General features: G+C 54.1%; 183 protein-coding genes, 5 tRNA genes, 3 rRNA genes and 3 pseudogenes (1 of these 194 cut by a window edge). 104 read left to right on the plus strand and 90 right to left on the minus strand.

Translation table 11 applies throughout. The features are described 5' to 3' along the window. The 3 genes in view from JMJ04_RS08890 to JMJ04_RS08900 are tightly spaced (at most 14 nt apart) and all read right to left on the minus strand, a layout consistent with a single transcriptional unit that may run on beyond the window. A protein-coding gene (locus JMJ04_RS08890) for an ABC transporter ATP-binding protein (RefSeq protein WP_201370176.1) crosses the window boundary here: on the minus strand, positions 1-724 show its 5' end (the start). The gene continues 863 nt to the left of window position 1, outside the view; the window shows 724 of its 1,587 coding nt (coding positions 1-724); the start codon lies at positions 722-724; its stop codon lies beyond the left edge, outside the window. A 14-nt stretch (positions 725-738) separates the two neighbouring features. After that, positions 739-1,683, minus strand: coding sequence for an ABC transporter permease (locus JMJ04_RS08895; RefSeq protein ID WP_201370177.1), 945 nt, complete (start codon positions 1,681-1,683; stop codon positions 739-741). A gap of 2 nt (positions 1,684-1,685) precedes the next feature. Further along, on the minus strand, positions 1,686-3,065 hold the full coding sequence (locus tag JMJ04_RS08900) for an ABC transporter permease (protein WP_201370178.1): 1,380 nt from the start codon (positions 3,063-3,065) through the stop codon (positions 1,686-1,688). Positions 3,066-3,416: 351 nt separating this feature from the next. On the opposite strand from JMJ04_RS08900, the gene JMJ04_RS08905 reads away from it, so the two are divergent. Continuing rightward, entirely contained in the window at positions 3,417-4,631 is a 1,215-nt protein-coding gene (locus JMJ04_RS08905) for a GAF domain-containing sensor histidine kinase (protein WP_201370179.1), read from the plus strand. A gap of 96 nt (positions 4,632-4,727) precedes the next feature. Next, positions 4,728-5,390 carry a response regulator gene (locus JMJ04_RS08910; RefSeq protein ID WP_236037969.1) on the plus strand — a complete coding sequence of 221 codons (663 nt, stop codon included), beginning with the start codon at positions 4,728-4,730 and terminating at the stop codon, positions 5,388-5,390. 75 nt (positions 5,391-5,465) lie between these two features. Here the strand turns inward: JMJ04_RS08910 and rsgA are convergent, their stop codons facing one another. The 3 genes from rsgA to JMJ04_RS08925 form a co-directional block, all read right to left on the minus strand. Further along, on the minus strand, positions 5,466-6,572 hold the full coding sequence (gene rsgA / locus JMJ04_RS08915) for a ribosome small subunit-dependent GTPase A (RefSeq protein ID WP_201370181.1): 1,107 nt from the start codon (positions 6,570-6,572) through the stop codon (positions 5,466-5,468). An 822-nt stretch (positions 6,573-7,394) separates the two neighbouring features. Further along, positions 7,395-8,108 (minus strand): zinc ribbon domain-containing protein, encoded by a 714-nt coding sequence (locus JMJ04_RS08920; protein ID WP_201370182.1) that lies wholly within the window; start codon positions 8,106-8,108, stop codon positions 7,395-7,397. Positions 8,109-8,288: 180 nt separating this feature from the next. Continuing rightward, positions 8,289-8,837, minus strand: coding sequence for a DUF4288 domain-containing protein (locus JMJ04_RS08925; protein ID WP_201370183.1), 549 nt, complete (start codon positions 8,835-8,837; stop codon positions 8,289-8,291). A 536-nt stretch (positions 8,838-9,373) separates the two neighbouring features. Here JMJ04_RS08925 and guaA point away from each other — a divergent pair. The 3 genes from guaA (at position 9,374) to JMJ04_RS08940 (ending at position 13,144) form a co-directional block, all read left to right on the plus strand. After that, positions 9,374-11,020 carry a glutamine-hydrolyzing GMP synthase gene (gene guaA / locus JMJ04_RS08930; protein WP_201370184.1) on the plus strand — a complete coding sequence of 549 codons (1,647 nt, stop codon included), beginning with the start codon at positions 9,374-9,376 and terminating at the stop codon, positions 11,018-11,020. 87 nt (positions 11,021-11,107) lie between these two features. Next, positions 11,108-11,923, plus strand: a complete 816-nt coding sequence (locus JMJ04_RS08935; RefSeq protein ID WP_201370185.1) for an NUDIX hydrolase — start codon at positions 11,108-11,110, stop codon at positions 11,921-11,923. A gap of 201 nt (positions 11,924-12,124) precedes the next feature. Continuing rightward, positions 12,125-13,144, plus strand: a complete 1,020-nt coding sequence (locus tag JMJ04_RS08940; protein WP_201370186.1) for an ADP-ribosylglycohydrolase family protein — start codon at positions 12,125-12,127, stop codon at positions 13,142-13,144. 23 nt (positions 13,145-13,167) lie between these two features. Here the strand turns inward: JMJ04_RS08940 and JMJ04_RS08945 are convergent, their stop codons facing one another. Further along, a complete protein-coding gene (locus tag JMJ04_RS08945; protein ID WP_201370187.1) occupies positions 13,168-13,518 on the minus strand; it encodes a hypothetical protein in 351 nt (116 codons plus the stop codon). A gap of 264 nt (positions 13,519-13,782) precedes the next feature. Between JMJ04_RS08945 and JMJ04_RS08950 the strand changes: the two genes are divergently transcribed. Together JMJ04_RS08950 and JMJ04_RS08955 are read left to right on the plus strand one after the other, a co-directional pair. Next, positions 13,783-14,421 (plus strand): hypothetical protein, encoded by a 639-nt coding sequence (locus JMJ04_RS08950; RefSeq protein ID WP_201370188.1) that lies wholly within the window; start codon positions 13,783-13,785, stop codon positions 14,419-14,421. A 300-nt stretch (positions 14,422-14,721) separates the two neighbouring features. Further along, positions 14,722-14,931, plus strand: a complete 210-nt coding sequence (locus JMJ04_RS08955) for a hypothetical protein (protein WP_201370189.1) — start codon at positions 14,722-14,724, stop codon at positions 14,929-14,931. A gap of 82 nt (positions 14,932-15,013) precedes the next feature. On the opposite strand, the gene JMJ04_RS08960 is transcribed toward JMJ04_RS08955, so the two are convergent. After that, positions 15,014-16,117 (minus strand): aminopeptidase, encoded by a 1,104-nt coding sequence (locus JMJ04_RS08960; RefSeq protein ID WP_201370190.1) that lies wholly within the window; start codon positions 16,115-16,117, stop codon positions 15,014-15,016. 426 nt (positions 16,118-16,543) lie between these two features. Between JMJ04_RS08960 and JMJ04_RS08965 the strand changes: the two genes are divergently transcribed. Both JMJ04_RS08965 and JMJ04_RS08970 read left to right on the plus strand, forming a co-directional pair. After that, positions 16,544-16,873 carry a hypothetical protein gene (locus tag JMJ04_RS08965; RefSeq protein ID WP_007913050.1) on the plus strand — a complete coding sequence of 110 codons (330 nt, stop codon included), beginning with the start codon at positions 16,544-16,546 and terminating at the stop codon, positions 16,871-16,873. Continuing rightward, positions 16,870-17,283, plus strand: a complete 414-nt coding sequence (locus JMJ04_RS08970) for a type II toxin-antitoxin system PemK/MazF family toxin (RefSeq protein ID WP_201370191.1) — start codon at positions 16,870-16,872, stop codon at positions 17,281-17,283. Before JMJ04_RS08965 ends, JMJ04_RS08970 begins: the two co-directional genes overlap by 4 nt. Before the next feature lie 57 nt (positions 17,284-17,340). Here the strand turns inward: JMJ04_RS08970 and JMJ04_RS08975 are convergent, their stop codons facing one another. The 5 genes from JMJ04_RS08975 to JMJ04_RS08995 all read right to left on the minus strand — a co-directional run bounded on the left by JMJ04_RS08975 (position 17,341) and on the right by JMJ04_RS08995 (position 24,298). Beyond that, a complete protein-coding gene (locus JMJ04_RS08975) occupies positions 17,341-19,296 on the minus strand; it encodes a DUF6909 family protein (protein WP_201370192.1) in 1,956 nt (651 codons plus the stop codon). A 248-nt stretch (positions 19,297-19,544) separates the two neighbouring features. Beyond that, the gene (locus JMJ04_RS08980) at positions 19,545-21,134 is read right to left on the minus strand and encodes a WD40 repeat domain-containing protein (protein ID WP_201370193.1); all 1,590 of its coding nucleotides are present in this window, start codon (positions 21,132-21,134) and stop codon (positions 19,545-19,547) included. A 24-nt stretch (positions 21,135-21,158) separates the two neighbouring features. Continuing rightward, on the minus strand, positions 21,159-21,692 hold the full coding sequence (locus JMJ04_RS08985; RefSeq protein WP_201370194.1) for an RNA polymerase sigma factor: 534 nt from the start codon (positions 21,690-21,692) through the stop codon (positions 21,159-21,161). 154 nt (positions 21,693-21,846) lie between these two features. Beyond that, positions 21,847-22,680, minus strand: coding sequence for a TRM11 family SAM-dependent methyltransferase (locus JMJ04_RS08990; protein WP_201370195.1), 834 nt, complete (start codon positions 22,678-22,680; stop codon positions 21,847-21,849). 232 nt (positions 22,681-22,912) lie between these two features. Further along, a complete protein-coding gene (locus tag JMJ04_RS08995) occupies positions 22,913-24,298 on the minus strand; it encodes a hypothetical protein (protein WP_201370196.1) in 1,386 nt (461 codons plus the stop codon). A gap of 227 nt (positions 24,299-24,525) precedes the next feature. On the opposite strand from JMJ04_RS08995, the gene JMJ04_RS09000 reads away from it, so the two are divergent. The 18 genes and pseudogenes from JMJ04_RS09000 to JMJ04_RS09085 all read left to right on the plus strand — a co-directional run bounded on the left by JMJ04_RS09000 (position 24,526) and on the right by JMJ04_RS09085 (position 43,125). Further along, positions 24,526-24,879: an NADH-quinone oxidoreductase subunit A gene (locus JMJ04_RS09000; protein ID WP_201370197.1), complete on the plus strand. Its 354-nt coding sequence runs from the start codon at positions 24,526-24,528 to the stop codon at positions 24,877-24,879. A 59-nt stretch (positions 24,880-24,938) separates the two neighbouring features. Then, positions 24,939-25,394 (plus strand): annotated as a pseudogene (locus tag JMJ04_RS09005) (NADH-quinone oxidoreductase subunit B); the annotation flags it as partial. A 529-nt stretch (positions 25,395-25,923) separates the two neighbouring features. Further along, a pseudogene (locus tag JMJ04_RS09010) lies at positions 25,924-26,385 on the plus strand (NADH-quinone oxidoreductase subunit C); the annotation flags it as partial. A gap of 367 nt (positions 26,386-26,752) precedes the next feature. Continuing rightward, positions 26,753-27,913: an NADH dehydrogenase (quinone) subunit D gene (gene nuoD, locus JMJ04_RS09015; RefSeq protein WP_374226807.1), complete on the plus strand. Its 1,161-nt coding sequence runs from the start codon at positions 26,753-26,755 to the stop codon at positions 27,911-27,913. Continuing rightward, complete coding sequence (gene nuoE, locus JMJ04_RS09020) at positions 27,910-28,428, plus strand: NADH-quinone oxidoreductase subunit NuoE (protein WP_201370200.1); 519 nt, start codon at positions 27,910-27,912, stop codon at positions 28,426-28,428. The genes nuoD and nuoE overlap by 4 nt, the downstream gene beginning before the upstream one ends. A gap of 26 nt (positions 28,429-28,454) precedes the next feature. Further along, entirely contained in the window at positions 28,455-29,786 is a 1,332-nt protein-coding gene (gene nuoF, locus JMJ04_RS09025; RefSeq protein WP_201370201.1) for an NADH-quinone oxidoreductase subunit NuoF, read from the plus strand. 41 nt (positions 29,787-29,827) lie between these two features. Beyond that, complete coding sequence (gene nuoG / locus JMJ04_RS09030) at positions 29,828-32,017, plus strand: NADH-quinone oxidoreductase subunit NuoG (RefSeq protein ID WP_201370202.1); 2,190 nt, start codon at positions 29,828-29,830, stop codon at positions 32,015-32,017. Continuing rightward, complete coding sequence (gene nuoH / locus JMJ04_RS09035) at positions 32,010-33,248, plus strand: NADH-quinone oxidoreductase subunit NuoH (RefSeq protein ID WP_201370203.1); 1,239 nt, start codon at positions 32,010-32,012, stop codon at positions 33,246-33,248. Before nuoG ends, nuoH begins: the two co-directional genes overlap by 8 nt. 94 nt (positions 33,249-33,342) lie before the next feature. Then, positions 33,343-33,567, plus strand: coding sequence for a hypothetical protein (locus JMJ04_RS09040; protein WP_201370204.1), 225 nt, complete (start codon positions 33,343-33,345; stop codon positions 33,565-33,567). After that, entirely contained in the window at positions 33,555-34,004 is a 450-nt protein-coding gene (locus tag JMJ04_RS09045; RefSeq protein ID WP_201370205.1) for a type II toxin-antitoxin system VapC family toxin, read from the plus strand. Before JMJ04_RS09040 ends, JMJ04_RS09045 begins: the two co-directional genes overlap by 13 nt. A 17-nt stretch (positions 34,005-34,021) precedes the next feature. Beyond that, positions 34,022-34,648: an NADH-quinone oxidoreductase subunit NuoI gene (gene nuoI, locus JMJ04_RS09050; protein ID WP_201370206.1), complete on the plus strand. Its 627-nt coding sequence runs from the start codon at positions 34,022-34,024 to the stop codon at positions 34,646-34,648. A 12-nt stretch (positions 34,649-34,660) separates the two neighbouring features. Continuing rightward, on the plus strand, positions 34,661-35,188 hold the full coding sequence (locus JMJ04_RS09055; RefSeq protein ID WP_201370207.1) for an NADH-quinone oxidoreductase subunit J family protein: 528 nt from the start codon (positions 34,661-34,663) through the stop codon (positions 35,186-35,188). A 115-nt stretch (positions 35,189-35,303) separates the two neighbouring features. Then, entirely contained in the window at positions 35,304-35,624 is a 321-nt protein-coding gene (gene nuoK / locus JMJ04_RS09060) for an NADH-quinone oxidoreductase subunit NuoK (protein WP_201370208.1), read from the plus strand. Positions 35,625-35,636: 12 nt separating this feature from the next. Beyond that, positions 35,637-37,646, plus strand: a complete 2,010-nt coding sequence (gene nuoL, locus JMJ04_RS09065; RefSeq protein WP_201370209.1) for an NADH-quinone oxidoreductase subunit L — start codon at positions 35,637-35,639, stop codon at positions 37,644-37,646. Positions 37,647-37,651: 5 nt separating this feature from the next. Continuing rightward, positions 37,652-39,223, plus strand: coding sequence for a complex I subunit 4 family protein (locus JMJ04_RS09070; protein WP_201370210.1), 1,572 nt, complete (start codon positions 37,652-37,654; stop codon positions 39,221-39,223). A gap of 51 nt (positions 39,224-39,274) precedes the next feature. Continuing rightward, the gene (locus JMJ04_RS09075; protein ID WP_201370211.1) at positions 39,275-40,990 is read left to right on the plus strand and encodes an NADH-quinone oxidoreductase subunit N; all 1,716 of its coding nucleotides are present in this window, start codon (positions 39,275-39,277) and stop codon (positions 40,988-40,990) included. A 356-nt stretch (positions 40,991-41,346) separates the two neighbouring features. Next, on the plus strand, positions 41,347-42,276 hold the full coding sequence (locus tag JMJ04_RS09080; protein WP_201370212.1) for a hypothetical protein: 930 nt from the start codon (positions 41,347-41,349) through the stop codon (positions 42,274-42,276). A 54-nt stretch (positions 42,277-42,330) separates the two neighbouring features. Then, entirely contained in the window at positions 42,331-43,125 is a 795-nt protein-coding gene (locus JMJ04_RS09085) for an alpha/beta fold hydrolase (protein WP_201370213.1), read from the plus strand. Between the two features lie 89 nt (positions 43,126-43,214). Here JMJ04_RS09085 and JMJ04_RS09090 read toward each other — a convergent pair whose 3' ends face one another. Beyond that, the gene (locus JMJ04_RS09090; protein WP_201370214.1) at positions 43,215-43,649 is read right to left on the minus strand and encodes a winged helix-turn-helix transcriptional regulator; all 435 of its coding nucleotides are present in this window, start codon (positions 43,647-43,649) and stop codon (positions 43,215-43,217) included. A gap of 122 nt (positions 43,650-43,771) precedes the next feature. On the opposite strand from JMJ04_RS09090, the gene JMJ04_RS09095 reads away from it, so the two are divergent. Both JMJ04_RS09095 and JMJ04_RS09100 read left to right on the plus strand, forming a co-directional pair. Next, positions 43,772-44,431: an NADPH-dependent F420 reductase gene (locus JMJ04_RS09095; protein WP_201370215.1), complete on the plus strand. Its 660-nt coding sequence runs from the start codon at positions 43,772-43,774 to the stop codon at positions 44,429-44,431. Positions 44,432-44,475: 44 nt separating this feature from the next. Next, positions 44,476-45,468, plus strand: a complete 993-nt coding sequence (locus JMJ04_RS09100) for a quinone oxidoreductase family protein (RefSeq protein WP_201370216.1) — start codon at positions 44,476-44,478, stop codon at positions 45,466-45,468. A gap of 163 nt (positions 45,469-45,631) precedes the next feature. Here the strand turns inward: JMJ04_RS09100 and JMJ04_RS09105 are convergent, their stop codons facing one another. Continuing rightward, the gene (locus JMJ04_RS09105; protein ID WP_201370217.1) at positions 45,632-46,039 is read right to left on the minus strand and encodes a DoxX family protein; all 408 of its coding nucleotides are present in this window, start codon (positions 46,037-46,039) and stop codon (positions 45,632-45,634) included. 185 nt (positions 46,040-46,224) lie between these two features. On the opposite strand from JMJ04_RS09105, the gene JMJ04_RS09110 reads away from it, so the two are divergent. The 4 genes from JMJ04_RS09110 (at position 46,225) to JMJ04_RS09125 (ending at position 49,875) form a co-directional block, all read left to right on the plus strand. After that, positions 46,225-47,235, plus strand: a complete 1,011-nt coding sequence (locus JMJ04_RS09110) for a phosphotransferase (RefSeq protein ID WP_201370218.1) — start codon at positions 46,225-46,227, stop codon at positions 47,233-47,235. A 269-nt stretch (positions 47,236-47,504) separates the two neighbouring features. Beyond that, entirely contained in the window at positions 47,505-48,074 is a 570-nt protein-coding gene (locus tag JMJ04_RS09115; protein ID WP_201370219.1) for an RNA polymerase sigma factor, read from the plus strand. Next, positions 48,074-49,120, plus strand: a complete 1,047-nt coding sequence (locus JMJ04_RS09120; RefSeq protein ID WP_201370220.1) for a hypothetical protein — start codon at positions 48,074-48,076, stop codon at positions 49,118-49,120. The genes JMJ04_RS09115 and JMJ04_RS09120 overlap by 1 nt, the downstream gene beginning before the upstream one ends. Before the next feature lie 77 nt (positions 49,121-49,197). Beyond that, the gene (locus JMJ04_RS09125) at positions 49,198-49,875 is read left to right on the plus strand and encodes a hypothetical protein (RefSeq protein WP_201370221.1); all 678 of its coding nucleotides are present in this window, start codon (positions 49,198-49,200) and stop codon (positions 49,873-49,875) included. 160 nt (positions 49,876-50,035) lie between these two features. Here the strand turns inward: JMJ04_RS09125 and JMJ04_RS09130 are convergent, their stop codons facing one another. From JMJ04_RS09130 to JMJ04_RS09165, 8 genes are all read right to left on the minus strand, one after another. Then, entirely contained in the window at positions 50,036-50,674 is a 639-nt protein-coding gene (locus JMJ04_RS09130) for a DUF899 domain-containing protein (RefSeq protein WP_201370222.1), read from the minus strand. A gap of 327 nt (positions 50,675-51,001) precedes the next feature. After that, a complete protein-coding gene (gene purN, locus JMJ04_RS09135; RefSeq protein WP_201370223.1) occupies positions 51,002-51,640 on the minus strand; it encodes a phosphoribosylglycinamide formyltransferase in 639 nt (212 codons plus the stop codon). Between the two features lie 134 nt (positions 51,641-51,774). Continuing rightward, on the minus strand, positions 51,775-53,037 hold the full coding sequence (purD, locus tag JMJ04_RS09140) for a phosphoribosylamine--glycine ligase (protein ID WP_201370224.1): 1,263 nt from the start codon (positions 53,035-53,037) through the stop codon (positions 51,775-51,777). Between the two features lie 18 nt (positions 53,038-53,055). Then, positions 53,056-54,561, minus strand: coding sequence for an amidophosphoribosyltransferase (gene purF / locus JMJ04_RS09145; RefSeq protein ID WP_201370225.1), 1,506 nt, complete (start codon positions 54,559-54,561; stop codon positions 53,056-53,058). A gap of 31 nt (positions 54,562-54,592) precedes the next feature. Next, entirely contained in the window at positions 54,593-55,351 is a 759-nt protein-coding gene (locus JMJ04_RS09150; protein WP_201370226.1) for a phosphoribosylaminoimidazolesuccinocarboxamide synthase, read from the minus strand. A 125-nt stretch (positions 55,352-55,476) separates the two neighbouring features. Continuing rightward, positions 55,477-57,414, minus strand: coding sequence for a phosphoribosylformylglycinamidine cyclo-ligase (gene purM, locus JMJ04_RS09155; RefSeq protein ID WP_201370227.1), 1,938 nt, complete (start codon positions 57,412-57,414; stop codon positions 55,477-55,479). Further along, on the minus strand, positions 57,411-60,431 hold the full coding sequence (purL, locus tag JMJ04_RS09160) for a phosphoribosylformylglycinamidine synthase subunit PurL (protein WP_201370228.1): 3,021 nt from the start codon (positions 60,429-60,431) through the stop codon (positions 57,411-57,413). Before purL ends, purM begins: the two co-directional genes overlap by 4 nt. A 564-nt stretch (positions 60,432-60,995) precedes the next feature. Beyond that, a complete protein-coding gene (locus tag JMJ04_RS09165; protein ID WP_201370229.1) occupies positions 60,996-62,423 on the minus strand; it encodes an N-acetylmuramoyl-L-alanine amidase in 1,428 nt (475 codons plus the stop codon). Between the two features lie 349 nt (positions 62,424-62,772). On the opposite strand from JMJ04_RS09165, the gene JMJ04_RS09170 reads away from it, so the two are divergent. Further along, complete coding sequence (locus JMJ04_RS09170) at positions 62,773-63,318, plus strand: RNA polymerase sigma factor (protein ID WP_201370230.1); 546 nt, start codon at positions 62,773-62,775, stop codon at positions 63,316-63,318. Further along, positions 63,318-64,856, plus strand: a complete 1,539-nt coding sequence (locus tag JMJ04_RS09175) for a WD40 repeat domain-containing protein (protein WP_201370231.1) — start codon at positions 63,318-63,320, stop codon at positions 64,854-64,856. Before JMJ04_RS09170 ends, JMJ04_RS09175 begins: the two co-directional genes overlap by 1 nt. A 73-nt stretch (positions 64,857-64,929) precedes the next feature. Here JMJ04_RS09175 and JMJ04_RS09180 read toward each other — a convergent pair whose 3' ends face one another. The 3 genes from JMJ04_RS09180 to tilS form a co-directional block, all read right to left on the minus strand. Continuing rightward, positions 64,930-65,940 carry an NAD(P)H-dependent glycerol-3-phosphate dehydrogenase gene (locus JMJ04_RS09180; protein ID WP_201370232.1) on the minus strand — a complete coding sequence of 337 codons (1,011 nt, stop codon included), beginning with the start codon at positions 65,938-65,940 and terminating at the stop codon, positions 64,930-64,932. A gap of 194 nt (positions 65,941-66,134) precedes the next feature. Next, complete coding sequence (hpt, locus tag JMJ04_RS09185) at positions 66,135-66,722, minus strand: hypoxanthine phosphoribosyltransferase (protein ID WP_201370233.1); 588 nt, start codon at positions 66,720-66,722, stop codon at positions 66,135-66,137. A gap of 212 nt (positions 66,723-66,934) precedes the next feature. Continuing rightward, positions 66,935-68,431 (minus strand): tRNA lysidine(34) synthetase TilS, encoded by a 1,497-nt coding sequence (gene tilS, locus JMJ04_RS09190; protein WP_201370234.1) that lies wholly within the window; start codon positions 68,429-68,431, stop codon positions 66,935-66,937. A gap of 127 nt (positions 68,432-68,558) precedes the next feature. Between tilS and def the strand changes: the two genes are divergently transcribed. After that, positions 68,559-69,068, plus strand: coding sequence for a peptide deformylase (gene def, locus JMJ04_RS09195; RefSeq protein ID WP_201370235.1), 510 nt, complete (start codon positions 68,559-68,561; stop codon positions 69,066-69,068). 86 nt (positions 69,069-69,154) lie between these two features. Here def and JMJ04_RS09200 read toward each other — a convergent pair whose 3' ends face one another. From JMJ04_RS09200 to JMJ04_RS09235, 8 genes are all read right to left on the minus strand, one after another. Further along, positions 69,155-69,520, minus strand: a complete 366-nt coding sequence (locus tag JMJ04_RS09200) for a hypothetical protein (RefSeq protein ID WP_201370236.1) — start codon at positions 69,518-69,520, stop codon at positions 69,155-69,157. A 188-nt stretch (positions 69,521-69,708) separates the two neighbouring features. Further along, positions 69,709-70,611 (minus strand): phytanoyl-CoA dioxygenase family protein, encoded by a 903-nt coding sequence (locus JMJ04_RS09205; protein WP_201370237.1) that lies wholly within the window; start codon positions 70,609-70,611, stop codon positions 69,709-69,711. Positions 70,612-70,685: 74 nt separating this feature from the next. Further along, the gene (locus JMJ04_RS09210; RefSeq protein WP_201370238.1) at positions 70,686-73,241 is read right to left on the minus strand and encodes an ATP-binding response regulator; all 2,556 of its coding nucleotides are present in this window, start codon (positions 73,239-73,241) and stop codon (positions 70,686-70,688) included. Positions 73,242-73,413: 172 nt separating this feature from the next. Continuing rightward, positions 73,414-74,034, minus strand: a complete 621-nt coding sequence (locus JMJ04_RS09215) for a chemotaxis protein CheW (RefSeq protein ID WP_201370239.1) — start codon at positions 74,032-74,034, stop codon at positions 73,414-73,416. A 53-nt stretch (positions 74,035-74,087) separates the two neighbouring features. Continuing rightward, positions 74,088-74,486, minus strand: coding sequence for a response regulator transcription factor (locus JMJ04_RS09220; protein ID WP_007913149.1), 399 nt, complete (start codon positions 74,484-74,486; stop codon positions 74,088-74,090). A 352-nt stretch (positions 74,487-74,838) separates the two neighbouring features. Beyond that, on the minus strand, positions 74,839-75,648 hold the full coding sequence (locus JMJ04_RS09225; protein WP_201370240.1) for a hypothetical protein: 810 nt from the start codon (positions 75,646-75,648) through the stop codon (positions 74,839-74,841). 164 nt (positions 75,649-75,812) lie between these two features. Next, complete coding sequence (locus JMJ04_RS09230; protein WP_201370241.1) at positions 75,813-76,970, minus strand: sensor histidine kinase; 1,158 nt, start codon at positions 76,968-76,970, stop codon at positions 75,813-75,815. A 389-nt stretch (positions 76,971-77,359) separates the two neighbouring features. After that, positions 77,360-77,434: transfer RNA gene (locus JMJ04_RS09235), tRNA-Asn, on the minus strand. A gap of 479 nt (positions 77,435-77,913) precedes the next feature. Between JMJ04_RS09235 and JMJ04_RS09240 the strand changes: the two genes are divergently transcribed. The 4 genes and pseudogenes from JMJ04_RS09240 to JMJ04_RS46470 all read left to right on the plus strand — a co-directional run bounded on the left by JMJ04_RS09240 (position 77,914) and on the right by JMJ04_RS46470 (position 80,358). After that, complete coding sequence (locus JMJ04_RS09240; protein ID WP_201370004.1) at positions 77,914-78,501, plus strand: IS607 family transposase; 588 nt, start codon at positions 77,914-77,916, stop codon at positions 78,499-78,501. Then, positions 78,488-79,786: an RNA-guided endonuclease InsQ/TnpB family protein gene (locus JMJ04_RS09245; RefSeq protein WP_201369097.1), complete on the plus strand. Its 1,299-nt coding sequence runs from the start codon at positions 78,488-78,490 to the stop codon at positions 79,784-79,786. Before JMJ04_RS09240 ends, JMJ04_RS09245 begins: the two co-directional genes overlap by 14 nt. A gap of 191 nt (positions 79,787-79,977) precedes the next feature. Continuing rightward, positions 79,978-80,040 (plus strand): annotated as a pseudogene (locus JMJ04_RS48640) (phosphohydrolase); the annotation flags it as partial. Between the two features lie 147 nt (positions 80,041-80,187). Beyond that, positions 80,188-80,358 carry a hypothetical protein gene (locus tag JMJ04_RS46470; protein ID WP_236037970.1) on the plus strand — a complete coding sequence of 57 codons (171 nt, stop codon included), beginning with the start codon at positions 80,188-80,190 and terminating at the stop codon, positions 80,356-80,358. Between the two features lie 76 nt (positions 80,359-80,434). Here JMJ04_RS46470 and JMJ04_RS09255 read toward each other — a convergent pair whose 3' ends face one another. Beyond that, positions 80,435-80,632: a ribbon-helix-helix domain-containing protein gene (locus JMJ04_RS09255; RefSeq protein ID WP_201370242.1), complete on the minus strand. Its 198-nt coding sequence runs from the start codon at positions 80,630-80,632 to the stop codon at positions 80,435-80,437. Positions 80,633-80,712: 80 nt separating this feature from the next. Between JMJ04_RS09255 and JMJ04_RS09260 the strand changes: the two genes are divergently transcribed. The 3 genes from JMJ04_RS09260 to JMJ04_RS09270 all read left to right on the plus strand — a co-directional run bounded on the left by JMJ04_RS09260 (position 80,713) and on the right by JMJ04_RS09270 (position 84,062). After that, entirely contained in the window at positions 80,713-81,810 is a 1,098-nt protein-coding gene (locus tag JMJ04_RS09260) for an RNA-guided endonuclease InsQ/TnpB family protein (RefSeq protein WP_201370243.1), read from the plus strand. A gap of 357 nt (positions 81,811-82,167) precedes the next feature. Beyond that, positions 82,168-82,698, plus strand: a complete 531-nt coding sequence (locus tag JMJ04_RS09265; RefSeq protein ID WP_201370244.1) for a DinB family protein — start codon at positions 82,168-82,170, stop codon at positions 82,696-82,698. 164 nt (positions 82,699-82,862) lie between these two features. Next, positions 82,863-84,062, plus strand: a complete 1,200-nt coding sequence (locus JMJ04_RS09270) for a helix-turn-helix domain-containing protein (protein ID WP_201370245.1) — start codon at positions 82,863-82,865, stop codon at positions 84,060-84,062. A 102-nt stretch (positions 84,063-84,164) separates the two neighbouring features. On the opposite strand, the gene JMJ04_RS09275 is transcribed toward JMJ04_RS09270, so the two are convergent. From JMJ04_RS09275 to JMJ04_RS09285, 3 genes are all read right to left on the minus strand, one after another. Further along, positions 84,165-84,794, minus strand: coding sequence for an alpha/beta hydrolase (locus JMJ04_RS09275; protein WP_201370246.1), 630 nt, complete (start codon positions 84,792-84,794; stop codon positions 84,165-84,167). Positions 84,795-85,105: 311 nt separating this feature from the next. Beyond that, positions 85,106-86,071: a ring-cleaving dioxygenase gene (locus JMJ04_RS09280; RefSeq protein WP_236037971.1), complete on the minus strand. Its 966-nt coding sequence runs from the start codon at positions 86,069-86,071 to the stop codon at positions 85,106-85,108. A gap of 270 nt (positions 86,072-86,341) precedes the next feature. Beyond that, entirely contained in the window at positions 86,342-87,268 is a 927-nt protein-coding gene (locus tag JMJ04_RS09285) for a LolA-like protein (protein WP_201370248.1), read from the minus strand. A 549-nt stretch (positions 87,269-87,817) separates the two neighbouring features. On the opposite strand from JMJ04_RS09285, the gene JMJ04_RS09290 reads away from it, so the two are divergent. Further along, the gene (locus JMJ04_RS09290; RefSeq protein ID WP_201370249.1) at positions 87,818-89,587 is read left to right on the plus strand and encodes a trypsin-like peptidase domain-containing protein; all 1,770 of its coding nucleotides are present in this window, start codon (positions 87,818-87,820) and stop codon (positions 89,585-89,587) included. 261 nt (positions 89,588-89,848) lie between these two features. Then, complete coding sequence (locus JMJ04_RS09295) at positions 89,849-90,979, plus strand: QcrA and Rieske domain-containing protein (protein ID WP_201370250.1); 1,131 nt, start codon at positions 89,849-89,851, stop codon at positions 90,977-90,979. A gap of 104 nt (positions 90,980-91,083) precedes the next feature. Here JMJ04_RS09295 and JMJ04_RS09300 read toward each other — a convergent pair whose 3' ends face one another. From JMJ04_RS09300 to JMJ04_RS09310, 3 genes are all read right to left on the minus strand, one after another. Further along, entirely contained in the window at positions 91,084-91,854 is a 771-nt protein-coding gene (locus JMJ04_RS09300) for an enoyl-ACP reductase FabI (protein ID WP_201370251.1), read from the minus strand. A gap of 250 nt (positions 91,855-92,104) precedes the next feature. After that, entirely contained in the window at positions 92,105-92,452 is a 348-nt protein-coding gene (locus tag JMJ04_RS09305; protein WP_201370252.1) for a rhodanese-like domain-containing protein, read from the minus strand. A 167-nt stretch (positions 92,453-92,619) separates the two neighbouring features. Beyond that, entirely contained in the window at positions 92,620-92,865 is a 246-nt protein-coding gene (locus tag JMJ04_RS09310) for a hypothetical protein (protein ID WP_007913175.1), read from the minus strand. Between the two features lie 316 nt (positions 92,866-93,181). On the opposite strand from JMJ04_RS09310, the gene hutI reads away from it, so the two are divergent. From hutI to hutH, 6 genes are all read left to right on the plus strand, one after another. After that, positions 93,182-94,474: an imidazolonepropionase gene (gene hutI / locus JMJ04_RS09315; protein ID WP_201370253.1), complete on the plus strand. Its 1,293-nt coding sequence runs from the start codon at positions 93,182-93,184 to the stop codon at positions 94,472-94,474. Between the two features lie 89 nt (positions 94,475-94,563). After that, a complete protein-coding gene (locus JMJ04_RS09320) occupies positions 94,564-95,253 on the plus strand; it encodes a hypothetical protein (RefSeq protein ID WP_201370254.1) in 690 nt (229 codons plus the stop codon). A gap of 75 nt (positions 95,254-95,328) precedes the next feature. Next, the gene (locus tag JMJ04_RS09325; RefSeq protein WP_201370255.1) at positions 95,329-95,628 is read left to right on the plus strand and encodes a hypothetical protein; all 300 of its coding nucleotides are present in this window, start codon (positions 95,329-95,331) and stop codon (positions 95,626-95,628) included. 524 nt (positions 95,629-96,152) lie between these two features. After that, a complete protein-coding gene (locus JMJ04_RS09330) occupies positions 96,153-97,031 on the plus strand; it encodes a hypothetical protein (RefSeq protein ID WP_201370256.1) in 879 nt (292 codons plus the stop codon). Positions 97,032-97,216: 185 nt separating this feature from the next. Continuing rightward, a complete protein-coding gene (locus JMJ04_RS09335) occupies positions 97,217-97,789 on the plus strand; it encodes a GNAT family N-acetyltransferase (protein WP_201370257.1) in 573 nt (190 codons plus the stop codon). Positions 97,790-98,088: 299 nt separating this feature from the next. Next, complete coding sequence (gene hutH, locus JMJ04_RS09340; protein ID WP_420799479.1) at positions 98,089-99,636, plus strand: histidine ammonia-lyase; 1,548 nt, start codon at positions 98,089-98,091, stop codon at positions 99,634-99,636. Positions 99,637-99,713: 77 nt separating this feature from the next. Here hutH and JMJ04_RS09345 read toward each other — a convergent pair whose 3' ends face one another. Beyond that, positions 99,714-100,469, minus strand: a complete 756-nt coding sequence (locus tag JMJ04_RS09345) for an SDR family NAD(P)-dependent oxidoreductase (protein ID WP_201370259.1) — start codon at positions 100,467-100,469, stop codon at positions 99,714-99,716. Positions 100,470-100,710: 241 nt separating this feature from the next. Here JMJ04_RS09345 and JMJ04_RS09350 point away from each other — a divergent pair, with 241 nt between their 5' ends. The 5 genes from JMJ04_RS09350 (at position 100,711) to JMJ04_RS09370 (ending at position 106,933) form a co-directional block, all read left to right on the plus strand. Beyond that, positions 100,711-102,249, plus strand: coding sequence for a pyridoxal phosphate-dependent aminotransferase (locus JMJ04_RS09350; RefSeq protein ID WP_201370260.1), 1,539 nt, complete (start codon positions 100,711-100,713; stop codon positions 102,247-102,249). Between the two features lie 500 nt (positions 102,250-102,749). Next, positions 102,750-103,763, plus strand: a complete 1,014-nt coding sequence (gene gap / locus JMJ04_RS09355) for a type I glyceraldehyde-3-phosphate dehydrogenase (protein WP_201370261.1) — start codon at positions 102,750-102,752, stop codon at positions 103,761-103,763. 3 nt (positions 103,764-103,766) lie between these two features. Further along, complete coding sequence (locus tag JMJ04_RS09360; RefSeq protein WP_201370262.1) at positions 103,767-104,960, plus strand: phosphoglycerate kinase; 1,194 nt, start codon at positions 103,767-103,769, stop codon at positions 104,958-104,960. 97 nt (positions 104,961-105,057) lie between these two features. Next, positions 105,058-105,867, plus strand: a complete 810-nt coding sequence (gene tpiA / locus JMJ04_RS09365) for a triose-phosphate isomerase (protein WP_201370263.1) — start codon at positions 105,058-105,060, stop codon at positions 105,865-105,867. A 175-nt stretch (positions 105,868-106,042) separates the two neighbouring features. Next, positions 106,043-106,933, plus strand: coding sequence for a maleylpyruvate isomerase N-terminal domain-containing protein (locus JMJ04_RS09370; RefSeq protein WP_201370264.1), 891 nt, complete (start codon positions 106,043-106,045; stop codon positions 106,931-106,933). On the opposite strand, the gene JMJ04_RS09375 is transcribed toward JMJ04_RS09370, so the two are convergent. Beyond that, positions 106,916-107,272 (minus strand): DeoR/GlpR family DNA-binding transcription regulator, encoded by a 357-nt coding sequence (locus JMJ04_RS09375; protein WP_236037972.1) that lies wholly within the window; start codon positions 107,270-107,272, stop codon positions 106,916-106,918. The two genes, JMJ04_RS09370 and JMJ04_RS09375, sit on opposite strands and share 18 nt — an antisense overlap. A 55-nt stretch (positions 107,273-107,327) precedes the next feature. Between JMJ04_RS09375 and JMJ04_RS09380 the strand changes: the two genes are divergently transcribed. After that, a complete protein-coding gene (locus tag JMJ04_RS09380; protein WP_201370265.1) occupies positions 107,328-108,551 on the plus strand; it encodes an MFS transporter in 1,224 nt (407 codons plus the stop codon). A gap of 144 nt (positions 108,552-108,695) precedes the next feature. Here the strand turns inward: JMJ04_RS09380 and JMJ04_RS09385 are convergent, their stop codons facing one another. From JMJ04_RS09385 to dnaG, 3 genes are all read right to left on the minus strand, one after another. Further along, entirely contained in the window at positions 108,696-109,295 is a 600-nt protein-coding gene (locus JMJ04_RS09385; RefSeq protein ID WP_201370266.1) for a hypothetical protein, read from the minus strand. 288 nt (positions 109,296-109,583) lie between these two features. Then, a complete protein-coding gene (rpoD, locus tag JMJ04_RS09390; protein ID WP_307811660.1) occupies positions 109,584-110,828 on the minus strand; it encodes an RNA polymerase sigma factor RpoD in 1,245 nt (414 codons plus the stop codon). A 190-nt stretch (positions 110,829-111,018) separates the two neighbouring features. Beyond that, on the minus strand, positions 111,019-113,205 hold the full coding sequence (gene dnaG / locus JMJ04_RS09395; RefSeq protein WP_201370268.1) for a DNA primase: 2,187 nt from the start codon (positions 113,203-113,205) through the stop codon (positions 111,019-111,021). Between the two features lie 2,157 nt (positions 113,206-115,362). Here dnaG and JMJ04_RS09400 point away from each other — a divergent pair. Continuing rightward, entirely contained in the window at positions 115,363-116,253 is an 891-nt protein-coding gene (locus tag JMJ04_RS09400; protein WP_236038141.1) for a transporter substrate-binding domain-containing protein, read from the plus strand. 58 nt (positions 116,254-116,311) lie between these two features. On the opposite strand, the gene JMJ04_RS09405 is transcribed toward JMJ04_RS09400, so the two are convergent. Continuing rightward, positions 116,312-117,052, minus strand: coding sequence for an HD-GYP domain-containing protein (locus tag JMJ04_RS09405; protein WP_338001062.1), 741 nt, complete (start codon positions 117,050-117,052; stop codon positions 116,312-116,314). Positions 117,053-117,610: 558 nt separating this feature from the next. Here JMJ04_RS09405 and JMJ04_RS09410 point away from each other — a divergent pair. Beyond that, on the plus strand, positions 117,611-118,861 hold the full coding sequence (locus JMJ04_RS09410; protein ID WP_201370271.1) for a metallophosphoesterase family protein: 1,251 nt from the start codon (positions 117,611-117,613) through the stop codon (positions 118,859-118,861). A gap of 71 nt (positions 118,862-118,932) precedes the next feature. After that, complete coding sequence (locus JMJ04_RS09415) at positions 118,933-122,823, plus strand: AAA family ATPase (protein ID WP_201370272.1); 3,891 nt, start codon at positions 118,933-118,935, stop codon at positions 122,821-122,823. A gap of 69 nt (positions 122,824-122,892) precedes the next feature. Here JMJ04_RS09415 and miaA read toward each other — a convergent pair whose 3' ends face one another. Together miaA and JMJ04_RS09425 are read right to left on the minus strand one after the other, a co-directional pair. After that, positions 122,893-123,825, minus strand: coding sequence for a tRNA (adenosine(37)-N6)-dimethylallyltransferase MiaA (miaA, locus tag JMJ04_RS09420; RefSeq protein ID WP_201370273.1), 933 nt, complete (start codon positions 123,823-123,825; stop codon positions 122,893-122,895). Positions 123,826-123,845: 20 nt separating this feature from the next. Next, the gene (locus JMJ04_RS09425) at positions 123,846-126,380 is read right to left on the minus strand and encodes a serine/threonine protein kinase (protein WP_307811704.1); all 2,535 of its coding nucleotides are present in this window, start codon (positions 126,378-126,380) and stop codon (positions 123,846-123,848) included. Positions 126,381-126,703: 323 nt separating this feature from the next. On the opposite strand from JMJ04_RS09425, the gene JMJ04_RS09430 reads away from it, so the two are divergent. From JMJ04_RS09430 to JMJ04_RS09440, 3 genes are all read left to right on the plus strand, one after another. Beyond that, a complete protein-coding gene (locus tag JMJ04_RS09430; protein WP_201370275.1) occupies positions 126,704-127,984 on the plus strand; it encodes a glucosaminidase domain-containing protein in 1,281 nt (426 codons plus the stop codon). Between the two features lie 147 nt (positions 127,985-128,131). Continuing rightward, positions 128,132-128,213: transfer RNA gene (locus JMJ04_RS09435), tRNA-Leu, on the plus strand. Between the two features lie 68 nt (positions 128,214-128,281). Continuing rightward, positions 128,282-128,355 (plus strand) — tRNA-Val (locus tag JMJ04_RS09440). Between the two features lie 328 nt (positions 128,356-128,683). Here the strand turns inward: JMJ04_RS09440 and JMJ04_RS09445 are convergent. Next, the gene (locus tag JMJ04_RS09445; protein WP_201370276.1) at positions 128,684-130,210 is read right to left on the minus strand and encodes an acyltransferase family protein; all 1,527 of its coding nucleotides are present in this window, start codon (positions 130,208-130,210) and stop codon (positions 128,684-128,686) included. Positions 130,211-130,459: 249 nt separating this feature from the next. Then, the gene (locus tag JMJ04_RS09450; protein ID WP_201370277.1) at positions 130,460-131,671 is read right to left on the minus strand and encodes a beta propeller repeat protein; all 1,212 of its coding nucleotides are present in this window, start codon (positions 131,669-131,671) and stop codon (positions 130,460-130,462) included. A 347-nt stretch (positions 131,672-132,018) separates the two neighbouring features. Between JMJ04_RS09450 and JMJ04_RS09455 the strand changes: the two genes are divergently transcribed. Beyond that, positions 132,019-133,056, plus strand: a complete 1,038-nt coding sequence (locus JMJ04_RS09455; RefSeq protein WP_201370278.1) for an endonuclease/exonuclease/phosphatase family protein — start codon at positions 132,019-132,021, stop codon at positions 133,054-133,056. A 78-nt stretch (positions 133,057-133,134) separates the two neighbouring features. Here JMJ04_RS09455 and JMJ04_RS09460 read toward each other — a convergent pair whose 3' ends face one another. The 7 genes from JMJ04_RS09460 to JMJ04_RS09490 form a co-directional block, all read right to left on the minus strand. After that, positions 133,135-133,524 carry a response regulator gene (locus tag JMJ04_RS09460; protein WP_201370279.1) on the minus strand — a complete coding sequence of 130 codons (390 nt, stop codon included), beginning with the start codon at positions 133,522-133,524 and terminating at the stop codon, positions 133,135-133,137. Positions 133,525-133,849: 325 nt separating this feature from the next. Next, positions 133,850-136,456, minus strand: coding sequence for an FAD-binding oxidoreductase (locus JMJ04_RS09465; protein WP_201370280.1), 2,607 nt, complete (start codon positions 136,454-136,456; stop codon positions 133,850-133,852). A 304-nt stretch (positions 136,457-136,760) separates the two neighbouring features. After that, a 23S ribosomal RNA gene (locus JMJ04_RS09470) occupies positions 136,761-139,727 on the minus strand. Between the two features lie 290 nt (positions 139,728-140,017). Further along, positions 140,018-141,495 (minus strand): 16S ribosomal RNA (locus JMJ04_RS09475). 86 nt (positions 141,496-141,581) lie between these two features. After that, positions 141,582-142,244 (minus strand): hypothetical protein, encoded by a 663-nt coding sequence (locus JMJ04_RS09480; RefSeq protein WP_201370281.1) that lies wholly within the window; start codon positions 142,242-142,244, stop codon positions 141,582-141,584. Between the two features lie 56 nt (positions 142,245-142,300). Next, positions 142,301-142,756 (minus strand): MaoC/PaaZ C-terminal domain-containing protein, encoded by a 456-nt coding sequence (locus JMJ04_RS09485; protein ID WP_201370282.1) that lies wholly within the window; start codon positions 142,754-142,756, stop codon positions 142,301-142,303. 36 nt (positions 142,757-142,792) lie between these two features. Continuing rightward, positions 142,793-143,254 (minus strand): FAS1-like dehydratase domain-containing protein, encoded by a 462-nt coding sequence (locus JMJ04_RS09490; protein WP_201370283.1) that lies wholly within the window; start codon positions 143,252-143,254, stop codon positions 142,793-142,795. 351 nt (positions 143,255-143,605) lie between these two features. Between JMJ04_RS09490 and JMJ04_RS09495 the strand changes: the two genes are divergently transcribed. Then, positions 143,606-144,760, plus strand: a complete 1,155-nt coding sequence (locus JMJ04_RS09495) for a glycoside hydrolase family 3 protein (RefSeq protein ID WP_201370284.1) — start codon at positions 143,606-143,608, stop codon at positions 144,758-144,760. A 21-nt stretch (positions 144,761-144,781) separates the two neighbouring features. Here JMJ04_RS09495 and JMJ04_RS09500 read toward each other — a convergent pair whose 3' ends face one another. Then, complete coding sequence (locus JMJ04_RS09500) at positions 144,782-146,257, minus strand: serine hydrolase (RefSeq protein ID WP_201370285.1); 1,476 nt, start codon at positions 146,255-146,257, stop codon at positions 144,782-144,784. A gap of 446 nt (positions 146,258-146,703) precedes the next feature. Between JMJ04_RS09500 and accC the strand changes: the two genes are divergently transcribed. The 3 genes from accC to JMJ04_RS09515 all read left to right on the plus strand — a co-directional run bounded on the left by accC (position 146,704) and on the right by JMJ04_RS09515 (position 149,956). Continuing rightward, complete coding sequence (accC, locus tag JMJ04_RS09505; protein WP_201370286.1) at positions 146,704-148,056, plus strand: acetyl-CoA carboxylase biotin carboxylase subunit; 1,353 nt, start codon at positions 146,704-146,706, stop codon at positions 148,054-148,056. A 199-nt stretch (positions 148,057-148,255) separates the two neighbouring features. Next, the gene (fabF, locus tag JMJ04_RS09510) at positions 148,256-149,494 is read left to right on the plus strand and encodes a beta-ketoacyl-ACP synthase II (RefSeq protein ID WP_201370287.1); all 1,239 of its coding nucleotides are present in this window, start codon (positions 148,256-148,258) and stop codon (positions 149,492-149,494) included. A gap of 6 nt (positions 149,495-149,500) precedes the next feature. Then, positions 149,501-149,956: an acetyl-CoA carboxylase biotin carboxyl carrier protein gene (locus JMJ04_RS09515; protein WP_201370288.1), complete on the plus strand. Its 456-nt coding sequence runs from the start codon at positions 149,501-149,503 to the stop codon at positions 149,954-149,956. A 74-nt stretch (positions 149,957-150,030) separates the two neighbouring features. On the opposite strand, the gene ilvA is transcribed toward JMJ04_RS09515, so the two are convergent. The 5 genes from ilvA to pdxS form a co-directional block, all read right to left on the minus strand. Further along, positions 150,031-151,338 carry a threonine ammonia-lyase gene (gene ilvA, locus JMJ04_RS09520; RefSeq protein ID WP_201370289.1) on the minus strand — a complete coding sequence of 436 codons (1,308 nt, stop codon included), beginning with the start codon at positions 151,336-151,338 and terminating at the stop codon, positions 150,031-150,033. Between the two features lie 487 nt (positions 151,339-151,825). After that, complete coding sequence (locus JMJ04_RS09525) at positions 151,826-153,649, minus strand: R3H domain-containing nucleic acid-binding protein (RefSeq protein ID WP_201370290.1); 1,824 nt, start codon at positions 153,647-153,649, stop codon at positions 151,826-151,828. A gap of 11 nt (positions 153,650-153,660) precedes the next feature. Beyond that, entirely contained in the window at positions 153,661-154,698 is a 1,038-nt protein-coding gene (locus JMJ04_RS09530) for a hypothetical protein (protein WP_201370291.1), read from the minus strand. 40 nt (positions 154,699-154,738) lie between these two features. Further along, on the minus strand, positions 154,739-155,350 hold the full coding sequence (gene pdxT / locus JMJ04_RS09535; protein WP_201370292.1) for a pyridoxal 5'-phosphate synthase glutaminase subunit PdxT: 612 nt from the start codon (positions 155,348-155,350) through the stop codon (positions 154,739-154,741). Between the two features lie 22 nt (positions 155,351-155,372). Further along, entirely contained in the window at positions 155,373-156,260 is an 888-nt protein-coding gene (gene pdxS, locus JMJ04_RS09540; protein ID WP_201370293.1) for a pyridoxal 5'-phosphate synthase lyase subunit PdxS, read from the minus strand. Between the two features lie 326 nt (positions 156,261-156,586). On the opposite strand from pdxS, the gene JMJ04_RS09545 reads away from it, so the two are divergent. Beyond that, a complete protein-coding gene (locus tag JMJ04_RS09545) occupies positions 156,587-157,012 on the plus strand; it encodes an MSMEG_6728 family protein (RefSeq protein ID WP_007913307.1) in 426 nt (141 codons plus the stop codon). Here the strand turns inward: JMJ04_RS09545 and JMJ04_RS09550 are convergent. From JMJ04_RS09550 to JMJ04_RS09595, 10 genes are all read right to left on the minus strand, one after another. Further along, entirely contained in the window at positions 156,990-157,772 is a 783-nt protein-coding gene (locus JMJ04_RS09550; protein ID WP_201370294.1) for a class I SAM-dependent methyltransferase, read from the minus strand. The two genes, JMJ04_RS09545 and JMJ04_RS09550, sit on opposite strands and share 23 nt — an antisense overlap. Positions 157,773-158,223: 451 nt before the next feature. Continuing rightward, complete coding sequence (locus JMJ04_RS09555) at positions 158,224-159,657, minus strand: zinc ribbon domain-containing protein (RefSeq protein WP_201370295.1); 1,434 nt, start codon at positions 159,655-159,657, stop codon at positions 158,224-158,226. 220 nt (positions 159,658-159,877) lie between these two features. Next, on the minus strand, positions 159,878-160,789 hold the full coding sequence (locus JMJ04_RS09560; protein WP_201370296.1) for a ferric reductase-like transmembrane domain-containing protein: 912 nt from the start codon (positions 160,787-160,789) through the stop codon (positions 159,878-159,880). Between the two features lie 9 nt (positions 160,790-160,798). After that, the gene (locus tag JMJ04_RS09565; protein WP_201370297.1) at positions 160,799-162,727 is read right to left on the minus strand and encodes a cyclic nucleotide-binding domain-containing protein; all 1,929 of its coding nucleotides are present in this window, start codon (positions 162,725-162,727) and stop codon (positions 160,799-160,801) included. Positions 162,728-162,730: 3 nt separating this feature from the next. Further along, the gene (locus tag JMJ04_RS09570) at positions 162,731-164,818 is read right to left on the minus strand and encodes an FAD-dependent oxidoreductase (RefSeq protein WP_201370298.1); all 2,088 of its coding nucleotides are present in this window, start codon (positions 164,816-164,818) and stop codon (positions 162,731-162,733) included. A gap of 96 nt (positions 164,819-164,914) precedes the next feature. Beyond that, complete coding sequence (locus JMJ04_RS09575) at positions 164,915-166,492, minus strand: protein kinase domain-containing protein (RefSeq protein WP_201370299.1); 1,578 nt, start codon at positions 166,490-166,492, stop codon at positions 164,915-164,917. A 355-nt stretch (positions 166,493-166,847) separates the two neighbouring features. Then, positions 166,848-167,675 carry a TrmH family RNA methyltransferase gene (locus JMJ04_RS09580; RefSeq protein ID WP_201370300.1) on the minus strand — a complete coding sequence of 276 codons (828 nt, stop codon included), beginning with the start codon at positions 167,673-167,675 and terminating at the stop codon, positions 166,848-166,850. A 62-nt stretch (positions 167,676-167,737) separates the two neighbouring features. Beyond that, positions 167,738-167,881 (minus strand): hypothetical protein, encoded by a 144-nt coding sequence (locus JMJ04_RS09585; protein WP_201370301.1) that lies wholly within the window; start codon positions 167,879-167,881, stop codon positions 167,738-167,740. 516 nt (positions 167,882-168,397) lie between these two features. Continuing rightward, on the minus strand, positions 168,398-169,600 hold the full coding sequence (locus JMJ04_RS09590; RefSeq protein WP_201370302.1) for an FIST signal transduction protein: 1,203 nt from the start codon (positions 169,598-169,600) through the stop codon (positions 168,398-168,400). A gap of 248 nt (positions 169,601-169,848) precedes the next feature. After that, positions 169,849-170,373, minus strand: a complete 525-nt coding sequence (locus JMJ04_RS09595; protein WP_201370303.1) for a hypothetical protein — start codon at positions 170,371-170,373, stop codon at positions 169,849-169,851. A gap of 252 nt (positions 170,374-170,625) precedes the next feature. Here JMJ04_RS09595 and JMJ04_RS09600 point away from each other — a divergent pair, with 252 nt between their 5' ends. The 4 genes from JMJ04_RS09600 (at position 170,626) to JMJ04_RS09615 (ending at position 178,705) form a co-directional block, all read left to right on the plus strand. Next, positions 170,626-171,138 carry an NUDIX hydrolase gene (locus tag JMJ04_RS09600; protein WP_201370304.1) on the plus strand — a complete coding sequence of 171 codons (513 nt, stop codon included), beginning with the start codon at positions 170,626-170,628 and terminating at the stop codon, positions 171,136-171,138. 235 nt (positions 171,139-171,373) lie between these two features. Next, positions 171,374-172,021 carry a MerR family transcriptional regulator gene (locus tag JMJ04_RS09605; RefSeq protein ID WP_007913343.1) on the plus strand — a complete coding sequence of 216 codons (648 nt, stop codon included), beginning with the start codon at positions 171,374-171,376 and terminating at the stop codon, positions 172,019-172,021. A gap of 310 nt (positions 172,022-172,331) precedes the next feature. Then, positions 172,332-175,814 carry a transglycosylase domain-containing protein gene (locus tag JMJ04_RS09610; RefSeq protein WP_201370305.1) on the plus strand — a complete coding sequence of 1,161 codons (3,483 nt, stop codon included), beginning with the start codon at positions 172,332-172,334 and terminating at the stop codon, positions 175,812-175,814. 488 nt (positions 175,815-176,302) lie between these two features. Then, positions 176,303-178,705 carry a transglycosylase domain-containing protein gene (locus JMJ04_RS09615; RefSeq protein ID WP_201370306.1) on the plus strand — a complete coding sequence of 801 codons (2,403 nt, stop codon included), beginning with the start codon at positions 176,303-176,305 and terminating at the stop codon, positions 178,703-178,705. 78 nt (positions 178,706-178,783) lie between these two features. Here the strand turns inward: JMJ04_RS09615 and JMJ04_RS09620 are convergent, their stop codons facing one another. Then, a complete protein-coding gene (locus JMJ04_RS09620) occupies positions 178,784-179,644 on the minus strand; it encodes a PHP domain-containing protein (RefSeq protein ID WP_201370307.1) in 861 nt (286 codons plus the stop codon). Positions 179,645-179,859: 215 nt separating this feature from the next. Between JMJ04_RS09620 and JMJ04_RS09625 the strand changes: the two genes are divergently transcribed. The 10 genes from JMJ04_RS09625 to JMJ04_RS09670 all read left to right on the plus strand — a co-directional run bounded on the left by JMJ04_RS09625 (position 179,860) and on the right by JMJ04_RS09670 (position 194,234). Then, a complete protein-coding gene (locus JMJ04_RS09625; protein WP_201370308.1) occupies positions 179,860-180,375 on the plus strand; it encodes an NUDIX hydrolase in 516 nt (171 codons plus the stop codon). A gap of 237 nt (positions 180,376-180,612) precedes the next feature. Continuing rightward, a complete protein-coding gene (locus JMJ04_RS09630) occupies positions 180,613-183,129 on the plus strand; it encodes an ATP-dependent helicase (protein WP_201370309.1) in 2,517 nt (838 codons plus the stop codon). A 384-nt stretch (positions 183,130-183,513) separates the two neighbouring features. Then, a complete protein-coding gene (locus JMJ04_RS09635) occupies positions 183,514-184,218 on the plus strand; it encodes a hypothetical protein (RefSeq protein ID WP_201370310.1) in 705 nt (234 codons plus the stop codon). Positions 184,219-184,830: 612 nt separating this feature from the next. Next, the gene (locus tag JMJ04_RS09640) at positions 184,831-186,468 is read left to right on the plus strand and encodes an MDR family MFS transporter (protein WP_201370311.1); all 1,638 of its coding nucleotides are present in this window, start codon (positions 184,831-184,833) and stop codon (positions 186,466-186,468) included. 77 nt (positions 186,469-186,545) lie between these two features. After that, positions 186,546-187,199, plus strand: a complete 654-nt coding sequence (locus JMJ04_RS09645) for a biotin/lipoyl-containing protein (RefSeq protein ID WP_201370312.1) — start codon at positions 186,546-186,548, stop codon at positions 187,197-187,199. Positions 187,200-187,301: 102 nt separating this feature from the next. After that, on the plus strand, positions 187,302-187,832 hold the full coding sequence (locus tag JMJ04_RS09650; protein WP_201370313.1) for a hypothetical protein: 531 nt from the start codon (positions 187,302-187,304) through the stop codon (positions 187,830-187,832). Between the two features lie 271 nt (positions 187,833-188,103). Beyond that, complete coding sequence (locus tag JMJ04_RS09655; RefSeq protein WP_201370314.1) at positions 188,104-188,751, plus strand: TetR/AcrR family transcriptional regulator; 648 nt, start codon at positions 188,104-188,106, stop codon at positions 188,749-188,751. Positions 188,752-189,060: 309 nt separating this feature from the next. Next, complete coding sequence (locus JMJ04_RS09660) at positions 189,061-191,259, plus strand: protein kinase domain-containing protein (protein ID WP_201370315.1); 2,199 nt, start codon at positions 189,061-189,063, stop codon at positions 191,257-191,259. 33 nt (positions 191,260-191,292) lie between these two features. Further along, on the plus strand, positions 191,293-192,555 hold the full coding sequence (locus JMJ04_RS09665; protein WP_201370316.1) for a vWA domain-containing protein: 1,263 nt from the start codon (positions 191,293-191,295) through the stop codon (positions 192,553-192,555). A 65-nt stretch (positions 192,556-192,620) separates the two neighbouring features. Then, the gene (locus JMJ04_RS09670; protein WP_201370317.1) at positions 192,621-194,234 is read left to right on the plus strand and encodes a tetratricopeptide repeat protein; all 1,614 of its coding nucleotides are present in this window, start codon (positions 192,621-192,623) and stop codon (positions 194,232-194,234) included. A gap of 98 nt (positions 194,235-194,332) precedes the next feature. On the opposite strand, the gene JMJ04_RS09675 is transcribed toward JMJ04_RS09670, so the two are convergent. The 8 genes from JMJ04_RS09675 to JMJ04_RS09710 all read right to left on the minus strand — a co-directional run bounded on the left by JMJ04_RS09675 (position 194,333) and on the right by JMJ04_RS09710 (position 201,403). Beyond that, entirely contained in the window at positions 194,333-194,743 is a 411-nt protein-coding gene (locus JMJ04_RS09675) for a hypothetical protein (RefSeq protein WP_201370318.1), read from the minus strand. 178 nt (positions 194,744-194,921) lie between these two features. After that, complete coding sequence (locus JMJ04_RS09680; protein WP_201370319.1) at positions 194,922-195,881, minus strand: hypothetical protein; 960 nt, start codon at positions 195,879-195,881, stop codon at positions 194,922-194,924. A 9-nt stretch (positions 195,882-195,890) separates the two neighbouring features. Then, entirely contained in the window at positions 195,891-196,199 is a 309-nt protein-coding gene (locus JMJ04_RS09685; RefSeq protein ID WP_201370320.1) for a 4Fe-4S dicluster domain-containing protein, read from the minus strand. Between the two features lie 3 nt (positions 196,200-196,202). After that, positions 196,203-198,242 carry an NAD(P)/FAD-dependent oxidoreductase gene (locus JMJ04_RS09690; RefSeq protein ID WP_201370321.1) on the minus strand — a complete coding sequence of 680 codons (2,040 nt, stop codon included), beginning with the start codon at positions 198,240-198,242 and terminating at the stop codon, positions 196,203-196,205. Between the two features lie 82 nt (positions 198,243-198,324). Beyond that, the gene (locus JMJ04_RS09695) at positions 198,325-198,672 is read right to left on the minus strand and encodes a hypothetical protein (RefSeq protein WP_201370322.1); all 348 of its coding nucleotides are present in this window, start codon (positions 198,670-198,672) and stop codon (positions 198,325-198,327) included. Positions 198,673-198,954: 282 nt separating this feature from the next. After that, positions 198,955-200,343 (minus strand): L-seryl-tRNA(Sec) selenium transferase, encoded by a 1,389-nt coding sequence (gene selA, locus JMJ04_RS09700; RefSeq protein WP_201370323.1) that lies wholly within the window; start codon positions 200,341-200,343, stop codon positions 198,955-198,957. Between the two features lie 257 nt (positions 200,344-200,600). Then, positions 200,601-201,032 (minus strand): type II toxin-antitoxin system PemK/MazF family toxin, encoded by a 432-nt coding sequence (locus JMJ04_RS09705; protein WP_007913369.1) that lies wholly within the window; start codon positions 201,030-201,032, stop codon positions 200,601-200,603. Positions 201,033-201,178: 146 nt separating this feature from the next. Then, positions 201,179-201,403 carry a hypothetical protein gene (locus JMJ04_RS09710; RefSeq protein WP_201370324.1) on the minus strand — a complete coding sequence of 75 codons (225 nt, stop codon included), beginning with the start codon at positions 201,401-201,403 and terminating at the stop codon, positions 201,179-201,181. Between the two features lie 613 nt (positions 201,404-202,016). Here JMJ04_RS09710 and JMJ04_RS09715 point away from each other — a divergent pair. The 14 genes from JMJ04_RS09715 to JMJ04_RS09780 all read left to right on the plus strand — a co-directional run bounded on the left by JMJ04_RS09715 (position 202,017) and on the right by JMJ04_RS09780 (position 212,862). Next, positions 202,017-202,100 (plus strand) — tRNA-Tyr (locus JMJ04_RS09715). A gap of 25 nt (positions 202,101-202,125) precedes the next feature. Next, positions 202,126-202,197, plus strand: a tRNA-Thr gene (locus tag JMJ04_RS09720). A 245-nt stretch (positions 202,198-202,442) separates the two neighbouring features. After that, positions 202,443-203,648 carry an elongation factor Tu gene (gene tuf / locus JMJ04_RS09725; RefSeq protein WP_201370325.1) on the plus strand — a complete coding sequence of 402 codons (1,206 nt, stop codon included), beginning with the start codon at positions 202,443-202,445 and terminating at the stop codon, positions 203,646-203,648. Between the two features lie 118 nt (positions 203,649-203,766). Further along, positions 203,767-203,937 carry a 50S ribosomal protein L33 gene (rpmG, locus tag JMJ04_RS09730; protein ID WP_085954412.1) on the plus strand — a complete coding sequence of 57 codons (171 nt, stop codon included), beginning with the start codon at positions 203,767-203,769 and terminating at the stop codon, positions 203,935-203,937. Positions 203,938-204,012: 75 nt separating this feature from the next. Further along, positions 204,013-204,396 carry a preprotein translocase subunit SecE gene (gene secE, locus JMJ04_RS09735; protein WP_040444271.1) on the plus strand — a complete coding sequence of 128 codons (384 nt, stop codon included), beginning with the start codon at positions 204,013-204,015 and terminating at the stop codon, positions 204,394-204,396. A gap of 32 nt (positions 204,397-204,428) precedes the next feature. Further along, the gene (gene nusG / locus JMJ04_RS09740) at positions 204,429-205,019 is read left to right on the plus strand and encodes a transcription termination/antitermination protein NusG (RefSeq protein ID WP_201370326.1); all 591 of its coding nucleotides are present in this window, start codon (positions 204,429-204,431) and stop codon (positions 205,017-205,019) included. 139 nt (positions 205,020-205,158) lie between these two features. Continuing rightward, positions 205,159-205,581 (plus strand): 50S ribosomal protein L11, encoded by a 423-nt coding sequence (rplK, locus tag JMJ04_RS09745; protein WP_201370327.1) that lies wholly within the window; start codon positions 205,159-205,161, stop codon positions 205,579-205,581. A gap of 82 nt (positions 205,582-205,663) precedes the next feature. Continuing rightward, on the plus strand, positions 205,664-206,374 hold the full coding sequence (rplA, locus tag JMJ04_RS09750) for a 50S ribosomal protein L1 (RefSeq protein WP_201370328.1): 711 nt from the start codon (positions 205,664-205,666) through the stop codon (positions 206,372-206,374). A 268-nt stretch (positions 206,375-206,642) separates the two neighbouring features. After that, positions 206,643-207,179, plus strand: coding sequence for a 50S ribosomal protein L10 (rplJ, locus tag JMJ04_RS09755; RefSeq protein ID WP_201370329.1), 537 nt, complete (start codon positions 206,643-206,645; stop codon positions 207,177-207,179). Positions 207,180-207,227: 48 nt separating this feature from the next. Beyond that, positions 207,228-207,605: a 50S ribosomal protein L7/L12 gene (gene rplL / locus JMJ04_RS09760; RefSeq protein WP_201370330.1), complete on the plus strand. Its 378-nt coding sequence runs from the start codon at positions 207,228-207,230 to the stop codon at positions 207,603-207,605. Positions 207,606-207,963: 358 nt separating this feature from the next. Beyond that, entirely contained in the window at positions 207,964-208,233 is a 270-nt protein-coding gene (gene rpsO / locus JMJ04_RS09765; RefSeq protein ID WP_201370331.1) for a 30S ribosomal protein S15, read from the plus strand. A 526-nt stretch (positions 208,234-208,759) separates the two neighbouring features. Next, the gene (locus tag JMJ04_RS09770; protein WP_201370332.1) at positions 208,760-211,201 is read left to right on the plus strand and encodes a polyribonucleotide nucleotidyltransferase; all 2,442 of its coding nucleotides are present in this window, start codon (positions 208,760-208,762) and stop codon (positions 211,199-211,201) included. 174 nt (positions 211,202-211,375) lie between these two features. Continuing rightward, complete coding sequence (locus JMJ04_RS09775) at positions 211,376-212,017, plus strand: uracil-DNA glycosylase (protein WP_201370333.1); 642 nt, start codon at positions 211,376-211,378, stop codon at positions 212,015-212,017. A 326-nt stretch (positions 212,018-212,343) separates the two neighbouring features. Further along, complete coding sequence (locus JMJ04_RS09780) at positions 212,344-212,862, plus strand: L,D-transpeptidase (RefSeq protein WP_201370334.1); 519 nt, start codon at positions 212,344-212,346, stop codon at positions 212,860-212,862. Positions 212,863-212,909: 47 nt separating this feature from the next. Here the strand turns inward: JMJ04_RS09780 and JMJ04_RS09785 are convergent, their stop codons facing one another. Continuing rightward, positions 212,910-213,413, minus strand: a complete 504-nt coding sequence (locus tag JMJ04_RS09785) for a hypothetical protein (RefSeq protein ID WP_040444277.1) — start codon at positions 213,411-213,413, stop codon at positions 212,910-212,912. A 143-nt stretch (positions 213,414-213,556) separates the two neighbouring features. Further along, positions 213,557-216,343 carry a transglycosylase domain-containing protein gene (locus JMJ04_RS09790; protein ID WP_201370335.1) on the minus strand — a complete coding sequence of 929 codons (2,787 nt, stop codon included), beginning with the start codon at positions 216,341-216,343 and terminating at the stop codon, positions 213,557-213,559. 471 nt (positions 216,344-216,814) lie between these two features. Between JMJ04_RS09790 and rsmA the strand changes: the two genes are divergently transcribed. Both rsmA and JMJ04_RS09800 read left to right on the plus strand, forming a co-directional pair. Further along, positions 216,815-217,699 (plus strand): 16S rRNA (adenine(1518)-N(6)/adenine(1519)-N(6))-dimethyltransferase RsmA, encoded by an 885-nt coding sequence (gene rsmA, locus JMJ04_RS09795; protein ID WP_201370336.1) that lies wholly within the window; start codon positions 216,815-216,817, stop codon positions 217,697-217,699. A 173-nt stretch (positions 217,700-217,872) separates the two neighbouring features. Then, positions 217,873-220,116 carry a tetratricopeptide repeat protein gene (locus tag JMJ04_RS09800; RefSeq protein ID WP_201370337.1) on the plus strand — a complete coding sequence of 748 codons (2,244 nt, stop codon included), beginning with the start codon at positions 217,873-217,875 and terminating at the stop codon, positions 220,114-220,116. Positions 220,117-220,193: 77 nt separating this feature from the next. On the opposite strand, the gene JMJ04_RS09805 is transcribed toward JMJ04_RS09800, so the two are convergent. Further along, complete coding sequence (locus JMJ04_RS09805; protein WP_201370338.1) at positions 220,194-220,676, minus strand: PRC-barrel domain-containing protein; 483 nt, start codon at positions 220,674-220,676, stop codon at positions 220,194-220,196. Between the two features lie 301 nt (positions 220,677-220,977). Here JMJ04_RS09805 and JMJ04_RS09810 point away from each other — a divergent pair, with 301 nt between their 5' ends. The 3 genes from JMJ04_RS09810 (at position 220,978) to JMJ04_RS09820 (ending at position 223,479) form a co-directional block, all read left to right on the plus strand. Beyond that, on the plus strand, positions 220,978-222,720 hold the full coding sequence (locus JMJ04_RS09810; protein WP_201370339.1) for a serine/threonine protein kinase: 1,743 nt from the start codon (positions 220,978-220,980) through the stop codon (positions 222,718-222,720). Positions 222,721-222,919: 199 nt separating this feature from the next. Beyond that, positions 222,920-223,036, plus strand: a 5S ribosomal RNA gene (gene rrf / locus JMJ04_RS09815). 50 nt (positions 223,037-223,086) lie between these two features. After that, on the plus strand, positions 223,087-223,479 hold the full coding sequence (locus tag JMJ04_RS09820) for a MerR family transcriptional regulator (protein WP_201370340.1): 393 nt from the start codon (positions 223,087-223,089) through the stop codon (positions 223,477-223,479). A gap of 44 nt (positions 223,480-223,523) precedes the next feature. Here the strand turns inward: JMJ04_RS09820 and JMJ04_RS09825 are convergent, their stop codons facing one another. After that, positions 223,524-224,234, minus strand: a complete 711-nt coding sequence (locus tag JMJ04_RS09825) for a response regulator transcription factor (protein ID WP_201370341.1) — start codon at positions 224,232-224,234, stop codon at positions 223,524-223,526. Positions 224,235-224,443: 209 nt separating this feature from the next. Here JMJ04_RS09825 and JMJ04_RS09830 point away from each other — a divergent pair, with 209 nt between their 5' ends. Together JMJ04_RS09830 and JMJ04_RS09835 are read left to right on the plus strand one after the other, a co-directional pair. After that, positions 224,444-224,665, plus strand: coding sequence for an ATP synthase F0 subunit C (locus JMJ04_RS09830; protein WP_201370342.1), 222 nt, complete (start codon positions 224,444-224,446; stop codon positions 224,663-224,665). 250 nt (positions 224,666-224,915) lie between these two features. Beyond that, positions 224,916-225,638 (plus strand): histidine phosphatase family protein, encoded by a 723-nt coding sequence (locus JMJ04_RS09835; RefSeq protein ID WP_201370343.1) that lies wholly within the window; start codon positions 224,916-224,918, stop codon positions 225,636-225,638. A gap of 88 nt (positions 225,639-225,726) precedes the next feature. On the opposite strand, the gene mgtE is transcribed toward JMJ04_RS09835, so the two are convergent. The 3 genes from mgtE to JMJ04_RS09850 form a co-directional block, all read right to left on the minus strand. Continuing rightward, positions 225,727-227,664, minus strand: coding sequence for a magnesium transporter (gene mgtE / locus JMJ04_RS09840; protein ID WP_201370344.1), 1,938 nt, complete (start codon positions 227,662-227,664; stop codon positions 225,727-225,729). Between the two features lie 1,005 nt (positions 227,665-228,669). Further along, positions 228,670-229,458 (minus strand): dTMP kinase, encoded by a 789-nt coding sequence (locus JMJ04_RS09845; RefSeq protein ID WP_201370345.1) that lies wholly within the window; start codon positions 229,456-229,458, stop codon positions 228,670-228,672. A gap of 16 nt (positions 229,459-229,474) precedes the next feature. Next, positions 229,475-230,254: a dTMP kinase gene (locus tag JMJ04_RS09850; protein ID WP_201370346.1), complete on the minus strand. Its 780-nt coding sequence runs from the start codon at positions 230,252-230,254 to the stop codon at positions 229,475-229,477. Positions 230,255-230,686 lie beyond the last annotated feature (432 nt).

The raw sequence follows: 230,686 nt of genomic DNA on the forward strand, positions 1-230,686 counted from the left end.
TGTCCCGCGTCGCCAGGTTGCCAGCGTTCTTACCCCGCCGCAAAACCGTGATGTTATCGGTCAGGTCCAGGACTTCGCGCAGCTTGTGGGTAATGAAGATGATGGTCTTGCCCTGCTTGACCAGGCCACGCAGCACGCCAAAGAGTTCATCCGTCTCCTGGGGCGTGAGCACACCCGTTGGCTCGTCCATGATCAGGATGTCCGCGCCTCGCGCCAGGACCTTGAGGATCTCTACGCGCTGCTGCAAGCCTACCGAGAGGTCTTTGATTTTAGCGTCGGGATCAATGGGCAGGCCATACTGATCGCTCAGGCGTTTCAGCTCGGCGCGCGCCTGCTTTAGATTCAAAGTACCAGCTACACCACCGGGTTCGCGCCCAAGAATGATATTCTCTGCCACCGTCAGGGGTGGGATGAGCATAAAGTGCTGATGCACCATGCCAATCCCGAGGCGAATAGCGTCACGTGGCCCATGAATAGAGACCGGTTTGCCGTTGACCAGGATCTCTCCGCTGTCGGGTCGAATCAGACCATAGAGAATATTCATCAAGGTCGACTTGCCCGCGCCATTCTCGCCCATGAGGGCATGAATCTCGCCCTGGCGCACTTGCAGGTTGACATGATCGTTGGCGATCACGCCGGGCCAGGCCTTGGAGATCTCACGCATCTCTACCGCGTAGGGGACGTTACTCTCGCCCACGGGTTGTATAAGCGTGCTTTCTTGCATAACTCTTTAACCTCCTATTCCGTGCCTGGCTCGTAAGGAATGCCATCGGCAGCTGGTGGAATCGTGCGACCGACCAGGCCAACGAGGGCGAACAGCGTCAGGATATAGGGCAGCGTGCTCAACAGGTTAGGATCAATGCCCGGTCCCTGTAGGCGTGAGACCAGCGCCTCACCCAGGCCAAAGACGACACACGCGCCCGCGGTCCCCCAGGGGGTCCATTTGCCGAAGATCATCGCTGCCAGCGCGATAAAGCCTGTGCCAGCCGTCATGTTGGAGGTAAAGACGCCAGCGATACCCAGCGAGAGATAGGCACCCGCCAGGCCAGCGAAGGCACCACTGGCACCCACGCAAATGTAGCGCATCAAGCGTACATTGACGCCCGCTGTGTCCGCGGCGTGAGGGTGCTCACCGACTGCGCGGATACGCAGGCCAAAGTTGGTATGGAAGAGCAGGAACTGCGTCGCGAATAGGATCACCACGGCGACATAGAAGATAATATTCTGTTGTAGGAAGACGGGACCGATAAAGGGAATGTTGGAGAGCGGACCCAGCGAGACCTGGGGCAAGCGCAGCGAATCATTCAGTGAAGGCACGCCCTGGCCCGCCGTCTGGATAAAGACGATATAGTTAGTCAGGCCCAGCGCGAACAAGTTGATCGCGATACCGCTGACAACCTGATTGGCCTTGAAGTTAATCGAGACCAGCGCATGAATCAGGGAGATCAGCGTAGCCGCGACAATCGCGCCCACGACGCCTAGCAGCACGTTATTGGTCGCACGCGCCACCATGACACCCGCGCACGCCCCGGTCAGCATCATGCCTTCCATAGCGATATTGGTGATACCGCTGCGCTCTGAGATCACGCCACCCAACGCGGGCAACAGTAGCAGAGCGGCAAACTGAAGCGTCGCGGCCCATAGGTCGCTTGAACGCAGCACACTCAAGATTAAGCCAAGCATTACTAACGACCCTCCTCAATGGGATTTGATGGGCGCTCCTCGGAGTGGACGCTCTCGACAGGAACCCCCTTGTGCTTTGTTGCCACCGCGTCCGACGCGCCAGGCTCGACTTCGTGCAAGCTATCGTTCTCAATCACGATCAGGGGATTGCCAACGATGGGACCCGCCAGTGGAACCTCAATCGCAGGCACCGCCGCGCGCCTGGAACGGCGACGGAAGGCGCGTGTGAGCGCGGGCAGGAACTCGGAAGCGATACTAAAGAGCACCAGCGCCTGAATGACATACACCATGTCGCCAGGAATCTTGGCAAAGAGCTGCATCGTGGTTCCCCCCTGGCGCAGGCCACCAAAGAGGAGGGCGCTCAAGAGGATACCAACGCCCGTGGTCCGCCCGAGCAGCGAGACGCCAATGGCGTCAAAACCGGTCGGATCAATCGCAAATGTCGAGCCAAACAATTGATACGGAGGTTGACCCATGAGGTGGATCGCGCCCGCCAGGCCAGAGAAGGCACCGGACAGCGCCATCACCAGGAACATATTGCGCCTGGTGCGGATACCCGCATATTGCGCGGCCCTGGGATTCTGCCCAATGACGCGAATTTCATAGCCAAAGGCGGTCCGGCTCGTAAGGAACCAGTAAAAGATGAGAACGACAAGCGCGATCAGCAAGCCGACATCGGTAAGATACTGCTCAGGATTAGTAATCTGAGGCAAGAACTGGCCCAGCGTATTATTATAGGTCGTGGCCAGGAAGGGAAGTTGCGCCTGAGTTGGCAGAGATGGCGTCTGCGTCGCCTGGTGAGGAGCTTTGTAGGGGCCAGAGATGAGATAGTCGGTTACATAGAAAGCGATCCAGTTGAGCATGATCGTGGTCACTACTTCATGCGCACCACGCCAGGCTTTAAGCAGGCCGACAATACCACCCCAGATACCACCAGCGACAATGCTTCCCAGCAGCATCAGTGGCACAAGCACGATGCCCGGGAGGGTGGGAAAGGTATAGGCGATAATACCCGCGGTCATGGCTCCAACAGCGAGCTGACCCGCGGCACCAATGTTAAATAGGCCAGCCCGGTACGCAATAGCGACAGAGAGACCAGTCAGTATCAAGGGACCTACGCGCACAAGAGTATAGGAGAGACTCTGTGGATCGCCAAAGGAGCCCTGAAAAAGGTACTGATAACCGCTCAAGACGGTACTCAGTCGATCATCAAATGTGCCTGAGGTCGTCGCCATGATAAAGATACCGCCGACAATCAACGCCAGCAGCACCGCGAAGAGAGGACGACTCAGAGCAATCCATATTCTATACAACCAACCGAGAAATTTCGACGCCGAAGAAGGTGTACTCTTTGCTTCGCGCCGACCTGGTGGCACGGCCATAAGGCTTCCTCCGAAACAGGAGACGGCATGATGCGCCGCCAACGAATTGTAAGTCAGGAATGTATATCGACAATCAGGAATGCATATCGACGAATATGATAACATTAGCAATGGAGATAACACAAGCATAGATCTGGGATGGCAAAAAGACGCAACATGGCATAATGAGAACTAGCTCTACTGTTTCCAAAGAGCCGGCAGCGCATCATCTCGTGATTCTAACGAGATAGCAGGCACCCGCTCGACACCCTCACCCAGCGGTGTTATACTTCTCTTAGCGCTGAGAATCTGCTATCAAGTGCGCTCCTACCAACTAACCGTAATGGCTATATCTTTCTCCCTGTGTGAGCAATGACACAAGAATCATTTGAGAAACAACCAGTCGAAACTCCTTCGCTGCTACATAATAACCGTGACCTGGCGGTGCTCTATGATATCGCGAGCTATCTGAATCATAGCATCGATGTTCACGAAGCCCTCCAGGAGGTCCTGGTCCGTGTCACGGACCTGCTCGGGCTACGCACGGGCTGGGTCTGGCTACTAAATGAATGGGGCAGTACCTATATCGCAGCCTCGCAGGATCTCCCGCCCTACCTGGCGGACCACCCTGAGCGCATGACAGGCTCCTGTCAATGCCTCGATACCTTCTTAAGTGGCGAGCTTTCGGGTGCCTCAAATATCGACGTGCTACGCTGTAGTCGCTTAAAGAACGCGGAACGCAACAGCGATCCATCGGCGCTTGGCCTACGCTTTCATGCCAGCATTCCTATTTACGCTGGTGATACGCGCATCGGCGTCCTCAATGTCGCCAGCGAAGATTGGCGCGAGCTACAACCAGAAGAGCTGCAACTGCTACACATCATCGGCGACCAGATCGGCCTGGCAATCCAGCGAGCACGCATCTCGTCGCAACACATGCGCGCCGCGGCCCGCCTGGCGACTATCGAGGAGCGCAACCGCCTGGCCCGCGAGATTCACGACACGATTGCTCAGGGCCTGGCCGCGGTCACCCTACAACTGGAGACCGCCGACGCCCTGGCCGAGAGCAAGCCCCAGCGCGCGCACGAGGCCTTGCAGCGTGCGCTCCGCCTGGCTCGCGGCAACCTGGAGGAGGCGCGACGCTCAGTGATGGATTTGCGTGCCGCGCCGCTCCAGGGGCGCACCCTACCCGAAGCTCTTGAGGCCCTGGTCCATGAGGAGAAGGCGCACGAAGAACAGGCGCGGCACGCGCTGGTTAGTTTCCAGTATGCGCCAGAAGCCCTCTTTCCGCCGCTCCCGGCGAGTGTGGAGTCTGGTCTCTACCGCATTGCGCAGGAGGCGCTCAACAACGCTCATCGTCATGCCCAGGCCACGCATATTCACCTGGAGCTGACCGCCAACGAGCACCAGGTCCAGTTAAGCATCAAAGATGATGGTCAGGGCTTCGACCTCGACACGCTTGCCACCCAGGAGGGCCACTTTGGACTCAAAGGCATAGGCGAGCGCGTCAAGCTTCTCAATGGCACGCTCTGCCTTGAAAGCGATCCCGGCCAGGGAACATATCTCTATATCGCGGTCCCCTACTAACGGGAAGAGTCCATGCAAGCATGGACCCTACGGGCGGTGGGCTAAGTTGTAGGGTCCATGCTTGCATGGACTAACATGAAGAGAAAGGCGCAGACAATGATCCATATATTGCTGGCAGACGATCACCCTATCGTACGCGAGGGATTGCGCGCGGTACTGGAGACCCAGCCCGACTTTGAGGTCATCTCAGAATGTGCCAGCGGCGACGAGGCCATCCGCCAGGCCGAACTCCTCAAGCCAGATATCTTGCTCTTAGACCTGGAAATGCCCATCATGGACGGAGTCGAGGCCATCAAGCAGCTTCGCCAGCGCCGGCAGAATGCGCGTATCATTGTCTTTACCGCCTTTGATACAGATGAACGCATCATTCACGCCATCCAGGCGGGCGCGGACGGCTATCTGCTCAAAGGCTCGCCCCGCGATGAGATCTTCAAGGCTATTCGTCTGGCGATGGAGGGAGGCTCGCTCCTCCAGCCTCTCGTCGCCTCTAAGCTGCTGCGGCACATGGGCCAGCGCGAACGCGAGAACAACCACCGGACCCTGCAAGGGATTCCCCAGGTTGAAGAGCTCACCGAGCGCGAGCTAGAGGTGCTACGTCTCCTGGCTCAGGGCATGCCTAATAAAGAGATCGCCTCCCATCTCGTCATCAGCGAGCGTACCGCCAAATTTCACGTCAGCTCCATCATGAGCAAGCTGGGCGCGACCAACCGCACCGAGGCCGTCGCCCTCGCCGCCCAACGCGGTCTGATTGATTTATAAATTTTGATAAGAGAAGTGAGGCCCTCTGGCAGCCTGCGGCTGCCAGAGGGCCTCACTTCTCTTATCAAAATTCTCTTAACGTTCATCCCCATGATAAATGCGAACATAGCTACGATAACGGTGCTTATCAATCACATCGTCCTCTACGGCCTGAATAATAGCACAACCCTCTTCGTCGATATGATTACAATCGTTAAAGACGCATTCGCCCAGGTAGGGGCGGAACTCGACAAAGCAGTGCGGAAGATCCTCTGGCAAGACATCCCAGGCAGCGAGGGCGCGAATACCCGCCGAGTCCGCCAGCCAGCCACCGGAAGAGAGCGGATAGAGTTGCGAGCCGGTCGTCGTATGCCGCCCCTTGCCCGTCGCCTCGCTAATCATCCCCGTACGAATCGCCATCTCTGGCTCAATGGCGTTCACCAGCGAGGACTTGCCCACGCCTGAAGGCCCGGTGAAGAGAGTGGTGCGGTCCTTCAGGATCGCGCGCAAGTCTTCTATCCCCTGTCCAGTGTGCGCACTACTCCAGACGATGGGGTAATCCAACTTAGCATAAAGATCGGCGGCCTCCTCCACACGCGAGGAATGAGGAAGATCGGCTTTATTAAGACAGATGATAGAGCGAAGTTGCGCCGCCTCACAAATGACAAGGTAGCGATCCAGAAAAGCGAAATGCGGCTCTGGCTGGGCCACCGATAGCACGATAATCACCTGGTCAAGGTTTGCCAGCAGTGTCTGCGGAATCGCTTTACGTTCCGTTGAGCCAGCGTCCAGGCGCGAGAGCTCGCTCTGGCGCGGCAGAATCTCTTCGATCAGGCCTGTACTCTGATCAAGCTTACGAAACTTAACATGATCGCCTGCCGAGAGGCGTGACTGAATGGGGTTTTCGGGTTCAGGTGCGGGTTTACTGTTTTTCTCACGTTCACGTTCGGCGCGTCGCAACTGATACTCATTCAGCTTGCGCCCTTTGGCAACAACCTGCGTATTCTGAGACTGGACGCGTGCGAAGGCTTTCTTTAATTTTCCGCGCAGCGTACAGCGAAAGACGCCAGCATCAGTGTGAACGTCATAGATGCCATGTGCTCCATTGAGCACAACACCGGTAAGCAAAGCCGGATCATCAATCAAGCTTGTTCCCTCCCAAGGAATTGCAGGAAAAACGGCAGCCATATGCCAGGCAGACATAGCTATCTCTTGAAGAGAGGTATGCTGCACTGGTTCATTGATAGAAGAATGGCGCGCTACAAACAACGGCATGAAGGTGTCTGCCACGTGGGAGGGAGTGTCGACCTCTCAACTGGGGAAGCACTACGTTGAGAGCCTTTTCCAGTCAACCCATGGCCTCCTTATACGAAAACCAATGTCGCTCTCGCTTGTCCCCGAATGGGGGCGGCTAGCGCTCACGCGCTCAGGTTTTCGGAGAGCCATGACCGGAAGCGATACAGACAGGCAATACTAGCGTGCGCCAGGTACCTGCTGAACCAGGAGAATCAAGGGAACCTGACGGGCGAACGACTGTCTATAACACTCGCCTCATGCCGGACAGACAAGGTGCATTCAAGCACACAGTAACAGGTTTTGTGCTCTTGCATAGAACTGCACCTCCTTTATACTGGCCAGGCCAGAATTTGAACGAACGGTTCCTCGTACTCAAAGCATACTCGGAACCCATCGTTTTTGTCAACGTTCGCTCTTCTCATTATCGACATTTCGCCAAAATTCATTTGCTTTCGCGCCTGCGGCGCTCAAGGATAAGATGTATGAGTTGTGGCGTGGGCGAATGCCCACGCCACAACTCATACATCTTATCCGGGTTGTGTGACCACAAAAAGCCAAGGAAAACTCTACAACATGAGGAGAGATAGTAGGCTAGTGGGATAGGAGGAGAAGTGCGCTACATTGCGCCTTTCACTGAGCGGCCAGTGAGTCGTGTAAACATCCATTGCTTTCAGAAAGGTTATCAGGTAGGCATTGGCACTGTCGGACGATGCATATGGGTCAAAGAGATTAAAGTTCGTAGTAGAGAATGCGACCACAATTGGTGCAGACCTGAAGTTCAGGACTACGGAGCGCCTCTTGTAATTCGCTGGGGGCAAGCACGGCCAGGCACCACTGGCAAGAACTCTGTTCAACTCTGGAAATGGCTCGTCCTTGCTTGGTGCGCCGCATTAAGGTATAGCGCTCAAGCAGGTCCGTTTCGAGAACTGAGGTAATCAGGGAACGCTGCTGATCGAGATTGGTGCGCTGCGTCTCAAGTTGTTGCTGGCGAGTCAGTTCCGTGGAATTATCCCGTGACCATGACTCTTGTGCCTGCTCTAACTCGCGCGCCTGACGCTCGGAGGTTTCTTTCAGCGATTCAGTAACGTCTACAATTTCACGCAGGGATTCTTCCTGGCGAGCGTGCTGAGCTCGAAGCTGCTGGACCTCCTGCTGAAGCGCCTGCAAATCCCGCGCATTGCTCAGACTCACACTGTTAAGGCGCTGCTCTTGCGCCTCGATACGCTTCGTCAGGTCTTCGAGATGCCATTCAGCCTCGCGTTGTGTCTGGAGACTGGCCTGCAACTGTTGCGCAATGCTCTGCTGCTCAGATTGTAGCTTACGCAGCTTATAATTGTTCTGAAGAGATTGCTGAAGGGACTGAAGCTCAGCCTTGACGCGGTCGAGATCCAGGTCGAGCTCTTGTAGCTGGAACAACCGCGCGGCTAGCTGGGTCGTACTCATGAGTAGAATTTCTCCTTTCAGCGCGTCCGACATTCTACCATAGATTACTATTGTACTGCTATCCAGGAGGAACATCAATAGCATTTTCCCTTTTGCCTACATTATTTACATTTTTCATAAAGAGATAGAAAACAGGGTGTTCTGGTGCGTACGCACTAGAACACCCTGTTTTCTATCTCTTTATCTATAGTCTTCGCGTGTATCGCGAGGCTCACGTAGAATACGCTCTACCTCGGCCAGCACAGCCTGGGGATCGATCTCTTCCAGATCTTCTTCAGCGGTTGCGGACGCTTCAACCTCGTAGGCTGGCTGCGGCACCTCCTCTAAGAGTGCCCGCGCGCGAATATCGGGAACATCTGAATCTTCCTCTTCATTCCACTGCCGAAAGATATCCAGCTCATCCTTGGGCAAGAGCATACTCTGAATCTCATCTTCATCGAGACCCACCCACTGATAATAGGTAATCTCCTCCCCATCCTCCAGATCGGTATAGATCTCCGTTAGGTTGCTTAACCCACGGAAAGTCGAGGTTACACGCTGGCCCTGGGGATTCTCATAGACCATCTCCCCCTCCTGTCCATGAGCCATAGCCTTCTGGAATGCCTCTTCTGCAGAGTTCGCCCGAATCAGGACAAGGTTTCTATGGACAACATTCTCTTCCGCCCCCTCCACATGAATCTCCTCAACTATTTCGGCAACATACCATTTTCCCTGTTTAGACGCCCCCATAGCATGTTCCTTTCTTGCTCGGACACAGGCCCTGCTTCGATTCCCAGGGCATCTCAAAAATCACCTCTTCTTCTTATTCGGCTCCAGGCTTCGCTTTCATAAGCAACCCAGGCACAAAGAGAGAGAAAAAGGCTATTCTTTGATCCACCCTGCTTCGACTCCTACTTTGACGATGACGAAGGTACAATCTGTGGTATACTCAAACATCATATCTTAAATTGAGGTAAATGTGTAGAGGTCTACACACGAGTATCGTCCAGTATGAGGATGTGGAGTTGGAAATGCCGCGGCATTTCCAACTCCACATCCTCATACTGGACGATTTAAGGGACGAGGAACTAGTACAAGCGGCGTATAGATCAAACTATTGACCGCTTTGGACGATTAGATATACTTGCAAGCAATGCCGACTGAATTATTTCGCTTTTCTCCACTATCTTCATATCCGAAAACCCTGAGCGCGAAGTGCTAGTCACGCCAGTGACGTTGGGTTTCGGAATAAGATCTATAGCATCGATATTAACAAAGAGGGATATATGCAACTGGAGCGCCGTCAGGCAATTATTGTACTAGATTATGGATCGCAGGTTAGCCGCTTAATCACACGCCGCATTCGTGAGTGCCACGTGTATAGCGAGCTGGTGCCTGCCTCGACTACGCTGGCTGAGCTGCAAGCCAAAGACCACCTGGATATCAAGGGCTTTATCCTCTCGGGCGGTCCCTCAAGCGTCTATGACGAGGGCGCCCCAAGCTGTGACCCGGCCATTCTCCATAGTGGCCTGCCTGTACTCGGCATCTGCTATGGCATGCAGCTCATGGCCCAGCAGCTAGGCGGCCACGTCGAGCCCAAGCATGGTACACGCGAGTATGGGCCCGCCACCATTGAGATTGTGGCCGACGCAGAGCAGGATTACGCGACCTATCGCATCTTCGAGGGCCTCAAGCCCTCCCCAGAGCAGACTACCCACCTGGATCGCCTCACGCAACATACCCCGCTACGCCTCCCGGTCTGGATGAGTCACGGCGATAGCGTGGACCAGCTCCCCGAGGGCTTTAAAGTCCTGGCAACCACCGAGAGCAATCCCGTCGCGGTCATCGCACACCCCAAGGGGCTGATTGGCTTCCAGTTCCATCCCGAGGTCACACACACCCCCCAGGGCAAAGAGCTCATAAAGAACTTCCTCTTCCGTGTCTGCGACTGTGAGGCCAGTTGGACACCGGAGAAGGTCATCGACGAGACGGTCGAGCGCATTCGCCAGCAGGTCGGCAAAGAGCGCGTCCTCTGCGCCCTCTCGGGCGGCGTTGACTCCGCCGTTGCAGCCCTGCTAGTGCATAAGGCCATCGGCGATCAACTCACCTGTATGTTCGTGGATACAGGCTGTATGCGCGAGGGCGAGGGCGAGCAGGTCGTCGAGACCTTCCGCAACCACCTGCATATTCCCCTGGTCGCTATTGACGCAGAGGAGCGCTTCCTCGGCAAGCTAGCTGGTGTGACCGATCCCGAGCGTAAGCGCAAGGTCATCGGCGAAGAGTTCATTCGCGTCTTCGAAGAAGAGGCCGTCAAGCTCGCTACAGAACAGGGCAAGATCGGCTTCCTGGCCCAGGGCACGCTCTACCCAGACGTCATCGAGAGCACCAGCCACGACACCGCCAATACCGCCAAGCGCATCAAGACGCATCACAACGTGGGTGGTCTCCCAGAAGAGATGGTCTTCAAGCTCGTCGAGCCACTGCGCATGCTCTTTAAGGACGAGGTACGCGAGATCGGCCTGGAGCTGGGCCTGCCCGAAGAGTGGGTCTGGCGCCATCCCTTCCCCGGTCCCGGCCTGGCCATTCGCGTTATCGGCGATATCACAAAAGAGAAGCTCGACATTCTGCGTAAGGCCGACAAGATCGTCATCGACGAGATCCGCCGCGCGGGCGTCTATCGCGAGCTAGGGCAGGCCTTCGCTGTGCTCACCCCCATTCAGAGCGTGGGCGTCATGGGCGACGGCCGCACCTACGGCAATCTCGTTGCCGTGCGCGCCGTGACCACGGGCGACTTTATGACTGCCGACTGGGCGCGCCTCTCGCCCGAACTCCTGGCGCGCATCTCCAACCGCCTCGTCAACGAGGTCCACGAGATCAACCGCGTCGTCTACGACATCACCTCCAAGCCACCCGCCACTATCGAATGGGAATAAAAATATGCTGAGAACATGATGCGGCTGGCGGCCATCGGCTGCCAGCCGCATCATGTTCTCAGCGTATGTAATACATGGAGAAATTTTATGTTGGAATTTGAGATCCTGGCGCAGGGCTGCTTCCCAGCAGACAAGGTCGACATTCTCTATCAGCCAGAGGAGCGTATGCCCATGACTCCTGCCATTCAGGCCTGGATGGACGCACTCTGGGAGGAGAGGCTGAGCCAGGCCCGCACCTTCAACAAGCGCCTCTTCGATGCCCCGCTCTACCGCCTCGTAGGTGCCGAGACAACGGGCGAGAGGCTCACGCTCCACCTGGGCGATACCAGCTATAAAGAGTATGTCACGACACGCGAGGCCAGCTTCGCCCGCGAGCGAAGGCGCGACGAACTGGGGAACGCCATCGGCGTCTGCTCCGTGGTCGAGACCAGCGACGACTATATCCTGCTGGACAAACGCCAGGGCGTCGACGTCTATGAGGGGCGCTATCACGTCATCGGTGGCTTCTTCGAGCGCGGCCTGGACACCCAGGGCCAGCGCCCTGACCCCTTCGCCGCCGTTCGCCGCGAGATCCGCGAGGAGACCGGCATTCAAGAGACCGATATCCGCGAACAGTATTGCCTGGGCGCAGCCTACGACCTCGCCATGCCCCACGGCGAATTCCTCTTCCTGACACGCCTGCACATTCCTCTCTCCGAGGTCCAACAGAGAGAGCCCGAAGAGGACGAAATCAAAGAACTCCGCTTCCTGCACTCCACAGAGGAGAGCCTACGCGCCTTTATTCTGGAGCACCATGGACGTATCTCCGCCACCGGTGAACCCAACCTCCTGCTCTATGGTACCTGGAAATTCGGCCAGTCCTGGCTCGCCTCCCTACTCCCAACCCTGGAGAGCCTGGCATAGCCCAACATGTTTCTAATCCAAATATTTTCCATGCTAACTCTGCTCTACAATCACCTCCAGGGTAAGGGGTGTGTATACCTTACCCTGAGCGCCGCAGGCGCGAAATGTCGCGATCTCTCATGACAAATATTGAACAGATATGATATAGTATTTCAACATATTCTATGTTTCGCCGGGCCGATAGTAGAGGATTTTTTTGAAATGAATAAGGAAAGACAGAGAAAAGCGTCGGGGAGCCTGTTCGGGCTGGCATTTGGCGACGCCCTGGGAGCCGATACAGAGTTTATGAGCGTCGAGCAGATTAGCGCGAAATATGGGCCAGAAGGGCCGAGCGAGCTACAGGACAATCCCGCCCGCGTGACGGATGATACGCAGATGACGCTGGCGGTTGGAGAGGCACTCCTGGCCGCCGAGAAGCCTTATAGCGCCGATACGTTGGAAGAGCCGCTGCGCGCCGCCTTTATCGCCTGGGATCGCAGCCCAGATAATAATCGCGCGCCCGGCAATACCTGCCTCCAGGCCTGCGAGGGGCTGGCGCGTAACCTTCCCTGGCAGAATGCCACTGTCATCAGTTCCAAAGGCTGTGGCGCTAATATGCGTGTAGCACCAGCGGGGCTCCTACGCGCCGAGCAAGACGAGGTCACACCTGAGACGCGCGCCGCCATCGCTCAGTTCCAGGCCGCGCTCACCCACGGCCATCCAACCGCGCTTGCGGCCTCCGATCTGACGACCTGGTGCATCGCCGACCTTGTGTCAGGCGGCGAACCCGAGGGACTCGTCGAGCGCCTGCAGGATTATGCCTTGAGCCAGCGCAGCGTCTACCATCAGCTCTGGCTGGGGCCGCTCTGGCAGATCCCACTCAGCAATACGCCACAGGAGTTTATCGAGCGTGGCTGGGATGAATGCCTGCAGGTACTTGAGCGGCTCGATGTCGCACTGAAGCAGCCAGACCGCCAGAGTGATCCCTGCTTGCAGACGGGCGCAGGCTGGATCGCCGAAGAGGCATTCGCCACTGGCCTGCTCTGCTTCCTGCTCTATCCCGAAGAGCCTATCAAGGCCATCCAGCGTGCTGCGACCACCAGTGGCGACTCCGACTCCATAGCCTGCCTCACCGGAGCCTTCGCGGGCGCCCACCTGGGCCTCGAAGCCTGGCCCCAGGCCTGGCTCGACCGCATCGAATACCGCGATCGCCTGGCAAAGCTAGGAGCAACTTGGGATTAACAACTTCGCCGGGGGCACTGGCTCTATGAATGATACTCAGCGATGACCTCGATGGGGCCAACAATATTACGGTTGAACTCATCCAGCTCCTCCGCCGGAATCCAGTACTCCTGGTGGATCGCGCTACCCACTTTTCGCACCTCATAGCTATCGAGAAAGGCCTTGCGCACCTGGAAACGCGTCACATACCCTGAATTGCCATCGCGGGCATTCCAATCACGAGCGATCTGGACGGCATATTCCTCAAAGAGCACAGGATAGAAGATAGGTTGCCAGAAGAGGCGCGGCGGAAAGGTGGTATACAGGCTCTCCGCAATCAAGGCCAACTCCTCTGAGCCAGTAGGACGATACAGCGTGATGGTCTCCTCTTGCATAAGTGTCATCCTTTCACAACCAATTAGCGAGCGCCTTCGCGCCTGCGGCGCTCAGGGGTAAGGGGGTGTGGGTGGAAAACGGCTTTGCCGTTTTCCACCCACACCCCCTTACCCCGAGGCGAGCGTAGCGAAACCAAGGCAAGAGCTGGAAAGCCCGGGGTTACGACTCACAGATAGCATATTAAACAATTTATTGATAGAATAAAGGGAAACTTCCCACAAAGCAATAAGTAAACCAGCTTCTATCCATGAAGGATTAACGATATGGCAACTTACGCGCAAATTCAGACCTATGCAACCTATGAAGATCAAGAAGACTTCGCAGAACTCCTGACCCGCTACCAGGACACGCTGAAAGAGTTGGGGTGCGACGACCAGGGCGTCCTGGCATGGCTGGACGAGATCACATGGCCCGAGAGCGAAGAGGAAAGCTTTGGCGATATCTATCCCGCTACCTTTACCCTCCTGCCTGCACACAGCGAGCCCATTACCTGTTCTGGTATCGATGTCTCACTCTACCCAAATATTGGTGCGCCAACCCTGGATGAGGAGCCACAGCCCTGGATTGGCATCAACTTGCAATTTGAAGACGAAGCCCTGCTCACAGAGACAGGAGCGACCTATAAACCAGAGATCGGAGCTGGCATCTGGCACATACTGCGCGTCCTGGCAAAAAATTTTCCCGAACTGGGCGTCTACTTCACAGAGGAGTGGCAGGAGAACCGCTCCTGGCGCTCCATCGTCGAGGAGGCAGGCGACCCCTGGGCCTTCGACCTGGCAATCTTCCCTCGCAAACTCGCCACATATTTCGAGGCGATCCCTGCCGGCTATGAAGGTACCGTTACCGACGAAGGCTTTGGCTTCGCCCAGAGCAATCGCTGGTCCCCCCTCCCCTGGAAATAATCAGATTAATTGCAACGGGGAGTATGGAGACCCTGCCAGCCGAAGGCTGGCAGGGTCTCCATACTCCCCGTTGCAATTAATAAACTCATATGTCACAAAATCAAGGTTCCAACGTCTAGTGTATTAGAGAGAGAAACCTTGATTTTCTTTTTGGTCTTATCAAACGCTGATTTTTTTAACTGGCAGCTATTTTTCTCGTCTACCTTATCGACATGTCTTACCTTCATTGGCGAAGGAACGCTTGCAAGGAGCGCAAGGGGGTCATGAGGTGAAGTCAACACAAGAAGGAAGGACACGCATATGCAGCAGGACGTTCTACAGGACTTTTTTATCTATGTCCCAACACTCGACCGCGTTGACGAAACCCTCACACAGCACGCCACAAACACATCAGAAGTTGGGGAGAAGCTGAAGGGGTTAGCGATGGACAAAAAGTGGCAGAAAATCGCGCTGGCAGGCCAGCTGATAATCTACGCTAAATTGCCAGAGGAAGAGGCCAACTGCGCATAGTCCCCATAGAAGCGTTCATATGTATTGTAAGGTATATGGTGGTGCCCTGGTTCTGCCAGGGCACCACCATATACCTTATTCATTAGATGAGAAAGTGGCCGTTCTCGTAGCAGAGTTCGCCATCGGCATAGACCTTGCCTTCATGGAGGTCGCATACAAGATCCCAGTGGAGGGCCGAGTCGTTGATGCCGCCCGACTCGGGCAGGGAGGCTCCTAGAGCCATATGCATGGTGCCGCCAATCTTCTCATCGAAGAGGGTATCGCCCGTGGCCTCTTGAATCTGGTAGTTGAGGCCAAAGGCGGCCTCGCCCAGGGTGCGCGAGCCAGCGTCCATATCCAGCATGGCGCTGAGGAAGTCCTGGCCACGCTCGGCGCTGCTCTCAATAACCTTGCCATCTTTAAAGGTCAGGCGGATTCCCACAACCTCATTGCCATGATAGAGCGAAGGATAGCGGAAGTAGACGGTTCCATTAACCGAATCTTCGATAGGGCCGGTAAAGATCTCGCCGTCAGGGAAGTTCTCCGTCCCGGCACAGTTGATCCATTTACGTCCACCAGCGCGATAGGTAATGTCGGTCTCTGGGGCCACGATATGAATCTCGTCGTGCCGCTCCAGGTACTCAGCGATACGCTGCTGCTCCTCGGCAATCTTCTGCCAGGCCGCTACGGGATGCTCCTGCTCAAGCAGGCCAGCGCCATAGACGAAATCTTCATACTCACTCAAGGACATACGTGCGTCCTGGGCATGGCCATGAGTAGGGAAGAGCGTGCCACACCAGCGCACCTTGCCACTGGCGATACGCTCCAAAGAGCGTTTTATTAACTCAGCACGTGCTTCATTACGTTTCGCGATCCGTGTGGGATCTATACGGCTACGCGCGCGTGTGTTCTCCTCAGCCCAGACGGTAAGCACGGCATCGAAATACTCGCCAGCATAGCGGTCATACTCGGGAATATGGGCAAGTTGTTCTTTATTCGCCTCTTTTAAGAGAATTTCGCCGAGTCCCGCAAGGCGAATGCTGGGTATGACCTCCAGTGCGCCTGCACGCAAGGCCTCGCGATAGACAGCGCGCACCAGGGGTGCTGCCACATCTGGAGCCTCAATTGAGAGCTTATCTCCGGGCCGTATCTTCAAAGAGTAGTTAACCAGCACACTGGCCAGTTTCTCTAACCTGGGATCTGTCATAAAATAATTCCTTCCGCTAACAAATAAACCTCGTGATTCATACGAGCAACCTCATCTTCAAGTTGTATAGGAAATTTGTCCGGCTCCGCTTACTGTTTTTCTAGAACGACTCGACTAGCTATTGTAGCATCACTTTAAAGGCTTTCTATACATGACTTTATAAATAAAAGCGAACATGCTTATAGACGCATTAGTAGACGGAGCTGTTTTTAAGGAAGCAAGGAGGTGCAGATTTATGTTGGCATGCCGATAAAGTAAAGCAAGAAAGCTCTAGAAGCTTTACGAAAATACCGCAAAACTACAAATCCCTATTATTAGAATTCCTTATTTTTCTCAGCAAACCAGATCCAGATTTATTGACTTTTGCTTAGGCGACAAGTACAATAGAGAGAGTAAGACGTCGTGTACAGACCAGGAGGCATCTTCATGGCTATTGCGCATACCGACTTTTACCGTCATGAGAACCTCGTTCGCAAATCCATTCAAATCCCCTCAACACAGCACAAGGAGCTCAAAGCCCTTGCAGTTGAACTAGACTCCTCACTAGGAGATGTAGTGGAGACTATCATGGAACTCATGCGCCAGGATAATTATCAGCAGCTCAAATCAGCCATTATTCAGAAGCGCGAACGCGAATTATCTTCCTCACTTAATTACTCCCTCGACGAAGCCTACGCTTATCTTGGTTCCCTTCCAGAAACGCTAGAAGACGCCCAGTTCTTTTTTGAGGCCGGGCATGAAGGTATGGTTGCATGAGCGAAGAGGCCAGGCATGTCCGGGCCAGCCCCAGAACGTATGATGTGCAGCAAGTAGATTACCCACAACCTCGCCGAGGCGAAATATGGGATGTTAACTGGTCGCCCGGACGTGGAGCCGAACAACAGGGCACACGCCCGGCTTTAATTATCCAGAACGACCGTGGTAACGGCTCAAGAAATTATCCGCTTACTATCGTCGCCTCCATGAGTCGCACGGAACGCGAACTGCCATTGCATGTGCGTATCTCCCCTAATGCAGAAAATGGGCTGACCGATTACACGGATGTCAAATGCGAACAACTGATGACGATTGAGAAATCACGTCTCTTACGCCGCAGAGGCGTCATCACCTATGAAGAGATGCAGCGCGTCGACTACGCACTCAAACTCAGTCTCAGCATCTCCTAAACACAAATAAAGCATAAAAAAAGAAGTACGGCTAGGCCGTACTTCTTTTTTTATGCTTTAGGATACCTTGCTTCCTTCTTCGGTGGCCTCGAGTGAGACGACCTGGTGGGGCAGGGGGCGCGGCATCTTCTGCCGCTTCAGGTACGCGACCTCGTGCTCAAGGATACGCTTGGTAATGGCAATGGTAGTGGCGTAGGTCGAGTCCATGCCGAAGTAGGAGAGACTGCCCGCGCCCAGGTTCTTGCCTCGCGTGTAAGGTGTATCTGAGGCGTAGTGTAGCAGACCCACTTCATAGGGGAGGCGCGCGAAGTTGATGTTCTCGCCTACCGGGTAGCGCGTGAGGTACTGGTCTTCATAGACGGCGTTGAGGTAGGGGCCGCTCTCCATCTCGACAACGGTGTAGTTGGCGCGATAGTAGAAGTCCAGGTACTGACGGTTCTGCAGGTAGGTACCCTTGGCCGAAATGGCCTTCTGGTTATCCAGCACGGAGCCATAGATCAGGTAGGGCTGGACATCGTGCGCCGTAAAGCAGTTGTCGAGCCAGTACGTGTTCTGGCTATGCTCGTCCAGCACAACATTAGAAATCATGACATCGCCGATGCTACCATTGAGCGTCGCAGCCTTGCCCAGGATATAAATGCCACGTAGCTGCGCCAGGTTCTCCATGATCTCGCGCATCATCCGATAGGCCGCCATGCCCAGGGGATAGTCGATATTCAAGATCAAGGCCTGGCTCTGGGCCAGGTAGTCCAGGTGTGGCATACGGCAGCGCGGGTCGATCTCGCCTGGATGTAGTTTGGAGAGATCGAAGATCTGGGCATCGATCTCTACCCCATGGCGCGCATCCACGCGATAGATGCCTCGCGCTCGCTCCTCCTCCTCGCGCTGGCTCAGGAACTCTTTGCCTGCGGGCGTATTGACCCACTCGCGGCCCGCGAAGTAGAGGAAGTTATGCCAGTTGCCCGGAACTTCGCCCTCCTGCAACTTGCGGCATTCCGCGTTCAGGTAGGGATCGTTGCCTTTGAGGGCAAAGCGCGTTAGCTCCTCCTCGCGATTGAGCAGGGAGCCGGAGAGGACGTTCACCATGCTATGGGTATTGCTGGAGACGAAGTAGATTGGGCGATTCTGCACGTTCAAGCTCTCCAGCACATCTTTGACCGGGTTCCACCACTGGCGCGTGGCGCGGACGTAACCTACATGCGAACCACCCAGCATGCGCAGGCGGAAGTTTTTGCGCTGCTGACCCATACTCAGCAGGGTCTCCCAAAGTTGATCGCCCCAGATGACCTCCAGGCGATTCCAATCGTCGGGCGCGATATGCAGGCGCTCGCGTAGCACTTTGCTGATCTCGGCGAAGACCGGAGAGCTACGATCCATGCGCGTCTCCAGCAGCTTGATCGTCGTCGGGTCCTCGTTGATCAGGTAATACATCTTGTTCCATTCGATCTGGAAGGCCACCAGCACAGGTACGATATCATCGGTGTCACTGACGCTGGCGACGTAGGCCGCCAGAGTCTCCTTGCCATCATAGAACCACTTTCGGCGCCTGGCCGAGGCCGTGACAGCCTGCCAGCTATTGACCGGGAAGTTATGCTGCACAAAGACATCCTCAGACTGCCCCAGCAACACCAGGTTACAGTGCAGGATGGAGATTGGCAGGCGCAGCACACTATAGATGAATGCCGACATATCGGGCTGTGGCACGCGCGCATCGGGGTGCAGGATTGAATCAATGTTGTAGTGCGCCTGCATCAGGGCCTTCAGATTAACCTCTCCGGAGCTACGCAGCATCGTATTGTAGGTGCGGATGTATAGCTCAACATCACGCTTGCCGGCGGCATGGAAGCGCTCGCCGTACTCAAGTGAGGATAGGACGGCGATATGGTTGCGCTCGTTTAGGACTTCGTCGATTCCGTGTGTCTCTTCTTGCATGGGGATGTGTGTCTCTTCTATCACTTCACGTCGCTGAAACTGTTCACTGTACTCGTTGTTCTCTCGTGTCTTCCGTGGCATAGCGTTACTCTCTTTTTCTGGGGGACTTCTTTCATCCTATCTATTACCGTAATGTTTCCAATAATTATACTCGCCAGGCAATCTTATTGGTAGGGTAGCGGTACCGCCTGAGCCTGCGCATCATCTAAGCACAGCTTTTCCCGGCAAAAACTCTTGTTTTGGGTAGTCATTGCCAATAAAAGAAGCAGGGTGGAGGCTGCCGGACGCGTCCGGCAGCCTCCACCCTGCTTCTTACTCAATACGCGCTTCTATTTAGCGGGAGTTTTCCACACTTTTATATAGACTGTATCGTTATTCGCTTTCTTGTCTGGTGGCAAGCTCGAACTATTCATACTTGCGGTGGCAATGAGAGTATCGTCGGGCGACCAGGTAACGCCTCGCATCTCCCCACTCTTTTCCTGGTAGGTGTAAATGGTCTGCCCATTCATAGGATTCCAGATCTCCACCTTCTCTATGCTGATCTGGTTCCCTTCATCCGGTCCACTCGCAATCGTTTGCAACCCGCTTTCAACCATGGCAATACGCTTACCATCATGCGACCAGGCGAGGTACTGCCCACTAACAGTCGGTGAGAGCGTCATGATGGGTGTACCTGTTAACGCTTGCCAGACCTGAACCTGAGGCTTAGTCTTGATCTCCCCAACGGTATTATTTCCAACCTGGACATCCATACTTACGGCCAGATACTGGCTATCCGGTGACCACGCTATCCCACCCATTGACCCATAGCCTTTCGCGTGAACGGTATTAATGAGACTACCTGTCTTTGCATCCCAGACACGAACAGTTTCATCCCAATTTTGTGAGAAGGAGGCCAGGTATTTGCCATCTGGCGACCACAACACGCGATAGGGATCGTCAGTATGGCCAAACAGCCTCTTAACTACTTCCCCTGTATGGCTATCCCAGATGAGAATTGGATGATCCTGCGGATCACGAGAGTTATTGATCAGGTGGCCCAGATTGGTGGCAATATACCTCCCATCTGGTGACCAGGCCAAGCTTGTTATGACGGTAGAACCGCTACCACTATGAGGAGCCAGGGGCATCAATAAGCTCGTGAGCAAATTTCCCGTATACACCGTCGATTGCTTTGGACCAGTAGCTAGGACCTTGCCAGTATTCGCGTCTATAATCTGTACAGTATCGGTGGCGATAGCAAGGCGCTGGCTGCCATCTGGCGCCCAGGCAACGTTTTGAACAGGAGTTCGCCCTCCACCAGTAGGATGATAGGTGACCTCGTTTTTCCCGGTCGTGGCATCCAAGATATGCGCGTCATTTCCCACCAGGACGATGCGCTTGCCATCAGGAGACCACTGCAAACCCATAATAATGTTGTCCTTCACTTTATAGTTGTAGACAACCTGGCCGGGATGAACTTGTGTGGGTTGGTTCGTTGCTTTAGGTATCGCAGTAGCATGTGGAGAGTCGGGATTCCCTCCCTGTGCTGAGCGCGCCCGGTAGAGTACGGTAAGCAGGCTACCTACGACCAGGGCTGCCACCAAAACGGCGGCGATGAGTGTGAAAGCTCTCCGGGTGGAGGAAAAGCGCTGCTGGCGTGGCACACCCTGCGTCTTGTCAGGCATGCGTGATGAAGGTATATGCATAGGGATGACCTTCCCTTCGTTATTCAGAGATCGCTGCGAGCGATTGCGGGCGCGAATATGCTGCCAGGCGTAGTTGAGCGATTGCGCGTCGGCCTGGGCATCCACCTGGTGGAGCCGTTGTAGATCGGCCACCAGTTGCGTGTTGGGTTCATTGGATTGAGCCTGCGCCAGAGCTTGCTCGATCTGCTTATCTATGTCTTTAGCATTGAAATGTTCGTTCGATGTAGCCATAGTGCCTATCCCTTTTAGTACTTCTCATTTGTGCTTCTCATAGATGGAGCGGAGGGTATTGAGCGTACGCGAGAGCAGCATGCGTACTGTACCCTCACGTTTGTCGAGGATGCGCGCGATCTCCGCGCTACGCAATCCATTGACAAAGCGCAGGTAGAGTAGCTTACGTTGTAGTTCTGGCAACCCCTGCACATGTGTCCGCAACAGGGCGTGACGCTCTGTGCGCATGGCGTGTTGTTCCGGCTCCTGATCTTCATCGAAGTAGAGCGCATCCGCGACCTGTTCTATGGGCGATACCTGGCGGCGCTTCAGACGACGATGCAAGTCGACCGTCTTATTCTGCGCCACCCGCCACAGGTAGGCTCGCTGTCTCTCTATGGGCACATCCTGAAAGTTTTTCTGCTCAAGCGCCGCCAGGAAGACATCAATGAGCAGGTCCTCGGCATCCTCACGCGTCGGTGTATGCATGCGCAAGTAGGCAAAGATCTCCTGAGCGTAGCGCTGGTAGAGTTCAGCTGCGAAGGCGTCATCCCCAGCTGACGACAAATGTTGTTGCATGGTTCCGTCCTACTGTAGTTCTTCTCGCTAGCGATTTCACTGCATATGTCGCTCAAGAGTTAAAAACGCCACATAGTTATTTATATGGTAAGGGTATGTGATGATACTGGGTTGGCGGAGTCAACCCAGTATCATCACATACCCTTACCATATGTTACTGTTTTTGGAGGATGACGATGTACTGGTGGGCGATGTTGGGGATGTAGGCGAAGGGGTAGCCGTAGGGGCGCAGGCGTGTTCCGGTCTGGTACCAGATGATCTCGCCTTTGGGGATCAGGCCGTGGAGGCGAGCACGGCGCGCCAGGTCGACGTGGGTAAAGATGTACTCACCATGCTGGTAGGCATCGCGCACGATGATGACCATGTATTTCCTGGGCTTCAGGAGGCGGGCACACTCTTGAAAGATATGCTCCATGGCCTCTAAGTAAGTCTCATAGCTGGGCATGTTGGCGAGATCGGCGGGATCATCTGAGCGCATATCGTAGGTGGTGCGCCGGCTGGCGTGCTGGTTCGCCTTGCGCTTGCCCGACATGGTCTGGGTCATGTGAATATTGTAGGGGGGATCGGTGGCGATAAAGTCAAAGCTGGCGCTCTCCATCTCGCGCATGAGGGTCAGGCAGTCGCCATGCAGCATAGACTGGGGCAGCAACTGGTCCTGGTTCTCTTCCAATACACGCTGGTAGATCTCTACCCATTGCGAATTAATCTCGATCCCCAGGGCCTCGCGGGGTTTGATACAGATCGAGGCACCTATAAGCGTTCCGCCGACGCCCGCGAAGGGGTCGAGGACACGTGCGCCTGGCTTGGTAAAGAACTCTATCAACTGGCGCATGAGCTGTGGGGGCTTGTTCGCGCCGTGGGCCTTGCGTAGGTGATGACTATATTCTGAGGGGTATGAGGTCGTCAGGATGCTACGAGTAAAGTAGACCCATTCGGCTCCGTTTAACTCGTTGAGTCCGTTGCGCGATGATACATCTTGTTTCTTCATACACGCTCTTCCCCATATACTTACTGTATAGATCTATGCTCAAAAACAACACTTTTTCTCTCGAAATCATGCGACTAATTACCTGCGCAAAACGTAAATTTATAATAGGAGGTGTCACTAAAACGCGGGGTCTCCCCATGTCCTGCGTTTCCCCCTGGTGATGCCTTCTTTTCACGTAAAAGTATGTAGCATGAGCTGTGCTGGATTTTGTTCCTTCTACTTGTAAGATTTACTAGCGCCAGATGAGTAAGTCGTCGTTACCAGGCGAAACAGGGTCTTCGTTGGTGGAGCGTGTGCGCCGCCATTCGCAGCGTACCTCGCCGCTCTGTAGCAGGTGCTGCATAACGCCGTCATAGTCGTTGAGCGTGAACTGACCAAAGTATTCAAGCATGGCCTGCTGGCGTAGATCGGGCCAGCGGCGCACGCGCTGTCCTCGCCCCAATTGGATGATGCGCTGCGTTAACTGCTCCAGGGAGGCTGCATGCCGCTCCTGCTCCTGGACGAGAAACCACTCCTCGGCAAGCACACCATCATGGATCACGGCATAAAGACGCCGCCGGTAGTCACAAAGCGCCTCATTCATATGTTGAAAGCTGTCCTGGCGCCTGGTCGCAAAGAGCAGGGTCGAGGGTACATACTCCATCCAGGCTGGCCCCACCTGGACCGGTAACGCGAGTCGTTGGATGGGCAGGCTAAAGTGGCGCTTCATGCTCAGTATAAACAGCTTAAGAAAACTATCTATGGCCTGCACACGCTCAGCTTCGGCACTGAGGAGGGTCTTCCAGCGGTCGGTGCGCAACAGATTGGTCAGCTTAAGTCCCACCTGTTCGTCACTTCGCGCGGTCTGGAGACAGGCATCAATCGCTTGATGGGGAAGCCAGAGGAGGAGTTCCGTGGGGGCGGTACGCTGGTAGATCTTGAGTAAATCTTCATTGCTAAAGAGCGAAGGCGTAAAGGGATTAAGCAGAAATATGGCTGGCGAAGGCTCAAGCTCACGCAGCAGAGCAGCGCCACCATCCAGCCAGTTGCTGCGCAGGACACCACCATCCTGGGGCAGCGTCTCTTGCGTTGTATGGGCATTCTGCCTGGAACCGCTTAGCAGCAGGCCATAAAGCGAGAAGGGTGGCTGCTCCTGAACAAGTTCGCGCGCTAGAAGCGAGATGGGGAGCAGGGCCTGTGGCAGCATGAGCACATCTGGCTCTTTTTTGCGCCGCTTCTTCGAGCCATTGCCATTCTCAGCGTGTTCAGGCATTGGTACAAGTATCTGCTCGCGCGCGTTAAGCCCCAGGGCATCGACCCAGTAGCAGCGCCGGAAGATGCGCGTGGCGGCAAGGGCGCGACAATATGCCGCTACATAGTCATGCAGCAGCCAGTGGCGCAGCGTCGCCAGGATCTCTCGTTCATTTGGCCTGCGCGCGCGTTTGCGCGGGCCATTCCCGCTTATCTGCGTCCATACGTCCTTATTCGCGTCGTTGCTTTCGATGTTGGCCCAGAGGTTCATTTGATATATTTTATCATGTTTAGGCGAGTGGAAGTAGACATCCCTTTCGCGCCTACGGCGCTCAAGGAGTAAGAAGATGAATGTGCAGGTCCGAGGCCAGAGGCCTCGGACCTGCACATTCATCTTCTTACTCGGGGGGAATAGTGCTATGCGCTGGAATAAGAAGTAGCCGCGCACGCCAGTAGCGGGCCTGTAGCCGCGTACGCCGGTATGGGCTTATTTGACACACCTGTAAGACTGTACTACAATAGATGCTGAGGAAGTGTATTTTTGACACTAGTCGATGCATTTTTTTCATGCAATTAGTGCAGCTATTAGAAATTGAGAAATTGAAGGTTCCGCATATGGGATCAGCACTCCCCATTTTTATCTTAGTAACGCTTGCGATCCTCTTCGGTATTCTGGTTATGGTGGTGACCAACGTGCTTGGGCCACGCAAACCCTCGCCGGAGAAGCTCGCGCCCTATGAATGCGGTATTCAAGAAATTGAGCCGCCCAAGAAACGCTTCCCAGTCAAATATCTGTTGACTGGTATGCTCTTTATTGTGTTCGACATCGAAATTGTGTCGTTCTATCCCCTCGCAGTCCTGCTCCACCAGCTACAGCTTTTCGGACTCATTGAACTGCTCGTCTTCCTGGCGATTCTAATGGTGGGCTATGTCTATGTTTGGCGGAAGGGAGCTTTTTCATGGGAATAACCAATCCCTGGGAGCCGGTACAGACCTACTCCAACACGCAGACACCACGCGAGCTACCAATGCATCAGAAGGATGGTAGCTTTGGCGTGCTAACCACGCAGGTGAGCAAGATCTTGGATTGGAGCCGTAGCTCCTCGCTCTGGCCCGCGCTCTTCGGCCTGGCCTGCTGCGCCATTGAGATGATGTCAACCAGCGCCAGTCGCTTCGACCTTGCGCGGTTTGGAGCCGAGGTCTATCGCGCCTCACCACGCCAGGCTGATCTGATGATCGTCGCTGGACGCTGCTCAGTCAAGATGGCTCCTGTGTTGCGCCAGATTTATGACCAGATGCCAGAACCAAAGTGGGTCATCTCAATGGGAGCCTGCGCCTCCTGCGGTGGCGTTTTCAACAATTACGCCATTGTACAGGGAGTAGATAAGATCGTTCCAGTCGATGTCTTTATCCCAGGTTGCCCCCCTACTCCCGATATGCTGTTGTTCGGCTTCAATGAGTTGCAGCGCAAGATTCGTGAGGGCATTCCCAATCCACCTGATCCTTTGAAGGATAGCGGCCTCAAGCTCGTCGGTCCTTCAAATATGGAGGCGGGTCTGTAGGGTCAAGTTGCGTTTAGTCCATGCAAGCATGGACCCTACACGATATACCAATCTTGATAGCCTGCCTGAGAGAAGGTAGCAGCGGCACGTTCTTCTTAATACGAAAACCAATCCCCCATTCGGGGACAAGCGCGCTCAGGTTTTCGAGAGGAAGTTCATACAGAAGAAACGAAACACAAGCGAAAAGTGGGGGCCAACCAGTTTCTGGTTAGCCCTCTTTGTGCGCAAGGGCGGTTATTTCCAGTATCGTTTCCTTGCCCTGACGCCGCAGGTGTAAAGCGCGACTCGTGTCGCCATGGACCTGGCTTTTAGCTCTACGTTCCCCTACGACCTGCGGCCTATGTTGATGATCTTTAACTAATTGCTTTGGTAATGATTGCACTCACAACTTGCCATATTAACTGGTTAAAGTCCCATTCAGTGTTCGGTTACTTTTTTAGGAAGTTATTTTATGGTCATAACAGCAGCTTCGACAGTGGACGTTGTGCGGGAAAAGTTTCCGCAGGCCGTGCTCGAAACCGTTGAACACCGTGACGAGCAGACAATCATCCTCGACCCAGGCTCCCTGGTCGAGGTCTGTCAGTTCCTGAAGGCACAGCTCCAGTACAATTTTCTTGAGACGGTAACAGCGGTTGATTGGCCAGAGCGCACACCACGCTTCGATGTCGTCTACCAGCTTCTCTCCATTGAACACCAGTGTTTTATCCGTCTCAAGGTGCGTGTGGGTCAGCGACGCGAGGCCCATCCAGAGGTTCCCAGTATTACGAGCGTCTGGGCTGGCGCGAACTGGTATGAGCGCGAGGTCTACGACCTTTTTGGGATTACCTTTGCGGGCCATCCCGACCTACGCCGTATTATGATGCCTGAGGACTGGACCACTCATCCTCTGCGCAAAGATTATCCCATCTCGGGCTTCGAGCTTCCCGAGCCTCACTGGGGTGGACAGGTTCCTTATAATGTCGATCCCGGCGTTGGCGATTACTATCAGCAGTCGCTACGCTCTTCCGAGGGTCGTCAGTTTAATGAGGGCCGCACTCAGGTCAATCCTGGTCAAGAGCCAGGCACATTGCCAACAACAGAAGAGGCCTAGATCAGCTCCATGACCTTGTACGAAAACCAACACCGCTCTCGCGGCTAGCGCTCACGCGCTCAGGTTTTCGGAGAGGCACTAAAGAGGACAGCTTATGCAGCAAAAAGAGAAGACGAGTACACCGCTAGCCGGGTACTCCTATACCCTTGATGAGGGGCAGCTCCTCGAAGATGGCCAGCGTAACGATACGATGACCATCAACATGGGGCCTCAGCACCCCAGTACGCATGGCGTATTGCGCCTCGTTCTGACCATCGAGGGTGAGACCGTTATTAAAGCCGTACCTGATATCGGCTTTCTCCATACCGGCATTGAGAAGACCGCCGAGGTCAAGTCCTACCATCAGGCCCTGGTTCTGACGGACCGCATGGATTACCTCGCGCCGCTCAATAATAACCTGGGCTATAGCCTGGCGGTGGAGCGTCTCCTGGGCATCGATGACGAGATCAACGATAAGATTAAGTACACACGCGTCATCCTTGCTGAGCTTCAGCGTATCGCGAGCCACCTGGTCTGGCTAGGAACCTCGGCGCTTGACCTGGGCGCGCAGAGCGTCTTCCTCTACTGTTTCCGTGAGCGCGAGATGATCCTCGATATCTTCGAGTTGATCTCAGGCGTGCGTATGATGACTAGCTACATCTGCCCCGGTGGTCTACAGGCCGAGCTGCCCAAAGGCTTCGAGGCGAAGGTACGCGAATTCCTGAAGGCCTTCCCGGCACGCCTGCAAGAGTATCATGACCTGCTCAGCAATAATCAGCTCTGGCTGGAGCGCACCCGCAATATCGGCATCCTGACACAGGAAGATGCCCTGGCTTATGGCGCCTCGGGTCCGACCCTGCGCGGTAGCGGCGTGGTCTGGGATATCCGCAAAGTCTTCCCCTACAGCGGCTACGAGAAGTTTGACTTCGACATTCCAGTCGGCTCCACGGGCGATGTCTATGATCGCTACATGGTGCGCATGCTGGAGATGGAAGAGAGCCGCAAGATCATTGAGCAGGCGCTAGAAGGTCTGCCCACAGGTCCCTACCGCGTCCAGAACAAAAAAGTCACACCGCCACCCAAGTGGCAGATCACCGGTAGCATGGAGGCCCTGATCCACCACTTCAAGCTCTTCACCGAGGGCTATCGTCCACCCCAAGGCGAGGTCTTTGTGCGCACCGAGGCCCCCAAGGGCGAGCTAGGGTTCTATATGGTCAGCGATGGCGGCCCCAAACCCTATCGCATGCATGTGCGTGGCGCATCCTTCGCCAACTTGCAGGTGCTCCCGCGCATGGTCGAGGGGACCTTCCTTTCGGACGTTGTCGCCGCCATTGGTAGCATTGATATCGTGCTTGGAGAGGTTGATAGATGATTTCAGAGAAGGCTAAAGAGCGCATGCGCGAGCTGGCTAAGCGTTATCCTGCCGCGCGTTCAGCGGTTATGCCCTCGCTCTATATCGCGCAAGAAGAAGAGGGCTATATCACGCGTGCGGGCCTGGAGGCTGTGGCCGAGGCCGTGGGTATGACGATCGACGACGTGGAGAGCGTCGCGACCTTCTACACCATGTACCATAAGCAGGCACCGGGCAAGAAGATCGTGAAGGTCTGCACCAGCATCTCCTGTTATCTGCGCAACTGCGATAGCGTGATGGAACACCTGGAGCAGCGCCTGGGCATCAAGCGCGGCGAGACCACCCCGGACGGCAACTTTACCCTCCAGGGCGTCGAGTGCCTCGCAACCTGCGGCTACGCTCCTGTTCTCCAGGTCAATGGGCAGTTCGTCGAGAACGTCACCCTTGAGAAGGCCGATGCCCTCATTGACGACCTTGAGCGCGAACTGAAACAGGGCAAACAGGTCAACGAGTCCAAGTCCGGTATCTCCCGGTAAAGGCACCAGTTACGAGGAAATGTGCAATGCCAGAAACAGCCAAGTTTCTTACAAAATATATCGATGTGCCGGGAATCGACACGCTTGAGGTCTATCGCCAGAACGGAGGCTACGAGGCCCTGGCCAAGGCCCTGAAGAGCGAGCCAGACCAGATCGTAGAAGAGATCAAGAAGTCTGGTCTGCGCGGACGCGGTGGCGCGGGCTTCCCCACGGGCATGAAGTGGAGCTTCCTGGCCAAAAACGATAAGCCACGCTACCTCTGCTGCAACTCGGACGAGAGCGAGCCTGGCACCTTCAAGGATCGCATGTTGATGGAGCGCAACCCACACCTGCTGGTCGAGGGCGTGCTTATCACCAGCTATGCCTGTCGTGTCAAAACGGCCTTCATCTACATTCGTGGCGAACTGCCCTACGCGGCAGACCAGGTTCAGCGCGCCGTTGACGAGGCCTATGAAGCGGGTCTGATCGGCAGCAACATCCTGGGCAGTGACTATAGTATAGACGTGATCGTTCACCGTGGCGCGGGCGCCTACATCTGCGGCGAAGAGAGCGCGCTGATGGAGTCGCTGGAGGGTCGCCGTGGCTATCCTCGCCTCAAGCCACCCTTCCCGGCGGTGGTCGGCCTCTATGGCGGTCCCACAGTTATCAATAACTGCGAGACACTCTGCACCGTGCCCGCAATCATCGAGCAGGGTGGCGAGTACTACGCCTCCTTCGGCACGGAGAAGAGCAAGGGTACACGTATCTTTGGTTTGAGCGGACACGTCAAGAAGCCCGGTAACTACGAGGCGCCCCTGGGCATACCTCTGCGCACGCTTCTCTATGATGAGCAGTATGGTGGTGGCATCCTCAACGATCGCCAGGTCAAGGCCGTCATTCCCGGCGGTTCCTCGACCTTCTTCCTGGGTCCCGACAAGCTGGACATCCCCATGGACTATGAGTCCGTGGCGGCGGCTGGCTCGATGCTCGGCTCGGGTGGCGTGATCGTTATTAATGACGAGACCTGTATCGTCGGCACTATCGCGCGCGCGGTCGAGTTCTATCGCGATGAGTCCTGCGGGAAGTGTACGCCCTGCCGCGAAGGCACTTACTGGCTCACCGAGCTTCTCGAGCGCCTGGAACATGGGCACGGCAAGATGAAAGACATCGACCTGCTCACCAGCATTTGCGGCAACATCAGCGGTAAGTCGTTCTGCCCCCTGGGCGACGCGGCGACCAGCCTGATTACCAGCGGCGTGCGCATGTTCCGTGAGGAGTTCGAGTACCATGTAACGCATGGCCACTGCATGGTTGGCGGACCTCATAAGCACGGAACCATCAACGCCGAAGCCGCCACCTTGAGCGCTGGCGCTAATTAATTATCCATAGGAATGATACAAACCGTCAGGTAGAAATAATTATGCCAGAAGAGAAAAAGGACGAACTCGTACACCTCACCATCGATGGCATTCCCGTCGAGGTTCCGCCAGGTACCCTGGTGTGGGCCGCCGCGCAGAAGGCTGGTATTGAGGTGCCGATCTACTGCTACCATCCCAAAATGCCGCCGCTGGGTGCCTGCCGCATGTGCTTCGTCGAGGTTGAGAACATGCCCAAGCCCCCTCAGACGGCGTGTACCACGCCTGTGAGCGAGGGTATGGTAGTGCATACCAAGACCGAGAAGGTGCTGAACGCGCGCCAGGGTACGCTGGAGTTCCTGCTTATCAATCACCCGCTAGACTGCCCGATCTGTGACAAGGCTGGCGAGTGCGATCTGCAAGACTTCACCCTGCGCCACGGCCCAGGCGGGACGCGCTTCGATCTCAACAAGCGCCACTATCCCAAGCCTGTGCCCATCAGCAAGGATATCAACATCGACCGCGAGCGCTGCATTCTCTGCCAGCGTTGCACGCGTTTTAGCAGTGAGATCTCGATGGACAACGGCCTGGTTATGATCTCGCGTGGCTACAAGATGGAAGTCGGCACGGCCCCAGGCAATGCCTTTGACTCAAACTTCTCCGGTAACACGGTGGAGATCTGCCCAGTCGGCGCGCTGACGGCCACAAGCTATCGCTTCAAGGCTCGTCCCTGGGAGCTTAAACGCGTTCCCAGCGTGTGTAATAACTGTAGCGTCGGCTGTAACGCTCGCGTCGATGTGCGTGTCGACCGCGTGACGCGCCTGATGTCGCGCAACAACGACGCCATCGATGATGGATGGCTGTGTAACCGTGGTCGCTGGGAGTTTGACTATGTGAACAATCCCGAGCGCCTGCGCACACCCTTAATCCGTCGCAATGGTACACTTACGCCCGCCTCCTGGCCCGAGGCCATCGCCTATGTCGCTCAGCGTCTACAAGAGATCGCGAGCAAGCATGGCACGCAGGCCATCGGCGGCATTGGCTCGACCCGCACCACCAACGAAGAGACCTATCTCTTCCAGAAGCTGCTGCGCGAGGTCCTGGGCACAGCCAACGTCGATCATCATCACGGACTCTTCCTCGGCCCCCGCGACCGCCTGACTGGCAAGCCCTGGATGATGACCAACAGCATCGCCGGACTGGAGAAGGCTGGACACATCGTCCTGGTCGCCTCCGATCCCTATGAGCGCCAGCCAGTGCTCAATCTGCGCATCAAGAAGGCGATGAAGGCCGGAGCCAAGATCAGCATCATCAACTCGGAGACCACCGAGCTAGACCGCTTTACCAATAGCCCCTACAAGGCGGCCAAGGTGAATGTCCCTCAGAATGGTGCGGGCAAGGCGGCCAAGCTGCTGCTCAACTACGTTCTGGAGGCGGGTGAGGTCCAGACCAGCGGCTACGAGGATATCAAGAGCAAGATTGGCCGCGAGAAGGGCGTTATCGCCGAGGCTGAGAGCGCCTTTGGTGCCGAGGTCGTGGCGCAGCTCCGCCAGCTGGCTCAGGAGATCGTCAGTGCTGGCAGCGCCGCGAAAGGCGCGGTTATCCTGTACGATGAGATGGCGACCCTCGATCCCGGTTGCGAAGATCTGGCCGCCGATCTGCAAGCCCTGGCCTTTGTCACCAAGAACATTGACCGCGAGGGCGCTGGCGTTGGTCCCCTCTTCGAGGATGCTAACTCACTCGGTGCGCGCGACATGGGTCTGCTGCCCGACGCGCTTCCTGGCTACCAGGCGACGACGAAGGTTGGTATGACCTACAATGAGATGCTCACTGGCTCGCAATTGAAGGCCCTCTTCGTCATGGGTGCCAATCCGTTGCGCCACCTGAATGGCGCGACCCTGCCTCAGTCCATTGAGTTCCTGGTGGTACAGGATGTCGCCCTCAACGAGACCGCGCAGCAGGCCGACGTGGTTCTGCCCGCCGTGACCTTCGCCGAGAAGGACGGCACCATGACCAACCTCGACCACCATGTGCAGCTCGTACGCAAGGCCCTGCGACCCCTGCCCGGCGCCAAGGCCGATTGGGAGATCCTGATCCAGCTCGCCCAGGCCCTGGGAGCCGACTGGAACTATATGCACCCTCGCGATATCTTCGACGAGATCGCCGAGCACAACCCCTTCTACGCGGGCCTGGCCCACGAAGACCTGGGCATGCAAGGCGTCCGCTCGTTAGAGCAGGAGGTAGCTCATGCTTGATTTCTTAAACAACGAGATCGTCGCTGCGGTTATCAAAAGCGCTATCGTTATCGCGATCCTGCTCACGGTCTTTGCCTATATGACGCTTATCGAGCGTCGCGTGCTGGCGAAGATCCAGGGTCGCCTGGGACCCAACCGCGTTGGCCCTTTCGGTCTCTTGCAGCCGCTCGCCGACGGCATCAAGATGGCTTTCAAAGAGCAACTTGTTCCGGGGCAGGCGCGTAAGTTTATCTACGGTATCGCGCCGATCCTCTCAACCATCGTGGCGCTCTCGGCCTTCGCCGTGGTGCCCATTGGTCTCAACTGGAGCGGCAAGACCAGCGTACACAATGTTTGGGATCCCCTGATCGCCGATGTCAACATTGGCCTGCTCTGGATTCTGGCCATCTCTTCGTTGGCAGTCTACGGTATCGTGCTCGGTGGCTGGGCCTCTGGCAACCGTTACTCCATGCTGGGCGCGCTGCGCAGCGCGGCACAGATGGTCTCTTACGAGACCAGTCTGAGCCTGGCCCTCGGCAGCGTACTCATGTGGTCTCAGACCCTGAGTATGGTTGGCATTATCGACATGCAGCGAGCCCCTGGTATGTCCTGGTTCATCCTGGCGCAACCCCTGGGCTTTGTCATCTATCTCATCGCGGGCATCGCCGAGACTAATCGCGCGCCATTTGACCTGCCCGAGGCCGAGCAGGAGTTGACCGCGGGCTACCTGACGGAATACGCAGGCCTGCGCTGGAGCCTCTACCAGATGGCGGAGTATATCAACATGATCACAGTCAGCTCGGTGGCGACAACGCTCTATCTGGGTGGCTGGAGTCTCTTCGGCCTGGAGACGCTCTTCCCTGGCGCTTCGATCATCATCTACGTCGCCAAGGTTGCCATCTTCCTGTTCATCTTTATGTGGTTGCGCGCAACCCTGCCACGTATCCGTTATGACCGCCTGATGCGCTTCGGCTGGCAGTTGCTGCTGCCCCTGGCCGTCCTGAACGCAGTCATCACCGCCTTTGTGGTGGCGCTGGGTTGGCACTGGGCAATCAGTGGCGTGGCTGGCCTGGTCGTACTCGCGATCATGTTCTTTGTCGCTCGCCGTCAGGGCTTCAGCGAGGGCACGCGTTTTGAGGAGAAGCAGGGCAAGGTTCTGCTCCCCACCTCGGTCCGTCTGGTCAAGTACGAACCCAAAGCCGTCACCGAAAACACCAGCTCCGAGCAAGAGCCAACAGCAGTTCAAGCGTAGGATGACAAGCGTAGGAGACTCTGTTACTATTTTGTCGTATGAGCCATCAATAAGGTAAAGGAATCATTGATGAGCTATCTCAAGGAGAGTGGCAATGTCGACCTACGCTTATCATCAGATCTTACAGCAGGTTCAGCAGTTATCACCTGATGAGCAGCTTCAATTATTGGCAGATCTAGCTAATATGGTCAGGCATCATCAGGTAACCGCTAAACCTCAACACAGCATCTTAGAGTTGGAAGGCTTAGGCAAAGAAATATGGCAGGGTGTTGATGTAGAGGATTATATTCGTCAGGAGCGAGATTCATGGGATGGGTAGAGGACCTGAACGGACAGACTGTTGGAGTGGATACGGCTCCCTTTATCTACTATATAGAAGGCAATCCAGCCTATAAGGATACCTTAAAAGCCTTCTTTCAAGCAGTAGATCAAGGCAAAATCAAAATCGTTACTTCTACAGTCACGCTGCTTGAGACCCTCATTCATCCGTTGCGAACCAATAACAATATCCTGGCTCAACAATACCGAGATATTCTATTTGGCACGAAAGGATTAACAACTCTTTCAGTTTCGCAAAATATCGCGCAAGAAGCAGCACGAATACGAGCCTTACACAACGTTCGAACTCCTGATGCTATACAGTTAGCAACTGCTATCAGTTCAGGTGCTACCTTCTTCCTGACAAATGATAAACTCTTACCTTCGCTGCCAAATTTAAAAATGCTGGTATTGAACGATTTGCGAACGCGTCCTTAAAGCTTTAAGGAGTTCATATGTCTTTTGAAATTCTCAAGGGTATGGGTACTACCCTGAAAAATATGGGCAAGAAGCCTACTACCATCTCCTATCCCGAGGAGGAGCGAGAACTGGCGCCACGCTTCCGTGGTCGCCATGTGCTGCACCGCTACGATAACGGGTTGGAGCGCTGTGTGGGCTGCTATCTCTGTGCAGGAGCTTGCCCGGCTGACGCCATCTACATTGAGGCCGCAGAGAACACCGAGGAGGAGCGCGTCTCCCCAGGTGAGCGCTATGCCCGCGTCTTCGACGTCAATATGCTGCGCTGCATCTTCTGTGGCTATTGCCAGGCGGCCTGCCCCACGGGCGCGATCACCCTGGAGCAAGAATACAAGCTGGCCTCGTTCCATCCCGAAGACCTGGTCTATCATAAAGAGCAGCTTCTGGAGGCGAAGGGCAGCGCGACCGTTGGCTCGAACGAGGTCTGGGCCGATCCCGCCCCCGAACCCGATTCGGCTGAGCAGCCTGTGCCGCAGAAGGGCAATGTCTTCGATGGTTCACAGGCCAGCGCGACCGCAGTTGGACTGGGCAATTACCAGACTGAGCGCCCCGTGCTGTTCGAGAATCCTGACCAGGACGCGGACCGCCGCCAGCTAGGAAAATAAGGAATCGTGATTATGACACCTACGATACTCGCATTCGCCGTGCTGGCAGTCGCCAGCGCCGCCTCCGCTATAGGGGTCATCGCCTTTAAGAACGCCGTCTATAGCGCGCTCAGCCTGATTCTGACGCTCTTCTTCCTGGCGATGTTCTATCTGCAACTGGGCGCGATGTTTATCGCCGTGGTGCAGGTCCTGATCTATGCGGGCGCGATCATGGTGCTTTTCCTCTTCGTCGTGACCATGCTCACACCTGATGCGCAGGATACGGGAGAGGATCGCATCCCCTGGCAACGCTATGTCGGCGGCCTGCTGGGCGTAGTCCTGGTCGGCGCTCTGAGCTACCTGATCTTCAAGAATATCTCTGGTAGCAGCAGCATGGTGATCAAGGCTGGCGATAGCTATAGTCATGCCGTCGCCGCGCATGGCAACGTCGAAGCCTTTGGACTGGCACTCTTCCATGGTTACCTCTTCCCTTTTGAGGTCACCAGCCTGTTGATCGTGGTCGCCATCCTGGGCGCCCTGGTCTTCGGTCGGAGGGCCTAGATGAAGCTATTCTTCCCTGTTTTTCAGGGTCTTCGCTGAACGTGAGGATGGAGGTCTTTTTCCCTTCTTATCAAGGGTCTTTCGCTGAATGTAATGATGGAGGTTTTTCCTTCTTATGCCTGAAATTTCTACATTGCCGCCACTCTCAGCGTATCTGATCGTCAGCGCCATATTATTCGGTATCGGTGCGATTGGCGTGCTTATCCGGCGCAACCCGCTGGTAATCTTTATGTCTATTGAGTTGATGCTCAATGCCGTCAACCTATCGCTTGTGGCCTTTTCAACATTTCTCGATTCCGCGGATGGACAGATGTTTGTCTTCCTGGTACTGACCGTGGCCGCCGCCGAGGTGGTCGTGGGCCTGGCCATTATCGTCTCCATCTTCCGCACCCGCCACAACATTGATGTTGATGAGATGAATATGTTGCGAGGCTAATGAGGGGGCAGTATGATCAATCTTAGTCTGTGGGTACTGCTACCACCCCTGCTCGGTTTTATCGTGCTGGGGTTGGTCGGCAAAGTCTTGCCCCGCGCCGCGATCCTGACTGTGGGCTGGGGCGCGTGTGGCCTTGCCTTTCTCTTCGCGCTGAGCAACTTTGTCTCGATGCTCGGCACGCCAGCCAATGCTCGTTTCAATGACACAGTGGTCTATCACTGGATCACATCGGGTACTGGTACCGGCGCGTTCAATGTCGACTTCGGTCTGCTGCTCGATCCCCTGACCGCGACAATGTTGCTGGTCGTGACGGGCGTGGGCCTGCTGATCCATATATACTCGGCAGGGTATATGGAGGATGATCCGGGGTTCTGGCGTTTCTTCGCCTATCTGAACTTTTTTATTTTCTCGATGGTGTTGCTAGTCACCGCGGATAACTTCCTCTTCCTGCTGATGGGCTGGGGCCTGGTGGGCCTGGCCTCGTTCCTGTTGATCGGTTTCTGGTACCAGCGCTCGGCCCCTGTGGCCGCGGCACGCAAGGCCTTCGTCATCAACGTCATTGGTGATTTCGGCCTGATGCTGGCCATCTTCCTGATCTTCCTGAACTATGGCACGTTGAACTTTCATGATGTCTTCACGAACGTCAACGCAGTCTCGACTGGCAGTGCGACGGCAGTGGCGATTACGCTGCTGATCTTCGTGGCCTGTGCCGCCAAGTCGGCGCAGTTGCCGCTCTACATGTGGTTGCCCGACGCCATGGAAGGCCCGACACCTGTCAGCGCACTGATCCATGCCGCGACGATGGTAACCGCTGGTGTCTACCTGGTCGCACGCACGCATCCGCTCTTCCAGATCGCGCCCGTGGCGCTCAACGTTGTAGCGGGTATCGGTGGTGCGACGGCGCTCTTCGCGGCGACCATCGCCCTGGTGCAGCTGGATATCAAGCGCGTCCTGGCCTACTCGACCATTAGCCAACTAGGCTATATGTTTATGGCCGAGGGCGTCTACAACTATTCGGCGGGCATCTTCCACCTGGTCACGCATGCCTTCTTCAAGGCCCTGCTCTTCCTGGGCGCGGGCGCGGTGATTCACGCCCTGGGCGGCGAGCAGGATATGCGCAACATGGGTGGCCTGCGCAGCCGCTTGAAGATTACCTTCTGGACCTTCCTCTTCGCGACCTGGGCCATCAGTGGTCTGCCACCCCTGGCCGGTTTCTGGAGTAAGGACGAGATTCTGGGTGGGATCTTCGCCCAGGCCGTGCATACCGCCAATCCCGGCTACTATGTGTTGTGGGGCATCGGAATTCTGACGGCTGGCCTGACCGCCTTCTATATGTTCCGCCTCTTCTTCTCAGTCTTCTATGGCGAGTATCGTGGCGGCGCGGTGGTTCAGTCCGCGCACGAGGATGACGAGGAAGAAGACCTGGCTCCCGCGAATCATGGTCATGGCCATGGCGCACCCGCCAGCATCTACCAGGTCTACGAGGTTCCGGCTGTGATGTGGATGCCGCTGGCGATCCTGGCCTTCCTCTCGATCATCGGTGGTGTCTTCGGCTCCTTCTCGCTGATCGGTCTGCCTAACTGGTCGCCGCTGGGCAATTTCCTGGCTCCGGTCTTCTCAGGTGTTCAGACCCCTGAAATCTCACTGGGTCTCGAATGGGTCTCGGCTGGCCTGAGTATCGCAGCGGCGCTGGTAGGTTTCTTCCTGGCTCGTGCTCGTTACGCGCAGGGCTTTGCCTACAAAGAAAGCACCAGCCCGGTCTACAAGTTGCTCTTCAATAAGTACTATGTTGACGAGGCCCTTGGCTGGCTCATCGTCAAGCCCGTTCAGGGCGTGGGTCGTCTCGCCACGCGCTTCCTCGATGGAAGCCTGCTGGGCGGCATCAATACTGGTATTACCGCGCTCTTCCGCGGTTCGAGCAGTGGCATCCGTCGCCTGCAAACCGGCTATATGCGCAACTACGCGCTGGCGATCCTGTTCGGCGTACTGCTGATCGTTCTGTACTACGCGGTGAGGGGGTAGAGGTTATGCAATCGTACATTCTCTCGTTACTGATCTTCCTCCCGCTTATTGGAGGAGCCGTTGTGCTCTGCCTGCCGAAGGCGAACCAGACGCTTATTCGCTGGGTTTCGCTAGCCTTCGCGGGGATCAACGTGATATTCTCGTTCATCCTGGCCCTGCTGTATTCGCAGGCTACGGTGAGCAATTTCAGTCATTCGAGCTTCCAGGAGCGCCTGCCCTGGATTCCTTCGATTGGCATCAACTACACCCTGGATGTCGATGGCATCAGTCTGCTGCTGGTCGTACTGACCTCGCTGCTTGGACTGGTGTGTATGGCGGCCTCTTACCGCCAGCAGAAGCGCTTTAAGAACTACATGGCCTTTATGCTGCTCCTGCAAAGCGGTATCCTGGGCGTCTTTCTCTCGGCGAACCTCTTCCTCTTCTATATCTTCTGGGAGTTAATGCTGATTCCAGCCTACTTCCTGGTGGGTACCTGGGGCGGAGAGCGCCGCATTTATGCCGCGTTCAAGTTTGTGCTCTATACCTCTGTGGGTAGCCTGCTGATGTTGGCGGGTATTATCGCCGTGGGCTACTTCTACACGCGTACGGCGGGTGCAGGCTGTGGCTTCACGCTCGATATCGGCACCCTGACCAACGGTCTGACCAATGCCAATACGGGCGCGGTCACCTGCGCGGCCCATTTCGATAGCACAACACAACTCTGGCTCTTCCTGGCCTTCGCGGCTGCTTTCGCGGTCAAAATTCCCTTTGTGCCGTTCCATTCCTGGCTGCCGGATACCTATAGCGAGTCGCCCGCGCCCGTGACGGCTATCCTGGCTGGCGCCATGTCGAAGACCGGTGCCTATGGCTTCCTGCGCATCTGCATTCCGCTTTTCCCGCTGGCAGTGCAGACTCTGGCTCCGTTCTTTAGCATCCTGGCCGTCGTCGGTATTCTCTACTGCGCGGTCCTGGCCCTGGTCCAGACGGATCTCAAGCGCATTCTGGCCTACTCCAGTATCAGCCACCTGGGCGTGGTGATGCTGGGTATGTTCGCCTTTAACGCGCAGGGCGTCGAGGGTTCGGTCCTGCAGATGGTCAACCATGGTATCACGACCGCGACCCTCTTCCTGATCGCGGGCTACATCGAGGAGCGCGTGGGGACACGCAATATCGCCGACTTTGGCGGCATCGCGACACGCGTGCCGATCATGGCGACGATACTGCTGATCGCGGCCCTCTCGTCGTTGGGTCTACCTGGACTCAACAGCTTCGCGGGCGAGTTCCTCTCGCTGTTGGGCGCGTTCCGCAGTAACGTGACTCTGGGTGTGCTGGGAACCGCCGTGGTCGTCCCTGCCGCCTGGTACATGCTGCGCTTCTTCCAGGGCGTGATGACGGGTCCAGGCCCGGCCCTGGGTCCGGTAGCGCAGGTCACACGTCGCGGCGGCCTGGCGGATATCCGTATGGGCGAGTTCCTGGCGATCCTGCCACTCCTGGCGTTGATCTTCTACATCGGCTTGCAGCCTGCGCCGCTCACATTCCTGCTGCACCAACCGGTGTTGAACACGATGCAAAATCTAGGCAATGCGTTCATCAAATGAGCGTAGAGGGAGCCTCCCGCGTGGCGGCTCCTCTCTCACGAGGTATGGTCAATGACGTTTACATTCACTGTCACCGCCGCTGATTGGTGGCGAATAGCGCCATTAGTGGTCCTGGTGGGCATGGCTCTCATTGTGATGCTGGTTGATGCCGTATTGCCGCATGAGGGTGAGCGCACCAAGCATAGCGGACCACAGAACTACACCATTCTGCCAATCCTGGCATTTGTGGGTGTGGTTGGCGCTATCGGAACCACGATCGGACTTTTACTTGGCGGAGATCAGCGCGAAGCCTTCAATGGCATGGTTGGCTCAGATCAGGGCACACAACTGGCGTACCTGATTATCCTGAGCGCCGCTGGCCTGGGCATCCTGCTCTCGCCGCCGTATCTCAAGCGCCTGCAACTGGTACACCAGGGCGAATATTATACGCTGATGCTACTAGCTGCAGTGGGCATGATGCTACTGGCCGCTTCGACCAGCCTGCTCACGGTCTTCTTGGGCATTGAGATGCTCTCGCTGGCCCTGTATATTCTCTCGAGCTTTATCGAGCGCCGTCGCGCCTCGCTGGAGTCGGGCATGAAATACTTCCTGCTCAGCTCCTTCGCCTCGGCCTTCCTGCTCTATGGCCTGGCCCTGACATATGGCGCGACAAATAGCACACGTTTCCAGGATATCGCCTTCTTTGCCGCGCACCTACCAGGTGCGGCCAATGGCACGGCACAGGCTCCGATTCTTCTGATCGTGGCCCTGGGCCTGCTCACGGTGGGCTTCGCCTTCAAAGTCTCGGCGATTCCCTTCCAGGCCTGGACGCCCGACGTCTACCAGGGCGCGCCCGCTCCTGTGACGGCCTTTATGTCGGTCGGCACCAAGGCCGCGGCCATGATCGCCTTTGGGCGGCTCTTCGGACTGGTCCTACTGCCCTTCCATGATACCTGGGCGCCCGTGATCTGGGCCATCGCCATCCTGACCATGGTTGGCGGCAATATCATGGCTGTGGTACAGACCAACGCCAAACGCCTGTTGGCCTATTCCAGCATCGCGCACGCTGGCTATATGCTGATCGGCATTGTAGTTGGTGGCACGCTCGGTATGAGTGCGCTGCTCTTCTACCTGGCCTGCTACACCTTCCTGAACCTGGGCGCCTTTGGCGCAATCTCGGTTCTAGAGGGCCTGGATAACGCTGGTAGCAGCGCCAACGATTTGCGCGGTCTCTGGCATCGGCGCCCGGTTGTGGCTGGTCTGCTGGCCTTCTTCCTGCTGGCCCTGGCGGGCTTCCCACCCATGGCAGGCTTCGCTGGTAAGTACTACATCTTCTACGCCGCGCTCGCGGGTGGGCATCCTGAACTGTTGATCATCGGTGTCCTCGCCAGCGTCCTGGGTATGTACTACTACCTGCGCGTCATCGCCACCATGTTCATGGAGCAGACGGAGGAAGAGAAAGAGGCACTGACCCTGGGAACCGTTCCGGCCTCGCCCAAGGTCAGCGAATCCCGCCGTCCGGCACGCACCTCTGGTGCCGCTCGGAGCACCACCGCGACGCTCTCGCGTGGTGGTGCCGCCGTCGCCGTCAAGCCAGAGACACGCACCGCTGTGGTGAACTCACCTCTCCCCGCCGAGGCGGAGGAGCAAGATCCAGCGCGCAGCCTCAACTGGTTCGCCTGGACCGCCCTGGTCATCGCGACCATCGGCACACTCGCGGTCGGCACGGTCCTGCCCTTCTGGCTCGTCCAGCTCGCGCAGCAAGCCGCCCCCATGATGCTCAAGTAACACTTACTCAAGAGTAGAAAAAGACGCCCTCTCACTATGGGAGGGCGTCTTTTTCTACTTTGTGACAGTTGCTCTAATTGTTACAAAAGTGTTACAAAATGCTTTGCAATTTACACAGTTTCTCTCACATTTCGTCATAATTTCGTGACATCGACTCGCTATACTTCCTGAAGATGAGCGAGCCTAGAAGACTGGATTGTGGAATGTAGTTTTTGCCGCTCTCAATACACACATGGAAGAAGTATAGTGATATGATATCTACTCCGAAAAAGACCGAACAATCTTCATTTTCTCATAATACGGCATCGCAATTTGAAGGTTTTCATTTCTCCTCCTTGCTTCGTAGAGGATTTGAGTTGAATCCCTGGCTTATGCTAGTAGGCCTGATGATGGTGCTGACACTCCTGGCTGCTGGCGTGGGGCTGATTGTGGACCATCGAGTTATTACTGGCGCACCGGCCTGGGTCAAACCAGCTAAATTCGCCATCTCATTCAGCATCTACTGCTTTACATTTGTCTGGCTTCTCACGTTTGTACAGCGTTGGAAAAAGCTAGTAGCTCTCGTGACTGCTGTAAGCACCATTGGGGTGATCGGTGAAATGGGACTAATCGTCTTACAGGTGGTACGCGGGGTTGCCAGCCACTTTAACCGGGCCACTACCTTTGACTCGACAATCTACTCGACCATGGGAACATTCGCGGTGCTGCTCTGGGTAGGAGCCTTTTTGACGGCGATCTTGCTCTTGTTTGAACGTCGTACCGAGAAAGCGCTGCTCTGGTCATTGCTCCTGGGTCTCGTGATTGCCATGGTTGGGATGTACGTTGGGGTAATGATGACGCAACCCACCGCCATGCAGTTGGCCGCGAAGCATGCCGGGCATGCTCTCCTGATCAGTGGAGCGCATAGTGTCGATGCTCCCGATAGCAGTCCAGGCCTGCCCTTTCTGGGATGGAGTACGGTTGGGGGAGACCTACGCATTGCCCATTTCGTCGGATTACACGCCTTACAAGTATTACCCCTGGTTGGGTGGCTCCTCTCAGGACAACGTTTCTCCTGTCTGCGAATAGGCCATCGCGTGGCTCTTATCTGGACCATTAGCCTGGGCTATCTGGGGCTGGTTGCTTCACTCCTCTGGCAGGCCTTGCGCGGCCAATCACTGATTGCTCCCGATGCGCTGACATGGCTAACCTGGAGCGGTGTGGTTGGTCTGACCCTGCTCGCGATTGTCGCGATTGTCGTCCATGCTCGCCTGAACGTGATTCACAGCACTCGCTTGAGCGTATAGTAAGTGAGACCTGTGCTTCTCTAAAAGAATATGGCCGATATGAGAGGAGACCCCATGATAAAAGTTACTTCAAAAGACGGAACGCACATCGCCTTCGATCAGTTTGGGCAGAGGCTAGCACTTATTCTGGTGGCAGGCGCGACTGCGACGCGTGTAGCCGAGACATCGCTAGCCACGGTCCTGGCACCACATTTCACAGTATTCGCCTATGATCGGCGAGGAAGAGGCGACAGTGGAGATAACACGCCATACGCGGTCGAGCGCGAGGTAGAAGATATCGAGGCCCTGATCGACGAGGCTGGAGGTTCAGCGTTTGTCTTTGGTCACTCCTCCGGGGCGGTTCTGGCTCTTGAGGCGGCGCGCCTCCTCCCCAGTAAAATTACAAAACTAGCGCTATACGAACCACCATTTATCGTCGATGATAGCCGACCTCGCCCCCCAGAGAATTATGTATCACACTTGAATGAGCTGATATCATCGGGCCAGCGGGGGCAAGCAGTCGCATACTTTATGACAGAGGCTGTGGGTGTTCCTGCCGAAATGGTTGCTCAGATGCAGCAATCGCCCATGTGGCCGGAATTAGAGAAAGTAGCACACACGATCCCATATGATGGCACCATCATGGGCGACACTATGCGCGGCGATCCGCGACCACTCAAGAAATGGGCCTCTGTCAGCGTTCCCACGCTTGTAATGGATGGCGGAGCCAGCCATGTGTTTATGCACCACGGAGCGCAAGCAATTACCGACATCCTTCCCAACGCGCAGCGCCGCACCCTTGAAGGCCAGGACCACGGCCCGGCGGATGATGTTCTCGCCCCCGCACTCGAAGCCTTCTTCTTCAGTTAAGGCACGACGCTACAAAAGTACGCGTCTACGTATCATGGCGCGATATGCCTCGTACCATGATACGTAGACGCGTACTTTTGTAGCGTCGGTTAATGGGATATCTCTCCCCGCTGCTGCACAAGCGTCATGATCTGGTCTTGTAGGGTGGTTCGATCTACCTGGTCATAGTCGGCGCGCTTCTGTTCAACCTCTTCGATATATTGCTCCGACCACTCGCGTAGCGCCCAGATCGGCTCGATAAGCGTCTGGCCCAGTGGCGTCAAAGAGTACTCCACCATGGGCGGAATCACGGGATAAACCACGCGCTTGACCAGGCCATTACGCTCCAGGCCGCGCAGGGTCTGCGTCAGCATCTTCTTCGAGATACCCTGGATATGCGCGTGCAGCTGGCTAAAGCGCCTTGTCTCCCCACGCAGAGCCACAATGACCAGCATGGTCCACTGATCGGCGATCAACTCCAGGCCACGCCGCGTGCGGCAATCCGGCCGAATAATCGGCTCTTCAACTTTATTTCTGGTAACCATGAGGTAACTATATCACTTTGCGGTCACTCCTTACAAGAAGAAAGCTTCTTCTTTATAATTTGCAATAACAACACTGTTTTACGACGCTTCAAGCGCACATATAGAAGAAGAGGAAATTAAATATGTCTTCATTGAGTATTACTATCCTGGGTGCGGGACCTATCGGGAGCACATTGGGACGCAAGTGGGCAAAGGTCGGGCATAGCATTGCTTATGGCGTACAGAATCCCTCGTCGGAGCGGGCGCAGGCTCTACGCCAGGACTTGGGAGAGCAAATCTTCATCGGCTCCCCAGCAGAGGCTCTGGCAAAAGGTGATATTGTTGTGCTCGCGCTCGCGGGGCAGGCGGTTGAAGGGATTATTACCACCTACGCGCAACAGTTAAGCGGTAAAATTATCATCGATGCTGCCAATAGGTATCCGCCCGATCAAAAGTTCTCTCAGACGCATCAATGGCCAACAACAGCGCTATATAGTGCCCATATATTGCAATCACATGCTCCACATGCCAAGGTCTACCGGGCCTTCAATACCTATAGCTGGCAAAATCTCGCTGACCCAGACTACCAGGGCATCCAGGCCGACATGTTCTACTGCGGTCCCAGTGGCAATGCTATGGCGACAGTTGAGCAGCTTATTGCCGAGATTGGACTGCAACCGGTACGTTTGGGCGACCTGGACCAGATCGATGTAGTGGATAGTGTTCTACGCCTCTGGGGTACCCTCGCTATTGTCCAGGGTAAGGGAGTCAATAACATCGCATTCAAGGTGCTAACACGCTAGCAAAGAGTAGTTGCTGCATAGAATAGATTCTGAAGGAGAAAGATATGAAAGCCAACTTGATTACGGCATTTGGTGGACCCGAAGTATTGCGGATCGGTGAAGTGCCGGAGCCCAAGCCCGGACCTGGACAGGTCGCAATTAAAGTAGCCTACGCGGGTGTAAACTTCGCCGAGACGATGGCACGGCGCGGAGGACGGCACAGGGAACAGCTCCCATTCATTCCCGGCCTTGAAGTCTCAGGGCACATTCATGCGCTTGGCGAAGGGGTCGAAGGCTTGCGTGTGGGGCAACCAGTCGCCGCGCTGACGTTGAGCGGTAGTTATGCCGAGGTGGCACTGGCTCAGGCCACGCTCACCTTCCCCCTCGACGAGGCCAGTGAAGAGATTGATCTCGCCACGGCGGCTGGTTTTCCAACCATCGTGCCAACAGCTTATGATATGCTTGTGCGACTCGCACATCTACAACCGGGTGAAACAATCCTTGTTCACGCGGCGGCAGGTGGCGTGGGGAGCATCGCGGGACAGATAGCCCGGCACCTGGGTGCAGGACTGGTTATTGGTACAGTAAGCAGTCAGAAGAAAGCCGACTATGCCAAATCCTTCGGCTACGACCATGTCATTCTGCGCGATAATTTTATCCAGCAAACGCAGGAACTTACACAGGGACGTGGGGTTGATGTCGTACTAGAGGCAATTGGTGAGCCTGTACGCAGCCAGAGCCTCACAGTTCTCGCGCCATTTGGGCGTCTCGTCATCTTCGGGAACGCCAACGATGAGCAGGGCCGAGGCCACAGTCTGCCACAAAATCCTGGTAACTTTATTGCTGAGAGCAAGGCCATTATGGGCTATAGCATTGGCACATTGAGCGTTTCAGCTCCCCACCTCGTTGCCGATACCGCGCGTTGCTCCCTTGAGCTGATCGCCCGCTCCCAGGTAAAAATCGATATCACCGATATCCTACCTCTAGAGCAGGCTGGCGAGGCCCACCGCCGCCTGGAAACTGGCCAGACCATGGGAAAACTGTTACTGCGTGTATAGAAGGAGAATACGCTGCTAAAGCACGCGTCTACATATTGCGGGCATATGTAGACGCGTGCTTTAGCAGCGTATTCTGGAACGCCCCCGAAAAGCTCTAGTATTCGCATTTCATTCGGAGTGGTGCGCTGCCTTAGCAGCGCATGACGTTTCGGACCATGCCCGATTACTTTTGCAGGGGAAAGAGGGCGCGCAGCTGCTCATTGCGCAGGTACAGCCCTCCCCAGATAAACAGGCCGACATAGACCGGGAAGAGAATATTACTGAAGAGTGGAGCGTCTATGCGCAGGTTGGTAGCAACGGCACCACCAAGATAACCTGTCAGCAGGATAGCACCGAGAACAGAGGTAGATGGAATTATATAGAGGACCAGGCACACAAGTTCCACAATTCCGATCTCAAGCGCGACGCTCGCAGGATATCCAAGCTGCTTGAATGAATCCATGACTGGGGGAATTTGCAGTACGTGTGTTACGCCATCGAAGAGCAGGAATAGAACTACTAGACCTGTCAAGATACGTCCAATCCAGAGTTGCGTTTTTGAACCCGAAGCCATTTGTGTGGCTGTTTGCATGAATGTTTCTCCTCAATATTTTTATCTCTCTATATACGTATTCCCTCCTGATGAGTAAAAAGCGGAAATGGGTTTTTCTTCGTGGCATCTTAGCTTCCACATCAGTTCACTAGAGAACGTACTCACCGCACAAGGGAATAAAATACGGTATACTTCAGAAAAAATATGCTTGAGGTGAGAAAGAGATGTCTCGAACAGGTGTGGAAGAGAAGCTTCCCTGGAGGGAGGTTCCCAAAGCAGTGCGCCAGCAAGTCGATAGCGCGTTAGGTTCCCCCGTGACACGAGCAACACGCGTCTGGGGCGGATATGGACCAACACCAACCTATCGCCTGGTGCTAGAGGATGGACGGCGGGCCTTTTTAAAAGGCACCTACCAGGAATCTAATACCTTCATGAAAAACGCGCTACGTTCTGAGGAGCGCGTCTATCAGGACCTAGCACCTGTGCTGGACAGATGGATGCCCCGTTTATACGCAGCCATTCATTATGCTGACTGGCACGTGCTAATCCTGGAGGATCTTGGTCCACAGAGTGTTCCGCCTTGGACACCTGGGAAAGCTCGTGCCATCACGCAGGCCCTGGCCAATTACCATAAAGCATTGCTTGGCACTCAACCTCCCGCGTGGCTTTCTCAACCCCACGAAGTCTTAGCACAGGAGAATTGGGCTCAGGCTGCTCAAGAGTCTCAGGATTTTCAAACAATCGCAGCCTTTGCAGGTGCAGAAGCCTCCCAGGCGTTGGCCTGGTTGCAAAAAATTTCTCCCACCATTGAGTCTGCGCTGAAGCAACCAGCGCTCACAGAAGGTCCATATGCCATTCTGCATGGTGATTTACGCTCAGATAATTTACGCTTTAACCAGGGGCGTTTGTATCTATTCGATTGGCCCTCCATTCAGCTAGGGCGACCAGAGTGGGATATTGCTGCCTTTGCTCAGAGTGTGGCCGTCGAAAATGGGCCTTCTCCCGAACAAGTAATAAAATGGTATGGAGAACAATTTCCCTTGCGCACAGAAGCTATTGAAGGTGCTCTTGCCTGGTGGCTCACCTTTTTTGCCCGGCGAGCCTGGCAACCTGAAATCCCTGGACTTCCTCGCCTCCGCCGCTTTCAGCGTCAGCAACTGGGCATCCTGATATTCTGGGCAGCACGTCACTGGTCATTTCCATCCCCTAAGTGGGCCAGGTTACTACTAGAGTAGAATCGGCACACTTTGCAGCATTATCTATTTGCGTGCTATACGCAACTAATTCCTCCTCCTCCTCCTCCAATTTTTGCCTGCTACTATCAGATCCCCTTTTTAGTTAGAACTTGGCTCGACTGGCTCAAACAACTACAATCAGAGGTAGAAGAAAAACGCGACAAAATGTCCCACTTTCCATAAAGCGGCGTCATTATAAATGGAAGAACTTTGAGGCCTCAAAACTTCTGTTTGCAAAAACATCATTCTTATCCAAGGAAATAATACATATGCAAGCTGGTTATACCTTTTCAACTATGCACCAGCCGGAGGAATTACAGGGAGAAGAAGCGCTTGTGCAGGCGGCCAAAGCAGACCCGGTCGCTTTTGAGCCGCTCTACCAGCACTATAAAGCTCGCATCTATCGCTACCTGTTACTGCGCATTGGGAGTCAAGAAGACGTAGCGGATCTCACCCAACAGGTCTTTCTCAAGGCTATGATCTCACTGGGGGATTATAAAGCGCGTGGCAGCTTCGCGGCATGGCTCTTTCGTATCGCCTTCCACACTGTGAGCGATACATATCGCCGGAAGAAATTTGCCTTCTCCTGGGATAGCTTGCCAGAGGCAGAGCAGCTCATAGGTGACGAAGATCCCGAAAGCATCTTTCTCCTGCGCGAGCGCCGCGTGCATCTGCGTGAGCTAATCAATCAGCTCGATGAGCGCAAGCGCGAACTGATCGCTTTGCGTTTCTCGGCGGGCTTGAATGCCAGCGAAATCGCTCAGGTTGTCGGCAAGAGTCCCGCCGCCGTCCGCAAACAGCTTACCCGTATCCTACAAGGCCTCAAGGAGCAACTGTAATGTCTAAACAACAGAAACTCATCCAAACATATAATGACTTACTTGAGACAGCAGCCGACCAGAGACTCATGCACGTGGTTGAGGAACTAGATAGCCTCAGTAACACTTCGCCTGTCCCCAATAATGTCAACTGGCAGAACCTGCGCATGCGCTATGCCCAGCACTCGTTTCAGAAGCCCACGGTCGTGCCTTTCCGTGAACAAACACAGTCCTGGTGGTTCACTCTGACCAGAAAAGCCATCCTGGTGCCACTGATTGCCGCGTTGTTGATCGTGACTACAGCCTCCGCCTTCGCGGCCACCCCACTCCTGCAAACCTTACTCCAGGGAGGAAGCTATAATGCAAAAGATTCTATCAAGTACAGTACCTTCGGTGATATCCAGCTTTCACAGAAAATTGGGAACGCCACTGTAAGACTGGAGAAGGGCTACGCTGAAGACCATAATATTGTGCTAGGTGTCACGGTCACACCGGTTGATGACAATTCCATACTGAACAATCCGCGCCTCACGACCGCCGATGGTACCGATCTCTCATCGAGTGGTCAGCTGCTGGGCGATGTCGAGAATCATATCCTGGCTCAGTCGATGACCTTTAGCGATGCTAATGTTACTGGAGCGCCAGCCTCGCTCAATCTGATACTCAAGATGGACCTGGTACAGAACGGGAGTAGGCAAACAGTTGTTTTCCACTTCCAGCTCCCATATCACCAGGGCGAGATCGTAGCACCGCATCAGCAAGAGACCTCACAGGGTCAGGTCATCACACTGGAGAAAGCGACCATTGGTAAGACGCAAACCACGATTGAGTTCTCAGGCCTGAATGAGATTTCTGTCACATCGGCTGTTGGAAAGCCTGTCACGCCGCAAATCGATATGCAGACCAGCAGTGCCAATCACATCACGACCTTCGATTATGCTGGCAACAATGAGAGCGGGAAGTTTGTCTTCCGCTTCAATAGCGACCTGAGCCACTATCACGGCCCTTGGACCATCATTGTCACCAAGGGCAACACTTACAAGTGGACCTTCCACATCAATGTATAAAGCATAAATAGAGTGGTACGAGTTGACAGCCATAGGCTGTCAACTCGTACCACTCTACCCAGCAAAGGATTTTTGTTATGCTACAAAAAATGCGTCTAAATGATGTGTATATCTATTGCGCGACGCTGCTCTTTTTTCTCCTCTGGTTCTTTGCCCAGAGCCGGGTTGTCGCACCCAACCAGCCCATGATGCTCTCAAGCTTTCTCTCTTACACGACCTCATCGTTAATGGTGAATATAGTACACCTCGTCTCGGCCATCCAGGTGCTACTTATCTTCTTTGGCGGGCTACCCATTCTGCTGCTTACTTGCCTCCAGGCATTGAGAGAGCGTACTAGAAGCGCTCTGCTCTTCTGTCTTTTAGGAATCATCGCTCCAATCGCTACGGCAATTTTGGCTTTCTGGACCCTCACATCTTTGGAGCTGCCCCTGATCAGTGGAAATATAGCTATAGGGCTGGCTCTGCTTATCTTCGTCCTTGGTCTGGGAGTAAGCCGAGGACTTCTATTCCGAGCAAGCCAACATCTTAAACCAGGTCGACTCATAGCTTACTATACAATCATCATTACCAGTGTTACGACCCTGGTTATGTTCAGTGGTATCGTCGCGTTGCTGACCTGGCTTCTCTCATCCTTCAGTAGTGCACATGGCGAAGCCTCCTATCTGATACGCGAGGGCATGTTGCTCCTTGCTTTAATCATAGCCCTGGTATTCTCAGGTGTCTCGCTCCGTAATACATATGTGGACCGAAACTAATAAAGTTGTACTGGCATGGCCCCCTACACCTCTCCTTTATTCTTCTGCCCTTCATAAAGGGGATGTGGCTATCTACGGGCTGGCAAAGCCAGCCCGTAGATAGCCACATCCCCTTACCCGGCGAACCACGTAGTGATCATAAGGTGCAATAGAGGCGGGGTTACCCTTGAACAGAAGTAGCACTGCGATTGAGGGCCTCTTCCCACTCCTCTTGCCGACCAAGAGGGGTAAGATCAAGGTAGTTATATGTTCCCAGGAGGATATCGACGCCGCGTCCCGTCGTCGAGTACGTGTGAAAGATCTGCTCGCCATCGCGCAGGAAAACACTTACCCCAGGTACCTCGCCGCCATCAACCGTAGCTTCGAAATCGTAGTTGAAGTCGCTGCCATACGAGGAGAACCAGGGAGTGGTCCAGTTCTTCTGCTGCTTATAGGGCTCAAGCTTCGCCAATGGTGCGCGGGAGACCAGGACCAACGAGGTATCGCCTTCATACAGGCGGGCTATATTGCCAGGAATGTTGTCAACCAGGTTCGTGCAACCCGGGCAACCTTTGTCCCAGCTTGGATCAAACATGAAATGGTAGACGATCAGCTGGCGGCGCCCGTCAAAGAGGTCGAGCAGGCTCACCTTGCCTTTCGGGCCATCGAAGACGTACTCCTTGTCGATCCTGACCATCGGCAACCTGCGGCGTTCAGCATTGAGCCTGTCGCGCGCACGGGTGGCCTCCTTCTCCTTGACCAGTAGCTCCTTACGGGCATTGAGCCACTCTTCTCGTGTGACGATTTGCGGATAGTTCATTGGGTTCTCCTTTGCTTCGATGATCACATTCCTGAGCTCTTTCCTTGGCCATCACTGGAGGATACAAAGAGCCATTAGGGACAATCTATCACGAGTCGGTCAGGAAAACTTCTCCAATGTTGCTTTTTTGCATTTCGTCGCTCAGGAGATGTAATATACTTATCTTCATTATTGCAGAGACATGCGCGGCGCCTTATAGTCTGGCAACCACACCGCCTGGATGACGACCTATCAGGCTTATGGTATAGATCGAAGTAGGGCGTGTTTAGAATGGCCTGCAAGCTTAATACTGTTTGCCAGGCCATCTTAAACATATTGTTCCGACTCTTATACGCGCTGCTGGTGGATCTTGACGGCCTCAACGATCAACTGATGCTCAACCTTTTTGATGCGCTCCTGGAGCGTATCTTCGGTGTCGCCTGCCTCTATGGGGACCTCGCGGCGACAGATGGGTGGGCCGGCGTCGACCTCGGGGACGACATAATGCACAGTGCTACCGGTGACACGCACCCCAGCCTCTAGGGCCTGGAGGGGCGCGTGCATGCCGCGAAAGACGGGGATAAGACTGCCATCGCTGGTGGTATAGGTGTCGCCCTTGCCGCCATCGGGGATGAGTGCGGGATGCAGGTTAATGATGCGCTCAGGGTAACGGGTGATAAAGTCGGCGGAGATGATGCGCATAAAGCCAGCCAGGACGATAACGTCTACCTGGAAAAGCTGGAGCAGGTCAATAACCCTTCGCTCCCACTCCTCGCGTGTGCGCCAGGGCAAGTAGAGCGCGGGTACTTTATGCTTGAGGGCGCGCTGTAAGCCAAAGGCATTGGCTTTGTTGCTGATGACCAGGGCAATCTCGACCCCGGGCAGGTGCCGAGCCTCGATGGCGTCCAGCAGAGCCTGGAGGTTACTGCCCGAGCCAGAGATTAAGGCTGCTATGCGCAACCTTTTATTGATGTGTTGATCTTCCATTCCAAATCACTACTTGCTTTTATATTTTGTATTATGACTGTTCGCGCCTACGGCACTCACTTAAAATAGAATCAATTATTGTGTTGTGTGTTGCCGAAGGCAACACACAACACAATAATTGATTCTATTTTTACTTATAAAGCGCGGTGGCCGATGTCGCTGCGGTACTGCATGCCCTCGAAGGAGATGAGTTTGGCGGCGGCATAGACACGGTTGGCGGCCTGTTGCAGGGTTTCGCCGTGGGCAACGACGCTGAGGACGCGGCCCCCAGCGGTGATGAGCTGGCCATTTTGCAGGCGGGTGCCGGCGTGGAAGACGTGGACGCCCTCCAGTTGATTGGCCTCGTCAACACCCTGTATGGGCAGGTCGCGCTCGTATTTGCCGGGATAGCCGCCTGCGGCCAGGGTCAGGCTCATGGCGTAGCCGGGATGCCAGAGGGTCTCAGGGGCAATGTGCTGGCCGTCCGCGTAGGCGAGGACATCCAGCAATTCAACTTTGAGCAGGACCATCAGGGCCTGGGCCTCGGGATCACCGAAGCGTGTGTTATGCTCCAGCACCATGGGACCGCGCTCGGTGAGCATGATGTTGGCGTAGAGCACGCCTTTGAAGTGGATATCGCGCTCCTTGAGGGCCTGGAGCGTGGCGCCGATGATACGCTGCTGAATTTGCGCCTTCTGCTCCTCACTGACGAATGGCAGGGGCGTGTAGGCTCCCATGCCACCCGTGTTCAAGCCCTGATCGTTGTCGAGGGCGCGCTTGTGATCCTGGCTGAGTGGCAGGGGCAGAAAATCCGTACCGTTACATATGGCGTGCGCGCCGATCTCGTCGCCTTGCAGGTAGTCTTCAATGACGACGACGTCGCCCGCCGCACCAAAGACATGATCGACCATCATCTGCTTGAGGGCATCCTGGGCTGTCTGCATGTCGAGGGCGACGATTGCGCCCTTGCCCGCGGCGTTGCCGTCAGCTTTGATGACGACGGGGGCACCATGCTCTTCCAGGTAGACACGGGCCGGTTCGTACTCAATGAAGGTACGATGTTGGGCCGTGGGGATGCCTGCTGCGGTCAACAACTCTTTGGTGAAGGCCTTGCTACCTTCGAGGGCCGCGCCCGCCTTGTCGGGGCCAAAGACGCGCAGGCCTCGCTTCTGGAAGATATCGACGATGCCATCGATAAGCGGTGCCTCGGGGCCGACGATGGTGTAATCGATCTTGTTGCGCTCAGCAAAGGCGGCCAGCGCCTCCAGGTTATCGACACTAATAGGAAGGCATTCCGCGTGGGGCAGCATGCCGGGATTGCCTGGCGCGGCATAGATGCGGTCGATCCGCTGATCCTGGGCCAGCTTCCAGACCAGTGCGTGCTCACGCGCACCCGAGCCAATGACAAATACTCGCACGAAATTTTTCTCCTTTTGTTATGAGAGCACGCCACGAGGAATGACGGGCACACGCCTGGGACCATGCTGAGACTCGACCTGGGGGTCAAAGGGCCAGCCCTGCATCTCCATACACCCATAACAAAATTCTTGATGCAGCATTTTCAGTGCGCGTGGATCGTCCACCTGACGAGGATCAATGTCAACCGTTTCATCGATATGGGCAGCGTTGATAGCGCGACCCAGGCCCGGCAGGCTAAGATAGCCCAGGCTATCGACACCCATGTAGTCCGCGACCTCCTGCACGGTACGACCCGCGGCGATTAATTCTTTGTCGCGCGGAATATCGATGCCGAAGTAGCAGGGGTGACGCAGGGGCGGCGAGCTGATGCGCAGGTGTATCTCCTTCGCGCCATAGTTGCGCAGCGCGGAGGCCAGGCGCTTGAGCGTATTGCCGCGTACAATCGAGTCGTCGACGATAATCAGGCGCTTGCCCTCGATTTTAGTGCGCACGAAGTTGAATTTCAGGTCTACTTCGAGCTGGCGCAGGCGCTGGTCAGGCTTGATGAATGAGCGATCGCTATAGCGATTCTTGATGATGCCCTGGCTATAGGGAATCCCGGAGGCCTCGGCATAGCCCAGGGCTGCGGGAATAGATGAATCGGGAACAGGGACGACCAGGTCCGCCTCTACAGGATGCTCATAGGCCAACTCGCGTCCCAGGGCCTCGCGCACCTCGTAGGTATAGCGATTGTTGATACGCGAAGTCGCGTCCGAGAAGTAGATATACTCGAAGACGCAGAGCGAGTGGCGGGGCAGCTCAAAGAGCATCTCCGAATGGATGCCATCCTCATCGATTGTTACCAGTTCGCCTGGCTCGACTTTACGCACAAACTCGGCTCCGGTACGGTCCAACGCGCAGGATTCCGAGGCCACAATCCAGCTATCGCCCAACTTGCCAATGCACAGCGGGCGCATCCCCCAGGGATCACGCGTCGCGTAGAGCTTATTCTGAGCCAGGATCACCAGGCTAAATGAGCCACGCAGGTGCTGCAAAGTGTCCGCCAGGCGCTCATTAAAGGTTTTCCCCTCAGAATGATGGAGCATCAAGGCAATGACTTCGCTATCCGTCGTCGAGCGGAACGAGTCCTCGGGGAAGGCGTTACGCAGCATAGCTCCGTTTACCAGGTCACCATTGTGGGCAATGGCCAGCGATTCATACTGTCCAGCACGATCACCTACGACAAAAGGTCCGGCATTCTCGACGCAGCTTGAACCCGTGGTGGAATAGCGCACGTGGCCTATGCCTGCATAGGTAGAAGGCAGGCTGGTCCCCGAATCGGTAAATACCTCGCGCACCTTGCCCATGCCTACACGATAAACAATCTGGCCTTCATCGTCATAGACAGCCATGCCCGCGCTCTCCTGCCCACGGTGCTGCAAGGCTGTCAAAGCCAGGGTAATGTAACTACGTACATCCAGACTTGCCTTGCCATGTGGCGCGTAAATTCCGACGACTCCGCATGCATCATGAAGTCGCTCCATCGCTGAACTCCTCTCTGGTAAGACGATCACATTAAATACTCAGCTTGCCCGTAAGATCAGCGACCAGGGCATAACGATCCGCGATCTCGCGCAGACTGTCCGAGGTGACTTCCTGGAGGTTGCGGTAGACCTGCTTATCGAGCATACGATTCTTGTCACCACCAGGCCAGAGCCGCCAACTATCATTATCAATTACATCGGCAACTAATAACTGACCCTGAGGGTCGCGACCAAACTCAATCTTGAGATCAACCATGGTCACATCCATTTTGGCCCAGGCAGTTTCTAGCACTGCAAAGACGCGCCGTCCCTCGCGCGCCATCCAGTCGATCTCCTCCTGCATCGCAATGCCTTGCTGTATGATCTCTTCAGGCTGAATCTGCGGATCATGGCGCGCATCATCTTTCAGGAAGGTCTCAATCAGGACGGGATCAAAGCGGGTGCCTTCGCTTACTTCGGGGTGGCGCTTCAAGAATGAGCCAGTCGCGAGGCGTCGCTGTACATGCTCAATGGGCAGCATCTCACAGCGCTTAACCAGCATCGTGACCTCGTCAACTTTTTTCACGAAGTGCGTATTGATACCAGCCTCGTTCAACAGGCGGAACACGTTGGCGGTTGTCGCCGTGCTCCAACGCGATTTCCCCTCTAGCTCGTTGCGGCGCGCACCATCGCCCGCGGTAATCTGATCCTTGCTGACCATATAGGCCAGCTGCTCGTCCTGTGGATAGCTATAAATCCGTTTGGTCTTGCCTTCCGTCAGCAAGGGTCCAAACTGCGCGTGTTGTGTCATGAGTTTCTTGTCTCCGAGAGAAGTGTGGGCACAGCGCTACTAGCGTACGCGCCTACTTTGTCTACCAATAGACACGTACGCCAGGTACACAGCAACACCAGTAGGCGCGTACGCTAGTAGCGGGACTAACGAATAAGAACGGCACCCTGTCCCTCGCGAATGGTGCCGATCTGCACCAGTTCGGGAAGGATGCTGCGCGCCTCAAGCGCGCTCTTGGGTGAGAGCACAAATATCATGCCGATACCCATATTAAAGGTTCGATAGAGTTCGTCTTGAGGCAGACTGCTCAAGCGCGCCAGGAGCTGAAAGAGTGGCGGCACCTGCCAGGAGCTGGTTTCGATCTCAGCCTGGATACCAGGAGGCAGGATACGCGAGATATTACCCTGGAAACCGCCGCCTGTGATGTGTGCCATGCCCTTAATGAAGCGCCCGCGATCCGCCAGATAAGAGCGAATCTCCTGCACCTCGCGCAAATAGCAGCGATGGGGGCGCAGGAGCGCGTCCGCCAGCGGCTCCCCCAGTTCGGGATAGACGGTATCGAGCGAGGTCTGGGCGAAGAGCTTGCGCACCAGCGAGTAGCCATTGGTGTGCAGACCGCTGGAGGGTAGGCCCAGGATATAATCTCCTACGCTGATCGTGCTGCCATTGACGATCTCGTCCTGCTCTACGATACCAACGATGGTTCCCGCCAGGTCGAAGGCGCCGGGCATATATACGTCGGGCATCTCGGCAGTTTCGCCACCGAGCAGGGCACAGCCAGCTTCTTTACAGGCCTCGGCCACTCCCTGGACGATTCTGGCGACTTGCACCGGGTCAAGCTTATTGACGGCGACATAATCCATAAAGAAGAGTGGACGTGCACCCATCATCAGCAGATCATTTACCGAGTGATTCACGATATCGTAGCCGATGGTGTCATAGCGCTTAGCCTGGGCCGCAATTAAGGTTTTGGTACCCACACCATCGGTGGAGGAGACCAGGGCCGGACGACGCATTTTATCGACTGCGTGCAGACTCATCGCGCCCGCGAAGGCGCCGACACTCTCCAGCACCTCGGGTCCATGCGTGGACTGGACCGCCTTCTTCATCAGGCGCACGGCCTGCTCGCCCGCGGTGACATCGACGCCGCTCTCGGCATAAGAGAGCGGAGTAATCGTGACGCTGGGAGCCTGGGCTGTGCTTGTGGCGCTACTAGCCCCCGCAACACTCTGCGAAGCCAGGGGCGAGGCCTCCGGACGGCTCACCGGCGTCACGCCTTCACCGCTGACGAGCTTCTGTGCATAGTTAAAGGCGTTCTGGAAGATGAGCAGGCCGTCGCCAATATCGCCCGTGAGGGAGCGGCGCTGGGGATGCTGGAGCGCACTCACAAACCGCTCTGGATGAGGCATCAGGCCAAAGACGTTGCCCTGAACGTTACAGGCACCCGCGATGTTGTCCATCGAGCCATTGGGGTTGGCGGGATACGCGACCATCTCGCCAGTGCGGCCTGCGGGCGTGGCGTAGACCAGGGGAAGCTGACCGCTGGTATGCAGTTCGCTCAGGTCGCCGCTATACACAAACTGGCCCTCGCCGTGGGCCACAGGAAACTCGACGGGCTTGTCAATCCCCTGCGTAAAAACACAGTTGCTTGGCTGGGTGACGAGCGTGACCCAGCGACATTCAAACTGCGCCAGGGCATTCTCGGTCAGCGATGCCCGCGCCACGTCGCCAGCGCCATCACTTGCCAGGACGCCAGGCAACAGACCTGCACGTACCAGGACCTGGAAGCCGTTACAGACGCCCAGGACCAAGCGGCCCTCGGCCACAAAGCGGCGCAATTGATCGCCCAGGTGAATGGTCAGGTTCTTGGCCAGCAGCGTGCCCGCACCCAGGTCGTCCCCATAGGAGAAACCACCGGGCAGAGCGAGAAAATGATACTCAAGCAGGGCCTCGGGATTCTTCAGCAACTGGTTGATATGCACCAACTCCGTCTCAAAGCCCACCAGGCGACAGGCATACGCCATCTCCCGGTCGCAGTTGATGCCAGGGGCGCGAAGAACGAGCGCGCGTGGTTTCCTGGTCATGCCTGTCCTCCCTTCCATGACTCTTGCAGTTCCTCAACGCTGACGTTGATCAGCTCTTCGTCGCCATCCTGAACAATAAAGCGTGGGGTATTGGTTACCATGCCCAGGTAGGCCAGTTCGGCGGCACCCGCGGCACGCATATGCTGCTCAAAGGTGCTCAACTGCTCAGGCGTAACCTCGACGATAAAGCGCGAAGGAGACTCGCTAAAGAGTCGCACAATATCACGCGCATGTGGATGGACCTCGTCGAGGGCGGTGCCCTCGCGTCCAACCTGCGCCACATCCAGTTTGACACCTAGCAGGCTCGCCAGCGACATCTCTGCCGCCGCGACCGCCAGGCCACCTTCTGAGAGATCGTGACAGGCGCGCACCAGGCCCTGGCGAATGGCTTCACCGAGCGCCTTCATGATTGTATACGCACGCTCAATATGCACCGTTGGCACCGAGGTATGCGGCACAAACGCCTTGAATGAGGCCTGGTCAATGACCTCGGTATAGTGCGAACCCGCCAGCTCATTGCGCGTCTCGCCAACGAGGTAGAGCAGGTTGCCCGGCGTCTTGAGCGACATATCGACGCTCTTGCTCGCGTCCTCGATCACGCCGACCGCTGAGATCACCAGGGTCGGGATCACGGGCAAACGCTTGCCATCGGCGCGATACTCGTTATTCAGGCTATCTTTACCGGAGATGAACGGCACTTTAAAGCCGACCGAGGCATCATAGCAACCCTTCACGGCTCGCACCAGCGTCCCAAGCTGCTCGGGATCATTGGGATTGCCCCAGCAGAAGTTATCCAGCACAGAGGTACGAGTGATGTCGCCACCGACGGCGGTCAGGTTACGCAGGGCCTCGTCAACGGCATTGAGTGCCATCTGGTAGGGGTCAACCTTGCCATAAAGCGGGTTAACGCCATTTGAGAGCACAATTCCGGCCTTCGTCGGCTCACCGACAATAGGCCGGAGCACCGCGGCGTCGCCTGGACCATTGCCCGCGCGTCCCACCATGGGTTTGAGCACCGTCGCGCCCTGAACCTCGTGGTCATAGCGACGCACCACGTCCTCCTTCGAGGCAATGTTCGCGTGGCGTAGCAGCGTCAAGAGGGTCGGAGTAATCGAATGAGTAATGGCCTCGGCATTGCCCTCTGTCCACTGTGAAGGCTGAGCAGTCGCGCTCTCTGGTCGTGCCCACAGCGCTTCAAGCGTCTTGATGGGATTGCCATCGTGCAGGAAGTCCATGGCGATATTGGCAATCACCTCGTCCTGATAGGTCACCGTCAGGCGTTGATCGCTGGTAAACTCGCCGATGATGCTGGCCTCGACCTCTTCGATGGCACAGATGTCCAGCAATTCCTGCAAATGTTCCTGGGGAACCGCCAGCACCATGCGCTCCTGAGCCTCGGAGAGCCAGATCTCCCAGGGCGCCAGGCCCTGATATTTGAGGGGGGCTTTGGTTAGCTCGACGCGCGCGCCGGTCTTCGAACCCATCTCGCCCACAGCGGAGGAGAAGCCACCCGCGCCGCAGTCGGTAATCGCGTGATAGAGGCCACGGTCACGTGCCTGGATGATCACGTCGGTCACCTTTTTCTCGGTGATGGGCGCGCCAATCTGGACAGCCGTCCCGGCCTGGGTATTGATCTCGTGGCTCATCTCACCGGAGGAGAAGGTCGCGCCATGCACACCGTCGCGGCCAGTACGCCCGCCGAGGACGACCACCAGATCACCCGGCTCGACCTTGCTGGGATGACTACCATGGGGCAACATGCCCAGGCAGCCACAGAAGACGAGCGGGTTGTAGGTGTAGCCGGGATGGTAGAGCACCGCGCCATTGACTGTGGGGATACCCATCTTATTGCCATAGTCGCGCACACCATTCACCACACCGCTGGCGATGCGCCGTGGAGGTATGATGCCTTTGGGCAACGAGGCGCTCTCGGTCTCAAGCGGGCCAAAGCAGAGGATATCGGTACAAGCAATCGGCTCCGCCGAGACGCCAACGACGTCACGGATCACACCACCCACGCCCGTATTCGCGCCACCAAAGGGTTCGATGGCCGAGGGGTGGTTGTGCGTCTCTACTTTGAAGGCGATATCGTGTGTATCGGTGAAGCGCACGATACCCGCGTTATCGCTAAAGGCTGAGACCAGGTCGGGATGCTGGACCTCGTTGGTGGCACGCATGATATAGCTCTTGAGCAGGCCACGGATAGTCTCATTCTCGACCTCGTTTCCCTGGGCATCCAGCTCGCGGTAGGCAATAGTCGCCTTAAAAGTTTTATGCGAACAATGCTCTGACCAGGTCTGGGCCAAGGTCTCCAACTCGATATCGGTTGGCTCACGTCCCTGCTCGAGGAAATGCTGCTGAATGACGCGCATCTCGTCCAGGCTCAGCGAGAGCAGGCCTTTTTTACTGACCTCAAGCAACTGCTCATCGCTCATCTGGGTGAGCGGAATCATTGCCACCTGAGAGCCTGCCACATCGGCTATAGGCGTGCCCTCAGACGCATTTGCGGCCTCGGGCTGTGAGCCATTGCCATGCGCCGGGTGGAGTTCATAATGCTGGATCACGGGATTATAGAGCAGGGCGTCGGCAAGGATACGTACTTCGGCCTCGCTCAAGCGCTCATCCAGCAAATAGCGTCGCCCCGTCTCCACACGCGCAATACCAGTCAGGCCCAACATACGTGCGCCCTCCAGGACGCTCTCGGCCAGGGTATCGGTTACACCAGGGTGAAAAAAGACATCGACCGTATGCGCGGTGTCGGCATAGGTCGATAGGTGGGCTTCCTGGATGACCGGGTCGGTAAGCAACTCCTGGGAGAGTCGCTCAACGTCCTGGGGTGAGAGTGAGCCAGTAAGGTGATAAAGTTGAGCTGTATGAAGGTAAAGCGGGGCATCAGCGGTAGTAGCAAGCGATGGAAGAGAATCTATCGATAATTGTGCGATGTCACGAGCAAGTTGACGGGCATGCACATCGTGGCGCTCCGCGGTTGCTCGCACTTCAATATGAAATGATGTCACGTTTCTGTTTCCTGGCTGGCATTATAGCTTAAGAGGAAACCAGGACCACTGTCGCGGCTAGCGCTCACGCGCCGGGTTTCCTGATAGGTAGCAGGTCGCATACAAAACAAGTCACACGTATCCCATCCATGCCATAGATCTTATTCCGAAACCCTCCCATTCGGGGACACGACAAAGCCACTAGCGTATCTAGCGCTTCCCCCATTCGGGGGCAGGCGCGCTCAGGGTGTTAGGAGACAAAGATAATGACTATAAGCGACCTCATCTGGTGGGACAAATTCATTGTAACACTAAGGGCCAGAGTCTAGCAAATTACCTGGAGCCAGAGGCAGAGCTTCACAAACATCATTCATGCGCTTGCAGATCGGCTCGCAGGTTCGCATTTGGGTAAGAGGGATTGGATGTGCTACGCAGGTGGATTGCCCGCATAGCACATCCAATCCCTCTTACCAGAGCGCCGCAGGCACAAAAACAAATGTCCAAAAGAAGCGATAGAAAAGGGAAAGCCAGGCGGAGCACCATCGCCTGGCTTTCTGAAAGTGAGTAGGGTATCTGGGAAGTGCTCTATGAGTTGGGGCGGCGCGTTAGGATGCGCTTCATCAAGTCGGTAAAGCCGCTGTTTTTGACCACTCCGTCCAGCAATATGCCCAGCGAAGATTTGGGGGGCGCTTCCAGAGAAGGGAAGGCATTCCCAAATGGATCTGAGTTAGGCTGATTATTGTTGGGCTGGCCATAAGTAGACTGGTCATATCCAGGTTGGTTGGGTACCTGACTCGCTGGACCTGGCTGGTAGTAGCCTTGATCCTGTGAGTAGGGTTGATACGGAGCATTATAGGTATCGGTGTTTGCAGGTACCTGGCTCGCCGGATCTGGCTGACCATAGCCCTGGCCCTGTGGATAGTACTGGTACGGCGCATTATAGGTATCCGTATCCGCAGGCACCTGGCTCGCCGGATCTGGTTGATTATAACTTTGATCCTGCGGAAGGGGTGTATTGTTTGTATCCGCAGGCACTTGGGGAGTCTGTGGAACGTTCTGGCTCTGCGCTGGAGGCGTCGGGGTGGACTGCCCCTGACCAGGGGCCAGACCTGTTCCCTGGGGCAACGGTTTATCAATATGCATCAGGTAGATTGTCCCCGCGCCAGGGGGACGATCAAAACTATGATTGGGATCATAGGCCAGAATACCACGCTCAAAGCGCTGGTAGGAGAACTGAGCATTAGGATCGGGATAGTATTCGTTCATTAGAGGCATGCCCAGGTGTGTTAGGCCATTCTTGCCTGTCCCGCCAAAGCTACAGTAGAAGTTAAGCATACCACCAAAGATGTAGTAGTTCGTAGCCTTGCAATGCCAGCGATCGGTGCCAGCCTGCTCAAAGTAGCGCGCAACGATTTCATCATTCAGGTCGATCATGGCACCATTGCCTGTACTTCCGCCACTGCCACCACTGCTGCCGCCGCTGTTGGAGCCACCACTTCCCAGGTAGGAGATCAATTCATCCCAGGGATAGGGGCCGGGACAGCGGCTACGGTTCACGGGATCAATTGAGTAGTGACCTGTAATGCCGCCATTACCATCGGCGCGCCGCCGAGGAATTTTATGTCGATCACAGATGTGGCTGATCAGGCGGAAGCTTGCCGCCTTCTGCGCATCGGTGATGGTATCTGAATTGTCGGTATGCGGTTTGACATGCTCAATGGAGATCGTTACCCAGTTGGGGTTAATACTTGAGGTCCACCAGGAATCATGCCCGGTACTGATGACGCCATTGCCCCAGGCTCCATCCTTCTCGGAGACGCACTGGACGATGGTGCCATCCTGGCCTACAACATAGTTCGCGCTGACATCGGCCGTCTGGAAGTAGGTACCCACATCGCGAGCACTACTAAAGCCCGCAGTACCATGCACGATAATCCACTTAGGGGTATAGCCGTTGCGGTTCGCGAAGTAGTTAGGAGAAGGTATCCACACCGCCCCTGCTTCATCCACCATATACTCACTCCTTCAAAATGTTGACAACCACTTCCTACTCGTTACCGCCCACTTGCTACGCACAACAGGTGAGAGATGATTGATACGCCATAAAGTATACCCCGAGAAAAAAGAATTGCAAAGCGCACAATGTTTAGAGATACTTCCTACAAATTATGGGTAGACTGGCCTCTCAGGCCGATTTATACTATCGGCATCTACATACTTCTTTCTATGGATGTGCGGCATGAACTATTGTATTTCCCTAAAAACTTTTTTTGTTTGCGTAAATGTTGTCACAGTCGCAAAAGAGGGAGCGATAGTAGGAGTGAAACCCTTAAGGGAAACACAAATAGCCTGAAGGTTAAAAATGCAACAACATGTTGAAAGAGATGGTGAAACCAGCAAATCCGTGGCAGAGGAGCTGTTTCACTGTCATGCGCCCGCTATTTTTGCTTTTTTGCGACGGCAAACATCCTCCCGGGAGGATGCCGAGGATATTCTGCTGGAGGTCTTTACCGCCGTTATCGAGCAAAAGCGCCTTGGCTTATTGCCACGAAGCCAGCAAAGGCAATTGATCTGGAAAATAGCGCGCAATAAATTGGTGGATGCCTATCGACGTAATCTACGCCGACCATCCTCGTCAATAGAGCTGCTGCAAGATGATCTGTTCGCCGATGACGAGCAGGCGCCGGAACAGGAGCTACTGCGCCTGGAGGAATACACTCAACTGCACGCTATGCTCCAGAAATTGCCACCTCTCCAGAGGAAGATTCTCAGCCTGCGCTTCAACCACGAGATGCACAGTCCACAAATCGCTACTCTGGTGGGAAAGAGTGAAGCCGCTGTGAGGGCCATCATCTCGCGTACCCTGAACCAGTTGCGCACATTGTATAGAGAAGAAGGTGAGAAGTGATGTCCAGGCACGAAGATTTCTACATCCCTGAGCAGGTCGACGAACAGGTAGACACGCTTCTACAGGCACGTGGAACATCATCGCGGGATAAGCGGCTGGCCTCCGATCTCCAAGACTTGCTCAAGCACGAGGATGAGGATGCATACTCACTCCAGCGTGTCCTGGGAAAGTTTCTGGAGAACGAAAACCTGACGCAACAACAAACTAAAATTATCCCCTTTAGTGGTCAACGCGTTCAACAGCAAGAACAAGGAAGGTTCATTGCCATGCCTGATATAAAGAAGCAAGCTCGCGCGACCGAGCGTGCACACCCTATCCGACGTGCGCTCACCACGATCGCAGCCGTCCTGGTAGTCTCAATCCTGGTCGGCAGTATGATATTAGTCTTGAACGCCGCCCGCCAGAAACAGCAGAATACCACGACGGCCAGCTCTAACACGGCCACAGCAAAGCCGACAGAGCATGAGGGGCAGGTCATTTATAAGAAAGAGCTCAATGGTATCGGTACAGCGGTAGTCTGGTCACCCGATGGTAGCCGGGTCGCCACAGTCATCAATGGGCAAGCAGAAGGTTGGGATGCACGCACGGGGCAACATGTCCAGATTTATCATCTTACGCTGGAACACAATGTATTGAATATCAGCTGGTCGCCGGATGGAAATATCCTGGCCGTCAATAGTTATTCCGATACCTCTGCAAAGATTGATCTCGTCAATGCCAAAACGGGAGACTTGTTACACACCTTTGACTTATCATCGGTCGTGCTCAACACAAATGGTACCTCGCCCTTGAATGCCACTGGCACAGCGCACACGTCTAAACTGCTGAGCAGCATGCAACCGTTTTCTGGCGGCGGATCGATGTTTGGTGCGGTTACCTGGTCACCAAATAGCAAGTACCTGGCTGCCTCCGCGCTGATTCAACCTGCAACCAACCTGGTTACAATCTGGAACGCCAACGACGGTTCACAGGTAAAGAAGCTCACGGATTTCCACGGAAACATTGTGGACCTCCACTGGTCACCCGATGGCAACTATCTCGCGACCGCCGCTAATCCAGCGATGCGTGATTCCACAATCTCGCCGGAAGTCAAACTCTGGAATACCAAAACATGGCAGGTCGCAAAGCAGTATGCCAATGTCGCCAGCCTTGAGTGGTCGCCCAAAGGAAAACAGTTAGCGCTAGTCGATGCCCAGAATGAGAGTGGGAAAGACGTGCGCATTGTCGATGCATTAAGTGGGCAAACAACAAAACAATTCGCACAAGCAGGAGCAGGGATTATTCTCGGGGTCCACTGGTCGCCAGATGGTAGTCGTATCGCTGTGGAGACGCAGAGCGGCTCTGACCAAAAAATGGTAACCACGCTCTGGAGCGCGCAAAGTGGGAAACTGCTCTACACCTTCTCCAGTAAGCACTCCATTTATGGTGTAGCCTGGTCGCCGGATAGTAAATACCTCAGCAGCTTTGAAACTATACAAGTCGAAGACCAGGATGGGAACACCAATACCGCGGTCAACCTTTTGATCTGGGTAGCGTAATCACCCTCTGTCCTGAGAGAAAACATGTTGCGCCCCGGCAGCCTGCGGCTGCCGGGGCGCAACATGTTTTCTCTCACATAATCCCTTCGCGCTCGTCCTTGGGGTCGCGCATCATCAGCTCAAGCACAGCCTTGTGGGGATCGAGGCCCTGGAAGAGGATCTGGCTAAGCTTAGAGGTGATGGGCATTTCGACGTGGAAGCGCTCAGCGAGTTTGAGGGCCGCCTGTGTTATATAAATACCTTCCGAGACGGAATGGGTCGAGGCCAGAATGTCATCCAGCGTCTCGCCAGCAGCCAGGCGGCGTCCCAAACGCTGATTGCGGCTGAGGGGGCTGGCACAGGTGGCGATCAGGTCGCCGATGCCAGCCAGGCCTGCGAAGGTCATAGGATTAGCACCTGCGGCAATGCCCAGGCGCGCGATCTCCGCAACACCACGCGTGATAAAGGCCCCCTTGGCATTATCCCCATACTCAAGCCCCTCGGTCATGCCCGCACCGATGGCGATAATATTCTTCAAGGCGCCTCCTAGCTCAACACCCACCACATCATCTGAGGTATAGATACGCAGGTGGCGCGTGGTCAGCAGGTCACGGCAGGCGATGGCGACCTCGGTGCTCTGGCTGGCAATGACGGCGGCGGTAGGCTTCTCGCGTGCGACCTCGGGCGAGAGGTTGGGGCCGCTCAAGACGGCGATGCGCCCGGCTGATGCAGGCAGTTCCTCGGCGATCACCTCGCTCATACGCTTGAGGCTCTCAATCTCGACGCCCTTGCTGGCGCTAACCAGCAGGGTCTGGGGAGAAAGGTGGGGAGCGACAAGGCGCAGGTTCTCGCGCATACGCTGTGAGGGCGTGACCAGGATCAACAGCTCTTTCTCACGCACAGCCTCGCCAATCTCGGCGGTGACACGCAGCGTCTCTGGGAAAGTGATTCCTGGCAGGAACATTTTGTTCTCGCGTTGCGACTGCATCTCTTGCGCACGCGCGGCCTGATGGTCCCAGAGCGTGGTGGCAACTCCCTTCCTTGCCAGCAACAAAGCCAGGGTTGTACCCCAGGCACCGCTTCCGATTACACCTACTGCTACCATGTCGTCTTCGTCTCCTCTATCAAGTTGTCTGTTAGCTAGCTATACATTCAGGCTCATTGTAACATAGAACGCATTGCTAGAGGGAGAGACTTCCTTCGCGCCTGCAGCGCACATAGGTAAGGGGTCTGGTGGCGGTCGGGCGGAGCCCGACCGCCACCAGACCCCTTACCTATATTTTCACCCTTGCATATTTTTTAAATCGCCTGAGTTTCGGCGGGACTGGAGTGCTGCTCTTCAGGCTCCGTTCCCTCATAGACGGAGGGCTTGAGGATGCCGATATAGGGCAGGTTGCGGTAGTACTGGGAGTAGTCCAGGCCATAACCTACAACAAATTTGTCTGGAATGGTGAAGCCGGTATAGTCGACTGGGACCTCTTTTAGGCGTGTGCGTTCCTTATAGAGTAGGGTGCAGATACGCAGACTCAGGGGATTGCGGCGGCGAATGACGTCTACCAGGTAGGCCAGGGTGAGGCCACTGTCGATGATATCCTCGATGATGAGGATATGCTTGTTATCGATAGGCCCTTCCAGGTCCTTGAGGATGCGGACCACACCGCTGGAGTGGGTGCTATTGCCGTAGCTGGCAACCGCCATGTAGTCGAGTTCCAGGGGAAGCTCGATGGCGCGGGCCAGGTCGGCAATGAAAGGAACTGCGCCCTTCAATGTACCCAGGAGCAGCAGGTGTTTGCCCTGGTAATCAGTGGTAATCTGCTGACCAAGCTCCTGAACCTTGGCCTGAATTTGCGCTTCTGAGTAAAGGACCTCAGAAATATCTTGATGCATTTGTTTTCCTCTTTTAATAAACACTTAAATGCGAGTGACGTCTCGCCACTACGTGGCTCGCCAGGGTAGAGTGTGTGGGTGGGGAAATGCCGTCAGGCATTTCCCCACCCACACACTCTACCCTGATATAAGGTATCGCGGTTGCAATGGTTGTATATGCTCTACCCTCATATGGGATATCCCTTTGGCATCGCATCCATAATAGTTACTTATTATACTCGCTGCATGGTGAGGTGGAGCAGGTGACGGGTCTCACCTGTCAGGCGGACACGGTCATCGATACATACTCCTCCTAACCAGATACATTGCGCACGCGAGAAGATAAGCGGAATATGATCACGCTCCTGGCGCGGGATATGCTGGTCTACGCATATATCCTGCACTTTTTTGCTATGCGCCATCCCCAGGGGACGAATACGGTCTCCCGCCCTCCTGGTGCGCACACGGAGAACTGAGTCGAGATGTATTCGATCAATATATACAGAATATCTGTTGGATGCAAGTTTGTGCCAGGTTTGGGTCATGCCTTTCGTACGCAAGCTCTCCAGTATCTCGGCCTCTTCTTCCTCGGCCACAAATTCAGCGCGTACCAGCCATGGAGTACCGGGCACCGCCACCTCGCCCGGCACTGGAAAGATAAGCTCGACGTTATTCTGAACGATCTGGGCCGGTTGTTGCTCTTCTGTCACACGCTTGAGCAGCACCTGCTCACCCTGGCGCCAGAAATGTAGCTGACCCGGCAGGTGAAGCATGAGTGCCTCGCCTGTCTCCTGGCTTAGAGCCTGCTCGATCAGCGTATAGTGGCGCAATTCAAGCGGCGACTGGCCCGCGCATAAGCTGGCACTGGCCCGGCGCCAGAGGTGGCGTTGCAGGCTTAAGGGTAAAGCTAGTAGCGCAGAGCGGCACAGGGCGATAGTCTCAGTCTCTTCATGCGAGACGACGGCTGACCAGTGCTGATCGACCTGCGCCTCGATCCAGGCCGCGTCTACCTGCACGACCTCTGAGCTGCGCAGGAGCGTGGCACGAATATTGGGATTGAGTTGTTCCAGGAGGGGGAGGAGTTCATGGCGAATGCGGTTGCGCTGGTAGCGGAGATCGACATTGCTGACATCTTCGAGGGGGGTCAGGCCATGCTGAGAGCAGTAGGCCAGTGTATCCGCGCGTGTGAAGATGAGCAGGGGGCGGATTATATCCTGCTGGCGCGGCTGCAAACCGTTCATGCTGGCGATGCCACCGCCGCGTATCCAGTGGAGCACGAGCGTCTCCACCTGATCGTCCTGGTGGTGAGCGACCGCGATAGGATCGCCAGCCGCGACCCGGCGTAGGAAGCGATAACGTGCCTCACGCGCTGCCTCCTCCAACGAGAGGTGCTCACGCTTTGCCAGTGCCTGGACATCCTCATCTCCAAGAGTTACGGGAAGCCCCAAGGCGCGCGCCAGATCAGCCACTGCCAGGGCATCTTGACTGCTCACTGGCTCACGGAGGCGATGATTGAGGTGCGCGACATGCAGTTGGAGGGTGGGATAACGCTTGCCGGGTCCACACAGGCTCCGCAAGAGGTGGAGCAGGCAGAGCGAGTCGGCCCCGCCTGAGACCGCGACAACTAACCTGCCGCCCGAGGCTGGTAGGAGCCGTTGCTGATCGATAAACGCGGCCAGCGCATCTCTCATAGATGCGACTCGCGCCTCTGATCTCTCCTGTGCTGACATAAAGATTGCGCCTGCGACCTTTCATATGATACTATATAGGCCAATTATAGTGGCAGTGTATGGTTACTCACAAGGGGGCCCTCTGCCCGGAGTGCATTAGTTGCAGTGCAGGGGATGAGAATATCCAATGGCTATGCGTCAAATTATTACATCTGAAAATCCAATTTTGCGCCAGAAGGCCAAGAAGGTGCATCGCTTCGATGCCTCGCTCCAGAAGCTCGTCGATGATATGTTTGAGACGATGCACGCGAGCAACGGGGTCGGATTAGCAGCCCCCCAGATCGCGCTCTCGATCCGCGTCTTCGTCGCTGAGTACGAGGGCCGCAGGGTCGCAATCTTCAATCCCGAGATTGTTAAGGCCGAGGGCGAGGAGCGCGGCCAGGAAGGGTGCTTGAGCATCCCTGGCTATGTAGGAAACAATATTCGCCGCGCGGCAAAAATCGTCGTCAAGGGTGTTGACGCCAAAGGCAAGCCCGTTCGTGTCAATGCCGAGGGCTGGTTCGCGCGCATCCTCCAGCATGAGATCGACCACCTGGATGGCATTCTCTTCCTGGACCGCCTGGATAGCCCGGATGACCTCCTCGAAGTCCAGCCAGAGGAGTATGAAGAGGCCGAAGAAGCCGCCATTATCGAATAAAGAGTTCATTGGATAAATGATATGAGGCTGGCTGAACTTCCTGCGGAGGTTCAGCCAGCCTCATATCATTTATCCAAAAGTTTAATTTATAGCTTCTGCTGTTTGCGTACCATAGGCAGGCCATGCTTACCCAGCCCCTGTGCGCAATTCTGGCAGACATAAAAACCTTCTTCGCGGTAATGGAGTTCACCCACGGAAAAATGAAGATAGCAGATGCCGCAACGCGTCGCATCGGACTGGCTGGCGATCTGGCGATCATGCTCAAACAGCTCGTGGAGAGACTGAATCATCTGATCAAAATCAAATGACTGGCCACTATAGTATCCCTTCTCCGGCGTCAACGACACGGAAGATTGGAGCTGCCCGGTGAGATGCCCGGTACGCTCACGGCGAAAGCTGTGGCCATTGCTCGCCGCCCCACTGCTATAGTGGGAGGAAGAATGATTACTCAAGAGACATCTCCATACATAATAACTACCAATAAGACTTTCCGTTAATTATACCTTTGGCACAGGTAGAAATCAAGGAAGCCTTTGCGCCTACCAGGCCTTACCAGTTTTTGCCTCGGCTCGCTACGCCCGTCATGGGTAAGGTGTGTGTACACACACACCTTACCCATGAGCGCCACAGGCGCGAAGGATTAGAGGCCGTCTGTATTTGACCAGTCGTTGTTCCAGCGGGGATCAACCTGGTCTTGGAGACGCTGGAAGCGGATATCTGTAGAGAGGCGGATGCGTCCATGAGCATCGTTGTTCACGGTTGCCGCGTGGAGCATATAGGGGCTATGCATCACCATATCGCCAGCCTCATAGTTGGCGGCCAGCCAGCGCGTATTAAATTTCTCAGCCATTTCAGGCAAATTGGCGCTGATCCATCCCCCCTTGCGCATGTTCTTGTTATAGGCGCTGATGCGCTCTGCAAAAGGCAGTTCGGCATTTTTCGCGCTAAACTCGGCCTCCATCTTGCGTCCAAGCGCGTCGGAACCCTCCAAGTAGACCAGTCCTCCCATCTGTGGCGGACAATCGCCTAGCGGTATCCAACTACTACAGAGCCGGTTAGTGCCTGCACGCAGATAAATAAGGTCATAGTGGGCGGCGGTACAGTTCTTTTCTCCGGGAACGTTATGGCGAATCAGGCGCCGCTGCAAGAGATGCGGCTCCGCCTCCAGGAAAGAGGTGTAAAACTGCCAGAGATGCGGTGTCTTGCATAACGCTTCATACTCGTGCCAGCGTACTGCCTCATTGAAAAGCTGGCTCACACACGCACGATCCACTGGCCCACCACTATAGAGCCCCTCCACGGGATCGCTGCCCTTAGCAAGCAAACCACAGGTCTGAAACTGGGTAAAATAGTGGCGGCGGAAGGCTAAAATCTCCGCACGATCGAGAAAGCCCTTGAACCAGATATACCCCTGCTCTGCATAGATCTCGTGCAGCTTTTTCAGCGGAAGGTGTGGATCAGTCGGCGTCAGCCAACCCAGGCGCTCGGGAACAGTTGAGAGCGTATACCCATTGCTCACCAATGGTTGCGATATTGTTGTCACTTGCCCACTCCTTTTTCGTCTTTTCGCAGTCAAAATGACATCATGTAACGTTTTTGGCTAACGCGGAAGTGTGATTAATCGCCTTCGGACGCGCTAGCCTCCTGATTCATCGTGGAGGTCCCTACCGACTTCTTAAGAGCTTGCTGCACCTTCTCAAGCAGCAGTTCCAGGGGGCAGGGCTTAGTGAGGTAGCCGAAGGCGCCCAGTTCCATAGCATGCTTCATGTGTTTCTCGGAGGAGCGCGAGGTCAGCATGATTGTCTTGACGGTCGATAGTTCGGGGCGCAGGCGCATCAAATTCAGCAGATCATAGCCATTGAGATTGGGCATCTCGATGTCGAGCAGCAACACGTCTGGGACGTGAACCTGTAAGAGTTCAAGGGCCTCCAGACCATCGCTGGCTTCCATGACATTATAATGGGCATGGTTCAAGGTCTGACGCAAGGAGAGACGCATCGAGACCGAGTCGTCCGCGATCAGAATACGTGGGGCCTGAGCCTGGCCGGAATGTGCTCCTTGCGGCACGTATGGACTCTCCTCGTGCTCCTTCAACTCATGCTGGTGCGTGGTATAGATCTTAATCAGCTCTGGCAGTTCCAGGACCAGTAACACATGCTCATGCCCATCGATGGCGGTACCTGCCAGGCCAGGGCGGCGCAGGTGTGCTGGAAGCGGTTTAATGACGAATTCGGCCTCGCCTATCACCTCGTCGACGGCGATGCCAACCTCGCGATGCGTCCCCCAGCGCGGCAACACCAGCAGCGTCTGCCCACTTACCTGTGGCGCTGAGCCCATCTCGGGAGCAGACGACAGCGACATATCCAGTAGATCATTCAAATTGAAACGCAGATCTAGCTGCTCACGAGTACTATCGCCTAGGCGCTGCACCTGGGAGAACGGCACGACAACTTTCTCGCCGCCACAACGTAGCAGGAGGCAATGGGTAGAGCCACGCGAGGTTGGAAGATAGAGATGGAAGCTCACACCTCCCTGAGCGTTACGCTCAAGGGTGACTTTGCCATTGAGCCGCTGCACTGGCTCGTGGATGAGCGTTAGCACGCCACCGGGCAAGGCCGTAGAGAAACCAATCTCAAGCTCCAGTTCGCTTCCCTCCTGGGAGGCGTGGAGCCAGACACGACACTTTTCCCCCTCGCGCCTGGTCCCGGCCTCTTCGCTCTCCGCCAGTACCTCGCGCACACAGGTTTGTAGTAAGTAGACCAGCGGCTCTGTGAGTACCGTTAGCACCTCCTGGTCGACCTCAAGCGTCTCACCCTTCACCTCAAACTGCACCTGGGCGCTGGTAAACCATTGGAAGGCTTCACCCAGGCGAGGCATGATAACGCTCAGTGGCGTCAGACGCATAAGGCGCAGGTCATTACGCACGTTGATGACCTGATTCAGGCAATCGGCAATGACCTGGTTATAGCGTTCGACCGAGTTCTGGACATGTGTGGAGGCCACTGAAACATCGGCCACCGCCTCGCGAAAAGAGCGTAGAAGCATATCTTTTTCGTCATAGCGTTCCATGTTCAGCTCATCTAAACGCCACTGGCTGGTGAGGCCAGGTTGCTTAAATTGGCGTAGTATGGGCTGGATATATTTAGGGCGCTGGAGAACAATCGAATGTTCTTTTGCACTCTGTTTCTCTTGCAGGATGCGGCGAATAAGCGACGAAGAAGAGAGAAACTCACTGGTGGCAGGGGCCTCTTTCTCTGGCAAGAGAGCATTGGCCAAGAGGGGCTCAAGTTGTTGCAGGCGTATCTGTGCGGCCTGAAGTTCCTGCATAGCGCCCTCAACCTGGCGCTGCGCCTGTTCCAGCGGCATCCGTTGTCCAATCAGGCTCTCGGAATGTTGTAGCAACTGGTCAAAGCGCCGCTGCTCAACCCGCATCGAGGAAGAGGGCGCAGAGGTCAGTTCCTCAGCGATTGCACCTGAAGGGATGTTCCCTTTCATCTCATACGAGGCCATGGGCTTTACCTGGCGCATCAGCTCGCGTGCCAATGTAACCTGGTCACTCTCTTCAAACTCTTCCTCCTCACGCTCGGCAGGAAGCAGATGGAGTTCGTTTAATAGAGTCTCAAGTTCCTCGCGTGGCTGTGTGCTCTCATTCCCTTGCTGGATAAAGCCCTCAAGCGTGACTTCGAGTGCATGTGCGCCACGAACCAGGGCGTTCAAAGACAGAAATGGCTCGACGCGCCCGGCCAGCACATATTCGCTGATCTCTTCCAGATAGTGTGCGATAGTTGAGAGATTGCTGCATTCAACCATACCCGCCGAACCGCGAATCTTGTGAGCGGCTCGCTTGACCGTTACCAGGCGAGCGCTATCGATAGAGGTGCCATCCTGCTGCTCCAATTGGTTCAGCGCCCGGCGTATACGCGCGATATCTTCCTCGACTTCATCCACAAAAATAACGAGCATATCGTCGAGGGTGTCTTCAATAGGAGAGGAGAGCGTGGGAAGCGTAAACAACCCTGGCTCGCTATCCTGCTGCCAGGGCGAGTCATCCATCTCCTCAAAAGCCTTAATAATAGCCAGATCCTCAGGCGTAAGTTCCTGCTCGTGAGTAAAATCGAAGGAGTTCTCGATATCTTCATCTTGCCGGGGCAAGGGGTGCTTGTCATTCTCCATAATTGGATGTTTTCATGCTACTTCTTGTAAAGAGAGCCACTATAGACAGCAAAATAGTGTGTTTGCTAAAAAATGGGTGTAGGGTCCATGCTGGCATGGACTCTTGCGCCCACAAGCTAAGATTCAGCCGCTGGCAAGATCGCTTCGCTCGAAGTCCATGCCAGCATGGACCCTACATGGTTAGCGATTGAATAATATGCTGAAAGAGAAGGTCACTATCAAGTAGCGGCGTTTCTGGCTCTACTTTACCCTTTATCACGCCATTAGGCAAGTGGGGCGAGGATGAGGCAGGAGAATTTAAGGCCTGGAATGTCTCCTGCGGGAGGTGAATGGGGATCGCATCCATCACATAAAGGCCCAGGACAACGCCCTCGTGACCCGCGATGAGGAGCAGACCCACGCCTCGAGAAGCAGCTTCACGGTCAGCGACAGACTGTGTGAGATATGCCTCAAGATCCACAATAGGAAGAATTTCCTCACGCCAGGCACGTACGCCAAGCATCCAAGGAGGAGAGGTAGGAAAAATAGAGAAGTGATAGGGAGACGAGATCACCTCGAGCAGCATCTCCAGTGGCAAAATGCAGCGCCCCTGACGCAAATGGCATTCAAGGTATTGCTCATGTAAACCTGTAGCAGGTGTGGCGAACGTCTCAGCCATTGAGTGAGCCAACGACCAGAACTCATCATCACTCAACTGCTCCAGGGTATGGGACGGAAGAATAAGTGGCTGATGCTCACCATCCACTGCTGCCTCCGGTCGCATGGGCATTCCCTGATTAAATGACTCGTTCATTTTCGCCCTGTGCATCCCTTCTTCATCGGCTGATCCTGGACGTTTATGATCCGCTAATTTGAAGCTGACGAGGCCGGTGCCCTAAGATGGGAATCGATTACCGCGATAATTTCCTGGGTCTTAAAGGGCTTGGGTATGTAATCTTTCGCGCCCGCCAGGCGTCCTTTGAGGCGATCAATAACGCCATCACGCCGCGAGAGCATCACAATCACGGTATGCGCAAATTGAGGCCTGGCTTTGAGACGGCGCGCAACCTCATATCCATCCATCTTGGGCAGGCCAATATCTAATAAGATCAGGTCGGGAATCTGAGCCTCGGGCAACGTGAGCCAGCGCATAGCCTCTACGCCATCTGGAAACCCCTGCACCAGATAGCCCTCGCGCCCCAGACATGTCTCAATGATTTTGCGCACAGTAGCAGAGTCATCGATAACCATAATAAACTTGCGCATAGAAAGTTCCTCTTTCTTCCTCACCAATACGTGATGCCAGGAGCCATTCCCGGTAGAAGGAAAGGCAGCATCACCCCTCCTACATCATGGACTCCTTCTCGTTCGACGTTCAACGAACCCAGGTCAGCCTGGCACATGACAACGTCATCTCTCCCTTGCCACCTATTTAAATGTCTCTCGTAAATGCTCTCTTCTCTTCGAGTATCCCCTGATGAGTTACTTAGAGTGGATGTTACCACAGAATCCCGCTTTGTTTCAATCTGTATCGTGTAAAAAATTGCTTAAAAAATGGCTATTGAGCTAAACTTTTCGATCAGGAGCACGGAAGTCCAAAAATCCTATGCTCGTGTCATTACTCTTGTTTCGTATACGGCAGCTCTTTTAAAAATCGTTCCAGGACACGCAGGCGATACTGCTGGTTAAGATCTACAATAGTGGACGACTTGCCTTTGCGCAGGCGCTGCAACTCATTTGTCACCATCTCCACAAGTATAGGTATGTCTTCTTGCCAGATCATATCCAGGAGAATCTCAGAGAGATCTTCCTCAATCTCGCGATTATCCAGGCGTTTCAACCAGAATGTCACCAGGCGCGTGAGCCAGTGCTGGCGCTCTTCCTTGCTCAGGAGGGGTGCGACATTGCTATCATATCCCAGGCTACTGCTGGCCTCGCTCAATAGGGTCGCCAGGTCGGGAATGACTTCATCCATTGAGTGATCTAGCAGACGTATCAGAGTGGCATTCCGCTCCTTGAGACGTTCATCCAGTACAATCGCATAGATGCCAAGGGCATTATAGTAATCATATTGCAGTGTACGCTGCTCCGCCTCAAACAACAACTCCTCCAAATCAGTGGTAATCACGGTAGTGCTCTCACGCTGGCGCAGTCGCTCACTATAGCGCTCCACACGCTGGCGATACGCCTCCAGGTCCATGGGAGGTGCGGCCGGGTGACGCGAGGAAGGAAGAATTACGACTTCCTCGATATTCCCCTCATCCCAATCGTCGAGCCGCAAATCTTTATCTTCCTTCTCCGCTATTCCGCTTAACAAGGCAGCCATCTCGGTTAATAACTCTGGGTGCCTTTGAAGCAGTTCCTCAAGTAATTGGACCATTTGCTGCTTACTCGTACTATTAAGACGAGCCTCTAATTCTGGCTCCATAGCCCCTCATCCTGCCTTCCCTGGTGGTATGCATACTCTTTGTGCTACATCGCAAGCTTACAACAAGAATTGATAGTTATCTATGAAACGTACCAACCAGTAAAGACGACGCAGAGAAGGTGTGAAGCGATAATTATCCGACGCTACCTTGCCTGAGTACGCTACTAGCCAGGTATAATCGGGAGAGTAAAGCTAAAAATACTACCTTTTTCAACTGCACTTTCGGCCTTGATACTACCTCCATGTGCCTCAACCACCTGGCGGGCAATGGCGAGACCCAAACCAGCACCACCACCACCACCGGGACCAATAAAGTTGGCTTTAGCGCGGGCGCGATCTACTTTATAGAAGCGTTCAAAGACGCGGGCCAGGTCCTCCTCGCGCATCCCCACACCGGTATCTCGCACGAAGAAACTCTGTCTTGCCTGTTCTCCTTTCGCCCTCGTCGTACCCACTGTGATCTTACCACCTGAGGGAGTAAACTTGATGGCGTTATGTACTAGATTAAACAGGACACGCGTGATTAATTTGCTGTCCACGTGCACTTTTGTCATTCCCTGCTCAATATCTGTCAGCAGACTCACGCGGTGCCGCTGGGCCAGGGGAAGCATGCGGGCCATAACCTCGCGCACCAGTTGCTCAGCCTCGATGAACTCAAAGTTCATGGGCACCTGTCCGGCCTCCAGGCGTGATAGCTCTAAGAGTTCCGCGACCATGCTCGAAAGGTATTGGAGTTCGGTCTCAATCTTATTGAGAAACTGGAGTGAGCGCTGAGAATCGGTCTCGATCACATCCTCAAGCGTCTCGGTAAGTAAAAGCGCTGAAGTCAGTGGCGTGCGTAGCTCATGCGAGATATTGGCGAGGAACTCGCGCTGAATACTCTCTAAGCGCTGCATCTCCGCCATATCTTCGATGCTTAAGAGAAAATACAGACTTTCAGGCTCTTCTGCCCTGGTGTGTGCCACGTGTTCTTCCTGGTGCGCCTCGCTGCCAGGCTCATATTTTGCGCGTGCCTTGCTCTGGTGCTCAAGGGGAGCCACCGTTACGTGCCAGGTCACGTTACTCCGCGTACGCTCAATACTGGCCTTCTGTGTGGTACCGCTCTGTACGCATTCGCGTGCCAGGCGTGCGATAGCCTCATTATTTAAGAGGTGGCTGATCGTTTCGTGGCGGGCCAGTCGTTCCTTGCCACATAACTTTAGCGCGGCCGCGTTGACCTGTACAACTTTCAAGTCACGGTCAAGAATAAACGCTGCCAATGGCACCGCCTCTAGTAAGCTCGTAAACATATGGCGATAGTTGATCGTGATCTTGCCTGTCACAGCCTTTTGCCGTCCTCACTATCATGATTAGGTGTCTTCTTATCTAGCAGACATTCTAGTATAAACGCATTTATGGGTAGGACGCAAACCTGGACTATTTTCGCGGGTGTGATTCTTTTTTACAGCCTCCAAAGGGAGAGTGGTGGTACCCCTCCCACCTCCATAGGCGCTACGTTTACGGCGCGCAAGGCGATTTATCGCCCGAGTACAGGGTGGCGAGCAACCATATGGCCTGGCGTCCTATCCCAGAAGAGGTTTTTCCGTTTGAGAGAGTGCGCCTCTATTTCTGTATTCCTGCGATAAATCTGGCACCTATAGAGGTGGGAGAAAGGTGTGGGGAGGAGGAGTTTGAGGGCAAAAAGAAAAGGTCACCAGAGTGGTGACCTTTGTGGCTCCTCGAGTAGGACTCGAACCTACAACCCATCGGTTAACAGCCGATTGCTCTACCATTGAGCTATCGAGGAAGATTTTGCTTCGTCTCTCAACGACATCGACAGTATATACCAACTGCTCCGTTTCGTCAATACTTTTTTTAGCAATTTTCCGCCAGGCATAAAAATTTGTTCTTTTGATGCACTCTATCATCGCTTTTAGAGCGCACCTATCCATTTCGATCGGTTGGAGCTTTACTCAATGACACCAAATTTGACACTAAAAAGGCAAAAAAACACTTTATTTTCGGCCTTTTTTCTTTCCATTCTGACCTTCGCCCTCATCCTCATCTTCAGACTACAGCAATGCATCAAGCTTTCTCATTGCTTTCAATTTTGCAGGTAAGAACGAGTGTGTAAATGCTAGAATATCAGGTTTGAGAGTGTTTCTGATCCAGGTACTTTTATGTTATAGCCAAGTATAAGAGCACCTTTTCGAAAGGTATTGAAACCGATCTTTGAAAGTATAGCGAATTCTTGACAATCATTGAGTAGCATAGTATGATTTGAGCATGAAACTCAGTGATTACGCGAAACAACAAGGGGTCCGCTATGAGACAGCCTGGCGTTGGTTCCGGGACGGGAAAATCCAGGGGCGGCGCGTAGGGGCTCACACGATTCTCATCGACGAGCCAACCAGGGTGTCAGTCCCCTCATCGAAGCCTCAAACCGTGGTCTACACGCGGGTGTCTTCCGCAGAAAACAAGACCAACCTGGACAGTCAAGCTGAGCGGTTGGTTGCCTACTGCGCTGCCCGTGGCTATCAAGTGGGCAAAGTTGTCAAGGAAATTGGCTCTGGCGTCAATGACAATCGGCCGAAGTTTCTGGCTCTCTTGGCCGATCCAAGTGTGGGCCGTATCGTCATTGAACACAAGGACCGGGGTACCCGCTTCGGGTTCCGTTACATCGAGACCCTGCTTCAAACCTATGGGCGTGAGATCGAGGTCGTCAATCAGGCCGACAATGGCACAGAAGACCTGCTCTCAGACCTCACCAGCATCGTGTACTCGTTCTGCGCCCGGCTCTATGGGCAACGGCGTGCCAAACGCAAAACAGAGCGTCTTGTGCAGGAATTGGAGGCCGACCGTGCACCTGGTTGAAAAGCACATCATTCTTCGGAGTGATCCACGCTATGCCACGCTTGACGCGGCCTGTTTTGCTTCCAAAAATCTCTACAATACGGCGCTGTATGAGATCCGTCAGGCCTTCATCTTTGAGGGAAAACACCTCAACTACAATGAAATGGATCGGCGGATGCAGTCGCATGAAGCGTACAAAGCACTGCCTGCGAAAGTGGCCCAACAGGTATTGCTGCTGCTCGAACGCAACTGGAAATCCTTCTTTGAAGCGCTCGATGCCTACAAGCGCGATCCCTCAAAATTTCGCCGACGCCCCCAATTCCCCAAATACAAGCACAAAACGACAGGCCGCAACGTACTCATCTACACGATGCAGGCCGTAAGCCGCAGCAAACGGACCCTTGGACGACACCTCATTCAGCCTTCGGGACTGGGCATCCAGATCAAAACCCAACAAGATCCCAAGGCGATCACTCAGGTCCGTGTGGTTCCCAAACACGGTTTTGTCGTCGTTGAGATCATTTATGAACAGGAGCCGAGCCGCTCCGCCGTCGATCCCGCGCTCATCGCTGGCATCGATCCTGGTCTGGAAAATCTGATCGCACTAACTTCAAATAAACCGGGTTTTGTCCCGGTCGTCGTTAACGGGCGCGGTCTGAAAAGTACGAATCAGTTCTACAACAAGCGGCGAGCAGAACTCCAACAAGCTCTTGGTCGTCCTGGAAACACCCGGCGCATGGAGCGCTTGACTCTCTGGCGCAATCGGCGGATTGAGCATGATCTGCACACCATCTCGCGTTTTGTGATTGATGTGCTGGTGGCTGAGGGGATCGGAACGCTCGTGATTGGTCGCAACGTGGGCTGGAAACAGGAGATCAACCTGGGGAAACGGACAAATCAGAACTTTGTTCAGGTGCCTCATGCCCAGTTCATCCAGATGCTCACCTACAAAGCTGAGCAAAAAGGCATCCAGGTGATCCTCACCGAAGAAAGCTACACCAGCAAGGCCAGTTTCCTGGATCGCGATCCTTTGCCGATCTACCAGCAAAGCCAGGAGCATGCGCCTGTTTTCAGCGGCAAACGGATCACACGGAGGCTCTATCGGGCATCCAATGGCCAACTCATTCACGCCGATTGCAACGGGTCCTATAACATCATCAGAAAAGCAGCTCCTGATGCCTTCGGGTCGGAGGGAGTAGAGGATGGGGAGCGCAGGGTTCATCTGCCGGTAGTCCATCCCGTGAGGCTGTCATTCCCTCACAAACCCGCTCGCGAGAAAATCCTGGCCTCTGTCAGGATTCGCTAGTCACGACGGAACTATACAAGCATGAATGATTCCATTACAATATGGGCTTCTAACCAGGCAATACACCTCATCGGTCCTTTAGGAAATCGTTGGCTCCATGTACAAAGCGTAGTAAAACAAGCTCACAGGGTAAGCCAAGTATTTGATGAAGTGAAGGAGCGTATCTCATAGCAGCTGCTTATCTACATGACATTGGATATGCTCCAGAGCTCAAGAGAACAGGCTTTCATCCCATCGATGGAGCCAATTATTTACGATCGCAGGGATATGAGCGCCTGGCCTCCCTCGTCGCGCATCACTCAGAAGCACAATGTGAGGCACAGTTACGAGGACTGGAAAGTGAGCTTGCGCAGTTCCCTCGTGAGCACTCGCCACTCGCTGAAGCTCTCAACTACTGTGATATGACTACGGGGCCTCAAGGCCAGCGTGTCAGCTTTGAGGAGCGCATCGCCGATATTCTGAGCCGCTATGGAGAGACAGATATTGTAGCGCAAGCCATACACCAGGCCACACCTCAATTGTGGCAAGCAGTTGAACACACGCAGGAATTACTTCGCAGCCACAATCTCTAGAAGAGAGCAAAGAAAGCACCTGGAACGTTCCAGGTGCTTTTATGTTACAAAAAACGAGCCAGAAAGCCCCTGTGATTTATCCAGGGGATGAATGGCTCTTCCTTGTTTGGGGGTGGATAGGGGCGGGCTGGTACGTTGGGTCATTCCATGCGAGGTAGGCGTCAATTGCCCTTCTCACAATTTCAGAAACAGGGATGTTGTCTGTTTCACTCTTCTGCCTGAGCCGTTCTCGTTGTTGGTCATCTAAGTAGATGTTGGTACGGGTGAGCGACATATGGCGTATCCTCTCTTGCAGTACATCTTATTCTGATGTATAATACTACCACAGCAAACAGGAAAGGACAAGGCAAGGACGTGCTGATCTACGAATACAAACTGGATGGCACCAAAGCACAATACGCCGCTCTTGATGAGGCGATCCGCGTTGTGCAGTTCATCAGGAACAAGTGCCTACGCTTGTGGATGGATGAGCATGCCAGCAAGAATGACTTGCAGTGCTACTGTGCCGCCCTTGCCAAAGAGTTCCCCTTTGCGCGCGCTCTCAATTCCCAGGCACGTCAAGCCAGTGCTGATCGGGCATGGTTTGCCATCTCCCGCTTCTATGACAACTGTAAGCAGAAGAAGCCAGGCAAGAAAGGCTATCCCAAGTTTCAGCATGATAACCGGAGCGTGGAGGACAAAGCGACCGGATGGAAGTTAGAACCCGATGGCAGGCACATCACCTTCACCGATGGCTGTGGCGTTGGTCGGCTCCGTCTCGTGGGCACGCGTGACATTGAAACCTTCCCCGTCAAACAGATCAAGCGGGTACGCATTCTCAGACGCGCAGATGGCTATTATTGCCAGTTTGCCGTGCAGGCCGAGCGCCATATTGAGCATGTCCCCACGGGCAAACTGGTCGGCATTGATGTTGGCTTGAAGACGTTCTACACCGACTCTGAAGGCGCGACCGTCGAGAATCCCCGCCACTATCGCAAGGCTGAAAAGCGCCTCAAACGCTTGCAACGCCGCCTCTCCAAGAAACAGAAGAAGAGTCAGAATCGCAAGAAAGCACGTCAATCCGTCGCCAAAGCGCATTTAAAAGTTCAAAGGCAGCGTGAAGATTTCGCTCGCAAAGCAGCGAACGCGCTTGTCTCGTCTCACGACCTGATTGCCTTTGAAGACTTGCGCATCGCAAACATGGTGAGAAACAGGCGTCTCGCGAAAAGCATCAGCGATGCCGCGTGGGGTCGCTTCCTCTCCTGGGTCAACTACTACGCCGCCTTGCACAACATTCCTGTGATTGCGGTCCCGCCACACTTCACGAGTCAGAATTGTTCCGCTTGTGGTACCTGCGTGAAGAAGAGCCTGAGCGTGCGCACACACATCTGTACCGGTTGTGGCGTGGTATTGGACAGAGATCACAACGCCGCCGTGAACATTTTGCAAAAAGCGCTCAGTACCGTCGGGTAGACGGGAACTGATGCATCGTTGAGTGCATGAAACGCTTCTGGACAGGAGGGCCTCTACTGCCTCTCAGCAATGGGAATCAGCAAGCCGCCTGGATGAAGGAAGAATCCCCCGTGCTTTAGCTGGGGGAGTGTCAAAATCATGAAATCCTCACATATCTTTTTGTACTTTGGGTACACTCATCACACGGTTGCCAGGGGAAAAATTACACAACCAAAGATAATATGTCTCTCAGAGAGAATGTGCTTCCCCTGACTATTAAACTGTTGAACTGGACAATAAGGATGAAATAGAAGATAATATTTTTTGGCAGTGAAAAGAAGAATTTCTGCGTATTCCAGATGGTAGGAGCGGTAAACATTGGATATTATCAGCTTTTATCGCCAGGAGCAGCGCCGGGTACATGTGGCGCTACAAGAAGCGGTGCAAAAGCTCACGACCGATGAGTGGCACTTTCTGCTCCCTGGCGCGGGGAACCATATTGCCTTTACGTTCTTACACTGTATACGCACTGAGGATAATGTCTATCGTTTTATTCTCCAGGGTCGTCCACCCATCTGGAATGAAGATAAATGGCATGAGATCCTGCACCTTCCTGAGCGCCTTCAAGGTTCTAGCATGTCAATCGCCGACGCTCGACGCATCTTTATTCATGAACCAACTTCCCTGCTTCGATACGCTGAACAAGTCTGGCGAGATGGCGAGACCTATCTCTCTTCTATCCAGGATGGGGGGGCCGCGCTCGCCGACCGCATCATCCATGTCAATCCCCTGGGCAATATGCCCGCTCTCCAGGTCATCGGGCAGGTCTGTATCTCAGATCTCTTCGCCCACCTGGGAGAGATACACACCTTGCTGGGCGCACAAGGGAAAAAAGTACGCCTGCTATAGCTACCTACCAAATTTTAATAATTTTTTGATATACTTGCACTTGACCCGTAATCTAAAATCTTTTATAAACAAAAGTGCAGGCAATGCTATGCTGTACGTTCCCAACCGTTTATGAGCAGAGAGGCACTATGACCATGCAAACCTGGAATTCTGGGGAGGCTTCTGTGTCGAAAAAGCAGAATACGTTGTTAAGGTCTGCCCGTCTGAAGAAGAGTTGGACACCCGAATTCGTAAGCGGGAAGGTGGGAGTGAGTCGCTACACCTATATTCGCTGGGAAGAGGGCTTGCAGGCTCCCCGCCTCACCTCCCTTCAGGCGCTCTGCTCCATCTTTGAAATGTCACCTACCGAGCTTGGCTTCGCTGAACTACTCGAAGAACGTATGCGCTCGCGTTCCTCGCTTAATGGCAAGACGACCCTACGGCCACCCACTGACTCGCTAGAATTGCCAACTATAGAGGGTCCCCAGGAACCTACGCTGACCGAAGCCCTGGCCATGTGGAGTATGGGCCTGGCCTCGTGCTGGCGCCTCTATATGATTGGGGGACAGAGCGAGCTTGAACGCCTCCTACCTACCTACCTGGCACAATTGACCACACCAACGCTACATCCCGGTCCCGAACAGAGAAGCGCCGCCTCGCTTACCGCCCAGGTCTATCAGCTTATGGCCATGCTCGAACTCCAGCGTGGCGATTTTGTCTCGGCCCAGATGAATGGCACGCAGGCCGTGGTGTATAGCCAGCTCGCAAAAAATTGGAACTTGTACATTGCCTCGCAATTGCGCATGGCCACGGTCTTTACACAGCGCAAGCGCATAGGTGCGGCCCTGGGGGCCTATAATGACGCCCTCAAGCGCATCAACACGATCAACGAGACCATTTCGCCCCTACTTCATGGCTGGATCTTCGCAGGCCTGGCTGAGATTCAGGCCGCGATGAACCATGAGCAGGAGGCCATGCAATTTCTGCGCCTGGCCATGGCCGTCTTCCCCGAGCACCCGGAAGAGGATGCTACCTTTGCCTACACATATTGTGATCGCTCACTGCTCTACTACTACCAGGGACATGTCTTCCTGCACCTGGGAGAGCCACGCCTGGCCTGGGACGCCTTCGCCCAGGTTGATGAGCTTAAGCCGGCTCCCCCAGAGAGAACGCGTGCCGAATTTCTCAGGCTCAAAGCCTATACCTCACTTGTGCTGGGCAATATGGTACAAAGCTGCATCTACCTGGAGGCCGCGACCCGCGCCGCGCAGGCTATTAGTAGCGATTTGATCCATAGCCAGATCTATGGCCTCTATGAGCATATGCTCTCGATCTGGGGTCAGGAGCCACGCGTGCGCTCCCTCGCCCATCTCTTCCAGAACTAGCTCTTCTCCGAAAACCAACGTCACTTTCGTGACTAGCGCTTCCCCCATTTGGGGACCACCTAAAGGTGGCACGGCAAGCGCGCTCAGGGTTTCGGAGAAGAACTAGAAGTGCTTCTCAACCCAGGTCCGCGCCTCGCGTACCTCTTCATGGATGATGGTATGTCCAGTGTTATTCCAGTATGCCTGGACCTCGGCCCCCTGCTGCTCAAGCAGGTTGATGAGTCTCTGAGTATTCTCAGTGGAAATCAGCATATCGGAGCGGCCAGCAGCCACAAAGATTGGGCGATGCTGCAAGTCCACCTGTGTCTCTGGCTCAAAGGGGAACATAGCATGCGAGAGGTAGGCTCCCGCCAGAGACTCGGGCCTGAGTAGGAGCATACTGGCGACGATATTCGCCCCGTTGGAGAAGCCGACCGCGACCACCTGGTGCGCGTCAAAGGCGTATTCCTCGCTGGCCGCCTGGAGGAAGTCTGCCAGTTCTACAGTCCGCTGCTTCAGGTCATCGATATCAAAGACACCTTCGGCAAAGCGACGGAAGAAGCGCGGCATACCATTCTCCAGTACATTGCCGCGTGGACTCAGCAGCGCGGAGCCAGGGCTGAGCATGCGCCCCAGGTTGAGCAGGTCGTTCTCATCGCCGCCCGTACCATGCAGCAGCAGGAGAGTGGGCTTATTGGCTTCCTGCGCGGGCTGAAAGTGGTGAGTATAGTGTTGTAAAGCGTCTTTTGCCATGGCTTTGCCTCTTTTTAGTTGTCTATTCCGGTGTTGCAGACTTCTCAGCGCCTATGGCGCTTCGCGAAATTTAGGATGTGTGGAATGGGGTTGCGAATGCAACTCCATTCCACATATCTTGACCCATATCTGTCAAGGGGGGGCGTTTGCAACCCTATTCCACACATCCTGACCTGTATCTATCAAAGGATTGCGTTCGCTGCCCCATTCCACATATCTTGACCCATATCTGTCAAGAGATTGCGTTCGCAACTCCATTCCACACATACTGACCCGTATCTGCCAGATGGTTTGATTTCTGTCTTTTTATTTTAGCGGGCTTCGGTGCCGGTCCAGGGAATGGTGAGAGCGGGCAGCGCCTTCTCGAGTGCCGGACGATTGCTCTCCAGCCAGGTAGGGAGCTTGAGGTGCGTTCCCAGTTCGGTCACAGGCTCATCTACTGGGAAACCGGGCTGGTCGGTCGCGATCTCGAAGAGGACCCCGCTGGGCTCTCTAAAGTAGATGGAGTGAAAGTAATTGCGGTCGAGCACCTGAGTGACCTGCATCCCCTCGTCTGTCAAAGCCTGGCGCCACTGGAGCTGCTCTTCATCGTTCGCGGCGCGGAACGCTACGTGGTGAACGCTGCCTACCGCCTCCTGGCCTCGCGCCCGGCCTGGCAGGTCCAGCAGGTCGACGATTGAGGCGTTGCCACTCTGAGCGGCGACGAAGCGCGTACGCTGTCCCTCCTGCTGCTGAAGCTTAAAGCCCATGACCTGGGTCAACAGCTTCGCGCTTGACTCATAGCGTGCGACCGCCAGAGTCACGCCATAGAAGCCACGAATTGCCTGCTCTGCCGGAACCGGACCCTGCTTCCAATAGATCTCTCGCTGCTCAATCCCTGGGGCCGCGACCAACTCAAGTTGCAAGCCATTAGGGTCTTCGAAGGAGAGCACGTGCTCCTCAAAGCGCTGTGCCGGCCCCTCAAAGGCGATATGGTGAGCGCGCAGCCGCTCCTGCCAGTAGTCCAGGGCCTCTGCTGGGATGGCGAAGGAGGTCGTAGCAACCTGGCCTGTGCCACGTCGCCCCCTGGGATATCCGGGCCAGGAGAAGAAGGTCATGATCGTGCCAGGATAGCCAACCTCGTCCCCATAATAGAGGTGGTAGGTCTCCGGAGAATCGAAGTTCACGGTCTTTTTGACAAAGCGTAAGCCAAGCAGGCCAGTGTAAAAGTCCAGGTTACGCTGTGGATCATCGGTGATCGCCGTCACATGATGGATGCCCGAGATAGCGTTTACCATAGTGTATACCTCCAACGGTATGAATAGAGTCTCTTTATTCTTGTGATGCCCTGTGTTGAGCTTACAAGTCAACATCAGAGCCTACTTAAAACAACATATTTATTTACAAAACAATAGTAACTTATTTTTAGTTAGCTGTCAAGTAGGAGTCATTGCTGGGGACCAACGCTGCTCAAGAGTAATAGAAAAAGAGCCGAGACTCAAATCAAAGTCTCGGCTCCAGCGATGTGTAATGGACGCTCTAGTCAAGGGTAAGCGTCTGAGCTGGCGTTATTTCTTGGGCAGATTGACACCAAGGACCTGCTCCAGGCTAGTAACGCGGGTCGCGTTGGCAGGAGCATCGATGGTGACGGGATCATTAAACTTGCTCAGGTCAAGGATAGAGTTCATATTGACCGTGAAATCCTGGGTCGCGGAGTCGCTAAAGAGTTTCCCATCGGCTACCAGGTTAATCTTGAGCTGGGTGCGATGGACATAGTACTGTGACTCATCGATCCAAACGTCCAGGTTCGCCTTTACCGACTTGGTGCCATTAATGACTTTATCGACGTTCTGCTGGCTGACACCAAAGTAGCTGGCAACCTGGGGATTCTGCTTGAGAAGTTGGCGCAGAGCCTCTTTATCCAACTCGGCACCCAGGTGGCGCAGTTGCTGCCCACTTACATTCTCGGTGTGGTAATCCGTGATCTTTGAATTCTGGATCAGGCCAAGCAGGCTATTCTGGTCCAGAGAGACATTGGAGGGTAGAGGCAACTTGCCGGCCTCGGCCTGTAAGTCGCTCTTGCTGATGACATACCACTTCCCATTTACCTGGAGGTAGACGTCATTGCCTTTTACAACCTGTTGCTCAGGGAAGCTCTGCCCCTGTGCACTCGCGGTGTACTGGACTTTGGCGTTATCGGTACCAGCCTGGTCGCCCTCACCATTTACGTTCGCGCTGACGTTCTGAGGCTGAGTAGTTCCATTGCCTGTCGATACCTGTGGTACCTTGACGTCATCGGTCAATTGCAACTTAAAGTGCGAAGACTTGAGCTGCTGCATGGCAGTCGAGCTTTTCTGCACAACCTCCAGGGGTGTGGTACTGGTAGTACCTGTTCCCGTGGAACTCTGGCTACAGGCGCTCAGGAGCAGCATAAGCATGCTCACCAGCGCTAGAGCCATGCCAGAGCGCATCCATAATTGCATCTTCTGTGGCATTATATTTTCACCTCTATTTGCTTAAAGTATCTTGCTTAAAGTACGTAGCATATTGATTGCTTTTAATACTCATAATACGGGGCAAAGGCCCGTTTTAGTTTCAAGGAGAAAAATAGGATATAGCATGCATGTGGACTGGCAGACTTCATCCACCAGTTCACATGCACGCTATATCTCTCCTCTGGAGAAGCCTTCGCGCCTACGGCGCTCAGGGTAAGGGTGTCTGGTGTGAGGCTGGCGGAGCCAGCCTCACACCAGACACCCTTACCCAAGGCGAGCTTGCGAGCCAAAGCGATGCCAAGAAAGATTTTGAAAAGCCTTGCCTGAACATACCTATTCTCTATACATAGGTGCTTATCGATGGTAAGATATATGGTATAGTAAGAAAATTCATTTCTAACAAAAGCATCCTGATAAACGTTACTCCTTTTTGCAACGTTTGCAACAAATTGTGAACTAGTACGTATCTCTACTGTCGAAATATAGGATATAATACTACAAGCAATTGCTCTCTATCCCCAACCAGGCCCAGGATAGGATTTACAAGACATGAAACGAAGATTACCCACACAGCATACACAGCAGAAGCTGCGTTTCAGTTTCCTGGTCATGTTGGCAGTGAGTGCTCTAGTCTTCGCCGCCTTCGGCAATACAAAGAGCGCACTAGCCGATAGCAAACCTGGAGGAAACATTTCTGATCCCGTTGTTCGCGCGGTGGATGTTGCCAAGCCGGCAGTGGTACGTATTATCACTACCCTGACCTCGCATGTAACGGTCCATTTCGCCAGTGGTGACGTGAAATTTCCCCAGGGTGGCGATGGTTATATCGCACAACTCTCGGGTAGTGGCACATTTATTACCTCCAATGGAGATGTGCTGACCGCTGACCACGTTGTCAACCCACCCAAGGATGATTCGCTCGTCCAGTATATTAATAAGCAGGCTGCCAATGACGTCGCGGCATATCTGACCCAAAAGGGAAAAGCGACGACCGCCAGTGACGCGGAACAGCAGCTCGATAGCGGCGCCTTGCGGTCGGACGCAAGTATTGACCAGACGCAGAGCGAGGTCTTTCTAAGCACCGACTATACGGGAAACCTGACAGCATCCAATTTTAATAGCGTGCCCTCCTATATTCATGCCAGTGTCGATAAGATCGAGCAACAGAGTTCGCTGGACCAGCGCGACCTGGCGATTGTGCACGCGAACTTCCAGGACACCCCCAGTGTTCAGCTCGGCAACTCCTCCTCAGTTCAGCAGCAGGACGAGCTAACGATCATTGGCTTCCCCGGCAACGGCGATGTTAGCAACCGTCCAACGGACCTGCTTACCTCCTCCGTTAATAAGATCTCGGTAAGCTCGATCAAGACCACAGATAGTGGGGCACCCGTCATCCAGGTCGGAGGGAATGTCGAGCATGGAGATAGTGGTGGCCCGGCCCTGGATAACAATGGTCGCGTTGTGGGGGTCGTCAGCTTTGGCCTCTCCAGCCCCAATTCGCCAGGCAGCACAACCTTCCTTCAGGCCAGTAGTGGCGCCGCTGATATGGCACAGAGCCTGGGCCTGAATACAGCACCCGGCCCTTTCCAGAAGCTCTGGCAGCAGTCCTTTGACGCTTATACCTCTCAGGATGCGGGCCACTGGCATAAAGCGCAGACGCTCTTTGATCAACTGCAAAGCACCTACCCAAACTTCAAGTCGGTTGAGCAGTACGCGAGCTATGCGCACACACAGGCCAACAGCGAGAGCCAGAATGGTTCAACGCCTAGCAAGTCAGGCAATCAGCTTATCAATACTTCCTCCATTTCCTGGGGACTCATCCTGGCGGTCATTGCAATTCTGGCAATTGTGGCCCTGCTCTTCTTTACCATCTCCGCACGTAGCAGGAATAAGAGGCAGGCGGCAGTTGCAGGTTACCCTGGCAATCCTGGTCAACCAGTCTATCCGAGCCAGCCTGGGGCGTTCGCTAATGGCCACCCAGGTGCCACGCCAGGACCCTTCCCGCCGACGCCTGGCGCGTTTAATACCCCAAGCGGTTATGACGATGGCATGGCGGCCTTTGGCGCACCCGCACGTCCATCGTCGTCTCATCCTGCTCCCTCCCCCATGCCTCCACAGCCGAGCTTTGGGGGCCAGCCGTCGCCATTTATGGCACAGCCTGGACCTACGCCCCTGGCGACGCCATATCCAAATAATCCTCCAGTGACGACACAGATCTGGCCCTGTGGGCACGCCAACCGCCCCGAGGCACGTTTCTGTAGCATTTGTGGTGAATCTGCCCCCCAGCCACCCATAGTGCGACGTCCAGTCGAACAGTAACCACCCTAACAAAACAGAAGGAGCGCCAGGCGAGATTGCCTGGCGCTCCTTTTTGGAGTGCAGGAAAAGCATAGTGAATAGAGGGGTCATGCAGATTGAGAGTCTTATTTCAGGCAGAATTCAGGAGAGAGGTGTATCTCTTCAGGTAGATAATCGTTGATGTAATTGTAATAGGCGTGATAGCAACCTGTCTCTACAGACAAGGTCGTATAGATTGAATAACACCCAGATCACTATCCAGATTCATAACAGGGAGGTTCCATGACCAGCAGCAGAACCATGCCAGATACACGATATAGTAATCCCCCTAAAGAGCCGGAACCTGTACGCACGTCCCGCGCCCTGGCGTTGTTGCCGCTACGCCTCTTTCTGGGTGTCACTTTTCTGTATGCAGGTATGCAAAAACTGACCGATCCAAACTTCTTGCGGCCAGGAAATCCAGACTTCATCGGCCAGCAGATTCTCACGTTCGCACAAACATCGCCACTGAGTGTATTGTTGCTCCAGGTAGCGGAGCCACACGCGATTCTCTCTGGCCAGGTCATCGCCTATGGTGAGCTGGCGCTTGGCCTGGGCGTCCTGCTGGGGCTCCTACTGCGGCCAGCTTCCTTCTTTGGTTTGCTGCTCAACATTTTACTCTGGCTCAGCGCCTCCTGGAGTGTCTACCCCTACTTCTATGGCTCTGACGTCGTCTTTGCCTGCTGCTGGCTCGTGCTCCTGCTCAACGGTCCACACGGTACCGGTCTGCCAACGCTTGATGAGACCTTCTTTACACCGTTGCTCGCGCGTCATATGGCGCGGAGGAGAGGGTTGGCAGCGCGCACATTCTCTCTCTTGCTGGGCCTCCCACTTGCGCCAGCCCTGACTAGAACAGCATATTCACGGGTGAACACGATAACCAGGCGAGGCTTCCTCTGGGGAGCCCTGGCGGGTGGCATAAGTGTGGCTGTCATGGCGACTCTGGGCAATCTGCTCCAGGCGGGACGCCAGGCGAATGTTCCCATTGCCAACCAGGTGACACCTACTGTTAGCACGCCCCCTGGCAGTACGGCGACGGCAACCAGTGTTGGGAGTCCTTCTAATGGGGCAATTGCACGTGTAAGCGATGTGCAGCCTAATAGCGCGCTTCCCTTCATTGACGCGGGAAGTGGGCAGAATGCCTTATTAATTCATCTCGATAGTAATCATTTTGTGGCCTATAGTGCGCGCTGCACTCATGCAGGCTGTACCGTTAGCTACGATAGTGATAGTAAGCTGATCATCTGTCCCTGTCACGGCGCCAGTTATGATCCCGCTAAGCAGGCCGAGGTCGTTCGTCCGCCGGCCCGTCGCCCTCTTGCCTCGATTCCCATTCATGTTGATAGCGCTACCGGCGAGATCCTACCCGGCTAAAGCTAGCCATAATGTTTCAATGTTTCACGTGAAACATTGAAGAAGCGAGAAAAAAAGGTTGGGCCTCTGAACTAGAGACTCAACCTTTTTTCTCGCTTTTTGTTTTACGCACCCATGACGTTGTAGCCGGCGTCGACGTAGAGCGTCTCACCGGTGATGGCACGGGCCAGGTTGCTGGAGAGGAAGAGGGCGGTATCGCCAACCTCGCTCTGCTCGATGTTGCGGCGCAGAGGCGCGATCTCGGCCACGTGGTTGCGGAAACCGGTCAGGCCAGAGACGCCACGCGCGGCCAGTGTATTGAGTGGACCAGCCGAGATGGTGTTGACGCGAATGTTGTGCTCGCCCAGCTCATAGGCCAGGTAGCGCGTGCTGCACTCCAGCGCGGCCTTGGCCACGGCCATGACATTATACTTGGGCATGACACGCTGGCTGGCCATGTAGGTCAGGCTGGTGATGCTGCCACCATTCTGCTGCATCAATGGCACGGCGCGCTTGGCCATAGCGACCAGGGAGTAGGCGCTGATATCCAGCGCGGTATGGAAGCCCTCACGCGTGGTCTGGACAAAGGGATTCTCCAGTTCAGAGGGAGGCGCGAAGGCCACGGCATGAATCAGGATATCCAGGCTGCCACCGAAGACCTCTCCGGCTTTAGCAAAAGCGCTATCTAGCTCCTCATCGCTCTGCACATCGCAGGGAATAACCTCGGTACCGGGAATCTTGGCCGCCAGCTCACGCACATATTTCTCCATGCGCTCCTGATACGTAAATACCAGCTGCGCACCCTCGCTAGCCAGCGACTGTGCTATGGCCCAGGCAATCGAACGATGGTTAGCGACGCCGAAAATCAGCGCCTTCTTTCCTTCCAATAGAGGCATATGCTCTATCTCCTCTCGCAAATAGCTATCTAACCCCATGTGCAACTTTTTGGTGTCACACCTCGCGCCTACGGCGCTCGCCGGGGTAGTGGGTGTGGTGCTGTTGGGCAGCCTGCAGCTGCCCAACAGCACCACACCCACTACCCAAATAACGTGTACATCGGGTTAGCTAGAACCAAATCTTTATAAGTTCTTGCAGCGATGTGACACGCCTGGTGTAACAGTAACGCTGTCAAGTAGAGGGGGTGTATTAGCGTGTGGCGGGAAAGCCATAGCTCATCCAGCCGTGCATGCCGTGCGCCAGATTGTAGACCTTCTGGAAGCCCAGGAGGCGCGCGATCTCGGAGGCCGAGGCACTGCGACGACCAGAGGCACACACAAAAATGACATCTTCATCCTTGGGGAGATTCTGTTCTGCCAGCGCCTTGCCAAAGGCGTAGATGCCATCTATGGGAACCAGGGTAGCCTGGGTGATGTGGCCGCCATTCCACTCATCCAATTGACGCACATCAATGACATGCGCACCTGCTTCGATCAAGAGTTTGGCCTCTTCAGCGTCAATCTCGCTATAGGGAAGTTGCTCTTCCTCGTCGTACATAGTTGATCACTCCTTAAGGCTCCCAACCATCCAGGACGGCTTGAGCCATGTTTTACAGCCAATGTGCAACAGCATTGAGTTGGGGGACGACGCTACTAAAGTACGCGTCTACATATGGGGGCCTTATATGTAGACGCGCACTTTAGTAGCGTCGGGCAGCCACAGTGCTACACTTTACCGTTCTCAAACTCTTCCAACCAGACCTTTCCCATGAGGGTGGGAGAGATAATATATTCATCGCCAACGAATGCCATCGTTAACAGTCCCTGATCCTCCATCTCGCGAAAGTCATCTGTTACCAGATACTGGTCGCGCAACAGGCGTGAGACATCGCTCTCAGGCAACTGTTTCCAGGTTTGCAACACACGTAAGACCGCCGCATAACGCGGCCTGTTATCGTCTACAGCTCGCATAAACCTTCACAAGCTCCCTCATCGTTTTCTCTGGCATCCTTGCACAGCGTACGCAACGGCATTAACATGCCTCCACATGCGCACTGCTCACAGTGTAACAAATCCGCCTGTACTGAGCAAGTCGGTATTACAAGTCTATGATCGGTATGCCCGCGTCCTAAGTCGGTATTACAAGTCTATGTTCAATATGCCCGCGTCCTAAGTCTATATTCTAGCCTATATTCGCTTGAACGACAGCATGATATACTGTAGCCGTCAGCACGTAGAAGCAGCAGAAACGCAAGCGTTCTTGTGAACTATAGAAGGAGAACATGGTATGGTGCTTGATCCCTCCCAGTCCGCGCACACGATACGCGCGGATACAGTGATTCGCAATATTGGTCAACTGGTAACAGTGGCTCAGAGTCCACTTCCCGGCGCCAGTGGTCCCCTTCAGGTGATTGATCACGCGCTGGTGAGTATTAGTCAGGGGCGTATCACCTGGATTGGGCGTGAGGGCGAGGAGGAGCCGCAATTTCAATCCACCACCACAGAAGAAGATATCGCCATCATTGATGCCGAAGGTGCGGTCATCACGCCTGGTTTTGTAGATTCCCACACGCACCTCGTCTTCGCGGGCGACCGTGCCCAGGAGTTTCACCTACGGCGTGCCGGGACCAACTATGGCGAACTCCTCGCGCGTGGTCAGGGCATTTTAACTACCATGAACGCCACCCGCTCTGCCGACGAAGAGACGCTATTAGGCCTGGCGCAGGAGCGCCTGCGCAGCCTGAGTGGATATGGCACCACAACCGTCGAGATCAAGACCGGCTATGGCCTGAATCCAGAGTCTGAAGAGCAGTGCCTTCACATCATCAATAAACTGAACGCCACAGACACAAACACCTTGCCCGCATTGAAAGAAGTCCGCGTCTTACCAACCTTTCTAGGCGCACACAGCGTTCCCCCCGAGTACCGCGAGCGACGCGAGGCATATATAGAACTTGTCATAGAGGAGATGCTGCCCCGCTTCGTGGGACTCGCCCGCTTCTGCGACGTCTTCTGCGAGCGCGAAGCCTTCACCCTCGACGAGAGCCGGCGTATCCTCACACGCGCTAAAGAGTTGGGCTACCTGCTCAAACTGCATGCTGATCAGCTCAGCCCCTCAGGTGGCTCGCGCCTCGCTGCAGAACTAGGCGCGGTCTCCGCCGACCATCTCGACTATGCCAGCGACAAGGACCTGGACGCTATGCGTGAGGCCGGAGTCGTCGCTACCCTTCTGCCGGGCTGCTCCTATACGCTGCGCTCGCCTTATCCCACAGCGCGCCGCTTCCTCGATCACGGCCTGCACGTGGCCCTGGCGACCGACTTCAATCCCGGCACCTCCTACTGCGAGAACATGCAAATGATCCTGGGTCTGGCCATGTCCTCCATGGGTATGTCGTTGGAGGAGGCGCTTACGGCAGCCACCATTAATGGCGCGCGCGCCCTCGCCCTGCAAGACGAGATTGGCAGCATCGAGGTCGGCAAACAGTGCGAACTCGCCCTCTGGTCCATCCAGGATTACCACGAGATCGGCTACCACTTCGGCACCAACCTCGTGCGCACCACCCTTGTGAAACGCCAGTAACGAGAATATTTCACGTGAAACGTTCTCGTTGTGACATGATGTTTCACGTGAAACGTTGCAGACTGAATATTTGTTGAAGGAACAGAGCCTTGGGAAATCGAGCGAATTATGTATTGATTGAGCAGGGGCAAAAGCAGATCTTCTTTTCGCGTTGGGGTGCACTAACCATTCCTGCCGTGTTGTTGTCGGGTCCGGAGGAGACGTTGAAGTACATTCGTGAACTTGAGTCTGACGACGCCCTTATGACCAATGTCTTCGCTGAGGGCGGCATTCTCTATAATGCCGATGAGCGCCGGGTTCTTTTCTGGGGTGGAGAGAGCACTGCAGCCTATCCTTATCTGCGTCGTCTACTTTTGAAATTGCTGCCGATACTCTGGCAGGGATGGTCCATTGATTGGGCTATGTATGGTGTGGCCGATCTGGCAGATGCCCTTGGTTGGGATGTCTGGGAGGTGCTCAAAGATATGTCGGATGACACAGCTTTCTTGACGGGAAGCGGGCCTGTAATCGAGACACTACATAGTCAGCAAGAGACTGATATGCTCATAAGCGTACGTTCCAGAACTGGTGAGGTCCGAGATTATCGCGTCTCGTCCGACGAGAATTTTGACGATTCTCTCTATTACCTGGCTCGTCCATATCTACTACTCTCCCACGGCCCAGAGCTGCTATCGTTATTAGCTACCCACTCTACCGCTCCTCTTCCTAAAGAAGGTAGAAACCAGGAGCCTGACAGCGGTGCGTTCATCGATGAGGAGACACATGCGCTCTGGGTATGACATCATGAAATCCTTGATCCCCGCTATCAGGAATCGCTAGCTCGCCGCTGGCCAGGCTGGCAGGTAAAGGGGCATGTGGATGGCCTGGTTCGTCACGTTGCCCTTACAGGAAGAGACATTACAGATCTTATGTATCCCGAGCAGCAGGCTATTGAGGAAATGATCAGCGAGCTAACAGCACGCAAGGGCATCGATCCAATACAGCTCGCCCACAAGATACAAGACACGCTGCCTGCGAAAGACCTGGAAGGCATGCAATTTGGCATGGGCTTTTTCAAGGCTGACGCACCACCACTGACCTCCCAGGAGCGGTGCAAGATCCTGGAAAACCTGCTATCACAAGTGAGCGATCATACGGCCAATGTAAGGAAATGATTATGATATGTCTAACTCATTAACCTGATCCAAAGGAGAGCATACACAAGTAGCATGGGACTTACGTTTCACGTGAAACATTGTGAAACGTCGGTCGCAATGTGGATATTGAGGGGATGACGCTGCCAATGCTGTTTTAAAACATTAACCCAAAAATGTACTACCCAACCGACGCTTAAGGTACGCGTCTACATATGGGCATGACATGTAGACGCGTACCTTAAGCGTCGGCTCACCACCGATCCCTGGCATGCCACGATATGTAGACGCGTGCTTTAGCAGCGTCGGTTAGCAAACGAACTCTCAGAAAGACAAAATATTAATGAGATTGAGTGAATTTCAAGCGAACTATAGCCTACATGATGCCCTGTCACCTAAGCAATGTTTCACGTGAAACATAAGAGAACAGTCTCGCGACTCTTATAAAACCATGGTCGCTACTGACATAGGGTTGTCACTCCGTTCATCTATACTTCCCGTGTTGGAACACAATACTGGATGAAATCGAAGAAAGGAACGTCTCTATGAATCGTAGTCAGCGTCTCGCCAAAGCCCAGGAATTTACCTGGTTGCATGCCCGGCTCCTTGAGCGCAATCTGTTTGCCTACCTCTTCGCCAATGGCGGCAAGGAGCCTGTACTCGCTGCTCTCCACGCTTACCAGAATGAGGACGGGGGCTTTGGTAACGCGCTAGAACCAGATAAGCGCTGCCCCACCAGTCAACCTCAGGATGTCGAGTTCGCCCTGCACATTCTAGATGCCATCAATGCTATGGATGATCGCATGGTTACACGGGCCTGTGATTACCTGGCTACTATTACTACCTCCGAGGGCGGCGTACCGTTCGCCCTGCCATCAGTCAATGCCTATCCCCATGCCCCCTGGTGGACGGTCGGCGAAAACCCGCCTGCCTCGCTCAATCCTACCGCGGCACTGGTGGGCCTGCTACTCAAGCATGGCGTTCAGCATCCCTGGATCGAGACCGCTTCCGCGTTCTGCTGGCGAGAAATTGAGGCACTGGATTCAACCGAGTTTCACACATTGATGCCAGTTATCACATTCCTTGAATATACTCCAGATCGTGGACGCGCCGAGCACGAGCTACAGCGTATCGCCACTCGCCTCGCACAGCCCGGAGTCATTGAACTCGATCCCCATGCCCAGGGTTATGTACAGAAGCCGCTGGACTGGGCACCGAACCCCCACAGCTTTTGCCGCCGCCTCTTCACCAACGATATCATTGAGAAGCACCTGGCTGCTTTCGCTGAGCGCCAACGCGAGGATGGTGGCTGGCCTATCGCCTGGGATCCTATTAGCTCGACGGTTGAGAGTGAATGGCGGGGGCGCGTTACCATAGAGGCTCTCCGCACCCTGGATGCATACGAAAACGTTAGCTCACATTGATGCCCTTCAGGATATCGGGCGGCAGGCAAGACCCAGTGCTACTTGCATACTCATATACTGTTGAGCTGTTTATGGCAGACAATGTTTCACGTGAAACATTGTCTGCCATAGGATATTTACCTGATTGCTTTCTTGAAGGAGATGTGAGTATACTGAAAGCGTCTTACAAGGAGGTACTTTTTTTCATGACTTTCGCAACATGGTGGCGGAGAGATTCCTTACCCGATCTCTCGCCTCTCCCAACATTCTCCGCTCGTATCTCAACAGATATAGAAGAAATTGCACGCCTTACCAATCACTCTCCACAGGTCATTATCACCCGCTTGCAGACGGGCAATCGATCTTATCTAGCTTTTATGGGTGATACGCTAGTCGCCTATGGTTGGGTGGCGACGCAAGAGGGAAGTATTTCCGATCTTCAGTTGTCCTTCGCCATAACCCCTGAAAATTGCTACCTCTATAGTTTTCTCACTCTTCCAGAGTGGCGTGGTCGTGGCATCTATCCTCGCCTGCTCCAGGCTATCATTCGCCAGGAAGAGCAGATGCAGCGCTTTTGGATTGGCTACCTGCCCAACAATGTAGCATCGGGGCGCGGTATCGAGAAAGCAGGCTTTCACGTTGTGAGCGATCTCGTTGTTTCCCAGGGTCACGTCTCTGGCATCACGCTTTTCGAGTCGAGTGAGCAAGCCCGGGCGAGCGCCGATTTCTTCCATCTCCCCGTGGTAACTGAAGCGCAAAAAGTCTGTTCTGACAATTGATCACAATTTTTCTACCATATTAACATGGTCAACATCGGTTCTCCTGTTTCACGTGAAACATTGTGAAGAGGTGAATCCCAACGAGCGCTACTTACACGGCAGAGGGATGTTTCACGTGAAACATCCCTCTGCCGTGTAAGTATACATGCATTTACGAGCAGGCTTACTTCTGCTATCATCTAAGGAGAACATAGATTTTTACAAAGGCAGACTGGCAATGAGGCCGGAAAGGATTATCTTCTATGACGAAGCATAAGACCAGGCAGAAACACACTACAATGAAAAATAATCAGTCACTTATGGCGCAGGCCACTCCTCTTTCTTCAGTGGATATTGTTCATATTACTGGCGAGGCCCTTACTCCCTCTGAGGTCATAGGAGTGGCGCGCCGCGCCATGCCTGTGCAACTTGAAGACACGGCTATCGTACGCATTCAGGCTGCGCGCGACGTTGTTGATGCAGCGGCGACTGAGGGGCGCAAAGTCTACGGTGTGACCACCGGCTTTGGCCACCTGAGCAGCGTGCGCATTCCCCAGGATCAGCTTGTTCAGCTTCAGCATAACCTGCTGCGCAGTCACGCGGCTGGCGTGGGCGAGCCGTTGAGTGAAGATGTGACACGGGCCATGGCCCTGCTACTCGCCGCCAGTCTCGCGCGCGGCAACTCTGGTGTGCGCGTCGAGGTTGTGCAGCAGTTGCTGGCACTGCTTAATCATGGCATTACGCCGGTCGTGCCATCGCGCGGCTCGGTGGGTGCAAGTGGTGACCTGGCCCCCCTCGCGCACCTGGCCCTGGTCTTGATCGGTGAGGGCGAGGCGCTCTATAAAGGAGAGAAAATTTCCGGCGCTGAGGCCCTGCGCCAGGCTGGCCTTCAACCACTGGTGCTTCAGGCAAAAGAAGGACTGGCCCTGATCAATGGCACACACCTGATGGAGGCTATCGCCATTCTGGCCCTAGATGATGCGCGCACGCTGGTCGAGAGCGCGGAAGTGGCCTGCGCGATGAGCATTGAGGCATTGATGGGTAGCCATGTACCGCTAGACCCACGCATCCATCGCCGCCGTGGCCAGTATGGCCAGCAGGTGACGGCGACACGCCTGCGCCAGTTGCTGCATGATAGCGAGATTCGCCAGAGCCATGAGCATTGTCCGCGCGTACAGGACCCCTACACCTTGCGTTGTGCGCCACAGGTCATTGGTGCGGTACGCGACGCATTAGACTACTGTCAGCAGATCTTTGAGCGCGAGCTAAACGCCGTCACCGACAATCCCTTGATCTTCCCCGAGGATGGAGACATCCTGAGTGGAGGCAACTTCCACGGTCAGCCCCTGGCCCTGGCCCTCGATACCCTGGCCATTGCCCTGACCCAACTTGTCAGTTTCTCTGAGCGCCGCGTCTATAATCTGATGGGTCCTCATGAGTGGGATACCAATGGCGCGCCCCTCTTCCTCACACCCAATCCAGGCCTCAACTCGGGCTTTATGATTGTACAGTACGCGGCGGCAGCCCTGGTCAATGAGATCAAGATTCTGGCCCATCCCGCCAGCATCGATTCTATACCCACCTCGGCTGGTATGGAGGACTTTGTGAGCATGGGTGTGACCAGCGCTCATAAACTCCTGCGCCTGCTCGAACTGGCGCGCCAGGTGATCGCGATTGAGCTACTCAGCGCGGCCCAGATGCTGGAGTTCCGTCTCCCACTCAAGCCGGGCGCAGGCGTTCAACAGGCCTATGACCATGTGCGTCGCTATGTCGCCAAACTTGAGGAAGATCGCGTGATGGCCCCCGATATCGCCATCATCGCTCAAGCTTTGCAAGAAGGCGTCTTTGCTTTCCCCGTAGAGGGCTAAGCTTTTTCATCAAAGAGAGGCGATGTTTCACGTGAAACATCGCCTCTCTTTTTATTTCAATGTTTCACGTGAAACATTTAGTGGCGAACGCTGCCGCCATTGACTGGCAAGATCTGGCCGGTGATATAGGCAGCGGCGGGCGAGGCGAGGAAGAGGGCCACGCCTACGATGTCTTCTGCTTCACCCCAGCGCTTTAAGGGAATAGACTCTTTGACACGCTGGTAGAATGCGGGACTGGCCTGCTCTTTAGCCCACGTGTTCTCGATCCAGCCAGGGGCAATACAGTTGACGCGGATATCTGGAGCATACTCGACCGCCAGGCAACGGGTAAGGGAGATAACCGCGCCCTTGCTCATGGCGTAGAGCTGGTTGGTGAGGCCAGCCGCACCTGAGAGCGCTCCATCCCAGCCTATGTTGATAATACAGCCTCCGGGTCGCATATATGGCCTTACCTCACGACAACACGTCCATGTCCCCTGGACATCCACGCGCATCATGCGTTCAAAGCGCTGGATCTCGTTTAAGCCTCCAGCCTCCACAGAGTTAGCGCTGGCTCCGGCATTGTTGATCCAGACATCGATCTCGCCCAGGCGCTTCGCCGCCTCTTTGACTAAACCCGTTGCCTGGTCGCTATCGCTAATATCTGCCTGGAGCGCATCCGCCAGGCCTCCGCTGTCTTGTAGCTCGCGCACGACCTCCTCGGCCTGCTCCCGGCTTTTTCCATAATGTATCAATACCCTGGCACCTTCGCGCCCAAAACCCAGGGCCATGACACGTCCAATCCCGCGTCCCCCACCGGTTATCACAACATTCTTCCCCTGTATGCCCGTCATAGCCACACTCCTTTTTATTAGTAAATGTTTCACGTGAAACATCAGGGCTTTCTCCGCTGGAAATTATGGAGATTGGTTCTTACAAACGCGGGGCGAACCTACTTCTGTCGCCTCATAGATCTACTTGTCGCTTATGCAGCGTATGTGCTACACTCATAGGGATGGTATCACCAATGAAGATGGTACCGCTCCTTAACAGGATGAAGCGCCATGTGTTGCGCGTATGAAGGGAGTATATCTTATGGTTACCCATGATCTCTCTGTGGACCTTTCCACCACGTCTTTGAATCAGGAAGAACAACAAGCTACTCTGCGCGAACTGCGCAGTCAGCTTATTAAATATTATCGCCCTCTCTTGCAGGATGGGCCAGGACCTATTCGTATTATGGCACGGATAGTCACAGAACTGGAAAAGGCCTGCCGCCAGCACAATATCTCAGAAGAGGTGATCATATCTGAGATTGTCAATCGCACGATTGGCGATATCAATGTGCGCTTGATTACCGAGTGCGAGGGTGAGCCAGGCGGTTCGCGTGACTATCGCCTCCTGGCCGATGAGCTGGGCGTGGCCCTGCCAGGAGAGAAGCTGGTCTCTGGCTATACCGCCAGCGGCTCGACCTATCTCTGGCTGCGCGAGCAGATGCTAGAGTGCGAGCACCTCCTGTTGCAACAGGGCTTTGATCTGCGTATCTATGATATCTATGGTGTTGGTAATCCCGTGCTCCGCTCCTGGCTGGCACACGAGATGGCTACCCTCTGGAACCTGCCTGTTACATATGAACATATTCTCCCCAGCCTGGGCGCAATGGATGGCATCGATAAAACCCTGCGCGGCCTGACCCTCCACTTTCAGCAACACAACATGGAAGACATCGGCATTCTCTTCCCTGAGCCGGGCTTTGGTGTCCCCGAATGGCAGGCACGCACCTATGGCTATACCCTACATCGCTTCCAGACAGCAGAGGAGCATCACTTCAAACTAACTGGCTCCCAGCTCGACGCCTTGTTACAGGAGCATGAAGATATTCGCGTTGTCTACTTGGCCATCAGTAATAATCCTACGGCCTTCTCTTTTACGGCCGCCGAGCTACGCTCGCTCTATGATGTATTGCATCGCTACTGGCAGAATGGGCGCGAGATCCTGGTTCTGGCCGACCTGGCCTATATCGGCACTAGTCAGCCAGAGTTAGACCGGGAGCGCATGTCTGCCTTCCAGGACACGGATATTCTCCAGCACACACTCTTTGTTAGCAGCCTCTCAAAGACCAGTACGCTAACCGGCGAGCGCTTTGGCTGGGTCACCTGCGCGAATCCAGCTATCGCCAACACCATTGCCGCTAGTTGGACGAATGGCATGGCCTCCCTTCCCGGCGAGTGGCAACTGCGCTTCATGGCCTATTATCGTCTCCTACAGGAACGCCCCTGGCTAATGGAGAAGTTGCGCGCCTTCTATCGTCTGCGCCGCCAGCGTTTCATTGAGCAGCTACGCCAGATCAATACCCAGCAACCCCTCTTCGCCGAGATTTATGTCGATGATGACACCACCGTCTATAACTGGAGTAAGCTTGCTCCCGGAGAAGATGCCTTCTCGCTCTTTGAGAAGACAGGCATCGCGGGCGTGCCTGGTTCAGGTTTTGGCTATACCGATGCCTACATTCGCTTCTCAATCGGCTTTCTTCCTGTGCCAGCAGTAGACTCAACAAACTCGACAGGCACTAAAGACTCATCTACATCCGATGCCACGTTGAACAACGTGAGCACACCAAATATTCCTACTTGATATCAGTTGTCCTAAATGGTACTCTGTAGAGGGCTATGAACTTTTCAAAGTTCTTGCCAGGGGAGCAGGGAGGCTGGCTGACAAGGCTCTAGCCAGAGCAGGTTGTGCCACCTGTCATTTACCACCTTCCATACTTCCCAGGATATAACTTCCATTAACTTGCACACAATGCGTTGGATCAGGTAAGTTCCTCATCCTGGGTGTGCGGGGCAAACCAAGACAAGCATACTGGCGTTTCTTTTTGGATGCACTGTCGCATCGCCCCTTGTTAATGATGACATGGTACTACATGCAGTTAAAACCCGGTTGTCACGATCAGTACTATGTGTTATGACAGGAGTCCATGATGGACGGATTGTAGCCCTGTCATAGCCATACCTACTTTTATTCGTACACACACACTCAGTCGTTGCAGCTATCTCTGCACGCTGAAAAAAACCGGTTCGCTCTGCTCGTTAGTACACTCGTAACCGTTCAGATGAAAAAGGAGAAATTAGGATATGACTCTTCGTGTAGGTATCAACGGTTTTGGACGCATTGGTCGCCAGTCTATGAAAGCCATGCTGGAACGCCACCCCGAGGACATTGAGGTCGTTGCGATTAACGACCTGACCGATACCTCAACCAACGCCCACCTGCTTAAGTATGACTCCACCTATGGTCGTTTCCCTGGCACCGTCGAGGCCACAGAGGACTCGCTGATCGTCAATGGTCATAAGATTCAAGTTATTTCTCAGCGTGACCCAGCCCAGATTCCCTGGAGTGATCTCGGCGTGCAGGTTGTAATTGAGTCCACTGGCTTCTTCACCGATGCCGAGAAGGCCGCCGCTCACCTGCGCGGTGGCGCCAAGAAAGTGATCATCTCGGCTCCCGCCAAGGGCGAGGACCTGACGATGGTGCTAGGCGTGAACGAGAACACATACGATCCTGCCAAACACCATATTATCTCCAACGCCTCCTGCACCACCAACTGTCTCGCGCCAGCCGCCAAAGTGCTCAATGATACCTTCGGTATCGAGCGCGGTATGATGAACACCATTCACTCATACACCAATGACCAGCGCATCCTTGACCAGGTTCACAAGGACCTGCGCCGCGCGCGTGCCGCCGCTGCCAATATCATTCCAACCACGACTGGTGCCGCCCGCGCCCTGGCCCTGGTCATTCCAGAGCTAAAGGGTCGCTTCGATGGCATGTCCCTACGCGTTCCCACCATCACCGTCTCTGTCGTTGACTTCGTGGCAACCACGCAGAAGCCTCTGAGCAAAGAGGCCGTCAATAACGCCTTCAAGGAGGCCGCCGCTGGCGCACTCAAGGGCATCCTCGATTACACCGATGAGCCCCTGGTCTCCAGCGACTTCCGTGGCAACCCTCACTCCTCCATTATTGATGGAGAATCAACGATGGTGCTTGGTGATAATATGGTCAAGGTCGTCTCCTGGTACGACAATGAGTGGGGCTACTCCTGCCGCGTCGCGGACCTGGCGAACTTCATCGGTCAAAAGGGCTTCTAGCCCATGAACAAGAAGACGATTCGTGATATTGATGTCACTGGTAAGCGAGTCCTGGTGCGCGTTGATTTCAACGTGCCTCTGGACGAGAACCAGCGCATCGCCGACGATATCCGTATCACCGCCGCGCTGCCGACGCTGCGCTTCCTGCTTGAACATGGCGCGTCGCTGATTCTGATGTCGCACCTGGGCCGCCCCAAAGGGAAGGTTGTAGAGTCCATGCGCTTACGCCCGGTGGCTCAGCGCTTGAGCGAGCTACTCCAGCAGCCAGTGAAGACCACGTCGGATTGCGTTGGCGCCGAGGCACTCTCCGAGGCCCAGGCCCTGCAACCCGGAGAGGTGCTCTTGCTGGAAAACCTGCGCTTCCATAAGGAAGAGGAGGAGAACGATCCAGCCTTCGCGCGCCAGCTGGCAGAACTGGGTGATCTCTACATCAACGACGCCTTTGGCACCGCGCATCGCGCCCACGCTTCAACCGAGGGCGTGACGCACTACCTACCTGGTGTCGCTGGCTTTCTGATGGAGAAAGAACTCAATTATCTTGGCTCTACGCTGGAGAACCCGCGCCACCCCTTTAAAGCCATTGTGGGTGGGGCCAAAGTCTCCGACAAGATCGCGGTCCTGGAACGCCTCATCGCCATCGCCGATGGCATCCTGATCGGCGGCGGCATGGCGAACACCTTCCTCAAGGCCCAGGGCCTGGAGATTGGTGAATCGCTCGTCGAGGACAGCAAGTTGGATGTGGCACGTGACCTTATGCGTAAGGCCAGCGAGCGGGGCATCGAGTTTCTCCTACCGGGCGATGTCGTGATCGCAGATCGTTTCGCACCCGATGCCGATGCAAAGGTTGTGGCGAGCCAGGAGGTTCCCACAGACTGGCGCATCCTCGACATTGGACCCGCGACTATCGAGCAGTTTGCGCAGGCCCTGGCCTCGGCGCAGACAATCATCTTCAATGGTACCCTCGGTGTGGCTGAGATGCCCGCCTTCGCAAAGGGCACCAATGCCGTGGTTGAGATCCTGGGCCGTCGTACCGCCGAGGGTGCCACAACCATCATTGGTGGTGGCGACTCCGCCGCAGCGGTCGAGCAGGCCGGGGCCGCGCAGAAGATGTCACACGTCTCCACGGGTGGGGGCGCCTCCCTCGAATTCCTCGAAGGTAAGACCCTCCCAGGCGTGGCAGCCTTGCAAGATCGCTAGTCCAGTGTTTATGATAATAGAGTCGGATCATATGTGTGATCCGACTCTATTCGTGTGACAATTATTAGAATTGCTTATACAAAGAGGTATAAATTATATGACTGCATCCTCAACTGGCCGTACCGCCATTATTGCGGGCAACTGGAAGATGAATTATGGGCCGCGAGAAGCCGCGAAATTTGTACAGGAGATCCAGCCAGCCCTGGTGGAGGCTCTTCAAGCCCCTGGCTCACCGCTGTGTATCCTCTGTCCACCCGCCATCTCCCTAGCAGCAGTACGCGCCGTGCTAGATATTCCCGATGCCACTAGCTCGCCCCAGATAGAGCTTGGCGCCCAGAATATGTACTTTGAGGAGAAAGGGGCCTTCACAGGCGAACTCTCTCCCAATATGGTACATGAGCTTTGCACGACCGTCATTCTCGGCCACTCCGAACGCCGTACATATTTTGGTGAGACCGATGAACTGGTAAACAAAAAGACCCTGGCCGCGCTACGCCATGGACTCAGGCCCATCGTGTGCATCGGCGAGAATGAGCAGCAGCACGAGAGCGGTGAGACGGCCCACATCATTACCACCCAGATACGGGCAAGCCTGGCTAATCTCACGCCCGAGCAGGCTCGTGAGATCGTGATTGCCTATGAACCCATCTGGGCCATTGGCACAGGCAAGGCCGCGACCGGCGAGATCGCCAACAACGTTATTCGCCAGATTCGCCAGGAGTACCAGGCGCTCTATGGGGCCGGGGTCGCCTCAGTGGTACGCATCCTCTACGGCGGCAGCGTGACCTCGGACAATATCGCCGAATTCATGGCCTATCCAGACATCGATGGCGCCCTCGTCGGTGGAGCCAGCCTCAAACCCGACTTTATCAATATCGTCCGCAACAGTCGCCAGATCCGTCACTAAAATAGCAATCAACTTATCGATCAGAATGCAGTCAGGCTCGTCACTGGGAGGACGAGCCTGACTGCATTCTTTTGGGGACGGCACTCTACACACATGTTCTCTCATATGCTAAGATGGTTATATCGTCAAGAACGGGTAAAAGATCACGAAAATAGGCATCATACAGAGGTCATACATGGTACAGGCACACTCTTCTCCCCTGCTCAGCACGCCTGCCTTCGCGCCAGAACATCTCGTGGGCGATCTGGAGCAACTTGCGCTCATACTTACCCAGAGCCTGGATGCAGTACAGACGAAAAGCTGGGCGCGCCCAACCGAGAAACATGGGGCAGGCTGGACAATGCATGAAACGCTGGCCCATGTCACAGCCACAGCGGAACTGTATTTGCAGACCATAGAAAAAGCACTCACTGGTGAGCGCTTTACTCGCGTCAATGTGACGCGCCGTTATGAACTGCCTGCCTTGCAAAAAGAAGATATCTCGGCGAGGCATCACCTTCCACCCACCCAGCTACTTGAGCAGCTCGCTCAAGCGCTTCGTCAGACCGCCCAGCTCATCCCTATGCTCTCAAACGTCGACCTGATGCGTCCAACGGCTATTGCCTTTTTTGATCGCCCACCCACCATTATTGAACTCATCGGTACTCAACTGGTCCATCCAGCCATTACTCATGCTCAGCAGCTTACGGCGGCGGCGGGCAGACCTCCACTCTGGAACACCTATGTGCCTGACTTCTTGCAGCGTAACCTCACGCGTTTATTCCAGATGCTCACCTTTCTGTATTGGCGTGAACGCGAGCGCGACCTTCACGCTACCGTCAACTACGACATCCAGGGACCCGCTGGCGGCCAGTGGACCCTTACGCTCACACCACAGGGAGCATACGCCGATAAAGGCCATGTAGAGCGTCCTACGCTCACCATCTGGCATCCTGGTGCTGAAGCCATGTGCTCCTGCTTTACAAAAGAGTCCAGCCTGCGGCGCGCGCTTGTGTTGGGACGTATGAGATTTCGCGGCGATCTGCGCCTGGTGCAGCGCCTCTATGATTTATTTGAACCTGCCTGATAGAAGAAGAGCGTTTTCCAGGCTATGTACCCCTGGCATACATATATCTGCTTGATAGGTGCGTAGAGCCTCCACCGTCTCGACTCCCACAGTCACCTGAGAAGCCTTATGCAGTCTTCCACCCAGCAACACGACCTCAACCGTTGAATGCTCGCTCAGTTCAACGGCAATTGGCGGGCTATTTGTTACTACCGTGGCCCGTAGATCACGCGGCAGGTAGCGCGCTACCTGTAGTGTCGTGGTTCCCCCATCCATGACAATCACCTGTCCACCCCTTACCAGCCTGGCCGCGGATCTTTTTTGCGCGATCTCCTCTTCCTGGTGTTTGATATAATCCATATATCTATAGCGTCAAACATAGGTGGCCATATACAAATGGATAGGAAAGATTCGCGTGATTTCAACAGACCAGACGACTCCAAACACCAGACGTACTCCCTCTTCGTTCGCCCTACATATCGCAATCGCCTTCTTCCTGATTTTGCTCATTGGGGCAAACGACGGTGCTTTTGGCGTACTGCTCCCTCATGTGCGCATACACTATGCGCTCAATAATTCTGTAGTCAGCCTGATCTTTCTATTTAGTACCCTGGGCTATCTCAGCGCGGCCTTTAGCAATGGCCTGATTATCGAGAAGATAGGCAAAGAGCGCGCATTAATGACCGGGGCAGGACTGCTTATCCTGGGCGCAGTGCTTATCAGTCTACAACCATTTTTCTTCTTGCTCTTACCCTGTGTCCTGATTCTTGGCTTTGGCATCGCCATGCTTGACGCGGGCCTTAACACCTTCATCGCCAGCCTTCCGCGTAGCTCGGCCCTGCTCAACTACTTCCACGCCTTCTATGGCATCGGGGCCTGGCTGGGACCTCTCACGGCGACAGGTCTCTTCGCGCTCAGGCAAAACTGGAATGTGATCTATATGCTGTGGGCTGGTGCAGGACTCCTTGGCATACTCTGCCTCTGGCTCATCTTGAGACGTACCCCCATTACGGCCCCCGTCGAGGGGACAAACGAAGAGGGGCAGGGCAATGTACTTGTTCAGGCGCTTAAACTGCGTGTCGTCTGGTTTGCAGCTCTCTTTCTACTCTTCTATGTCGGCGCGGAGGTCACCCTGGGCGCCTGGAGCTATAGCTTTCTAACCGAGGAGCGCCATGGAGATGTCGTGCTTATGGGCACCCTTGTCAGTGGCTACTGGTTTGGCTTAACTGCTGGTCGCGTTGCGCTGGCTCACCTGATACAGCGCCTGGGTGCAAAACGTGTGATCCTGATCTGCCTCGGAGGCTTTGTCGGTAGTTTGCTGCTGGTCTGGCTTATCCCCTCGGCGATATACGCAGCCATTGGACTCTTCGTGGCGGGCTTTAGCCTGGGGCCAATGTTCCCCACCACCATCTCTATCATGTCAGATCTTGTGCCCTCACGTCTCCTGGCCAGCAGCATTGGTTTTCTGGCCAGCCTGGGCAGTATGGGAGCCGCACTCTTCCCCTGGCTCACAGGGAATATCGCGCAACTTCTTGGACTCTGGGCACTGCTTCCCTTTGTCATTCTCCTGGCACTACTCATGATTGTCTTCTGGCTGTTTCTACACTCCTCAGCGCCTGCGGCGCTTCACATAAAGTAAAGTATGCCCAGCCTTCCTGCTGGGCATACCGTAGTAAGGTGTTCTCGACGCTTTGCAGGGTTATGATATAGCTTAATGATATATCTTCTTTTTCTCTCCCAAATAAAAAGTAGCAAGATACTTTTTATTTGGGAGAGAAAATTATTATTCTGCATCATGGCCCTCGGTGATCTCGCCGAGCATGAGGCGTTCAGCGAGGATATCGGCGCTCTCGCGTAGCAACCTACGGCGCCTCAGCCAGTCTCTAATGGTTACACTGACCAGGAGAACTCCCAGGGGAAAGAGGAAAATGATGGCGAACGTGGCGATTCCCTGGCTGGCTCCATAAATCACAAGCAGATCAGTCGACCAACCCAGGCAGAGAAGCGCAAGCACGCCCTTTGTGATAAGACTGGGTAGGCCCAACGTGCGCGGCACCTGGCCCTGGGCCGAGGCAAAGAGAAAGGCGCGCTCCTGTAGTCTACGCTCCTCAATATCTATCGCGGCAATAGGTGACTTGCCTATCCGATAGTTACGCACACCGTTATAAATGCCCCAGATCAGCAATCCCATGAGAAGGAGGAGGAAGAGTAATACAACCAGAGGCTGCTGAGTAAAGAGCGCGCGTAACGTGGTCAGTGAGCAGAGGAAGAGTGTCGCGCAAAAAAGTATCATTGCCCGCAGGGCACGCCGCCTTTGCGCGGCGCGCTCCTTTGCGATCTCTTCACGTAAAAACTCGGCTTCAGGATTGCGTTTCACATGCATAGTTTGCCATTCCTTTGGACGGGACTTCTCGCCACATTGTGGCTCACGTGGATATGGAACGCAGTGATGAGTCGTAACGATAGGTCAGACCTGGGCCAAGACAAGCAGAGACACGCCGCATATTCCTGACGACGTGTCTCTGCCTCTTATCGTTTTAGTGATTGGGGAACAATGCTTACCACGTAGATACGGCCACATGGCATTGTGGATTACTATAATTAGCTACCATTTGCTACGCGATGCACCTGTTAGTAACAAAACCCGGCAGGCAGGCAGGCAAACAAGCGACTAATCCAGGTAATCCTTCAGCTTGCGGCTGCGGCTTGGATGGCGCAATTTGCGCAGCGCCTTGGCCTCGATCTGACGAATGCGCTCGCGCGTGACATGAAACTCCTTACCGACCTCTTCGAGGGTACGGCTACGCCCGTCGTCGAGACCAAAGCGCAGCTGCAAGACCTTGCGCTCGCGCTCAGTCAGGCTATCGAGTACATCCTCCACCTGCTCTTTCAACAGCTGGTGGCTCGCGGCGTCCGCGGGGGCAAGTGCCGTATGATCCTCGATAAAGTCGCCGAGGTGGCTATCGTCTTCCTCGCCGATGGGAGTTTCCAGGCTTACTGGCTCCTGGCTGACCTTAATGATCTCGCGCACCTTCTCTGCACTGATCTCCATCTGAGCGGCGATCTCTTCCGAGGTTGGTTCGCGACCAAGATCTTGCAACAGGCGGCGGCTAATGCGGATCAGGCGGTTGATCGTCTCCACCATGTGAACGGGAATACGGATCGTGCGAGCCTGGTCTGCAATAGCGCGAGTAATAGCCTGGCGAATCCACCAGGTCGCGTAGGTGCTAAACTTAAACCCTTTGTTATAATCGAACTTCTCAACCGCACGAATCAGGCCGATATTGCCCTCCTGGATGAGGTCCAGCAGGTTCATACCGCGCCCAATGTACTTTTTCGCCACGCTTACGACCAGGCGCAGATTGGCCTCTGTCAGGCGTTTCTGTGCCTCTTCACCCTCAGAGATATAGCGATAGTTTGGCGCGGGCTTGAGGCGCTCAGCCTTTCCTCGCTCCATCAATTGAGCCAGGCGAATCTCTTCATTGGCTGTCAACAGGGGTACACGCCCGATCTCGCGCAGATACATACGCACGGGATCATCCAGGCTGCTTTCCAGGTCGGCCACAGCGATACCGAAACCATCCTGTAAATCCTCCCACTTGGGATCAGCCAGGACCTCGGCGTCTACATCGTTCATTTCCTCAGGGCTGGGCTCCCAGTCTGCTGGCGGCTCTTTGTTTGGGTCCAGGGCGTCCATAGACTCTTCGTCCTGTAATTTAAACAGATCGAAAGACTCACCCTCCGCGCCCAGAGCCGCACTTGAGGCATTTCCAGTCGCTTCTTGATGAGCACGACCAATGGCTTCAATATCAAAGACACTTTCCGTATCGTTTAAAAGAGTCTCATTAAAGGTTTCCATTTCAAAAACATTCCCCAATGACCCCGTGCTCACATGCCCACTTTGTACTCGATCCATAACTTCTTGTTCCCGATTCACCATTCTGGCATCCCCCTTCAGAAAACAGGACGTGGCTGTACATACATAAACGATAAGATGAAATATCCCGTTTCCTGATCCTATATGTAAAAAGATGATACCGCGCCTAAATAATTTGCGCTTGCTTGAAATGTCGACAGTAACATATACACAACAGGGCCAGGTAGGACTAGCCTTGCAGGTGTGTTGCAGAATCAATCGTGTGTAACTGCCGGTGAATTTCCAGTAGTCGCTGCTGTAACTGTCTCCTCGTTTGTGCATCACCAGCAGCAGTGGCTTCGCGTATGAGAAATTGCAATTCGGTATTCAGTTGTACAAGCCTTGCTCGTTTCAGGCGCGTCGCACACTGGACCGCTTCTTTTACCAGTCCAGCTCCATCGCGTGGAGTCTCCATGTCTACGCATTCGCGCGCCCGATTGAGCGCGTCCCATAACGAGGCAGGCACATACTGATCAAAGGATTGAAGTGAGGGGGAAGAAGCACGTTGTTGATACACAGAATAGAGAATGTGGTACAACTCTCGCGTATCTGTCCCAGCGAAGTCACCATCGTCTATTATACCATAAACATAGGGACTTAATCCGGGATTTTGCAGGAGTAGCCCAATCAGGTAGTCCTCCCATTTTAGCCTATTCGCCTCACCTCTGTCAAGTATACCACTGGTACCATGACGCTGTGCACCGACTAGACCATTCGTCCTTGCTTCCCTCTTCTGCCCGCTGCCTGGATGGCCTTGTTCACCAATGGGTGGTGCTCCAAGCACTGACCCTGCTTGTTCTTTGCTAAATCCCTTCGCACTATCAGCGTTCCTTTTGTCTAACGGAGCAGAGAACGTTGCAGTAACACTCGTCGCCCGTTGTTCCCTCAGGGTATGTTGTAATTCAGCATACAAACTTCGCTCATCGATAGCAATAAGCCTTGCAAGCTTGCGTATGTAGGCGTCACGCTTAATACGATCACTGATCATGCCAATGACTGGCAACAAGCGTTTCGCGGCCTCGGTCTTGCCCACTGGCTCACGAATATCCAGGTCCGCCGTCTTGACGACAAAGAAGTAGTCTACCAGGGGTAGTGGATGGCCGACAGCGTAGAGCCAGGCAGCATGGTCACGCCTGATAAACTCATCAGGATCTTCACCCAAGGGCAACTGAAGCACGTTGATCTCCGCATCCACCTGCTCCTCCAGGCGAATAATCCCACGTGCCTGCTGCTTGCCGGCGTAGGATCCCTTCTGCTCACGCACATTATTGCCCCCCTTGCGCCCCTCTCGCGGCCATTGACGATCAGGGGATCCGCCAGGCAATGGCACAGGTACAACAGTGCGATCAAAGCCCTTCAAGGCTTCCTGGATACCGTGCTCCGTCGCTGCGCTTCCTGCGGCGTCAGGATCCAGCGCCAGGGTTACTTGCTTGGTCATCTTCTTCAGTTGCTGAATGTGCTTTTCGGTGATCGCGCTACCAATACAGGCCACAGTTTGCCTGGTGCCATACTGGTGAGCAATGATGGCATCAACATATCCTTCGACAATAACAACTTGCCGGGCCTGTTTTATTGCATCGCGCGCCATATCCAGGGCGTATAAGACTGTATTTTTCTCAAACAGCAGCGTCTGTGGCGAGTTAAGATATTTGGGTTTTCCGTCTCCAAGTGCTCTTCCACCAAAGCCAATCACGCGTCCCCGTATATCCCGTATCGGAAAGATAATTCGGTTTCTAAAGTAATCATAGATGCCATTTTCTGTATTTCCCTCGCCGCTCTCGCGTCCACTTCGGTCAGAGCTACCCATTTCTCGCTCACGTGCCAGTCCCCCAACAACCAGCTCGCGCTCGCTATAACCGCGACTGAGCAAATAGCGCGACAAACCATCCCACTGGTCAGGTGCATAGCCCAAGCCAAAAGTAATAACGGTATCTGCGGAGATACCCCGGCTCTGGATATATGCACGCGCCTCCTCTGCCTCACGCGAACGCAGAAGCATATGGTGAAACCAGAGCAAGGCATCCTCGTTCAACTGGCGCAGGCGCTCTTTAGCCGCGTTCGTCTCACGCGAAGCCTCGGCGTTATGACTCTCCTGCTCCTCTAGCGCCACACCTGCCTTCTGGGCCAGGTATTCCAGGGTCTCGCGAAACTCCAAGCTCTGCTGCTTTTGCACAAAGGAGAAAACATCTCCCCCCTCGTTACAGCCAAAGCAACGCCAGGTCTGAGTCTCTGGAAAGACATAGAACGAAGGCGTCCGCTCGTTGTGAAACGGGCAGAGCCCTTTCAAGGTCTTTCCCGATTTGTGTAGTGCAACAACCAGGCTGATCTCTTCGGCTACGTCAACTTTAGCCTTGATAGTTTCGATAATAGATGTCATTTCCTGGCCCTCAAAGATAGATGTTGCTCTTACAAAACATATAACGGGTCATCACAGAGAAAATAGTGGCACATAGCTTATGAGGTGGGTAAGTAATAGTGCCCAGGTATTCTACAGCATGAAGATAGCGCACTGCAAACATGTGTGCCATAGATGTAATCTACCAGGGGGTGTGACCTGGAGAGTGTATATTCCTGGCTTAAGATTATTCTAATACGGGTACAAGGCCATACAAAAATAAAAACGTCGCTCTCTCTTAGCCACTTAACAGAACATCCATTCTATAGACGATCTCTGACTCTACCAGGTGACAAAAAAATCCACATTTCTTTCTTGTGTTTCTTGAGTAACTCAAAGTTATCCACATTTTCCACAGCCCTAACTACTAATATATTTATTTTATTTTAAAAAAATATATTAGATAGTAGTAGTAGGGGATGTGGATAAGTGGATAACTTTTGGTTTCCTACCATTGTCTCTCGCCCCTAATATATGCATAAAATCCCTTCGCAAGCGGCTCCAAACTATGTGGAAAAGTTATCCGCAATATGGTAAAAAGGCCAAAAAAAGGTGGATAACCTGTGGATAACCTGTGGATAACCTGGTGGATAAAACTCACTTCTAAGGAGGGTGCTGGAGGATTGTGGATAAGTTATCCACACCCTTTGTGGATAAACTCCGAAACATATCCACCGGATTGTGGATATGTGGATAAGTTATCCACACAAAATGTGGATAACTCCTATTTCTGGCATTTCTTTCATGTAAATATATTAGTAATTAGGAATGCATAAAATTATATTATGGAAAAATCCACAATTACAGCCTGCTTGTGTGGATAGTGTGGATAACTTATCCACACAAAATGTGGATAAGTTTAGCGTTATATCGTATTGTGTGAAAATGCTGTGAACGGTGGATAACTTGTGGATAAGTTATCCACATTTTGTGTGGATAACTTTGAAAAAATTTCCAGGTTCTGGGTCTTGTGGATAACTTGTGGATAAGTTATCCACAACGATTGTGGATAAGTCTTAGATGCGCATACTTCAATGGATAGTCTTGTGGATTTGTGGATAAGTTATCCACAACGATTGTGGATAACTTAGAAATACTGCTCGCTTTGTGGATAAGTTATCCACAATCAATGTGGATAACTTAAAAACGCCGCTCGCTTTGTGGATAACTCTTTCATCTTTGTTCATTCTTCTGTGGAAAAATCCACAATTACAGCCTGCTTGTGTGGATAGTGTGGATAACTTATCCACACAAAATGTGGATAAGTTTAGCGTTATATCGTATTGTGTGAAAATGCTGTGAACGGTGGATAACTTGTGGATAAGTTATCCACATTTTGTGTGGATAACTTTGAAAAAATTTCCAGGTTCTGGGTCTTGTGGATAACTTGTGGATAAGTTATCCACAATCGTTGTGGATAACTATAGCGTTATATCGTATTGTGTGAAAATGCTGTGAAGATGTGGATAACCTGTGGATAACTTTGTTGTGGTGTTGTGGAAAAATCCACAATTACAGCCATTTTGTGTGGATAGTGTGGATAACTTATCCACACAAAATGTGGATAACTCTAACATTATATCGTATTGTATGAAAAATGCGCAAAGTGGTGGATAACCTGTGGATAACTTGTGGATAAGTGCTTATTTTTAGGAGTATTCCCCACATTTAGTACAAAGCAGGTTGTGATTGTTCTAGCTTATCCACACAAAATGTGAATAACTCTTATTTCTTGTCAGAAATATGCGATAAAACGTGGTCGTTGCGGAGAACTTCGATCTATAAAGGTGGAATGTGGACAATAGAGAAACGTTTGTGTTCGTCCAAAGGGGGTTATTCAGATAATTATACACTTATCCACAATTTTTGTGGATAAGTGGGAGGAAAATGTGCAGAAGTCGAGAGTTTATCGTTGCACCTGGCTTTACAGATGAGTATGCATATAAGCTTTCTATGTTTGTTGAGAATGTAAATGGCATAAAATCTTGTAAGCTTTTGCTTGCCGTGCATCGCTGAGACGATTTGTTACATAAATAGGTGTGATACAAGGTGCTTTTTTAAACGTAGTGTTATTATGTGTATTTAGTACACCTTCTTGTGGAGATATTCTGGGCTTTTTTAAAGAGGAGATGATGATTGGTGTACCGCTCCCGCTTCAATCAAGGCTGGTTTTTGTGGCTCTGTATGTGGAGCTGCCTGGTGATCGTGCTCTCTATAAGCGCGTGTAGCGGCGTCGCTCTCCCCGCACCCAATAATGGAACGCCACCATCCCACCTGAGTTCGCCACTACCACAGGCCTCTCCTGACCTGATTCAACCAGGGGTGTTAACAGTGGGCAGCTATTTGCAGTATCCGCCACAGGCCTTTCTTGACCCGGCATCTCAGCGTCCAATGGGCTTCGATATCGATCTGATTACTGAAATTGCGCATCGCCTGGGAGTGAAGGTCTCTATTACAAACATGGAGTACAAAACACTGCCTGATGCGGTTACGCAGGGAGAGGTGGATGTAGCTATCGCCGCGATACCTATCTCTGATACCCTCCAGGCAAAGGTGAATTTTGTTCCTTACTTTAAGGGAGGAGAGGCTCTTTTGGTGCCACGAGGCAATCCTTTGCAGATTGCTACACTTAATGATTTGTGTGGCAGAAGCGTGGGCGTCGTCCAGAATTCTCTTGAGCAGAGCGATCTTGAATTGACCAGCGCCAGTTGCGTTGAAGCCGGGCAGGCATCGATCAGGCTTACATATATCTCTCCGCCCGATACATTCATTGATGCCCTGACCCAAAAGCGTGTAGAAGCTACATTTCAGGATCTACCGCAGGTTGATTTTTATGCTATGAAATATGCTAACCTCGTGCAGCAGGCGGGCCCCATTCTCAACGTCACAATGGAGGGAATCGCTGTACGCAAAGAGAGCGTAAACCTGGGACATTTGATACAGGTCGTGCTAGATACACTGCGGAAGGATGGTACCTATAATCGTCTCATCAAGAAATGGGGCCTCATACACGGGGCTTTAAGCTCCTAAAGACGAGTTTGAACCCGAACAACGTCCAGGCTCAAACCTTATCTTTCTATCCTAGAAATCAAGCCCCCGTTAAAAAAGTTTGTGGCGAGAGCATGAGTTCCAGGTCCTCGGTTTGCGGCATACCACACAGGTTCTGGCGCACTGGAAAACCTGGAGTATTGTCTAGCAGGTGGAGAAAAGCGCGGATGATCATGGGGTCAAAGCTTGCTCCAGAGGCTTGCAGGAGCCGTTCGCGCGCGGCGTCGTTTGAGAGCGGTGCCTTGTAGGGGCGCTGAGATGTTAAGACATCATAGACGTCCGCGACCGTCAGGATACGCGCACTCAGAGGTATCTCTTCCCCTTTAAGTCCCACGGGATAGCCATGTCCATCCCAGGCTTCGTGATGATGCAGGACCGCCTCTACATAGAAGGGATGGATATCGCAACCAATAAGAATGCGTGCGCCAATGAGAGGATGGCGCTCCATCTTGCGACGCTCTTCCTCTGATAGGGCCGCTGATTTATTGAGGATATCATTGGCGATCCAGGTTTTACCCAAATCATGTACCAGGGCCGCAAGGGCCAGGTCACGTACCTCGCGCCTACTCCACCCCAGGTGGCGAGCCAGGCGCGAGGCATATGTTGCTACGCGCCGGGAGTGCTCATAGGTCACGATGTCACGCTCTTGAATACTTTGAGCAAATGAAAGAAGTACTTTTCTTGTCTCTTGATCTTTTGTTATCTGTTTAGCGTCCACCACGTTGCTCTCCCACCTACAGGTGAAATGTACCCTCTGCCTGGTAACCGCGAAGATCACCATCACCTACTTAATACGAAAACCAGCGCTTCGCTCGCGCTCAGGTTTTCGAGAGGTAGTCCATAGAAAACGAGAGAAAACGAGTAAAAAGATAGGCTTTGATATACAACCTGTACCCCCAGGAAGTAATGACTACCTACTACATAGAAGACGCAAGGTAGGCCTTGTTCCGACCGCTTTTCTCGTTTCTATTCAACCAATCGTTACATGTGTGAATATGTCACATCTTAATACGTAGCTTTGAGTGGTGTCTATGTACACCTGCAAAAAAGGTACTTTTGGCTAGCATAATGCCCTTTGCGTGCGCTGGCGCGTTCTTTTCTTTAGCCTTTTCTAGAGGGAGAACGTAGACAATGCTATTCCCCAATTAGTCCCTGTTTTCCTCCTATTTCGTTTGGTATCGCACTCTTTTGTGATAGACTCAGCTTGATACTCTGAGAAAAGAATACTCATACCGTGTTTCTTTATTAGTGGATAAAGCCCTTCATGCATAGCATCTGGAAGTGACGAAAAATGGCGGAGAAATCTACACTACAGCAAAAGAAGACGCAAGAGTCAAACGTGTTAGAAAAGAAGCAAAGTGATATCGTGACCCTGGTTTTGACCGCTGATAACCACCTGGGCTATTCCGCCTTTGGACAGCAGCCTCGTAGGCGTGAAGAGCGCCAGCTGCGGCTGCGCCAGGCCTTCCAGCAGGCGACGGATTTTGCTATCGTGCAGGGAGTCGACCTGTTTATTCAGGCGGGCGACCTCTTCGATACACCGAGCCCTGATGAGCAAGATCGCAGTTTTGTGGCTGAGCGTCTTGCCCAACTTAAACAGGCAGGCATACGCACTTTTGCGTTGGGGGGAACGCATGATACTCCGTTGACCGGATCCACGCCCGCCCCTCAGAGCAGCTTTGCGCGCCTGGGAGCCCTGCATTATATTCCGCCCGCCCTCAAAGCTGGAGAACGGCTGGAATCAGAACTCATTGATGTGCATGGCGTGCGCATTGGTATTGCAGGTATCGGCGCGTTAGCTGGCCAGAGTGGTGATCCCCTGGCGAATATCTATGTGCGTCCCGATATTGAGGCAGCAGACATACCGATCTTACTTTTGCATGCACCAGTAGAGGGCCTGAGCGTGAACTCCTCGCTCCTGGATGTGCGTGCCAGCGTGAGCCGTGAGAGTATCGCGAACCTATCCATGTTTAAATATATTCTCGCCGGCTATCACCACGGACATACACGTATGCGCATGGCTCATTCTGAGCTGGTAGTGGCCGGTGCTACGCAGCATGTGGACTTTACTAGCCCTGAGCAGACACCCGGCTTTGTCTTTATGGGCATTGCCCCCGATGGGATCCGTTGGTGTAACCATATTCCCTCACTCGAGGCACTGCAGTTCAAGCGTCTGGTTTTGCATACGAATGAACTATGGCTGGAACAGAATGGAGATGAAACCCAGGCTGTTTCTCCCACCACTTTGATTCTTGAACGCCTGCGCCCCCTGTATGGTGACGATACCATGTTGCAGGTCCGTCTGGAGGGCCAGCTCTCGCGCCGTCAGTTTCACGATTTGGACCTGAATCAGATTCGGCGCACGGGCGAGGAGCATTGTTTCGCCCTGGCAATCGATGATAGCTCTCTTACCGTTTTGCCTGAGCAAGAGACCTCTCCTGTTGAAGAAGGGGCGCGCCTTTCACTGCGTACAGAGCTGGTGACCCTGGCCGACGAATGGATTGCCGTGGCATCTGCTGAGCAAGAGAAAAAAGCACTACAATATACGAAGCATGAATTATTGCAAGCGATGGATGAGGTAAAAAGGTAGATGGTGTCCGGGGTCTACCAGGTGCGTCTCGTCGATGATCTGGTAAGGGCTTGGCGAACGGAGTTGTATCCATGATTATCCTGAAGCATTTAACGGTCGAGCGGTTCCGCCTCTTGCGCGAGGTAAATATTCATTTCCCTCAGCGGGGTAGTATCCTGATTCAGGGACCTAATGAATCAGGCAAGTCGGCGCTACTCGAAAGTATTTACTTTGCCCTCTATGGCGAGCCAATGGCCTCTGACCGCAAAAAGAAGCGCGTCCTCGATGATTTAATTTCCTATGGCTCACCGCGTGCGACTGTCTCGCTCTCCTTCTCCATTGGTACGACCGATGTGAGCATGACGCGCATCCTGGAGCGCGGCCAGGGACAACAGGTTCGCCTGCTGGTAAGCCAGGGCGGAGTGACGCAGGGCGATGAGATCACTGATTTAAGCGAGGCCAATGCCCGCATTGTTGCGGAACTGGGCCAGATCAATGGTGAGACGTTACGTAACTCCTGCCTGGTGGAGCAGAAAGGCCTGACTCGCCTTGAGGATTTGAGTGGAGCCGAGCGCGAAGAGACGGTTCGCCACCTGCTTGGCCTGGAACAACTGGCCACTCTCGGCGAGCGCTTCAAAGTTCTCCCGGAAGATGAGCAGGCACTCCAGGTCAGTCGCGAACGCCTACAGCTTGCTGAGATGCAGGCGCGTATCCCCGAGGTGAGCAAACAGCTTGGCGAGGTAGAACTGGCTCTGGATGCTGTCACGATCCATGAGAGTCTGGACGAGATCCAGGCCCAGGAGGCCGAAATTGTCGAGGAGGAGACCGCGCTTAAAGATATCCAGAAGCAGCGCGGTGAGCACAAAATGCGTCAGCATCGTGTGCAACAGTTGCGCCGTGCTGATACGACGCTGGCGGAAATCATCTCGGCCTATGATGGCATTGCCGAGGCTCGGCATGAAATTCCAGAGCTGGAGCGCCAGCTAACCGAACTGGAGCGCCGTGAGCAGGAGGAACTGCCCGCGCTGGAGAAGCGCGTGAGCGAGTTGAGTGAGTTGTTGCGCTCCTTTGGTACCTTACAGCGTATGTCCAATGACCTTTTGAGTGTTGTCGATACTATCAAGGAACAGGAGCAACAGCAGAAGGAGCATGAAACGGTGCGCGAGGATCTCAAAGGCATTGAGGTCCAGGTCGGGAACGCCCGCGAGCGCTTGCTACAAGCTCAGCAATCCTTGCAGGATCTTGAGGATCGCCGGCGTACCAATCGTCCACGCCTGGAAGCACGCCTGGAACGTCTCCAGACCCTTGCTTCGCGTCTGGCTGAGCTGCGTCGCCTGGAGCAGAAATATCTGCGGTCTCTGGAAGAGAAGAAGTATGCGGCCCAGAATGCGCTTCAGATTGAGCAGTTCTCACGCTCACTGCGTGATGCCCAGCGTGAGTTAGACAATATCGAGGCCGAGGCCCGCCAGTTGCAGCAGCAGGCGGAAGAGTTGGAGAAGCGCTGGCGTATGCTGAGCATGCGTCGTCACCTGGAAGAGTGGCAGCGCCTCAAGGGGCTTTCTCAGGGCCTGGCCCAGGCAGAGAAGCATGTTCATGAGGCTTATCGCCATCAGGAGAAATTAAACCATCTGGCGATGGACGCGCGTAGCTCCGTTACCCGCTACCGACTTTTGTTGCTCGGTAGCGGCGGAGCTTTTATCGTGGCTCTGGGCTTCGCACTCTGGGCGATTTTTAACCAGGGTAATGTGCTGGTAGGCGTGATCTCTGGTGTGATTGCGCTCCTTTTAGTTGGAGCCTTTGCCTGGGGCTGGCAGAAACAATCGCAAGCACATGAAGAGACCACGGAGGCAGATCGGCAGATGCAGGATGCCATCAGCAAAGTGGGCATGATGGTTGCCGCGCGTGAAACAGCCATCCGTATGGGTGGTAGCCCTGAATCTCTGGCTCAGGTGGAGCGCGAGATCCAAACGCTGGGTGGTACCATTCCTATCTCGCTCGAAGATGCGCATCATATGTTACACCAGATTCGTGACGAGGGCGAGAGCCTGGCCGATATCCAGAAACGCGCCCAGGGGCGCCGCGAAGAGGCCAACGGCGCGCGCAACCGTGCCAACCTGGCGGGTGAGGCCGTCAATAAGTTACGCCAGGAGAGTGCCCTCCTCGAGGAGCAGCGTCGTAAGGCCGGCTGGGATCACCTTGAGGAGCGCATCCTGAAAGAGCTCTCGGCGGTTCAGCTTATGCACCAGGAGATCACGCTGCTAGCTGGTCAGGAGGGCTTACCACTTCCCAGCGTCAATGAGCGCCTCCAGGGAGCTGAACCGGGAACGGTGACGCCGTTTATTGGCCTCTCGACGCCCGAGGATCTTGCCAACACAGGCGTGCCTGAGTTAGAGTCCCTGGTCGAAGGCAATATCAAGGATACAGAGCGTGAAATGGCCTCCCTGGATGGTAAGCTGGATATGGTTACCAACCTGGCGGCCCAGGTAAAAATCCACCAGGAGGCCCTGGACGTCTTGCTTGAGCGCCAGCGGACGATCAGCGCACGCAACGCGCAGTTTATGGCAAATTCACCGGCCCAGCAGTTGGAGCGCACACGGGAGCAACAATTCGCCCTGAAGCAGGCCCTGCAATCCCTGAACAATTCGCTGCGCCAGCGTGTTAGTGCCCTGGGCATCACCTTCGGCCAGGCTCCCGTCAGCAACGCTGAGCTGGCGGCGCGCAAGAAGCTCGAAGAGCTTCATATTTCGCTGGGCAATAAATATACTCTCCAGGAGCGCCTGAACAAGTATACGAAGCAGCTTCGCGAGCTACAAGATCTACTGGCTGAACACTACAAGCAGCTTGCCAAGTATAGTAATACCCTGGGAAGCTGGATTGTGCCACCCAATCCCTTCGCGGAGGCGCTCTCCGCCCTGCGAGTGCGCTGTGCTGAAGAGCTCAAGGAAACCAACGAGCAGACGCTGGCCCGTGATAAGGAGAGATTGGATGGACGTGAAGGCGCGGCCAAAGCCAAGATTGCGCTGTGTAAGCAGGAAATTCTCAACATTCAGGAGCGTATACATACCCTCCTGGAGCAGTTGAAACGCCCTGAACCAGGCTCGCTAGCCCTTGAGGATATCGTGGCTATCTGGCCGCTCCTCGCCGATTATAAGGCTGAGGAACGTCCAGAGCTTGAAGAGAAGCGCGACACCTTCGCGCAGGAACTGCAAGATCTGGAGCGTCAGGAGCTTGAGTTGAGCGAAAAGCTGCAAACTGGTCGTCTCTCCCTCGACCTGGACGAGACGCGCCAACATGCCGAGCAGCAGGAGCGTTCGTACCAGATAAAATATCATGGTCAGCGCATGATCAATGAGCTCTATCAGCGTGTGTTGCAGAAAGTTGTTCCACGTACGCAACACTATATGCAGCAGATCCTGCCCCTGCTCACCAGCGGGCGCTATCACGATGTCCACCTGACAACGGATGACGAGGAAGGCACCATTAGTGGTGGGCCTGTGCGCGTCAATGTATGGGAGGCCGCCGCGGGTGAATACATCCCCAGGTCGGCGCTTTCGGGTGGTACTGCGGATCAGCTCTCATTGGCATTGCGCTTGGCCTTCTCTATCGCGGCCCTCCCGCAGGACGAGCAGGTTGTACCCGGCTTTGTGCTTCTGGATGAGCCACTAAGCTCCTTCGACCATACACGTGCCCAGGCCCTGGTCGATGTGATCACGAGCGAGGTACTTAGCACGCACTTTGAGCAGATTGTGTTGATCTCGCATAGCAGTGCCTTCGATCCTGCTATGTTCCCATATCACCTGTACATGAATAATGGCCTGGTGGTCGAGAGCAACCTTCCTGTGGTTCCAAGTCTGGCAGCTGTTGCCGTCAGCGAAGATACCCTGACGTCTTCCGACCTGACCTCTGGGCTGGAAGATGAGGAGGATGAGGATCTGCTGGGGGCCACACAGGCCGTTGCAGCCGTCCGCCCTCCAAAGAAATAACAATCACAGACATGAAGGAGCCGGGCAGCCTACAGGCTGCCCGGCTCCTTCATGTCTGTGATTATCTCTCTATTTTCCTGACAGAAAAACCTTGACCAACTCCTGGGCCTGTTGTTCCATTGCGGTACCACCCGCCAGCCAGAGAATGCGTTTATCACGCCTGAACCAGGTGAGCTGACGCCGGGTGAAGTCGTGGATCGCATATTTGAGGCGTTGTACCATCTCCTCTTTACTGCTGATCTCGCCACGCAGCCAGCGGCTAATAAAGCGGTATTCCAGCCCCAGAGCCTCCAGGCGTTCATGGCTGACGCCCTGCTGAAGCAAGCTCTCTACCTCCTGTATCATACCCTCAGCCATGCGTTCATCGACCCGCGCATCAATGCGCTGGTAGAGGATCTCGCGTGGCCAGTCAATGGCCAGGAGCAGGCAATGGTAGAGTGGTCGTGCTTGCCCGCGCTGGTCCGAGAAGGGCTTGCCCGTAACCAGACAGACCTCCAGCGCGCGGATGACACGCCGGGGATTGCGCCGGTCAATAGTGGCGTAGCTCTGGGGATCAAGCAGTTCCAGCTGGGCAAGTAGTGCTTCCAGAGGCTGCTCCTCTAGCTGTGCGCGTAGCTCGGGCTGAGGGGCGACCGCTGGAATGTCGAAGTTATCGACAATCGTCTGGATGTAGTGAGGCGATCCTCCAACCAGGAAGGGCTGCTTGCCATGCATCAGAATATCGTTGATGACGGTGATAGCTGCCTGTTGGTATTGGGAGACGGTATAGGTCTCGCCTGGGTCGACGACATCAAGCAGGTGATGAGGGATTATAGCCCGCTCCTGGGGTGTGACCTTGGCTGTTCCTATATCCATACCACGATAGACCTGGCGTGAATCTGCTGAGATGATCTCGCCCGCGAAGTGCTGCGCAAGCTGAATGCCCAACGAACTCTTACCGGAGGCCGTTGGCCCTACTATAACTGGTAGTCTGGGTAATATTGCAGTTTGGGAATACTCCATGTTTGCGGCCTACTCTTCCACTACGCATCCTCAAGGATTTGCTTTGTCTTCACTATGTAATGTACCCGCCAGAGCAGGCTTGATGCAACCAGCATACCAATCAGCATGCCTGCAATCGTGAACCAGCTCAGGTCATACTCGATTGTTAGCAGGAAGCCAAGCATCCCACCAATCGCGATGAGTAAGCCAATGACTAGTTGCCGCACTGAGGTTAAAGCCCAGGTCATCCATTCGATAACCATATTGCTCATGCGCTTATCAGTGCCGACGATGGCCGCGATGGCGGCAGTGGCTAGCATAAAAATCATTTGTACTGAGCCTGGAGTTATCTGCGCTAGCAGTTGCCAGAAGAGTTTGAGGACAGCCAGCGCCAGCAGGGTTGCGCTCATGCCTGTACAGAGGCGGTTGAGAATATCCTGGAGGCGCCACGTCCATCGCCAGTTGCTACTCAAGGCGCCAATGCTTGTGGTGGGAATAAGTACTGCGAGTACGAACACAAACCAGGGGCTGGGCGCGAGCGGCTCAATATGCCAGTTTGCCAGCAGTGATCGCAGAAGTGTATAGCCCAGGCCGCCTATAGCCCAGGCTCCACACCAGGTAAAGATATGTTTAAGAATTGTTTGCTCGCGCCGAGTTGTGCTCACAATCTCCCAACCCTGGTAGTCGCTTAGACCAGGGTCGCCATACTTTTCGATATCCGCAGCCTCTGCATTCATATGCGTGTCGGGTGTCGCGGTTACGTCTTGAGCCTGGGATTGCACCTGGCTCTGTTGCGCGGATACGCTTGCTGTTCTCGCGCGCATGGGTGTCCTGTGCTTCCCCGTGATCCCTGGTTGCGCGCCTGTTGCCTGCTTCCAATTATAGGCGTCGTCCAGCTCATCAAGATATTCGTCATCCTCGTCATTCAGGTCGGCGCCAATAGTTTTGCCACCATGATGCTGGGTATAGCGGAGAGCTAATTCTTGCTTATCGGCCTCAATAACGACCTCGATGGCGCGCTCCTTGCCTGCTCCTTGTTTCCCAGTGGGAAGAAGTGTGATTATTCCACTATTGTGTCCGGCATAGAGCAGATGGCTCTGAATTTGAACATTGACGTAGGTAGTCTCGCCCGAAAAGTCATCGCGGTCAAGGACAATCCAGGGATCACTGGCCTGGAGTGTGCCCTGAATGGGCTTGCTTGATGTGCTGCTAATGATGAGCGGGAGTGGTTCTGAGAGGTCATCTAGCACCTCCCCAAAATCGAGCCGAATGGGTTTCACTTCAATGGCAGGCGTGCTCCAGCGTAGCCACTGCATCTCCTTGTAGCGCCCACCTGACAGGATGGATCTGGTTGCGGGTTTCGCGCTCTGTTTGCTGCTATGCCTCTTCTGAATTGAACCGGCTGCTGTCGTTGCAGCCAGGTGTTTGCCACTCTGGCTGCCCCGGCTGCCTCGGCTATGTCCATTGCGTTGTGGAGCCTCACCTGGCTCTGGCGAGGGGAAAAGAGAGACCTGTGCGCCAGGAACCTTGCGAATAAATTGCTCGACCGACTCCAGGGGGTCGAGCACGGTGACGCGAATATACCGCGCTGCCCGTGCCAGGTCGTTCTCGCCAATCTCACGTAGCCAGGACTCGATCTCACCATTAGCCAGGTAGTCAGCAGCCTCGTCGGGGTAGAGCGCGCAAAGCTCTGCCAATTCCAGTGGATTCGTTGCCTGTTCACTACTCTCAAAGCTGAAGATATGTTCGCCAAGTAAGGCACTACGGAACTCCTCGACGCTATTGTAGCGGTCGTCGGGGTCGATTGCGGTCGCGATCTCCAGCGCGCGCGCCACCGCTGGCGAGATGTAGGGATGAGACTGGCGAATATTCTTGAGCCCAAAGCCCTTCTCTGAGAGTGTATTGGTGAGGAGTTCAAAGAGCGTCATCGCCAGGGAGTAGATATCGGAGCGTTCATCGGTCTGGGCCTCGCCATACTGCTCTGGAGGCGCGAAGCCAGGAGTGCCTAGTTGCTGGGTATCGTGGTGTCGGGCCTGGCGAAAGAAGCGCGCGATCCCAAAATCAATCAGCTTGATGCGCCCATCGCGTGTGAGCATGGCGTTGCCGGGCTTCATATCGCGAAAAATGATGGACGGATCCTGGCTATGCAGGTAGGAGAGTACGTCGCAGAGCTGGCGCGCCCAACCCAGGACTCGTCGTTCCGAGAAGGGGCCGCCATTGCGATGGAGCAGGTCCTCCAATGTCATGCCATCGATATACTCCATCACCAGGAAATGGCGATTATTCTCAGAGAAGAAGCCAGTGAACTTGGGCAAGTTGGGGTGATCCAGCCGCCAGAGAATTTTCGCCTCGATCTTAAAATTCTCAATGGCCTGTTCTTGCTCTTCATAGGGAACTGTCGAGAGGCTCATCTCTTTGATGGCACAAACTGCCTGGCGTTTGAGGTCGCGTGCCTGGTAGACAGCTCCCATACCTCCCTGCCCGATGGTGCGTTGAATAAGAAAGCGCTTGTGAAGTAACGTCTTACTTCCCAGGCGTCCTGTTTGTGGATTCCACTGGCCGCTACGCTGGTTGATGGCGAACCCCTCCGTCTTAGCTAGCGTCTTCTCCTAGAGGCCGAGCGCGATGGTGTGATCTCTGCTAAACCCGAACACCAGGCGATTGCTCAAATGCGCGACTTTAGTATAGCATACCCTACTGGGACATACTACCTAGAAAATGTTGTTCTAGCAGTACGCCTGGACTATCTCGTGGTACAATTGAACGAGCGCCTATTTGCTGGCTACAAAGGTTGGTATCTGAAATCTTGCTCTTCTACGGTTCTATATATAAAACGAGCGAATGCGTGTAAGTATCTGAAAAAAAGGCAAAAGTTACAAGCGCAGGTAGGTATTGATAAATGGTGACGAATCGAAATACATCACGAAGTATACCAGAAGTCTCGCGCAGGCGAAAGCGCTCGTATACTGTGCTCCTCTGTAGCGTGCTGTTGATCGTTATGGGAGGCGCGGCGACCTTGGTCTGGCAGATTCAGCAGGGCACGGCCACGCGCGCGGCTGGCGCCAATGTTGTTGGTCTACCCTCGCTACCTGCCGCCTATATCGACCAGGTCTTTGCCCAAAATGGTAGCCGTATGGCTGGCACTGGCCAATTGATTGAAAACGAATCGCGCCTGACGAATATTGATGACGCCTTCGCGCTCGGCGTTTTCTCAGCCGAGACCAGCTATGGAATGGCGGGCGTGGGCATTAATTGCCTGAATCCCGGCAGTATCTCCGGTCCTGGTTGTGGCAGCTTCAAGTCCTATCCTTCTTATAGTGCTGCCATTATCGATTGGTTCACCATCATCAAAAATAATTACGTGCTGGGGCGTGGCCTGACAACCGTTTATGCCATCAGTGGTCCCTATGTTGGTACTTCTGGCGCGGGCACCTGGGCCGCCAAAGTCGTCAACTCCATGGCGCGTTACCAGGCACAGACGGCGCCGCCACCACCACCTGTCACACCTACTCCTACGCGCGAGAGCCGTCCCTTTAATGAGGGCCCGACAGGCTTCTTCCCGGCTCAAAGCTTCTCCCAGGATGCCAGGCATATTGCTCCAGGCACTGAGGTTCCCGGTGGAAAGAACACTCAGCCACAGGCTGATGGTCTTCCAGTGGCCTTACGTAATACCATTGTCGCGGTCTGCCTATTGATCTCGGTGGCCGTATTCGCCCTGGGTATGATGCTGCGTAGACGCAATTCTAGCGTGAGCATACCGGAGATCGAGGTCCAACACGCTGCGTTCGCCGTCGTGCCACCTCTGGTAGCCGTTCCACAGACGCCATTGCCAGCCGAGGCGTTTGCGGCACCATCCTTTGTGCAGGAGGCAGGCGCCTTCCAGGTGGCCTCGCTCTCACCCTCGACGGAGGAACTGGATCGAGACGCATCTCAGTTCGTGGCCTCTCAGGGACAGAGCATGCCTATTGCGCCCCTCTTTGGACTCTCTGCGAAGAGCGCAGCTCCCCGCGAGCGCAACACCGACGAACACGTTCCATTGACAGGACTGCGCCCAGGCGGGGGGCTGCTCTCGCGTTATCGCAACACCGAGGCCCTGAATAACTCAAGCAACGGCCCCTCACAGAGGCAATCAGATCCTGGCCTGATCTCAGTAGGGAGTGGTCAGCAAGAAGGATTTTAGCTGCCTTAAAAGCATGCCTACACGCCCCAAAGAGGCAAGCGAGCGGATAGAGCGGAATTTTGGGAAACCTATAAAAAAAGGCCAGAAAAACTGTTGACAAAAATCGCGCTTAGGTGTATTATGGCACACGTAATCCGTTAGCAATTAGCCCTCGTGGCGGAATGGTATACGCAGCAGGTTGAGGGCCTGTGCTCGAAAGGGCGTGGTGGTTCGAGTCCACTCGAGGGCATTCGTAGGGCATCCAAATATTGAGTAAATATCTGGGTGCCTGATTTTTCGCCAACAAGCGGAATACACGGGCGATTAGCTCAGCTGGTTAGAGCGGCTGCTTTACACGCAGTAGGTCTGGGGTTCGAATCCCTAATCGCCCATCTCAAGCGGCTTTAGAGGCTCTTCTGTAGCAAGCAAACAAAGTGCTATAGAAGAGCTTTTTTGCGTCTTTTTTCTAGTCCAAGCCTACTGCCTTGTTCTTGTGATTTTGCGAGAATTGTATGGTGTAATCCTAGTCAAGTTTGATCGATTGGAAGAAGGTTTGATCGTTTAGAAAAGTTAATTATAGACCATCTGCATTTTCCTGATAAATGCGATGCTGTAAGCTGAAGAAATAGAAAGCCCCACTAGCTATAAACTACTGGGGCTTTTTGCTGGTTATATTACTAATCAATAGAGCACCACACCATTTTCCGGTATGTGTGAGCTCTATTGATTATCTTTCACAATCATCGAGGTGCGCTTTTTGTTGAAATATTCAAACCTTCTAACAATAAGCTCTCCAACACGTATGCCTGGCATCTCGATCCAACGATAAAAGGCGAGCGATATTGGTACAATGACAAATAACGCCCAGATATAAAACGCTAGATAGGTTATGGCATGCCCTATTCCCTGACTGTTTAGTGACGGCAGGACATAGTGAAGAAAGATAAAGATGAATGGTAAATGCCACATGTATAAACTGAATGAGATCAAACCAACCCAACGTAGGATTGGTATCTCAAATGGATACTGCAGTTTGCGTGAGCCAAATAATAATGCTGCGATACAGAGACCATAACTTACAGCATAGAGCAAGGCTTCCCACATAATCCAGGTCTTCTCCAGGCTATGTATGGCGGAATCAGAGACATTAAATATATTGGCATAAGAGAAATCTAAGTTTCTAACATGATAGAAATGATACATTGATACGACGGGGAGCAATAGTAACCCTGCTGTGAATGCGACCCAACTGAAGCGGCGGATGTTAGCCTGCCAATTCTCTGTAAGTTGTGTGTTTTGCGTATATACATACAGCACACTGAGTAGCATGCCAACGGCAAACACCTCAAAGTATTTGCCTTCTTCGCCATAAATAAAGGGCTTGAGTTTTAGCATGATACCTTTGAGGTATGCTCCAGAGACTCCAGGTAGGTAGACACTATAGTAGTAACGTGTAAACACCCCCCATACCATGATCGCGAGCAAGCAGCCTATAAGCTTGAGCATACGCCAGTTAGTACAACCACGTCGAATGAGCAGAGCTAGTATCCAGCAGATAATAGGTAATAATAGATAGAACTGAAACTCAACTGCCAGTGTCCAGAATACGCCGTTTATCTGCTGCGAATCGCTGAATTCCATACGAAATGTGAGCAAGCGCAGCACTTCTTGCCAACTACTATGATGTAGAAGACCAGGGTGGAAAAAGAGTATCATAAGGGATAGCGCAAGATAATATGCTGGCACAATGCGGAAGATACGGCGAAGATAGAAGCGGCTGATGGAAGGCCAGGAGCTATTCTCGAAAAGAAGCACTTTCGCAAAAGGCAAAAAGAGGAGAAAGCCTGAGAGGAGAAAAAAAAGTATGACACCAGATTCGCCAAGATAAAAGATCGAGGCAAGTATTCCTCCCAAAGTATCATAGGGGCGCCAGATATTAGAGAAATCAGATAGGTGATTAATATGATAGGTAATAACTGAGAGACACGCTATAGCTCGTACCCCATCTAATGCAAGAATCTGGTTCTTCGATTTACTTATCTCTAATGAGTTTGTGACTGTTTCACTCCATTGTTGGATATTGCCCTGAATATTTTTTTGCCCATTTCTTGTGAAAAAATTCATATGCTCTGCGCCTCCTCGCGCTAGTATTGATGGTGCATGCTGAAAAGAACTGGCTGGTACCCTCCTTGGCACAATCGAAGCAGTCACTTTTTGTCCGAAATCCTGAGGGCGCTCGCGTGCCACCGTTTGCCCCCGAATGGTGGTTATGAGATCCTCGAATAGGGATGACCTCACATGGAGGTGGGTTTCAAAATAAGATCTTAGGCAAATCTAGTATTGTACATACTGTTTACCTCTCTTACAGAGACGCAACTTTACAATAATAGAAACATATCGGTATGTGCGTAGCTAGATATGGCTATAGCGGTACAGTTAATAAACAAAAACACCTCATGTGTCATTCAAGAGACATGAGGTGTTTTGTTTAGGTGATTAGTTGGGAATAGAAGCGATCTGATGCCAGTTCTGGCCGTCATTCTGGCTATCATAGAGGTTTTGAGCAGTGTAATCGGAAGTTCCTGCGCTCACGAATAGGTGGTTCGAACTTAAAACCGACAAGAATGGGGCAGCAGCGAGATTGCTCGGCAATGTCACATTCTCGACGTCCCAGCTACCTGCTTGCAGCGAGGCGAACCCTACTTTACCTCCGATGGCAACGAAGGCAAAGGCTGCATTGACTACGTGCCAGTTATCGATCTGGATCACTCGAGTATTGGCTGGTACGGCACCTCCATCAATCTGCCAGGTCTGGCCACCGTCCTGAGTACGATAAATGTACGAGTTATAGATTGTGTATGAGTTTGTATCACCAAAGGCTGCTATCAGGTAGCCTTCCTGCTGATTGCCGAAACCAAGGAAGCGAATGTTGGTGGGCGCAGCCGTAGCGGGTACGTTGGCAGGAAGCGGCAGGTTTAGCTGGGCCCAGTTCTGGCCGCTATCGCTAGTCCTATACAGTGTGTAGCTGTTGTTCCCATTGTCATTGGAGTTCACGAAGGTCGTGTAACCCGTTGTTTGTGAGGTAAAGTAGTTATAGTACGAACCATTTTGTGCAGGTAGCGTAGCCTCCTGCCAATCCTGGCTAGTTCCTCCAACAAGGAAAAGATGGGACACGCTATTGCTATCGCTTGTCGAGATCCAGGCAGACTGATTATCGGCAACGCTTAAGGTTTGTAAGTATTGATTTGCATCAATCCAGGCGAAACGCTTCCAGGTCTGACCACCATCGTTGGTCCGATAGAGTGCCGTAATAGCATAGGTCTGCGAGTCATATGTCAGGTACCATGCTACCTGACCGTTTAGCACATATGCTTGACCGAGCATTTCCTGATCAGCAGGCTGGGCAACGGTTTGCCAGGTTTTGCCTCCGTCGCTGGTGCGCCGTAAAGCGCTGGTCAGTGTCCAACCAACCTTCTTGTCAATCATGGCTACACCGCCAGGGCCAGCTCCCCCTAACTGGATAACGTTTTGTAGCGTATCCTGGGACGTGGTGGAGGTTGCCGCTGCCGCGCTTTGGGCGTGCGTATTGGCAAAAGCAGAGGAGACAGTTATACCTATCAAGAGTAGAGAAAAGCAGAGGACAAGCGCTCCTTTGCGCAAATAAAGAGACCAGGACTTGTGACGATGGGGGGACATCACTGTAGACATGGTTCCTCCTGAACTACTAATGAGCATGTGCGTTCCATACATTTGCATAAAGAAGTTATTGATAGAATGTGAGTAGAGAATATTAAGCACATATCAAGCATATTACATATCTTCAATTAGTATACAGAAAATGATGAGTTAAAAACAAGATGAAAACAAGATGAAAAATACTGAAAATAGGCGAATATTTCAGTAAGTATCTGCTTTTGATGTTTATATTAGTAATTCGAATCAAATATTTTTAGTATAGTTAATAAGTATAAAATTTGAAAAACTTTTTGGTATCTTATAGCGTGTGACTGATTGTTTGCTTGATACGTCCCAAGTAGAAAAAGGGATATACTTTTATGGCTCGTATCTCTCGTATGCTCTTGTATTTTTCACAGCAACGCTGGACACTTATCGCCCTTACATCTTTATATCCTTGTGCTTTACTCCTATTTCTATTGGTTCAGCATATTTTTCCCCAGCATGATGGAGTCCTTGCTATTACCCAGGTTTTTGCGCCCTATCTATTTCTCCCTCTACTTTTTCTTATTCCCTTTGCCTTTCTCTCTCGCACCATGCTCTTGCGCCTGATCCTGGTTGTTTGCCTGCTCGCCTTTAGTTTCACCTACTTTCCTCGAATCCCTTTTCACGCTTCCAGCGACTCCACTTCCAGAATGATGACGAGTGTTCTTTCCTGGAATATGGAGGTAGGCCACTCTCATGATGCACTACTCCTCCCGTTACTCAAAGAGAAGCATCCCGCGATTGTGGCCCTGGAAGAAGTTGATCCAGGCGATACCTTCACTCAGTCGCCTGATTTCAAGCGTCTTTATGCGTATCAACTCGCCCAGCCCACTACTAACGTCCCATACAATCTCGCTCTTCTGAGTATCTATCCTATTATCGAGTATGGTACTCTCAAAACCGGCGATGATACCTGGGCGGAGCCTCAGGCGCAGGTTCTCTGGGCGCGTCTTGACCTTGGTTCGGGACAGCGGTTGGTGGTCATCATCGGTCATCCCGTTTCCTCCATCCATGCCGTCGCAAATTGCTACTTCTGTTCTGAGCGCCGCGATGGACAGCTTCGCTCTCTTAACGCTTTTGCCCATTCGTTCATGTTTCACGGCGAAGCGGTGCTCCTGGCAGGGGATATGAATGTGACAGATCGTGAACCGGGATATGCTTCTCTTACTGCTAGTCTGCAGGATGCCTTTCAGCTTGCTGGTACCGGGAGCGGCCACACCTGGGGCTTTCACCGCCTCAACCCTTACTGGCCTATGCTGCGTATCGACTATTTGCTTGCCAGCCCACGTGTCCATCCCACAACATTTGATGTTGATTGCGCTCCACGTGCCAGCGATCACTGTGTGATTTGGGGACAGTTTGGCCTTTTGTAGGAGATATTTGGAGAATGATGCCAGCCACGTAGAGGGCTACATCTGTGTAGAATTGCGGCTGGCATGACGAGGTTGTTTTTAGTTCAGGGCTTGCTCGATGGCTTGGAGCAGGTCGCCACGGCTACAGGGTTTGCACAGGCCTGGAATGTTGCGCTGGCGGATCTCTTGCTCGGGTAGGCTGGCACTGACCATGATAGCGGGGAGATCGGCCCATTCGGGAGTGCTGTGTACCAGGTCATAGATCTCGATGCCGTTCATGCCAGGCAGGTCATAGTCGAGCACCAGCAGTTGTGGCCGGTGCTCCTGTAGCATCTGCAAGATATGGCTTCCCTCGCTGAGATGAAGCACCTGGTAGGGAGTATGCTCGGTGATGATTCGTTTCATGATCATGCCCAGGACAAGCTGGTCCTCTATCAGAAAAATTGTTCCGCTGGCGACGCTGCTTCTGGAGGCCTCTTGTATGTACATCTCTTGCTCCTTAAACATTTCCAACTACCTCCTGATTCTCTGGCTTATCACGTTTTGCTTATGAAAGTAGCATAAGGCAATTAAGAGGTAATGTCGAAGTTGTGGTACCATTGGTCTACTATTCTGACTATAGAGGAGACGGAGCGGTTGACGCTAACCAAAATAGCTAAAGCGGTAATGTGACGGTTGAATAGAGAAGATGCACTGCGCCAGGCATAGGCAGTTTTATATCTGCCCGTGCCTGGCGCACTTTAATCTTGCTGAGTCTGTTTCTGATCAGGCCACAATTTGTAGGTTTAGCGTTGACTATAACGTTACTGGATCGCTAAACCTCTAAAAAGCCGATTCCCGAAGTGAGAACACTCTGTGGGTCCCAGCGCTGCTTGAGGGCATGCATGACTTTGAGCCCGTCGGGCTGGTAGCCCCAGCGTTCGATGTGACCGTTAAGCGCGTCCGGGAGAGCGGTGACGAGGGCGTAGCCGCCCTGCTGGAGGGCAGGCGTGCGTAACTCCTCTAACCATGCCTGGGTGCCGGGTACGCTCTCCTCCTGTGAGGCTATATAGATATGTCCACTGTTGAAGTCGACCATGTAATCGTTGCGCTCCAGTACTGCTTGCTGTTGCCGGATATAGGAGAAGGCTTTCCTAGGGGAAACACCGACGCGTACATGCGTTCCCTCGCGTCGGAGGAATTGCTCCCAGGCATTGGTGGCGCTCCAGTTCTCAACTATCTGCTCTTCAGGTGCGCCTGCTTCGCGTAGGGCCTCCTGCACTTGTTGGATTTCGGTCTCGACATCTTCGCGCAGTCCCTCGGCGCTATAGACCAGGGTATACGGTGAACCCTGCATATGCGGACCCTGATTACCACGATAGAGAACAATACCAGATCCGACGAGAGGATAGGCAAGCGCCGCCCTGGCCCAGTTCAGGCCCTGTTGTAGATCATCTACTGGTATGACAAGCGTTTGCTGCTGGCGTGGAAGGCTCGAAACCTTGAGTGTGATATCGCTCATCAGCCCCAGGGTGCCATAGGAGCCGACAAAGAGCCTGGTGATGTCGTAGCCCGCAACATTTTTAACGATGGGGCGGCCTGTCCGAATGACACGCCCATCTGACAGTGCCACTGTCGCATAGAGCACGAGATCGCGTATGGAGCCGTAGCGCATGCGCAGAGGGGCATTGATGTTGCTCGCGATAATGCCGCCAATGGTGGCATCTGGCCAGGGAGATGTGATTGGCAGTTGTTTCTTCTCCTCGACCAGGAAGTCCTGAATTTCATGGAGCGTTGTGCCAGCACCCACGGTAATATACATGTCGTCGCGGGCATATTCCTTGATGCCGCGCATATTCGCTGTGCTGATCTGCACTCCGGGTTGCTGGAAGCGCTTATGGTTGATATAAGCCCTCTGGCGGCCTTCAGCGAGCGCAAGGAGTCCCTGCGCAGCATCCTCAGCATTTTCGGGCGTGAAGACATGCTCAGGCGTTTCTCTGTTTGTGGTGGTATCTTGATAGTCGAGGGTATAGCCCTTGAAGGGAGTCTGTAAGCCAGGCTCTGGTGAGGGGAAGAGCTTGCCTGGATTGAGAATGTTCTTGGGATCAAATGCTTGCTTGATGTCCCACATGGCCATCAGTTCATGAGGCTTGTGCATGAGCGTCATAAACTCGCGTTTCTCGATCCCGATGCCGTGCTCACCGCTCAGGCTACCCCCCTTTTCAACACAGCACTGGACCATGTCGCGGCCAGCCATATGTACCCGGTGCATTAGCTCAGGATTGCCCGGCTCGGGTACCAGGATCATGGGGTGTAAGTTACCATCACCAGCGTGAAGCAGGTGTCCTGCGCGCAGGTTATGCCGCTCGATTATTTGGTTGACCTCGCTCAGCGTCTCTGCCAGGCGGCTGCGAGGGACTGTAACATCGACGGTGTAATATGAAGGGCTCAGGCGTGTGACCGCGCCTGCGGCACTCTTGCGGGCTAGCCAGATACGAGCACGCTCATCTTCGCTATTGGCGATGCGGATATTCTTGCCACCGTTGGTAAGCAAGATTTGCTCGATTTCATGTATCTGCGTCCCCAGGCTTTCAATATATCCATCGACTTCAATGATGAGAATGGCTCCAGCGTCCAGGGGAAGGCCTGCTTTGGCAAAGGGCTCGATGATGTGAGTGATTTTCTGATCCATCATCTCCATGGTAGCGGGAACCAGGCCAGCGGCGATAATGGCGGAGACCGCGACGCCTGCCTGCTCGACCGAGTCGAAGACGACGAGCATGGTTTTGACACCTGGCGGGTTGCGTTGCAGGCGCACCGTGATCTCGGTAATCATGCCCAACATGCCCTCGCTACCAGTTAGTAGGCCGCAGAAGTCGTATTCAGGATAATCAAAGGCGCTCCCTCCGGCGTGGATAATACTGCCATCAGCCAGGACTGCCTTGAGACCTGTCACATAGTTGGTGGTCACGCCATATTTAAAGCAATGGGGGCCGCCGGAGTTTTCTGCGACGTTGCCGCCCATGGTAGAGGCGCGCTGACTGGATGGATCGGGAGGGAAATAGAGGCCATGTACTCTGGCCTGTTCATCCAGGCGGAGATTGATGAGGGCTGGCTCGACGATGGCACTCCTCCCCAGGGTCTCTATCTCCAAAATATGATTCATATGCGCGAACTCGACGATGACGCCGCCTCGATCCGCGACCGCGCCGCCCGAAAGGCCTGTTCCTGCTCCCCGGGCGACCAGGGGAATATTGTGCTGGGCGGCCCAGCGTACAACGCGGGCGACCTCTTCTGTGGTGCGAGGAAAGACTACACCTTCGGGTCTGCCTCGATCAATGCCGGCATCGACCTCGTAGGCGATGAGTGTGGCTCTATCCACAAATACCTGCCCTTTGGGAAGGATGTGTTCAAGTGAGTGTTGTGCTGTCTCTTTCAGCATTGAAGCCCCCCTCTTCCTAGATGGTTCTTACTTCTTTCTGGCAGTATATAACATGGAAAATAAATAATGGGAAAAGAAATCCTGGTGCAAGAGAATGGGCGAATGCCCATTCTCTTGCACCAGGATTTCTTTTCCCATTATTAGATGTAACCTGCCAAAGAAGTATTCCCTCAATTTTGCTGAGCCACGCTGGCCTGCTCACGCTCCCCGTGCCGCGATGTCCTCTCGCTCGTGCTCAGGTCCGATCTCAGACCGCTCTCACTCACACCACAAGGGCTCACCACACACGCGAAGAAACAGAATGGGAAACAAGCCGTACGATCATTAGTACTGCTCCGCTCCACCTGTTACCAGGCGTCCACGCGCAGCCTATCCACCAGGTCTTCTTCCTGGGATCTTGACTCTTCTTGAGAGTGGGAAAAGTTATCTTCGGGTCGGCTTCGCGCTTAGATGCTTTCAGCGCTTATCCCTTCTTGACGTAGCTACCCAGCTCTGGAGGAGGCCCCCCAACTGGCGCACTAGCGGTCAAGCCATCTCGGTCCTCTCGTACTGAAGATGACTCCCCTCACTTTTCCGACGCCCACGACGGATAGAGACCGAACTGTCTCGCGACGTTCTGAACCCAGCTCGCGTGCCGCTTTCATGGGCGAACAGCCCAACCCTTGGGACCTACTCCAGCCCCAGGATGCGACGAGCCGACATCGAGGTGCCAAACCTTGCCGTCGATGTGAACTCTTGGGCAAGATAAGCCTGTTATCCCCGGGGTAGCTTTTATCCGTTGAGCCACACTCCTTCCACACGGGAATGTGGGATCACTAAGCCCGACTTTCGTCCCTGCTCGGCCTGTACGCCTTACAGTCAAGCTCCCTTGTGCCTTTACACTCTACAGAGGGTGATGTCCATCCACCCTGAGGGAACCTTTGGGCGCCTCCGTTACTCTTTGGGAGGCGACCGCCCCAGTCAAACTACCCATCTGGCCCTGTTCACGTCCCGGATCACGGTGACGTGTGAGACACAAACCATGGTGAGAGTGGTATTTCACTGCTGCCTCCCTCACCCCCACAAGGATGAGTTCTCCGGCTCCCACCTATGCTACGCACACCATACTTCGTTTCCAGGCCAAACTGTAGTAAAGCTCCACGGGGTCTTTTTGTCCTGTCGTGGGTAACCCGTATCTTCACGGGTACTTCAATTTCGCCGAGTCCTCTGTCGAGACAGCGCTCAAGTCGTTACTCCTTTCGTGCGGGTCGGAACTTACCCGACAAGGAATTTCGCTACCTTAGGACCGTTATAGTTACGGCCGCCGTTCACCGGGGCTTAGATTCGTGGCTACGCACACCACTCCTCGTAACCTTCCGGCACTGGGCAGGAGTCAGCCCCTATACTTCCGCTTTCGCGTTCGCAGAGACCTGTGTTTTTGGTAAACAGTCGCTTGAGCCGATTTCTTGCAACCTTCTCACCATGTGTGCAAGCACACACAGCTACGCAGGCACCCCTTCTTCCAAAGGTACGGGGTTAATTTGCCGAGTTCCTTAACAGAGGGTCGCTCGATCACCTGGGGAGATTTCCCCCTGCCTACCAGTGTCGGTTTGCGGTACGGGCGGAACAGTTTCTGGCGAGAGGCTTTTCTTGACGGCCTGGGGACCAATGACTTCCGCACCCTCGCGGGCGCTCGGCCTCAGTGTCACGCATAATGTGTCCGGGATTTTCCTCGGTCACGCGCTTCAACAGAGGCACCGATCCTGTCCATTCGATCGGCTCACCTTCCCTACCGCGTCCCCCCATTGCTCATAACGAAACGTTCCGGTGCAGGATTCTCTGACCTGCTTTCCATCGCCTACGGCATGACGCCCTCGGCTTAGGGCCCGACTCACCCTGGGACGATTGACGTTGCCCAGGAACCCTCAGGCATTCGGTGTGTCTGGTTCTCGCAGACATTGCGCTACTCATTCCGGCATTCTCACTTCTCTTACCTCCACCAGTCCTTGCGGTCTGGCTTCTCAGGCGTCGAGAACGCTCCCCTACCAATATAGGTAGTCCTATATTCCACGGCTTCGGTACGATGCTTTAGCCTCGATACGTTGTCGGTGCCATTGCACTCGACCAGTGAGCTATTACGCACTCTTTAAATGGTGGCTGCTTCTAAGCCAACATCCTGGCTGTTTGGGCGCATTGACCCCCTTTGACACTGAGCATCGATTTGGAGACCTTAGCCGATGGTCTGGGCTGTTTCCCTTTTGACGACGAAGCTTAGCCCCCGCCGTCTCACTCGCGATAAACACGTAGTGGCATTCGGAGTTTGAGTAGGGTTGGTAACCCGCACAGGGCCCCTAGCCTATCCAGTGCTCTACCTCCACCACGCTCTTGGTCGCGGCTGTACCTCAATACATTTCGGGGAGAACCAGCTATCTCCGTGTTCGATTAGCATTTCACCCCTACCCACAAGTCATCCCCCAGTTTTGCAACACTGGTGGGTTCGAGCCTCGACGGACTGTTACATCCGCTTCACTCTGCTCATGGGTAGCTCACACGGTTTCGGGTCGCATCGCCGCTACATACACGCCTATTTGAGACTCGGTTGCCCTCTGGCTCCCCAGCTTTAGCGCTGGTTAACCTGCAACGTGCGATGCACTCGCCGGATCATTCTACAAAAGGCACGCCATCAGCCCTTGGTGCCTCGTGGCACAGTGGCCTCTGACTGCTTGTGAGTACGTGGTTTCAGGGACTCTTTCATCCCCCTCTCGGGGTACTTTTCACCTTTCCCTCACGGTACTTGTTCGCTATCGGTCGCTGAAGTTCTTTAGCCTTGGAGGGTGGTCCCCCCAGCTTCCCACAAGATTGCACGTGTCTCGTGGTACTCAGGATGCCAACCACGCTCATGTCCTCGTCCTCTACGGGACTCTCACCCCCTCTGGTGGCACCTTCCAATGCCTTCGAGTAAGCACATGATCGCTACTGTTGGTCCTACAACCCCGCCTATTCCGAAGAATAGATGGTTTGGGCTCGTCCCGGTTCGCTCGCCACTACTACGGGAATCTCGGTTGATTTCTCTTCCGCAGGCTACTGAGATGTTTCAGTTCACCCACGATCCTCCATATCGCCTATGTGTTCAGCGATAGGTCTCCAGACATGACTCTGGAGGGGTTGCCCCATTCGGATTCTCAGGGCTCATCGCTTGGATGCAGCTCCCCCTGAATGTTTCGCCGGTCTCCGCGTCCTTCATCGGTCTTCAGCGCCAAGGCATCCACCTCGTACTCTGTTTCGCTTGTTCTGCCTTGTCTGCTTCTTCTTGTGTTAACCCTTGTTGTATGGGATCTCGGTCTTCGTTCTTCACTGTCACGAGCTTCGAATGACTCACGTCACGGTTGGGCACTTGCATGCCAACGTGCTCGCTCAGCAAAATTGAAGGATACTTCTTTGGTTGTTCAGGTACAATGCGGGCTTCGGATCTGGGTTGAACCAGCGGCCGAACCGCTCAAGAGTGGAAGCAGGGGACAACGGACAGGTCGTTCCTGTTCGACCTGAGAGTGCAGTGCTACGTGAGCACTGATGACTCCCTAGAAAGGAGGTGATCCAGCCGCACCTTCCGGTACAGCTACCTTGTTACGACTTCACCCCAATCACCGACCCCACCCTCGACGCCTGCCTCTCACAAGGAGTTAGCCTGGCGGCTTCAGGTGTTGCCGACTTTCGTGGTGTGACGGGCGGTGTGTACAAGACCCGGGAACGTATTCACCGTAGTGTGCTGACCTACGGTTACTAGCAACTCCACCTTCATGCAGGCGAGTTTCAGCCTGCAATCTGAACTGAGACCAGGTTTTTGAGCTTGGCTCCCCCTCGCGGGTTGGCATCCCTTTGTTACTGGCCATTGTAGCGTGTGTGTCGCCCAAGTCGTAAGGGCCGTGCTGACTTGACGTCATCCCCGCCTTCCTCCCGTGAGGGCAGTTCCGCCTAGAAGTTGTAATAGGCAGTAGGGGTTGCGCTCGTTGCGGGACTTAACCCAACATCTCACGACACGAGCTGACGACAGCCATGCAGCACCTGTGCAAACGTCCCGAAGGAACAGCGCATTACCGCTGGTGCATCTGCATGTCAAGACTTGGTAAGGTTCTTCGCGTTGCATCGAATTAAACCACACGCTCCGCTGCTTGTGCGGGTCCCCGTCAATTCCTTTGAGTTTTAATCTTGCGACCGTACTCCCCAGGCGGACCACTTATTGCGTTTGCGACGGCACGGAAGGGGTCGATACCTCCCACACCTAGTGGTCATCGTTTACGGCTAGGACTACCAGGGTATCTAATCCTGTTCGCTCCCCTAGCTTTCGCACCTGAGCGTCAGATGCTTCCCAGGACACTGCCTTCGCCATTGGTGTTCCTCCGGATCTCTACGCATTTCACCACTCCACCCGGAATTCCGTGTCCCTCTGAAGCCCTCAAGTCTCGCCGTTTCCAAAGACCTTTCCCAGTTGAGCCGGGAACTGTCACTCCAGACGTACGAAACCGCCTGCGTGCGCTTTACGCCCAGTAACTCCGGACAACGCTCGCCCCCTACGTATTACCGCGGCTGCTGGCACGTAGTTAGCCGGGGCTTGTTCCTTGGGTACCGTCCTTGCTCGTCCCCAAGAAAAGCAGTTTACACTCCGAAAAGCGTCCTCCTGCACGCGGCGTTGCTCGTTCAGGGTTGCCCCCATTGACGAAAATTCCTCACTGCTGCCCCCGTAGGAGTCTGGGCCGTTCTCAATCCCAGTGTGGCTGACCATCCTCTCAGACCAGCTACCGATCGTGGCCTTGGTGAGCTCTTACCTCACCAACAAGCTAATCGGCCACAGGCCCATCCCAAGGCGCCCTTGCGAGCTTTGTTCCCGAAGAAACATATGCGGTATTGTCGGCGATTTCTCGCCGGTATTCCTCACCTCGGGGCAGGTACCCATGTGTTACTCACCCGTCCGCCACTCCCTCTCTTGCGAGAGGGCGTTCGACTTGCATGTGTTAGGCACGCCGCCAGCGTTTATCCTGAGCCAGGATCAAACTCGCCATTCAAGTGGTGAATGTATCTTCCACATCACTGCTACACAGCGACGTAGTAAGCATTGTAAGTTTGCGTCCAGGCTAGAAGCACGTTGTCGTTACTTCATTGCTTTGTTCGCAGAATTGACAGGAACGGTGTTCTCCGCGATTGAGACATGCTCAACCAACGAAGTTCCGTTGTACTTCTGCATTCCACTCTTCAGTTGTTCAGGGTGCTCTGGTTCGTTCTTCTTTTTGTTGTTGAACCGCAACCCGGCAAACCCGTAGGCTTGCCTCTTGTGTGTCGGGCGTTTCGAACTCTTGCAGTGTTTTCGCTGTTTTTGTTCGCTCGTCGACTGCTCCGGTAGTATCGCACACCGCCTGGGGTTTGTCAACCCCTTTTGCAAGGCTTTTTCGAAATCCGTTTTTTCGTTCTCGCTGTTCTCTGGCCTGCCAATGGCAGATATGTAAACGTGGCGTGATCGGCTCAACAATTTCGTGTGCTTGTCGTTGGAGCGAGGGTAAGTATGCCATACGAAAAAGGGCTTGTCAATACTTTTTATGACCAATCTCAAAACCCTCTTTTCTCGATGAGAAACGGTTTCTGTTGTGAGAAAGCCAATGTGTGGGGCTAAATTCGTTATGCAGTGATATTGCAGAGTTATAATCGATATAAAGGTATGGCTGTTTTTTTCGGGTCTGTTTTGAGCCATTCCACTTTTTAGCGAAAGTTTATTTTCAACCCCTGCAATGCTGAGCTGAAAAAAGAGGTGGTGGGGCATTGCCCCACCACCTCTTTTTTCATAAAGGTATGTGACCGTTATGGAGAAGCTATAGTTTAGCGTTCGCCCTTTTTGGGGAGGACCGCGCTAAAGGTGCCGCTCACTTTGACATCACCATTCTGATCTGCTGCCTGGACCTTGCCCGCAATGATGGCCTCGCCATTAACTTCGTTTTTCTCGGTGATGGTGCCGCTACAGGTGATAGTGTCGCCGAGATGGGTCATACCTTTAAAGCGGACGTTAAACTTGCGGAGCGCGGTTGGCCCCACATAGTCACTTAACATCTGTCCCACAAAGCCCATAATGAGCATACCATGGGCGATAATACCACCTGTACCAACCGCTTCGCCTACCGCAGGGTCGGTGTGAAGTGGATTGAAGTCTCCCGAGGCTCCCGCGTAGCGCACCAGGCGTTGCAGGGTCATGGGGTCTTTGGTGAGGGTGGGAATCTCGTCCCCAACCTGGACATCTTCAAAATAGCGCCTGGCTGCTGGCTGTGTATCTGTGGCCATGGCTGGCTTCTCCTTTGCTCTTTTATGATCTTGTTATTAACTGGCTTGTATGCGTACGATTACCATCGTGCGGGCAACTAGAACCTCCTGCTGATCCTGGTTGCTATAGCGTGTCTCCAGGGTGACGATGTCCATGCCAGAGCCATCCTTGCCACGGCGCGACTTTCCACTGGCAATTGTTGTGGTGCCCGTCAGTTTATCGCCAGGATAGATGGGGGCTAAATATTCGTATTCTTCTTCTCCATGAAGAATACGTTCAATTTCTAGTCCAGTAGATCTCAATTGCTCATTGAGTTGGGCGTTGCCCCAGAAATTAAAGATGGTGGGGGCGGTAGGAAAAAGCGGTATATCGCGGTAGCCAGCGGCCTGTGCAGCTTCGCGGCTGGTATAGATAGGGTTCTCATCGCCTATGGCGAGCGCAAGCTCCTGGATCTTGCAGCGCTCTACCTCGATGTGGAAAGGAGGAAAGCTCTGACCAACTTTACTGGTATCAAACATATATTTTCTTTTCGCTCCTCTATAAAGTACTTCTTGTGGACAGTATCAGACTTTCATTTTGCGTTGTCAAGCGATCCCGGCTCGCAAGCTCGCCTCTTGATAAGTTATATGGTGGTGTGGTTGCGGGCTGGTTCTGCCAGCCCGCAACCACACCACCATATAACTATCCATTTGCTTTGTTGCTTCGTTAGTAGTAGGTAGAGCTGCAATTTTCGATCTATTATTTGGCGGAGTATTACTATGAATGAACCTCATCGACAGAGGAAGCGTTTGATAAGGAAGCTTTCCTTCGCGGCTACCTGGCTTCTGTGTCTATGTTTACTACTGAATGCCTGCGCTCAGCAGGCTTCTATGGCTCCTCAGACAACGGCCACACCTCAAGCTCCTGCTGGGCCAGTTCCTACCCCGATCGTGCTTGATGATGCTATGCTGATTCAACGTATGGTGCAACATATGAGCCTGGAGCAGAAGCTGGGCCAGATGGCGATTGTGGAGTTTAATGGCTCGACGCTTGATGATACTTTGCGCCAGATGCTACAGAAATATGACGTCAGCGGTGTATTGATCGAGAATAAAAATGGCAATGCGCAGACACGTGAGCAGCTCACGGCTTTGAATAAGGCTATGCAGCAGGCCGCACCTTTTCCGCTTTTTATTACGACTGATTATGAAGGCGGCGTCGTTAATGAGTTGCGACGTATTACGGGTGAGCGCCCATCAGAAGCTACTATTGGGGCTAGCGGTGATCCCCAAAAAGCCTATCAGGCGGGGAGTAGTGCCGCCAAGGATTTAAGTGGATTGGGTCTCAACGTGAATTTTATGCCTACAGTGGATGTGCTGACAAATCCTAATAATCCCGGTTTACCCCAGCGCACCTTTGGCTCTAGTGCGACCCTGGTCACAAATATGGGGCGTGCCTATCTTAAAGGTTTGAATGAAGGCGGTGTCGTGGGATGCCTGAAGCATTTTCCGGGCCTGGGTAGCGCTAACCTGGACCCCCATCGCTCGCTGCCATATATGGATCGCAGCCTGGAGACCCTCAACCAGGTAGACCTTGTTCCCTATCGCACGATGATTGGCGAGGGTGTGGTACCAATGGTCATGGTGACCCACATTCTCAATCCCCAGCTGGACCCACAATTGCCTACATCGCTCTCGCCAAACGTCGTGACTAATATTCTTCGTAAGCAGTTGAATTTCCAAGGTGTGATTATTAGCGATACCCTCTGGATGGGTGGTGTAAGTAACACGTATGACCTATCGCACGCCGCGGTCCTGGCTGTCAAAGCAGGCACGGATCTTCTGCTGGGGCCGCGTGGACTTACTGAGACCGCGACCATGCTTGAAGGGCTGGCCCAGGCTGTCCATAGCGGGACGATTACTACGCATCAGATCGATGCCTCCGTCACACGCATCCTTACGCTAAAGCTAAAATACAATATCATTTCGCATGAGCAGGCCCTGCTGCTAGCAGGTGTGCTGGAGCCTGGCGAGCAGCAGAAATAGGTGCTCTGATTAGAAGTTTTTTTATTGGACGCGGGTGAAGTTGGCAAAGTTGGCGACGCGCATCTCTTCTACTTTGCCTTCGGCGTTCAGGACAAAGGTGATGAGATCCTCGCCAACCAGGGGTTTGCGCCACTGGGCTTTAAATGTATCGTAGTGCCAGTGTTCCAGGTCTGCGTACTTGGAGCCAAAGCGGAAGGTGAGCTTACTGCCCTCTTTATTGATGAAGGCTCGGCCATAGAAGGCGTCCTCATATTCGCCCACGTAGCCCACTGGATCTAGCGAAGGATGAGTGTTGCTTATCTGCTGGCTAATGCGATCCTTGCGCTCCAGGCTCATCCACTCCTTAACCTGCTTCTCCTGCTGTCTCTTCATCTGAAGGAACTCTTCGCTCCAATCACGTTCGGGTAGCTCAAGAAAACTATCAAAGACCTTCTGCTTTAGCGCGATCAGGGGCCACCTGGACTGAAAACCATTGGCAAGGGCGACGATGCCTAGCTGCTTCTCTGGCAGTATGGCGATGAGCGCTTCCATTCCTGGCATTGCTCCACTGTGATCGATAACTTTTTGCCCACAGTAATCCGCGAGGAACCAGCCCAGGCCATAGCAGACAAAGTTCGAGCCGGGGTGATCCAGCTGCATCAAGGGCGATTGATGGACGATCTGGGGCGTGTGTAGTTCGTTGATGACCTCTGAACTTAAAATCTTCTTCTGTTTAAAGGTGCCTTTTCCCAGTTGCAGGCGTATCCACTGGGCCAGGTCAAGCACATTCGAGGTGATGCCGCCACCGGGTCCTACGTTATCTGGGATGCTATAGATGTAGGGATCAGGGGTGTTATTGTTCTCTATATGAGGGATCGCGACGTTGCGTGTATGCAGCGCCGAGGCGCGAGTGGTGCCACTAGCGCTCATGCCAAGTGGTTTGAAGAAGCGCTCTTTTATAAATGTGTCCCAGGGGCGCCCGGTAACGGCGGCGACAACCTGGCCCGCGATGGTGAACATAAAGGTAAAGGCGCCCTGGCGCGTGCGAAAACTGTAGCTGGGTTTGAGATAGCGCAGGCGATAAATAACCTCGTTGCGATCAAAGTCGCCCCCTTCTCGCATCAGGTCGCCACCGTCCAGGCCGCTCCTCGCGCAGAGCAGGTCGCGTATGGTCAGCTCTTGTGTCACATAGGGATCATAGAGCTGGAAATCTGGCAGATACTTGATCACAGGATCATCCCACTGAAGCTTCTCTTCATCGACGAGCAGTCCAATGGCTGCCGCGGTGAAGGTTTTTGTGACCGATGAGATGCCAAAAATAGTATGCTCGCTGATTGCTTTATGCTCGCCTGCTTTGCGGATACCATAGCCTTTCGCGAAGATGGTTTCATCATCTTTGACAATGGCCAGCGCAAGCCCTGGGATATGCCAATCTGTGAGCATCTTCCCAATGTAATCGTCCAGGTCTGGGAGCAGTTCTTGCCGTACATACGTGGAAAGCGATGTTTGTGCTTGCATGTTATCCTCTCCTAATGCTTTAGCTTTATGGCTTTGCATAATGACGCCCGTTGGAACACATTACAATACTTCGGTAATTTTCTGCCGCACGCTATGGAATTGTATCCTCTTGCCAGGAGTCTTGTCCATCTTGCTCCTATTTATAGGATACTCAGCACCCGGTAATAGGATATATGGAGGGCACATTCAGTGTATAGGTTGTTATCTCTTAAGTGTATTACGATAGCGTAGCCTTTCTGGCTATAGAGCGGTAGAGGGCGCCTTATCCTGGTTTGTAATGCTAGCTAGCTAACACTATTTGGTCATTCCAGGCCCTGTGAGCAGCCCTGTTTTCCAGGGTGTGGTATAATTTACCAAATTGACCCCTCCCCTAGGGCTTTTTTGTGAGAGGAGTAAGATGAGGCGCGTGTTCCCTACTATAACCTGTTGCGCTTCATTAGTGACATATGTTTCGAAAAATTCTGATCGCCAATCGTGGTGAAATCGCGCTGCGTGTCATCCGGGCCTGTCGGGAGATGGGTATACGCAGCGTCATTGTTCACTCCGAGGCTGACCGCGATTCACTTCCTGTACGCCAGGCCGATGAGCGTATCTGCATCGGTCCCGGCCCCAGTGGGAAGAGTTATCTTAACATTCCCAATATTATTAGTGCCGCACTTATTTCTAACGCGGAAGCAATTCATCCCGGCTATGGTTTTCTCTCTGAGAATACCAGTTTTGCTGAGATCTGTAAGGATGTCAATATTACCTTTATTGGTCCCTCGGCGAGCGTTATGTCCGTCATGGGAGATAAGGTATCCGCGCGCGAGGCCATGATCAAGGCTGGTCTGCCTACGCTTCCCGGTACCCCTGTTTTGCGCACGCTCTCTGAAGCTCAGGATGCCGCGCGCGAGATTGGTTTCCCGCTGATGCTAAAGGCCGTGGCGGGTGGCGGTGGTCGTGGTATTCGCCTCATTAACAAGCCTGAGGAGTTTGATCGCGTCTTCACCGTGGCTCAAAATGAGGTTCGCGAGGCCTTCCGCGACGATGGTATCTATCTTGAGCGCTATGTCGCCAAGGCACGCCACGTCGAGATCCAGGTCCTGGTGGATAACTATGGCCATGGTGTACACCTGGGCGAGCGTAACTGCTCTTGTCAGCGTCGTAACCAGAAGGTACTTGAGGAGTCCCCGAGCCCGATTCTGCCGCGTGAGCTGTGCGAGGAGATGGGCCAGAAGGCCATTCGCGCCGTTCAGGAGGTCGGTTATCGCAACGCGGGTACGCTAGAGTTCCTGGTGGATGAGCAGAATCGCTACTACTTCATGGAGATGAATACTCGCCTCCAGGTGGAGCATCCTGTGACGGAGCTGGTGACCGGCATTGACCTGGTGAAGGAGCAAATTCGTATTGCCTCGGGCCTTCCCCTGCAACTCAAGCAGGAGGATATTAAGTTCCGGGGCCACGCGATTGAGGTTCGCATCACCGCTGAGGATGCCGATGCCGATTTTCGCCCACAGACCGGCGTGGTTGAGAATTACCAGGTTCCTGGCGGACCTGGCGTGCGCGTCGATAGCCACCTCTACTCGGGCTACGAAATTCCTCCGCACTATGATTCGCTGCTTTCAAAGCTTATTGTCTGGGCTGAGACACGAAATGAAGCCATCGCTCGTATGCAGCGTGCGCTCGATGAATATGAGATCGAAGGCTTGACGACGACGATCCCCTTCCATAAACGCTTGCTCAGTCATGAGGGCTTTATCCAGGGGGATACGTATACACGCTTTATTCAAGAAGAGGCCACTGCTCTAGGTATTGGCTAACTGTATTGGGAGGGGGAGAGAGCCAGCCGGCGGCGCGGTTCCGGCCAGGGCTTGGTGGGGAGTGATAAACCGCTTACTTCCTCTCCGAAAACCCTGAGCGCTTGTCCCCGAATGGGGGCGAAGCACTAGTCACGCCAGTGACGTTGGGTTTCGGAGTAGGGATTTTACTTCTTTTATGTAAACTACAGGAGGTGACTTCGTGTCTCGCGTAGTTGTAACCGGATTAGGACTGGTTACCTCGTTGGGTAACGACCTGGCTTCCTCGTGGGAGGCACTCTGTCAGGGCAAGTCTGGTGTTGGTGAGATTACTTCTTACGATACCGAACGCTTTCGAGTGCATTTTGCCGCTCAGATTAAGAACTTCGATCCCACTCCCTATATGGATCGCAAGGAGATTCGGCGCAATGATCCCTACGAGCAGCTCGCCATCGCCACGACCAAGCAGGCATTGGCTCAGGCTGGTTTAGAGATTACAAATGATATTGCCGACGAGGTCGGCGTGTATATTGGCAGCGGCATTGGTGGCCTGGTCACCCTGCACGATCAGTTTAAAATACTGCATGAGCAGGGGCCAAGCCGTATTAGCCCGTTCTTTATTAACATGATGATCGTCGATGGTGCGCCTGGCATCGTCTCGATTATGACGGGCGCGCGTGGTCCAAACTGGGCCGCGGTCTCCGCCTGCGCGACCAGCGGTAACACGATTGGTGAGGCCTGGGAGACCATTCGTCGTGGTGATGCGACGGTCATGATCGCAGGTGGCTCCGAGAAGGCGGTTACCCCTATCGCGATGGCGGCCTTTGATAATATGACCGCTCTCTCACGGCGCAATGATGATCCCCAGGGCGCCAGCCGTCCCTTCGATGGCACGCGTGATGGCTTCGTCATGGGTGAGGCCTCGGGCATGCTGATTCTGGAGGACCTGGAGTTTGCCAAGGCGCGTGGCGCGACCATCCTGGCTGAACTGGTCGGCTATGGTAGCACAGGTGACGCGAGCCATATTACCGCGCCTGCTCCTGGTGGCGAGGGCCTGGTGCGCGCGATGCGCCGCGCCTTGCAGAAGGCCAATCTGCGCCCCGACCAGGTCGACTATATCAACGCACATGGTACCTCCACTCCGTTTAATGATAGTACTGAGACGCAGGCCATCAAGACCACCTTCGGTGAGCATGCCTACAAGGTCGCTATCAGCTCGACCAAGTCCATGACGGGCCACACACTCGGCGCGGCTGGGGCGGTTGAGTCAGTGATCTCGATTCAGAGCATCCTGAATGGCATTATTCCGCCGACCATCAACCTGCATCATCCCGATCCAGAGTGTGATCTCGACTATGTGCCTAATGAGGCGCGTCACGCGACCGTCAATGTGGCCATGTCGAACTCCATGGGTTTTGGTGGTCATAATACCTGCTTAATATTCAAGCGATATGAAGAGTAATAGGTTATGAAGACTGAGAATCATGAGCAGTGGCTGGAGCGTGTTGAGAAACTGATCCAGGTCCTTGAGGGGAGTTCTATTGGTGAGCTGGAACTTGCCGAAGGGGAGTTGGAGATTACGATTAAACGCGATCCAGGTATGGTACTGGTCTCTGCCCCTACCGTCTCCGGACCAGTAGCCATCGCGGGAGCACCGGCTCCACGCGCTCAGAAGGCGGATACAACCGTTGCGGTCAACGCGCCTCTTACAGGTGTGTACTATTCCGCGGCCTCGCCCTCCTCTCCACCGTTCGTCAATATTGGCGAAACAATTCACGTTGGTCAGGTCGTGGCACTCATTGAGTCGATGAAAGTCTTCAATGAGGTCGTGTCCGAGGTTTCTGGTCGCGTTACCACCCTGGTGGCGAAGAGCGGAGACGTGATGCAGAAGGGTGCGCCGCTTATTCGCGTCGAACCCCTATAAGGAAATTTTGTCTGAACGTGAGAGGCCCTGACAGCCACAGGCTGTCAGGGCCTCTCGCGTTCAGACACCATACTTTAGCGGCGAGCATCGTGCTCGTCGTCAAATGATTGGGCCTCTTCCACCATGTAGCCGGCAGCACGCAGGCGACGCAGTAGTTCTTCGCACTGTGCCCGGTTGCGTGTTTCCAGCGTAATTGTTTCCTCGCGTTGCATGATGGGCAGGCGCTCGGTGATGCGTTGATAGCGTACGTCGATGACGTTGATGCGCATTTCGGCGATGACGTTGAGCAGGCGCATCAGCTCGCCTGGCTTGTCGTCGAGGCGTGTGTGGATGACGAAGTAGCGACCCGAGACCGCCAGTCCATGCTCAATAAAACGCCCAACAAGGTTGATGTCGATATTGCCGCCTGTGAGCGGCACGAGCACCTTTTTTCCCGGCAGCTTGACGACGCCGCTAAGGAGAGCGGCCAGGCCAATCGCGCCCGCGCCCTCGACGACCATCTTGCTGCGCTCCATGAGCAGGAGCACGGCCTTGATGATATCCTCATCGCTGACCAGAACAACATCATCGACGAGCTGCTTGATAATAGAGAAGGTCAGCTCGCCGGGGCGCTTGGTGGCGATACCATCGGCGATGGTGCTGATGGCGGGGAGTGTAACTGGTGTACCACCGTCGAGCGAGGCGCGACAACTGGGGGCGCCCGCGGCCTGCACACCAATGATTTTAATGTCGGGCTTGAGCGCGCGCGCGGCGATGGCGATGCCCGCGATCAGGCCACCACCTCCAATGGGGACAAGAATGGCGTCGGCATCGGGGAGATCATTGAGCATCTCCAAACCCAGGGTGCCTTGCCCCGCAATGACATCTGGATCGTCGAATGCATGGATAAAAGTCGCGCCGCTCTCATGCTGCAACTCACAGCAATACTTATAGGCGTCATCATAGGTGCTGCCGTAGAGCTCGACGGTCGCGCCATATTCCTGAGTGGCGACGACCTTGGCCAGGGGAGCACCCTCCGGCATGACGATGGTGCAGGGAATCTGGTGCTGGGCCGCGGCGATGGCTACGCCTTGCGCGTGATTGCCCGCTGAAGCCGCGATCACGCCAGCTTTATATTGTTCGGGAGTAAGTCGCGAAATTTTATATGCCGCCCCACGTGCCTTGAACGAACCTCCACGCTGTAAATGTTCAGCTTTGAGATAAACATCCGCCCCGGTCATCCGCTGATAGGTTCGTGATGGCGTGAGAGGCGTATGGTGCATAATAGGCTTGAGGAACTTATAAGCTTGCCAAATATCGGCGATAGTGACTGGTAATGGTGGTGTCTCGACCAGGGCAGGTAGCCGGGTGGTACCTGTTGTCGAGTCATGTTCAATAAGCATAAGACTGACGACTCCTTTCAACCCTCCGCATGCCACACCACGACCTTTGTGGTTTTGCGTAATTGCCGGTTCTCCATGCAGCTTTGCATCTGTGACTTGCAGAGCATTATAACATGCCATGTCATGGTAGACAAAAGGCTGTGACGTTCATGGCGATGTACTTGTATGCGCTTGCCTTGCGCTTCCGTCTTCATTGATCGGTTTTGCTGTACGTATAGGTGGAGTAGTCTCCCTTATATCTACGATTATACTCACGTGTATGTGTCAATATGTATCAATGTGATAATCACACACTTTTAAATAAAAAAGGGAACCAGTCACACCACTCTGGTTCCCTTGCTTTGTGTTTGCCTGTTTTTGTTGTTTTACTTCTGGCCTGGCCGGGGCGCTCTCTTTTCATGGGCTGGAGAAGAGATTGGGCTGGCCGAAGTCCTTCCTGTTGTGCGCGATGAATGAGCTAAAGGGCGGGATGGCTCCTTATGCCATATTAGTCGCGAGCGCGAAAGATTTTGACACGGCGGTTGGGCTCTTTGCCCCGACTGCGCGAAAGCAGGTTATAGCGTGTCGCCATCTGGTGCTGCAAGCGGCGAATATGGGAGTTGGCTGGCGGAAGCTCAGCCGTGGTCAACCCTTTATTGAGCACTTGATGAATCGCGTCCTCTGTCTCCAGAAGGGCCTGTTTGGTCGGGTCATCGAAGTGCATCTCATCCAAGGCTGGATGGCTCTCCTCACCTTCGACGGTATCCTCCTCTGGAATGTCGAAGATACGTGCCAGGGCATGCTGCATTTGCGAGACGGTATTGTTCTTCAGGATGATGAGTAGTTTACCGTCTTGTGCGGCCAGTTGCAGGCGCTCTCCCTGGTGCCGATAGTAGTTTTTCAGCGTCATCACGGCATCGGCCTCTTTCTGGTTGTTTGTGATCACAACCGGGACACGTAGATGGCGTGATGCGTCGCTAAGTCGGTCACGGTTGACCCCGAATGGATAGACACGCAAAGTCCGATTGAGCGGGAGGGTCTCGGTCCTATGATCCTCCTCAGGCTCGCTCTCGATGGCTGTGCCTGGCGTAGTCGTGACTTCAGCGGGCGAGGTGCCGGTTGGGGCTAAGGCCCTCATCGGCATGGGCGGTTCATTGGAGCCGCGCCGTGGGCGCTCTATCTGACGCACCCCCTTGCTGCTGCCACGCTCTGAGCGATCACTACGTTCGGAATGATCACCACGCTCGAACATACTGGGAGTAAAGCCCTGGCTACGGTTGCCCAGGCCTCCGATCCCATTGGGGGAAGCGTTCTCCATACCGTTTCGGCTGATACGGCGGAGTCCGATATGCCCCGTGTTCTCGTCGCGTGTGCGTTCCTCGGCCACAATGATCATGCCTCTGAGCATGGTATCGACTGTGTCGGCGACATCGCGATGCACAATGACCTCTTCCCAGCTCTGCTGTTCCACCACGACATCAAAAGTCGGTGGCGCCTTACGCTCAAGAATACTCTTTTGCGTATGGCGGCGGCGCGCCTCTTCGTCGCCCAGGGTGACGGTTTGAATACCACCAACCAGGTCCGAGAGGGTCGGATTCATCAGCAGATTGCCCAGGGTGTTGCCATGAGCCGTCGCGACGAGCTGGACACCACGTTCCGCAATGGTGCGGGCGGCGGCGGCCTCCAGTTCGGTGCCGATCTCGTCGATGACGATAACCTGGGGCATGTGGTTCTCCACAGCCTCGATCATCACCGCGTGCTGCTCAAGCGTACGTGCGACCTGCATACGACGCGCGCGTCCGATACCAGGATGAGGGATATCACCATCACCCGCGATCTCGTTGGAGGTATCAACCACCACGACGCGTTTGTTTGCTTCGTCTGCCAGGACGCGCGCGATCTCACGCAGGAGCGTGGTTTTACCCACGCCTGGGCGACCCAGAATCAGGATGGATTGTCCCTGCTCCACGATATCGCGGATGAGGGCGATACTTCCTAACACGGCTCGACCGATGCGGCACGTCAGTCCCACGACTTTTCCTTTGCGGTTGCGCAAAGCGCTAATTCGGTGTAGCGTTCGCTCTATCCCTGCGCGGTTATCATCGCCAAATTCGCCGATGCGTTCAACCACATATTCGAGGTCAGCATAGGTCACGGGCTGATTGCTTAAGAGGACCTCTCCCTCGGGGAAACGTCCCTCGGCTAATCGCCCGAGGTCCATTACGATCTCCAGCAGTTCGCTTCGGTTCTCTAGCCGATTGACCGCGTCGTGGATGCTAGGTGGAAGGGTTGCTAGCAGAGCCTCAAGATCGTCGGTGACCACATGTTGCATAGGCAGTTCTATCACCTCATTAACTTTTGGCGTGAATTGACCGTCCCCAGGCCCTTCAAGCCATAGACCGCTCTTTGTTCTAGCAGGGGGACTGTGCTTTGCCTCGTAGCTAGTGATGCCACGTGTCGCACGAGCAGCAGCCTGGTGGTTGACTGCTCAAATCCACTGTTGCTTAGAGCGGTAATAACACATGAGTCGTACTCGCGCACCAGGCAATAAATGCGGCGTACGTCTGTTTCCAGTAACCTGCGCATGCCAAAGCGTAACAGCGGCTCCGCCAGGTCGGCATGTTCTGGATGGACAATAAGAGAGAGACGATGGGGTATGGTGTTATGCCCTCGGCAAATGCGTAACCAGGCGCCCAGGCGCACGCCAACGTCGCAGACATAGTTCTCGTTCCAGGGTGAGAACCAGCGCTGTGGCCCGACATGCAATTTGGCGTATTCCTCGCTGTTTTCAAGCAGCTCGGCCATGCGCACACGCTGTGGTGTGGTGGCCCGGTACAGTTGATGCAGCCCCCAGGCATAGTGGCGATGCCACTTGCGCAGGGAGCTCAACTGTTCACCTTGCTCGGGTAAAGTTGTTCCCGGTTCATAGACATAGGTAAGCTCGCGCGCATAGCGTTGGAAGCCACTGCGTACGAACATGTCTACCTCCGGCACCTCATCTTCAACCTTCGCAAAGATACGCAATATTCCATGCGCCCCCGCCATCTCTAGGGTGTAGTCGAGCAGCGCGCTCAGTACCTCTTCGCTGGAGACGTTTCTGTTGCGCATGGAGGCAAGATATGAGAGATCCCACGCTTTGCGCGCGGGTCGTTCGTTCATTTGTGCGAAACCGAGTAATTGCCAGTGATCTTCACAGATCCAGGTTCGCGAAGCTGGGGTAAGCGGCAGAAGGTTACGCAGGATAGGTGAGGGCAGCGAGTCTCTCTCTACAGGCTCCAGCCAGCACACGAAATTCGCAATTCCGTGTTTCGGACTACGAGCATGTCGGTCCATTGCATAGATGATTCCCGGTAGATCCACGAACAGGACCGGTCGTATCATCCAGTTCTCCTGCGTCCCTTTAGGGGCATCAATGATGCCCCTAGTTGCTGACGCTCTCTACTATGCGGAGAAAGTATTGGTGGAAACGAGTGTCTCCCGATACCTCGGGATGAAATGCAGTACCTAGCCTGGTTCCTTCTCGGACAGCAACGATGGTTCCATCGTCGAGCGTAGCCAGCACTTCTACTCCTGGTCCAACCTTTTCGACCAGTGGACCGCGGATGAAGAAGGTGTGGAATGGCGCTTCGCCAAGTTCTGGCACTACGAGATCTGTCTCAAAACTTTCCCGCTGACTGCCGAAAGCGTTACGACGAACTTTGATGTCCAGCGAGGCCAGAAGTGGTTGGCCTGCCAGCGCATTATCCGTCTCTTGAGATAACAATATAAGACCTGCGCATGTTCCCCAGACCGGTATGCCGTCCCGAATTTTCTGCCTCAAGGGTTCCAGGAGGTTATACTCGATCATGAGTTTGCCTATCGTGGTACTTTCACCACCTGGTATAATTATACCATTTATTTCCTCTAGTTGCTCAGGGAGCCGAATAGCTTTTCCCTCAGCGCCTAACTCGGCCAGCATCCGTAGGTGGGCCTCAAAATCGCCCTGTAATGCTAATACGCCGATACGAGGCAAAAGGTTGCGTCCGTGTGTCATGGTGCCTGAGCCTGTTCCGCTACTACCAGCCACGACGAGCCATCAGGTCGTCCTGCGAGAGCTTATCCAGGTTGATACCAACCATTGGTTCACCCAGGTTGCGCGATACCTCGGCGACGATGCCCGCATCCTGGAAGTGTGTGGTGGCTCGAACGATGGCCTTGGCGCGCTTGAGAGGATCGCCAGACTTGAAGATGCCCGAACCCACGAAAATGCCTTCCGCGCCCAGGCGCATCATCAACGCGGCGTCTGCCGGGGTTGCGACGCCACCCGCTGAGAAGTTGACGACGGGCAGTTTGCCGGTGCGTGCGATCTCACGGACCAGGTCATATGGCGCGCCCAGATTCTTGGCCTCGCTCATCAGCTCTTCTTCTGGCAAATTCTGCAAGCGGCGAATACCGTCCATGATGGTGCGCATATGACGAACCGCCTCGACGATATTGCCGGTTCCGGCCTCGCCCTTGGTGCGCAACATTGCGGCGCCCTCACCCACGCGTCGCAGCGCCTCACCCAGGTCGCGCGCACCACAGACGAAGGGCACGTTAAAGAGATGCTTATTGACGTGGAAACTCTCATCGGCGGGCGTCAATACTTCCGACTCGTCGATGCAGTCAACGCCGATGGCCTGGAGAATCTCAGCCTCGACAAAATGACCAATGCGACACTTCGCCATAACCGGGATAGTGACGGCCTCTTTAATCTTGATGATTAGCTCGGGATCGCTCATGCGCGCAACGCCACCATGGGCGCGGATATCCGCTGGCACACGCTCAAGAGCCATAACGGCTGAGGCGCCAGCTTCCTCGGCGATCTTAGCCTGTTCGGCGTCGATGACGTCACAGATGACGCCACCTTTGAGCATCTCAGGGAAACTGCGTTTAACCTGTACTGTACCTGTCTGTTTTTCCATTGTGTAGAAATCTCCTGCCATTTATCTGAGAAATTTCGCGGCCGTAAATTTTCTTTTCGAATTCTAACATAGCCTTCTGGCTCTTGCTACAGCCAATCCCTTCCACTTAGACCAGCCATCTTACATTGGCTCCATCCATGTGAGCATAGTAGCTGGCTCTCTTCTTTTCTATCGACTATTTGGGGTACCTTCTACATCATTGAGCGAGACAGATGACTTCTCGCGCCTACGACGCAAAAAAATATATGTCACCAGCCAGGTTGGTGGGGCGTGCTACTTTCGTGTGAGGCCATGCTGTGTCCTGTGGAAGGAGAGACCTGGCGCGTATGCAGACGTTCCTCCCTTATGCCTCTTTTGAGGAGACGGCCCGGGTGCTGGACTCCAGGCGCCTGGGAAAGCAGCGGGTAGAGGCATCTCAAATCCTGAAGATCATTACGACGCCAGACTACCTGGGCGCGTGGCGGCATCATCCTGCCGTTATGATGTGGCATGGCTATGCTACCGCCCTGCGCGAGTATCTTAATACAATGTTGACCGAGTGGGAGCGTCGTGGTTACAAAAACATGAAGCTACATCACCACCTGGATGAGCAGCATATTCAATATCCCTGGTGGCTTGGCGACCCACGCCTGCACGACTCCCATAAATCAAATCTGCTGCGTAAAGATTGGCTCTACTACAGCCAATTTGGCTGGGAGATCTCCGACGATATTCCCTACTACTGGCCCGTTACCTATCGGCCGCCCGAGTAGTGTTCTCCTTCCGGATATACCAGATATAGCCACTGAAGCGGAAGGTTCCGTGCTCACTGGTAAAGAAGGGACTGACCTGCTCTAGTAGTGAAAGATAGACCTCTTCCTGGCTCCTCTCTCCTCTCTCCAGCACAGAGATGACCAGGCTTTTCGTCATCAAGTATCTTACTAAATCCTCTCTGGTGAAGAGTACTTCGTTGACATAGCGCTCCTCTCGGATGAAGCGCAGACCATGTTCGGCCAGGACATACGGGTCAAGGGGTTTATTTTCGCGGGGAGTAACGGGGTACTGGGTAAGATATTGCTGGGCGACCCATTGTTCAAAGGCCTGATTTTCGCGCATCGACCCTTCAAAGCTATTGTCATAGATTACCAGCCAGCCACCAGAACGGAGGACTCGCGCGGCTTCAGGCAGGAAGCGCATACGATCCACCCAGTGGAAGGCAGACGAGATGGTGATCAGGTCGATGCTTGCGCCATCAAACGGCAGTTGCTCGGCCGGAGCCAGGATATAGCTCACACCTGGCAGCTCCGTGGCGGCGGCAAGCATTTCGGGCGAGAGATCACAGCCAATCACCTGGTCCGCGATATGTTTGAGCGCGCGGGTAGATTGTCCCGTTCCACAGGCCACATCGAGCGCCTTTTTGACGGGTGTGTCCAGGTGAAGGGCGTTCTGGACCTTGGAGATCACAAGAGGGTGAAAGTAGGGCCGGAATGTGGCATAGCGCCGCGCCACATCTGCATCTGCAAAGTAGTTCATAGCTGAATGGTTCCCTCCTCCGTAGGAAAATTTCTTCTTAATTAAGATCATAGCACAAGGGGCGAACCATTCAAAAGAAAAAACAAATAAAAAGTAGTAAGGGCATCAAGGTAAATCAATTTCATCCAACGAGATCAAGCCCTTTTTCAAGGCATAGATGACAGCCTGGGTGTGATGCGCAAGTTGCAATATATGCCATGACGGCGATGGCGACAATAATGATTATATATTGCTGCGACATATGCTCTCACCTCAAATCACTACCTTTCGGAAACCTGGGCGCGCTTGTCCCCGAATGGGGGAGCGCTAGCCACGAGAGTGGCGTTGGTTGTCCGTATAAAAGGTCTTCTTATGAAGAAGTATTTTCTCTAATCTGAGGGCAAGTATACCGTCGCGGTTCCGCTTTGCCATCGCTGAAGGGCAGGATCTTGTTCTCCCCCAAAAGGGGGAGCTAGGAGTTCAATTGAGCCATAAGTTGCCCATAGCTATAGGCGGCATTAGCCCCGCCCTGCTTACTTCCATTACCGTTGAGTACCTGGTCGCAGAGGGTGCGAATTTGTTGTAGTGTTGCCTGGTCGAAGGGATTCTGAGCGAGATTGATTGCCAGTTGATCCAGGCGAGAGGTCCACTCACGGATATTTTCCAGGGTGGTTCGTGCCTGCTCTGCATGCTGCTTGATGGTGGCGCTGGAATCGCTTTGTGTGGCTGCCAGCGAGACATGCATCAGGCTCATCTCGATATAGGCCCCCGCTCCTACAAGGCCAAAGCCGTCGCCTGCCTGCGCAATCTGCATTGTTGCGCACCGGGAGAAGAGTGCGGCGTAGTGCGCTCCTCTCGTTCCCTCGACGATATTGAGTATATTCTGTGCGACACAGCGTACTGCCTGAGAGGGCAATGTGCGATTTTTAAGGAGGGTGGCCTGGGTGTTGAGCTGTCGCGCCTGCTCGCGTAGCCCGACCAGTAGCCCAACCTGCCCAGGCGTTTCGTCCAGGTGGACCAGTAGGTGACGTAGATGCACAAAGGCGAGCGGGGGGAAGTCAGCTTTGAAGACGATTTTTCCTGTGGGGACGGTGACCTTGCTACTCTCCTGTGTGACCTGGATGAGGTTCCCCAGACTAAGTAGATTGGTTGCTCCCAGCGTCCGTTGCAGGACATAGTCTGTTCCGTGTGGCATCAATTGACCCAGTGGAGTAATATGCTCCGCCTCATCGTCGATGAGCCAGGCTAGGTAGGTCGCATTATCGGCTGGGGCGTTGAGCTGCTTGAGCGTAATGGTCACGCGGTTGCTTTTGCCTGGTGTTTGTGGATCATCGGTGAAGGAGACCTCGCCCTGAACCTGAGTGCGGTTTTGACTGCTAAAATCGCGTGAGAGGCGATAGCCACCAATCGAACGAGTTTTGATTAGAGCATAAGCGCCTACACCAATCGAGCTAATCAATAACGCGATGGCAATGAAAATAAGCATGGAGCGAAAGAAGGTGTTGTGCTGTCCCCGAGGAAGCCCGGTGATAGGCTCGGCCAGGGCGAGGTGTAGCGCGGAGGGTGAGAGTTCCTTTCTAGCGAGATCGATCTCAGGAAGCTCCCTGGTGACATATTGCCTCTTCGCTTGCATTTCATTATGGTGAGGGACAAATGCGTTGTGTGACCCTGTCTGTCCTGGTCGCAGGCCGAACCCTATGCCTGATGCAGCTTGTGGTCCTGGCGGCGGAGCGTGTACTATGGGTCTCTCCATAATGAGACCACGCCCTGCCTGGCCTGGTACGATGGCGAGGGGGGCTGGCTGCCGCTGCGACAACGGCTCTTGTTTGGAGTGCAGGCGCTGCCCACAATGGCCACAGAAGATGGCCCCTGGCTCCATTTCCTCACGACAAATAGTACATTTCATGATGACTACCCCTGGCTTCCCAGTAGCTATTTCTCTTTACCTCCTGGATGGGGGAGGTTCAGAAATATTTGTAATATGGCAGTATAGTGGTTATCTTTTGACTCTTCAGGTTTCTGGTACTTTTTTATGACTTCTCGCGCCTACGGTGCTCGCTTGAGTAAGGGGAGTGTTAGGGCAAGGTGCCCGGAGGCCACCTTGCCCTAACACTCCCCTTACCTTATTAATCAGGTGGGAGAATATGAAAGACGGTGATAAGTAGTTCCATGATACTGTGGTAGGAGATGATGAGCAGGGCTGCGCTAGCCAGGATGATATGTATGGTGCGCCAACGACGCATAAAGCGCTGGGCCCTCTGCTGACGGTGGAGGGAGACTAGCAAGTTTGCGCGTTCCTTGAGGGCCTCGGCGGCGCGCTGGAAGTCGTGGCGCTCGCTTGAGGGGAGTGCGGTCTGGTATGACGCGCTATCGGGCGCAGATCTGGTTTGGGCCAGGTGTTCGATGCAATACCCTTTGAAGGGGGCGGACTTGCCCGCGCATAGGCGTTCAACCGTTTCCTCCAGGATGGTAATACGCTCCTTGACGCCCTGGACGATGCCTACCCCGTTGGTTGCAGCCTCGTAGGCCAGGCGGCGCGTTTGCCACTGGTCAAGCAGACGACCAGTAATGCCGCTGAGGACGAGGAAGATCAGGGCGAAGAGGGCGGCTGGCCCGGCCTTGGCCTGAATCAGGTCACCCGCGCTTTGTACGAAGTCGTGTGTGATATAGGCATAGTTTTCGTGCAGGAGTGCGACCAGGATCGTGATGATTCCCAGCCAGGTGTGCATCCAGAGCCAGTTCTGCACTTTTCCAGGCAATGCGCGCACAAAGCGTCGGCGCAGGCTATAGCTCGCGCTCAGCAGGACCAGGGCGAAGGCGCAAATGCCAAAGATGCGGAAGGGATCAAGCGCTGGTTCCGCGTCCTGTCCTTTATGGATGGCATAGGCGCTCCAGGCGAAGAGGAACAGGTAGAGTGCGCCACTTCCCAGGAGCCAGAACCACTTCCCGCGTGAAGCGGGGGCGCGCCAGAGCTTTTTATATGTCTGCTGGCCTGCCATTTTATTTGCTTGTGAGGGGGATTTGGGTAGACTGGACATGCCTTGCTCCTACTTCAAAAGAATCTCTTCGGTCGAGCCAAAGAAGGTGCGCGGATTAACACGAATGGCCGCGCCCGTGGGGCAGGCCTGGACACATGCCTGGTCGTTATAGCCAGCACAGAGATCGCATTTGACAGCAATTTTCTTACGTATCTCCTCCACCGGGTCGAGTGGAGGAGTATTGTCCAGGGGACCAGGTGTGGTCAGGACAGGCAAGAGTTTGCGTTTCTTGCTGGAGAAGAAGGCGCTAAAACTTTGCCAGAGATCGCCCTGGTGCTGTGCCTGCTGTTCTTCCAGGTCGACGATAGCGATATTGTCGTAGGGGCAGCGCTCTGCACAGATCCCGCAGCCGATGCAGCTCTCGGTAATGTAGACTTCGCCGCTGGGCAGGCGTGCAATCCCCGCGCGGCTACAGAGCATACAGACGGGGTCCTGGCACTGGCGGCAGGCGGTGGCAATGCTGATATTGCCTACTACCAGGCCGTTGCGGTTCATACGCGAATGACCATGGCGGCGCTCGCAGGCCTCCTCACATTCATTACAATGAATGCATTTAGCCAGGTCGATGACTAGCACCTCGGTCCCCTCGATGACGCCATCGTCCACCAGTGCGTGCAATCCGGCGCGAGCGGCAGCATTGGAGGTAGTGATGGCAACTGGCTGTTCCTGGCCAAATTGGAAAGGTTCAAAGATCGCGCTCTGGGCGGCCAGTTTGGCGTCATTATAGAGCTTTAGCTGCTGCTGAAAGCGCGTTTTGACCTCTGGATAGCGGCGGAAGAGGTTGAGCAGCTCACGGCGTGGAACCTCGGCCACGGTCGTGCGCGTGATTGCTGAGACTTTGACCGCGCGCTGGTCTCCCAGCATGTCAAGTCCTCCGGCGAAATAGTCGCCGTTCTGGCGATAGGCGATAATGCGCTCTTTGCGCCCCTTGCCAGGGGGAAGCTTGCGTGCTACCTTGACGAAGCCATCCAGCAGCAGGTGCAGGGTCTCGCGCTCGGGCTGGTCCTGGCTCTCTTCGTCAAAGAGTTGCTCGCCGCGCTCATAGCGGCGCGTAATGGCCTGTTCTGCCAGATGGCGTAGATCGATTGTGGCGATGCCTTGCAGTAGTGGTAGGCGCCTGAGCACGGCTTCGATAGAGCGTTCCAGATGGAGCGACTCAAAGAAGACCCTGACCTCCGGCACGATCTCCATCAGGCGCTGGACGACCTGCTCGGGAATGACGAGCAGGGCGCATTTGCCGATGGCGTAGGCGCTAGTCTGCCGTGTCTGTCCGCTGAGCATCTCATGTTCGCCGAAGTATTCGCCTCGGCGTAGGACGGCGAGGGGCAGCCCTGCCTCGCCAGGGCCTGTCGAGGAGATTTCCACGCGCCCACTCAAAATAAGCACGAGGTCGCGGCCAAACTCTCCCTCGCGCATAAGCCAGCTCCCAGGTTGTGTGATGCGCAGTTGTGAGGAATTGACCAGGTGCAGCAGGTAGTTATCAGGAATAAGCATCTCGTCGCCGAGCATTGGCTGCTCACGCAGGCGCGTAAGCAATTGTGAGACGCTCCAGCTTTTGGGCAGCATGTCGCGCACACGCTCAATATCTGCCTTGTTCTCCCAGGATGTTCCCAGGCGTTCTTTGAGTGAGAGCATCAGCAGGTCGCGATGGTTATCCACTGGACAGACGGGAACGCAGGAGCCACAGAGGACGCATTCGTCGGTGAAGCGAACGAGCAACGGCGAGAGCTCATCATCGATTGTGGCTTTATTGAGTTCAGCGATACTAATTTTTGATGAGAGGGGAACCGGGCAGGCACGCATGCAGCGATCACATCCAATACACATGTCGATCTCAAAGCGAAGCTGCTCAGGCGTCAGTGGCCGAAGGGCGCGTTGTAGCTCAGTACCTGGAACTGGCTGCACCTCTTCTGGCCGAGAGGCTTTAAATCCTTGCATCGGCTATTCCTTGCTCTCTATGTCTAGCGGCGCGCTACAACTGGCACAGAAGCGAGCCTTCTGCGTGTTCACGATGCCACAACAGCGGCAAATGACCAGGCCCGGCAGGGGGGTGGAGCGCTGGTGCGCCGCCTCTTTGTATGCTACTAGCTCTGTGAGCACCTGGAGTGCGGGTATCTTCTCGGTTTGGCCCACACTTCCCGCTGTCGCAGTGGCAAAGCGCCGCATCAGTCCTCCGGTATTTCCTTCCATGCCCATGAGTGGGATGGGGAGTTTTTCAGAGATTCCCTTTAGAGGGGCTAGAGGGGCGGTGTCGGGCCCATCATGGGTATGACACAGACAGATAAAGCGTGCGCGGCTGCCAAAGCTGATCTCTTCGTTCTCTTGAAGAAAGTGTACTGAGCGTGGCGGCATGCGGTATCCATTGATAAAAATACCGTTGGTGCTGCCCAGGTCGCGCAGGACGTAGCGCCCATCGGTGAAGAAGATCTCGGCATGCGTACGCGAGATGGTCTCCATATCCAGCAGCAGGTGGGAACCAGGCTGGCGCCCAACAAAGAGCTTTTCGCTCTTGCTCAGCCGTAAGGGCTGGATATGGGCCCACTGTGAAACGTCCGTGTCGGGGACCAGGTACCAATCGATCCTCTGTGGCTTATCTTCTGGTTTGAGCGCTGGCTTTTTATCGGTTGTAGGCAAAGGGGACACTATAACAGGCCTGGGCGGAGCACCAGGTTGTGGCTGTGGCACAGGGTCGGTATCTTTCTCAGGTGCGTCTGCCCTGGCTTTCTCGGCCAGTTTGGCCCCCAGGAGCGGCGGGGGCACACCCTGGCTATCCAGCCAGTCATTCAGGTTAAAGTCAGACAGGAAGAGACAGAACGCGATGGAACCCATTTGTACACGGTGATCGATGGCCCGTTTGAAGGCCAGAGCCTGTGCCCGATTGCCCAGCCCTAGCATCCCAATGGGAATGCCATTTTTGAGCAGGACCTTGCGATAACTGCGTGGCTCGGGGTCCGCAATGATCTCCTGGAGCCCCTGGCCTCCGCTCGGGTATGTGAGTCCTGTCGCGGCAAAGGGCAGGCCATAGAGAAAGGTGGCGTTGTAGAAGGTTTGCGCCTGGAAGGAAGGCGTATCGTGTTGTGGATTGAGCAGATTCAACATGCTATAAGCGGCGGTTCGCGCCTGTTGAATGGCAGGATACCACTGCCCCAGGACACGCATGCGCCGGGTAAGGGGGTCCTGGATCTCGACTATATCTCCTGCTGCGTAGACGTTAGGAGTGCTGGTACGCATGAAGGCGTTGACGTGTATGCCGCGTCCATGAGCGATGTTGCTCCCCTCGATGCAGTCGAGATTGGGTTCAATGCCGATAGCACAGATGAGGAGATCGCAGGGCAGGACCTCGCCCGAGGTCGTCAGGAGCGCGTGTACCCTGCCCTGGCGTCCCGTAATCTCAGCGATTTCTGTCTCGCGCCGTACCTGTACGCCATCGCGACGCTCCTGCTGCAACACCAGGTCCGAGGCCGTTTCATCCAGGACCTCTGACCAGAGCGTGCGTTTGCGGACCAGGTGCGTGACTTCATGCCCCTGCTGGCGCAGTGTCTCAATTGTTTCCAGGGCCAGGGTGCCACTGCCACAGACGATGATATGGCGCGCGCCCGGCAGATAACTCATGACCTCCTGGTAATCTTCCAGGTTACGCAGGGTTACGACGCCCTTCAGGTCGCGGCCCTGACATTGTAGGCGCGCTGGTCGCGCTCCACAGGCCAGGAGGAGGCGCGAATAGCGGAGCTTTTTCCCGCTTTTGAGTCGCACATACTGCCGCTGTGTATCCAGGCCCACTGCCGGGTCAGCGTAAAAGTGGATATTGTGCTCCTGGTAGAACGTCTCTGTGCGTGCTGGTAGCCTTGTTTCATCGAGTCTTCCCGCCAGGTAGTCCTTCAGCGCGGGACGATACAGGACCGGTTGTTCATCGTTGCTGAGCATGACGATAGCGGCCGAGGTATCCTCTTGACGTAATACCTCGGCTGCCGTAATCGCGGCAATGCCATTGCCGATGATGACATATCGCTTCCCCACCTGGTTGCTCATTACCCTTTGCCCTCTTTCAAAGCGACTATCCCCTTCCTATGGTTACCATATGGACATCCATCTGCTAACGTCATCCTTGCTTTCGTGTGCCTTGCCTCAAGCCATGGTAATAGTGCCATCGGCATTAACCATAATCTGCACCTTCTTAAGCGGCGTCATGGCGGGACCCTGAAGGACGCTAGCATTATTCGCAGGATCGAAGACTGCTGAGTGACAGGGGCAAATCAGATGTTTGCTTCCCTGGTCATACTGTACAGCGCATCCCTGGTGTGTGCAGGTTGAATCAAAGGCGACGAAGTTGGTGCTGGGCAGATGGATCAATACCCCTGGATTCTTTTGATCAGGTAAAGTAAACGTAATTGCTTGATTGATTGGGATATCTCCGGTATGCGCCAGGACTTTTCCGTTCATGGGCTTGGGAGCCTGTGTTGGTTGTGCAGCCTGTGTTGGCTTGTTCTGCGCTCGTGGAGGCTGAGTACCAGTTGCCCCGGGCTGTCCTGCCTGTGGCTTTGTGCCAGGCATCGGTGCAGTGGGAGGTGTCACATGCGCGCTGAGCATATTCACGCCCAGAGCCGCAATGGTGACCGCGGCGGCTGTCCCGCCGCCAACCGCGAACAGCGTTCGCCGCGAGATCTGCTTATGGGGCGCGCCTTCACCTGCGGGAGTCACTGGACGTGAAGCGTGCCGCTGTGCTCGGCCATGTTCGGTGTCGATTTCGTTTGCATCCCCGCTCAGGGAATGTTTGCTCGCGGCCTGTGATGTGTTTTGCATCAGCGCTGCGACCGCTGGGAGGCGCTCGGGGGCGACGACCTGGTAGTATGCCTGTAGGACCTCGCCTGGATGCCGGTAGCGCATCTGGGGTTCCTTGGCCATAGCTTTAAGTAGAAGGGCTTCTAATCCCGCAGGTGGTTCTGAGAGCCAGGCGCTTAGGGATGGTACCTCGGCATAGAGGTGCTGGCGCATGATCTCATTGCGCGAGCGACCTTGAAATGGAGGCTGGCCTGTGAGTAAACGGAAGATGATCGCTCCCAGGGCATAGATATCTGTATAGGCACCTACGGATCTACCAAGAAGCTGCTCGGGCGCGCTCGACTCGCTATCGCCTTCAAAGGTATGCTTCTCGCTCCGTACGGCGAGGCTCAACTCGCGTATGCGTAGCAGGCCAAACTCGCCTAGGAGGAGATGCCGGTTGTTATGCAGGAAAATGTTGTTGGTCGAAAGGTTACGGTGCAATACGGCGTGTTCATGGGCATACTCCAATGCAGAAATGATCTGCTCCAGGTACTGTCCCACGATGCGCAGGTCGGAGGGAACGTTGCGTGTCAGTAGGGTGCGCAAGGGTACGAGCGAGACATAGGGGTAGACCAGGAAAGGCATCCCCTGAAAATTGCCGTAATCCAGAAGAGGCAGGATGTGCGGGTGCTGTAGCTTCGCCACCTGGCTGGCCTCCTGTTGGAAGCGACCCAGGTATATCATGTGATTCTCGGGTGGAAGCGACAGTCTGGATGGATTGGCCGCGGATTCAAAATCTAGAAGGCGCAGCATGACGCTCCGTCCCTCGCGGTTGTGAGCGAGAAAGACATGGCCCCATGGATGTTCTTGTAAGACCTGTTTTAACTGGTAGTTGCCTACCATCGTCCCTGCCAATCTGGCATTGGTAAGGCTTTCAACCATTTGGCACCTCTCAATACGCATTGGTATATTCTGCTACATGAATCAATCATAGCAGAGTATAACTGAGGTTAAACAGGAACTGCACAGAAAGTATTACTCATTTCCTACAAATCAGATAGATAACTCAAAATCTTAACCTGAATATGCCAAAGGGAGAAAAAGGCAAATAATGAGAATGTGACTTCTCACCACTGCGTGGCTCGCTGGATATAAGGGTGTGGTGGTCAGGATGACTTCGCCATCCTGACCACCACACCCTTACCCCTTGTAGGGGCCATGCTTGCATGGCCTTGTGCTCGGGGTGTGAGTGTGTTGCCCTTGCGAGAAAAGGCCGAGCAAGCTCTGCTCTTACAATTTATCTGCCGTGTAGCTCGTCCTGTTGCTGGTGTAGGACTTCGTAGAGCATCAGGACAGCCGCGTTGCCGACGTTGAGCGAGTCGGCGCGTCCACGCATGGGAATGGAGACGCTCAGGTCATGGCGCGCGAACCATTCCTCTGAGACGCCTTCTCGCTCGTTGCCCATCACGATAGCTGTACGCGCGCTATAGCGCGCCTGGCGGAAGCTAATCCTGGCCTGGGGGCTGGTCGTGACGACCTGGTAGCCATGGCGCTTGAGCCAGGCATAGGTCGTCTCTACATCGCTCTCGACGATAGGTAGCGCGAAGAGCGAACCCATACTGGCGCGAACCAGTTTGGGATGCGTCAGGCGCTGGCGGCTCTGTGTAATGATAATCCCATGAGCGCCTGCGCCATCGGCACTGCGAATAACCGTGCCAATATTCCCAGGAATTTGCAGCCCATCCAGGATGAGGAGCGTCCCTTTTTGGCGCGGTTGGAGGTGAGACAAGTCGTACCGCCGCAGGCGCACCATGGCTGCCAGTCCATCGGGACCCTCCCAATCGACCATGCTGCCTAAGACCTTCTCGCTGACCTGGTAGAGGTGCACCTTGCGCGTGATGGCTAGTTCTATGAGAGCCATGCCATCGCTTCCTCGTAGTCGTTCAGGGCAGACAAAGAGACAAGAAAGTTCTAAGCCAGCCTCCACCGCTGCCTGGATTGGCCCTAGCCCTTCGAGGGTTATCAGGTGCTCTGGATTGTGCTTTGTGTTATTTTTCAAGGCCAGGTACTGGCGTACATGTATATTATGTTGCCCGGCGGGCATAATCTGGTGCATATCCAGCATAGCAACCTCCTGTTACTGGCCTGCCTCTGAGAAGAGAGGCGAGCCATTCTGTATCTGTCGTACTAACTAGAGTTCTTATAGGTCTCTTGCTCCCGGCAATCAGTGACCAGGAGCAGACTCAGTTTGTTTGTAGTCAGCGTCCAGGCGCAGGGTGGACGTGCTCCAAATGGTGTGCCGCGCATACAGAAAAGACTCAGATATAACATGGTGTCTATCTCCTTGCCAAAAACGCAGAGAAGCCGTGAAGAGTGGCTAAACGTCGCCACTCTTCACGGCTTCTTTTCTGATTAGACGAGGGAAGCGCTATCGCCCCTCTTCTTGCCTTTCAAGTCAAAAAAGGCAACAAAAAAACCGTGGCACTGACCATCTATGGCCCCACGGTAGGTACTGTTCGAGCTTCGCGTCTTTAAAGAAATTTCCCGCTTAACTCAGGTCGTGTTTCGTCCTCCTGAAAAAGGGCATAGTATGGCCTTGGGCGACGGAATGGACCTCGCCATATTTGCGAACTGTACAGCAGTTGCTCAAAGGCAATAGTGTCCAGGTCGCGTTTGCCATACTCCGGAAGGACATAGAAACGTCTCTCTTTTCCTGAATAGCATAAACAATATCTACTGCAAGCGTAACATGCTAATTATGACTTGTCAAGCGGGAACAGACATTCAAGAGTAAAAGATATGTGTATGAAGAATGGAGCGAAGCTCCATTCTTCATACACATATCTCCTATTCAGAGCGTTTGACGATAAGGGCCAGGCAGGCGGTAAAGCTGTGTAGGAAGGGGCGGTCGCCAACTGGCCCAATTTCACCATTGCAGAAGAGGCCGATAGTGGGCAGGGGTCCCAGGATCTCTTCAACCATGCCCGCATCGTGATTGGGGGTGGAAAACAGGCTTTCGCCGCGCCCGTTACAGGTGCAGAGGATGCCACTGACGACCTGATATGCCTCGGCTTTCTTGAGGCGGTAATGGAGCTTATTAAGGAGTTCGCGCAGGTCTAAGTCCGCGGTCTCTGAATCGCGCATCTGGAATTGGATGGTCTGGCCGACGCGTGGTTGCGCGCCGATTGCCAGCGCCTTGTTGCGCCGGTCGACGCCGAGTAGATTGCGTATTAAGAAGCTGCCACGCCCAAAGCGCTCGCTGTACTCATCCGCGGCCAGCCCAACCAGCAACAGGTTTCTCTGGGCGCGGATCTGCGCGGCGGGCGAGAGTTTCTGAAAGGTGTCTACGAGCATGTCATAGGCTGGCCGGTTAGAGATGGTTTCGATCAGGCCATTATCCTGTACTTTAGTGATTGTCCAGGGTTCACCAATAGGTTCGCAGCCCTGAGAGACGATTGAGAGAATCTTGTAGGGGCCGCCAATTGCCAGGCCAATGCCACCATCGGTATAGACGGTATCGTTAAAGAAGAAATAGCAGGGCGAGTCTTGCATGTCGTTTGAGGCCAGGCCACCCATCATAGGTACCTGGGGATAGGCCCTGGCCAACGCGTCAATAAGAGACTCACTATTGAGATGGAAAGGATCGAGGAAGAGGAGCCAGCCATTCACGTCATCGAGCGGCACATCGAGGAGGGTTCGTAACTCTTCAGGGGTATTAAACATCTCTACAATGTCTGGTGGCAAGCGAGTCGCGTGGAGCGTGGCTCCTGGCAGTGACATCGTCATGAGCGAGAGTGCTGGCACATCCTCCAATTCCATCCCTGTCCCTATAATACCCTGGCCCGAGCATCCCAGTACAATTGAGGCACCTGTTTCCTTTTTGATGATACGCAACATCTCCGGGAAATGTTCCTCATATTCGCCACTGGCAAAGAGTAAGGCTACATCGGCCTGGATATCGCATGTCTGCGTGAGTGCCTGGAAGAGGGCCTGGTCCCAAATCTCATCAGCTACAACGGCTTCCCTGGCGACTGGCATACCTGACTTCATAGTTCTCATTCTTCCTCATAAGTGAAAAAGATGTATCCCGCTAACTCGTTCCAAAGTTAGTATCGCACACGATTACGCCTAATAGCAATGAACACTATGAAGACACGAGAAAGCCCTCATTGTCTCTCGTCTTACAATGAGGGCTTTCTCGTCATATTTATCAGGTAGGAAGTGGTGAGCCTTTATGCTGGGAGTATAGCATGTTTCTTATAACTCATGTGTTAAAAAGGCATTAATATTTTTGCTTCCTATTGTTCTTCTGTGTCTTTCTTTTGTTCAGCTTTACGCGCCTCTTCCTGATCCTGTACATGCCTGGGGGCACGCGAGGTCATGGGATCAATAATGTTTTGGTTGGTGCCTTGCCCGCCCGAGGTATGGGGATCACGGTCTCCCATGCTGGTTTGGGGTTGGTCGGGTGTACGACCACCAATGCTCTGGCTGGCTTGTTGATCAACAGCGTTGATATTGGCCGCAGTACTTCCAGAGCGATTATCAGCCGTAGTACCACTACCGCGCTCACGCTGTTCCTCTTCAATGGCTCGACCGCCTGTGGCTCCTCCTTCAGGTGTCCCCATGCCACCGCGTGCATTTCCAGAGCCACCCGCGGCACTATCGGGAATCATTCCTCCTCCAGCCGTTCCTAGATCGCGCGCGTTGCCTGTGCTGGTTTGTCCAGCCACTTCTTTGCGCTGGGAGGCTACCAGTTGCTCATATTGCGTAGCTTCTTCCTGGCGCTGTTGTTCACCTGGCTGAGGCGTATTATAGTCTGGCATGGCTTGTTCTCTCCTTTTACTCGCTTACCCTGGCTTGTCCTGACCAGCACTGACTAGTAATTGGTGACACATCTATATATGTACGCTTTGTACACGTGCCAGCGGTAGGCAAGGTGACTCACCTGGCAAAGCAAGAACCTCTGTTCCCCAATTGCTCTAGAATATGGTATTACATAGAGAAGATGCTTATGCGTTTGCTGGAGTTGTAGTAATTAGAAATTAGAGATCAGAAACCAGAAAAGTGAGGCGTATATGGTTCCACCCAGGCATATGATTACCTTTGCGACTGATGGTATTCTCTTTGTATATCGTGTGGGGGGTGTTATTCTCCATAATGGTCGTGTTCTCTGTCAGCGCGCCGCCCGGACCACTCCCCCTTACTGGTTTCTCCCAGGTGGGCGTGCGGAACTGCTTGAATCTGCTGCCACAACGCTCCAGCGTGAGGTTGAGGAAGAATTGGACCTGACGCCAACGATTGTGCGTCCCCTGGCGATCATAGAGAACTTTTTTGGGCAACAGCCCAGGGCAACACATGAAATAGGTCTCTACTTCTTGCTCGGCTTTCCTGAAGACGCATATATCTATCAACAATCGTCGCTAGCCTTGCGCGATAAAGACGGCTCTCGTGCCTCCTCAAATGAGGAGCTACTCTACTTCGATTGGCTACCCCTGGAGGAGATAGAGCGTGCTCCACTCTATCCACGAGCCTTGCATACACTTTTAAAAAATCTCCCAGAGCACTTTCAGCATATTGTCTCCCAATGAACAATGTTTTTTGGTAGAGGTGTGGTGAGCCTGAGTGCCGCATACGCTGGCACTCAGGCTCACCACACCTCTACCAAAAAAATACTTATCTATTTTGCGCAACTTCGCGTTGAAAAGCTTCTGTGCTCTTTTTTCCTACTTGACGGATCATACGTAAATTACATACAATCAGGCTGAGAGAAACATGGTATTTGTTAGCAGTGTAATACATAGCTAGCACACAGAGGAGGTTCTGGTGACTTCACAGGCTGGAGAAGAATGGCTGAGCTTGCGCGAGGCTGCAGAGATGCTTGGCATGCACCCCGCCACCGTACGCCTGTGGGCTGATCGGAATGAACTTCCATCTCGTCGTACCAGTGGCGGACACCGGCGCTTTCGGCGTACTGATATTGAGGCGCGCCTACGTCAGGAGAGCGAGCTGAAGCCTAATGTCGCCTCACAGATGCTTATTCAGAACTTGATCGGGCGGGTCCGCCTCGATTTTACCGCCGGTACCCTTGGCCGGTTCTCCTGGTATCAGCATTTTAATGAGTCCGCGCTGAATGCCTATCGCATGTTGGGGCGTCGCGCACTAGATTTACTCTTGCGCGGTCTGAACGATCCTGCTCATAAGGAAGATCTGCGCCAGGAGGCCATCCAACTGGGGACCGAGTATGGCACAGTGACGCGCAAGGCTCACGTCCCAGTGGCGGACGCGGTGCGTGCCTTCCTCTATTTTCGTACCATTATGGATGAAGCGGTGCTGCAACTTGCCGAGGTGCGCGGTGCGCGCGAACAGGATATTCCCTGGCTGGAGAGCCTGTACCAGATTCAAACCATCACCAACGAAATCCTTCCCGCGCTGATCGAGGCTGCGGTCACGCCAGAGTCGCTCTCTTTATGAAAAAATAGCTATTTTTGATAGTGATAGCGGGTACTATAGTATGCCCCTTTATGTCAGGTGTCACATTTCTTCCACTGTTGCGTCTTACTTAATAAGGGGGGCTTTGTTTTGTGCTGGCCAGAAGAGCTTTTTGCGCGCTTTTGCACCCTTCCTCCTGTATATATTCTCAAAGTTAAAAATAGTTATCACCTGAAAAGATATTATTAATTCTGAACCTCCTTGTTTACTGTGTATTTTTTTCGCAGCTACGTGCGGATACTTTCTCTATTCTGTTATCTGCATCTAAGGGGTAATATCAGGGGAGCATAGAATGTCACCAGATCAAAGAAAAAAGGAAACCAGCTCTGAGCGGTCTCCGGTTTCATCAGAAGCGATGGAGCAAGGACTGCCCGCCTCACCATTGGAAGAGCAGACGCAAGAACAGCGGGAAAATAACTCTGAACAGAAAATAGAGCAGGCTTCTCAAGAAGCCTCTCCCCGTTTAGAAGACTCAGAAGACTCTGACATCGATGATGATGACGCTCCAACCGTTCCTGGCTTACCCGCAATTGGCCGTGTGCCCAGGTCCACTACTCCTGACGTTACCTCGCCTGCCCATAAAGAGGAGCCCGACGCTGCTAGCTCTACTAACGTGAGTGAAAAGGCTGTGGCTGCATCAGAGAAGCATTCCCAGCCGAAGCCGCAAGCGGAGGTTTCCGCCTTGCTTGCTAATACAGATGAGCCACAGGCAGCCGAATCCGAGGAAGAAAGCCCATCGCAGGAGTCGGCCCCGTCTGATGATGATGCTGAACAGGATATCCCAACTGTGCGTATCTCGCCAGCAACCATACAAGAGGCGACGTCACCAGAAGCGCCACTGGCGAACGAGAGCGAGGAGCATCCAGCCGCGCAGGCTGAGGAGCAGGCAGCTTCTGCCTCCGCTCCAGAAGAGCAATCGGGGCCTGCTGAACCGAAAGCGACACCTGGTATTGCTCCTGTACGCCGTCCCAGGGCAGAGACCTTTATTTCTACGCGGCAGCAACGGGCTGTGCGTGCTTTTGAGAAGCGCCAGTCTCGCAATCAACCTGCAACGACGAACAGCGAACCCAAAGGGACATCACCCGCGGAGCAGCCCCAAAACGACCCATCCGGTCCAGATATCGCAGACGCACCCACTCGCGAGCTCACGGCGCCAGAATCCTCGGCGAAGCCAGCTAATCCGCCTAAACCTGCTATGCCGGTCTCGGTACCACGTCGCCCGGGCGCTGGCGCCTCCAGGCGCAGCGACAAAAAGAAGTCAGAAGCGCCCGTTCCCCTTTCCAATAAAGTGAGCGCAAGCGAGTCACAGGGGGCAGAGGCTCAGCCTGGAGCCGTAAATGGGCAGAAGATTGCGGTAGCCCAGCGAGAGGCCCATATAGATGAGGCTCTTGGACAGGAAGCCTCGCTTTCGCCTGAGGAAGTAATTACTGCCTCTATGGTAGGCTTGCCGGATGAAGAGTTGGCGCAAGAGTACCGCAGACACCTCGCGCGCCGCCATCATCGCAAGATATTACGCGTGGCGCGCTGGCACATTCGGCGTAATCATTTGCAGAAAAAGCAGACCCGCAACAATGTCCTGGTCGGAGCTTTCTCCGTCCTGATGGTCCTGTTGATTGTCTTCCTGGCCCTGAGCGGTACGGGAGCGTACTTTGGCTATCGTTTCTACAGCGATACCCAGGGACGTTACCTGGGGCGCGTGCTTAGCCTGCACGAGCTTTTGCCCAAGGATAATCTGAAGGTCTACGATAGCAAAGGGACATTACTGGGGCAGCTAGCTGATAATGGTGTGCATACATCGGTGAAATTGAAAGATATCTCGCCCGACCTGGTAAATGCGACCATCGCGGTTGAGGATAAAAACTTCTGGACGAATCCTGGAGTAGACGTTGCACGTATCCTTCAGGCCGCGCTTGATAACCTGAAGAGTGGGCACGTCGTCGAGGGCGGCAGTACAATTACGCAGCAGTTGATCAAGAAGCTGGTTGTGGGTGACAAGGTAGACAATGTGCGTAAGCTTGAAGAGATCATCCTGACGCCCCAGGTCAATGACGTCTACACCAAACAAGATATCATGGAGATGTATCTCAACACCATCTACTATGGGTCTCAGGCCTATGGTATCGATGCCGCCGCGAATATGTACTTTGGTTTGCAGGATAAACCAGGTTTACCAGCCTCAAAGCAGCTCGACCTGGCCCAGGCAGCGATGCTTGCTGGCCTACCTCAGAACGGCGATTACTATAATCCCTGGAACTATCGCGCGCGCGCGACGGACCGTATGCATCTAGTGCTGGACTTGATGGTAAGCCAGAAAAACATCACCAAGGCCCAGGAGAGTGCCGCGCTGAAGGAGGCCGGGCAGAAGGATTTCTTCAAACATTCGCCAGATATGGGCCTGCTCGCGCCCCACTTCTTTTACTTTGTGCTCAGCCAGTTGCAAAGCATGACGCATATGAGTAAGGAGCAGCTCTCGCGCTCTGACATGAAGGTCACAACCACGCTGGATATTGCTCTACAAAATAAGATCCAGAAGGTAATGACGGATCATACCGATGAATTGCATACGTATGGTATCTCCAACGCCGCCGAGGTGCTTATGGACCAGCACACTGGCGCGATCATCTCGTTGCTGGGGAGCCTGGACTACAACAATAACTCTATTGGCGGCAAGTTTGACGTCGCGACGCAGGGCTGGCGCCAGCCTGGCTCATCCTTCAAGCCCTATGTCTATGCCCTGGCGATGCAATCGAAAGGGACCTCGCCTGCACAGGCGGTGAACGATGTCCAGACACGCTTCCCCACGCCAGGGGCTGAAGACCCATACTGGGAGCCTAAGAACTATGATCTGAAGTATCATGGTCCGATGACGCTACGTTGTGCTTTACAGAACTCGCTCAATATTCCAGCCGTACGCGTGCTCCAGCAGGTTGGAATCAATAATGCCGTGGATAAGGCCAAAGATATGGATCTCTCCTATGAGGGAACACCTGGCCTCTCGATGGTTCTGGGTGGCTTGAGCGTTCACCTGCTTGACCATGTCTCGGCCTTTGGTTCCTTTGGCAATAACGGAGTCCATGTGCCCTACTACGCCGTACAAAAGATAGAGTACGTGAGCACCGGCAAGGTCATCGAGCACCAGCAGACTAAGGGTAAGCAAGTCTTTAGTCCCCAGACGGCGTATATGATCTCGAATGTGCTCAGTGACAATCAGAGCCGCCTACCCGAGTTCTTTGATTGCAATCAGTTGCAGTTGTATTCGAACTCAGAGCAGTCATGCTATGCGGGAGATCGTGGGGCAGTCCGTCCTGCCGCCGCGAAAACCGGTACCACCAACGACTTTCGTGACAATTGGACGCTTGGCTATACCACTGACTATGTCATGGGGGTATGGGCAGGCAACAACGATAACTCACCGATGTCTGATGGCACAACGGGTGTTGTTGGTGCCGCGCCAATCTGGCACGATGCGATGTTGCTTGCTGAGAAAGGGAAACCCATTCGCGACTTCTCGGTTCCGGGTGGCCTGGTGCGGACCACGGCGACAATTGATGGTATTACGTCGACCGACTGGTTCTACTCCGATAAGGTGCCTAGTGGCTATGACTCGACCAATGGTCAGTCCTGGAGTCCACAGTCTCTGCTACAGGATCCCACGGATAACAACCAGAATCCGCCGCCTGGAGGCGATAAAAACAAAGATAAGGGTAAGACCAAGTATCCGCCTTACTGTCCGAGCTTCTCGTATACTGGCAACCCTGGCGCTGGTGGTTGGTAGGACCTATAGCGTTGAGTTCTGGAGGTGCGCAGCCAGTCATGGCCGCATCTCCCAGGGCTCATATCCTTTGACTGCAAGCAGCTGAGTTAAAACAGGATTATTATATCTAATTGTACTGTTACGCGCTGGAGGCGTTACCACCCTTTTTGCGTTCCGTTAAAATAGACAGTCTGCTGTACTCTATTTTTTGTGAAGTTGCTCACATTTTTTTGCACGTGCCAAAAATATCCTTATTTTGTCGTTGCACATCCGACTGCTCAGAAGTTAGAATAAGTGTGGGAAAGAGGGGATGGGCTGGGTATTCATTGCTACAAATCGCAAGGTACAGAGTATATCTATCTTTTTTAGCGACTCTATCTGTATGGTAAAAGAGTAATGCGAAATTTTTATTGTTCCTGCTACAGGTCTTTTCTCAACCTGTCCGCAAAATTTGACTTATCACCAACCCAGTATATAAATAGAAAGATTAAATAGAAAGAGGTTGCATTATGCAGGATGAGCAGCAGCGCCCTGAGCGAGCGCAAGCTTCAGCGACAACCTCGCAAGAAGCTTTGCATTCTACGCTGACTGCGGCTAATGAGCCTACCCAAGCATCCGTTCAAGCCCAAGCTCCAGGTAATGAAGAGCGCAAAGGTCTGGTTGCTACCGCGGATGCACAGGTCGTAGACGCCGATGATGATCCAGGCAAAACCGCGAAAATGCGGGTGATCCTTCCCGCGAAGCTGCCCGCGCATTCCAGGGCTGCCGCCGCGCAACGCCTGAGTAATCTCCCACTCAAGGCGCCCCGTGGTGTTTACTATCCAGTGGCGCATTTGCTTCCCCTTGCACCAGGCTGGCGTACCAGGCGCCATATTAAACGCAAGGGGTTGCGCGAGAGTAATGCGCGCTTTAATGAAGCCGAGCGCAAAGGATCGCGCTGGGGCTTTATGCCGCTGGCCATCATTTTTATGGCTTTTCTGGTTGTTGCCGCCTCTTCTATTACCCTGTATACGGCTCTCTATAATTCAACTGAGCAGCTCTATGGGAGTAAGGTAACGACGCTACAGGATATCTTACCTAAAGATAATCTGAAAATGTATGACGATCAGGGGCAGATGATCTATCAGATGATTGATAATGGTGTGCAAACATCTGTTCCCTATTCGCAGCTCTCGCCTACGCTTATGCATGCGACCATTGCCATTGAAGATCAGTATTTCTGGTCGAATCCAGGATATGATATCACTGGTATTGTGCGCGCGGCACTTGATGACATCACGGCTCATGACACGGTCTCAGGTGCCAGTACGATTACGCAGCAGTTGATCAAAAATACGATCCTTGGTCAGCAACGGACGGCTATCCGTAAATTGCAAGAGATCTTGCTGGCACCAGACGTAACACGCCAATATACTAAAGAGCAGATCATCACTATGTATCTCAACACGATTTACTATGGTGATCAAGCCTATGGTGCAGATGCGGCCGCACAGATCTACTTTGGCCTGGAGGATAAGCCGAATATGCCAGCGGTCAAGCAGCTTGACCTGGCTCAGTCCGCTATGCTGGCTGGTCTCCCTCAGAACGGCGACTATTATAATCCATGGCTGCATAGAGATCGTGCGCTTAACCGTATGAAAGATGTTCTGCATAATATGAATGTGCAGAACTATATCACCCACGCCCAGGAGCTACAGGCGATTGCCGAGGCCGAGCAACAGGATTTCCTCAAGCCAATGCAGGTGCATAATGACCTGGCTGTGCACTACTCTGCCTATACCCTGCGCGAGTTAATGGACAAGCTGCATTTAAAGGCTGGTGACCTCTCACGTTCCGGGCTTATGGTCTCGACGGCGCTCGATCTGGCCAAGCAGAACCAGGTGTTGAAGATCGCGCAGAAGCATATCGCCGAGAATGCCAAAATCCATAATATGTCTAACTCGGCTGTGGTGGTGATGAACCCCCATGATGGCTCACTATTGACCCTGGTAGGCAACATTAATCCCAATGATCCCAAGTCGGGAGCCTTTGACGTGGCCAGCCAGGGCTTACGCCAGCCGGGTTCATCTTTCAAGCCTTTCATCTATGCGACCGCCTTTAATAAGGGCGTCAGTCCAGGCGATCATGTACAGGATGGTCCGCTGACGATTAACATGTGTTGTGGACTGCCAGCCTATCGGCCGACGAACTACGACATGAAGTATCACGGCAATATTACCTATCGCTATGCTTTGCAGAACTCATTCAATATTCCTGCCGTCAAGCTGCTGATGCAGACGGGGGTTGATCCCGCTCTACAGATGGCGCTTAACCTGGGAATTACAACGTATGCAGGTGTGCCAAACTACACGATGGTGCTTGGTTCGCTGAGCGTTCATCTGACGGACATGGTCTCGGCCTATAGCACATTTGGCAATAGTGGTAAGCATGTCACGCCGCATGCGATTACTGAGGTGCGCGACTCACTGGGCAAGGTGGTGTATCGTCCCGATATGAACGCCAAGCGTGTGATTAGCCCGCAACTGGCATACCTGATGGCAAATGTGCTTAGCGATAACAATTCGCGAACGTTCGAGTTTGGTAAGTGTAGCGTGCTCTACCTGTACTCAACTTCGCAGTCGCAGTGTTACGCTGGTAATCCCGGCCCCATTCGTCCCGCGGCTGTGAAAACCGGTACCTCCAATGACTTCCGCGATAACTGGACCGTTGGCTGGACGACCGACTACACAGTTGGCGTGTGGTCTGGTAACAACGATAACTCGCCGATGTTCAATGTCACTGGTGTTGATGGTGCCGCGCCTATCTGGCACGATACCATGCAGCTCTTTGAGCAGGGCCACCCCATTCGGAACTTTACAAATCCCGGTGGCCTCGCGCGCCGTGGTAATGACTGGTATATCCCTCAAAAGTAAACACTAAGAATTTAGTGTATACGAAAAAGGTCACGGTTCCCGGCATGCCAGGAACCGTGACCTTTTTACGTGTTATGCTTACGAGTTGATGGTCACACCCAGGCGCTCCAGCAGGCGCCGGCTGACCTCTGCCCGGTGCTTGCGTGGCATGCGAGCGGGATGGCTGTGGGAGTCGGAGCCAGTACTCTGTAGCAGATTGTGCTTGCGCACATACTCTTCGTACATGGCAACGGCCTCAGGGCTATGGTAGGGATGGTAGACCTCGATGCCATCTAAGGGAATCTCGGCGCGCAGGCGGTCCAGCAGCTCAGTGTCATAGAACGTAAAGCCACTCTCCTTGCGTCCTGGATGGGCGATCAAGCAAACCGCGTTACTCTTATGGGCTGCCTCAACGGCCTCTGCCATATCAGCCATAATGCTGACAAAGCCAGCCTGTTCGATCATACGCAGACCAGTCATACGGTCGGGCGCGTAGCCATGTTCTATGAGGAGGGTAATGTTGTCCGAAGGACGGAAAAGTTTGCCGCCATGCTCTGCCAGGGCCTCGGTCTCGCGGGGAAAGGTGTAGCCCTTGCTTACCAGTGCATCATGCACCTGGTGCGTGTTCTCCAGTTGCATGCGCGCCACCTTCTCTGTAACCTCTTGCACTGCGTTCTGCGCCGGATCGAAACCGTAGCAGAGCATATGGGCCATGTACCCATTCCACTTACAGGTGATCTCTACTCCAGGCAACACAGGAAGCCCCTTGCTTGCCGCCAGCTCTCGAATTTCAGCCACTTTATCGACACGGTCATGATCAGTGACCGCAACCAGGTCAAATTTCTCCTCAACCAGGTAGTTAATTAACTGTTCGGCGGGCCAGCGCCCGTCGCTATACGTAGTATGCATATGCAGGTCTACAGCCGCCCCAGGGGATAAAACGAGATTCTGTGTTGCCAACAGCCTCTGCTCCTTTACTTACTGCCAAAAACTTTAAGGAGGAAGATACCCTCCTCATGCCATACTGTTCATCGCTTTCATAGTATCACACTTGCTCGCTTGTGAATTGCGACAAATTCGCGACAGATACGCGATAAAGCTTTGACATTTGCACCGTATTATTGCTTTCAGAAGAGAGCGCAACATCATCGAGCAAGGAAAGGGTCATAAGCAGTATGCTATACGATCTATTGAAGCGCTGTACAAGCATCTTCTTCAATCTCTTGAACTGGCTGCTGGGCGGTAAGTTGCCGCCCTTCTGTAGCGCGGTAGTTGTAGTTGAGGAGCAGGGACGCTACCTGGTTGTTCAGCTTCCCGGCCAGCGAACAGTCTTTCCCGGCGGTTTTATGAACTGGCGTGAGACGCCGCAACAGGGTGCGCAGCGCGAGGGTCTGGAGGAGACTGGCCTGCACCTGGAAATTGGTGATATGGTTGGTTGCTATACGCTCACAAGTGATAGCTGGACCAACATGAGCAATCTGAGCTTTGTCTTCCAGGCACGAGTAACCGGTGGCGAATTGCGCGATAACATCGAGGGGCGCCCCTGCTGGTTGAGCGAGGATGAGCTCTACGCGCAACTCAATGAACACGGACGGCGCATTCTCGCCGATTATCAGCGCCAGCGTGCCGGTCGTCAGTTTTCGCTAGTCTCCACTTCTGTTACACCTAAAGCTGCTCCCATGGCCTCCTGAAATGGAAGCCATGGGGAGCTTTCTCCATATATCTCAGCCTCTTCCTGTAGTCTTCCCCTGAGTACCATGCCTGTCCCCCTGCGAGCACAACTGTGATACAATAGCCTGGACCCCGAAATAGACCTGGAAAAATCATATCTTTCTTCCTCCCGGCCCTCTCGCAGGGTACACAAACCTATAGAACTAATGGTCCGGCTAGCTAGATAGCTGACGACTTGAAGCCTGATCTGGAGCGTGATGATGTTGGAACAGATAAACTTACTCGATGGACTCAATGAACCGCAGCGTCAAGCTGTAACCACAACACAGGGACCCGTGTTGATCCTCGCGGGTCCTGGTAGCGGCAAAACGCGTGTCATTACACATCGTATTGCCTACCTGGTCCAGCATGAACACGTCTCTCCCTGGCATATCCTGGCCGTGACCTTTACCAATAAGGCCGCGCGCGAGATGCGCGAACGTATGGAGAAACTGGTGGGGGTGAGCGCGTCGAAAGACATGAGCATTGGCACCTTCCATGCCATTTGCGCACGCGTGCTGCGTATGGAGGCCGATGCGCTCCTGCCCCTGGGCCTGAACAAATCTTTTGTGATCCTGGATACCGACGATCAGCTTTCCCTGGTGAAGCAGGCCATCAGAGAACTGAACCTGGACGAGAAATTATATCGTCCAAACGCTATCCACGGCCAGATATCGCGCGCAAAGAACGAGATGCTTGGTCCAGACCAGATGGCGGAGCAGGCCCGCAAGTATAGCGAAGAGGTGGCCGCCCGCGTTTATAAGGTGTACCAGCGCTTGCTACGCGCCAATAACTCCGTCGATTTTGACGACCTGCTGATGCTTACCGAACAGCTTTGGCGGCGCGAGCCAGAAATTCTGCAACGCTATCAGCGCCATTGGCAGTATATTCATGTCGATGAGTTCCAGGATTGTAACCTTCCACAATATAAGCTTATTCGCTTGCTTGGCAGCGGGACTGCCGATCGGCAAGAGGGGCTGAGAAATGTATGTGTTGTTGGCGATGATGACCAGATGATTTATACCTGGCGGGGTGCCAGTGCCGAGAACGTGGTGCGCTTCGAGCGCGACTTCCCACACACAAAGGTGATCTTGCTGGAGCAGAACTATCGCTCGACACAGAACATCCTGGATGCCGCCCAGGAGATTGTACAGCAGAATCGCCTGCGCAAGCAGAAGAATCTCTGGACCTCGCAGGGACAGGGCGAGAAGATCACCATCTACGAGGCCTTTAACGAAGAGATGGAAGGCCAGTTTACCGCGCATGAGATCATACGCCTGCTGGCGCGTGGAGACGTGGGAGGACGCGGCGATATCGCCGTGATGTATCGCACAAATGCCCAGTCGCGCGCCCTCGAAGAGCAGTTCCTGCGTATGAATATTCCCTACAAGGTCATCGGGAGCCGCAAGTTCTACGAGCGCAAAGAAATTAAGGATATGATCGCTTACCTGCGCCTGCTGGCCAATCCGCATGATGACCTGAGCTTTGAGCGGATCGTGAATGTGCCTAATCGCAAGATCGGACCGAAGACCATTGGCGAATTGAAGAAATGGGCTAAGCAACAGGGGATTTCGCTGTATGAGGCTGTTCAGCGTGTTGAGAAGCATACAACGCTGGGAACCGCCGCCCGCAACTCGCTCCAGAACTTTAGTAAGCTGATCGTAGGCTTGCAAAGCGCTGTTGAAGAACTCCCGCTTCCCGAACTGTTGGATCGCATCGCTGAACGTACAGGCTATGGACCTGAGTTGCGTGCAAATGCCGAAGAGGAGCTTGATCGCTGGGCCAACGTCCTTGAATTGCGCCGCGTGGCCGAGGATTATTCAGAGATTGAGACGCCGGTCGCGCTGGAGTTGTTTCTGGAGAATGTGGCCCTGGTAGGCGGGGCCGACACGGCACAGACAAGCGAGAATGGTGCGCTTGTCAACGAAGAGCAGAACGACTCGGTGACGCTGATCACTCTGCATGCCGCCAAGGGTCTGGAATATCCCGTGGTGTTTATCGTGGGTATGGACGAGGGTTCACTACCGCATTCGCGCTCCATTAATACACCGGAGGAGCTAGAGGAAGAACGTCGTCTGGCATACGTTGGCTTTACACGTGCCATGAAGCGTCTCTACCTGGTTCGTGCGCGCCGGCGCTCGCTCTGGGGCGAGACTCAGTATACAGAGCCATCGCGCTTCTTGAGCGATATCCCTCTCCATCTACTCAGTCGTCCCGGCCTGGGGGCCGAGGATAGCAGCCGCTCAAAGCCGTCCGTTGATGGCGGTCATAATAGTGGCGTACAGGTCAATCGTCGGCGTGCCCCCTCCTGGGAAGATGAGTTTAACCAGGACCCTTATGGCGATGAGGGTGGGCGTGTCTTTGGGCGAGGCGATAGCTCTAGTTCTGGTGGACGCCGCTCGTCAGGGACAGGAAATGAGATCTATGGCTCCCCGCAGCGTACAGGCGAGCCTGGTCTCACTGGCCGTGGCGCATCGTCCTCGGCCCGCCCAGGAAATACATCCAATACGCGGCCACCTGTACCGCCTGCTGGCAAGCGGAGCGAACCTGCCAGCCTCAAGCCTCGGGACCCACAGTTTAAAGCGGGCGACCGTGTGCGTCACGATAAATTTGGTGAGGGGCTGGTGCTAAAGAGTGAGATGGAGGGGCCGACCGAGTATGTAGAGGTCCAGTTCCAGGGGAGCGTCGGCAAGAAACAGCTCAGCATGGACTTTGCGCGCCTCAGTAAAATCTAACAAGCGGAGGGTAATAAAGGGAGAGTGAGGGTCGAAGACCCTCACTCTCCCTTTATTACCCTCCGCTTGTAGTAAAGCCGCATAAAAATGACATTAAAAAAAGAAACATCGAGCATATTGGCACGATTTATTTGACAATGACACATTGACGGTTGTAATATAGCAAGCGAGACAGTTCTCATTGAGCTGCTTTGATTCTCTATCGGAAGCGCCCTTGCTTTCCCTAGCGAGAAAGGTAGAGTCATGCCGCCAGGTGATGAGTCCCATCAAATGCCGCGGAGGAAAATACGCTCAAGTTCTTTGGAGTATTCGACGACGAATGATTCGAGTCCACGGAATACACGAATCGAAGGTCGATATACTACAGGTTCAAGATTTAATGCAGTGGATGATATACTTGAGGATTCACGCCCTCACACCAGCGTTGTACGTTTAAGCCAGCAACCCTCTCAAGTAAATCGAACCACGGCAGCAAGTTTTCCCACAACGACTGTTCCGCAGCGCCGCCAGGCAGCAACCACCAATGATTTGCCTCGTCAAGCTCCACGTACCACCACCTACCAGCCTCCCAAGAATGCTCCACGTCAGCCGAAAAGGAACGCCGCTTCACGTCCATCGGCTACGCATCATCGCATTCACTGGCTTCTTCCCCTGGGTGTTGGTATGCTGGCTATGCTCGCCATCTGGATTACTGGTTCCTGGGCATTGGCGTGGGCACATCAAGTTTCCGACGATGTGCACTATGGGAACCCTCGTACCTATCAAGTCGATGCTGTCGTTGGTCATGGAACCGACGCGACGACGCATCCCAGCCATTTCGTTGCCATTAACCTGAATCGCCAGGCAGTGGTCTTTGAGATGGTTGCCGGTGATCCCGCCAAGTCGATAAGCTATGTGGCACCTATCTATATCGCTGGCGATGGAGGCGATAAGGCACCTGTCACCCTGGAATTTAGGGATGTCAACGGAGATAGTAAGCTGGATATGATTATTCATATTCATCTACCTGCCCAGGAGCAGCTCTCCGTCTTCCTTAATGATGGGAACAAGTTCCGCCCCTCCACCAACAACGATAAAATTCACCTATGACAGGCACACGCTTTTTTGTGGCGTGCTTGTACACAAGAGAACGCGGATTCTACCTGGTCGTATAACTCTATCTTTCCCTTACCAGGTAAGAACCCGCGTTTTTGTTATTTTAAGGAATCAGGGTGTGTGATGGGAGGCTGGCTCCGCCAGCCTCCCATCACACACCCTGATTCCTTAAAGCGTCTCAGACGCTCTATCTCCATATCCTCCTGGATAAGCCGCATAAGCAATTATGGCTATTTTTTAAAATGCCGATATATCCCTATTGACAAATGCTATGACGTTCTGGTAAATTTATGACTAGAAAGTCAAACTTCTAAGCTTAAGTCAAACTAAGGGATAGATGGTCATGTTTTAGCTTGTTTGGTCAATCTATAAACGGCTGAGGCGTGAGATACTTCCCTGATTAACCTGGTTAAGCGTTGCCACCTGAATGACAACCCTATAACCGTATGTCCTGCCATCACTGTGCAAGGTTCCCTTTTGGGAGGGCCTTGTGCTATGCGTGACCTATGAGCGCTATAAGCATTGCACCTATCGCTTCAAGGTTGAATCTGCGGTGATATCTGCGAGCTAGAAGCGCTGTAATGGTAACGCAAAGGAGGTTCTCGAATGCAAGTTCCTGCCCCGGCTGCAAGGCGGGAAGGAGGTCTCCCTTATAAGTGGATCGTGGCTTGTGTGGTGATTTTTGGTACCTTTATGTCTATCCTGGACAGTACCATCGTCAATATCGCCATTCCACGCTTACAAAGCGCCTTTGGAACAGACCTGAACAGCGTGCAATGGGTGTTGACTGCCTATACACTGGCTCAGGGTGTGGCCACTCCGCTTACGGCCTTTTTCGCTGATCGTATTGGTATTAAACGTTTTTATATCCTGTCTCTGGTTGGCTTTACGCTTGGTTCCGCTCTTTGCGGTATCGCCTGGAGTCTGCCTGTTCTGATCATTTTCCGTATCTTCCAAGGCGCGACGGGCGCCTTCTTGTCGCCTCTGGCGATTACCTTGCTCTATCGCGAGTTTCCACCGCAGGAGCGCGGTACTGTGATGGGTGCCTTTGGCGTGCCAATCCTGATTGCTCCTGCCATTGGACCAACGATTGGCGGCTATATCGTCACCTACATCAACTGGCAGTTGATCTTCTATATTAACTTGCCTATTGGTATTGTAGGTATGCTGATGGCTATCTTCTTCTTGCGCGAGGGAGAGATTATTCGCAACAAAACCTTTGACATTCCTGGTTTCCTTCTCTCTGCCATTGGCCTGGGCCTCCTGTTGTATGGCCTCTCTGATGCCAGTACTGATGGCTGGCTCTCGGGACCTGTGCTTGGGACGCTGGCTGGGGGCACTCTACTACTGATCCTCTTCATTTATGTCGAGCTCAGTGCCGCTCGCCAGGGGCGTCAACCTCTGCTTGATTTGACGGTATTCGCTGATCGTTCGTTTACCACCAGTAGCATCGCTAGCCTGTTGGTGACTTTCTCGCTGTATGGCGGACTCTTCCTGGTCCCGGTCTACCTGGAGAACCTACGGGGCTTGAGCGCATTTGATGCGGGCCTGGTTCTCTTGCCACAGGCCTTTGCCTCTATGTTCACGATGCTTCTCGGAGGACGTCTGGTAGATAAATTTGGTGTGCGTGCGATTGTCATTCCAGGCCTGCTCATTATGAGTGTCGCTCTCTGGCTGTATTCACTGTTGGATCTCTATATTCCTATTGGCCAGTTCCAATGGCTGCTAATCCTGCGTAGTTGCGGTATAGGGCTGTGTATGCAGCCGCTCATGGTTTCGGCCCTATCCAATATTGAGCCGCGCCGTCTCTCGCAGGCATCTTCGGTGAGCACAACACTTCGTTTCGTTGGTAGTTCGCTCACAATTGCTATTCTGGCAACAATGGTGCAGAGTCAGAATAAAATCCATTATGCTCATCTCGCTGAGCGCGTCACAGCAACCTCTCCACTTGGGACGCTGGTTGTGATGCTCCAGGGGGCTTTGATGGGCAAGGGCCTCTCGGCAACCGCAGCTTATGCCTACGCGCTGAAAACGATCGGTGGTTTGCTGCAAAGGCAGTCTTACATGCTTGCTATGCAGGATGGTTTTCGTTTGAGCTTCTACCTGGCGATAGTTGCTATCTTCGCGACGTTCTTTGTCAGTGGCGCGAAGAAGAAAAAGCCTGCTCAAGAAGAGGCTTCAATGAGCGAGGAGGAGCGCGCTGAGGCTGAAAAAGCTCGCGAAGAAGCTTCGCTCGCCATTTAATCTCATACACTGTTCTTCTATAGAACAAAACAGCACATTTATTCATCAGCATTTATATACCTAAGGAGGATACGCACGTGCGTCGTCTCATTCTTGTTCCCATCCTTGTTTTCGTTGCGCTCCTGGCTATCGCGGGCGCCGCAGGTTACTGGGTCTACAATAGCTACTACTTCTACTCTACCGATGATGCGCAGATCAGCGGGCAGATTCTTAATATCAGCAGCCCCCAGGCGGGTCAGCTGACCGACATGAGCGTTAAGCAGGGCGATAAAGTGACCGCCGGAGAAACTATTGGCACGATCTCTACCGTCTCGCAGACGGGCCAGAAGGTAAGCGTGAACCTGACCAGCCCTATCGATGGTACAATTGTGCAGGAGAGCGGAGTCGTCGGTCAGAGCGTCACCCCGGGTGCGGCACTGGCTCAGGTGGTTGATCTGAGCAAGCTAAATGTTGTGGCTTATATCGACGAGGGTCAGCTCAACAACATCAAAAATGGTCAGGATGTGGATATCACCGTCGATGCCTACAATGGCGATTCGTTCACCGGCCATATTGATCACATCGTTCAGGCGACCGCGGGCCAGTTCTCCCTGTTGCCCTCGACGGATATGTCCAGCGGCAACTTCACCAAGGTTGGTCAGCGTGTTCCCGTGGTCGTTACCCTTGACACCAATGGTGGGCATAACCTGGTTCCTGGCCTGAGCGCCGAGGTCAAGATCCACCTGCACTAAGGTGTCCCTGCCTTCTTATGCGGAAACCAACGCCACTGTCGTGGCTAGCGCTCCGCGCTCAGGTTTCCGTATAGGCACTTATAACCTGGAAAGGAAGTTCGCATGTTAATTATTGGAGGCCTGATCGTCGTCGCCGTGCTGGCGGTTGTGGGAGCTTTTCTCCTGGCACGCGGCGCTGGTCAGGAGACGGGGGCAACTACACCTGTTCCCGCACCCGTCGCGGAGCAGCCTGCGACTCCAGCGCCAGCGGCAACGCCGCAGCAAGAAGTTGCTTCGGTCGCGGATGCGCCTACGGTCTACCAGGACGCGCAGACAGGCGACCTGAACGCTTCGCATCCCTATCCAACGCCCAGGGCCGCGTATACCGATCCTGCTACTGATTTCGCGGGTGCGCAGTCAGGTGAGTATCTCAATGTCTCTTTCCCGGTCTTTGCTCTGCGCCAGGAAGTCCATATGCTTCAGGCACAGGTCTACCAGCTTTCAGAGCATCTCCAGGTACTCAATCAGCATGCTCGTGAGATTGAGCAGCGCCTGAGTCATGTGCATGAGATGCTGCCTCCAGGTGAGCAGGAAGAGACGGCCAACAGCGCATTGGATTCACGAAACTCTTTTTCTGAGGGCCATACCTACTAACCTTATAGCGCCAAAGCTTGTGCCCCTATCGAGAGATAGGGCACACCGGAGAACTGGTTTCCCATACGTGGTGAGCCAGTTCTCCTACCCATCGCACTAGCCATCCATTTAGGGAGCATTCTCATCTATAGCCCTTATCTTCACAACGGCGTGAAATGTAATATTGAAGTACGTCTTTGTATAGACCGCTACATTACGTACGATCAGCCCCCATGAACAATAGGGGTGCTGCTTTCATGCTTCATTTTTGCTCTACACTGGAGGGAGCCACATGCATGAGCCTATACCTGCGCTCTCGCTTAAAGAACGTCAGCGTCAGCAGCGTAAAGCACTTATACTCCAAGCAACCGAAGAAGTTTTGCTGGAAAAGGACTACTATGAATTATCAATGGATGAAATCGCTGCTCGTGTAGGTATCGCTAAAGGCACGCTCTACCTCCACTTCGCTCGTAAAGAGGACCTGGTTTTGGCCATTCTGGAGGAGCAGCTCCAGGGCATCATTCAGATGTTGCAGAGTATTGTTGCTACTCCTGGTTCGGCTCAGATACGCCTGGAAAAGATTCTCAAGTCAGTCTTTCTGAGCCTGCGCGGCCAGAGGGGGCGCCTGCTCTATGCACTCTTTGGCGCCGTTGAGCTACGCTCTATTCTCAAAGAACATCATCGCTCAATGTTCGATCAGCTCACGTCCATACTTATGGGACTTATCGAAGAGGGGAAAGCCAGTGGCGAGTTTGATCCCTCGCTTCCTAATCCCATCATGCTCCACACTTTTACCAGTATGCTCGCCTCGTATTCTTTTAAACGTTTGCTGCTCAGCGAGGCGATAAAGCCAGAGGAGCTTGTGGAGTATGTCAGCTTAATCTACTTTCGTGGTATTGCCAATCCAGCTTCTTCCTCTCACCCCGAAAGACGCTGCTAACCCCCATTCGGGGCAAGCGCACGCGTCTACATATACAGGACTTCTCGCCACTGCGTGGCTCGCTGGGTCAGGGTGTGATGGGAGGTGGGAGGCTGGCTTTGCCAGCCTCCCACCTCCCATCGCACCCTGACTCACGCACCCTGACCCACACACCTTGATTTCCTTTTGATATTTTTTCTGGCTTCGCGTTTATCCGGGTAGGACGCGACTCTTGAGGTAATGCTCTTTGTAGTCACACCTGATATTGATGTTGCTATTTTTGCTCTTCCAAGATGAAGAAGGTAACGCTGATTTTTAGAAGGAAATCATATGCGAACCTGCCCCAGTTGTCGGCAAACGGTGTCTATGAGCGATGATGTCTGCGAGAATTGTGGTGCGATTCTCACGCAGATTACGGTTGCGCCACGCCTGGCCACAACTTCTCAGCCCACAGCTGCGTCGCTGCATTCAGCGCCTGTGGCAACTGTAACCCCTACGGTTTGTCCAAATTGTAAGTCCGCACTCCAGCCTGGTGATGATGTTTGTGAAAACTGCGGATTGGTTGTGAGTGGCATCTTGTTAGCCAGCACCTCTCGACCTGTCTCCAGTACCACCGCCCAGACGAGCAACCTGTGCCCTCGTTGCCATAAGGCGCATAAGAGCAATGCTCGTTTCTGCAATGGTTGCGGCTATCACTTTCCTGATCCAGTGTCTGCACCCGCGACCTTTGCCAGCATGGTGAGCGCTCCTCAGACCGACCCGCTCTCGCGCCTGAGTGTGGGCCAGGTCCTTAACTCAAAGTATAAAATTGTCAAGGAGATTGGCGCGGGCGGAATGGGAGCCGTCTTCCTGGCGGAGGATACTGTGCTGAAGCGCCAGGTCGTGATCAAAGCTCTGCTGAGCGAAGACGATCCGGATATGGTGGAGCAGAGCGTCAAGGAGCGCGAGTTCCTGGCCGCGATCAAGCATGCGAATATCGTATCGATCTACGATTTCATCACGATGAATCGCAAGGGTTATATCGTCATGGAATATGTCCATGGCCAGACGCTGGAAGACTTGCTGCTGGCGCGTGGCAAGCCTCTACCTGTGGCCGAGGCCATTGGCTATATCCTGGACATCCTCCCCGCCTTTACCTACCTGGCGAAGCTGGACCTGGTCTATTGCGATTTTAAGCCCCAGAACATGATGGTCGAGCTATTAAAAGATGGCAACCAGGTCGTGAAATTGATCGATATGGGCACGGTTATTAAGTATGAGCCACGGCCGAAGGATGTGTATGGAACGCATGGCTTCTATGCCCCCGAGGCGGTCAAGCACCCTTCGTCCCAGACCGATCTCTACTCTATCTGTCGTACGCTGGCCTACCTGGTCTCCTTGATGGACCTGGCCAATCCCATGTTTGGCATGCCCATTGTTGAAAACTATCGCATCTTTCGCGACTATCCCGCGCTCTATCGCTTGCTTGTCAAGGGAACGCACAGCAAGCCAGAGCAGCGTTTCCAGAGTGCCGATGAACTGGCCGACCAGTTGCGTGGCGTTTTACGCCAGATTGTAGGTGGCAAGGCCAGCGAGCCTATTGCCTCCAGACTCTTCGCCCCCGGCATTCTGACGACTACAGGTAAGCTTGGGTTTCGTGGCGAAGCTGCCCTCGATGAGCGTGATCCCGTGATTGATACACTGCGTTATGGTGACCAGGCGTTACGGGCTGGCAACTATGTTGGTGCACGAGGTTTCTACAATCAGGCCACGCGCAACAACCAGCGCAGCCTCGATGCTCATTTGCGCCTGGCCGAGGTGTATATCGACCAGGGAGAATATAGCCTGGCTCTCTCAGAGGTCACGCTGGCTCAGCACCTCTCCCCCAGCCACTGGAAGCTCTCCTGGTATACCGGACGCTTACTGGAGGCTCAGGAACGGTATACCGAGGCCGCTGCTCAGTATCGCGAATTGATAGCTGAGTTGCCCGGCGAGCTACCACCTCAACTGGCCCTGGCGCGCGTAAACAATCGCATGCAGCAGCACCAGGCGGCAGTAGATCTCTATAGTGCTGTGTTGAAGGCTGATCCCGCCAGTACCGAGGCGGTTCTCGGCGCGACCGATTCCCTGATGAAATTACAGCGCTGGAGTGATGCCGCGACACTTCTGGGTGGTGTGAACGAGGCGGCGGCTCGCTATATCGAGTCCCAGCTCTTGCTCATCAACATCTACATCCAGCATATGCAGCCTGTAGATGAGAAGAACGTGCAGAAGGCCACGACCGTTGTGACTGCCCTGGAGGGGCGCACCGAGGACTCGCGCTACTTTCTGGCTCGGGGACACGTCTATCGTACGGCCTGGGAACTGGCGAAGCGTGGCGCACTCGCGAAAGGCGCCAGCCTTCCCGGCGTTAGCGCTTGTTCACCGCGTGTTCTGGGAAGCGCCGCTGAGCACGGTTACAAAGAGTACCTGCGCCGCGCCTCACATCCCGCCGACCGTGAGCAGGTTGTGAAGTATCGTCTCCAGGTTGCGCCCTGGCGTTGGTGGTAAGAGACGCAACGAAAGAAGAGAAGGACATCCGCTATGTTTAGCTTACGTGCATATCAAAACCCCTACCTGCAAGTGGGCCAGAATACAATCCAGGCCGTTATCTCCCTGCATGTCGACGATAATGCCCAGTTCACACCTGCTCCCCTCTCGCTGGCCCTGGCTATCGATCAATCGGCCTCGATGCATGGAGCGAAGATGCAGGCCGCGCGCGAAGGTGCGATCCAGGTTGTGCAGGCCCTCGACGAGACGATGCAATTTATGCTGGTCTCTTTTAATGATGTCTCGCGCCTGCTCTTTGGCCCTGCCATGGGGACGAGTGCCAATAAACGCAGCGCCATCGCTGCCATCCAGCGTATTACGGCGACGAATGGAACGCGCATGAGTACCGCGCTCAATATGATTGCTGAGCATCTGGGACGCGATCAGTCACGGGCTCGTAAGATCTTGTTCTTGACTGATGGGCGTAACGAGGGCGAGACGCGCTTCCGTCTCAATGAGGCGGTGGAGCGCTGTCGCGTGGCGAATATCAGTATTAGCGCCTGGGGCGTGGGTACGGATTGGGATGCCAGCGAACTGCGCCATATGGCCGACAGCACCCATGGTAGCGCGGACATTATTCCCCAACCCCAGCAGATTATTCCAGCTTTTACCCTGGCCTTTAACGAGATGCGCAGGACCGCGATTACACATGCCACGCTTGATCTATGGTCGCCTGTTGGCGTGAAGATCACGCGTATACAGCAGGTCTATCCTTCCCTGGCTGAATGCCAGCTTGAGGGCGATGGCGCGAATCCACGCCAGATGCATGCCTCGCTTGGCTCCCTCTCGATGGGTGAGCAGCGCGATTATCTACTCAACCTGGAGATTCCTGTGCATGATCCCGGCCAGCCTTTTCTGATGGTGCGCCCTAGCGTTCGCTACCTGGTTGGTGGTGGGACCGAGCAGGTGCAGAAGAGTACTCAGGATGGCTGGGTCTTTGTCGAGTGGACCGAGGATCTCAACCTGGCGGCCCAGGTCGAGGAGCATATCGCCCACTATACGCACGAGGAAGAGCTCTCCGATGCGATCAAGCAGGGACAGGCCGCGCTGGTCGCTGGCGATGTCGTGCGTGCGACCAAACTGCTGGGCGAGGCCTTGCTTATGAGCGAGCAGAGCGGCAACGAAAAGATCACACATCTGCTCTCCAACCTGGTCTTGCGCGACGATAAGGGAACAATTCGCCTCAACCCTCATGTCGATGCCGTGGCGCGTAAGACGCTGGCCATCAACACAGGACGCACCTCTAAGCTCAAGTAGACCCTTGCTTTACGCAATTGGGAAACACTCTATAGGAGAACGTGTATGGGTCGAACATGAGGCCCATGCTTGAAGGAAAAATAGATCATGGCGAAGCAGATGGGGCAGATAATGACCCCTATTCAAAGGCGGCACCTGCGCCAGCCAGTAGCCGCTTTCTGGGTGTAGACTGGGCGCGTTTCTGGCAATGGCTAGGTGGCACATACAAAGGAAAGTTTTCGACCCTTGCCAGTTGCCTGTTATTACTGGCTGTCATCCTGGCCCTTGTATCCGCGCAGGCAATTTCGCGCTCCTCTGATGATCTGATGACCATTGCTCAAGGAAGTGTGCCGAGCGTAGATGCCGCACAATCCATGTCACAGTATATTGAAGATATCGATGCCAAGGCCGCCGACTACCTGGTGACCGCTGAGCTGACGCAGTATGCGAGCTGTGTCCTGCCAGAACAGCCACGTACGACCTACTCCTTGACAGTACATGACTGTGATGATCAGACCATCAGTTCCGAGATGCTGCTTTTCAACCAGCAGCTCTACCTGGCGGCGCATAATGTGACCTATCCGGGCGAGCGCACCGCGATTGAGCGGATTATGGCAGGCTCCCAGGAGTATATGGCTGCGATCGAGCGCATGCGTACCGAGTACATCCAGGCGAAAGATAAAGGTGATGCCAGTGATCCACACCTGCAAAATGCCTGGAAGGCTTACCTGGATGCCAGCCAGGTGTTGCATACGAAGATTGGTTGGCAGTTACCGCAAGATAGCGATGGGCATATCATCTTTCCCGAGGCGAACCCACCTGTTTGTACACTGACGAGTCAGGGCGACAGTGTTCCGGCGGAGCAGTGGGCCGCTGGCAGTATCGAAGATAATATTACCTGCTTGAATAACATCAATAAGACCTCTCTGGATAATGCCTATGTGGATACGCAGAATTTTTTGAGTGGAACCTTTGCCCTTCTGGTGCTATTGTGTGGCCTGCTCACGTTGCTCTTGCTTTGTGGCTCGATCTATATGGCCGTGACAACGCATCGTGTGTTTAATCTTGGTCTGGTACCGGCTTTCCTGGTGGGCCTGGTCTTGAGTGCGAACCTGCTCTCGCTCTTTGGTACCATGATGGGCCAGCACGGCTCCTTTGGTCAGGCCGTGAAGGATGATTATGACAGCGTCTACTATGCCGCACAGTTGAAGCGTTACGGCACGATAGCCAACGGCGATGAGTCGCGCTGGCTGATCTCGCTTAAATTCAACGACCAGGAGCAGGCGCGACACTGGCAGAACGATTGGGAGCTGAACATCCGCCAGGTGAATACGTTGATCAGTCACGCTCAGCAGAATCGTACCTGGCCCGAGGAGGACCAGCCTCTGGCCGATATGAGCCAATACTGGAAGAGCTACACCGATATCGATACGCGGATTCGTACTACAGCCAAAGACCAGAACGACGATCAGCGTATCGCAGACGCTGAAATGCTGAGCACTGGCCAGTCCAACGATACTTTTAATACCTTCAGTAATGCAGTTGATCGCCTGAGCCAGGCTAATCGCTCCCACTACGACGGGACCGTTGCTAGCACGCAGAGCGAGCTCTCGCTCTATGTACTTTTGTGCTCGATTCTCTTTCCGCTGGTCGGTGTTGCCTCTGTCTGGGGCATCGGTCGTCGCTTCAGAGACTTTTAACCCCGAGTCGATAAGCCTGACGCTGAAGTGGGCAGACAAAAGGCGACGGCTGTGTTTCACGTGAAACACAGCCGTCGCCTTTTGTCTATCTACTGCTGCTAGATGTCACTCTCAATATATTGGTGTCGGCCTCCGTGGAAGATGTCTTCATAGTGCTCAGAGACGCGTTCCTGGGGAAAGAAGCGTAGCATATTTGTCGCGAAGAGGGCGAAGACACCCCAGTCCAGCCCGGCATCCAGGGGAACGCCCAGGATATTGCCAATGACTGGCAGGATGGTTCCCGCCAGGATGACCTCCGCGTCGGGGATGAGGAGGAGCGCAAGCAGGAGTGCCACGGTCCCACCAAACGCGAATTTGCGGAACACTGGCACGCGCCTATCCGCCATCAGGCGCTTGATCAGTCTCCCTGTTTTTACGAAGTGGAAAAGGATCTCAAATCGCTTGGGATGGCGTAATAGGCGTACGGCGTGCTTTTTTGCCTGCTCCCGGTAACTGCCTTGTTGCATCATGCCTTGCTCTCCTTCTTGGCGCACCTGCTGTTTTTCCATCTGGGCAGCTCCAGTAATTCCCTTCTATATAATAATACGTTCCAATGCACCACTTAGTTTATGGAAAATGGAGTAAGACAATGGTATGAACGTATGGCGCGGGCGAATACTCGCGCCATACGTTCATACCATTGTCTTATTAGTGGCCCATCCAGGTTGGAATGAGGAGCTGCAAGGCGTAGACGATGTGCCAGATTGTCAGGCCTAGCGTGATCAGGGCCAGAAAGATATGAAGCGCGCGCCAGTAGCGCAACACATAGCGGTAGAATTGCTCTTTTTGCAGGGCCTGTTGCACAACTTGCAACTCGCGCATCTGTCTCTTAAGGTTGGAAGCTTGTTGTCCTGTTGCGCCTGAGCGTGGTTGTAACTCATATGGAGTCTCTTCAAGGGTGATATATGCCAGGTCCCATGAAGGAGGAAGTGATATGCCTGCAAGGGAGCGCTCGCGGAAGGCCTTCGCTGGTATACCATGCAGACTCTCGCCAGGTCGAGCATCGCCAAAGAGGATTCCAGCCAGGCTAAGGCTGTTCGGGTTATTGTGCGCCTGTTGCCTGGGATCGCGCTCTTCCGTCAGATTTTGTAATTTCTGCGTGATACGTTCAATTCTATCCTCGCCTGAATCTGTTAGGGCATTGCGTACCTCGCGCGCAATGAGCCGGGGAATGATGCGATCCAGGACTTTGCCGACTATGCCACACATGACCAGGGCGAGCATGCCGTATAAGGCATATGTACCCGAGCGAGGATTAAAATTGCCGAAGCTATGCAGGATAAGGAGCCCCAACCCCATCAGGCCAAAGCCGATATGCCAGTTGAGGGCCGCGTTAAGCTTTCCTATAGCTTTGCGGCGTGTCCGGCGCGTCAGGCTATAGCTAATGGCGGCAAGCAGAAAGCAAGCTATGCCGCCAAAGGCTAAGGCATAGCCCAGGAGACTGTCCGGCGAGTTATCCGTGCTGAAGCGTCCCCACCAGAGGTAAAGTCCGAGGCCACCACCCAGCACAAAAAGCGCGAAAAAGAAACTGCCTACCCATGAACTGTTCATATAGAAGAAAAGCAAGGGATAGCCATGCGCCCCTGGCTTGTTTGATTGCATCGGCATACGCATAGGTTAACCTCTCCAATCGTCGCGTATTAGCCGCACTTTGAGCCACATCATCATTGCGTCACGATGCAATCCCACCGGACAGGGTGAGACGCAGGCTCCACACTGGTAGCATGTCCTGGCAAAGCGGGCAACGGCAGGCGAGATGGCTCCCGCTATGGTCTCGTGATTTAAGCGATCTATGGTGATGGGTTCAGCCAGCGCGGGGCAGGCGAGGAGACACTCATTGCAGCCGATGCAGGCATTAATCTCTTGCATGACTTGCGGCCCTGTCTTATGGAGTAGGACTGGCTCTTGCTTAAAGATCTTACTCAACCGTTACCGTCCCTTCTTGTGGTTATCTGATTTCGCATATGACCAGAGTGTACGTGTAGCGCCTGTTTGTCCACTTGAATGCTTCGTCTCCGGCGTTTTTGGCTGTTTATTTCCCTCTACATGGTAACGAAGACTGGGTAATCTACTCTGCGTAATTCCTAACAGGGGGGCTGGATTCCGGGGGGGATCCCCCTGCTGAAGGTTTTCTTCTTTTGCCTTTCTGCTATCCTTCTGTGCAGACGGCGAAGTTTCCAGGCTGGGAAGTTTGCCACTGAAGGCATCTAGCTCTTCTTCCCAGACTATAGATGGGCGTGATTGAGGCAGGTTGCCGCTGAAGGCATTGATCTCCTCAGGCAGGCCAACCAATGAGGGAGGCAGGGCTGGCAGATTGCCGCGGAAGGGATCAATCTCGCTCTGACCATGACCCACCAGCCATGATGAGGGATCGGGTGTCTGGGTATACTTGTGAGCATCTGGCGTTTGCCCGGGGCGTGTTGACCGCGTTCCATGCTGGGAGATCACTACGGGCGCTACCTCGCCCGTATTTTTTTGTATCGCCTGGCCAGATATGCGTGGGTTCTGCTCTCCTCTTGCTAGTGGCGCGAGAGGACTGGTTTCTCGCGCTTTATCTTTGGCGACGGGCTGGATCCGTTGTAAGGGACCCGTTGTGCGCGCTGGCGGAATCAGTGGACCACTCTGCCCCGGTTGCGGCATGCTGATGGCTTCTTGTTTTCTCGCCTTGACGAGCGGCTGTTTGCTGGTAAGCATACTGCGGGCTGTCTTGGTTTCTACCTGTGAGAGGTAGCGTCTGGCGTCAAAGTTGCCCTTCAAAAGCGCGCGTGTGATGTCTTGAGCGGGATGGCCCTCCTCAATGATGCGTTTGACGGCCAGGCTATCTGGCTGACTCTGACCCAGCGAGAGGTAGCCAACGAGCCTTTCGCCTGCGATGGCAAGCCTGCGATAGCCGCCCTGGCTCTTATCTTTGAGGATCTCTATGCCGCTGCCTTTGGCCAATGGGTCACCAACGGTTAGCATGGAGAGATCGCCGACATGCGTGGCATGCCAGGCGATGCCGAGCGGCTGTTTTGCCAGGTCTTCGCGTCCCGCTAACATCGCCCCTGCCAGGCGACCCTGGAGCACTGCCGCGTACCATTGCGCTCGAGGAGCATGCTGGCCCGTTTGAGGATTGGGGAGTGCGGCGACATCGCCTGCCGCGAAGATATTCGCCACATTGGTTTGCATAATATCGTCTACAACAATCCCATTCTGAAATTCAATCGGGATGGTGCTGCGCCTGGCCAGTGTCTCCGCAGGCTTTGTGCCCGTACAGATAAGGACCATCTGGCAGGAGAGCATCTGCTGCTGATTGGTAATCACTCCTACAACTGCTCCCACACGACCCACAACACCAATGACCTCGGTCTCGGTATGCACCGAGGCACCAGAGCGCCGCATGCCTTCCAAAATAAGGTCTGAGGCCTCCTGGTCCAGAGTGCGCCCCATAAACGTGGAGCCGCGAATGAGCCAGTGGACATGAATTCCCCAGTGGAGGAGCCCCATAACGGTTTCTACGGCGTGCACTCCTCCCCCAACAACGACCGCCTCGCGCACCTCTGGCAGGCGTCTGCGCAGATCGAGATAATCCTGTAAGCGGTGGAGTGTCAGAACGCCATCGAAGTGGCGCCCGGGCATGGTCTCGGGCAGACCGAGGGGGGCACTTCCAGTCGCAATCAAGAGCTTGTCGTAGCCAAAGGCACGTTTATCTGCCAGGGCAAGGTACTTGCTATTAGCATGGATCTCCTCTACTCGTGTAGTGACGATGCGAATATGCTCCTGGCGCTCGGTCCCCACAGGATAGGCCAACAATTGCTCGCGCGTCAGGCGCCCGGTCGCGTATTGCTTAAGCGCGGGCGTGTTGATCGTTGGATGAACTTGCTCGGTGATCATTACAATTCGCTTCTCTGGCGCGTGCTTTCTTGCCTCTACCGCGGCGGTCAGGCCAGCAATGCCATTGCCGACTATCACGATATCTGCTCGATCCATCTATGGCTGCTCTCTTCCTACCTCTATCCTTGCGCTGTGGCTCAAATTAGTGTGCTGTCCTTCCATCTGCATGATGGTGACTTCAATCTACATAAAGCGCCAGGAGCTGCTGCGCTTCTCCCTGGTGCTCTGGCAGAGTCTGGTAGTAGACGTCGGTCGTGGCTTTCTCGGTAATATGCCTGCGTATGTGGGCCAGTGAAGCGTTACACCCGGTGCCACAGCGAAAATGAAGCACATGGCCATCACTTACACGCAGGAGGAAATCCTTCTCGGATCCGGTCAGACTAACAATTTTTCCCTGCGCATGTTGTGTCGCCCCAGCCGTTATCTGTGCGCTTGCGACCTGTGTTATCCCTAGTACCAGCACAGCCGCTATTCCTACGAGCAATAAGACGCATAGTGCCGCCTTCCCGCGATTTAACCAATTCATGCCAGCTGGCTCCTTCCCCATAAAGTGGTAGCACTATATTTCCCAGGTGGCTTTATACATACCTCAAGGCGTTTCTTTAAAATGTGCAATGCGCCAGGAAGTAAATCTTTACTTTAAAATATATCTATGCATACCCTGGTTGTATTGTACCCCAAAGAAGAGATGCAATTCAGTAGACATGCCTTAAATTGGGCTAAATGTCTTATCCTGTAAAACACATCTTAACCATGTTTGACGCTTTTAGAGAATTTGATGTGAGCGAGGAGGAGGTAAGTGATTAAATTATTTATTAGCCTGTACTAGGATGGCCTGGACGAGGGCCTGATCCTGTTCTTCGAGGACGGTGCGCGGGTCAAAGAGCAGTGTATCGCGCGAGATGCGGGCGATGACAGGCAGGCGCTGGGCGCGCAGGTCGTTGGCTATCTCTTCCAGGGACCTGGCGCAGTGGAGCTGTTCCAGGGTCAGGAGGACGGTTGGCAGGGTCTCGGTGGGGAGCGAGCCACCACCGACTGTTGATTGCCCAGCCTGGCGCCGGGCGTTTATGCCCTGGGCCTTGAGCTGCTCGATCCAGCGATCAACGCGAATCCCTAACTGCTCCGGGCGAGCCGCGATCATGCGCCAGATGGGGATGTGGCGCTCAGCCTCGCCGCGCTGGTAGTGCTGGAGTGTGGCCTCCAGTGCGGCGAGGGTCATCTTATCGATACGTACGGCGCGCATCAGGGGGTGCTTCGCCAGGCGTTGCATGACGCTCGCCTTCCCCACCAGGATGCCTGCCTGCGGTCCACCCAGCAGCTTATCGCCCGAGAAGCAGACCAGGTCGACTCCTGCTTTGATGCTCTCCTGGGGAGTTGGCTCATGCGCCAGGCCATAGCGCTCGCTCGGCAAGAGGCAGCCGCTTCCCAGGTCGTGCATGACCAGGAGTTTATGCTCATGGGCGAGGGAGACCAACTCATGCTCGGGGGTCGCTTCGGTAAAGCCGCTGATCAAGAAATTACTTGGATGTACTGAGAGAAGCAAGGCTGTCTCGCCGCTGATAGCGTGCTTATAGTCGGTGATACGTGTACGATTAGTCGTGCCGACCTCAACTAATTGACAGCCACTCTGGCGCATTACATCTGGTACGCGAAAGCCGCCACCGATCTCCACTAATTGCCCACGAGAAATAATAACCTCGCAGCCCTGGGCAAGAGCGCTCAGCCCCAGCAGGACAGCCGCGGCATTGTTATTGGTGACCAGCGCCGCCTCGGCCCCTGTAATCTCTCTCAAGAGCTGGCTAACGTGGCTATGCCGCGAGCCGCGCTCTCCCGCAGCGAGATCGTATTCTAAATTGGAGTAGCCACTTGCGACCTGGCGTACCGCCTCCAGAGAGGCGGCACTCATCGGCGCGCGCCCAAGGTTTGTATTGATAATCACTCCGGTCGCATTAATCAGGGGACGCAGGTGCGGTAGCTCTCGCTCCTGGAGGTAGTGCGTGGCCTGCGCAAGCAAAGTTGTGTGTGGGGGACAGTCCTCCCCACGGAGAATCGACTGGCGTGCCAGGGTGATACTCTCACGAATAGCCTGGACGGCCAGGGGATGTGAATAGCGTGCGACCAGGTCCTGCCCGCTCTGTGTGTGCAACAATTCATCCACAGAGGGCAAGAGACGCAGCTGGCTCTGATATAGTGACATGATCGGCTCTGCTCCCATACAGTTCAAGCTTTAGAGCGTTCATATGGCTCGGCTTGGCGCTTTGTTCTATGCTCTATATAAGGTATACGTCAGCAAGAGAAGGTATGTAAAGAGGTCTGGTAGGTGGTGTGGTGCGCCTGGGCAGCTTGCGGTTGCCCAGGTGCACCACACCACCTACCAGACGAGCGCCGCAGGCGCGAGGTGTCACGCTATAAAATATGCTTAGGAGTAATGAGTAAACGAAGAGAAGACACGAGCTAATGGAGCGAATAGTAGTAGGTAATTGCCAGGCTATTGGCGACCTTGGCCATAATGGCACGCATATCGGCGTCATGCAGACGGCAGATGGCATACTGGTCCGCCATGAGACTGCGCAAGACAGGATACATCAGCTCAGTCTTCACCAGGCTATCGGTATCAAGGAGGGGATAGTCACGCTTGAGAAGAAGATGGTGGTAGGGGCGCAACTTGCCACGATATGAAGTCAAGGCAACAACGTTGATCGCCCCGGCGTGACGACAAAAAGGTTCAGCGGATACCACAAGTGCGGGATGCCAATCGAGAATACGCTTCTCCTCAATACCAGGAGGCAGCGAGGGATAACCAAAGTTCACCCAATAGACCATGCCAAACTGCACAGGCGTTTGATAGGTCAACTCTTCCGGTGCAAGGTCAGGTGGATGGGGCATAGCTTATTCTACTTGTACTTTTTCTAGCTAAACGAACATTCTCGACAAACAATGATAAATCTTATTCCGAACCCCATCCCCATTTGGGGACAAGCCTTCACTGGCGTGTCTAGCGCTTCGCGCTCAGGGTTTTCGGATCAGAAGTACTATGGGCGGGCTAAAGCGACGGGTGCAAACGTTACTGCTTCATTAGGCTCCAACTGGCTCTGAAAGCAGGCGGCGGTGAGGGACCAGGAACGTGCTACAAGACCTAAGCGCTCCTCGCGTTCGTCCTGACTCTCTTCTTGCAGGGCAAGAGCTATGAGTTCCATTTCCTTTTGATACTGTTCCATGAGAAAGGAAGAACGACTGAAGTCACAATTCGTTGCCATAGCACTTTACCTCATAATTCCAAGTCATAATGCCAGTCGAAACCAGCCAACGACAAACTAACCGGCTGTGTTACTACTGGTTAGTGGATGACTAAGGATAACTGCGGAAGGAATAAAAGAATTTTCTCCAACGTTGGGAATTATACCAGCAAATTGAGCAAGAAGCAATGCTTTTGCCTCTTATTTTTTAAAATTTGCTTAGAAATACTTTACAAATTCCTTACGTTTTCGTGCTCATTCTCTCCCTCTCCTGACACACATTGGCTCCTTTTGGAGCCAGAGATAGGCCGGGTCGTGTATGTCCCTCCTCTCACCCGTTCTTCCTACATAGATCGAAGAACGTTCGCTATAAGAGGAAGAGGTGACCTTATTGCAGTAGCGCCGAGCGTGCTTTCACACCCACTCTTCTCTTTTTTCGTGGCGGTATTCTCCCCTACTTTGTTTATAACTCCGGCCTCATAACGAATTTTTTAAATCTTGGCAGAACTGATAAAAAAGTGCTTGACATCGCTATGAGGGTCGGCTATAATACGTCACGTCGACCGGTTCAGAATGACGGCGACAAAACGGTGTGATTTCTAGGGATAATTCCTAATAGAGAGTGACACCACCTGGGCAGTTACCAAAGTGGCCAACTGGGACTGACTGTAAATCAGTTGCGAAAGCTTCGGAGGTTCGAATCCTCCACTGCCCACCAAGTCAGACCTCTCCTGGTCTGTCTAGCCCGTGTGGCGCAGGGGTAGCGCACATTCTTGGTAAGAATGAGGCCATGGGTTCAAATCCCATCACGGGCTCCGTGGTTTCTAGATGAAACCGCCGGGCACTTCCGCAGCGCTTTCATCTTTATAAGATTCCGCGTGAACGTACTAAAAGCTTTTGCTGCCGTCTTCTGAATTGATCAACCATTCCCTTCCCGTTGGTAGAATAAATAGGAAGATATTTTCCAAGGAATGCGATCAAATATCAGGGGGCGGCTGCTGCATGTTTACACCCATTGCTATCTGATCGCAAGAGGATTGCAAAGGAGCCTCATTAGGAAATGGCAAAGCAGAAGTTCGAGCGTACAAAACCTCACGTTAACGTGGGTACGATTGGTCACATCGACCACGGCAAGACGACCCTGACCGCGGCCATCACCAAGACCCTGGCTGCCGCTCAGCTTGCTAAGTACACGGCCTTCGACCAGATCGACAAGGCCCCCGAGGAGCGCGAGCGTGGTATTACCATCTCGATCGCGCACCTGGAGTACCAGACCGAGAAGCGCCACTACGCTCACGTGGACTGCCCCGGTCACGCTGACTACATCAAGAACATGATCACCGGTGCCGCCCAGATGGACGGCGCGATCCTGGTCGTGAGTGCTCCTGATGGTCCTATGCCTCAGACGCGCGAGCACGTCCTGCTGGCACAGCAGGTTGAGGTTCCCGCGATGGTGGTCTTCCTCAACAAATGCGACATGATGGAAGACGAGGAGCTGCTCGAGCTGGTCGAGCTGGAAGTGCGGGAGTTGCTCTCGAAGTACCAGTTCCCTGGCGACGATGTTCCTATCATCCGCGGTTCGGCGCTCAAAGCTCTGGAGAGCAAGGGCGACCTCTCGCGCAACGACGAGGCAGCCAAGTGCATCTGGGAGCTGATGGATGCGGTGGACTCCTACATCCCCACGCCTCCTCGCGCGACCGACAAGCCGTTCCTGATGCCAGTGGAAGACGTCTTTGGCATTAAGGGTCGCGGTACCGTGGCCACGGGTCGTATCGAGCGTGGTATCGTCAAAGTTGGCGAGAACATCGAGATCATTGGTATGAAGGAAGAGACCCGCACCGTGGTTGTCACAGGTGTGGAGATGTTCCAGAAGACGCTGGATGAGGGCCAGGCAGGTGACAACGTTGGTTGTCTGTTGCGTGGTGTTGAGCGTACGGACATCGAGCGCGGCCAGGTGCTGGCCAAGCCGGGCTCGATCAAGCCGCATAAGAACTTCCTGGCGCAGGTTTACGTCCTCTCGAAAGAAGAGGGTGGCCGCCATACGCCATTCTTCAACGGCTATCGCCCTCAGTTCTACGTTCGTACCACGGACGTGACGGGATCGATCAAGCTGCCCGAAGGCGTGGAGATGGTTATGCCTGGCGACAACATTGAGATGACGGTCGAGTTGATCCAGCCGGTCGCGATGGAAGAGGGCGTGAAGTTCGCCATCCGCGAAGGCGGTCGTACCGTCGGTGCTGGCATCTGCACCAAGGTTCTTGCATAAGATCAATTGGTTGTAAACGCATGGGCGCTCCAGCAGCAATGCATGTTGCGCCCATGTTCTTTCGCAAACAAAGCAGATTCAGTGCATCCTCTGCAAGCCAGGCAACAAAACGGAGAAAATCATGGCTAAAGGCAAAGAAAATCGCATTGTGGTCACGTTGGCTTGCACAACCTGCAAGAGCCGCAACTATACCACTGAGAAAAACAAGAAAAACAATCCCGACCGTATGGAACTGCGCAAGTTCTGCACGACTTGCCGGGAACATGTGCCCCACCGCGAGACCAAGTAAGATAGTAGAGTATGTGTAGGTTAGCACCTATGCTAGCGCGCATGTACAGTTGCTACTGATCGAGAAAGGCTGAACGTGGCAAACAAGATGGCCGAGAAAAAAAGAAATACTAGCCGGAGTCAGATGGCTGAGGCGAAGGTGAGCGGTAGGGAGAAAGAACAGCCAGTTAAGAGCAATAAAACACCCGTGACAACAAAGGTAGCTACTCGTGATCGTGGCAAAACCACGCGTCGCGAGCAGAGAGGCAATTCTACGTGGGCCCGCTTCCGTAATACTGCCTTTGGTGGTTTTGTTGTTGACTCTTATTACGAACTCCGCCACAAGGTGACATGGCCCACCTTTGAGCAAGCTCGCAACATGACTATCGCTGTTATCGTCATTTCTTTAGCGGTTGGGTTGTTTCTGGGGTTGGTTGACCTGGGTTTGAATCAAATTTTTGTGCTTATTAACGGTAAATAGCTTCGTCACCTGGCGACCAGAAGGGGAGAGCCGTGTTTACTGAACATACCAGCGAGAATGACCAGCCAGATACTAATGCCGGTGCTACTACCGAAGAGCGTGCCTGGTTTGCGATTCATACTTATTCCGGCTACGAAAACAAGGTGCGTAGTCACCTTGAAGCTCGTATTGCTTCCATGGATATGCGTGGAAAGATTTTCCGCGTCATTGTGCCCATGGAGGAAGAAGTTGAAATCAAGCAGGGCCAGCGCCGTACGGTGCAGCGCAAGGTCTTCCCTGGCTACGTGCTCGTGGAAATGATCATGAGCGACGAGGCCTGGTATGTGGTGAGAAATACACCCGGCGTCACGAGCTTTGTCGGTTCTGGTAATAAGCCTGTGCCCCTGCAAGAGCATGAGGTCAAAACGATCTTGAAGCAGGTCACAAAAGAGACTGAGAAACCCAAGGCCAAAATCAGTTTTTCCAAAGGTCAGAGTGTTCGCGTTGTCGATGGACCCTTTGCGGATTTCATCGGTACGGTCAGTGATCTCAATATGGATCGTAATAAGGTCACTGTACTGGTCTCTTTCTTCGGTCGCGAAACGCCTGTAATTTTGGACTTTTTACAGGTCGAGAAGATTTAGGTGCCTCTCGAAAACCTGAGCGCGCAAGCGCTAGTCGCGAGAGCGGCGTTGGTTTTCGTATAAGGAGGTTGTCCCTTGTGGGCAACTAAATCAGCAGGCCGTTCATTCATAGGTAATTCTTGAGGAGTTGACATAGGTTATGGCAAAGCGTATTAAAGCTGTCGTTCGCCTACAGATTCCGGCGGGCAAGGCAAACCCGGCGCCCCCAATTGGTACAGCGCTCGGTCCTCACGGCGTCAATATTATGATGTTCTGTAAGGAGTACAACGCGCGTACCCAGGATAAGGCTGGCATGATTATCCCAGCTGAAATCACCATTTACGAGGACCGCTCGTTTACATTCGTAATCAAGACTCCGCCTGTCTCCTATCTGCTGAAGAGTGCAGCAGGCGTCGAGAAAGGTTCCGCGGTTCCCAATAAGACCAAAAACGGCTCGATTACGCGTGAGAAGCTCCGCGAGATCGCCGAGTTGAAGATGGTAGACCTTAACGTAAACAGTGTCGAGGCGGCTGAGCGCACCATTGAAGGTACCGCCCGCAGCATGGGTATCACCATCGGTTAGTTCACGATTCACTACCCATCGTAGACTAAGCATTGGCCCGAAAGTCACTGCGGTTGTAGCCTCAAGGAGGGCTTAAAAGAATATGGCAATCAAAAGGCATGGCAAGAAGTACTTGGAGGTCAGCAAGCTCCTGGAAGCGGAGAAGCTGTACGAGCCCAAGGAAGCTGTCGAACTCCTCAAGAAACTAAATTACGTTAAATTCGATCCGACCGTCGAGGTCCATATGAAGCTTGGCGTCGATCCCCGCCACGCTGATCAGATGGTTCGCGGCGTCGCGATGCTTCCCGCTGGCACCGGTAAAGAAGTCAAGGTGCTGGTTTTCGCCCAGGGCGAAAAAGTCAGTGAGGCCGAGACCGCTGGCGCGGATTTTGTTGGCCTCGATGACCTGATCAAGCAGATCGAGGGCGATTGGCTCGGCTTTGACGTCGCCATCGCTACCCCCGATGTCATGGGTAAAGTTGGCCGTCTCGGTAAGAAACTTGGTCCCCGTGGCTTGATGCCCAGCCCAAAAGCTGGTACAATCACTTTTGACCTCGCTAAGACGATCCGCGAAGTCAAAGCTGGCCGCGTAGAGTTCAAAGTCGACAAGACCTCGCTCCTGCACATCCCTGCTGGTAAGTTGTCGTTCAGCGAAGATGCGCTGATGTCGAACATTACATCGGTGATCGACGCAGTCGTACGTGCCCGCCCATCTGGCGCGAAGGGCACCTATGTGAAGAGCGTAGTCCTTACGTCGACGATGTCGCCCAGCATTCGCCTGGACATCCCGACCGCCCTGGCGCTCAAACCTTAACAGACAAAAAGATACTTCGCAACCGAAGACCGCAAGCACACGTGCTGTGTTGAAATGATGCCCCTGGCATCGGCTTGCCGAGGATTGCGCGTCTCCATGAAGATTCTCCATGCGTACTCGCTACGTGTGCGCCTGAATTCATGCCGAGAAATACGCGGCTTTCCTCACGCCTTCGGTTGCATCCCGAAGGCTTTTTTCATGCCTCGCGCGAATATCTCGCAAGGCGTTTAAAAGATAAAACATTTTTTAGGAAAGGAGGGAGAGCAACATGCCAACGCAAGCAAAGGCTCAGATGATCGAGGAGTTAACCGATAAGCTGGGTCGTGCGACGATTGCTATCCTGGTTCAAACTCAGGGTCTCTCGGTCAAAGACATGAACGACCTGCGCAAAAAGATGCGCGCCGCCAATGTCGAGTTCCAGATCGCTAAGAATACCCTGTTGCGTATCGCGAGCGAGCGCAACAACATGAATGAGCTCGATACGAGCATCTTCAATGGTCAGACCGCCGTCGCTTTCGGTTTCGACGACGAGGTAGCAGCCGCTAAGGCCGTCGTTGATTATACCGGCAACTCCAAGGTTGTCGTCCTTAAGTCTGGCATCCTGGGTGGCCGCACGCTGTCTTCCGAGCAAGTTGAAGGCATCGGCAAGATCAGGGGTGGCAAAAACCAGACCAAGGCTGAGGTAGTGGGCACCATTCAGGGTCCGCTGTCCAATGTGTATGGCTTAATTAGCGCTCCCATGCGCGAACTGTGCTATGTCCTACAGGGTCGTGCTGATCAACTCGGTGGAGCTTCCGCCGAATAAAACTGTGTATTCAATGCATGTCTATGTGCATATCTAGGAGGAACGATCATGTCCGTTGAGACAATCATTGCTGATATCGAGAAGTTGAACGTCCTTGAGCTCGTCGAGCTGAGCAAGACTCTTCAGGATAAGTGGGGCGTCAGCGCTGCTCCCGCCGCCGTGGCTGTTGCCGCTGCTCCTACCGAGGCCACCGCTGCTCCTGTTATTGAAGAGAAGACCGAGTTCGACGCCGTCCTGACCGAGGTTGGCGCCAACAAGATCAACGTCATTAAGGTTGTTCGCGAACTGACCGGCCTGGGTCTCAAAGAGGCGAAGGCTGTCGTCGACGAGGCTCCTAAGCCCGTTAAAGAGGCTGTCTCCAAGGAAGAGGCCGAGCGCATCGCCGCGAAGCTTGCCGAGGTTGGCGCGAAAGTCACCATTAAGTAGCTTTTAAGTAAGTAACTTAAGTGACTGTCCCCTTCGATACCGAAGCGAGACAGGGAAGCTTCTACGTTTCCCTGTCTCCTCTCCGACTTTGAAGGCGTGCTCTTAATCTTCCCCACCCTCCCGGTAGGGAGGTTCTGGCCCCATCTTGCTGGAAAAACCCTCTAGCTTGTATGTCTACACACGATCTTCCTGAACAGCTTTCGATACAATACACCTATACACAACACGAACAACAACGACACAACCCAAAAGCTGATCTGGGGGACGCCTTTCGTTGCGCCCTCCGGTGATCCATGTTATAATGCTGAAAGATCTTACGTCTTTCCCAACTTTTCCTAGTAGGAGGTGAGTTAGAAGCGTGGCTTTGACAGTTGAAGAGAAATCACAAATTATTGCTGATTCCCGCGTCCATGAGACCGATACTGGTTCGCCCGAAGTTCAGGTAACTATCCTGACTTCCCGCATTCTGAGCTTGACTGAGCATCTCAAGGTGCATAAGCATGATGTCCATTCACGCCGTGGCCTGAGAATTATGGTTGGTCAGCGTCGGCGTCTGCTTGCATATCTGAGCAAGAAAAGTCCAGAGCGCTATCGCGCCCTGATCCAAAAATTGGGCCTACGCCGCTAAAACGGTATCGCGAAAGCCGTTGGGCTACAATTAATGCGGTCGGCGCAATCCTGGCGTACGCCTTTGCGTTCGCCCGACCGCTGCACCTTTTCCAAGAGTTCACAGGGATAGGGAGTGTCCCACAGATGTTGCTATTCCCACTGGATAAGCAGGCATCCTATAAAAAGCTCCCGGTTGTGTTTGCGAGGTCGCAAGTATTACTAAGTATTGCTCCTCAAGGTTGTTCGTGTGTCATTGGTGTTTACGAAGGAAGCTAGAGACGAAGGAACGAGCGAAGACGATAGGCAGAAGAGGGTTTTATTCTCCACACAGCAAGTAATAAATCAGCACGCAACGCACTGCTAGAGCGAAGACGATGTTTTGAAGCCAGTTGCAGCTATGTTTGCGAAAAAAAGGACATTTCAAAGAGCAGTGATCCGCACCCAGGTTATAACGAGAGATGGGCCGGCAAGACTTCAGACCCCTCCTGAGGAGCTTTAACACACTTTCGCGTTTTAGGTATTAGGGTGCATTAGTCGGAGGAAATATGATTCACCGTCAAGAAGCCGTTATCGGTGGCCGCGTCATGAGTATAGAGACCGGTCGCGTAGCGGAACAGAGTAGTGGCGCTGTACTTGTGCGATACGGCGACACCGTGATCCTGGCAACCGCGGTTGGCAGCGATGAACCCCGTGAAGGCATTGACTTTTTCCCGTTAACTGTAGATGTTGAAGAACGCATGTATGCTGCTGGTAAAATTCCCGGTGGCTTTATCAAGCGTGAAGGTCGCGCGACTGAGCATGCTATTCTCGCCAGCCGCCTTACTGATCGTCCTCTTCGCCCTCTCTTCCCCAAAGGTTATCGCAACGACGTCCAGATCGTGATTACTGTCCTCTCCGTCGACCAGGAAAATGACCCCGATATTATGGGTATTGTTGGCGCTTCTGCCGCTCTCTCCATCTCGGATGTCCCCTTCGCTGGCCCGGTTGGGGCCGTACGCGTCGGCTACGTCGATGATCAGTTTGTGATCAATCCCCCGGCTTCCGCGATGTCGCGCAGCAAGCTGGACCTGGCAATTGCCGGTACCGCTGACGCGATTATGATGGTTGAGGCCGGTGCCAAAGAACTGCCCGAAGATATGATGCTGGAGGCTCTGCGTATTGGTCACGAGGCCCTGCAAGATCTGGTGAAGATGCAGGAGAAGCTGGTCCAGGTTTGTGGGAAGCCCAAGCGCACCTTCGCGGCCCCCGTGCCCGATGCTGAGCTTCAGGGCAAGGTGGCGGAGTTCGTTCGCCCACGCTTCGAGGCCGCGGTCAGCAATCCCGATAAAACGGCTCGCTCAGCCTCGCTCAGCCAGGTGCAGGACGATCTGGTGACCGAGCTGGGAACGCAGTATCCTGATCGCCTGAAGGAGATCATCGGCTTCTATGAGAAGGAGCTGAAGGCCTACGTTCGCAATACCATTCTAGATTCAGGTATACGTCCCGATGGCCGCGATACCAAGACCATCCGTAACATTACCTGCGAGGTTGGTCTCCTGCCTCGCACGCATGGCTCGGCGCTCTTCACCCGCGGTCAGACGCAGGTGCTCAGCGTGATAACGCTTGGCTCACCTGGAGAAGAGCAGGTGCTCGATGGACTGGGGACCAATGATAATAAGCGCTTCATGCACCACTACAACTTCCCGCCTTATTCCACTGGTGAGAGCAAGCCACTCCGTGGCCCTGGTCGTCGTGAAATTGGTCATGGCGCCCTGGCTGAGCGCGCGGTCTCGCCTGTCATTCCAACACAGGAAGAGTTCCCCTATACCATTCGCGCGGTCTCGGATATTCTCTCCTCCAACGGCTCAACCTCGATGGGTTCGGTATGTGGTACAACCCTTGCCTTGATGGAAGCGGGTGTTCCCATTCACGCGCCTGTGGCTGGGGTGGCCATGGGGCTGATTACTGGTGAGGGTGAGCGCGAAGGCAAGTGGGCCGTCCTCAGCGATATTCAGGGCATCGAGGATGCTCTGGGCGATATGGACTTTAAGGTCGCGGGTACCGCCGATGGTGTGACCGCCCTTCAGATGGATATCAAGGTCAAAGGTATCACCTATGATGTGATGGCCAAGGCGCTTGAACAGGCACATGAAGGCCGTATGTTCATCATGGAGAAGATGCTGGACGCAATCGACGCTCCACGCGAGGAGCTCTCGATCTATGCACCGCGTATTCAGAGTATTAAGATTAATTCTGATAAGATTGGTGCAGTCATCGGGCCGGGCGGCAAGATGATTCGTAAGATCCAGGATGAGAGTGGCGCCAAGATCGATATCGAGGACGATGGGACCGTCAACATTGCTGCCACCTCTGGTGAGGCGATGCAGCGTGCGATGGATGCGGTTCGCGCCCTGACCGAAGAGGTCGAGGTTGGTCGCATCTATACCGGTACGGTTCGCCGTCTGGTCGACTTTGGTTGCTTCGTCGAGATCCTGCCCGGGAAAGAGGGCCTGGTTCGCACATCGCAGCTTGCTGACTACCAGGTGATGCGCCCTGAAGATGTCGTTTCGCTCGGCGATGAGATTACCGTCATGGTAATCGAGGTCGATGGTCAGGGACGCGTCAACCTCTCGCGTCGCGCGGCCCTGAGTGGCGAGATGCCCAGTCAGGCCGAGATTGAGAGTGAGCGCGGTGGTCGTGGTGGCCCAGGTCGCGGTGGCATGAGCCGTGGTGGCTATGGAGATCGTCGTGAAGGCCCGCCTTCTGGCGGTCGCATGGGTGGCGGCTATGGAGATCGAGACCGTGGTGGCTACGGCGGTGGCGGTGGTCGCGGCTATGGAGATCGAGACCGTGGTGGCTACAGCGGTGGCGGTGGCGGCGGAGATCGTGGCTTTGGCCAGCGCCGTCCCATGGGTGGTCCTGGCGGCAGTCGCCCAAGCGGCCCAGGTGGTCCACCACGCCGCGATAACGGTGGCTTTGGTCCGCGTTCGACGGATCGCCGCTGGTAAAACCTCAAATAAGCAGCAACACTATAGGCGACCTCGTGTCGCCTATAGTGTTCTTAACTTGGTTCTTGACCCTATTATGCACAATATAGTTGTGTAATATACAAAAGATCTGTACAATATAGAGACATCTTAGGACCTCAACGCTAGTAACGATTAAAAAAGGGGTAATATGCCATGTCGTCAGAGGAGATACTGAGAGAGGTAGCCGTAGAGGTTTCTACCTGTTCGAAATGTAATCTCTGTAAGGGTAGAACGAGGGCTGTACCAGGCGAAGGTAGCACAAGTGCTAAGATCCTTTTTATTGGTGAAGGCCCTGGTTACCACGAAGATCAGCAAGGACGTCCATTCGTGGGTCCCGCGGGACAATTCCTCGATGAACTCCTGGCAAGCATAAATCTCAAACGCTCCGATGTTTTTATTACCAATGTCGTGAAATGTCGCCCTCCGCAGAATCGCGATCCCCAACCCGATGAGATTGCGGCCTGTAACAATTATTTAGATCGCCAGATTGAGGCGCTGAAACCGCGGGTCATCGTAACTCTCGGGCGTTTCTCAATGGCCAAGTTCTTTGGTAATGAGAAGATCAGTGTTATTCATGGACGGGCGCGCAAAAAGGATGCAGGGTATATCTGTATTGCCATGTATCACCCGGCGGCAGGTCTGCACCAGGCCAGTCTGAAAGACGTAATTCGTGAAGATTTCAAGAAGATTCCCCTGGTAATGGCGGAGGCGGAACGCATGGCCGCGGCGGCTCCCAAAGTTGTCTTAGCACCCAAGAAAAACGAGGAACCACCTCAGCAGTTATCTCTGTTCTAATAATCTCCTCTACATCTCCCGACCAGCAAGTCATGGAGGTGAGAGCAAGCAAGGGTAGTGGCAAGGTGTGTAGGAACTGACCTCGTGCGCACCAGAGGCTATGAATCTGAAGGTGCGCACAGTATGGCTACTGATGACCAGGACCAACTCTGTTGTTGAGATTGGTTTACCTGTGCAAAATAGTCTGAGAAGGTCATCCGCGTTGAGAGATGAGCCTGTCCCTTGTTGCAATGGAGTGGTGGGTTGGCATAGCACTGACAGAGCTGTGCACGAAGTGGATGTGTGGATAAAGATTTGCTTTCACAATGGGAAAGGGAGATAATACTATGCAAACAAGTTTTCAACGTTCCCTTTTACTAGGGGGACTTGCTTTATTCTGTCTGCTCAGTCTCATACTCGCGCCCCAGGCGCTACACCGCGTTTATGCCCAGGGCTATACTGACCAGACCACGCAAGGTAAGCGCATCGTCGTAAGCATCTCACAACAGGAGCTGACTGCTTACGAGGGCGATAAAGAAGTCTTTGATACGCTGGTAACGACGGGTCGAACCCAACTGCCGACCCCAACCGGCACTTTTCATGTGCTACAAAAGCTCAGCCCAACCTGGTTCCATTCCCCCTGGCCAAAGAACTCAAAATACTACTATCCCCCAACCTATATCAACTATGCCCTCGCGTTCAAGGATGGTGGCTTCTTCTTACATGACGCGACCTGGCGCTCCTCCTTTGGCCCCGGCACGAGCGATGATAATCAAGGGTCACATGGCTGCGTAAGCATGAATCTGGATTCCGCGAAATGGCTTTACAACTGGGCACCTGTGGGAACAACTGTACAGATTGAATAATGGGTTTGTGTGATTTGCGGGCATTGCCCGCAAATCACACCACCTTGTTATTCAGTGGTGGCGCCCAGAACGAAGGCTTCAACGGCGCTGACGCGCCCACGCCAGTATGGTAGCTTAGTCTTATGACCCCCGCTGATGATGGTGATATCGCGCAGGTGTACATACTCATAGAGCACGGGCAGTCCTGCCGGTCCGATCTCAGGCTGGTCGGCGGGTGGTACCAGGTTGGTATAGAACTCACGCAGGAAGTCTGCAGTATCGGGATCTTCCTGGCGATACATCCCCTCATAAAGCTCGACATGGAAGCGGGCGTAGGCGAGCGTGCTGATCATCTGCCCAAAGACGAGCTGCCCATGCATCTGAAACATCACGGGAAACTCCTGGTCTGTCTGCTCTGCAAGTTTCACCCAGAATTGGAGCGCGATATCCTGTTCGCCATACTCTTTGAGCCATAGGTTGCGCCGCTCGGTGCGCGTAAGGGGACGAAAGTTTGGGTCCAGAGGTGGCAATTGCTCCTCGCCGCCCTGGCCCTGGTTCGATCTATCTGACATAGAGAATGTAGACCTCCGGGAAGTAGTATCGTTTAATGGCTGAATAGCTTCGTCAGTATTATAGTATTTTATCATCCACAAGTAAGTGAAACAGTAACATTGAATGGACAGGCGCGCCTGTCCATTCAATGTTACTGTTTCACTTACGGACCCGGGGTCACATCGATGATTTGCGGGTTGTTGGTAGGGCTATTTCCGCCAGTACTGGTGGAAGGCGTCACCTGGCTGCCGTTGGGGCTATTTCCTCCACCAGCGCTCGGGCTGCCGGACGAGTTCTTCCCGGTATCTCCATCTTTGCCGTCCTTGCTACTGTCTTTCAGGCATGCTTCTGGTATATCCTCGTTGCTGGTGCTGTCGCCTTCTTCATCATCTTTGGGTTTCGGGCATACCAGGGGGGGAACATAGTAGTTGGCGCCCTGGATGGTTGGCTGTGTTCCATCGATAAACCAGTCGCTTACCGCGCCCTCGCCAGCTGCATATGCCAGGCCGGTGTTGGCGGAGACTGCACCTCGATGCACATTATCGGGACGAGGAAAGTCGTCTGGCGGAAAGTTATAGTGCTGCGAGGCGTACTCCATGACATCGTGCCAGATCGGACCCGCTCCCGTGATACCAATGACATCGTACATCTGCTCATTGTCGCTATTGCCCGCCCAGACTCCTACCGTCAGATAGGGCGTATAGCCAATCGTCCAGTTATCGCGGAAGCTATCCGTGGTGCCAGTTTTGGCGGCGGCTGGTCTGCTCAGTTCCAGGGGATTACCCGGATAGAACTCTTTATAGCGGGCGACTCGATCCGAGAGAATGTCATTCATGAGAAAGGCAACGTCGGGGCGCAGCGCGCGAATGCCGCGTGGATGGAAGCTATAAAGCTCGCGTCCCTGGTTACTCTTGACCGAGAGGATCGAGACTGGGGGCATGCGTAGCCCTTGATTGGCAAAGGTCGCATAGGCATCGGTCATATGCAGCAGTGAGACCTCTTTTGAACCCAGGGCCATGGAGGGACCCGTCTGTGAGTCAGGCTGGTTTGCCACCTCTGAGATGCCCAGGCGCGCCGCCATGTTCTGGACGTTGTGTACACCTGTAAACATAATCGCGTCGATGGCGGGAATGTTGAAAGAGTTGGCCAGCGCCGTGCGTACCGTCATCGGATAATCGCTATGGAAGCTGCCATCGTAGTTCTGGGGATGGTAGTAATCCGGCGGATCGACCGGGTAGATCGTGCGATGGTCGGAAACGATCATCGCGGGATACCAGCCCATTTCAAAGGCCGTCGCGTACACAATCGGTTTAAAAGAGGAGCCTGGCTGGCGTGGCGTCATCGCACCATTGAGCTGGCCGCGCACCTGGGGATAATTCGCCTCGTAGGAGGCGCTCCCGTTCATGGCGAGAATTTCTCCGGTTTTGGGATCCATCACGACGACCGAGGCGTTATTGACGTTTTTATCGCGGCTTAAGACGTTATAGGTTCCCAGCCCACGATCATATGTTGTTGTATAGAGGTTGTTATAGGTGATCTCTTCAACTTTCTGCTCCAGGTCATAGTCCAGAGTGGTGTAGACGTCAAAGCCCCCATCTCGAAGCTGCTCCGGGCCGCCCAACACCTCCTCAAGCTGGTTGATGACATATTGTACAAAGTGGGGGGCCTTCATCTCCTGGTCAGTAGAATAGGATTGGATATCGCTCTGCTGCGTCTCCTGGCGAGCCTGACGGGCCTGTTGGGGTGTGATCATCTTCATCGCGACCATGGCGTTGAGGACCATCTGCTGACGCTCAAGCGCGACATCCTTGTTGATGACCGGGTTGTAGTAGGTTGGACTCTGTGGTAAACCTGCCAGCAGCGAGGCCTGACCCAGCGTAAGGCGCGAGACGGCTGGCTTGCAGTGATTTCCCTGGCAATCTGGCTTAAGACCAAAGTAGTCGCGCGCGGCCGCCTCGACGCCATAGTTGATATTTCCATAGTAGACGGTGTTCAGGTACATCTCCATGATCTTCCACTTGGGGTACTGCTGGGTGATCCCGGCGGCGAGAATGGCTTCCTGAAACTTGATGCCTACCGTGCGCTCTTTGCCACTAAAAAACTGATTCTTGATAAGCTGCTGCGTAATGGTACTGCCGCCCTCGCGTACGCCACCGCTGCGAGCATTGGAGAGCAGCGCGCGCCCAATGCCCTGGAGATCGACGCCTCCATTGCTCCAGAAGGTATGATCCTCCGCAGCGACTGTGGCGTTGATGAGCAGGGGCGAGATATCCTGATAACTGACATAGGTACGGCGTCCCTTCCCAAGCTGTTTATCGTATAGTTCGTAGAGCAGCTTCCCATGCCGATCATAAATATGCGTGTTCTGGAAAAGCGAATGCTGTGCGATACCATTGATCGACGAAAGCTGCATCTGATAGTAGCCATATGCTATACCTGTCCCGCCAAATGTGAAAAGGAGAGCAACCAGGAAGAGCAGGGAGCCACCCATAAGCAGGCGTGCTACCATATCTGGCCTGGGCTGCTTCAGGCGTACCCGCTTTTTGCGTAGCACACGGGCGTGCCTCTGGCGTTGCGATGCGTCTGGTAATGGCTGGGAAAGAGGCCTGGACCCACTACTGGCGTACGCGGCTACAGGAGGTGGCACCGCTGGTTGTATGTCTCCTCGTATGCTTCCTGGCTGGACAAACTGGCTGGTGCGATTGAGAGGCACAGGGGGCTTTACTATTGGCGCGGGAGCTGTGGAGGCATTGGGATGGGGAATGCCTGTTTGCCCTAGGCTTTGCTGATAAGTAGGCTGACGCGCGAGAGGAGGGCGAGGAAGTGTTGACTGCTCGCCATAGGCCTCCGCGTGTTCGTTCTCCTGTTGCCATGCCGGGCGTTCCTGTGGAGAGGAGCGTGAAGGAGAGGAATCGGAGCTAGAATTCGTTTGAGAATGATTGGTTGGCATAAAGTTATATATCCTTCCTGCGTTAAGATCTTTTTATTATTTCCTCGCAAGCGGCCCCACCTCTGTCCACATGCTTTATCTGAAATTTTCTGACTTATATGCACAATTCGCTCACTATTCATATTATGAAACGAACGAAAGCGCAATCAGGAGTATTTGCGTAGAAATTCGGGGATATTGGTACTTCTATTTGTAGATGCATATGCATATATGTGGATATTGAGCGGAAAAGAAACCAGCGTGCTAGCTGAAAATCACTTATCTCGTGCGTATATTGCAACTCAAGAGGTGGTCCGACGTAGAAAATGTGAGAGTACCTCAGCCTGAGTGCAGGATAGACCCGATAGTATATAATGGTGGTGCAAAGAAAGGGTCTGCTAGCGACTGGCAATACCTGTACAAAAATCAGGCATACGTGGTAAGAACGGACGAAAGAAAGCATTGGGAAAAGAGAGAGAGCTACACCAGCCCATGGCGGTGCCAAATATAAATTATGACGCCATCGACCTGACGAATATGCGGGACCTGAGAAATCTTCTCTACGCGCATGGGATGCGTCCAAATAAGGCCTTTGGACAAAATTTTCTGATTGACCGGAGCGTGTTGCAACGAATTGTCGAGGCGGCTGAGATTAACGAGAATGACGAAGTGTTGGAGGTAGGATCTGGAACGGGCGTCCTGACGCGCGAGCTTGCGCAGGAGGCTCGGCGCGTCGTAGCGGTTGAGCTAGAGCGTGATATGCTCACCTTGCTAGAGAAGACAGTAGGAGATAGGCCCAATGTTGAACTGGTGGAGCGTAACCTGCTCTTTATCAATCCCCAGGACCATTTTGAGCACAGACCCTACAAACTAGTGGCGAACTTGCCTTATTATATTACTGCGCCCACCTTTCGGCATTTTCTGGAGAGCCAGAATCCACCCAGACTACTCGTCGTCATGGTCCAGCTGGAGGTGGCACAGCGGATTGCTGCGGCCCCTGGCGATTTAAGCGTCCTGGGGGTCAGTATCCAGTTTTATGGTAAGCCACGTATTGTAAGCAAGGTGCCAGCCCAGGCCTTTTATCCCGCGCCCAAAGTTGACTCGGCCATCTTGCGTATTGATGTCAATGACGAGGTGCCCCTGACGCTGGAGGAGCGTGACCGCTTCTTCCGCGTGGTCCAGGCGGGTTTTGCAGAGAAACGCAAACAGCTTCACAATTCGCTGACGCATGCCTTACACTATAAAAATGAGGTAGTGCGTGCCTGTCTCAGCCAGGCAGGTATCGAAGCCAACAGGCGTGCAGAGATGCTCAGCATTGAAGAGTGGATGCAACTCTGGCGCGCCTTCGAAGCCCTGCGCACCACTCCTGCTGAGTAACCAGGTGTTGATACATCCGATAAAAAGGGGAGGTGCAGGAGGGGTCTCCCTCCTGCTGGGGAATGGGGTGTCCCCATAAAAATCCCCCTCCGCAATTTCTGGGAGTACCAGAAAAAAATTATTGAGAACATTTAGCGTGTAGCCTATTCTGAAATGAAGAAGTAGCGAGATTTATGTCGACACTGGAGCAGTTCTGCGAGAACTGTGGGGCGGCGAATGCGGCGACGGCGCGCTTCTGTCAATATTGCGCCACCGCGCTACCATTTCGACACACCACAGGAGCTTTACCCGAACAAACCCTACTCGATGGCCGTTATCAGCTTGAAGCGCTGATTGGTCAGGGAGGAATGGGCGCGGTCTATAAAGCATTAGATACGCGCTTTAATAACCGTCCAATCGCGATTAAAGAGATGAGTAAAGCGGGACTCTCCTCGACGACTGCTCAGGAGGCGGAAGACGCCTTTGAGCGCGAGGCTCTTCTCCTGGCGGACCTGCTGCATCCCAATCTACCGCGCATCTATGACCACTTTAGCGAGAATGAGCGCTCCTACCTGGTTATGGACTTTATCGAGGGCCGCACGGTCGAGGACTATTTGGAGCAGGCGGGAGGTAAGCCGCTGCCACTCGACCAGGTGCTGGATTGGGGCAAACAGCTCTGTGATGTATTGAACTATCTTCACAGCCATCAACCGCCCATCATCTTTCGCGATTTAAAGCCATCGAATGTGATGGTCAATGGCAATCATATCTACTTGATTGACTTCGGTATCGCGCGCGTCTTTAAACCTGGTCAATCGCATGATACCGTTGCGCTTGGCTCGCCGGGCTTCGCCGCCCCTGAGCAGTATGGGAAGGCACAAAGCACGCCACGCTCCGATATCTATAGCCTGGGTGCCTTAATGCACTGCCTGCTGACAGGCGTTGATCCCAGCGAGCAACCTTTCTTCTTCCGCCCGGCATCGCAGCTCAATCCCATGGTTCCCCACGAACTTGAGGCTTTGTTAATACGCATGCTCGATATGAGCGCGGAGAAGCGCCCAGCGAGCGCGCAAGAGGTATTGGATGTTTTGCGCCATGTAGATCAACAGCGCATCAGCGGCACCTTGAGCCAACCCATCGCGACTATGTCAGGGCCAACCTCCACACCGTATGCCTCAGGGGTCGCGTCCACAATGACGGCCTCCTCGCCTGAGACGAGCCAGCTCTTACAGGATGCCTATACCTTCTATGCACAGCGGCGTGTCCCTGAGGCCCTCAAGCTCTATGACCAGGTAATCAGAACGGACTCGCTCAATGCCCAGGCCTGGCAGGGGCGTGGCTTGACACAGGCCTTAAATGGTCAGCATCGCGAGGCGTTGCAGTCATTTACGCGTGCGCTCCAGCTTGATCCCGATCTGGTAACCTCCTTAAATGGGAAGGGGGTCGCGCTCAATCGCTTGCGCCAGAACCGCGATGCCTTGCAGTCGTTTGATCGTGCCATCCTGCTTGAACCTGGTAATGCCGTTGCCTGGAATGGGAAGGGCGCGGCTCTGAGCGCGCTCGGCCTCCCCGAGCAGGCTCTCAATGCCTTTGATACCGCCCTGAGCTTTGATCCCAGGATGGCCCTGGCCTGGAGCAATAAGAGCCTGGTCCTGCGCCAGATGCGCAAGTATGAAGAGGCTTTGCAAGCATCAGAGCAGGCTCTGAGCTATGAGCCTAATTCTGCGCTCAACTGGAACAGCAAGGGCTTGATTCTGCTCGAAATGGGGCGCTTACGCGAAGCCTACCAGGCCTATCAAGAGGCGCTCAAGCGCGATTCACGCTTCGCGCCTGCTCTCTATGGCATGGGCAATGTGCTCTACGCGCAGCAGAAGTTTAAAAGCGCGCTTGACAATTATGACCGGGCGCTCCAGTTCGATCCAAACTATGTGAAGGTCTGGGAGAGAAGGGGCCAGCTCCTGCAAGAGTTGGGCAACTATCGCCGCTCGCTGGAATCCTTTGAGCGTGCGACGCAGATTGATCCCAGCTTTGCCCCCGCCTGGCTCGGTAAGGCGACCGTCTTGAGTCGTATGGAGCGCTATGACATGGCATTGAATGCATATGAAGAAGCCCTGCGCCGCAATCCCAGCCTGCCTGCAGCCCTCAATGGCAAAGGGAATGCCCTCTATCGCCTCGGGAACTATAGCGCGGCCCTGAGCGCCTACGATAACGCACTCAAGGTCAATCCACGTATGGTCTCCGCGCTACATAACAAGTCCTTGATCCTCAAGCTGTTGGGCCGGTATAACGAGGCTCTGGCAGCGGCCGAGTCGGCCATTCGCCTCGCGCCCAACGATCCCGATAATTGGTTGCGCAAGGCAGAGGCTCTGCGCAAGCTCTACCGCAAGAGGGATGCCCGCGCCGCCGAGGCCGAAGCCGAGCGCCTGCGAGGGGTATAAAAAGAAGAGAGGAGAGGAATGGTCAGGACGCGGACCTGTCCGCGTCCTGACCATTCCTCTCCTCTCTTTTCTGAAGGTTACTTTAGCTTACGCGCGATATGATTCTCGACCACCACCTTTTCATTGGTGAAGGACAAGATGCTATCGGCGGAGATGCCCCTGGCTTTGTGTCCATTAGTGGAGATACCCAAAGCATTCAAGCGCATCGCGTTAAGAGGATACAGGGCGATGCTGATCTCGCCCACCTCGCCCAGGGCCTCGTCCTTCTCGCTGACAACGGGCATGCCGATCAGATCTTTGCTCTGTGGCAGTGGGGGAAGCGCCTTTATAAGCATGTTCTCGTTATCGATAGTCACTCTGTCAACTTCAACGGCCTTGATGCCGCGCACTGGCAGTGCAAAATCGCCATTGACGCGTGTATGGACACGCAGGGCATAGATAGAGTTTGATCCCTCTTTAAAGAAAAAGTCCACGACGGTCCCGAGAGACTTTCCCAGTTTGGGTACATAGACCGGAAGGCCCAGTAACTCAGACCATTTTCTGCTACTCGTAGTTTCCATATGTATTGGGTGCTCCTTGATAGGATTGATCAATATAATTATAGCGGGACGCTAACCTGTCCGACGCGTGCTTCAGCAGCGTCGGACTACTATGTTCTGACCTATTATACACTTTGTCGCCCCCCTTGGTAATTCTCTTTATCCACTGTGAGATACCTCATAGGGAATTGCGTAAAATTGCTTTATCATGTATTTGACTTTATAATGGACATTGGTTGGAGATATATGCAAATATGGCTCCATTGCTTTTAGCAAGCGGAATTTTCATTGTTCGTTTGGAAGAATGCTAAAGGTGGGTGCGATGAAGGAGAACGAAAGCGCTTTTTTAGGCAAAACAGTAGGTAATTGCACCATCGAAAAGGTCATTGGGCGGGGTGGCATGAGTACCGTGTACCTGGCGCAACAGCAACGGCCCGCGAGATTGGTAGCGATTAAAATCTTGCGCTCGGAGGCTGAGGGCTCGGAGGCTGAGGACTTTCTGGCGAGATTCCAGCGCGAAGCGGATATCATCGCCCGGCTTGAGCATGTGCATATCATCCCTATTTATGCCTATGGCGAAGGCGAAGGCTATGCCTACCTGGTGATGCCGTATGTGAGTGGTGGCGGCTTGAGCGGTCTGCTAGCAAGGCAGGGAAAGCTGGAAATGCACCAGGCGCTGGGCTTTATGATGCAGGCGGCCTCCGCCCTGGATTACGCCCATCAGCAGCATGTGATTCATCGCGATCTCAAGCCAAGCAACTTCTTACTCTACCCCGATGGCAGGCTCTTGCTCGCCGACTTTGGCATCGCGCGCCTGGTAGACAGGGCAGAAGATGAGCATAACGCAACCCTCACTTCCCAGGGAACCATTCTGGGAACGCCAGCCTATATGGCGCCAGAGCTGTTGCGCGGTGAGGAGATTGACGCGCGTGTCGATATCTACGCGTTGGGCGTGATTTTTTACCAGATGCTTAGCGGATCCGTGCCTTTTAAAGGAGATAACCATTACGCGGTCGTTGATAAGCACCTGTATGAACCCTTCCCTGCACTCTATGGCGTCAATCCCGAGGTCCCGCTGGCGGTGGATGCTGTATTGGCCAGGGCAACTGCTAAGAGCCGTGAAGAGCGTTATGCGACGGCCGGGGCTTTCGTCAAAGCGCTACAAAATGCGATCTATACCTCTGAGGGGGTGACGGAGATGAAGGCCGTGGCAAGTGGCGTACTGCCAACGCTGCCCGCAAGCTTTGCGGGCATTGAACTGGTGCAGCGTTCCGCTCCCTACGCCATGCCTGCCCCTGCCGGTTATCTTCAGACGCCTCAGCAGCCTTATCCAACCCCTCAGAGCGTCACTGCCCAACCACCCTATCCAACGCCCACGAATCAGGTCTACTGGCAGGCGACTCCTCAGGATGGTATGCCTATGCAGGGAGGCTGGCCCCAGCAGCCTGTCTATCCGCAGCAGAAGCAAGAGCGTGCCTGGCCACTGGTTCTGAAGTCTCTGCCGAGCCTCGCCCTGTTGGCCGCTATTATCTTTATCAGCTTGCAGGTCATGGGCGCCTTCGCGCAAAAGCCCCAGGGCAACACGGGGCAATCGGGGAACCAACAGCAGGGAAATGCTCTAGTCGCTACCACCACACCAGCCAGTCAGGCCGCTACGGTCCCTACAACCGCGCCCACTGCTACCCCTACGACTGCCCCAACCTCAGCTCCAACGCCGATTCCTATACAGACCCCGGTACAGAAAGCGCACGCCGTTGTGCAGTCGTACTATGACCAGTTGAATCGGCGCGATTATCAAGGTGCTTATAATCAATTGTCGCCCAATTTTCAAAACAGTTTATCTTATGATCGCTTCTCCAGCGGCTACTCTAAGGTGCACCACCAGGACATCACCTTCCTGAGCGAGACATCCAATGGTGATGGGACCGTGACGGAAGCCGTTCATCTGGTGGTTCAAGAGGAGAATGATCAGGGTGTTGTCCAGACGCATGAGCAAAACTGGACGGGGATCATTGTTCAGCAGAGCGATGGAAGCTGGAAGATCGATAGCGCAAAATTTAGTTAATCAGTAGTTGATGAAGTGGTGCCCCTGGCAGCCAGGGGCACCACTTCATCAACTACTGATTAACGCTGGTTGAGCGCCGCAAGCGCGAAAGCCAACGAATTTGATGATTTTTGAAAAGTCGCAAAAAAAGTGTTGACAAATCGCGAAGAGGATGGTATTATGCACCATGTCAATCGGAACCGCTTGTATGCGCAGGCGAACCGGTGGTTATTGCGAAGAGGGTACACCCGTTCCCATCCCGAACACGGTAGTTAAGCTCTTCAGCTCCAACGATACTTTGGGGGCAGCCCCACGGGAAAATAGGACACCGCCGTTTCGCCCGCTCACACGGGCGGTTCTTTGTTTATATCGAACACGAGCAAACGCATGGAAGAACTCAGTATTGGTGAAGTCGCCCGGCGCACCGGCCTGCGCACCTCGGCGATTCGTTACTACGAAAGCATTAACCTTCTGCCGCCGCCGCGCAGGGTGAGCGGTCAGAGACGTTATGCGCCAGAGACGGTGCAAACACTGGAGTTCGTACAAACCGCCAGGCGTATTGGCTTCTCTCTTACAGAAATTCAATCTCTATTAGAGAAGCGACAGGGCGAAGTTCCCCTTGGGGCACACTGGCAGGGTCTGGTGCAGCGTAAACTCATCGAGGTACAAAACGTTATTAATCAAGCTCAGACCATGCAGCACCTGCTGGTGCAGGGCGGCGGATGCAGCTGTACCACCCTCGAAGAATGCATCGATTGCGTACTGGCAAACTGCCAATAAGAAATATGCGTAGCGATGGCCCTGCTGAAAAATTGGGAAACGCGCTAAAGCTGGTCCTTACCGGTATGGGAAGCCTTCTCATGTGTTATGAGGCCCCGCTTCATGGCGACGGCGACAGCTGAGGCGCGCGAGTCGACCTGCAATTTAAAGTAGATGTTTGCCAGGTGTGTCTTGACGGTTGGCTCACTGATACTCAGATAGGTAGCAATCTCCTTGTTACGCTGGCCATGTGCGACACAGGTCAGCACTTCTAGCTCGCGCTCCGTTAGATCCACCCACTGCGCCTGTGCAGACGATCTCTCATCTACAGGTGTCGCCCCTTCTATTCGCTTAAGCAAACTCCGCACCAGGGCGTGCTGGAGGAGCGTCTCCTTGTGGACGCTCGCAGCCAGGGCCTGGAGGATGGTCATTCGACTGGCATGTAGCGGCAGGCACGTTGCCATGCCCGTTTGCAGACAGGCCAGGAGAAACTCTGGGTCATCGGCATGCATGGCGAGTCCCACAATCGCCAGGGCTGGCCACTCGCCGTGCATCATGCTGAGGGATTTGAGCGTCGCGCCCTGGTGAATATGCGTATCAATGAGCAGGACCTGGGGTTGGAGTTCGCCTACAAGGCGCATTGTCTCAGGGAGCGATGTGGCGATGGCAAGCAGTTGAATATCCGGGCTACCGGCAAGCATAGTGCGCAGGCCTTCGCAGACAACCGGGTGTGCGCTGGCGATGAGCAGGCGCAATGGTTTGGAGGCGTCGTTCATCGTTCTTCCTCTGGTATGTATTTAGCTTTATTACTTCTTTTGCATAGAATAGCAAAAATATAGCATGAAAACCAGGATAGATGGATGAGATCCGTTTGGCTGAGAAGTAATCATCCATTCGTACGATGTTGCCTGTCCGGTGAAGCCGCTACAATTGAGGTGTAAAGAGAAAAGAGATACATACAACTCACCTATAAGGAGGTAGGAGCATGATGTGGCAAGCAATAGCCGCCGCCCTGGCGATTGGCCTGGGAGCAATTGGCGCGGGTATCGCCATGGGTTTAGCTAATGGGCGCGCTTATGAGGCGTTAGGGCGCAACCCTGAGTCGGGAAGCACCGTACGCACAAACTTCATTCTAGGCCTGGTTTTCTCCGAAACGATTGCCATCTACGCCCTGGTCATGGGCTTGTTGATCCTCTTGCGCCAGTGATAAAGAATCTCCTCTGGCTCTTGCCTCGGCTCGTTACGCTAACCTCAGGGGTAAGATGTGTATGTGGAAAACGGCTCTGCCGTTTTCCACATACACATCTTACCCCTGAGCGCCATAGGCGCGAAAAAAGCAGGCAGGATAAAGAGTGCATATGCTACAATGTCAATATAATCAATATTGTAGCTATGATGTAGGCTCGAGGGATAGTTCTCGCGAAGCTGTGCTAAAGAAAGAGGAGAAAACTTCTTTTATGACCACCCAGCTCTATCTGATTCGTCATGGTGAAGCCACAAGCCAGGTACACCAGTTTCTTCGCGATGATGGGCTTACCGAATTAGGCGTCAGGCAGGCCGAGCACCTGCGCGATAGATTGATTGCTACACGCGAGATCCAGGCAGACGTTGTGATCGCCAGTACCCTTCCACGAGCCAGACAGACCGCCGAGATTATCGCCCCGGCCTTTGAGCTACCAATTATCTTTGATGATGAGGTGCAGGAAATGCTAGAAGGCGAAGCCCATGGCCTGACCTATGATGAATATCACGAGCGCTATGGTCCCGGTCCGGACTTTCTGCACCAGCCATTTAAACCGATAGCGCCAGGTGGCGAGAACTGGCCCTCCTTTGCCCTGCGTGTCGCCACCGCTTTAGAGCGCATTACTCAAGAGCATGCCGGCAAGAGTATCGTCATCGTCTGTCATGGCGGTGTTATCGATAATTCTTTCGCCTACTTCTTCCGCTATAGCACCTTTGCCATGCCGCCTGCCCATTTCTTTACCCAGAATACCTCCATTACTCAGTGGCGAGAGGATGAGCATAATGGAACCAGTTTCTGGCGCTTGATACGTTATAACGATAATATGCATGTGCGTGGCTTGGAGACGGATACATTCATCCCCTGGGAACAGCTTCCCCTGCCAAAGAGAAAGCGCTACCAGGTCGACCAGCCCGACGAACCTGCCAGCGAACAATAAAAAATAAGAGGTACAGAATGTTAGGATAGGACATGCCGCAGGCATGTCCTATCCTAACATTCTGTACCTCTTATAAAAAGGGAAAGAGCTATAGCGCGACGCGCTCGATTAGCATAATGGTTACGGTCAGGAAGACTCCCAGGCTAATCACGGAGATCACAGGATCAAGTAGAGGCGCTGTGATTAAACTGCCACGCAGGCGCAGGCGCTGCAAGAGATTGGGCAGACCCAGGCCGCAGAAGTAGGCGATCAACTGTGTAAAGCCAAAGCCCAGCGCCGCCACCAGACTTAAGGCAACGGTATGGAAGAGCACGAAGGCCGCAATCCCAGCCAGGATACTCACGACAATGCCGCTAAAGGTGCCGATCAGCAACTCACGCAGAATCGTTTTCCACAGATCACGCCCGCGTGTGCTGCGCAGGTTCCAGCCTGCGATGCCCAGGGCCTGTGAGCTGGCACTCCCGCTTGTGAGCAGCAGCATCGGAACCAGGCAGAAGAGACCTCCAAGCGCCAGTGAGAGCCGATTATCGCTTACACTTCCTACGAGGCTAACGAGTGCGGTGGTATGTGCGAGCAGAGGGGCGAAGGCCTGAGCCAGGACCAGGGCCAGAACAAAGCCTGCAATCACATTGACAATAGGCCAGATTGTGCGCCGAGCGGCGGTTGACCAGGAGAAATTCTCCTCTTCTTCAGACTCCTCCACATCTGCGCCCACGATATCGGAGAGGTCTTCAGCTTGCTCCTCGTGGATAACGTCGATGACGTCGTCGACCGTGACCAGTCCCACAAGGTGATCTTCCTCATCAACGACGGGCACGCCGAGCAGGTCATACTTGGCGATGATCCGCGCCACCTCTTCCTGGTCGGTATCCACACGCACCTTGATGACGTCCGGGTCCTTCAGATCGGCGATGCGTGTCGTGGGTTCGGCGACAACCAGTTGCCGTAGCGAGACCACACCCTTTAGATGGTGCTGCTCATCGATGACATAAAGATAGTAAACCATCTCCAGGTGCTCTGAGTGCTGGCGCAGGTAGGTCAGCGCATCCTCGACCGTCGATGTCTCGGAGAGCGCCAGGTACTCAGGCGTCATAATACCGCCTGCCGTCTCGGCATCATAGCGCAGGAGATCGCGAATGGGGCGCGACTCCTCAGTGGGCATGAGGTTGAGCAGGTGCTCGGCCTCAGCCGGAGCCATCTCGGCCAGGATATCGGCAGCATCATCGGGTGGGAGGCGCTCCAGGAGATCAGAGGCGCGCTCGGGATCCAGCTCGCTGATCAGCTCGCTCTGCAAGGGATACTCGACCTCGTTGAGGGTATCGGCGGCGGTCTCCATGTCCAGGCGCTCCAGCATGGCCCCGGCCTCTTCGACATCGAGCTGCTCCAGAATGTCGGCGATATCGGCGGGATGGAGATCGATCAGTTTGTTATGACTCACGTTGAGCTGGAGCTTGGGGATAACGCCAACTGCCCCCACGGTTGCAGCGGTGGTACCTGCCAGGGCGAGCTGACCGGTGTGTGCGCCCACCACCTGAATGGGTTCAACATAATTCCAGGTAATGGTTCGCTCTGGCAACTGCAATGGAACGACGCGCCCGATGCGGTCAATTGTGGCTTGCAAGCCAAGGCGACGCAGCAGGCCACTCAGGCTAATATCCACACCAACCAGGCGCGCGGTGCGCTTAATCTGAGCCAGTTTAAGATCATTGACTTTAACAACGCGGAAGCCCTGAGTATCTACAATCTGCTTATCAAGGATATCTCTTTTTAATAAAAGCTCTTCAGTATGTGGAATATAAGGTGTAATACCATCTTTATTAACATTTAAGCGTACTTCTGGTCCCTCTACAGTAGCTACCTGGGACCAGGGAATCATCGTTTCTCCGTTGCCGCTGCGATGGACGACGAGCGCGGTCACCACGGGAAAGGTCTCATCAAGGGAGACGCAGACATCGCGCACGCTACCCACGCGGCGATGGTCGTTATCGACAATGCTCCGGCGGAGCAGATCGCTCAAGAAAATCATGAAATCACCGCCTTTTTCAAGACTCAGTAGTGCGTATCCACTTATCCACATTCTGTGCACATATGTGTATAAGTAGTTTGAATGTCCTTTGCAGTTGCTCGTTTGCGGTGGTAGATGCCCTGTTAAAGGAGCAAGGCGTACAGTGTTCCTAGTTCTCCTGTGGGCAGGAGGGTCACTGGAGACTGTGTAATATTCTTCGGATAGCAAAGCCGAGCACAGGTTGGTCTGTCGGGAGCGGTATAAGCCTGTCGCGCGGACAGGTAGGACTAGCGATGCCTCTTTTGTAAGAGAACATCGTCAGAGACGCGCTCATAGACAGAGCAGAAAAGCCATAAGGGGGATGCTGCTGAGCAGCACAAGGACTTGCTGGCAAAGGCGGGATCGTCCTTACTCGACATCTCTTGGGTCTGACTATAATGCTATATCATAGGGGGAAACTGGTGGATGTCAGCTCATCGAGTAAGGGTATGGTGGTTATAGGTCAGGCAAGCGAGGTATTGGAAAGTGAGCCATCGCAACCACACCTGGCTACTCGATGAGGAGTAGAACTCTCCCATTGGCAGGCACAATTAGGCCTGCCACTAGTACTATGACTAGAACTAGGGCCAGCGTCCATATCCCTCACCTCCTTTGCCCAGGCAATTATGCGTATTTACTCCGGAGCGCCAGTAGTGGCGCTAGATCGGTAACGAAGCGGAGCAATCGCATTGATTGTGGGTGTACGAAAAAATTTTTGGAAATTGTGAGATTTTTCTCTCTTCACTGAGTATAACATGTCCTTAAAGAGGTGACAAGTTACTTAGTGTACATAGTACATATGTGCATGTTGCACATTATGCACATAACGAGAAGTATCACAATGATTCAATGTGGCTTAGACTGTGTTATGTGTCTTCTTGTACACGGGAGAAGGGTGCACAGGGTTTCACTGTCTGGTTGTAATAAGCAGGTTAATAATATCTCCTGGCGCGCCATGGCGCGTAGCCTCTGGTTGAGTGGCTGATTTTATCCCTGCGGTAGGAGAGGATAGATTGCATTCTTCAGTTGGGCGCAGATATCTTCCACTGGTTGTTTGGCGTCGATGACCCGAAACTCGTAGGGCTTGACCATGTGCTCGAACTGGGTGAGGAGCCGGGCCTGGTAGGTTATAAAGCTTTCATAGAGATCGGGACCCAGGCGCATATCCATCCCTGATTCCCAGTAATTGAAACCACCGCGCTGGAGCACGCGTGGAATCAGATCATCAATACCAATGTTGAGATAGAAAATGGCATCAGGCCTGAGGGCCAGGCTGTAAATAGAGCGTAGCCAATGAGGATTGGCGCCACGCACCATTGCACGAGCCATCAGTGTATAGATATAGCGGTCAATCAGAACAATAAAGCCAGCTCGTAGCGCGGGGAGAACCTGGTTCTCCAGGCGATCTACGAAATCGGTGGCGTAGAAGAGATGCATCGTGATTGGGCCAAGAGTATGTCCGGCCTTGGCCTGCCTGATACCATCGCCTGCGAGTGCCGAGCGCGTGAACTCGGTATCTGCTACTGCGTAGCCCAGGCTCTCCAGCCAGGGACGTAAGAGCCGAAGCTGTGTTGTGCGACCTACACCATCGGTACCTTCAATAACAATCAAGCGTCCTGGCAAAATTTCTTCACCAACCTGAATACCCAGGGTATCAATACCATAACAATCAGGGCGGGTCATAAATATGTGTTCCTCCTTAAACAGATCCACCAGCGTGGTTGAAGCCGAAATCCCTTTCGTGTCGCGGATGATTGGCTCAATGACGACACTCATGGATAGAAGTGACTCCTTACTTGACAATAATCTCGGAACGTCCAGTAGACTGTGAAGTCTGTTTCCAGGATGACCCTCCAGGCGTCGACTCTAGCGGGGCTGACCCTAAAGGAGGTAGCGGCATACTGATGCGGCGCACACCTTCAAGGCAAGGAAGGACGAGCTCGCGCATATGTCGCTGCTGCTCTTGAATGGAGAGCGTGGCATCCATCACGGTGAGGCCAAACTCCTTGATCATTGCCTCATATTCCTGGACCACGCGATGCTGAAAGAGTTTGAAGCTCTCATAGGGATCGGTGCTCAGTCCCAGGTCCATGCCCGCCTCATAGTACTTCAGATGTGGTCTCCCATTCATAATCCGGCGTAATGAGAGCGAGAGGGGCACGCGGTAGTAGAACGCCAGGGTAGGTTGTACCGCGAAGCGATAGAGTTCCCGTACCCAGGTACGGTTCACTCCACGAGCCGCGTCGCGTGCAAAAGCTGTATAAATATAGCGGTCCGCAAGCACAATCGCGCCAGCCTTCAGTGGCGGGATAATGTCATGTTCGGTGCGATCCGCAAAATCCGTGGCATGAATCAGGCTAAACGTGGTCGGCGTGAGAATTTGCTTTTTCTTACCGCGCGAGGTTGTTTGTTTGACGAGCGGTGAGGAGTTCCACTCGCTAAAGAAGACACTATACCCCTGGCTGATCAGCCACTGGCGGAGTAGCGCTATCTGGGTGCTCTTACCGGAGCCATCGATTCCCTCAACAACGAAGAGCTTACCAGGAAACTGATGTGACCCGTAGGTTTCCATATAAAGTCCTTTTTGCGTAACAATGCATAGATATCGATCATATGCGATAACATATCCCTTGAGATTAGTACCACGAATAGAGAAGCCGACCTTTTATATACGCTTGTATGTTGGGTTTGTTATGTATGTATAAACACGTATACAAAGGCATTATAGACACAAAATGAGAAAGGTATATCTGTCAACACCGATGTATGATATGAAACGTCTAAGCCAGGAGTGTGGTAGAAATAGTATACCATGTATAGCAGGAGGTATGGGTATATGGAGCGGGCGCGAAGAGCCGAAGCTCTGGTGAGGCGAAAACTTTTGTGGTACGATGCAGTGCAGTAAAACATGTTGAAGAGCAATAGAGTAATGCATTGCCCTGTGACGAAACGTATTCCTACATATAGACAGTGTCTATGCAGTTGATAAGCCAGAAAAGATGAA

Source organism: Ktedonobacter robiniae (assembly GCF_016587375.1).
In the GTDB taxonomy this organism is placed as follows: domain Bacteria; phylum Chloroflexota; class Ktedonobacteria; order Ktedonobacterales; family Ktedonobacteraceae; genus Ktedonobacter; species Ktedonobacter robiniae.

Excerpts from the sequence above, each read along its gene's own strand:
- rsgA (WP_201370181.1), bottom strand. The coding sequence starts at position 6,572 with ATGTCTGCCTGGCATATGGCTGCCGTTTTTCCTGCAATTCCTTGGGAG.
- JMJ04_RS09295 (WP_201370250.1), top strand. The coding sequence starts at position 89,849 with ATGACCAGCAGCAGAACCATGCCAGATACACGATATAGTAATCCCCCT.
- JMJ04_RS09805 (WP_201370338.1), bottom strand. The coding sequence starts at position 220,676 with ATGGAAACTACGAGTAGCAGAAAATGGTCTGAGTTACTGGGCCTTCCG.
- nuoL (WP_201370209.1), top strand. The coding sequence starts at position 35,637 with ATGATCAATCTTAGTCTGTGGGTACTGCTACCACCCCTGCTCGGTTTT.
- JMJ04_RS08945 (WP_201370187.1), bottom strand. The coding sequence starts at position 13,518 with ATGCAAGAGGAGACCATCACGCTGTATCGTCCTACTGGCTCAGAGGAG.
- JMJ04_RS08940 (WP_201370186.1), top strand. The coding sequence starts at position 12,125 with ATGAATAAGGAAAGACAGAGAAAAGCGTCGGGGAGCCTGTTCGGGCTG.
- accC (WP_201370286.1), top strand. The coding sequence starts at position 146,704 with ATGTTTCGAAAAATTCTGATCGCCAATCGTGGTGAAATCGCGCTGCGT.
- rplL (WP_201370330.1), top strand. The coding sequence starts at position 207,228 with ATGTCCGTTGAGACAATCATTGCTGATATCGAGAAGTTGAACGTCCTT.
- JMJ04_RS08905 (WP_201370179.1), top strand. The coding sequence starts at position 3,417 with ATGACACAAGAATCATTTGAGAAACAACCAGTCGAAACTCCTTCGCTG.
- JMJ04_RS09480 (WP_201370281.1), bottom strand. The coding sequence starts at position 142,244 with ATGCCCCACCACCTCTTTTTTCAGCTCAGCATTGCAGGGGTTGAAAAT.
- JMJ04_RS08900 (WP_201370178.1), bottom strand. The coding sequence starts at position 3,065 with ATGGCCGTGCCACCAGGTCGGCGCGAAGCAAAGAGTACACCTTCTTCG.
- hutH (WP_420799479.1), top strand. The coding sequence starts at position 98,089 with ATGGCGCAGGCCACTCCTCTTTCTTCAGTGGATATTGTTCATATTACT.
- JMJ04_RS09770 (WP_201370332.1), top strand. The coding sequence starts at position 208,760 with ATGATTCACCGTCAAGAAGCCGTTATCGGTGGCCGCGTCATGAGTATA.
- guaA (WP_201370184.1), top strand. The coding sequence starts at position 9,374 with ATGCAACTGGAGCGCCGTCAGGCAATTATTGTACTAGATTATGGATCG.
- JMJ04_RS09055 (WP_201370207.1), top strand. The coding sequence starts at position 34,661 with ATGACACCTACGATACTCGCATTCGCCGTGCTGGCAGTCGCCAGCGCC.
- JMJ04_RS09710 (WP_201370324.1), bottom strand. The coding sequence starts at position 201,403 with ATGGCAACGAATTGTGACTTCAGTCGTTCTTCCTTTCTCATGGAACAG.
- mgtE (WP_201370344.1), bottom strand. The coding sequence starts at position 227,664 with ATGATTTTCTTGAGCGATCTGCTCCGCCGGAGCATTGTCGATAACGAC.
- hpt (WP_201370233.1), bottom strand. The coding sequence starts at position 66,722 with ATGCATCAAGATATTTCTGAGGTCCTTTACTCAGAAGCGCAAATTCAG.
- ilvA (WP_201370289.1), bottom strand. The coding sequence starts at position 151,338 with ATGCTTATTGAACATGACTCGACAACAGGTACCACCCGGCTACCTGCC.
- nuoH (WP_201370203.1), top strand. The coding sequence starts at position 32,010 with ATGCTTGATTTCTTAAACAACGAGATCGTCGCTGCGGTTATCAAAAGC.
- JMJ04_RS09115 (WP_201370219.1), top strand. The coding sequence starts at position 47,505 with ATGCAAGCTGGTTATACCTTTTCAACTATGCACCAGCCGGAGGAATTA.
- JMJ04_RS09125 (WP_201370221.1), top strand. The coding sequence starts at position 49,198 with ATGCTACAAAAAATGCGTCTAAATGATGTGTATATCTATTGCGCGACG.
- JMJ04_RS09500 (WP_201370285.1), bottom strand. The coding sequence starts at position 146,257 with ATGCAAGCACAAACATCGCTTTCCACGTATGTACGGCAAGAACTGCTC.
- JMJ04_RS09150 (WP_201370226.1), bottom strand. The coding sequence starts at position 55,351 with ATGACACAACACGCGCAGTTTGGACCCTTGCTGACGGAAGGCAAGACC.
- tilS (WP_201370234.1), bottom strand. The coding sequence starts at position 68,431 with ATGTCAGCACAGGAGAGATCAGAGGCGCGAGTCGCATCTATGAGAGAT.
- JMJ04_RS09370 (WP_201370264.1), top strand. The coding sequence starts at position 106,043 with ATGGTACAGGCACACTCTTCTCCCCTGCTCAGCACGCCTGCCTTCGCG.
- JMJ04_RS09280 (WP_236037971.1), bottom strand. The coding sequence starts at position 86,071 with ATGGTAAACGCTATCTCGGGCATCCATCATGTGACGGCGATCACCGAT.
- JMJ04_RS09175 (WP_201370231.1), top strand. The coding sequence starts at position 63,318 with ATGTCCAGGCACGAAGATTTCTACATCCCTGAGCAGGTCGACGAACAG.
- purM (WP_201370227.1), bottom strand. The coding sequence starts at position 57,414 with ATGACCAGGAAACCACGCGCGCTCGTTCTTCGCGCCCCTGGCATCAAC.
- JMJ04_RS09780 (WP_201370334.1), top strand. The coding sequence starts at position 212,344 with ATGCAAACAAGTTTTCAACGTTCCCTTTTACTAGGGGGACTTGCTTTA.
- rplA (WP_201370328.1), top strand. The coding sequence starts at position 205,664 with ATGGCAATCAAAAGGCATGGCAAGAAGTACTTGGAGGTCAGCAAGCTC.
- JMJ04_RS09580 (WP_201370300.1), bottom strand. The coding sequence starts at position 167,675 with ATGCTGGATATGCACCAGATTATGCCCGCCGGGCAACATAATATACAT.
- tpiA (WP_201370263.1), top strand. The coding sequence starts at position 105,058 with ATGACTGCATCCTCAACTGGCCGTACCGCCATTATTGCGGGCAACTGG.
- tuf (WP_201370325.1), top strand. The coding sequence starts at position 202,443 with ATGGCAAAGCAGAAGTTCGAGCGTACAAAACCTCACGTTAACGTGGGT.
- JMJ04_RS09165 (WP_201370229.1), bottom strand. The coding sequence starts at position 62,423 with ATGGTGGATGAAGCAGGGGCGGTGTGGATACCTTCTCCTAACTACTTC.
- JMJ04_RS09075 (WP_201370211.1), top strand. The coding sequence starts at position 39,275 with ATGACGTTTACATTCACTGTCACCGCCGCTGATTGGTGGCGAATAGCG.
- JMJ04_RS09285 (WP_201370248.1), bottom strand. The coding sequence starts at position 87,268 with ATGCCACAGAAGATGCAATTATGGATGCGCTCTGGCATGGCTCTAGCG.
- JMJ04_RS09385 (WP_201370266.1), bottom strand. The coding sequence starts at position 109,295 with ATGCATGTGAAACGCAATCCTGAAGCCGAGTTTTTACGTGAAGAGATC.
- nuoD (WP_374226807.1), top strand. The coding sequence starts at position 26,753 with ATGACCATCAACATGGGGCCTCAGCACCCCAGTACGCATGGCGTATTG.
- JMJ04_RS09255 (WP_201370242.1), bottom strand. The coding sequence starts at position 80,632 with ATGTCGCTCACCCGTACCAACATCTACTTAGATGACCAACAACGAGAA.
- JMJ04_RS09555 (WP_201370295.1), bottom strand. The coding sequence starts at position 159,657 with ATGAAATGTACTATTTGTCGTGAGGAAATGGAGCCAGGGGCCATCTTC.
- JMJ04_RS09345 (WP_201370259.1), bottom strand. The coding sequence starts at position 100,469 with ATGACGGGCATACAGGGGAAGAATGTTGTGATAACCGGTGGGGGACGC.
- JMJ04_RS09565 (WP_201370297.1), bottom strand. The coding sequence starts at position 162,727 with ATGCAAGGATTTAAAGCCTCTCGGCCAGAAGAGGTGCAGCCAGTTCCA.
- JMJ04_RS09560 (WP_201370296.1), bottom strand. The coding sequence starts at position 160,789 with ATGTCCAGTCTACCCAAATCCCCCTCACAAGCAAATAAAATGGCAGGC.
- def (WP_201370235.1), top strand. The coding sequence starts at position 68,559 with ATGGCTATGCGTCAAATTATTACATCTGAAAATCCAATTTTGCGCCAG.
- JMJ04_RS09625 (WP_201370308.1), top strand. The coding sequence starts at position 179,860 with ATGCTATACGATCTATTGAAGCGCTGTACAAGCATCTTCTTCAATCTC.
- JMJ04_RS09545 (WP_007913307.1), top strand. The coding sequence starts at position 156,587 with ATGCAGACGTTCCTCCCTTATGCCTCTTTTGAGGAGACGGCCCGGGTG.
- JMJ04_RS09290 (WP_201370249.1), top strand. The coding sequence starts at position 87,818 with ATGAAACGAAGATTACCCACACAGCATACACAGCAGAAGCTGCGTTTC.
- JMJ04_RS09100 (WP_201370216.1), top strand. The coding sequence starts at position 44,476 with ATGAAAGCCAACTTGATTACGGCATTTGGTGGACCCGAAGTATTGCGG.
- JMJ04_RS09240 (WP_201370004.1), top strand. The coding sequence starts at position 77,914 with ATGAAACTCAGTGATTACGCGAAACAACAAGGGGTCCGCTATGAGACA.
- JMJ04_RS09335 (WP_201370257.1), top strand. The coding sequence starts at position 97,217 with ATGACTTTCGCAACATGGTGGCGGAGAGATTCCTTACCCGATCTCTCG.
- nuoG (WP_201370202.1), top strand. The coding sequence starts at position 29,828 with ATGCCAGAAGAGAAAAAGGACGAACTCGTACACCTCACCATCGATGGC.
- JMJ04_RS09170 (WP_201370230.1), top strand. The coding sequence starts at position 62,773 with ATGCAACAACATGTTGAAAGAGATGGTGAAACCAGCAAATCCGTGGCA.
- JMJ04_RS09845 (WP_201370345.1), bottom strand. The coding sequence starts at position 229,458 with ATGAGTGTCGTCATTGAGCCAATCATCCGCGACACGAAAGGGATTTCG.
- JMJ04_RS09680 (WP_201370319.1), bottom strand. The coding sequence starts at position 195,881 with ATGCCGATGCAATCAAACAAGCCAGGGGCGCATGGCTATCCCTTGCTT.
- JMJ04_RS08950 (WP_201370188.1), top strand. The coding sequence starts at position 13,783 with ATGGCAACTTACGCGCAAATTCAGACCTATGCAACCTATGAAGATCAA.
- gap (WP_201370261.1), top strand. The coding sequence starts at position 102,750 with ATGACTCTTCGTGTAGGTATCAACGGTTTTGGACGCATTGGTCGCCAG.
- JMJ04_RS09820 (WP_201370340.1), top strand. The coding sequence starts at position 223,087 with ATGGAAGAACTCAGTATTGGTGAAGTCGCCCGGCGCACCGGCCTGCGC.
- JMJ04_RS09655 (WP_201370314.1), top strand. The coding sequence starts at position 188,104 with ATGCATGAGCCTATACCTGCGCTCTCGCTTAAAGAACGTCAGCGTCAG.
- JMJ04_RS09630 (WP_201370309.1), top strand. The coding sequence starts at position 180,613 with ATGATGTTGGAACAGATAAACTTACTCGATGGACTCAATGAACCGCAG.
- JMJ04_RS09830 (WP_201370342.1), top strand. The coding sequence starts at position 224,444 with ATGATGTGGCAAGCAATAGCCGCCGCCCTGGCGATTGGCCTGGGAGCA.
- hutI (WP_201370253.1), top strand. The coding sequence starts at position 93,182 with ATGGTGCTTGATCCCTCCCAGTCCGCGCACACGATACGCGCGGATACA.
- JMJ04_RS09350 (WP_201370260.1), top strand. The coding sequence starts at position 100,711 with ATGGTTACCCATGATCTCTCTGTGGACCTTTCCACCACGTCTTTGAAT.
- JMJ04_RS09375 (WP_236037972.1), bottom strand. The coding sequence starts at position 107,272 with ATGGATTATATCAAACACCAGGAAGAGGAGATCGCGCAAAAAAGATCC.
- JMJ04_RS09120 (WP_201370220.1), top strand. The coding sequence starts at position 48,074 with ATGTCTAAACAACAGAAACTCATCCAAACATATAATGACTTACTTGAG.
- JMJ04_RS09835 (WP_201370343.1), top strand. The coding sequence starts at position 224,916 with ATGACCACCCAGCTCTATCTGATTCGTCATGGTGAAGCCACAAGCCAG.
- JMJ04_RS09330 (WP_201370256.1), top strand. The coding sequence starts at position 96,153 with ATGAATCGTAGTCAGCGTCTCGCCAAAGCCCAGGAATTTACCTGGTTG.
- selA (WP_201370323.1), bottom strand. The coding sequence starts at position 200,343 with ATGTCACTATATCAGAGCCAGCTGCGTCTCTTGCCCTCTGTGGATGAA.
- JMJ04_RS09045 (WP_201370205.1), top strand. The coding sequence starts at position 33,555 with ATGGGATGGGTAGAGGACCTGAACGGACAGACTGTTGGAGTGGATACG.
- JMJ04_RS09495 (WP_201370284.1), top strand. The coding sequence starts at position 143,606 with ATGGCTCCTCAGACAACGGCCACACCTCAAGCTCCTGCTGGGCCAGTT.
- JMJ04_RS09675 (WP_201370318.1), bottom strand. The coding sequence starts at position 194,743 with ATGATGCAACAAGGCAGTTACCGGGAGCAGGCAAAAAAGCACGCCGTA.
- JMJ04_RS09590 (WP_201370302.1), bottom strand. The coding sequence starts at position 169,600 with ATGAAGTCAGGTATGCCAGTCGCCAGGGAAGCCGTTGTAGCTGATGAG.
- JMJ04_RS09705 (WP_007913369.1), bottom strand. The coding sequence starts at position 201,032 with ATGCCCCATCCACCTGACCTTGCACCGGAAGAGTTGACCTATCAAACG.
- JMJ04_RS09485 (WP_201370282.1), bottom strand. The coding sequence starts at position 142,756 with ATGGCCACAGATACACAGCCAGCAGCCAGGCGCTATTTTGAAGATGTC.
- JMJ04_RS09695 (WP_201370322.1), bottom strand. The coding sequence starts at position 198,672 with ATGAATTGGTTAAATCGCGGGAAGGCGGCACTATGCGTCTTATTGCTC.
- JMJ04_RS09800 (WP_201370337.1), top strand. The coding sequence starts at position 217,873 with ATGTCGACACTGGAGCAGTTCTGCGAGAACTGTGGGGCGGCGAATGCG.
- JMJ04_RS08970 (WP_201370191.1), top strand. The coding sequence starts at position 16,870 with ATGAGCGAAGAGGCCAGGCATGTCCGGGCCAGCCCCAGAACGTATGAT.
- JMJ04_RS08910 (WP_236037969.1), top strand. The coding sequence starts at position 4,728 with ATGATCCATATATTGCTGGCAGACGATCACCCTATCGTACGCGAGGGA.
- JMJ04_RS09515 (WP_201370288.1), top strand. The coding sequence starts at position 149,501 with ATGAAGACTGAGAATCATGAGCAGTGGCTGGAGCGTGTTGAGAAACTG.
- rsmA (WP_201370336.1), top strand. The coding sequence starts at position 216,815 with ATGGCGGTGCCAAATATAAATTATGACGCCATCGACCTGACGAATATG.
- JMJ04_RS09610 (WP_201370305.1), top strand. The coding sequence starts at position 172,332 with ATGTCACCAGATCAAAGAAAAAAGGAAACCAGCTCTGAGCGGTCTCCG.
- JMJ04_RS08920 (WP_201370182.1), bottom strand. The coding sequence starts at position 8,108 with ATGAGTACGACCCAGCTAGCCGCGCGGTTGTTCCAGCTACAAGAGCTC.
- JMJ04_RS09810 (WP_201370339.1), top strand. The coding sequence starts at position 220,978 with ATGAAGGAGAACGAAAGCGCTTTTTTAGGCAAAACAGTAGGTAATTGC.
- JMJ04_RS09660 (WP_201370315.1), top strand. The coding sequence starts at position 189,061 with ATGCGAACCTGCCCCAGTTGTCGGCAAACGGTGTCTATGAGCGATGAT.
- JMJ04_RS09000 (WP_201370197.1), top strand. The coding sequence starts at position 24,526 with ATGGGATCAGCACTCCCCATTTTTATCTTAGTAACGCTTGCGATCCTC.
- JMJ04_RS09040 (WP_201370204.1), top strand. The coding sequence starts at position 33,343 with ATGTCGACCTACGCTTATCATCAGATCTTACAGCAGGTTCAGCAGTTA.
- JMJ04_RS09415 (WP_201370272.1), top strand. The coding sequence starts at position 118,933 with ATGATTATCCTGAAGCATTTAACGGTCGAGCGGTTCCGCCTCTTGCGC.
- JMJ04_RS09105 (WP_201370217.1), bottom strand. The coding sequence starts at position 46,039 with ATGCAAACAGCCACACAAATGGCTTCGGGTTCAAAAACGCAACTCTGG.
- JMJ04_RS08935 (WP_201370185.1), top strand. The coding sequence starts at position 11,108 with ATGTTGGAATTTGAGATCCTGGCGCAGGGCTGCTTCCCAGCAGACAAG.
- JMJ04_RS09615 (WP_201370306.1), top strand. The coding sequence starts at position 176,303 with ATGCAGGATGAGCAGCAGCGCCCTGAGCGAGCGCAAGCTTCAGCGACA.
- JMJ04_RS09095 (WP_201370215.1), top strand. The coding sequence starts at position 43,772 with ATGTCTTCATTGAGTATTACTATCCTGGGTGCGGGACCTATCGGGAGC.
- JMJ04_RS08960 (WP_201370190.1), bottom strand. The coding sequence starts at position 16,117 with ATGACAGATCCCAGGTTAGAGAAACTGGCCAGTGTGCTGGTTAACTAC.
- JMJ04_RS09850 (WP_201370346.1), bottom strand. The coding sequence starts at position 230,254 with ATGGAAACCTACGGGTCACATCAGTTTCCTGGTAAGCTCTTCGTTGTT.
- JMJ04_RS09180 (WP_201370232.1), bottom strand. The coding sequence starts at position 65,940 with ATGGTAGCAGTAGGTGTAATCGGAAGCGGTGCCTGGGGTACAACCCTG.
- JMJ04_RS08985 (WP_201370194.1), bottom strand. The coding sequence starts at position 21,692 with ATGCAACAACATTTGTCGTCAGCTGGGGATGACGCCTTCGCAGCTGAA.
- nuoK (WP_201370208.1), top strand. The coding sequence starts at position 35,304 with ATGCCTGAAATTTCTACATTGCCGCCACTCTCAGCGTATCTGATCGTC.
- JMJ04_RS09110 (WP_201370218.1), top strand. The coding sequence starts at position 46,225 with ATGTCTCGAACAGGTGTGGAAGAGAAGCTTCCCTGGAGGGAGGTTCCC.
- nuoI (WP_201370206.1), top strand. The coding sequence starts at position 34,022 with ATGTCTTTTGAAATTCTCAAGGGTATGGGTACTACCCTGAAAAATATG.
- JMJ04_RS09595 (WP_201370303.1), bottom strand. The coding sequence starts at position 170,373 with ATGCCAGACTATAATACGCCTCAGCCAGGTGAACAACAGCGCCAGGAA.
- JMJ04_RS08895 (WP_201370177.1), bottom strand. The coding sequence starts at position 1,683 with ATGCTTGGCTTAATCTTGAGTGTGCTGCGTTCAAGCGACCTATGGGCC.
- JMJ04_RS09215 (WP_201370239.1), bottom strand. The coding sequence starts at position 74,034 with ATGAACGAGTCATTTAATCAGGGAATGCCCATGCGACCGGAGGCAGCA.
- JMJ04_RS09460 (WP_201370279.1), bottom strand. The coding sequence starts at position 133,524 with ATGTACATACAAGAGGCCTCCAGAAGCAGCGTCGCCAGCGGAACAATT.
- JMJ04_RS09665 (WP_201370316.1), top strand. The coding sequence starts at position 191,293 with ATGTTTAGCTTACGTGCATATCAAAACCCCTACCTGCAAGTGGGCCAG.
- pdxS (WP_201370293.1), bottom strand. The coding sequence starts at position 156,260 with ATGGAAAAACAGACAGGTACAGTACAGGTTAAACGCAGTTTCCCTGAG.
- JMJ04_RS09130 (WP_201370222.1), bottom strand. The coding sequence starts at position 50,674 with ATGAACTATCCGCAAATCGTCACACGAGAAGAGTGGCTCAATGCCCGT.
- purN (WP_201370223.1), bottom strand. The coding sequence starts at position 51,640 with ATGGAAGATCAACACATCAATAAAAGGTTGCGCATAGCAGCCTTAATC.
- JMJ04_RS09525 (WP_201370290.1), bottom strand. The coding sequence starts at position 153,649 with ATGCAACATGTGGTCACCGACGATCTTGAGGCTCTGCTAGCAACCCTT.
- JMJ04_RS09310 (WP_007913175.1), bottom strand. The coding sequence starts at position 92,865 with ATGCGAGCTGTAGACGATAACAGGCCGCGTTATGCGGCGGTCTTACGT.
- JMJ04_RS09775 (WP_201370333.1), top strand. The coding sequence starts at position 211,376 with ATGTCGTCAGAGGAGATACTGAGAGAGGTAGCCGTAGAGGTTTCTACC.
- miaA (WP_201370273.1), bottom strand. The coding sequence starts at position 123,825 with ATGGAGTATTCCCAAACTGCAATATTACCCAGACTACCAGTTATAGTA.
- JMJ04_RS09465 (WP_201370280.1), bottom strand. The coding sequence starts at position 136,456 with ATGCTGAAAGAGACAGCACAACACTCACTTGAACACATCCTTCCCAAA.
- JMJ04_RS09600 (WP_201370304.1), top strand. The coding sequence starts at position 170,626 with ATGGTTCCACCCAGGCATATGATTACCTTTGCGACTGATGGTATTCTC.
- JMJ04_RS09300 (WP_201370251.1), bottom strand. The coding sequence starts at position 91,854 with ATGCCTCTATTGGAAGGAAAGAAGGCGCTGATTTTCGGCGTCGCTAAC.
- JMJ04_RS09585 (WP_201370301.1), bottom strand. The coding sequence starts at position 167,881 with ATGTTATATCTGAGTCTTTTCTGTATGCGCGGCACACCATTTGGAGCA.
- JMJ04_RS09650 (WP_201370313.1), top strand. The coding sequence starts at position 187,302 with ATGTTAATTATTGGAGGCCTGATCGTCGTCGCCGTGCTGGCGGTTGTG.
- JMJ04_RS09575 (WP_201370299.1), bottom strand. The coding sequence starts at position 166,492 with ATGGTTGAAAGCCTTACCAATGCCAGATTGGCAGGGACGATGGTAGGC.
- JMJ04_RS08955 (WP_201370189.1), top strand. The coding sequence starts at position 14,722 with ATGCAGCAGGACGTTCTACAGGACTTTTTTATCTATGTCCCAACACTC.
- rplK (WP_201370327.1), top strand. The coding sequence starts at position 205,159 with ATGGCAAAGCGTATTAAAGCTGTCGTTCGCCTACAGATTCCGGCGGGC.
- JMJ04_RS09430 (WP_201370275.1), top strand. The coding sequence starts at position 126,704 with ATGGTGACGAATCGAAATACATCACGAAGTATACCAGAAGTCTCGCGC.
- JMJ04_RS08975 (WP_201370192.1), bottom strand. The coding sequence starts at position 19,296 with ATGCCACGGAAGACACGAGAGAACAACGAGTACAGTGAACAGTTTCAG.
- JMJ04_RS09405 (WP_338001062.1), bottom strand. The coding sequence starts at position 117,052 with ATGGTGATCTTCGCGGTTACCAGGCAGAGGGTACATTTCACCTGTAGG.
- pdxT (WP_201370292.1), bottom strand. The coding sequence starts at position 155,350 with ATGACACACGGACGCAACCTTTTGCCTCGTATCGGCGTATTAGCATTA.
- JMJ04_RS09220 (WP_007913149.1), bottom strand. The coding sequence starts at position 74,486 with ATGCGCAAGTTTATTATGGTTATCGATGACTCTGCTACTGTGCGCAAA.
- nuoF (WP_201370201.1), top strand. The coding sequence starts at position 28,455 with ATGCCAGAAACAGCCAAGTTTCTTACAAAATATATCGATGTGCCGGGA.
- JMJ04_RS09275 (WP_201370246.1), bottom strand. The coding sequence starts at position 84,794 with ATGGCAAAAGACGCTTTACAACACTATACTCACCACTTTCAGCCCGCG.
- JMJ04_RS09640 (WP_201370311.1), top strand. The coding sequence starts at position 184,831 with ATGCAAGTTCCTGCCCCGGCTGCAAGGCGGGAAGGAGGTCTCCCTTAT.
- JMJ04_RS09785 (WP_040444277.1), bottom strand. The coding sequence starts at position 213,413 with ATGTCAGATAGATCGAACCAGGGCCAGGGCGGCGAGGAGCAATTGCCA.
- JMJ04_RS09490 (WP_201370283.1), bottom strand. The coding sequence starts at position 143,254 with ATGTTTGATACCAGTAAAGTTGGTCAGAGCTTTCCTCCTTTCCACATC.
- purF (WP_201370225.1), bottom strand. The coding sequence starts at position 54,561 with ATGGAGCGACTTCATGATGCATGCGGAGTCGTCGGAATTTACGCGCCA.
- JMJ04_RS08925 (WP_201370183.1), bottom strand. The coding sequence starts at position 8,837 with ATGGGGGCGTCTAAACAGGGAAAATGGTATGTTGCCGAAATAGTTGAG.
- JMJ04_RS09570 (WP_201370298.1), bottom strand. The coding sequence starts at position 164,818 with ATGAGCAACCAGGTGGGGAAGCGATATGTCATCATCGGCAATGGCATT.
- JMJ04_RS09670 (WP_201370317.1), top strand. The coding sequence starts at position 192,621 with ATGCTTGAAGGAAAAATAGATCATGGCGAAGCAGATGGGGCAGATAAT.
- nuoE (WP_201370200.1), top strand. The coding sequence starts at position 27,910 with ATGATTTCAGAGAAGGCTAAAGAGCGCATGCGCGAGCTGGCTAAGCGT.
- rplJ (WP_201370329.1), top strand. The coding sequence starts at position 206,643 with ATGCCAACGCAAGCAAAGGCTCAGATGATCGAGGAGTTAACCGATAAG.
- JMJ04_RS08990 (WP_201370195.1), bottom strand. The coding sequence starts at position 22,680 with ATGAAGAAACAAGATGTATCATCGCGCAACGGACTCAACGAGTTAAAC.
- JMJ04_RS09450 (WP_201370277.1), bottom strand. The coding sequence starts at position 131,671 with ATGTCTACAGTGATGTCCCCCCATCGTCACAAGTCCTGGTCTCTTTAT.
- JMJ04_RS08980 (WP_201370193.1), bottom strand. The coding sequence starts at position 21,134 with ATGGCTACATCGAACGAACATTTCAATGCTAAAGACATAGATAAGCAG.
- JMJ04_RS09090 (WP_201370214.1), bottom strand. The coding sequence starts at position 43,649 with ATGGTTACCAGAAATAAAGTTGAAGAGCCGATTATTCGGCCGGATTGC.
- rpoD (WP_307811660.1), bottom strand. The coding sequence starts at position 110,828 with ATGGATCGAGTACAAAGTGGGCATGTGAGCACGGGGTCATTGGGGAAT.
- JMJ04_RS09225 (WP_201370240.1), bottom strand. The coding sequence starts at position 75,648 with ATGGAGCCAGAATTAGAGGCTCGTCTTAATAGTACGAGTAAGCAGCAA.
- JMJ04_RS09210 (WP_201370238.1), bottom strand. The coding sequence starts at position 73,241 with ATGGAGAATGACAAGCACCCCTTGCCCCGGCAAGATGAAGATATCGAG.
- JMJ04_RS09550 (WP_201370294.1), bottom strand. The coding sequence starts at position 157,772 with ATGAACTACTTTGCAGATGCAGATGTGGCGCGGCGCTATGCCACATTC.
- JMJ04_RS09790 (WP_201370335.1), bottom strand. The coding sequence starts at position 216,343 with ATGCCAACCAATCATTCTCAAACGAATTCTAGCTCCGATTCCTCTCCT.
- dnaG (WP_201370268.1), bottom strand. The coding sequence starts at position 113,205 with ATGACATCTATTATCGAAACTATCAAGGCTAAAGTTGACGTAGCCGAA.
- JMJ04_RS09825 (WP_201370341.1), bottom strand. The coding sequence starts at position 224,234 with ATGAACGACGCCTCCAAACCATTGCGCCTGCTCATCGCCAGCGCACAC.
- JMJ04_RS46470 (WP_236037970.1), top strand. The coding sequence starts at position 80,188 with ATGACTACGGGGCCTCAAGGCCAGCGTGTCAGCTTTGAGGAGCGCATC.
- JMJ04_RS09305 (WP_201370252.1), bottom strand. The coding sequence starts at position 92,452 with ATGTACGACGAGGAAGAGCAACTTCCCTATAGCGAGATTGACGCTGAA.
- JMJ04_RS09455 (WP_201370278.1), top strand. The coding sequence starts at position 132,019 with ATGGCTCGTATCTCTCGTATGCTCTTGTATTTTTCACAGCAACGCTGG.
- JMJ04_RS08965 (WP_007913050.1), top strand. The coding sequence starts at position 16,544 with ATGGCTATTGCGCATACCGACTTTTACCGTCATGAGAACCTCGTTCGC.
- JMJ04_RS09360 (WP_201370262.1), top strand. The coding sequence starts at position 103,767 with ATGAACAAGAAGACGATTCGTGATATTGATGTCACTGGTAAGCGAGTC.
- JMJ04_RS09530 (WP_201370291.1), bottom strand. The coding sequence starts at position 154,698 with ATGATACGACCGGTCCTGTTCGTGGATCTACCGGGAATCATCTATGCA.
- JMJ04_RS09085 (WP_201370213.1), top strand. The coding sequence starts at position 42,331 with ATGATAAAAGTTACTTCAAAAGACGGAACGCACATCGCCTTCGATCAG.
- JMJ04_RS09690 (WP_201370321.1), bottom strand. The coding sequence starts at position 198,242 with ATGGATCGAGCAGATATCGTGATAGTCGGCAATGGCATTGCTGGCCTG.
- JMJ04_RS09070 (WP_201370210.1), top strand. The coding sequence starts at position 37,652 with ATGCAATCGTACATTCTCTCGTTACTGATCTTCCTCCCGCTTATTGGA.